Source organism: Geomesophilobacter sediminis (assembly GCF_016458275.1).
GTDB classification, from domain to species: Bacteria; Desulfobacterota; Desulfuromonadia; order Geobacterales; family Geobacteraceae; genus Geomesophilobacter; species Geomesophilobacter sediminis.
Genome location: NZ_JAEMHM010000003.1, coordinates 1 through 230,686, shown reverse-complemented (window position 1 = coordinate 230,686; position 230,686 = coordinate 1). Strand labels below are relative to the sequence as shown.

Annotated in this window: 186 protein-coding genes, 1 tRNA gene, 3 pseudogenes and 3 riboswitches; of the genes and pseudogenes, 61 read left to right on the top strand and 129 right to left on the bottom strand. The window is 61.2% G+C overall.

The features are described from left to right. Window positions 1-68 precede the first annotated feature (68 nt). The gene (locus JFN93_RS04380) at window positions 69-1,904 is read right to left on the bottom strand and encodes a glycoside hydrolase family 15 protein (protein ID WP_199382778.1); all 1,836 of its coding nucleotides are present in this window, start codon (window positions 1,902-1,904) and stop codon (window positions 69-71) included. 297 nt (window positions 1,905-2,201) lie between these two features. Between JFN93_RS04380 and fdh the strand changes: the two genes are divergently transcribed. The 3 genes from fdh to nrfD are packed head-to-tail and all read left to right on the top strand — an operon-like array spanning window position 2,202 to window position 7,292. Further along, on the top strand, window positions 2,202-5,471 hold the full coding sequence (gene fdh / locus JFN93_RS04370) for a formate dehydrogenase (RefSeq protein WP_215907680.1): 3,270 nt from the start codon (window positions 2,202-2,204) through the stop codon (window positions 5,469-5,471). Between the two features lies 1 nt (window position 5,472). Next, on the top strand, window positions 5,473-6,261 hold the full coding sequence (locus tag JFN93_RS04365; RefSeq protein ID WP_199382776.1) for a 4Fe-4S dicluster domain-containing protein: 789 nt from the start codon (window positions 5,473-5,475) through the stop codon (window positions 6,259-6,261). 38 nt (window positions 6,262-6,299) lie between these two features. Continuing rightward, window positions 6,300-7,292, top strand: coding sequence for an NrfD/PsrC family molybdoenzyme membrane anchor subunit (nrfD, locus tag JFN93_RS04360; RefSeq protein WP_199382775.1), 993 nt, complete (start codon window positions 6,300-6,302; stop codon window positions 7,290-7,292). A 102-nt stretch (window positions 7,293-7,394) separates the two neighbouring features. Here the strand turns inward: nrfD and JFN93_RS04355 are convergent, their stop codons facing one another. The 5 genes from JFN93_RS04355 to JFN93_RS04335 all read right to left on the bottom strand — a co-directional run bounded on the left by JFN93_RS04355 (window position 7,395) and on the right by JFN93_RS04335 (window position 12,730). Next, window positions 7,395-9,266, bottom strand: a complete 1,872-nt coding sequence (locus JFN93_RS04355; protein ID WP_199382774.1) for a cytochrome c3 family protein — start codon at window positions 9,264-9,266, stop codon at window positions 7,395-7,397. 161 nt (window positions 9,267-9,427) lie between these two features. Next, a complete protein-coding gene (locus tag JFN93_RS04350) occupies window positions 9,428-10,141 on the bottom strand; it encodes a cytochrome c biogenesis CcdA family protein (protein WP_199382773.1) in 714 nt (237 codons plus the stop codon). Window position 10,142: 1 nt separating this feature from the next. Beyond that, window positions 10,143-10,664 (bottom strand): peroxiredoxin family protein, encoded by a 522-nt coding sequence (locus JFN93_RS04345; RefSeq protein WP_199382772.1) that lies wholly within the window; start codon window positions 10,662-10,664, stop codon window positions 10,143-10,145. Further along, a complete protein-coding gene (locus JFN93_RS04340; RefSeq protein WP_199382771.1) occupies window positions 10,661-11,359 on the bottom strand; it encodes an ArsR/SmtB family transcription factor in 699 nt (232 codons plus the stop codon). The genes JFN93_RS04345 and JFN93_RS04340 overlap by 4 nt, the downstream gene beginning before the upstream one ends. 486 nt (window positions 11,360-11,845) lie before the next feature. Then, the gene (locus tag JFN93_RS04335; protein WP_199382770.1) at window positions 11,846-12,730 is read right to left on the bottom strand and encodes a LysR substrate-binding domain-containing protein; all 885 of its coding nucleotides are present in this window, start codon (window positions 12,728-12,730) and stop codon (window positions 11,846-11,848) included. 103 nt (window positions 12,731-12,833) lie between these two features. Between JFN93_RS04335 and JFN93_RS04330 the strand changes: the two genes are divergently transcribed. The 3 genes from JFN93_RS04330 (at window position 12,834) to mctP (ending at window position 15,908) form a co-directional block, all read left to right on the top strand. Beyond that, on the top strand, window positions 12,834-13,766 hold the full coding sequence (locus JFN93_RS04330) for a YeiH family protein (RefSeq protein WP_199382769.1): 933 nt from the start codon (window positions 12,834-12,836) through the stop codon (window positions 13,764-13,766). Between the two features lie 234 nt (window positions 13,767-14,000). Then, window positions 14,001-14,267 (top strand): DUF3311 domain-containing protein, encoded by a 267-nt coding sequence (locus JFN93_RS26185; protein ID WP_456237427.1) that lies wholly within the window; start codon window positions 14,001-14,003, stop codon window positions 14,265-14,267. 6 nt (window positions 14,268-14,273) lie between these two features. After that, entirely contained in the window at window positions 14,274-15,908 is a 1,635-nt protein-coding gene (mctP, locus tag JFN93_RS04320) for a monocarboxylate uptake permease MctP (protein ID WP_199382767.1), read from the top strand. Window positions 15,909-16,051: 143 nt separating this feature from the next. On the opposite strand, the gene JFN93_RS04315 is transcribed toward mctP, so the two are convergent. Genes JFN93_RS04315 through fdnG form a run of 5 tightly spaced genes read right to left on the bottom strand, consistent with a single transcriptional unit; the run spans window position 16,052 to window position 22,944 of the window. Then, on the bottom strand, window positions 16,052-17,434 hold the full coding sequence (locus tag JFN93_RS04315) for a hypothetical protein (protein WP_199382766.1): 1,383 nt from the start codon (window positions 17,432-17,434) through the stop codon (window positions 16,052-16,054). 12 nt (window positions 17,435-17,446) lie between these two features. After that, window positions 17,447-18,376: a formate dehydrogenase accessory protein FdhE gene (gene fdhE, locus JFN93_RS04310; RefSeq protein ID WP_199382765.1), complete on the bottom strand. Its 930-nt coding sequence runs from the start codon at window positions 18,374-18,376 to the stop codon at window positions 17,447-17,449. Further along, on the bottom strand, window positions 18,373-19,005 hold the full coding sequence (locus JFN93_RS04305; protein WP_199382764.1) for a formate dehydrogenase subunit gamma: 633 nt from the start codon (window positions 19,003-19,005) through the stop codon (window positions 18,373-18,375). Before JFN93_RS04305 ends, fdhE begins: the two co-directional genes overlap by 4 nt. Beyond that, window positions 19,002-19,877 carry a formate dehydrogenase subunit beta gene (fdxH, locus tag JFN93_RS04300; RefSeq protein ID WP_199382763.1) on the bottom strand — a complete coding sequence of 292 codons (876 nt, stop codon included), beginning with the start codon at window positions 19,875-19,877 and terminating at the stop codon, window positions 19,002-19,004. Before fdxH ends, JFN93_RS04305 begins: the two co-directional genes overlap by 4 nt. Before the next feature lie 10 nt (window positions 19,878-19,887). After that, window positions 19,888-22,944: a formate dehydrogenase-N subunit alpha gene (gene fdnG, locus JFN93_RS04295; protein ID WP_268898777.1), complete on the bottom strand. Its 3,057-nt coding sequence runs from the start codon at window positions 22,942-22,944 to the stop codon at window positions 19,888-19,890. A gap of 503 nt (window positions 22,945-23,447) precedes the next feature. Here fdnG and JFN93_RS04285 point away from each other — a divergent pair. The 10 genes from JFN93_RS04285 (at window position 23,448) to JFN93_RS04240 (ending at window position 33,607) form a co-directional block, all read left to right on the top strand. After that, the gene (locus JFN93_RS04285; RefSeq protein ID WP_199382760.1) at window positions 23,448-24,233 is read left to right on the top strand and encodes an SPL family radical SAM protein; all 786 of its coding nucleotides are present in this window, start codon (window positions 23,448-23,450) and stop codon (window positions 24,231-24,233) included. Between the two features lie 144 nt (window positions 24,234-24,377). Next, complete coding sequence (locus JFN93_RS04280) at window positions 24,378-26,390, top strand: PAS domain-containing sensor histidine kinase (RefSeq protein WP_199382759.1); 2,013 nt, start codon at window positions 24,378-24,380, stop codon at window positions 26,388-26,390. Between the two features lie 241 nt (window positions 26,391-26,631). Then, entirely contained in the window at window positions 26,632-27,270 is a 639-nt protein-coding gene (locus tag JFN93_RS04275) for a response regulator (protein WP_199382758.1), read from the top strand. 206 nt (window positions 27,271-27,476) lie between these two features. Next, window positions 27,477-29,339, top strand: a complete 1,863-nt coding sequence (nosZ, locus tag JFN93_RS04270) for a Sec-dependent nitrous-oxide reductase (RefSeq protein WP_199382757.1) — start codon at window positions 27,477-27,479, stop codon at window positions 29,337-29,339. Between the two features lie 75 nt (window positions 29,340-29,414). Beyond that, entirely contained in the window at window positions 29,415-30,020 is a 606-nt protein-coding gene (locus tag JFN93_RS04265; RefSeq protein ID WP_199382756.1) for a hypothetical protein, read from the top strand. Then, entirely contained in the window at window positions 30,005-30,466 is a 462-nt protein-coding gene (locus JFN93_RS04260) for a nitrous oxide reductase accessory protein NosL (RefSeq protein WP_199382755.1), read from the top strand. Before JFN93_RS04265 ends, JFN93_RS04260 begins: the two co-directional genes overlap by 16 nt. 19 nt (window positions 30,467-30,485) lie before the next feature. Further along, window positions 30,486-31,778, top strand: coding sequence for a nitrous oxide reductase family maturation protein NosD (locus tag JFN93_RS04255; RefSeq protein WP_199382754.1), 1,293 nt, complete (start codon window positions 30,486-30,488; stop codon window positions 31,776-31,778). Between the two features lie 37 nt (window positions 31,779-31,815). Next, on the top strand, window positions 31,816-32,481 hold the full coding sequence (locus tag JFN93_RS04250) for an ABC transporter ATP-binding protein (protein ID WP_199382753.1): 666 nt from the start codon (window positions 31,816-31,818) through the stop codon (window positions 32,479-32,481). After that, window positions 32,478-33,269: an ABC transporter permease subunit gene (locus JFN93_RS04245; protein WP_199382752.1), complete on the top strand. Its 792-nt coding sequence runs from the start codon at window positions 32,478-32,480 to the stop codon at window positions 33,267-33,269. Before JFN93_RS04250 ends, JFN93_RS04245 begins: the two co-directional genes overlap by 4 nt. A 59-nt stretch (window positions 33,270-33,328) precedes the next feature. Beyond that, window positions 33,329-33,607 (top strand): cytochrome c7, encoded by a 279-nt coding sequence (locus JFN93_RS04240; RefSeq protein WP_199382751.1) that lies wholly within the window; start codon window positions 33,329-33,331, stop codon window positions 33,605-33,607. A gap of 112 nt (window positions 33,608-33,719) precedes the next feature. Here the strand turns inward: JFN93_RS04240 and JFN93_RS04235 are convergent, their stop codons facing one another. From JFN93_RS04235 to JFN93_RS04215, 5 genes are all read right to left on the bottom strand, one after another. After that, entirely contained in the window at window positions 33,720-35,414 is a 1,695-nt protein-coding gene (locus JFN93_RS04235; RefSeq protein WP_199382750.1) for a methyl-accepting chemotaxis protein, read from the bottom strand. Window positions 35,415-36,456: 1,042 nt separating this feature from the next. After that, window positions 36,457-37,128, bottom strand: coding sequence for a fibronectin type III domain-containing protein (locus tag JFN93_RS04230; RefSeq protein ID WP_199382749.1), 672 nt, complete (start codon window positions 37,126-37,128; stop codon window positions 36,457-36,459). Window positions 37,129-37,784: 656 nt separating this feature from the next. Beyond that, window positions 37,785-38,504, bottom strand: coding sequence for a creatininase family protein (locus tag JFN93_RS04225; protein WP_199382748.1), 720 nt, complete (start codon window positions 38,502-38,504; stop codon window positions 37,785-37,787). 269 nt (window positions 38,505-38,773) lie between these two features. After that, complete coding sequence (locus tag JFN93_RS04220) at window positions 38,774-40,483, bottom strand: methyl-accepting chemotaxis protein (RefSeq protein ID WP_199382747.1); 1,710 nt, start codon at window positions 40,481-40,483, stop codon at window positions 38,774-38,776. A gap of 607 nt (window positions 40,484-41,090) precedes the next feature. Next, a complete protein-coding gene (locus tag JFN93_RS04215) occupies window positions 41,091-44,873 on the bottom strand; it encodes a PAS domain S-box protein (protein ID WP_199382746.1) in 3,783 nt (1,260 codons plus the stop codon). A 374-nt stretch (window positions 44,874-45,247) separates the two neighbouring features. Here JFN93_RS04215 and JFN93_RS04210 point away from each other — a divergent pair, with 374 nt between their 5' ends. Beyond that, a complete protein-coding gene (locus JFN93_RS04210) occupies window positions 45,248-46,426 on the top strand; it encodes an MFS transporter (protein ID WP_199382745.1) in 1,179 nt (392 codons plus the stop codon). A 67-nt stretch (window positions 46,427-46,493) separates the two neighbouring features. Here JFN93_RS04210 and JFN93_RS04205 read toward each other — a convergent pair whose 3' ends face one another. Continuing rightward, window positions 46,494-47,174: a Bax inhibitor-1/YccA family protein gene (locus tag JFN93_RS04205; protein ID WP_199382744.1), complete on the bottom strand. Its 681-nt coding sequence runs from the start codon at window positions 47,172-47,174 to the stop codon at window positions 46,494-46,496. A gap of 198 nt (window positions 47,175-47,372) precedes the next feature. Between JFN93_RS04205 and JFN93_RS04200 the strand changes: the two genes are divergently transcribed. Beyond that, complete coding sequence (locus JFN93_RS04200) at window positions 47,373-47,714, top strand: hypothetical protein (protein WP_199382743.1); 342 nt, start codon at window positions 47,373-47,375, stop codon at window positions 47,712-47,714. A gap of 127 nt (window positions 47,715-47,841) precedes the next feature. Then, window positions 47,842-48,612 carry a cytochrome b/b6 domain-containing protein gene (locus JFN93_RS04195; protein WP_199382742.1) on the top strand — a complete coding sequence of 257 codons (771 nt, stop codon included), beginning with the start codon at window positions 47,842-47,844 and terminating at the stop codon, window positions 48,610-48,612. 265 nt (window positions 48,613-48,877) lie between these two features. Here JFN93_RS04195 and mutM read toward each other — a convergent pair whose 3' ends face one another. Next, window positions 48,878-49,690, bottom strand: coding sequence for a bifunctional DNA-formamidopyrimidine glycosylase/DNA-(apurinic or apyrimidinic site) lyase (gene mutM / locus JFN93_RS04190; protein ID WP_199382741.1), 813 nt, complete (start codon window positions 49,688-49,690; stop codon window positions 48,878-48,880). Between the two features lie 3 nt (window positions 49,691-49,693). After that, window positions 49,694-49,900 (bottom strand): hypothetical protein, encoded by a 207-nt coding sequence (locus JFN93_RS04185; RefSeq protein WP_199382740.1) that lies wholly within the window; start codon window positions 49,898-49,900, stop codon window positions 49,694-49,696. A gap of 664 nt (window positions 49,901-50,564) precedes the next feature. On the opposite strand from JFN93_RS04185, the gene JFN93_RS04180 reads away from it, so the two are divergent. Further along, complete coding sequence (locus tag JFN93_RS04180; RefSeq protein WP_199382739.1) at window positions 50,565-52,739, top strand: PAS domain-containing sensor histidine kinase; 2,175 nt, start codon at window positions 50,565-50,567, stop codon at window positions 52,737-52,739. Here the strand turns inward: JFN93_RS04180 and JFN93_RS04175 are convergent. Both JFN93_RS04175 and JFN93_RS04170 read right to left on the bottom strand, forming a co-directional pair. After that, complete coding sequence (locus tag JFN93_RS04175; protein ID WP_199382738.1) at window positions 52,736-53,644, bottom strand: electron transfer flavoprotein subunit alpha/FixB family protein; 909 nt, start codon at window positions 53,642-53,644, stop codon at window positions 52,736-52,738. The two genes, JFN93_RS04180 and JFN93_RS04175, sit on opposite strands and share 4 nt — an antisense overlap. 99 nt (window positions 53,645-53,743) lie before the next feature. Continuing rightward, window positions 53,744-54,523, bottom strand: a complete 780-nt coding sequence (locus JFN93_RS04170; protein WP_199382737.1) for an electron transfer flavoprotein subunit beta/FixA family protein — start codon at window positions 54,521-54,523, stop codon at window positions 53,744-53,746. 491 nt (window positions 54,524-55,014) lie between these two features. Between JFN93_RS04170 and JFN93_RS04165 the strand changes: the two genes are divergently transcribed. Next, window positions 55,015-55,851 (top strand): GntR family transcriptional regulator, encoded by an 837-nt coding sequence (locus JFN93_RS04165; protein ID WP_199382736.1) that lies wholly within the window; start codon window positions 55,015-55,017, stop codon window positions 55,849-55,851. On the opposite strand, the gene JFN93_RS04160 is transcribed toward JFN93_RS04165, so the two are convergent. The 10 genes from JFN93_RS04160 to JFN93_RS04115 all read right to left on the bottom strand — a co-directional run bounded on the left by JFN93_RS04160 (window position 55,830) and on the right by JFN93_RS04115 (window position 67,752). Beyond that, the gene (locus JFN93_RS04160; protein ID WP_236021528.1) at window positions 55,830-57,020 is read right to left on the bottom strand and encodes a hybrid sensor histidine kinase/response regulator; all 1,191 of its coding nucleotides are present in this window, start codon (window positions 57,018-57,020) and stop codon (window positions 55,830-55,832) included. The genes JFN93_RS04165 and JFN93_RS04160 overlap by 22 nt on opposite strands. Before the next feature lie 104 nt (window positions 57,021-57,124). After that, window positions 57,125-57,253, bottom strand: a complete 129-nt coding sequence (locus tag JFN93_RS04155; protein WP_199382735.1) for a FeoB-associated Cys-rich membrane protein — start codon at window positions 57,251-57,253, stop codon at window positions 57,125-57,127. A 1-nt stretch (window position 57,254) separates the two neighbouring features. After that, on the bottom strand, window positions 57,255-59,465 hold the full coding sequence (gene feoB / locus JFN93_RS04150; RefSeq protein WP_407931868.1) for a ferrous iron transport protein B: 2,211 nt from the start codon (window positions 59,463-59,465) through the stop codon (window positions 57,255-57,257). Window positions 59,466-59,494: 29 nt separating this feature from the next. Next, on the bottom strand, window positions 59,495-59,725 hold the full coding sequence (locus JFN93_RS04145) for a FeoA family protein (protein WP_199382734.1): 231 nt from the start codon (window positions 59,723-59,725) through the stop codon (window positions 59,495-59,497). Beyond that, on the bottom strand, window positions 59,722-59,985 hold the full coding sequence (locus JFN93_RS04140; protein WP_199382733.1) for a FeoA family protein: 264 nt from the start codon (window positions 59,983-59,985) through the stop codon (window positions 59,722-59,724). Before JFN93_RS04140 ends, JFN93_RS04145 begins: the two co-directional genes overlap by 4 nt. Window positions 59,986-60,094: 109 nt before the next feature. Continuing rightward, window positions 60,095-60,805 (bottom strand): DUF3793 family protein, encoded by a 711-nt coding sequence (locus JFN93_RS04135; protein WP_236021527.1) that lies wholly within the window; start codon window positions 60,803-60,805, stop codon window positions 60,095-60,097. Between the two features lie 277 nt (window positions 60,806-61,082). After that, the gene (locus JFN93_RS04130; protein WP_199382731.1) at window positions 61,083-62,024 is read right to left on the bottom strand and encodes an MBL fold metallo-hydrolase; all 942 of its coding nucleotides are present in this window, start codon (window positions 62,022-62,024) and stop codon (window positions 61,083-61,085) included. A 160-nt stretch (window positions 62,025-62,184) separates the two neighbouring features. Further along, a complete protein-coding gene (locus JFN93_RS04125; RefSeq protein WP_199382730.1) occupies window positions 62,185-63,963 on the bottom strand; it encodes an acyl-CoA dehydrogenase family protein in 1,779 nt (592 codons plus the stop codon). 158 nt (window positions 63,964-64,121) lie between these two features. Continuing rightward, on the bottom strand, window positions 64,122-65,303 hold the full coding sequence (locus JFN93_RS04120) for an acetyl-CoA C-acyltransferase (RefSeq protein WP_199382729.1): 1,182 nt from the start codon (window positions 65,301-65,303) through the stop codon (window positions 64,122-64,124). Between the two features lie 91 nt (window positions 65,304-65,394). Beyond that, entirely contained in the window at window positions 65,395-67,752 is a 2,358-nt protein-coding gene (locus JFN93_RS04115) for a 3-hydroxyacyl-CoA dehydrogenase/enoyl-CoA hydratase family protein (RefSeq protein WP_199382728.1), read from the bottom strand. 278 nt (window positions 67,753-68,030) lie between these two features. Between JFN93_RS04115 and JFN93_RS04110 the strand changes: the two genes are divergently transcribed. Then, a complete protein-coding gene (locus JFN93_RS04110) occupies window positions 68,031-68,348 on the top strand; it encodes a hypothetical protein (RefSeq protein WP_199382727.1) in 318 nt (105 codons plus the stop codon). A 133-nt stretch (window positions 68,349-68,481) separates the two neighbouring features. Here JFN93_RS04110 and JFN93_RS04105 read toward each other — a convergent pair whose 3' ends face one another. Then, the gene (locus tag JFN93_RS04105; protein WP_199382726.1) at window positions 68,482-73,011 is read right to left on the bottom strand and encodes a glutamate synthase-related protein; all 4,530 of its coding nucleotides are present in this window, start codon (window positions 73,009-73,011) and stop codon (window positions 68,482-68,484) included. An 818-nt stretch (window positions 73,012-73,829) separates the two neighbouring features. On the opposite strand from JFN93_RS04105, the gene JFN93_RS04100 reads away from it, so the two are divergent. Together JFN93_RS04100 and JFN93_RS04095 are read left to right on the top strand one after the other, a co-directional pair. After that, complete coding sequence (locus tag JFN93_RS04100) at window positions 73,830-74,021, top strand: hypothetical protein (RefSeq protein ID WP_199382725.1); 192 nt, start codon at window positions 73,830-73,832, stop codon at window positions 74,019-74,021. Window positions 74,022-74,174: 153 nt separating this feature from the next. After that, the gene (locus tag JFN93_RS04095) at window positions 74,175-75,380 is read left to right on the top strand and encodes a glutathione-independent formaldehyde dehydrogenase (RefSeq protein WP_199382724.1); all 1,206 of its coding nucleotides are present in this window, start codon (window positions 74,175-74,177) and stop codon (window positions 75,378-75,380) included. Between the two features lie 334 nt (window positions 75,381-75,714). Here the strand turns inward: JFN93_RS04095 and JFN93_RS04090 are convergent, their stop codons facing one another. From JFN93_RS04090 to JFN93_RS04075, 4 genes are all read right to left on the bottom strand, one after another. After that, window positions 75,715-77,994: a hybrid sensor histidine kinase/response regulator gene (locus tag JFN93_RS04090; protein WP_199382723.1), complete on the bottom strand. Its 2,280-nt coding sequence runs from the start codon at window positions 77,992-77,994 to the stop codon at window positions 75,715-75,717. A gap of 61 nt (window positions 77,995-78,055) precedes the next feature. Further along, complete coding sequence (locus tag JFN93_RS04085; protein WP_199382722.1) at window positions 78,056-80,521, bottom strand: PAS domain S-box protein; 2,466 nt, start codon at window positions 80,519-80,521, stop codon at window positions 78,056-78,058. A gap of 138 nt (window positions 80,522-80,659) precedes the next feature. After that, window positions 80,660-81,232, bottom strand: a complete 573-nt coding sequence (locus JFN93_RS04080; protein WP_215907678.1) for a DNA-3-methyladenine glycosylase — start codon at window positions 81,230-81,232, stop codon at window positions 80,660-80,662. A 73-nt stretch (window positions 81,233-81,305) separates the two neighbouring features. Then, a complete protein-coding gene (locus tag JFN93_RS04075) occupies window positions 81,306-81,944 on the bottom strand; it encodes a DUF4136 domain-containing protein (RefSeq protein WP_199382721.1) in 639 nt (212 codons plus the stop codon). Window positions 81,945-82,153: 209 nt separating this feature from the next. On the opposite strand from JFN93_RS04075, the gene JFN93_RS04070 reads away from it, so the two are divergent. Continuing rightward, the gene (locus tag JFN93_RS04070; protein WP_328753616.1) at window positions 82,154-82,318 is read left to right on the top strand and encodes a rubredoxin; all 165 of its coding nucleotides are present in this window, start codon (window positions 82,154-82,156) and stop codon (window positions 82,316-82,318) included. A gap of 61 nt (window positions 82,319-82,379) precedes the next feature. Beyond that, window positions 82,380-83,504, top strand: a complete 1,125-nt coding sequence (locus tag JFN93_RS04065) for an SMP-30/gluconolactonase/LRE family protein (RefSeq protein WP_199382719.1) — start codon at window positions 82,380-82,382, stop codon at window positions 83,502-83,504. 8 nt (window positions 83,505-83,512) lie between these two features. On the opposite strand, the gene JFN93_RS04060 is transcribed toward JFN93_RS04065, so the two are convergent. From JFN93_RS04060 to JFN93_RS04035, 6 genes are all read right to left on the bottom strand, one after another. Beyond that, entirely contained in the window at window positions 83,513-84,415 is a 903-nt protein-coding gene (locus JFN93_RS04060; RefSeq protein ID WP_199382718.1) for a Ppx/GppA phosphatase family protein, read from the bottom strand. Continuing rightward, window positions 84,405-86,078, bottom strand: coding sequence for a Na/Pi cotransporter family protein (locus tag JFN93_RS04055; RefSeq protein WP_199382717.1), 1,674 nt, complete (start codon window positions 86,076-86,078; stop codon window positions 84,405-84,407). The genes JFN93_RS04060 and JFN93_RS04055 overlap by 11 nt, the downstream gene beginning before the upstream one ends. Before the next feature lie 76 nt (window positions 86,079-86,154). Beyond that, window positions 86,155-86,430, bottom strand: a complete 276-nt coding sequence (locus JFN93_RS04050) for an HU family DNA-binding protein (RefSeq protein ID WP_199382716.1) — start codon at window positions 86,428-86,430, stop codon at window positions 86,155-86,157. A gap of 26 nt (window positions 86,431-86,456) precedes the next feature. Beyond that, on the bottom strand, window positions 86,457-87,485 hold the full coding sequence (locus JFN93_RS04045) for a tetratricopeptide repeat protein (RefSeq protein WP_199382715.1): 1,029 nt from the start codon (window positions 87,483-87,485) through the stop codon (window positions 86,457-86,459). A gap of 70 nt (window positions 87,486-87,555) precedes the next feature. After that, window positions 87,556-88,872 (bottom strand): 23S rRNA (uracil(1939)-C(5))-methyltransferase RlmD, encoded by a 1,317-nt coding sequence (gene rlmD, locus JFN93_RS04040; protein WP_199382714.1) that lies wholly within the window; start codon window positions 88,870-88,872, stop codon window positions 87,556-87,558. Next, complete coding sequence (locus JFN93_RS04035; RefSeq protein ID WP_199382713.1) at window positions 88,865-89,257, bottom strand: hypothetical protein; 393 nt, start codon at window positions 89,255-89,257, stop codon at window positions 88,865-88,867. Before JFN93_RS04035 ends, rlmD begins: the two co-directional genes overlap by 8 nt. A gap of 178 nt (window positions 89,258-89,435) precedes the next feature. Here JFN93_RS04035 and infA point away from each other — a divergent pair, with 178 nt between their 5' ends. The 3 genes from infA to epmA all read left to right on the top strand — a co-directional run bounded on the left by infA (window position 89,436) and on the right by epmA (window position 91,291). Continuing rightward, window positions 89,436-89,654: a translation initiation factor IF-1 gene (infA, locus tag JFN93_RS04030; protein ID WP_012530490.1), complete on the top strand. Its 219-nt coding sequence runs from the start codon at window positions 89,436-89,438 to the stop codon at window positions 89,652-89,654. Window positions 89,655-89,813: 159 nt separating this feature from the next. Further along, complete coding sequence (efp, locus tag JFN93_RS04025; RefSeq protein WP_199382712.1) at window positions 89,814-90,377, top strand: elongation factor P; 564 nt, start codon at window positions 89,814-89,816, stop codon at window positions 90,375-90,377. A gap of 2 nt (window positions 90,378-90,379) precedes the next feature. Next, window positions 90,380-91,291 (top strand): EF-P lysine aminoacylase EpmA, encoded by a 912-nt coding sequence (gene epmA, locus JFN93_RS04020; RefSeq protein ID WP_199382711.1) that lies wholly within the window; start codon window positions 90,380-90,382, stop codon window positions 91,289-91,291. Window positions 91,292-91,552: 261 nt separating this feature from the next. On the opposite strand, the gene JFN93_RS04015 is transcribed toward epmA, so the two are convergent. The 4 genes from JFN93_RS04015 to JFN93_RS04000 are packed head-to-tail and all read right to left on the bottom strand — an operon-like array spanning window position 91,553 to window position 96,235. Continuing rightward, window positions 91,553-92,527, bottom strand: coding sequence for a hypothetical protein (locus JFN93_RS04015; protein WP_199382710.1), 975 nt, complete (start codon window positions 92,525-92,527; stop codon window positions 91,553-91,555). A gap of 19 nt (window positions 92,528-92,546) precedes the next feature. Continuing rightward, entirely contained in the window at window positions 92,547-93,758 is a 1,212-nt protein-coding gene (locus tag JFN93_RS04010) for an S-layer homology domain-containing protein (protein ID WP_236021526.1), read from the bottom strand. A 45-nt stretch (window positions 93,759-93,803) separates the two neighbouring features. Further along, window positions 93,804-95,003, bottom strand: coding sequence for a CsgG/HfaB family protein (locus tag JFN93_RS04005; RefSeq protein ID WP_199382709.1), 1,200 nt, complete (start codon window positions 95,001-95,003; stop codon window positions 93,804-93,806). Between the two features lie 44 nt (window positions 95,004-95,047). After that, window positions 95,048-96,235 (bottom strand): hypothetical protein, encoded by a 1,188-nt coding sequence (locus tag JFN93_RS04000; protein WP_199382708.1) that lies wholly within the window; start codon window positions 96,233-96,235, stop codon window positions 95,048-95,050. A gap of 203 nt (window positions 96,236-96,438) precedes the next feature. Here JFN93_RS04000 and bioB point away from each other — a divergent pair, with 203 nt between their 5' ends. From bioB to JFN93_RS03980, 4 genes are all read left to right on the top strand, one after another. Next, on the top strand, window positions 96,439-97,425 hold the full coding sequence (gene bioB / locus JFN93_RS03995; RefSeq protein ID WP_199382707.1) for a biotin synthase BioB: 987 nt from the start codon (window positions 96,439-96,441) through the stop codon (window positions 97,423-97,425). Between the two features lie 155 nt (window positions 97,426-97,580). Beyond that, window positions 97,581-98,297, top strand: coding sequence for a dethiobiotin synthase (bioD, locus tag JFN93_RS03990; protein ID WP_199382706.1), 717 nt, complete (start codon window positions 97,581-97,583; stop codon window positions 98,295-98,297). Between the two features lie 13 nt (window positions 98,298-98,310). Further along, window positions 98,311-99,675 (top strand): adenosylmethionine--8-amino-7-oxononanoate transaminase, encoded by a 1,365-nt coding sequence (gene bioA / locus JFN93_RS03985; protein ID WP_199382705.1) that lies wholly within the window; start codon window positions 98,311-98,313, stop codon window positions 99,673-99,675. A 376-nt stretch (window positions 99,676-100,051) separates the two neighbouring features. After that, complete coding sequence (locus JFN93_RS03980; protein ID WP_199382704.1) at window positions 100,052-101,428, top strand: TatD family hydrolase; 1,377 nt, start codon at window positions 100,052-100,054, stop codon at window positions 101,426-101,428. A 128-nt stretch (window positions 101,429-101,556) separates the two neighbouring features. Here the strand turns inward: JFN93_RS03980 and JFN93_RS03975 are convergent, their stop codons facing one another. The 3 genes from JFN93_RS03975 to JFN93_RS03965 form a co-directional block, all read right to left on the bottom strand. Further along, window positions 101,557-102,438: an ATP-binding protein gene (locus JFN93_RS03975; protein WP_199382703.1), complete on the bottom strand. Its 882-nt coding sequence runs from the start codon at window positions 102,436-102,438 to the stop codon at window positions 101,557-101,559. Window positions 102,439-102,488: 50 nt separating this feature from the next. Beyond that, on the bottom strand, window positions 102,489-103,397 hold the full coding sequence (locus JFN93_RS03970; protein WP_328753603.1) for a hypothetical protein: 909 nt from the start codon (window positions 103,395-103,397) through the stop codon (window positions 102,489-102,491). 214 nt (window positions 103,398-103,611) lie between these two features. Continuing rightward, a complete protein-coding gene (locus JFN93_RS03965; protein ID WP_199382702.1) occupies window positions 103,612-104,622 on the bottom strand; it encodes a transglutaminase-like domain-containing protein in 1,011 nt (336 codons plus the stop codon). A gap of 148 nt (window positions 104,623-104,770) precedes the next feature. Between JFN93_RS03965 and JFN93_RS03960 the strand changes: the two genes are divergently transcribed. Next, window positions 104,771-105,679 (top strand): selenium metabolism-associated LysR family transcriptional regulator, encoded by a 909-nt coding sequence (locus JFN93_RS03960; RefSeq protein ID WP_199382701.1) that lies wholly within the window; start codon window positions 104,771-104,773, stop codon window positions 105,677-105,679. A gap of 14 nt (window positions 105,680-105,693) precedes the next feature. Here JFN93_RS03960 and JFN93_RS03955 read toward each other — a convergent pair. From JFN93_RS03955 to JFN93_RS03885, 15 genes and pseudogenes are all read right to left on the bottom strand, one after another. Beyond that, window positions 105,694-106,011 (bottom strand): annotated as a pseudogene (locus JFN93_RS03955) (peptide chain release factor-like protein); the annotation flags it as partial. A gap of 216 nt (window positions 106,012-106,227) precedes the next feature. Further along, window positions 106,228-107,367, bottom strand: a complete 1,140-nt coding sequence (locus tag JFN93_RS03950; protein WP_199382699.1) for a potassium channel family protein — start codon at window positions 107,365-107,367, stop codon at window positions 106,228-106,230. 9 nt (window positions 107,368-107,376) lie between these two features. After that, the gene (gene glgP, locus JFN93_RS03945) at window positions 107,377-109,923 is read right to left on the bottom strand and encodes an alpha-glucan family phosphorylase (protein WP_199382698.1); all 2,547 of its coding nucleotides are present in this window, start codon (window positions 109,921-109,923) and stop codon (window positions 107,377-107,379) included. Then, complete coding sequence (gene pgl / locus JFN93_RS03940) at window positions 109,910-110,677, bottom strand: 6-phosphogluconolactonase (protein WP_236021525.1); 768 nt, start codon at window positions 110,675-110,677, stop codon at window positions 109,910-109,912. The genes glgP and pgl overlap by 14 nt, the downstream gene beginning before the upstream one ends. A 214-nt stretch (window positions 110,678-110,891) precedes the next feature. Beyond that, entirely contained in the window at window positions 110,892-112,310 is a 1,419-nt protein-coding gene (zwf, locus tag JFN93_RS03935) for a glucose-6-phosphate dehydrogenase (RefSeq protein ID WP_199382696.1), read from the bottom strand. Window positions 112,311-112,424: 114 nt separating this feature from the next. Next, window positions 112,425-113,432, bottom strand: a complete 1,008-nt coding sequence (gnd, locus tag JFN93_RS03930) for a phosphogluconate dehydrogenase (NAD(+)-dependent, decarboxylating) (RefSeq protein WP_199382695.1) — start codon at window positions 113,430-113,432, stop codon at window positions 112,425-112,427. Between the two features lie 16 nt (window positions 113,433-113,448). After that, a complete protein-coding gene (gene tal, locus JFN93_RS03925) occupies window positions 113,449-114,576 on the bottom strand; it encodes a transaldolase (RefSeq protein ID WP_199382694.1) in 1,128 nt (375 codons plus the stop codon). Next, a complete protein-coding gene (locus JFN93_RS03920) occupies window positions 114,566-115,030 on the bottom strand; it encodes an RpiB/LacA/LacB family sugar-phosphate isomerase (RefSeq protein WP_199382693.1) in 465 nt (154 codons plus the stop codon). Before JFN93_RS03920 ends, tal begins: the two co-directional genes overlap by 11 nt. A 74-nt stretch (window positions 115,031-115,104) precedes the next feature. Continuing rightward, on the bottom strand, window positions 115,105-117,189 hold the full coding sequence (gene tkt, locus JFN93_RS03915; protein WP_199382692.1) for a transketolase: 2,085 nt from the start codon (window positions 117,187-117,189) through the stop codon (window positions 115,105-115,107). A gap of 156 nt (window positions 117,190-117,345) precedes the next feature. Further along, window positions 117,346-118,134: an SDR family NAD(P)-dependent oxidoreductase gene (locus JFN93_RS03910; RefSeq protein WP_199382691.1), complete on the bottom strand. Its 789-nt coding sequence runs from the start codon at window positions 118,132-118,134 to the stop codon at window positions 117,346-117,348. A gap of 116 nt (window positions 118,135-118,250) precedes the next feature. Next, entirely contained in the window at window positions 118,251-119,198 is a 948-nt protein-coding gene (locus tag JFN93_RS03905; protein ID WP_199382690.1) for an NADP-dependent oxidoreductase, read from the bottom strand. A 300-nt stretch (window positions 119,199-119,498) separates the two neighbouring features. Further along, window positions 119,499-120,350: an undecaprenyl-diphosphate phosphatase gene (locus JFN93_RS03900; protein ID WP_199382689.1), complete on the bottom strand. Its 852-nt coding sequence runs from the start codon at window positions 120,348-120,350 to the stop codon at window positions 119,499-119,501. Between the two features lie 19 nt (window positions 120,351-120,369). Continuing rightward, entirely contained in the window at window positions 120,370-121,611 is a 1,242-nt protein-coding gene (locus JFN93_RS03895; protein WP_199382688.1) for a hypothetical protein, read from the bottom strand. A 342-nt stretch (window positions 121,612-121,953) separates the two neighbouring features. Then, the gene (locus JFN93_RS03890) at window positions 121,954-122,247 is read right to left on the bottom strand and encodes a hypothetical protein (RefSeq protein ID WP_199382687.1); all 294 of its coding nucleotides are present in this window, start codon (window positions 122,245-122,247) and stop codon (window positions 121,954-121,956) included. A 56-nt stretch (window positions 122,248-122,303) separates the two neighbouring features. Continuing rightward, complete coding sequence (locus tag JFN93_RS03885) at window positions 122,304-124,295, bottom strand: heterodisulfide reductase-related iron-sulfur binding cluster (RefSeq protein ID WP_199382686.1); 1,992 nt, start codon at window positions 124,293-124,295, stop codon at window positions 122,304-122,306. Window positions 124,296-124,579: 284 nt separating this feature from the next. Here JFN93_RS03885 and JFN93_RS03880 point away from each other — a divergent pair, with 284 nt between their 5' ends. The 3 genes from JFN93_RS03880 to JFN93_RS03870 all read left to right on the top strand — a co-directional run bounded on the left by JFN93_RS03880 (window position 124,580) and on the right by JFN93_RS03870 (window position 127,967). Continuing rightward, window positions 124,580-125,050, top strand: a complete 471-nt coding sequence (locus JFN93_RS03880) for a universal stress protein (protein ID WP_199382685.1) — start codon at window positions 124,580-124,582, stop codon at window positions 125,048-125,050. A 92-nt stretch (window positions 125,051-125,142) separates the two neighbouring features. After that, window positions 125,143-126,657, top strand: a complete 1,515-nt coding sequence (locus tag JFN93_RS03875; protein WP_199382684.1) for an aldehyde dehydrogenase family protein — start codon at window positions 125,143-125,145, stop codon at window positions 126,655-126,657. 146 nt (window positions 126,658-126,803) lie between these two features. After that, entirely contained in the window at window positions 126,804-127,967 is a 1,164-nt protein-coding gene (locus tag JFN93_RS03870) for an acyl-CoA dehydrogenase family protein (RefSeq protein WP_199382683.1), read from the top strand. Here JFN93_RS03870 and JFN93_RS03865 read toward each other — a convergent pair whose 3' ends face one another. From JFN93_RS03865 to JFN93_RS03855, 3 genes are all read right to left on the bottom strand, one after another. Then, window positions 127,968-128,123: a DUF3309 family protein gene (locus JFN93_RS03865; RefSeq protein ID WP_199382682.1), complete on the bottom strand. Its 156-nt coding sequence runs from the start codon at window positions 128,121-128,123 to the stop codon at window positions 127,968-127,970. Window positions 128,124-128,156: 33 nt separating this feature from the next. Continuing rightward, window positions 128,157-128,342: a hypothetical protein gene (locus JFN93_RS03860; protein ID WP_199382681.1), complete on the bottom strand. Its 186-nt coding sequence runs from the start codon at window positions 128,340-128,342 to the stop codon at window positions 128,157-128,159. Between the two features lie 175 nt (window positions 128,343-128,517). Next, on the bottom strand, window positions 128,518-128,817 hold the full coding sequence (locus tag JFN93_RS03855; protein WP_199382680.1) for a hypothetical protein: 300 nt from the start codon (window positions 128,815-128,817) through the stop codon (window positions 128,518-128,520). Window positions 128,818-129,097: 280 nt separating this feature from the next. Here JFN93_RS03855 and JFN93_RS03850 point away from each other — a divergent pair, with 280 nt between their 5' ends. Beyond that, window positions 129,098-129,526 (top strand): hypothetical protein, encoded by a 429-nt coding sequence (locus JFN93_RS03850; RefSeq protein WP_199382679.1) that lies wholly within the window; start codon window positions 129,098-129,100, stop codon window positions 129,524-129,526. An 84-nt stretch (window positions 129,527-129,610) separates the two neighbouring features. Here the strand turns inward: JFN93_RS03850 and recG are convergent, their stop codons facing one another. The 11 genes from recG to pyrR form a co-directional block, all read right to left on the bottom strand. Beyond that, window positions 129,611-131,914 (bottom strand): ATP-dependent DNA helicase RecG, encoded by a 2,304-nt coding sequence (gene recG, locus JFN93_RS03845; protein ID WP_199382678.1) that lies wholly within the window; start codon window positions 131,912-131,914, stop codon window positions 129,611-129,613. 48 nt (window positions 131,915-131,962) lie between these two features. After that, the gene (locus JFN93_RS03840) at window positions 131,963-132,160 is read right to left on the bottom strand and encodes a DUF1858 domain-containing protein (RefSeq protein ID WP_199382677.1); all 198 of its coding nucleotides are present in this window, start codon (window positions 132,158-132,160) and stop codon (window positions 131,963-131,965) included. Window positions 132,161-132,332: 172 nt separating this feature from the next. After that, complete coding sequence (greA, locus tag JFN93_RS03835) at window positions 132,333-132,809, bottom strand: transcription elongation factor GreA (RefSeq protein WP_199382676.1); 477 nt, start codon at window positions 132,807-132,809, stop codon at window positions 132,333-132,335. 95 nt (window positions 132,810-132,904) lie between these two features. Beyond that, complete coding sequence (gene carB / locus JFN93_RS03830; protein WP_199382675.1) at window positions 132,905-136,159, bottom strand: carbamoyl-phosphate synthase large subunit; 3,255 nt, start codon at window positions 136,157-136,159, stop codon at window positions 132,905-132,907. Between the two features lie 46 nt (window positions 136,160-136,205). Beyond that, the gene (gene hepT / locus JFN93_RS03825; protein WP_199382674.1) at window positions 136,206-136,622 is read right to left on the bottom strand and encodes a type VII toxin-antitoxin system HepT family RNase toxin; all 417 of its coding nucleotides are present in this window, start codon (window positions 136,620-136,622) and stop codon (window positions 136,206-136,208) included. Continuing rightward, window positions 136,615-137,040, bottom strand: coding sequence for a type VII toxin-antitoxin system MntA family adenylyltransferase antitoxin (gene mntA, locus JFN93_RS03820; RefSeq protein WP_199382673.1), 426 nt, complete (start codon window positions 137,038-137,040; stop codon window positions 136,615-136,617). The genes hepT and mntA overlap by 8 nt, the downstream gene beginning before the upstream one ends. Before the next feature lie 18 nt (window positions 137,041-137,058). Further along, window positions 137,059-137,994, bottom strand: coding sequence for a radical SAM protein (locus tag JFN93_RS03815; protein WP_199382672.1), 936 nt, complete (start codon window positions 137,992-137,994; stop codon window positions 137,059-137,061). Between the two features lie 49 nt (window positions 137,995-138,043). Continuing rightward, entirely contained in the window at window positions 138,044-139,165 is a 1,122-nt protein-coding gene (gene carA, locus JFN93_RS03810) for a glutamine-hydrolyzing carbamoyl-phosphate synthase small subunit (RefSeq protein ID WP_199382671.1), read from the bottom strand. Between the two features lie 109 nt (window positions 139,166-139,274). After that, window positions 139,275-140,552, bottom strand: a complete 1,278-nt coding sequence (locus JFN93_RS03805) for a dihydroorotase (protein WP_199382670.1) — start codon at window positions 140,550-140,552, stop codon at window positions 139,275-139,277. Window positions 140,553-140,621: 69 nt separating this feature from the next. Further along, a complete protein-coding gene (locus tag JFN93_RS03800; RefSeq protein ID WP_199382669.1) occupies window positions 140,622-141,557 on the bottom strand; it encodes an aspartate carbamoyltransferase catalytic subunit in 936 nt (311 codons plus the stop codon). 51 nt (window positions 141,558-141,608) lie between these two features. After that, a complete protein-coding gene (pyrR, locus tag JFN93_RS03795; protein ID WP_199382668.1) occupies window positions 141,609-142,142 on the bottom strand; it encodes a bifunctional pyr operon transcriptional regulator/uracil phosphoribosyltransferase PyrR in 534 nt (177 codons plus the stop codon). Window positions 142,143-142,931: 789 nt separating this feature from the next. Between pyrR and yhbY the strand changes: the two genes are divergently transcribed. Continuing rightward, window positions 142,932-143,240 carry a ribosome assembly RNA-binding protein YhbY gene (yhbY, locus tag JFN93_RS03790; RefSeq protein ID WP_199382667.1) on the top strand — a complete coding sequence of 103 codons (309 nt, stop codon included), beginning with the start codon at window positions 142,932-142,934 and terminating at the stop codon, window positions 143,238-143,240. Between the two features lie 152 nt (window positions 143,241-143,392). On the opposite strand, the gene JFN93_RS03785 is transcribed toward yhbY, so the two are convergent. After that, window positions 143,393-144,541 (bottom strand): deoxyguanosinetriphosphate triphosphohydrolase, encoded by a 1,149-nt coding sequence (locus tag JFN93_RS03785; RefSeq protein WP_199382666.1) that lies wholly within the window; start codon window positions 144,539-144,541, stop codon window positions 143,393-143,395. 292 nt (window positions 144,542-144,833) lie between these two features. Between JFN93_RS03785 and rsmD the strand changes: the two genes are divergently transcribed. The 3 genes from rsmD to JFN93_RS03770 all read left to right on the top strand — a co-directional run bounded on the left by rsmD (window position 144,834) and on the right by JFN93_RS03770 (window position 147,265). Beyond that, window positions 144,834-145,415: a 16S rRNA (guanine(966)-N(2))-methyltransferase RsmD gene (rsmD, locus tag JFN93_RS03780; protein WP_199382665.1), complete on the top strand. Its 582-nt coding sequence runs from the start codon at window positions 144,834-144,836 to the stop codon at window positions 145,413-145,415. After that, window positions 145,406-145,894, top strand: a complete 489-nt coding sequence (coaD, locus tag JFN93_RS03775) for a pantetheine-phosphate adenylyltransferase (protein WP_199382664.1) — start codon at window positions 145,406-145,408, stop codon at window positions 145,892-145,894. Before rsmD ends, coaD begins: the two co-directional genes overlap by 10 nt. A gap of 66 nt (window positions 145,895-145,960) precedes the next feature. Continuing rightward, window positions 145,961-147,265: an aminotransferase class I/II-fold pyridoxal phosphate-dependent enzyme gene (locus JFN93_RS03770; protein ID WP_199382663.1), complete on the top strand. Its 1,305-nt coding sequence runs from the start codon at window positions 145,961-145,963 to the stop codon at window positions 147,263-147,265. A gap of 396 nt (window positions 147,266-147,661) precedes the next feature. On the opposite strand, the gene rocF is transcribed toward JFN93_RS03770, so the two are convergent. Together rocF and JFN93_RS03760 are read right to left on the bottom strand one after the other, a co-directional pair. Continuing rightward, window positions 147,662-148,546 (bottom strand): arginase, encoded by an 885-nt coding sequence (rocF, locus tag JFN93_RS03765; protein WP_199382662.1) that lies wholly within the window; start codon window positions 148,544-148,546, stop codon window positions 147,662-147,664. 151 nt (window positions 148,547-148,697) lie between these two features. Then, entirely contained in the window at window positions 148,698-149,810 is a 1,113-nt protein-coding gene (locus JFN93_RS03760; protein WP_199382661.1) for a putative NPN-dependent ornithine cyclodeaminase, read from the bottom strand. A 613-nt stretch (window positions 149,811-150,423) separates the two neighbouring features. Here JFN93_RS03760 and JFN93_RS03755 point away from each other — a divergent pair. The 5 genes from JFN93_RS03755 to JFN93_RS03735 all read left to right on the top strand — a co-directional run bounded on the left by JFN93_RS03755 (window position 150,424) and on the right by JFN93_RS03735 (window position 158,458). After that, window positions 150,424-152,586 carry an HDOD domain-containing protein gene (locus JFN93_RS03755; RefSeq protein WP_199382660.1) on the top strand — a complete coding sequence of 721 codons (2,163 nt, stop codon included), beginning with the start codon at window positions 150,424-150,426 and terminating at the stop codon, window positions 152,584-152,586. A 1-nt stretch (window position 152,587) separates the two neighbouring features. Next, window positions 152,588-154,597, top strand: coding sequence for a hybrid sensor histidine kinase/response regulator (locus JFN93_RS03750; protein WP_236021524.1), 2,010 nt, complete (start codon window positions 152,588-152,590; stop codon window positions 154,595-154,597). A gap of 411 nt (window positions 154,598-155,008) precedes the next feature. After that, complete coding sequence (lepA, locus tag JFN93_RS03745) at window positions 155,009-156,808, top strand: translation elongation factor 4 (RefSeq protein WP_199382659.1); 1,800 nt, start codon at window positions 155,009-155,011, stop codon at window positions 156,806-156,808. 38 nt (window positions 156,809-156,846) lie between these two features. Beyond that, complete coding sequence (lepB, locus tag JFN93_RS03740; protein WP_199382658.1) at window positions 156,847-157,521, top strand: signal peptidase I; 675 nt, start codon at window positions 156,847-156,849, stop codon at window positions 157,519-157,521. Between the two features lie 310 nt (window positions 157,522-157,831). Further along, window positions 157,832-158,458 (top strand): hypothetical protein, encoded by a 627-nt coding sequence (locus tag JFN93_RS03735; protein ID WP_199382657.1) that lies wholly within the window; start codon window positions 157,832-157,834, stop codon window positions 158,456-158,458. Here the strand turns inward: JFN93_RS03735 and JFN93_RS03730 are convergent. From JFN93_RS03730 to nadB, 6 genes are all read right to left on the bottom strand, one after another. Next, complete coding sequence (locus JFN93_RS03730) at window positions 158,433-159,632, bottom strand: cofactor-independent phosphoglycerate mutase (protein WP_199382656.1); 1,200 nt, start codon at window positions 159,630-159,632, stop codon at window positions 158,433-158,435. The genes JFN93_RS03735 and JFN93_RS03730 overlap by 26 nt on opposite strands. Window positions 159,633-159,974: 342 nt before the next feature. Continuing rightward, window positions 159,975-160,853 carry a site-specific tyrosine recombinase XerD gene (gene xerD / locus JFN93_RS03725; RefSeq protein ID WP_199382655.1) on the bottom strand — a complete coding sequence of 293 codons (879 nt, stop codon included), beginning with the start codon at window positions 160,851-160,853 and terminating at the stop codon, window positions 159,975-159,977. Beyond that, window positions 160,853-163,546, bottom strand: a complete 2,694-nt coding sequence (gene glnD / locus JFN93_RS03720) for a [protein-PII] uridylyltransferase (RefSeq protein ID WP_199382654.1) — start codon at window positions 163,544-163,546, stop codon at window positions 160,853-160,855. The genes xerD and glnD overlap by 1 nt, the downstream gene beginning before the upstream one ends. Next, entirely contained in the window at window positions 163,546-163,755 is a 210-nt protein-coding gene (locus JFN93_RS03715; protein ID WP_199382653.1) for a hypothetical protein, read from the bottom strand. The genes glnD and JFN93_RS03715 overlap by 1 nt, the downstream gene beginning before the upstream one ends. Before the next feature lie 228 nt (window positions 163,756-163,983). Then, a complete protein-coding gene (pheA, locus tag JFN93_RS03710) occupies window positions 163,984-164,268 on the bottom strand; it encodes a chorismate mutase (RefSeq protein WP_199382652.1) in 285 nt (94 codons plus the stop codon). An 8-nt stretch (window positions 164,269-164,276) separates the two neighbouring features. Continuing rightward, a complete protein-coding gene (gene nadB, locus JFN93_RS03705; RefSeq protein WP_199382651.1) occupies window positions 164,277-165,875 on the bottom strand; it encodes an L-aspartate oxidase in 1,599 nt (532 codons plus the stop codon). A 245-nt stretch (window positions 165,876-166,120) separates the two neighbouring features. On the opposite strand from nadB, the gene JFN93_RS03700 reads away from it, so the two are divergent. From JFN93_RS03700 to JFN93_RS03685, 4 genes are all read left to right on the top strand, one after another. Continuing rightward, complete coding sequence (locus tag JFN93_RS03700) at window positions 166,121-166,669, top strand: lytic transglycosylase domain-containing protein (RefSeq protein WP_328753570.1); 549 nt, start codon at window positions 166,121-166,123, stop codon at window positions 166,667-166,669. Between the two features lie 21 nt (window positions 166,670-166,690). Then, window positions 166,691-167,287 (top strand): CDP-diacylglycerol--glycerol-3-phosphate 3-phosphatidyltransferase, encoded by a 597-nt coding sequence (gene pgsA, locus JFN93_RS03695; protein ID WP_199382650.1) that lies wholly within the window; start codon window positions 166,691-166,693, stop codon window positions 167,285-167,287. A 58-nt stretch (window positions 167,288-167,345) separates the two neighbouring features. After that, window positions 167,346-167,420, top strand: a tRNA-Cys gene (locus tag JFN93_RS03690). Between the two features lie 280 nt (window positions 167,421-167,700). Continuing rightward, window positions 167,701-168,105 carry a PaaI family thioesterase gene (locus JFN93_RS03685; protein ID WP_199382649.1) on the top strand — a complete coding sequence of 135 codons (405 nt, stop codon included), beginning with the start codon at window positions 167,701-167,703 and terminating at the stop codon, window positions 168,103-168,105. A gap of 112 nt (window positions 168,106-168,217) precedes the next feature. On the opposite strand, the gene JFN93_RS03680 is transcribed toward JFN93_RS03685, so the two are convergent. The 7 genes from JFN93_RS03680 to JFN93_RS03650 all read right to left on the bottom strand — a co-directional run bounded on the left by JFN93_RS03680 (window position 168,218) and on the right by JFN93_RS03650 (window position 173,799). Further along, window positions 168,218-168,427 carry a hypothetical protein gene (locus JFN93_RS03680; protein ID WP_199382648.1) on the bottom strand — a complete coding sequence of 70 codons (210 nt, stop codon included), beginning with the start codon at window positions 168,425-168,427 and terminating at the stop codon, window positions 168,218-168,220. Window positions 168,428-168,557: 130 nt separating this feature from the next. Beyond that, window positions 168,558-169,073, bottom strand: a complete 516-nt coding sequence (locus JFN93_RS03675; protein WP_199382647.1) for a hypothetical protein — start codon at window positions 169,071-169,073, stop codon at window positions 168,558-168,560. Between the two features lie 51 nt (window positions 169,074-169,124). Then, entirely contained in the window at window positions 169,125-169,931 is an 807-nt protein-coding gene (locus JFN93_RS03670; RefSeq protein ID WP_199382646.1) for a TOBE domain-containing protein, read from the bottom strand. Window positions 169,932-170,075: 144 nt separating this feature from the next. Next, on the bottom strand, window positions 170,076-171,089 hold the full coding sequence (locus JFN93_RS03665; RefSeq protein ID WP_328753565.1) for an ABC transporter ATP-binding protein: 1,014 nt from the start codon (window positions 171,087-171,089) through the stop codon (window positions 170,076-170,078). Then, window positions 171,086-171,784, bottom strand: a complete 699-nt coding sequence (locus tag JFN93_RS03660; protein ID WP_199382645.1) for a GTP-binding protein — start codon at window positions 171,782-171,784, stop codon at window positions 171,086-171,088. Before JFN93_RS03660 ends, JFN93_RS03665 begins: the two co-directional genes overlap by 4 nt. Further along, on the bottom strand, window positions 171,781-173,013 hold the full coding sequence (locus tag JFN93_RS03655; protein WP_199382644.1) for an ABC transporter substrate-binding protein: 1,233 nt from the start codon (window positions 173,011-173,013) through the stop codon (window positions 171,781-171,783). The genes JFN93_RS03660 and JFN93_RS03655 overlap by 4 nt, the downstream gene beginning before the upstream one ends. Before the next feature lie 237 nt (window positions 173,014-173,250). Next, window positions 173,251-173,799 carry a NifB/NifX family molybdenum-iron cluster-binding protein gene (locus JFN93_RS03650; protein WP_199382643.1) on the bottom strand — a complete coding sequence of 183 codons (549 nt, stop codon included), beginning with the start codon at window positions 173,797-173,799 and terminating at the stop codon, window positions 173,251-173,253. A 614-nt stretch (window positions 173,800-174,413) separates the two neighbouring features. Further along, window positions 174,414-174,490: riboswitch (cyclic di-GMP riboswitch) on the top strand. Window positions 174,491-174,607: 117 nt separating this feature from the next. Further along, window positions 174,608-174,683, top strand: a riboswitch (cyclic di-GMP riboswitch). 63 nt (window positions 174,684-174,746) lie between these two features. On the opposite strand from JFN93_RS03650, the gene JFN93_RS03645 reads away from it, so the two are divergent. Together JFN93_RS03645 and JFN93_RS03640 are read left to right on the top strand one after the other, a co-directional pair. Beyond that, window positions 174,747-175,949: an RCC1 domain-containing protein gene (locus JFN93_RS03645; protein ID WP_199382642.1), complete on the top strand. Its 1,203-nt coding sequence runs from the start codon at window positions 174,747-174,749 to the stop codon at window positions 175,947-175,949. A gap of 172 nt (window positions 175,950-176,121) precedes the next feature. Beyond that, window positions 176,122-176,394, top strand: a complete 273-nt coding sequence (locus tag JFN93_RS03640; RefSeq protein ID WP_199382641.1) for a cytochrome c7 — start codon at window positions 176,122-176,124, stop codon at window positions 176,392-176,394. 236 nt (window positions 176,395-176,630) lie between these two features. Here JFN93_RS03640 and JFN93_RS03635 read toward each other — a convergent pair whose 3' ends face one another. Further along, entirely contained in the window at window positions 176,631-177,101 is a 471-nt protein-coding gene (locus tag JFN93_RS03635; protein ID WP_199382640.1) for a cytochrome C, read from the bottom strand. Continuing rightward, on the bottom strand, window positions 177,098-178,399 hold the full coding sequence (locus JFN93_RS03630; protein ID WP_199382639.1) for a hypothetical protein: 1,302 nt from the start codon (window positions 178,397-178,399) through the stop codon (window positions 177,098-177,100). Before JFN93_RS03630 ends, JFN93_RS03635 begins: the two co-directional genes overlap by 4 nt. A 424-nt stretch (window positions 178,400-178,823) precedes the next feature. Here JFN93_RS03630 and JFN93_RS03625 point away from each other — a divergent pair, with 424 nt between their 5' ends. Then, window positions 178,824-179,450 (top strand): phosphoribosyltransferase, encoded by a 627-nt coding sequence (locus tag JFN93_RS03625; protein ID WP_199382638.1) that lies wholly within the window; start codon window positions 178,824-178,826, stop codon window positions 179,448-179,450. A gap of 149 nt (window positions 179,451-179,599) precedes the next feature. On the opposite strand, the gene JFN93_RS03620 is transcribed toward JFN93_RS03625, so the two are convergent. From JFN93_RS03620 to JFN93_RS03555, 16 genes and pseudogenes are all read right to left on the bottom strand, one after another. After that, a complete protein-coding gene (locus JFN93_RS03620; RefSeq protein WP_456237429.1) occupies window positions 179,600-181,156 on the bottom strand; it encodes a methyl-accepting chemotaxis protein in 1,557 nt (518 codons plus the stop codon). A gap of 63 nt (window positions 181,157-181,219) precedes the next feature. Beyond that, window positions 181,220-182,353 (bottom strand): annotated as a pseudogene (locus tag JFN93_RS26010) (MCP four helix bundle domain-containing protein); the annotation flags it as partial. 195 nt (window positions 182,354-182,548) lie between these two features. After that, window positions 182,549-185,668, bottom strand: coding sequence for a methylmalonyl-CoA mutase family protein (locus tag JFN93_RS03615; protein ID WP_199382636.1), 3,120 nt, complete (start codon window positions 185,666-185,668; stop codon window positions 182,549-182,551). A gap of 323 nt (window positions 185,669-185,991) precedes the next feature. Then, window positions 185,992-188,649 carry an ATP-binding protein gene (locus JFN93_RS03610; RefSeq protein WP_199382635.1) on the bottom strand — a complete coding sequence of 886 codons (2,658 nt, stop codon included), beginning with the start codon at window positions 188,647-188,649 and terminating at the stop codon, window positions 185,992-185,994. A gap of 74 nt (window positions 188,650-188,723) precedes the next feature. Then, window positions 188,724-189,173 carry a response regulator gene (locus JFN93_RS03605; protein ID WP_199382634.1) on the bottom strand — a complete coding sequence of 150 codons (450 nt, stop codon included), beginning with the start codon at window positions 189,171-189,173 and terminating at the stop codon, window positions 188,724-188,726. Window positions 189,174-189,196: 23 nt separating this feature from the next. After that, window positions 189,197-189,607 carry an Hpt domain-containing protein gene (locus tag JFN93_RS03600; protein ID WP_199382633.1) on the bottom strand — a complete coding sequence of 137 codons (411 nt, stop codon included), beginning with the start codon at window positions 189,605-189,607 and terminating at the stop codon, window positions 189,197-189,199. Window positions 189,608-189,709: 102 nt separating this feature from the next. After that, on the bottom strand, window positions 189,710-190,207 hold the full coding sequence (locus JFN93_RS03595) for a chemotaxis protein CheW (protein WP_199382632.1): 498 nt from the start codon (window positions 190,205-190,207) through the stop codon (window positions 189,710-189,712). Between the two features lie 153 nt (window positions 190,208-190,360). Then, window positions 190,361-192,076, bottom strand: coding sequence for a methyl-accepting chemotaxis protein (locus JFN93_RS26180; RefSeq protein WP_456237428.1), 1,716 nt, complete (start codon window positions 192,074-192,076; stop codon window positions 190,361-190,363). Window positions 192,077-192,235: 159 nt separating this feature from the next. Further along, window positions 192,236-193,930 (bottom strand): annotated as a pseudogene (locus JFN93_RS26175) (CHASE3 domain-containing protein); the annotation flags it as partial. A gap of 253 nt (window positions 193,931-194,183) precedes the next feature. Beyond that, window positions 194,184-194,786, bottom strand: a complete 603-nt coding sequence (locus JFN93_RS03585) for a CheR family methyltransferase (RefSeq protein WP_199382630.1) — start codon at window positions 194,784-194,786, stop codon at window positions 194,184-194,186. Window positions 194,787-194,837: 51 nt separating this feature from the next. Beyond that, window positions 194,838-196,919, bottom strand: coding sequence for a chemotaxis protein CheA (locus JFN93_RS03580; protein WP_199382909.1), 2,082 nt, complete (start codon window positions 196,917-196,919; stop codon window positions 194,838-194,840). Beyond that, window positions 196,919-197,308 carry an STAS domain-containing protein gene (locus tag JFN93_RS03575; protein WP_199382629.1) on the bottom strand — a complete coding sequence of 130 codons (390 nt, stop codon included), beginning with the start codon at window positions 197,306-197,308 and terminating at the stop codon, window positions 196,919-196,921. The genes JFN93_RS03580 and JFN93_RS03575 overlap by 1 nt, the downstream gene beginning before the upstream one ends. Before the next feature lie 285 nt (window positions 197,309-197,593). Continuing rightward, window positions 197,594-199,282, bottom strand: coding sequence for a sigma-54 dependent transcriptional regulator (locus JFN93_RS03570; protein ID WP_199382628.1), 1,689 nt, complete (start codon window positions 199,280-199,282; stop codon window positions 197,594-197,596). Next, window positions 199,272-202,196 (bottom strand): PAS domain-containing sensor histidine kinase, encoded by a 2,925-nt coding sequence (locus tag JFN93_RS03565; RefSeq protein WP_199382627.1) that lies wholly within the window; start codon window positions 202,194-202,196, stop codon window positions 199,272-199,274. The genes JFN93_RS03570 and JFN93_RS03565 overlap by 11 nt, the downstream gene beginning before the upstream one ends. Before the next feature lie 157 nt (window positions 202,197-202,353). Then, the gene (locus JFN93_RS03560) at window positions 202,354-203,019 is read right to left on the bottom strand and encodes a response regulator (RefSeq protein ID WP_215907675.1); all 666 of its coding nucleotides are present in this window, start codon (window positions 203,017-203,019) and stop codon (window positions 202,354-202,356) included. Further along, window positions 203,019-204,278 (bottom strand): sensor histidine kinase, encoded by a 1,260-nt coding sequence (locus JFN93_RS03555; RefSeq protein ID WP_199382626.1) that lies wholly within the window; start codon window positions 204,276-204,278, stop codon window positions 203,019-203,021. The genes JFN93_RS03560 and JFN93_RS03555 overlap by 1 nt, the downstream gene beginning before the upstream one ends. A gap of 267 nt (window positions 204,279-204,545) precedes the next feature. Here JFN93_RS03555 and JFN93_RS03550 point away from each other — a divergent pair, with 267 nt between their 5' ends. Next, window positions 204,546-206,150 carry a DUF3943 domain-containing protein gene (locus JFN93_RS03550; protein ID WP_199382625.1) on the top strand — a complete coding sequence of 535 codons (1,605 nt, stop codon included), beginning with the start codon at window positions 204,546-204,548 and terminating at the stop codon, window positions 206,148-206,150. 4 nt (window positions 206,151-206,154) lie between these two features. Here the strand turns inward: JFN93_RS03550 and JFN93_RS03545 are convergent, their stop codons facing one another. Continuing rightward, window positions 206,155-207,393 carry a spinster family MFS transporter gene (locus JFN93_RS03545; protein ID WP_199382624.1) on the bottom strand — a complete coding sequence of 413 codons (1,239 nt, stop codon included), beginning with the start codon at window positions 207,391-207,393 and terminating at the stop codon, window positions 206,155-206,157. A gap of 180 nt (window positions 207,394-207,573) precedes the next feature. Here JFN93_RS03545 and JFN93_RS03540 point away from each other — a divergent pair, with 180 nt between their 5' ends. Next, entirely contained in the window at window positions 207,574-208,575 is a 1,002-nt protein-coding gene (locus tag JFN93_RS03540) for a sodium:calcium antiporter (protein WP_199382623.1), read from the top strand. 12 nt (window positions 208,576-208,587) lie between these two features. After that, complete coding sequence (locus JFN93_RS03535) at window positions 208,588-208,800, top strand: PGPGW domain-containing protein (protein WP_199382622.1); 213 nt, start codon at window positions 208,588-208,590, stop codon at window positions 208,798-208,800. Window positions 208,801-208,976: 176 nt separating this feature from the next. Here JFN93_RS03535 and JFN93_RS03530 read toward each other — a convergent pair whose 3' ends face one another. Next, window positions 208,977-211,064, bottom strand: a complete 2,088-nt coding sequence (locus JFN93_RS03530; RefSeq protein WP_199382621.1) for a CHASE2 domain-containing protein — start codon at window positions 211,062-211,064, stop codon at window positions 208,977-208,979. A 168-nt stretch (window positions 211,065-211,232) separates the two neighbouring features. Further along, window positions 211,233-211,787 (bottom strand): MucR family transcriptional regulator, encoded by a 555-nt coding sequence (locus JFN93_RS03525; RefSeq protein WP_199382620.1) that lies wholly within the window; start codon window positions 211,785-211,787, stop codon window positions 211,233-211,235. A 520-nt stretch (window positions 211,788-212,307) separates the two neighbouring features. Then, window positions 212,308-212,414, top strand: a riboswitch (SAM riboswitch). Between the two features lie 74 nt (window positions 212,415-212,488). On the opposite strand from JFN93_RS03525, the gene JFN93_RS03520 reads away from it, so the two are divergent. Then, a complete protein-coding gene (locus JFN93_RS03520) occupies window positions 212,489-213,628 on the top strand; it encodes a trans-sulfuration enzyme family protein (protein ID WP_199382619.1) in 1,140 nt (379 codons plus the stop codon). Window positions 213,629-213,945: 317 nt separating this feature from the next. Continuing rightward, a complete protein-coding gene (locus JFN93_RS03515) occupies window positions 213,946-215,079 on the top strand; it encodes a trans-sulfuration enzyme family protein (protein ID WP_199382618.1) in 1,134 nt (377 codons plus the stop codon). A gap of 111 nt (window positions 215,080-215,190) precedes the next feature. Here the strand turns inward: JFN93_RS03515 and JFN93_RS03510 are convergent, their stop codons facing one another. Beyond that, entirely contained in the window at window positions 215,191-216,498 is a 1,308-nt protein-coding gene (locus tag JFN93_RS03510; protein WP_199382617.1) for a molecular chaperone DnaJ, read from the bottom strand. Window positions 216,499-216,712: 214 nt separating this feature from the next. Between JFN93_RS03510 and JFN93_RS03505 the strand changes: the two genes are divergently transcribed. Continuing rightward, window positions 216,713-216,913: a cold-shock protein gene (locus JFN93_RS03505; protein ID WP_199382616.1), complete on the top strand. Its 201-nt coding sequence runs from the start codon at window positions 216,713-216,715 to the stop codon at window positions 216,911-216,913. A gap of 133 nt (window positions 216,914-217,046) precedes the next feature. On the opposite strand, the gene JFN93_RS03500 is transcribed toward JFN93_RS03505, so the two are convergent. Both JFN93_RS03500 and JFN93_RS03495 read right to left on the bottom strand, forming a co-directional pair. Continuing rightward, window positions 217,047-217,805 carry a YkgJ family cysteine cluster protein gene (locus JFN93_RS03500; protein ID WP_328753556.1) on the bottom strand — a complete coding sequence of 253 codons (759 nt, stop codon included), beginning with the start codon at window positions 217,803-217,805 and terminating at the stop codon, window positions 217,047-217,049. A 148-nt stretch (window positions 217,806-217,953) separates the two neighbouring features. After that, complete coding sequence (locus JFN93_RS03495; protein WP_199382615.1) at window positions 217,954-218,496, bottom strand: hypothetical protein; 543 nt, start codon at window positions 218,494-218,496, stop codon at window positions 217,954-217,956. A gap of 250 nt (window positions 218,497-218,746) precedes the next feature. Between JFN93_RS03495 and JFN93_RS03490 the strand changes: the two genes are divergently transcribed. Further along, complete coding sequence (locus JFN93_RS03490) at window positions 218,747-219,961, top strand: hypothetical protein (protein ID WP_199382614.1); 1,215 nt, start codon at window positions 218,747-218,749, stop codon at window positions 219,959-219,961. Window positions 219,962-220,081: 120 nt separating this feature from the next. On the opposite strand, the gene hypE is transcribed toward JFN93_RS03490, so the two are convergent. The 11 genes from hypE to JFN93_RS03435 form a co-directional block, all read right to left on the bottom strand. Continuing rightward, a complete protein-coding gene (hypE, locus tag JFN93_RS03485) occupies window positions 220,082-221,092 on the bottom strand; it encodes a hydrogenase expression/formation protein HypE (RefSeq protein ID WP_199382613.1) in 1,011 nt (336 codons plus the stop codon). 159 nt (window positions 221,093-221,251) lie between these two features. After that, on the bottom strand, window positions 221,252-222,337 hold the full coding sequence (gene hypD / locus JFN93_RS03480; RefSeq protein ID WP_199382612.1) for a hydrogenase formation protein HypD: 1,086 nt from the start codon (window positions 222,335-222,337) through the stop codon (window positions 221,252-221,254). Next, window positions 222,334-222,564, bottom strand: coding sequence for a HypC/HybG/HupF family hydrogenase formation chaperone (locus tag JFN93_RS03475; RefSeq protein WP_199382611.1), 231 nt, complete (start codon window positions 222,562-222,564; stop codon window positions 222,334-222,336). Before JFN93_RS03475 ends, hypD begins: the two co-directional genes overlap by 4 nt. A 17-nt stretch (window positions 222,565-222,581) precedes the next feature. Then, the gene (locus tag JFN93_RS03470; RefSeq protein ID WP_199382610.1) at window positions 222,582-222,755 is read right to left on the bottom strand and encodes a hypothetical protein; all 174 of its coding nucleotides are present in this window, start codon (window positions 222,753-222,755) and stop codon (window positions 222,582-222,584) included. Between the two features lie 123 nt (window positions 222,756-222,878). Further along, window positions 222,879-223,757, bottom strand: a complete 879-nt coding sequence (hypB, locus tag JFN93_RS03465; RefSeq protein WP_199382609.1) for a hydrogenase nickel incorporation protein HypB — start codon at window positions 223,755-223,757, stop codon at window positions 222,879-222,881. 21 nt (window positions 223,758-223,778) lie between these two features. After that, a complete protein-coding gene (locus JFN93_RS03460) occupies window positions 223,779-224,258 on the bottom strand; it encodes a HyaD/HybD family hydrogenase maturation endopeptidase (RefSeq protein WP_199382608.1) in 480 nt (159 codons plus the stop codon). Window positions 224,259-224,719: 461 nt separating this feature from the next. Continuing rightward, complete coding sequence (locus JFN93_RS03455; protein ID WP_199382607.1) at window positions 224,720-226,402, bottom strand: nickel-dependent hydrogenase large subunit; 1,683 nt, start codon at window positions 226,400-226,402, stop codon at window positions 224,720-224,722. A 181-nt stretch (window positions 226,403-226,583) separates the two neighbouring features. Beyond that, window positions 226,584-227,900, bottom strand: coding sequence for a Ni/Fe-hydrogenase cytochrome b subunit (gene hybB, locus JFN93_RS03450; protein ID WP_199382606.1), 1,317 nt, complete (start codon window positions 227,898-227,900; stop codon window positions 226,584-226,586). After that, window positions 227,900-228,871 carry a hydrogenase 2 operon protein HybA gene (hybA, locus tag JFN93_RS03445; protein ID WP_199382605.1) on the bottom strand — a complete coding sequence of 324 codons (972 nt, stop codon included), beginning with the start codon at window positions 228,869-228,871 and terminating at the stop codon, window positions 227,900-227,902. Before hybA ends, hybB begins: the two co-directional genes overlap by 1 nt. Continuing rightward, the gene (locus tag JFN93_RS03440) at window positions 228,855-229,973 is read right to left on the bottom strand and encodes a hydrogenase small subunit (protein WP_199382604.1); all 1,119 of its coding nucleotides are present in this window, start codon (window positions 229,971-229,973) and stop codon (window positions 228,855-228,857) included. Before JFN93_RS03440 ends, hybA begins: the two co-directional genes overlap by 17 nt. Window positions 229,974-230,173: 200 nt before the next feature. Beyond that, on the bottom strand, window positions 230,174-230,506 hold the full coding sequence (locus JFN93_RS03435; protein WP_199382603.1) for a hydrogenase maturation nickel metallochaperone HypA/HybF: 333 nt from the start codon (window positions 230,504-230,506) through the stop codon (window positions 230,174-230,176). Between the last annotated feature and the right edge of the window lie 180 nt (window positions 230,507-230,686).

Genomic DNA, 230,686 nt, shown 5'->3' with positions numbered 1-230,686 from the left:
TGGTCCGATGGCCACAGAGCGACGTTTGCCTGAACCGTGGACCGTCGCGTTTCGTGCCTCAACGCGACCTACGTCATCTCTTCTTCCGACTGCGGGGGCGGGCCGTTGAAGCCTCGTCCCTTGGCGATACCCAGATGCAACGCCGCATTGATCAACCCGATGTGGCTGAGCGCCTGCGGAAAGTTCCCGATGAGCCGCCCGTTGCGCGGGTCCACCTCCTCGGACATAAGTCCGAGCGGACTTACATGCTGCAGCATCTCGGTGAAAACCCGTTCCGCTTCCTCGGTCCTGCGGCAGACCGACAGCGCGCTCACCAGCCAGAAAGAGCAGAGGATGAAAGCTCCTTCCTTGCCCGCCAACCCGTCATCGGCACGGTAGCGGTAAAGGAGGCCGTTTCCTGCCGAAAGTCCCTCCATCACCGCATCGATCGACGAATGCACCCGCGGATCGTCCGGGGGCAGGAGCCGGTGGATCGGCACCAGCAGCGCGGTGGCATCGAGGTCCTCCCCACCGAAGGCTTGCACGAAGCTGTTAAGCCGCTTGCTGAACCCTTTATCCAGGATGGCCTGCTTGATCTTGTCGGCCCCCGCCCGCCATTCCGCAACCGGTCCCTTCAACTCCCGCTGGGTGGCAAGTCTGGAGGCGCGGTCCAGGGCTACCCAGCACATCAGCTTGGAATGCACGTAATGGCGCGGGTCGGTCCGCATCTCCCAGATGCCGCGGTCCTTCTTGTCCCAGTTCTGCAAAACGAATTCGCAGATCCGCTGCACCATTTTCCAGACCTGCGGCTCCACGTCGCCGCCGAACCGCCAGGTTTCAAAAACGGTATTCACCAACTCTCCGTAGATGTCGAGCTGGGTCTGCCGCGAGGCCTTGTTTCCCACCCGCACCGGAGCCGAAAACCGGTACCCGGAAAGGCCGTCCAGCAGCCCCTCCTCCGTCTGGGCCTCGGCATGCAGCGGGTAAAAGGGCTGCAACCCTTCCAGGTTCTCGACCCGGCGCAGAATTTCCAGTACCCAGTGCCGGTATTTAGCCGCGTCGGCTGCATAGCCAAGATGGAACAGGGCCTGTGCCGTGAAGGATGCATCGCGGATCCAGGCGAATCGGTAATCCCAGTTCCTGATACCTCCGATCGACTCGGGCAACCCCAAGGTGCCGGCCGCAGCTATCCCGCCCGTTCCCGGATTCACCAGCAGCCGCAGCGCCAAACCGGAACGCACCGCGAGATCGACACATAGTTCATGGTGCACCGATTCCGAGCGCTGATGCCCCTCGCTCCAGGACTGCCAGAAGCGTACGGTCCGTTTCAGGAGCCGTTCGCACTCCCTCGGCTCCGGCGCGTTCCCCCCTTCCCCCCACACCAGGACCACCCACGCGGTTTCATGCTCATGCAGGGTGAGCTTTCCTGCGGCAGCACCGTCCTTAATATCCAATTCCCCGCCAAAAATCTTCACCGTGATCCGCCCGCTGTGCGCCACCAGGGCAGCGCCCTCACGGCGGACCTTCCCTTCAGTTCGCCCATAGTCAAAGCGAGGATGGAAGGTGACCCGAAAGGTGCTGTCGCGCCTTTTGCCGTGGATCTTGCGCAGCAGCATCCGGTGTTCCAGCCCGGCCTCCAAAGGCGGCATGAAGTCGGTGAGGCTTGCCTCTCCCATTGCGGTCGTGAAATCGGTCACCAGGACGTTGCTGTTTTGCAGATACCTTTGCACCGACTGGAATTTGAGTGCCGGCGCAATACCGAAGGTGCCGCCCCGGTCCGGATCGAGAATGCCGGCGAATACCGAGGGGGAATCCAGGTAGGGGAGGGGGAGCCAATCGACCGAGCCGTTGCGACCGATGACGGCGCAGGTCTCCTGGTTGCCGATCACGCCATAGTCTTCCAGGTTGCTGAATACCTCATCCATGATGGGCCTCGGTGCGGAGAACGGTTTCCTGAGCAGGTGAGGGGGGGAAACAAACAAGACAGGCTTGCTCCGCCCCAGGTCGCGGACATTGGCATAGTTTAAGACTGGGCCTTGTGCTGTCAAATGAGAGCCTCGGGGGCGGCTGTTTCAGGAATTGAGGCTGAAGCAGGTGGTGGTGAAACGCCAGGGAGACCGAATCGATTCGGTTGGCTGTCTTTAACAAAGGTCAATTTGTGGTATGCATTGAACCTTATTTTCCACGACCTGCCCTGGACCGGGCAGCCGGAGGGGGAAGCGATGAAATTCGACCTGAACAAGTTAGTCTGGCCAGCGCTGCGCCAAGTCTCCAGTGGTGACGTAGCCGGCCTTGGAAAAGCCTCCTTTTCCAAGCGCACCGCCTCCCTTAAATCGCGTCTTTCCGACGCGGATCGGGTGGTCCCTTCGGTCTGCCCCTACTGCGGGGTAGGGTGCGGCCAGGAGGTGTACGTCAAGGACGAAAAGATCATGGACATCGAGGGAGACTACGCCTCCCCGATCTCCCGCGGCTGCCTCTGTCCCAAGGGGAGCGCCACGATGCAGCTGGTTACCGGTACCCACCGCCATCAGAAGGTGCTGTACCGGCGTCCTTACGGGACTAAGTGGGAAGAGATCCCGCTGCAGGACGCGATGGACATGGTCGCGGTCCGGGTGAAAAAAGCGCGCGATGCGACCTGGGAGGATCAGACGGGAAAAGGTCATCCACTGCGGCGCACCCTGGGGATCGCGCATCTGGGCGGTGCCACCCTGGATAACGAGGAGAACTACTTGATCAAGAAGCTGTTTACCTCTTTAGGGATGGTCCAGATCGAAAACCAGGCCCGAATATGACACTCCTCCACGGTCCCCGGTCTGGGGATCTCGTTCGGCAGGGGAGGGGCCACCACCTTTCAGCAGGATCTGCAGTTCAGCGATTGCATCGTCATCGAAGGCTCCAACATGGCCGAGTGCCACCCGGTCGGCTTCCAGTGGGTGATGGAGGCCAAACGCCGCGGGGCGACCATCATCCACGTCGATCCGCGCTTCACCCGCACCAGCGCGGTCGCCGACCTCCACGTCCCGATCCGCGCCGGGACCGACATCGCCTTTCTCGGCGCGATCGTCAACTACATCATCAGCAACGACCGCTGGTTCAGGGAATACGTGGTCAACTACACCAACGCCCCGGCCATCATCAACGAGAAATTCCAGGATACCGAGGACCTGGACGGCCTCTTCAGCGGCTGGGACGCCGAAAAAGGGCAGTACGATACCTCCTCGTGGGGGTACGAAGGGGTCGAAGTGTCGCCGGCGGCCGGGCACCGGGAGATGTTTTCCGGCGAGCCCCGCTCCGAGCGCGGCGCCATGCTCAGCGCGGAAAAGCTCGATCCGACCCTCAGCGATCCCCGCTGCGTCTTCCAGATCGTGAAGCGCCACTATTCCCGTTACACCCCGGAAATGGTCGAGGAGACCTGCGGGGTGCCACGGGAACTTTTCCTGAAAGTCGCCGAGGCCCTGTGCGAGAACTCGGGACGGGACCGGACCAGCGCCTTTTGTTACGCGGTCGGCTGGACCCAGCATACCGTGGGGGTCCAGTACATCCGAACCGCGGCGATCATCCAACTCCTGCTCGGCAACATCGGCCGGCCCGGCGGCGGGATCATGGCGCTTAGAGGGCACTCTTCCATCCAGGGCTCGACCGACATCCCGACCCTCTACAACATGCTCCCCGGTTACCTCCCCATGCCTAAGGCCACCTACGATACCGACCTCAACAAGTACGTCGAGTACAACAAGTCGGCGACCGGCTGGTGGAGCGAGTTTCCGAAGTACATCGTTTCGCTGCTCAAAGCCTGGTACGGAGAGGCGGCCCGTCCGGACAACGACTGGTGCTACGGCTACCTGCCGCACATTACCGGCGACCATTCGCACATGGTGACCGTGGCGGCGATGGCGGACCGGATGGTGAAGGGGTATTTCGTCATGGGGGAAAACCCGGCGGTAGGATCGATGAATGCTGCCCTGCAGCGCAAGGGGCTGCGCGGGCTGGACTGGCTGGTGGTACGGGATTTCGCCCCCACCGAGACCGCGGAATTCTGGCGCAGCGCGCCGGAGGTGGTGCGCGGGGAGGTCACTCCGGAGCAGATCGGTACCGAGGTCTTTTTCTTCCCGTGCTCGGCCCACACCGAAAAAGACGGGTCGTTCACCAATACGCAGCGCCTGCTCCAGTGGCACCATAAGGCAATCGAGCCCCCCGGGGACTGCCGGAGCGAGCTCCACTTCGTCTATCATCTGGGCAAGCGCCTCAAGGAACTCTACCGGCATTCCGACGCCGCCAAGGACCGCCCGATCCTCGACCTGGCGTGGAACTACCGGGAGATCGGGGAAATGCAGGAGCCCGATGCCGAGGAGGTGCTGGCCGAGATCAACGGTTACACGCTTCCGGAGCGCAACCCGCTATCGGCCTACACCGAGGTAAAGGACGACGGGAGCACCGCCTGCGGCTGCTGGATCTACTGCGGCTGTCGCAAGGACGGGGTCAACCAGACCGCGCGGCGCAAGCCCGGCAGCGAACAGGACTGGGTCGCCCTTCAGTGGGGCTGGGCCTGGCCGGCCAACCGGCGCCTTCTCTATAACCGCGCCTCGGCCGATCCCGACGGGAATCCGTGGTCGGAACGAAAGAAATATGTCTGGTGGGATGCGGCGCAAAAGAAATGGACCGGTTTCGACACCCCGGACTTCATCGCCACCCGTCCCCCCGATTACCGGCCGCCGGAAGGGGCCGAAGGGATCGCCACCCTTTCCGGGATCGACCCCTTCATCATGCAGGCCGAAGGAAAGGGATGGCTGTACGACCCGAGCGGGCTTCTGGACGGGCCCCTCCCGACCCATTACGAGCCGCAGGAATCGGTATTGAAAAACCCCCTTTACGGACAGCAATGCAATCCGGCCCGGCTGGAATGGATCCGGCGCGACAATCCCTATCACAAGGCCTGGGGCGATCCTCATTATCCGTTCGTCGCCACCACCTACCGGCTCACCGAGCACCATACCGCAGGCGGCATGAGCCGCTGGCTCCCCTGGCTTAACGAGCTGCAGCCCGAGATGTTCATAGAGGTTTCTCCGGAACTTGCGGAACTTCGCGGGCTGGAAAACGGCGGCTGGGCCACGGTCAGCACCATCCGCGGCGAAATCGAGGCGCGGGTGCTGGTGACCGAGCGGCTGCGTCCGCTTAACATCCAGGATGAGGTACTGCACCAGGTCGGCATTCCGTACCACTGGAGCTGGATCGGGCGCTCCACCGGGGACGCGGCCAACGAGCTCACCGCTTTCGTCGCTGATCCCAACGTCAGTATCGAAGAATCCAAGGCCTTTTCGGTAAATGTCGTCGCCGGCCGTCGGCCCCCCGGGCCAAGGGCGGCCGCCGCCGCACCGCTCACCGAACCGTCCGGATTCGAGGATCCGCCGCGCGACCTGGAAGCGGTCCAGGGGAAACCGATCGGCCACCACGGCCTGCGCACCGGCAAGAAGGAGCTCACCGAGGAGGGTTGAGATGACGGCAACCGGATTTTTCACCGACACCACCGTATGCATCGGGTGCAAGGCGTGCGAGGTCGCCTGCAAGCAGTGGAACCAGCTCCCTGCCGACGGCGATTTCTTCAGCGGACGCTCCTACGACAACACCATTCACCTGGAAGCCACCACCTGGCGCCACGTTGCCTTTGTGGAACGGAGCGTGCCGCTTTCCGGCCGGACCACCGCGCATCCCTTCTCCTGGCTCTTCATGTCCGACGTATGCAAGCACTGCCGGCGCGCCGGCTGCCTGGAGGCCTGTCCCACCGGGGCAATCATCCGCACCGAGTTCGAAAGCGTCTACGTCCAGCCCGACGTATGCAACGGCTGCGGCTATTGCGTGGTAGCGTGCCCCTTCGGGGTGATCAACCGCCGCCAGGACGACGGCCGGGCCTGGAAATGCACCCTCTGCTACGATCGGCAGCGCGACGGGATGGAGCCGGCCTGCGCCAAGGCCTGCCCCACCGATTCCATCCTCTTCGGCCCGGTGGAGGAGCTGAAACGGCATGCCGAACTGCGCCTTGCCGAGCTGCACCGAAAGGGAGTCACCGAGGCGTATCTGTATGGAATGAAAGAGGAAGACCAGCCGGGAACCGAGGGGCTGCACGCCTTTTTCCTGCTTCTGGATCGGCCCGAGGTGTACAACCTGCCGCCGGACCCGGCGGTTCCCACCAAGAGCTGCGCCGTTTCCTGGGGATGCATGGCACTGGCGGCGGCCGGGATGGTGGCTGCGGGAATGGTCGCGGTGCGACGGGGAGGGGAGAAATGAACCTGCCATGGAGCCATGATCCGACGTTGGGAAGGGAGATGAATCCAGATTTCGCTGTGTTGACCGGCGAAGCCGCGGAGCAGAAGGTCAAACATCCGGAACCGAAGGGTACGACCACCACGCCGGTGCCGGTCTGGTCGACGGTTCCGTCGCTGTCGGTACAGCCGATCCCGGACTATTATCGACTCCCCTTGTTGAAGCAACCGGTGTGGATCTGGTCGGTGCCGACGTATTTCTACGTGGGAGGGCTTGCGGGAGGGGGAGCGGTGCTGGCGGCAGTGCTTCACGGCAAACGATCGCTGCGCACCCTTGCCTTTATCTGCCGGATCCTCGCCTTCGTCGGGACCACCATCGGCCCCGGTCTGCTCACTTGGGACCTCGGGAAAAAGCAGCGTTTCTACAACATGCTGCGGGTATTCCGGCCGACCTCGCCGATGAGCATTGGGTCCTGGGCGCTGGCCGGCTCCGGAGGGCTCGCTACGCTGGCGCTTTTGCAGGGAGACCGTGAAGAAGGGGCAGCGGTCCGCTGGGCCCTGGCCGGAGGCGGGCTGATGCTGGCCGGCTACACGGGGGTGCTGCTCGGCAACACCGCCAACCCTTTGTGGCACGGCGCGCGGCGGAGCCTCCCGGTGCTCTTTACCGCCTCATCCATGGCCAGCACGGCCGGACTTCTGGAATTTCTGCCGCTGAACCGATGCGAGGAGCAGGTGGCGGACCGTTTCGGGGTGATCGGGAAGATTGCCGAGACGGCGAGCATGGAGATCATGGAGCGCGAGGCGGGGCGAAACCCGGTTGCCGCCAAGGCCTTTGAGGAGGGGACGTCGGGGCTGCTCTGGAAAAGCGCGAAGGCGCTGGTCGTGGCCGGGACCGTGTTGAGCCTGTTGCCCTTCAAGGCGCGCTGGAAGCGCCGGCTGGGGGGGACCCTGACCACGGCAGGCGCGATTTGCCTGCGCTATGCGCTTCTCGAGGCCGGCAGGCAGGCCGCCCGCGACCCCCAGGCGGTGATCATCGAGCAGCGAAGCCGCAGGTGAGGATGGGGTTAACTGAAGATTGAAAAAAAACAACCTCTTAACGACCTGCTGCTTTCCTGAAAACGGCCATGCCCCCCTTTGATGGTGACATGGCCGTTTCTGCTATTTGTTCTCCGTCATCTTTTTCGCCACCGCCAGGTTGTGGTAGGCAATGGCCCTGATCTTGCTGACCTCAGCCGATGGCGGCAGCTTTTCCAGCCCGGCGAGGAACCGGTCCAGGTCGCTCCGCGCCTGCCCGGTCTTCTTCTCATCAAACGGAATCGAGAAGTCTATTCCCTTTACATCCCACGCATCCCGGGGCAGCACCGCAAAGGGTGCCAGGTCCTCTATCTTCCGGTTGGCAGCCAGCGCCGGAACCTCCCACTTGACCTCGCTGAACCGAATCCCGTCCCGATCCGCGGTCACCGTGTAGCTTCCCTTGAACGGCTTGGTGACGTCCTTTCCTTCGAAGTAGGTCCACTCCGATTTGCCCACCTGGGCATGAGATTCGTGGCAGGTGGCACAGCCGCGGGCTTTGCCTAGGGCATGGCTCAGCTTGTCCATCTGAACCCACAGGATCGCCTTGTTACCCGACGGAAGGTCGCTCCGGGTGCCGATCACGATGAAGGCGTCGTTCACGTCAGTGACGGTACGGGAAACCTCAATCGCCGGGGGCTCGCCGATCCTGACGTTGCCGGGAATCGACCTTTTGGGAATGGACCGGAAGAGCAGGCCGGTGGGACCAAGCTCCCGGGTCTGGTTCATAACCGCCATCGGGTAGGGCTTGACCCCGATCCAGCGGCCGACCGCGTCACGGATCAGTGTCGGCAGGTTCCGGGTCCCGTAGTACTCCTTGTGCTTGGCATACGGGGTTTCCACCCCCAAGGTGTTGCCGTTGCCCCAGAAGGTGTACTGGTAGGCGCCGGACACGGTTACGTGGCAGGCGGCGCAGTCGACGTTTGCGTGGGCGGAGCTTTTGACCGCCTGCACGATGTCGCCATGACAGGTGGCGCAGGCCGACCGCGCGTCGTCGGCGGCGAGATGGCCGAAGTTGTGATTGACCGGCTTGTGGCAGTCCAGGCACTGCACCCCTGCCTTGACGTGGGCGCCCTGCGGGAGCGAATTGGGGAACGAGTAGTCGCCCCGGACAAAGCCCGCGCCGCGGCGGCGGTCCATCGGCCCGGCGTGGCAGGTGCTGGCCCTCCCTCCGCCGTAACAACTGGCGGTGTCGGGTTTTCCGTAGGAGTGGCGCCCTTTCCCGGCGAAGGGGCGATAGTGGCAGTCGTTACAGCCGGGGTGGCACATGTTGCAACTGCGGTCCGAGGCGGCGTTCTGGTCGGCGCGGTAGGTGACCGCGGTCTGCCCCTTCAGGTTTTCGTAATTCTGCCCAAACCACATGCCGCAGTTCTGGGGGCCGGGGAGCATTTCCGACCAGGAGCGGAAGGCGCGCTGGTGTTTCATGAGCCCCTTGTCTGAGCTGTTGTAATCCTTCACCTCTTTTTCATGGCAGCGCCCGCAGGTCTGCTCGGCGATCTTGGGCGAGTAAGCCAGGGTTTCGGGATCCCGGTCGTGCCACTCGATACCGACGATCGTCTTGGCGCCGACCGCCTTCAGCTTTTCCGGATCACCCTTGGGAATCATCCGATCCATCCCGGCCCCCCGCGGGAGGATCGGCTGCAGCGCACCGGCCGACTCCCGGGAAAGTGCCTCCCCCTTTACCTTGGGGCCGACCGCGACCACGAAAGGACGGAGCATCCCCCGGTGCGACCCCTCCTTGATAGACTGCGAGCCGTCCCCCAGGTGGCAATCGACGCAGGTGGCGCCTTCCATGTGCGTTTCCCGGTCGACCTGGGCCGGGTCCAGGTACATCGATTCGGCGCCCAGCGCCTTCATCTTGCTTTGGTCACCGTGGCAGATCACGCACTGTGACTTCGCGTCGTATCCCCAGGCCGCGGAAGAGGTAGCCAGGATCACCAACAAGACGAGCCGCTTCATGTGTACTCCTTTTGCATCGTGTAAAAGACAGGCCGGTGCCCGCTTTTTTCGAAAGTTCTCCTAAAGGTCCTAAGGGGACAGGCACCAATTAATGTGCGAGGACCTTTATGGTGCACATTAAATGGTGCCTGTCCCCCTCTGCGTTTTGTCCCCCTCTGCGTTTAGAGGGCAGCCTGGAGGTATCTGGTCATCAGGCCCAGGGTACCGGTACAGAGCATCACTCCCGCGGCGGTGAGTACGACTCCGCTGGTGACCGAGGCGAGCCTCATGAACCGGTGCATCTTACGGAAGAATCCCAGGGCGCTGTTGATGGCAAGGGAAGTTATCAGGAAAGGGAGGGCCAGCCCGAAGGCATAGGCCGAAAGGAGGGTGATCCCGGTTCCGACGGAGTCGGTGGTACTGGCATAAACGAGGATGGAGCCAAGGACCGGACCGATGCACGGGGTCCAGCCGGCGGCGAAGGCGGTTCCGACCAGGAAGGATCCCAGCAGGCCGGCCGGCTTGTTGCGCAGATGCACCCTTTTCTCCAGGGAGAGGAAACCGAAGTTGAAAACTCCGGCAATATAAAGGCCCATGACGGCGATAAGCACCCCGCCGATCTTTCTCAGCACATCCTGGTAATCGGAAAGGAGGCTGCCCAGAAAGCTCGATGAAGCGCCCAGCAGGATGAATACCACCGAGAATCCGGCCACGAAAAGCAGTGAGTTTTTGAGGGTGGCGGCCAGTACCTGGCGCCGATTGTCAGACCCGGTAAGTTCCTCAAAGGAGATGCCGGTGATAAAGGAGAGATACGAAGGAACCAGGGGAATCACGCACGGGGAGAAAAATGAGAGGATCCCTCCGGCAAACGCCATGAACAAGGTAACGTCTTTCATGTCAGATCCTGCCGCTTAACGCCCGTTCGACGTCGTTTCTCAGACTCGTTTCCGAGTACAACCCCATAACCTTCTTGATGATTCTGCCGTCTTTCCCGACCAAAAACGAAACAGGGATGCTGGAGACGTTGCCGTAGGCGTCGATCACGTGGTCGGTGGCGAGGGCGAGCGGATAGGTCATCCCCATCTTTTGGACGAAGCCGGGGGGAACATCGTCCAGGGCGAGACCGATGACGGTAAACCCCTGCCGCTGATAGGCAGCGAACGTCCTTTGGAACCCGGGTATTTCCATGCGGCAGGGGGGACACCAACTGGCGAAGAAATTGACCAGGACGACCTTGCCGCGGTAATCGCCGAGGTCGACCCGGTTCCCGGTAAGGCCGCTGAGGGTGAAGTTGGGCGCCGCCTGGTGAGTGGCCGGCCGGTTGCCGGCAAAGGCGACCCGCTCCCGCAGCAACGGGAAAAGGTAGAGACCGATGGCGAGAAGAACCACGAGTTGGAGGGTGATTTTCCAGTATTTCATGCCGCTTTTCCTTTCTTGGTGCCGACCGCCTCGGATTCCTGTTCCAGCGCTCTTCCCGCGGCCCGCCATTCGGCAACGCCGTCCCGCAGCCGCCGCGTATCGAATCCCGCTTCCTTCAATATCTTCGCCGCTTTGACCGTACCGACGCAGAAGGGGCTCCGGCGGTAAATAAATACCGTCTTGTCTTTGGGCAGCTCCTTCAGGTGCGTCGCCAGTTCCTCAACCGGAATGCTCTGTGCCATCGGCAGATGGCCCGCCTCAAATTCCCTGGGCGGGCGGAGATCCACCAGGATGGCATCGCCGTTGCGGACCATTTCCAGAGCGTCCTCACCGAGGATCTGCCCCACCGAGACGACGTCCCGCTCGTATGCGCGCATGAGTTCACGGGCTACCGGATCCTCCTCCAGCGCGAAGTCGCGCAGCGCCATCCACAGGCGGATCGCCGGACCACTCCCCAGGGAGCAGAAGGCGTTGCGTCCCTCGCGGCGGATGTCGATCAGGTGCGCCTCGCGAAGGATCTTGAGGTGGGCGCTGGTGTTGGCCGAACTCTGGCCCAGCTCCTCGGCCAGATCATCAACGGTCCGGTCCCTTTGGCAGAGCAGGTTGAGAATGCGAACCCGCTGCTGGCTGGCCAGTGCCTGGCCGACGCGGGCAAACTGCTGATAGAGCAGGGGGGGGATGTTTTCCAAGTCCACGAAATACCTCTTTGCACCGGTTAGGTAAACAGCTGGGCCGGAGCCCGACGAGGCAAGTCATCGCCATCGCGGCTACCATATAATCAAATGATTATTTGAATGTCAACGGATTTTTGAAGTCAATGGACGGGCCGGCCACCCAGGTGCAGGAGCGACATTGTTACATAACGGACGGAAGCGGCCTTTCTTGTGGGAGCGCCATTCCTGGCGCGATCCGCCGCAGGCGGTAACTTCCAATGCCGCTAATCGCGCCTGGAAAGGCGCTCCCACAGGGTTGGCGCTACCGTGCTTTTTTATGGAGGTTAGGATCGCGGCAGGAATGTCGCTCCTACAGGGGGATGCACCAGTATTTGATGCTTTCGCAGGGGAATCAAATGAGGGTGATATGCAGGTGTTCAGGCCTTTGGCAGTACCGAACCAAACTCGGTGGGAGCGCCTTTCCAGTCGCGAATCACTGCCGCCATCGAGAGAAAAGCCGCCTTTGAATCAAGCCCCTTCCAGCAGTGCAAGGTATGCCGAAAGCAGCCGCGAGGTGTAGCCGGTTTCCTGGGTGAGGATGTAGAGGTTTCGCTGCAGGTTGAGCGGGGTGGCAACCTCGATGAGCCAACCTTGCAGGATCTCCCGCTGAACGGCGAGTCGCGACAGGCAGCCGACGCCCAATCCCGCCTCGACAGCCTTCTTGATCGCCTCCGTGTGCCCCAGCACCATGCCGATGTCATAGCGCAACCCGGCTTCATGCATGGCTTTTTCGAAGACTTCCCGGGTGCCGGACCCGCTCTCTCGCATGATCCACTTCAGATCTTCAAGTTCCGCGGCAGAAGCGGTACGCGGGTGCTTCGCCAGCGGATGCTCCCTCCCGACGATCACCACCAACTCGTCCTCGCGCCAGACCGAGACTTTCAGGGACTGGGAGTGCGGCGGGCCTTCCACCAAGCCGACGTCATATTCCCCCGATTCCACGGCCGTCTCGATTTGTTTGGTATTGGCGACCTCCAAAAGGGCCCTGGCCCGGGGAAAACGACGCTCGAACGCGCCGACCAGAAGCGGCAGCAGGTAATTGCCTATCGTGGTGCTCGCCCCGACCTTGAGCACCCCGACCGGCTCTTCCAGCGATTCGTCCAGGTACCTTTCGATCCGGGATACCTTTTCCAGGACATCGATCACGTCGGGGAGGATGTGACGGCCCCGGTCGTTCAGCAGGAGCTTTCTTCCTTTGCGCTCGAAAAGCGGGGCGCCTGCCAGTCGTTCCAGTTCGGCGATGGCCATGCTTACCGCCGACTGGGTGATGCCAATCGTTTCGCTGGCCCGGGTGGCGTGGCCGGTCTCGGCAACGGTGCGGAACACCGCCAACTGTCTCAGGGTGATTGCCATAGCAGCCTCATCAGTAAATATGATCAAAAAGATGAATATTTCGGATTTTTGTTTATACGCGGGAAGCTGTATATATGGCAACCATAATTGCTATGGAGGGAACATGAACGGAGAAAACCTCAAAAAGATGTTGTTCGTTGCCTGCCTCGTCGCCGCCGCTAGCCCTGAGGTAAGCACCGCCATGGCCTTGGTGACCGGGGTGCTTTTCAGCCTCATTCTCGGCAACCCCTGGCATCACGTCTCCGGGCGTTGGAGCAAGATGTTGCTGCAGGTTTCGGTGGTCGGCCTCGGCTTTGGCCTGAGCCTGGGGGAGGTGGCCCAGGCGGGGGGCGCCACGGTGTACTTCACCGTCATTGGCATCGGGATCACGCTTACCCTCGGCTATGTGTTGGGGAGGCTCCTCAAGGTAGACGGCAACACCTCCGCCCTGATCTCCTTTGGCACCGCGATCTGCGGGGGGAGCGCCATCGCAGCGATGGCCCCGGTACTCAAGGCCAAAGATCACGAGATTGCCGTGTCCCTGGCGACGGTGTTTCTCTTGAATTCGGTCGCGCTCCTCTTGTTCCCGGCTCTCGGGCACTGGATGCATTTGAACGAAAACATCTTCGGTACCTGGGCGGGTCTGGCCATCCATGACACGAGCAGCGTCGTCGGCGCAGCCGCCGCCTACGGCAAGCAGGCCCTTGCCGTAGGGACCACGGTGAAGCTTTCCCGAGCCATCTGGATCACCCCGGTTGTCATCGCGGCCGGAGCAATCAAGCGCTCCAACCATAGGGTCGGGGTACCCCTTTTTATCGTCGGTTTTCTCGTTGCCGCGACCATCCGCACCGTGCTTCCCCAGTTCCACCAGGTTTATGAAGGCGCGGCGAGTGTCGCCCGGCAGGCCCTGGTCGTCTGCCTTTTCTTGATCGGCGCCGGCTTGTCCCGGGATCTGTTGAAAAAGGTGGGCCTCCGTCCGCTCCTCCAGGGGGTGGCCCTCTGGTTTCTGGTCAGCTGCGTCACCCTCACCGCGCTGCTTCTGATCGGGATCCGGTGATGCCCTTTTAACAGGAAAATAATTCTAGTACCTGCGGAAATTAAATTATGTGGGAGCGCCATTCCTGGCGCGATCCGCCGAAGGCGGCAACGAGACGGGGTTTCGCGCCTGGAAAGGCGCTCCCACAGGAGGTACCACCTAAGTAAGTTCCGGAAAAAAAGAGAAGAGAGTAAGATGGTGGTGTGGTGATGCCATTAATGAGGAGGGCGCGCAAAGAAAGGGGGTGTCCCCGGGATGCTTGCTCACATGAAGCACGCGAACCCTCATCGAAATTCTGTCGGGCGCGAAGTCGACCAAGGCCCGAGATTACCACGCCCACCCGTTTCATGGTACCTGCTGCTGGTTCTGCCGTACCTCGCCCTGCTTTACCCCCCGCTTTATTCCCGTTACGAACCAACACTCTTCAGTTTCCCGTTCTTCTACTGGTACCAGTTCCTGTGGGTCCCTCTCAGTGCCTTGTCTACCGGTTTGGCTTATTACCTGATGAAACGCGGGAGGTGACGTAACATGGTCAACTGGTCCGCACTAACCGTATTTACCTTTTTCTTTCTGGCGGTGACCGTGATGGGATTTGCCGCAGCGCACTGGCGGCGGGGGGACCTTAACCTCCTCGAGGAATGGGGCCTGGCCGGGCGGCGCTTCGGAACCTTCATCACCTGGTTTCTGGTCGGCGGCGACTTTTACACCGCCTACACCGTGATCGCCGTTCCCGCGCTGGTCTTCGGGGTCGGTGCCGCCGGCTTTTTTGCCCTGCCCTATACCGTCATCGTCTACCCCTTCGTGTTTCTGACCATGCCACGGCTCTGGGCGGTCGCGAACCGGCACCGCTTCGTCACCCCCGCCGACTTCGTGAAGGGGCGTTACGGCTCCGGCGCTCTTGCCCTGGCGGTGGCCGTCACCGGCATGCTCGCCACCATGCCGTACATCGCCTTGCAATTGGTCGGCATCCAGGTGGTGATCCGCGCCATGGGCATCGCGGGGGCCGGGTGGCTTCAGGATCTGCCGCTGGTGCTTGCTTTCGCGATCCTGGCGATTTACACCTACACCAGCGGGCTGCGGGCACCGGCTTTGATCGCCTTCGTAAAAGACATCATGATCTACCTGATGGTGCTCGTTGCGGTGACGACCATTCCCCTCGCGCTGGGGGGTTACGGTGAGGTGTTCCGGTCCGCCGGCGTCGCCTTGGCCGCCAAGAAGCCGCCGGGCTACCTTATCCTGCCTCCTGCCGGATTCGGCGCTTATGCCTCGCTTGCCTTCGGTTCCGCCCTGGCTGCCTTCGTCTACCCCCATACCGTGACCAGCATACTCAGCTCCTCAAGCGGGAAGGTGATCCGGCGCAATGCTTTCCTGCTGCCGGCCTATACCTTTCTGCTCGGGATGATTGCCCTTCTGGGACTGATGGCTCTGGCGGCCGGGGTGCATCCGGCCACTCCGAACGACGCGGTCCCCCAACTGTTCCTAAAGGTGTTTCCATCCTGGTTCGCCGGGTTCTGCTTCGCCGCCATTGCCATCGGAGCACTCGTGCCGGCGGCCATCATGTCGATCGCGGCGGCCAACACCTTTACCCGCAACGTCTACCGTGAGTACCTCAACCCCGCCTGCACCCTTCAGCAGGAGGCGCAGCTGGCGAAGATCGTCTCGCTTTTGGTCAAGGTCGGGGCCTTGGCCTTCATCGTGTTCCTGCCGACCCAATATGCCATCCTGCTGCAGCTTTTGGGTGGGATCTGGGTTCTGACCACCTTTCCGGCGATCATCTTCGGGCTCTTTACGCGGTGGTTCCACCACCGGGCCCTACTTGCCGGGTGGCTAGGCGGGATGATTTCGGGAACGGCGATGGTTGCGGCCAACGGTTTCAAGTCGCCGGTCTATTCCCTGCACCTGGGGACCTTCACGTTACCCGCCTATGCCGGGGTGTTCGCCCTGGTGATCAACATCGTGGTCGCGGTGGCGCTGACACCGGTTTGCGATGCCTTGAGGATGAAAAGGCTTCCTGACGTGACCAAACCGCTCGATTACGAGGATGAAGGGGAGGAGTCGTCGTCACGTCCGGGGCGGGGACGGGAACTCACGCAGGCGGCACCCCGGGCAACGATCCCCAGCCTCCGATCGCTTTACCGGAGAAAGGGGCCGGAGGCTCGTTGATGGGCATAGGGGGAACGCGAGTTCCCGAGCGGCGCCTCGGGGACATTACCGGTTCCGGGCAATTCCCGGAAGCTCCAAAGAAAAGCCCCGCTCCGCCGATGCCGGCGGACGGGGCTTTTCTTTGACGTGGGGCAGAGCGGGGATCAGAAGAAGTAATAGGCGCAGAGCCGGATGGTGTTGTCCACGCCGGTGGCGTTTCGGCCCGCGACCCCGTTGACGTTGCCGTACTTGGTCTGGATGTTCTGGTATTCGGTGGCCAACCGGATCGCCGCGTTGAAATCGTAGGTCACGTTGCCCCAGGCCTGCTGGGACTGCCTTTGGAAGTTCGGAATGCCGACGAAGTCCTTGTTGTCGAATGTGTAACGAGTCCCGTAACCGCCGGTGATACCGAGGTCCTGGGTCGGGAAGTATTTCAGCTGGGCGATGAAGGCCCAGTTGCGCGCCGCGCTTTGGTGTCCGGCCGGGTCGTAGGTATTGGAAACGGTCCCCGGGGTGCCTCCCGGCGGGGTGGTGCCGACCACGGAAAGCGAGGTTGCGCCGCTGTAGGCGAGGTTGGCTGCGGCATAGGACTGCCCTTCGAACGCGATGGTCCCGGTCCGGTCGACGCCGTTGTGCGAGCCGTGGATCGGGATGAAGGTGTAGAGGCCATAGCCCCAGGTGTCCAGGGTGTGGTTGTTATTGCTTGGCGCCTTTTCCTTGCTGACCAGCCCGAAGAGCCCCACGCTGAACGGATTCATGGAGAGGCTCATGTATCCTGGCGCAGTGCCCAGGGACTTGTTGATGTAGAAGATCTGCCCGGCATAGTTCACGTTGGGACCGTACTCGCCGGTCACCGCGGGTGAGTTGTCGCCGGTTTGGGCCGGGTCCTGGAGGGCAACCACGAATTTTAACAGGTTGTTGGCGTCCAGGTTCACGGTCCGTGTCACCCGAATCTGGGGCACCCGCGGTCCGTACGGCGCGCCCTGCGGTGCCGCGGTCCGGAAATCCTCGGTGGACGCGATCATCGGGGCGAACATGTCCCAGTATTGCCCGAACAATACCTGGGTGTTGGGCCAATCCACCGTGCCGTAGGCATGGCGCAGCCTCGGCATCGGGCTTTCCGCCGCGGCGGAATTGTCGCCGTAGAAATCGACCTCGATGAGGGCGCCCGTCTTCGCGCCGGCGAGGGTAGGGCCGTCCGCCTTGAACCAGATGCGGGACTGTTTCAGGGAAAAGACCGACTGATTCTGACCGGCAAAGGTCGCCGAGTTGGGCCCGGTGCCGGAGATGGCCCGCGACGGGATGGCTCCCGAGATCGGGGTGATCACCCCGTTGGGGCCCAGGTTGACCGAGTTGTAGGCGTAGTCGAGCTTGACGTACCCGCCGATGGATAGCTTGAACTTGCTGGTCACCGGGCTGGACATCTTGCCGTAGAAGCCCGGCGCCACCTCAGGGGACGGATTCAGGTCGGTGTTGTATTCCGCTGCGGCGCCCAGGGTGGGAACCGCCCAGAGCAGGGCTGTCAGGGCCCAATGGTGATTTTTCATACGATAACCCTCCTAGATTGGTGTAGTTGCGACCTCGCCGGGATGGAAAAAAGGATTGCAGCCGCTGCTCGCCTTTCCCTCCCGTTCCAGCAGCATGTCCAGGGCCAGGGTCGCCAGGTCGTCGGCCATCGGTTCCATCTGGCCGTCCTTTTCCAGGTAAAAAAGCTTGAGGTAGCTGCCGCAGCTGTCGCACCCCTCCGCCTTCACTGCCCCGTCGGAACCTTCCAGGGTATAGTAGTCGACCCCCTGGGTGGCATCGCAGGCACTGCAGGTAAGGCGCACCAGGTGCCACTGCGATGCGCACAAAGAGCAGCAAAGATATCGCAATCCTTGTTCACTGCCACTAGCATGAACCACGCCCGCGACCGGCGGAGATCCGCATACCGGGCAGACCCCGCTCGGGCTCAGCCGGTTCCCGTCGGGTTCGTCCAGGCCCACCGCCATCTGCACCCAATAAACCTGCAGTGCTGCGGCAATGAAGGGGAGTTCGCCCGGAGCGACCCCCTCCAGGTTTCCGGCCAGAACCTGGTCGGCCAGACGCTCCAACCGGTTCTCGGTCGATGCCCGCAGGTCCGCGACGGTATCGCGCACCTCCCGGGGAACGCCGCCTTGGGAAAGCTCGTCGAGAATCGCGGTGAGCCCGGCACGCCAGGCCCCATCACGGCCCCAGCTTGCCGCGGCCAGAGGCGGCCCCCCGGGGGCGAAGACCGGGTCTATGGATCGCGAGGGTAGGGGGGGAAACCGGTCCAAGGCGTGCTGCTGCGCGTCGGACAAAAGGGCCAAAAAGGCGAGGTAGCTTCCCAGGGAGCTCTCCCGGGAGAGACGCCGCAGGCGAGCGGCGCGCTGGGCGAAGATATCCCGTCCCGGGCGAAGCAGCGGTTTGATCGATGCGGAGGGGGGCGTCAGTTCTCCCGGTGTCTTGATGTTGTTTCCGCTGTTCATTCATCCCTCCCGGTCATCTCCCGGAACCAGGCCGGGTGGTGTTGTTTGGCCCAGGCCCGCCGCACCCAGCCGTGCAGCATGGCGCCGATGCTCTCCTTGGTCCAGATCGCCAGGTAGATGTGCCCCATGATCAGCGCGATCATCACCACGCCCGCTGCCGCATGGATGACCGCGGCAAGGCGCACCACCGTGACCGGGAACAGAAACGAGAAGTAGGCGCGCCAGATCACGATGCCGGAGAGGACCAGCAATACCATGCAGCACACCAGCGACCAGAACATGAGCTTCTGCCCGCCGTTCAGCTTCCCCGCCTCGGGGAGGTTCCGGTGGTCCCCCCGGGCCAACTCTTTCGCGTGGCGCAGCCATTCCCAGTCGGTCGGGGTCAGGACGCTCGACTTCCGGAACCGGAAGAACATGCCGGTGAAGAAGAACAGGATCGCCACCCCGAAGAAGGGGTGCAGGATCCGGGTCCAGGTCCCCCCTCCGAAAAGCTGGTTGAAAGGATAGTAAAACGGGTGGAAGAAGACCAAACCGGAACCGGCCAGAAGGAAGAAGAACAGCGCCACCAGCCAGTGGTTGATCCGCTCCGCGGTGGTGAATCGAAGCAGTTTGTCAGGATCTGGTTTCATTCCTTGTGCTCCTTCTCGTTTTCCTCGTCGACTTCGTTGGGGCCGTTGGCCACGTAATGGGCGAAGGCGCCGACGGCGATCATCCCCAGGGCCAGCGAGGCGACCGGCTTGGCCGCGCCCTTCCACACGCCGACCAGCGGCCCGATGGCAGGATCTTTGGGAAGGCCGCAGTACATCTCAGGGCGGTCGGCGTGGTGCAGCACGTACATCACGTGGGTTCCCCCCACCCCCTGGGGATCGTAGAGCCCCGCCTTGGCGTAGCCGCGCTGTTTGAGGTCGACGATCCGCTCCTCGGCATGGCGGATCATGTCCTCCTTGCTGCCGAAAACGATGGCGCCGGTCGGGCAGGTCTTGACGCAGGCCGGCTCCAGTCCCACCGCCACGCGGTCCGAACAGAGGGTGCACTTGTACACCTTGCTGTCCTTCTTGGAGAGGCGGGGGATGTTGAAGGGGCAGCCGGTAATGCAATAGCCGCAGCCGATGCAGTTTCCTTCCTGAAAATCGACGATGCCGTTTCGGTACTGGACGATGGCTCCGGGGGCCGGGCAGGCCTTGAGGCAGCCCGGCTCCGCGCAGTGCATGCAGCCGTCCTTTCGGATCAGCCACTCGAGCCCCCGATCGGTCTCCACCTCGGCATAGCGCATCACCGTCCAGGAGTTCGCGGTCAGGTCGGCCGGGTTGTCGTAGACGCCATGGTTTTCCCCGATGTCGTCGCGGGTGTCGTTCCACTCCATGCATGCCACCTGGCAGGCCTTGCAGCCGATGCACTTGGTGACGTCGATCAGCTTGGCCACCTCGGTCGTCTGGCGCTGGCCGGGCGACGCTGTGGTGGTTGCGGAGCGGCGGGTAATATCCAGGGACTGGAGTGACATGTTCCCCCTCCTATGCCTTTTCTAGGTTCACCAGAAACGATTTGAATTCCGGGGTCTGGGTGTTCGCGTCCCCCACGAAGGGGGTGAGAACGTTGGCCAGATACCCCTTCCGGGCGACTCCTTTGAAGCCCCAGTGGATCGGGATCCCTACGTGGTGCACCGTCTTGCCGTTCACCTTGAGCGGCCGGATCCGCTTGGTCACCACCGCGACCGCCTTGATGCTCCCCCGATGGGACCAGACCCGGACCTTGTCGCCCCCCCGGATCCCTTTTTCGCGCGCCAGCTCCTCGCCGATCTCCACGAACTGTTCCGGCTGCATGATCGAGGAGAGCCGGGTGTGCTTGGTCCAGTAGTGGAAGTGCTCGGTGAGCCGGTAGGTGGTGGCAGCGTAGGGGTACTGCTGCCCCTTGCCGAACTCGTCGGCGTCGCCCCGAAACACGCGTGCCGCCGGATTGCTGATCACCTTGGGATGCAGCGGGTTGGTGTCGATCGGGGTCTCGAACGGCTCGTAGTGCTCGGGAAAGGGGCCCTCGGCCATCTTGTCCAGGGCGAAGAGCCGGCCCACCCCTTCGGCCTGCATGATGAACGGCCCCATCCCGTCGGCGGGGGCCGCGTCCGGCTTCAGGTCGGGGACGTCGGCACCGGCCCACTTGGCGCCGTCCCAGTAGACCAGCTTGCGCTTGGGGTCCCACGGTTTGCCGGTCGTATCGCAGGAGGCGCGGTTGTAAAGGACGCGGCGGTTGGCCGGCCAGGCGAAGCCCCAGTTCAGCGTGTTGCCCAGGCCGGAGGGATCGGAGTTGTCCCGCCGCGCCATGAGGTTTCCTTTCTCGGTCCAGGCGCCCGAATAGATCCAGCAGCCGCAGGCGGTGCTGCCGTCGTCCTTCAACTGCCCGAAGCCGTCCAGCTGCTGCCCCTTTTTCAGGATCACCTTGGTCGGGTCCTTGGGATCGGTCAGGTCTTCGAGCGCCTTGCCGTTGTATTCCATGGCGAGCTCTTCCGGCGACGGTGCTGCCGGAATCTGGTAGTTCCAGGTGAGGTTCGCGATGGCGTCGGGGAAGGGCCCCCCTTCCTTGCGGTACAGCTCGCGGATCTTGAGGAAGATTCCGGCCATGATCTCGGTGTCGGCCTTGGCCTCACCCGGCGGACGGGCACCCTGGTAGTGCCACTGCAGCCACCGGCCGCTGTTGGTGAGCGAGCCGTTCTCCTCGGCAAAGCAGGTCGAAGGGAGGCGCAGCACCTCGGTGCTGATCTTGGCGGAATCGACGTCGTGGTACTCGCCGTGGTTTTCCCAGAAACAGGACGTCTCGGTGGCCAAGGGATCGATCACCACGAGGTATTTGAGCTTGGACAGCGCCTTGACCAGCTTCGCCTTGTTGGGGACCGCGGCGAGCGGGTTGAACCCCTGGCAGAAGTAGCCGTTCAGTTGCCCCTGGGCCATCAGCTCGAAAACCTGGAGGATGTCGTAGACCTTGTCGAGCTTGGGGAGCCAGTCGAAGCAGAAGTTGTTTTCCTTGGTGGCCGCGGCGCCGTACCACGATTTCATCAGGCTGACGTGGAATTTCGGGTAGTTCTGCCAGTAGGACATCTGGCCGGGGCGCAGCGGCTTGATGGAGCGCTTGTCGAGGTAGGCCTTGAAGTCGGTCTCCTGTTCCCGAGGGAGGGTGAGGTAGCCGGGGAGAAGGTCGGACAAAAGCCCCAGATCGGTAAGCCCCTGGATGTTGGAGTGTCCCCGCAGGGCGTTGACGCCGCCCCCCGCCATGCCGATGTTCCCAAGAAGGAGTTGCACCATGGCTGCGGTGCGGATGATCTGGGACCCGGTCGAGTGCTGGGTCCACCCCAGGGCGTACAGGAAAGTGAGGGTTCGGTCGGGGACCGAGGTGGTGGCGATGATCTCGCAGACCTTGAGGAAGGTCTCCCGGGGGGTGCCGCAGATGTTGCTCACCGCCTCCGGGGTATAGCGGGAGAAGTGCTGCTTCATCAGTTGGAACACGCAGCGGGGGTGCTGCAGGGTCTCGTCCACCAGGGCATAACCGTCCGGCCCCATCTGGTAGGCCCAGGTGGAGCGGTCGTATTTGCGCCCGCCGGCGTCGTAGCCCGAAAACAGGCCGTCCTCGAACGTAAACCCCTCGGCCACCAGGAAGGAGGCGTTGGTGTAGGACTTGACGTACTCGTGCTGGATCCGGTCCTTGGAAAGGAGGTAGTTGATGACCCCGCCCAAAAAGGCGATGTCGGTGCCGGTGCGGACCGGCGCGTAGAGGTCGGCGACCGAAGCCGAGCGGGTGAAGCGGGGATCGATCACGACCAGGGTGGCCTGGTTGTGCGCCTTGGCCTCGGTAACCCATTTGAAACCGCAGGGGTGCGCCTCCGCGGCGTTGCCACCCATGACGATGATGACGTTGGCGTTCTTGATATCTACCCAATGGTTGGTCATCGCACCGCGACCGAAGGTGGGGGCCAAACTGGCCACCGTGGGGCCGTGTCAGACCCGGGCCTGGTTGTCGAAGGCGAGGACCCCGAGGTTGCGGATCACCTTGTGGGTGAGATACCCGGCTTCGTTGCTGGAAGCCGAGGCGGCGAGAAAACCGGTGGTAAGCCAGCGGTTCACCGTGGCCCCGGCGGCGTTTTTGGCGAGGAAGTTTCGGTCTCGGTCGTCCTTCATCCAGCGGGCCACCCTGGCGAAGGCCTCGTCCCAGGAGATCCGCTGCCAGCGGTCGGAGCCGGCAGCGCGGTACTCCGGATATTTGAGGCGGTTGGGACTGTGGATGAAATCGACCAGGCCGGCCCCCTTGGGGCACAAGGTGCCGCGGTTCACCGGATGGTCCGGGTCGCCTTCGATATGGAAGATGGAGGATTCGGCGTTTTTGGCGCGGTCGCCCAGGCTGTGCATGATGAGACCGCAGCTGACCGAACAGTAAGGGCAGGTATTGCGGGTCTCGCTGCTGCGGGCGAGCTTGAAGGCACGCACCTCCGCCTGGGCCTTGGTCACCGGAAAGCCCAGTGCCACCACACTGGAACTTCCCAAACCGGTGGCGCAAATTTTGAGAAAACGCCGACGTGTCACGTTCATGGATATGCCTCCTTGATGCGTCGCGACTGAATGTGTCCAGCTATGGAGATGCTTCGGAAAGGAATCGCAGTCGAGGCGTTGCCCGCCGATGCTGCATAGGGTTTGCCGATCATTGAATTTAAAATACCGTTACATTCGGCTATGTCAAACGAGGACAGGTCGTTAAAGGCAGAGCGAGCGCACTAAGAGAATGTTTCAATAGGGAAATGGTAACTATTACTAATTATCAAATTATTAGAGACCGGCTGTGCCAGTGCAAGATGGTCCGCAGGTCGCGTTGAGAATCGAAACGCGACGGTCCGATCGGGAATCGGTCCATCATTGCCAGGCTCGATCGGCAAGAGCGCCTTTTTCGTCGCGGTTACAGCGGTAGGGGTATCTGGGGAGGCGGAAGGTTAGGGGATCGGGCAGGGAAGGGCGGTTCCGGCACCAGTAGAGACGATGTGCCATAATGGTAAGATGAAATAGTGGTTCTACGTCAAAGCTTTCCACCCGGAGGTTGTATGACAGTCGAGCACCGACCCGATGAAGGTGCAGTTCCCTTGATAGTGCGAGAGATAAAGGCAAAGAGCATACTCTCTGCGTCAAAGATCTATCCCTATGTCATCAACCCGTATGTCGGCTGTCAGCACGCCTGTTCCTATTGTTATGCCCGATACATGAAGAAGTTCACCGGACACAAGGAGCCGTGGGGAAGCTTTGTGGACGTGAAGGTCAACGCCGCCGAGTTGCTCGCCAAGGAGGTCGGCAAAAAGAAAAGAGACTCGGTCTGGATCAGCGGCGTGTGTGACCCGTACCAGCCCCTGGAGGCAAAATACCAGCTGACCCGGCACTGCCTGGAGATACTGGCGCATAACGACTGGCCGGTGGTGGTGCAAACGCGATCCCCCCTGGTTTTGAGAGACCTCGACGTTCTCAAAACATTCAAGAGGGTGGAGGTCGGTTTTTCGGTGACCACCGCCGATGACGCGACCCGGCAAATATTCGAACCGCACGCGCCGCCGATAGCGCTGCGGATCAGTGCCCTTGCCGAACTGCACCGGGCCGGGATCCGGACCTATGCCATGATTGCCCCGGTGCTCCCCGGCGCCGAGGCGCTCGTTACCCGACTGGCCGGGGCGGTCGACTACATCCTGGTGGACCGGATGAACTATCACTACGCCGATTACCTGTACCGGAAGTACCACCTGGAAGAAAACCTGTCCGAGGGGTACTTCGTGTGGGTGAGCCAGAGCATCCGGTCGGACTGCTCACGACTGCAGATCCCTTGCACCGTTGTGTGCATGTAGGCATTTCACTTACTTGCAGAAATGCCGCCGCAGCAGGCATAATGAGGGAAGGCAACCGGCCGTCACCTGTCCAATGACGGGCAAGCCCGCTCCTGGCCGCTGGGGGAGGGGGAAAGCGCCGGACTTCGCCGTGTGAGGATTCCTTTGGATTCAAACTGCCCTATCGTCGAAAACGCCAACGACTGCATCATTTCCCTTAACAGCCAAGGTTGCGTGGTGGGCTGGAACCGGAAGGCCGCGACGCTTTTCGGATACCGCTTCACTGAGCTCCAAGACCGCCCGGTGACCCTGATTCTCCCGCAATTCCCGACCCTTGGCCCCGGCATTTCGCAGGCTGCCGCCCCCGTTCAAATGACGGGAGTGAAGAAAGGCGACGTCCAGTTCCCGGTCGAGGTTTCCGTCGGCAGCTATTCCTATGAAAAAGAGCTGTTCCACACCCTCGTCGCGCGGGACGTTTCCGAACGGCTGGAAAGAGACGAGTTCATCAGCGAAGCCCTTCGGATGGCTAAAAGCCCCACCCGGAAGGATTATCTGGATTCGGTGGTGCGACTGCTTCAGATCTGGAGCGGCTGCAGTTGTGTGGGGATCAGGATTCTCGACGCAGACGACAAAATGCCTTTCGAGTCCTACGTGGGGTTTGACCGGGAATTCTGGGAATGGGAAAACTGGCTCTCAACCAAGGAGGATTGCTGCATCTGCACCCGCATCATCACGGGAACAACCGAAGAGCAGGACGCGGCCATCACCACTGCTGAGGGGTCGTTTCGCACCGATAACATGGAGCGTTTTCTCTCGGCGCTCCCCGACCCGGAAAAAGACCGTTTCCGGGGCAATTGTCCCAGGTTCGGCTACCTCTCCATTGCCTTTACCCCGATCCAATACCGCGGCACGGTCTACGGCGGGCTTCACATCACCGACGAACGCGAAGCGATGTTGCCGCCGAGCAAGGTCCGCTTCGTGGAATCGATCGCCACCCACATCGGCGAAACGATCTACCGGATCGGCGTCGAAGAGGCGCTGCAAAAAAGCGAGCTCCGCTACCGCAACCTGTTTGAGGAATCCCCGATCGCCGTCCTGGAAGCGGACGTCTCCGACGCGATGCAATCCCTCGAGCGTTTGCGTGATGCGGGCGTTACCGATTATTCCTCATATTTCGTCGCTCATCCTGAGGCGGCAAAAACGTGCGGTGCCGGCATCAGCGTCATCGAACTCAACCATTCCATGCTGGAGCTGTACCAGGCGGAAACCGCCGAGCAACTCATCGAGTTTCTCAGGGTCGACGGCAACTACGACACCTTCCTCAGGTTGATCGCCGGTTCGGATCGGGAACCTGCCGACGTCGTCACCTCGGTCACCACCATGAAAGGAAACCTGAAGTTCGCGACCCCGAAACTTTCCCGGTTGGGTGCTGCCACCGGCTGCTGTGGGCGGGTCATCATTTCCCTGCATGATGTGACGGAGCGGAAAAGGTCGGAAACCGCCCTGCAGGAATCCCACGGGAGACTGCGGCAACTCGCCGCGCACCTGGAATCGGTCCGTGAGGAGGAACGGGTGAAAATGTCCCGTGAGGTGCACGACGAACTGGGGCAGATGGTGGCGGCGCTCAAATTCGATGTTTCCTTTCTGAAGGAAACGGCCCCCTTGTCCGGGCCCCAGGCGCATAAAATCGACGATATGGATGCCAACGTGACGGAGATGATTCGCACGGTGCAGCGCATATCCGCCGAACTGCGGCCCAAGCTCCTCGATGACCTCGGGCTGGTCCCTGCCATGGAGTGGCAGATCAAGGATTTTGCCCAAAGGACCGGGATCGCCTGCAGCCATAAGATGTCGCCGTCGCTGCCGCCGCTGGTTCCGGAATGCTCCACCGCCATTTTCCGTATCTTCAAGGAAGCCCTCACCAATATCCAGCGTCACGCCAACGCCAGCAAGGTGATGGTAAAGCTTCATCAGCTCAAACAGGAAATCGTCCTCGTGGTAACCGACAACGGCAAGGGAGTTGCCGTCGAGGACATCTTTGCCGAGGGTTCCTTCGGCCTGATGGGAATGCGCGAGCGGGCGTTTCTCTGTTCCGGGAAAGTCGTCATCGATAGTCCACCCGGGCAGGGGACCACGGTGCGGCTGCACATCCCCCTGGTAAAGGGGAATGTGCGGTGAGAACCCGTATGACCCCGATCCAGGCGCTACGCCAAGCACTTAACACCCTCCACCTCTACGGCGGAGGGTGTTTTTTTGCCATGAAACCGTCTCCGGCCCCGGTTTGGGCGCTTGTAGGCGAAACAACTACACGCTATCAGCCAGAAGCCGTCTTGTGAGATAGGGAGGAAAAACCTATTGTGGGAAAGGCCGGTTACCGGATTCTTTGGCTCAAGAAACCGGTCCGGGAAGAAGGTCTACGATGTCAAAAATACTGGTAGTCGATGACCATGCCGTCGTCCGACAGGGAATTATCAGCATTTTGGAAAGGAGCCTGTCCCGCGCCTTTTACTGCGCTGAAGCAGGGACGGCCGGGGAGGCGGAAGCGAAGCTTTCCCAGGAAAAATACGACGTCCTGTTGCTCGACCTCTCCATGCCGGGGATGAGTGGACTCGATCTGCTCGAAAAACTCCACCGGGAGCGGCCCGAGCTACGGATCCTCATCCTTAGCATGCATCCCGAGGAACAATACGCGGTCCGGGCGCTCTCCCTCGGCGCTTCCGGCTATCTCACCAAGGAGAGTGCCCCGGCGGAACTCGTCGTGGCAGTGAACAAGGTTTTGGCCGGTGGGCGCTACATCAGTTCCGCCCTTGCCGACCGCCTGGCGGAATACCTGCTCTCGGGAAAGGAAACGGGACTGCCGCACGAGGCCCTCTCCGCCCGGGAGCGCCAGGTACTGGTCATGATCGGTGCGGGGAAAGTGCCCAAACAGATCGGCGCCGAACTCGGCATCAGCGAAAAGACCGTCAGCACCTACCGCAGCCGAATCCTCTCCAAGCTTGGATTGAGCAGCACCACCGAGATCATCCGCTATGCGATCAAGCACGACCTCATAAGTTGACGCCGGCACGGTCCCCAAGGTTCGCCGGGAAGGCCTGCGTTAAACGGGAACAGGGCTTGATGGCCGCGGTTTTTGTCAGAAGAAAGGAGAAAAAGGGAGAAAGAATGGAACACAAAATGTCGTTGAAATGGATCAGCTGCAGGTGTCTGGTGTTACTGGTCTTGGCCCTGGCCTCGTTCGGTTGCGCCCAAAAGGGAAAACCGGGCTTGGCAAAGGAAGCGGCCTCGAAGGTGTACGTGCCCCCCGGGAGCCATGATGAGATGTACGCCTTCATGTCCGGCGGCTTCAGCGGCCAGGTTTCCGTCTACGGAATACCGTCGGGCAGGCTCTTCAAGGTGATTCCCGTATTCTCCCAAAATCCGGAAACCGGCTACGGCTATTCCGAGGAAACCAAGGCCATGCTCAATACCTCGTACGGCTTCGTTCCCTGGGATGACGCCCACCATCCCGAGTTTTCCCAGACCAACGGGGTGCCGGACGGGAGGTGGCTGTTCATCAACGGCAACAACACCCCGCGCATCGCCCGCATCGACCTCCATGACATGGAGACCGCCGAGATCATGGAGATTCCGAACTCGGCCGGAAATCACGGTTCCCCGTTCACCACGATGAACAGCGAATATGTGGTCGCGGCGACCCGGTTCAGCGTCCCGGTGCCCCAAAAAGACGTACCGATTGCGTCCTACAAGGAAAACTTCAAGGGAGCCCTCTCCTTCGTGAAGGTGGACCCGAAATCCGGGCACATGAACGTGGCCTTCCAGATCATGGTGCCGGGCTTCGACTACGACCTCGCGCACTGCGGCAAAGGGCCTTCCCACGGCTGGGCATTCTTTACCTGTTACAACTCCGAACAGGCCCACACCCTGCTGGAGATAAACGCCTCCAAAAACGACAAGGATTACATTGCGGCGGTCAACTGGAAGCTCGCCGAGAAATACATCGCCGAAGGGAAGGGCAAGTCGATGCCCGCCAACTACTACCACAACTACGTGGACGAGAAGACGCGTGTGGCCAAGTCGGAGAAGGTGCAAAGCGTCAAGGTGCTTGATCCCAAGGAGTGCCCGGGGCTCATCTACTACCTGCCTACCCCGAAATCCCCGCACGGCGTCGACGTCGATCCGAGCGGCGAGTATATCGTCGGGGGTGGCAAGCTGGCCACCGTGCTCCCGGTCCACTCCTTCTCGAAGATGCTGAAGGCGATCGAGACCAACCAGGTGGAAGGAAAGATCGAAGGCATTCCGGTGCTCAAGTACAGCGCCACCCTGGCGGGCGAGGTGAAGAACCCGGGGCTCGGCCCCCTGCACACCGAATTCGACGGCAAGGGCTATGCCTACACCTCGGCCTTCATCTCATCGGAGATCGTCAAGTGGAAGATCGGGACCTGGCAGGTGGTAGACCGGATTCCGACCTATTACGCCATCGGACACCTCAGCATCCCGGGGGGCGATAGCGCCAAACCGTGGGGCAAGTACGCTCTGGCCTTGAACAAAGTCGCCAAGGACCGGTTCCTCCCCACCGGGCCGAACCAGCCCCAAAGCGCGCAACTTTTCGACATAACCGGCGACAAGATGAAGCTGCTGCTCGATTTCCCGACCATCGGCGAGCCGCACTACGCACAGATGATCCCGGCGGAGATCCTGACCAAGCACAACCAGCAGATCTACGCCCTGGAAAGTAACGGCAACCCCAACGGGATCATGATGGAGGACGACGCCAAGGTCGAGCGCAAGGGGAACGAGGTGCACATCAAGATGATCGCCACCCGGAGCCACTTCACGCCGGACTGCATCGAAGGGATCAAGGTGGGAGACAAGGTGTACTTCCACGTTACCAACCAGGAGCAGGACTGGGACCTCCCGCACGGCTTCGCCGTCCAGGGGATGCGGAACTCCGAGCTTTTGATCATGCCGGGCGAGACCAGGACCATCGTCTGGGAACCGAAGGCCCCCGGCGTCTACCCCATGTACTGCACCGACTTCTGCTCGGCGCTGCACCAGGAAATGCAGGGGTACCTGAGGGTTTCCGCCGCCGGGTCCAACGTCCCCATCAAATACGGGACCGGCAAGTAACCGCTCTTGACCGATGACTGCGGGGGCGCCCGGCGCCCCCGCGTATCCCGTTCCCTACTTCACAGGAAAATATCGATGCAGAGCAAAAGCAGATCTTTGGTGGTGGCGGCTTCGCTGCTGCTGGTAGTGGCCCTTTTTTTCCCGATCTGGAAGGTAAGCCTTTCCGCTCCCCAGTACCCTGAGGGGAAAGGGCTTTTCATCTGGGCCGACAAGATCACCGGCGAGCTGCCCCACGACCTGCAGATCATCAACGAGCTCAACCATTACATCGGGATGAAGCGGATCACCCCGGAGAGCATCAAGGAACTGAAGATCATCCCGCCGGTGTTGGTCTTGTTCGCGCTGAGCGGCCTGGCCGTAGGGCTCAAGGGGGGCCGCAAGCTCCTGCTGGCCTGGCTGGTTCTCTTTGCGGTCGCCGGCGCGGCAGGGCTCTACGATTTCTACTCCTGGGAATACGACTACGGCCATGACCTCAACCACAACGCGCCGATCCAGGTGCCGGGGATGACCTACCAGCCTCCGCTGATCGGCAGAAAGCAGCTCTTGAACATAAACGTCCTCTCGATGCCGTACATCGGCGGCTTCGCGGTATTCGGCTCCGCCTTCCTCGCCGCATATGCCTACCTCAGGGAAAGGAAAAAGGCGACAGGAGTAAAGGATTCACCATGGCAAAGTATGTAAATCTACTGGTTCTTTTTGCGATCACGGCAACGTTGGTGCTGCTCGGCTGTGGCAAGGAAGGCCCCGAGCCGATCGTTGTGGGCCGGGACAATTGCGCCAACTGCGGGATGCAAGTCAGCGACGCCCGGTTCGGTGCCGAACTCATCACGCGGAAGGGAAGGATCTTCAAGTTCGACTCGGTCGAGTGTATGGCCGGATTTCTCAATAAGAAGGGGAGGGGGGAGGAGGTTTCCTCGCTTTGGGTGGTCGACTGCGCCCATCCTTCCCAACTGATCGAGGCTACCCGCGCCGGCTACCTGGAAAGCGAAAAACTCCCCAGCCCGATGGGGTTGAACCTTTCCGCCTTCCGGGACCGGGCGGCCGCGACCGCCAAATCTCGTGAGTGCCCGGGCACCATCCTCAGCTGGCCTGAGGTCCAGAAATACGTCGGCCAGAGGTGGAGCTAGAAAAACAATGCAGTCATCGATGACAACACGGCATCGGCTGGGAAACGGCCTGCTGGCTGGTCTCGTCGTCCTTCCGCTGGTCCTTCCCGCTGCAGCTGCCCAGGGTGCCCTGTTCCCTCCAGGACCCGTGCGGGAGATCGTGGTCGGCAAGGACAGGCCGATCAAGAGCATCAAGGACGGGGTCCGGATCGCTTCCAGCGGGGACCGGATCCTGGTCCGGAAGGGGAGCTATTCGGAGGGAAACATCGTCATCGACAAGCCCCTCACCATCCTCGGCGAGGGTTTGCCCCAGGTCGACGGCGGCGGCAAGGACGAGATCTTCACGGTCAGAGCGGACAACGTCACCATCAGGGGACTGCTGATCAAAAACGCCGGGGTCAGCTTCATGCACGACAACGCGGCGGTCAAGATCGACGGGGCACGCAACTGCATCATCGAGGGGAACCGGTTCAGCAACGACTTTTTCGCCGTCTATCTTGCCAAGGCGACCGGATGTACGGTCTCGGGAAACCGGATTTCCGGAAACGGCAAGGCGGAGGCGACGTCGGGAAACGGAATCCACCTTTGGCACTGCAGCGACGTGAAGGTCTCCGGCAACTACGTCACCGACCAAAGGGACGGCATCTACATCGAATTCTCCAACCGGGTGCTGATTGAAGGGAACCAAAGCGAAAAGAACCTCCGTTACGGACTTCATTTCATGTTCTCCAACTCCTGCCGTTACCTTAATAACCGCTTTACCCAAAACGGCGCCGGGGTGGCGGTCATGTACTCGAAAAACGTCGAAATGAGGGGCAACCGTTTCGAAAAGAACTGGGGTCCCGCCTCCTACGGACTGCTGTTGAAGGACATGCAGCAAAGCCGTATCGCAGGAAACACCCTGGCCGGCAACACGATCGGCATCTACTCGGAAGGCTCCTTCGGGATGACCGTCGAGCAAAACACCTTCTCCCGCAACGGAGTGGGGATCAAACTGCTGGGGAGCTCGACCGACAACCGGTTCACCCGGAACAATTTTCTCGGGAACTCCTTTGACGTCGCCACCAACAGCAGCGAAACCCAAAACAGATTCGAGGGGAACTACTGGGACAATTACCAGGGGTACGACCTCAACAAGGACGGGATCGGAGACGTACCTTACCGGCCGGTACGGCTGTTTTCCATGCTGATTACCGACTACCCCCAGTCGTTGATACTCCTGCGATCCCTTTTCATAGACGTCCTGGACCTCGCCGAAAGGGCCTTCCCCGTGCTTACTCCCGAGGCCCTCGTGGACCGAAGGCCCCTGATGCGGAGAGTGTGCATTGATTGAAATACGAGGTCTGAAAAAGCGGTTCGGAAAGCTTCACGTGCTCGAAGAAGTAAACCTGACGATAGGGAAGGGGACCCTCACGGCAATCGTGGGTCCCAACGGCTCGGGCAAGACCACCCTGATCAAAAGCCTTCTCGGGCTAGTGCACATCGACCGGGGGGAGATAACCATCGACGGCCGGAAGGTGAACGGCGATTGCGCCTACCGGAAGGAAATCGGCTACATGCCGCAGATCGCCCGCTACCCCGAGAACCTCAAGGTAAGGGAACTTCTCGGCATGCTCAAGGATCTGCGCGGCGTACGCGAAGGGCTCGATGAGGAACTGGTGGAGCAGCTTGAGATCGGCAGGGAGATGGAAAAGCCCCTGCGCACCCTGTCGGGGGGGACCCGTCAGAAGGTGGGGGCGGTCATCGCCTTTCTCTTCAATCCCAAGCTGATGATTCTTGACGAGCCGACCGCCGCACTGGACCCGGTCTCCAGCAGTCGCCTGAAAGACAAGATCGTTGCGGAAAACCGTAAGGGGAAAACGGTGCTCCTAACTTCCCATAACATGAACGAGATCGAGGAGTTGAGTGAGCAGATCGTGTTTCTTTTGGAAGGGCGGATCTACTTTCAGGGGCTGATCGCCGACCTGAAGCGGCAAAGCGGGGAGCAAAACCTGGAGAGGGCGGTAGCGGCCCTGATGCGGGGAGCGCGGCCATGAGAGAAACCTTGAAGTTGGGCCGGTACCAACTGCGGGACCTGATGCGGAGCAAGTGGCTTTTTGCCTACAGCGGCTTCTTTTTCCTGGTGACCTTCGCCCTGTTTCGGTTCGTCGGAGACGGCTCGAAGGTGGCGGTCAGCCTGATGAACCTGGTCCTGTTCATCATCCCGCTGGTCAGCACCATGCTGGGCACCACCTATTACTACGGTTCCCGCGAGTTCGTCGAACTGATGCTCGCGCAGCCGATCAAGAGGGGAAGCCTCTTCGCCGGGCTGTGCCTGGGGGTATCGATCCCCCTGGTACTGAGCTTTTTGGCCGGAGTAGGGGGCGCTTTCCTGTTTTGCGGCTCGGAAGTAGCCCAGGACCTGCCAGCCTTTTTGACCCTCCTCGTGGTCGGTGCGGTGCTCACCTTCATCTTCGTGGCACTGGCGTTTCTGGTCGCGGTAACCAACAAGGACAAGGCGCGGGGACTCGGTATCTCGCTTCTGTTTTGGCTCGTATTCTCGGTGATTTACGACGGTTTGGTCCTATTGGCAGTGGTATGCTTTGCCGATTATCCGCTGGAAATGCCGCTGCTCATTTTGAGCATCCTGAACCCGATCGACCTGGCCCGCGTCCTGATCCTGCTGAAGTTCGACGTCTCGGCGCTGATGGGCTATACCGGCGCAGTATTCCAACAGTTTTTCGGAAGTTCTTGGGGAATTGCGATTGCGCTAACCTCCCTGGTCGGCTGGTCCGTCCTGACCTTTATCCTGGGCCGAAGCTGTTTCGCCCGCAAAGATTTCTGACCCGTTGTTTCAGATCCAGTCGGATTAAAGCCGGCGGAAAACACTTAAAGGAGACGCAAATGAGAAAGGTAATCGCAGCAGCAGTTCTTATCTCGTTAGGTGCGGGCACCGCACTTGCCGGGGAAACGATGGTGTTCCCGACCAAGATGGGGAACGTCACGTTCCATCACAAGGATCACCAGCAGCGGCTGAAGGACTGCAAGCTTTGCCACGGGGCAGCCGGCCCGGGAAAGATCAGCGGTTTCAGCAAGGACTGGGCACACCGGACCTGCAAGGCATGCCATGAGAAAAAGGGCGCTGGTCCCACGCGGTGCCCGGACTGCCACAAAAAGAAGTAGCAGCCACCGGAACGAAATCGGCGGAGGCGGAGAATCTTCCCCACTCCGCCGATTTTTCCTGCTGCTTCCTTTACGGAATCCCGGGTCCCACTTCGATTTGGCCTTCCAGTCGTTACACCTGGAACGCGGCTACCACGTCCTGCAACTCAACCGACAGGTCGGAAAGATGAGAGGATGCCTGGCTTACTTCGCGCGAGCTCTGCGCCAGGACGTGGATCGTGTCGGAGATGTTTTGGATGTTCCCGCTGATTTCCCGAGTGGTCGCGGTTTGCTCCTCCGACGCCGTAGCGATCTGGTTGATCTGCTGGGTCACCAGGTCGATCTGGGCCAGGATTTCCCTTAGCGCCTCGCCGGAGCTTGCCGCTTCGGTGGTTCCCCGCTCGACTTCTCCGACTCCTTCCTCCATTCCGGTTACCGCCTGCCTGGTTTCTGCCTGGATCGCCTTGATCATCTCGGAAATCTCTCGGGTCGCCCGCGTCGTCCGCTCGGCGAGGGCCCGCACCTCATCGGCGACGACGGCGAAACCCCGTCCCTGCTCCCCGGCCCGTGCCGCCTCGATGGCGGCATTGAGCGCGAGCAGGTTCGTCTGGTCGGCGATGTCTTCGATGGTGGAGACGATTTCCCCGATCTGCTCGGAACGGTCGCCCAGCTTGTCGACGACCACGGCGGTCTGCCGCACCTTCTCGGCGATGCGGTTCATGCCGGAGAGGGTGTTCTCCACGATCGCCGCACCGCGTTGCGCGGTGGAACTGGCGCGGTTGGAGCTCTCAGCCGCCATGTGGCAGTTGTGGGCGATATCAGAACTGGTGGCGGACATTTCCTCACTGGCAGTGGCGACCGTGGTCGCCTGTCCCACCACGTGTTGCAAGCTGCCGGCGGACTTTTCCGCAGTCGCCTGAAGTTCCACCGCGGAGCCGGCCACCGCCCGGGCGTTGGAGCTTACCCGCTCGATGATCTGGCGAAGGTTTTCCACCATCTGGCGCATCGACTCGTAGACCCCTTCTTTCCCGCTTTCCAGGTGGACGGTCAGGTCCCCGGAGGCCACCCGGCCCGAGACGTGGGCCAGGTGCTCCGGCTCGCCCCCCAGCGAGCGCAGGAGGTTACGGAGCAACAGGACGGAGGCGAACGATATGATCACCGCCAACGCAACGACCACTGAGACGATGGTGTAAATGCCGGTCATGAAGTGCCGCCGGTTTTCCTCGGCAGCCTTTGCCACCAGCGCGTCGAGGTCGTCGACGTAGTTTCCGGTGCCGATGACCCAGTTGAAGGGCTGGAACAGCAAGGAGTAGCTTCGCTTGGGCAGAGTGATGGTGCTTCCTTTCTTGGTGGTGTAGTAGTCGCTGAACCCGCCCCCGGGCTGCATTCCCGCCTTGATTATCGCCCGGATGTTGTATTTCCCCTTGGCGTCGCGTTTGTCGATCCGGCTTTTCCCCTCGACTGGGGTGCCCAGGAGCACCACATTGATCCCTTCGGTGGTGTCGGCCCAGAAATAGCCTTCTTTCCCGTAACGCATCGATCTTAGCAGGTCGGCGCCCTGCAATTTCGCCTCTTCCAGCGTCATCTCGCCATTGCGGCTCCGATCGGATAGCCGCTGGAGCATGGCGACCGCCGTTTCCACCTCGGATTTGGCCTGCGAGTCGAAGTCGCTGTAGAGAGATTTGCGATAGGAGGCGAGGAAGTTGCGGTAGCTTTCGTGATATTTTTTCAGGGCGATCGCACCGGTGACGGCCGCGAGTCCTACGCTCGACAACAGCAGCAGGGCTACGATCTTGGCCGAAAAGGAAATATGGGTCTTCTTACTCATCTTCGTAACCTCGCTTAAACGCCGCAGAAGCGGACCATCAGGGATAGGACGTGGACAGGCGCCGGAAGAAAAGGGGAGGGGAGAATCCAGGAAAGGACCAAAGGGGGGCGCGCTTCACGTACTTCTTATCAGTCTAATGAGCAAAGAGAATGCCAGGCCGCGAAATCGGGGTAACCGGCTGAAAAGACGGGCATTGCCGCCTAAGAGCAAATGGCATCACTCATAACTTATGTTATAGCAAGGCGGGAGCTGATGTGGAAAACGGTCACTTGCTGGGGAAAATGCTGTGTCGTTTTGGGCAGGTAGGTTAAACGATAACATTTCGTTATGAGTATAACGTGTGGTTATAACCCCTTCGGAGCGGCGGCGGCATGGCCCTACCATGCTACCGGTCAAGCATCCGCAATGACCTCTTTAACCCGGGTGACCGCGAACATTGTGACCTCGGAAGAGACGCTTCCGCGGAACCGATAACGATTTCCCCCGGAGATTAACGATTTCACCGGGGGCTTTGGAGGTCCCGGCACGGATCGAGAAACCGCAGAGGGTAATCACATATGGCTTCGCCGGACGGTTTGCGCAGTGGTCGGCGCGAAGGCCGCGTTCCGGTGCGTGTTAAAAGGCTCCCGGTACAACAAACAACATTTGGTCGTCAGCTCCGCGATTTCCTCCGCCGGTGAATCTTCAGCCTAAGGGATGTCGACAGTACCACGCACACCTCCTGCCGGGTCCAGCTGATGAGGAGGGCGTTTCGGCAGGGATAGCGATTTCGCCGCCGGCAACTTCGTTTTCGCACCCATTCAGCCGTCATTCCTGCGCGTTGGCGGCAGGGGGATGAACGACTTTTTTGGCGCAACAACTATTTCGTGAGGAAGATAACGTTTTCGCCGATAGCAAAAAGGATTTAGCCGGGCGGATAAGGACTCGATGGTGGGGGAGGGCTGATTCGTCGGTGGGATAACGACAAAAGGCACAAAAGACGCCGATCGCGGGTGGGACGGCGCCTTTTGTGCCTTTTGATAGGTTGGAGTAGGTTAGCGAGTTAAACGACCATGAGGCGGACGTAGGTGGACCAGTGGCCGAAACCGCCATGACCGAGGCAGCGTACCCGCACGTAGTAGATCTTTCCCGGTTCGAGCCCGGTCAGCAACAGCCCACCCTTGACTTTGGTGAACTGCCATTCCTGGTTCCAGTTTGACTCCACGCTCGGATCGCCCTGGCAGGCCTGCACGAAGTAGGTAATCGCGCCGGTGACCTTCGGCAGCAGCACCCGCAGCGTTCCGGTAAACTGACCGTGCTCCAGGTCGACTTTTTCGGGAGTGCCGGGGACGACAGGCGTCATGCTTCTCGATGTCGTCTTTTTGGCGGCGTGGTCGACGCCCAGGTTGATAATGTACTCCGGGTCGTTTTCCCTCAGGTACCGCATCCCAGCCCAGTTCAGTGCCAGGCCGACGGTGAGGACGGCCTTCTCGCCGCAGGAATCGCGCTCTCCCTTCTTTCCGTTGTCGCCGGCGATCACGGCATAGGACACGTCGTGGTAGCGGGTGCCGACATCGATTATCTCATCACCGTGCGGGACTCCTTCAGGGACCTGCTGGTAGAGGCGGTGGGCCTTGAAAGACTGGCCGATGCCAATGATGTGAGTGGCTACTTCCAGATGGGTTCCGTTCAAAAAACTGGTGTCGAAGACGTTGATCGGGTACTTGATTGCCATGATCGAACCCTCCCTCGTCGGAGAATGATAAGCGGTGTCTAATCTACAACAAGGCCCGACTTTGTAAAGGGCGAGTGATTAAATTTATCTCGGGTTTTCTCGGGGGACATCTAGGGGGGCAGACACTTTTTAATGGCTCCATGTTCCTGGAAAGGGACTGCACCGGCGGAGCCAGTCCCTTTTGCTGCTTCCTTTCCGAAACGGCCGACGTCTCGATGTCATAGCAAGGCGGGGGGTGAAGTGGAACACTGTCATTGCTTGGGAAATGCTGTGTTGGGCGGGTAGTTGGTTATACACCCTTCGCAACGACGGCGGCATCATCATACCTACACTCATAAAGATCGGGTCTCCCCTGTCCTACTCCACCCAATGCGTCCCATAAGATATATTATGTCAAGTACGCAATCTGCAGGTTCGAAGGTTAATCAAATTGGATTCGGCACATCCCCGCTCTACTCCGTCCCCTCGCTCAGCCAAGTCCCCATCAAGAACCATAGGCTATCTCTGAAAGGTAAAGGGGGCAAGAGGTGTTTGCGGTAAAAAACCTCAAAATCGCCCTCTGGCCGCGCACACCCCAAATTCGATGCAGGCTTACCCCTTCGGGACATCAAAAAGTCCGCTCAGAGGGCAAATTTGGAGGTCGGCCTCGTAAACCCTTACCAGGCGCGGCTTTCCAGCGTTTTTACCAGTTCGACCACCCGATCCGCCACGATCGTCTCCAGTTTCCTTCCTTTTTCGGCAGTTGCCTTGGCCGGATTGCCCCAGACCCCGCCGGGCCAAAAGCTCCGCTTGTCGCGCACCAGGATTCCGTTGGGAAAACTGGGGTATTCCTCGGGCGCGGTCCCTTTGACCAACTGCGGATGTGAATGCAAGATGCGGGAGGTTTCGATTTCCCCGGCGTGCGCATCACCGCGGGTCTCGATGAGCGGAGCGCCGGCTTCCTTCGCCAGGTCGAATTCGGTCACCACGGCGACGTTGATGTCGTCGAACTCGACGATCATTTCTTCGCCGGCGTCCTGCAACGCCATCTTGTGGCTGCCGCCGGCGTGACCGGTCAACACCACGAAATTTTTCATCCCTTGAGCCCGGAAGGAACGCACCAGATCTTTAAGTATCGCTTTAAGGGTTCCGGTGCTGATCGAGACCGTTCCGGGATGGCACGACGTCGACCGGCAGGAACCGTAATGGATCGGCGGCGCCACGAAAAGCGGGATCCGTTCCGCGGCACGTTTGCCGACTTCATAGGCTTCGATGGTGTCGGTGGAAAGCGGCAGATGGCTGCCGTGCTCTTCGCAGGAACCAAACGGAAGGTAAACGGTCCGGCATCTCTTAAGGCCGGCCTCGAATTCGGGCATGGTCATTTCTTCAATAATCATCGGGACCTCCATCAGCAAAGCCAAGCTTGATAGCCGCACAAGCCAAGCCAAAAACTTGGCTTTAAAGCTACTTAACCTCGTTTTTCTCTAAAACACTTAAAGGGAGCGAGCCTCCCAGGATAACGGCAACGTGGCCGCACCTTAACCGAAAGGGCTAAAAAGATCAAACATTCTAATGAAGAAGAGGAGAGGGTGCTCCCGCTCCCCTCCCCTCTTCTTCTGCCGAACCTCCGGCCCCGACCGGTAAAGATGCTTTTCCCCTGGACCGACTAGTACCTTTCGAAGTGCTCGTCCTGATTATCTTCAAGGTCAATTCCGACTCCCCGATCGCCGCCGCTCCTGCCGGCCGCTTCCCCAGGCGACACAGTGGCACTTTTGGGTTTCAGGTGGGAAATGGCGGCAACATGTTTCTTCCCCAGAGTTTTTGCCGTGGCTGTAGAGGTCCGGACCTTTTTCCCGGCATCGAACTCATCCACTTTGAAGAAGGAAATCGCATCCCGCAACTGTTCCGCCTGGGAGGCAAGCTCCTCGGAGGTCGATGCCATTTCCTCGGAAGCGCTTGAATTCTGCTGGATGACTTGGTCAAGCTGTTGGATCGCCTTGTTGATCTGCTCGGCTCCGGTATCCTGCTCCCTCGATGCGGCGCTGATTTCTTGTACCAATTGCGCCGTTTTCTCGATATCGGGAACCATCATTTCCAGAAGCCCGCCGGCGCGCTCGGCAACGTCCACACTACGTATCGAAAGCTCCGATATTTCCGCGGCAGCCTTCTGGCTTCTTTCGGCGAGTTTGCGGACTTCGCTTGCGACAACGGCAAATCCTTTTCCGTGTTCCCCGGCTCGGGCCGCCTCGATGGCGGCGTTCAAGGCGAGGAGGTTGGTCTGCCGGGCTATCTCTTCGATGATGCCGATTTTGCCGGCGATCTCTTTCATCGCATGGACCGTCTCTTCGACCGCTTTTCCCCCCGCTTTGGCGTCCTGGGCGCTTTTTACCGCGATCTTTTCGGTCTGGTGGGCGTTATCAGCATTCTGCTTGATGTTCGAGGACATCTCTTCCATGCTGGACGATGCCTCTTCCGCGGCCGCCGCCTGTTCGCTGGCCCCCTGGCTCATCTCTTCGGAGCTGGAAGACAATTGCTGGCTCCCCGAAGCGACGTTTTCCACCGCCGATTTCACATTCCCCACCACCGACTTCAATCTCTCGACCATCGCTCCCATTGCCGTCAGCAACTGGCCGGTTTCATCCTTTGCTTCCGATTGTACGTGCACCATGAGGTCGCCGTCCGCAAGACGCTTGATCGAGTCGACCCCCTTTTGCAGCGGTACCGTGATGCTCCGGGTAATCAAAAGGCTCATCAGGACGCCCAAGAGGATGGAGCAAAGACAGAAAATCGCCATGGTGACCACGGTCTGATGTTCCCGGCCCAGCACGACTGTTTCTGCCTGATCCATCCGCTTGTTCGCTTCAGCCGCAAGCTCGGCGGCCACCGCTTCCATCTTGTGCGTCTCGTCCTTGTAGTCGGCCAGAGCCTTGTTGGCATCGGCGGCGGTGGTAATGTGGCCGGCTTTGATCTGGTTGTAGACCTTGGTAAACCCCGCGAGGTAGGCAGCCAGGTTCTCCTTGAGAACCTTTACCTCCTCGCGGTCTTTTGCTACCAACGTCGACTTCTCCACCTCGGCGGCGCGCTCTCCGACTTTGACTGCAGACTCCTGCCAATCCTTGAAATAATTCTCCATTTTGTCCGGGGCGCCCATGTTGAGAAGGATGTCCTTTTCGTACCGGCGCAGCAGTAAAACGTCGGCCCGTGCCCGAGCGGCACTTTCGGCGACGTTCGCATCCCCCCGCAACATGGTGACCGTAGTGCCGGTAACGGCATTGACGCCCCAGTATCCGACGATACCGACCACGACTAGCAGAAACAGAACGATCCCAAAGGCTAATGCCAATCGCGTTCCTATCTTCAGGTTGCTCAGTTTCATGATTCACCCCTTTTTTGGTAATGAGCTACAAGTTGCTAGAGAACCAGACATTGCGTTTAAGGAGAAACTTTAAGCGTCACCACTGATACTTTGTTACGTCAGTTACGATCCAACCTTTTGTCAATATTCGTATCCTCTGAAAGAGTGCTCCTCCAGCATTTCCCAGTCACTGGTATCTACTATACTACCTTTCGGCAATCTGACTTTTTCCTGTAGGACTTTTATGTCAGTGTCTTCCCCTCTGCTTTGCCCGAAAATGAAAAAGGGGCCCCCGGTCCTGTAGATCCGAAGGCCCCTTTCGGGGCGAGAAGCAATGGGAATTACCGCTTGGGCGGCCTTCCGAGGCGAATTATATTTGGAGCGAGCTTCCTGTCGTTATAAAAAAGCAAGGTAGCCGCTTACCCTGTGGGAGCGCCATGTCAGGCGCGAATATCGGCAACCGACCTCACCGCCACCGGCGGTTCGCAGAGCCAAATCCCGCTAAGTCCCCCTTCGCAAAGGGGGACTTCATCGGCTGGATCCTCGTTCCCAAGGTCCACCGCGGGAACACATGGATCCGTAAAGCGTCAGCTTTGTATGTTACCGATGCTGAAACTTGGGAACGGATTCATCCGGCATCCAGCATCTCCCTGATTTTGCGCGCCAGCACGATCGGCTGCACCGGTTTCATGATCAGATCGACTCCGTCGACCAAGACCCCCTTGTCCTGGAGCAGATCGGCGGTGTAGCCGCTTTGGAAAAGTACCTTGAGCTTGGGGGATTCCTTGCGCAACGCCTCGCAGACCTGCTTGCCGTTCATCTTGGGCATGATGACGTCGAGCAACGCGAGGGCGATCCGGTCCCGGTTGTCACGGAACACCTGCAGCGCCTCCACACCATTTTCGGCAGTCAGAACCTTATAACCGAAGGTAGTCAGGACCGACTCGGCAAGAAGCCGCACCGAGGGGTCATCCTCGACCACCAGGATGGTCTCGCTGCCTCCGGTAGGAACGGCAACCTCCGGTAGGACTTCGCTTTCCATCCGTTCCTGGGCCATGGGGATATAGATCCGGAAGGTGGTCCCGTGCCCCAACTGGCTGTCGATGGTGATATACCCGCCGTGCTGCTTCACGATTCCATAGACGATGGCCAGTCCCAGTCCGGTACCGCGCCCCGGTGCTTTGGTGGTGAAAAACGGCTCGAAAATCTTTTCCGCGACCTCCGGGGACATACCGCTGCCGGTGTCCGAAATGGTCATCAGGGCGTACTCACCGGGAAGCCCGTACCCGTGCTGCTGGTGGAACTCCTTGTCCAGACGGACCAGGTCGGTGCCGATGAAAAGCTCCCCGCCGCTGGGCATGGCGTCGCGCGCGTTGGTCGCGAGGTTCATCAATACCTGCTCGATCTGCCCCCGGTCGGCCAGGACCATGAGGGGCTTTTCCGACAACGAGGTGCGCAGCGCCACGTCCTCGCCGATGATCCGGTGCAGGAATTTCAGCAGCATCTGGGTGAGATCGTTGAGCTCGACCTGCTGCAGCGCCATGACCTGTTTTCGGCTGAAGGCGAGCAGGCTCTTGGTGAGCTGGGCCGCCCGATCGGCCGCCCCCAGGATCTGGTCGATGTCGCTGCGCCGGCGGTCCTCGTCGGAAATGGTGGTCCGCAGCATCTGCCCGAACCCCATGATGACGGTGAGGATGTTGTTGAAATCGTGGGCGATGCCGCCGGCAAGCTGACCGATCGCCTCCATTTTCTGGGCCTGGCGCAACTGTTCCTCAAGCTTTTTGCGTTCTTCCATGCTTTCCATGAAGGACATGTAGTGGCTGATCTCTCCCGCGCTGTTGCGGATCGAGGAGATGGTCGAGTGAACCCAGGTAGAGGTGCCGTCCTTGCGCCGGTTGTGCAGCTCCCCGCTCCAGACCCCACCGGTGCTGATGGTCCGCCAGAGATCCTCGTACACCTCCGGAGCCACGTTGTCCGCCTTGAGCAGCCTCGGGTTGGCACCCAGCGCCTCGAAAGGGGCATACCCGGTGATTTCGGTGAACATGGGATTGACGAACTCGATGTTTCCTTTGAGGTCGGTGATGACGATGGCCACCGGGCTTTGCCGGATCGCCTGGGAGAGCTTGAGCAGTTGCTCCTCGGCAAGTTTGCGTTCGCTGTTGTCCTTGAACAGGACCACCGCACCGACCCTTTTCCCGGCCTCGACGAGCGGGGTGCAGATGTACTCCACCGGGAAGCTGGTGCCGTTTTTCCGCCAGAAAAGGTCGTCCTCGATGCGGATCGATTTGCCGTCCCGGAAGGCTGACTGCAGCGGGCATTTATCGGCGGGAACCGGCGTGCCGTCGCCCTGGGCATGGTGCAGGATGTCATGCGGGTCGCGCCCGAGGAGCTCTTCCTGGGTCCATCCGATCATCTTGGCCCCGGCCGGGTTGAGGAAGGTTACTTTCCCCTCCAGGTCGACCCCGTAGACCCCCTCCCCGGCGGCATCGAGAATGAGCTGCAGCCGGCGGCTGCTCTTTTCCAGGGCATCTTCGGCGATCTTGCGGGGGGTGATGTCCTCCATCGTTTCGATCACCGCAACGATTTTGCCTTGGCGGTCCCGGATCGGGGCTGCGTTGATCGAAAGGTAGTGGAGCCGTCCCTGCTGGTCGTGGAACTCCCCTTCGGCCTGAATCCCGCCCGGGATCATCGAGGAAAAGGCGACCCGCTGGTAGTACCGGTCCACGTCGCGCAGGTCATTGTCGATGAGGATGTCGGCCAGGACCGGCCTTTTTTCGGAAAAGAAGATCGACCAGAGTTCCCGGACCCCGACCACCTCGGTGGCTTTTACGCCGGTCAAGACCTCGCAGCCGCGGTTCCAGAGGATGACCTGGTGCGAGCTGTTGACCACGAAGGTGGGAACGGCGGAGTTTTGCACCAGGTTTTCGGCGAACTCTTTCTGGACCTCAAGCTCCGCTTCGGCCTGCTTGCGATCGGTGATGTCGAGCAGCGTGCCGATGAGGCCGCCGACCTTCCCGTCGGTGGTTGGGAAAGATGCTTTGGAAAAGACTACGTCCCGGGTCAGTCCGGCCGCGTTGACCGCCTGGGCTTCGTAGACTTGGTGCTGCCTTTTCCGCATCACGGAGAGGTCCGCCTCGTGGTAGACGGCGGCGAGGTCAGGCGGCGCGATGTCGAAGACGGTCTTGCCGATCATCTGCTGGCGGCTGTAACCGGTCCAGGCTTCAAAGGCCGTGTTGCAGCCGAGGTACAAGCCGGCGGTGTCCTTGTAGAAGATCGGCATCGGGATGGTGTCGATCAACATCTGGAGGAATTCCAACTGTTTCTGCAGTTCGGCTTTGCGTTCGTCCAACTCGTCCAGGAGCCGGTTGAAACTCGCCCCCAAGGTGCCGATCTCGTTGTGCGCTTCAACGCTGACCCGGGTGCGGGCGCTCTTGCGGTCGATCAATTCCTGGATCTGACCGGTGAATGAGAGCAACGGGGCCGTCAGGTATTTCATGAACAGCGCGATGACGGTCATCGCCATCGCGAAGATGATGGCAAGGGTGAAAAGAACGAATTTCTCGGTCCGGTACAGGGGCCGGTACGCCTCGCTGCGCGGGAAGTTGATGGCGAGGATCCAGCCGGTCGACTTGAGCCTCTTGAAGGAGCTGATCGAGGAAAGCTTGCCGGTGGTCACCGTTTCGCCGGACCCCTCGAACCCGGCGCAGGCCCGGTCCAGAAGGTAGTTGGTCCCCGTGGGGACCTGGGTGAGAATCCGGGTCCGGTCCGGGTGGATCAGCAGCGTACCGTGGCGGTCGACGACGTAGAGATAACCGCCGGTGCCGATTTTCATGGACGCGAGCTTGCCCAGGAAGTTCAGTTTCAAAAGATCCATGCTGCCGGCCAGGACGCCGACCACGGTGCCATGTCGGCCCAGGATCGGAGCGGTAAACATCACGATCGGGTGGCCATGGGATTGGATTGAGAAAAAGGGGGTGGAAATCTGGGGGGTCCGCCGGGCGAGGGTCTCTTTGAGGTATCCGTGCTGGGAGAAATCCCGGCTCAGGAGCCGGGGCTCCACCTCGGTGCCGTAGATGAGCTTGCCGCCAGGGGAAAAGAGGAAAAAGCCGTTATCGAACTGTTCGCTGAGATGGGGGCGCCGGGAGAGGAAACGCTGCACCCGCGCCGGATCGGCGACATCCTCGGGGGTGAGGGTTTGGGCGGCGGCCAAGACTTCGGTGCGCCCCTCTTCCAGCTTCTGGTCCACTTCGTCGGTGATGGCGGTAAGCAGGGTGTACTGTTGATCGCAGACCAGCTGCTTGAGCTGTTCCGAGTAGAACAGGTGAAAAGAGAAGGCGAGAACCGACAGCATTACCGCGGTGAGAACGGACACCACGATGGTCATCCTGTTTTTGATGCTCAAACCCTGCACGACTCCTCCGCCCGTTTCCAAACTGCTCTGAGTGCAGTTCATCCTGCCACACAATCGCTTTTGGCAATACGGTCTACCGCCAATTGCGATGGATTTGTTGCTATCTGTTGCTGGAGCGGGAACCCTTTACACTGTTAAAAGCTGATAAGAACTACTCACAAAATTGGTAGTTCCAGTCCCGTCAGCTTACTTCAAATTGGATAAAAAAGGAAAAAATATGAGTTGCCAAAGACTTAAACCTTATTTAGATTGGAGCGCCGTGTTCTGGGGTATCTTATCGGCACAATCGATATTCCCGTTAGCGTTGGTTTTACTTGGTTTCAGGAAATTCTCCCGGTGGTGAAAAGGGAAAAGATGAGGAGGAGCGGCAGGAAATGCAGTTGACCGAAGAACAAAAACCGATGCTGCGCTTTTTGGCGGTAATGACGGCGGCGTCAATGCTCGGTCTGCAGGGCTATACCATCCTTTTCAACAACTATGCAGTAGAGGTGGTGCGGCTTAACGGGCAGGCGGTCGGGATCATTCAGTCGGTCCGGGAAGTTCCCGGCTTTCTCGCCCTGCTGGCGGTCTTCGTCATGCTCGTGGTCAAGGAGCATCGGCTCTCCGCCATCTCCATCGCCCTGCTCGGCATCGGAACGGCGCTCACCGGGATTTTCCCGAGCTACGCAGGGGTCGCCTGCACCACGCTCGTCATGAGTTTCGGCTTCCACTATTACGAAACCACGAACCAGTCGCTCACCCTGCAGTACTTCTCCACGGGGGTCACCCCGCTGGTCATGGGGCGGCTGCGCAGCCTTTCCGCTCTTTCCAGCATCGGTGCCGGACTGCTGATCTGGGGGCTCGGCTACCTGACCGACTTCCGGGGCATGTTCCTGGTGATCGGCATCCTGGTGCTGGGGATCGGGATCTGGGGGATGTTTCAGGAACCGACCCACGAAAACGTTCCGCCGCAGCGGGCGCGCATGGTCCTGCGCCGCCGTTACGGGCTCTATTACGTGCTGACCTTCCTCTCCGGCGCCCGACGGCAGATCTTCATGGTCTTTTCCATGTTCCTTTTGGTGGAGAAATTCCATTTCACCGTGCGCGGGATGATCTTTTTGTTCGTGATCAACAACCTGATCGGCTACCTGATGAACCCGGTGATCGGCCGGGCCATCGTGCGTTTCGGCGAGCGGGCCATCAGTTCCATCGAATACCTCGGGGTCATCGTCATCTTCCTGACCTACGCCTACAGCGGCTCCGGAACCCTGGTTTCCTTCATGTACGTGCTGGATTCGCTTCTGTTCAACTTCGCCGTCGCCATCCGGACCTATTTCCAGAAGGTGGCCGACCCGCAGGACATCGCCGCCTCGATGGCGGTCGGCTTCACCATCAACCACATTGCCGCCGTCTTCCTGCCGGCCCTGGGTGGGTATCTTTGGATGATCAGCTACCAGATCCCGTTTCTGGGCGGTGCCGCCCTCGGTGCGGTTTCCCTGGCAGCCGCCCAGTTCATGCGGGTGCCCCAAAACAAAACCGCCCCGACCGAACTGGCCGAGGCGGCTGCAAACTGACGCATCTTTTCTTAACCTGCGAGGCCCCAGCGGATAAAGCTGCGCCCCCCGAAGGAGTCCTTCGGTGTCACCTCCGGTTCCCCAGGAACCGAAGCAGCATGAGGAACATGTTGATGAAGTCGAGGTACAGGGTCAGCGCGCCCAGGATGGCCCCCTTCCCTTCTCCCGCGCCGTATCCCATGCGTTTGATCTTTTGGGTGTCGTAGGCGGTCAGCCCGGTGAAGACGAGGATGCCGGCCAGGCTCATCACCCAGCTCACCATCGGGCTGTGCAGGAAGATGTTCACCACCGACGCGATCACCACGCCGATCAGCCCCATGAAGCAGAAGCTCCCCAGCCCGTCGAGCTCCCGCTTGGTCAGATACCCGTAAAGGCTCATCGCCCCGAACATCGCGGAAGTCACCAGGAAGGTGGAGGCGATGGAGTCGGCGGTGTAGACCACGAAAATGGTGGAAAGGGTGACGCCGTTCAAGGCCGCATAGAGCAAAAACAGCGCCCGCGCGGTCCCGGTCCCGATCCGGTTGATCGCGCCGCTGAGCGCAACCACCAGCCCCAGTTCCCCGAAGACCAACGCGTAAAAGAGCATCCGGTTTGCTAACAGGGCCTGGAACAGCGCGGGAGAAGAAACCACCTGCAGCGCAACCAAAGCGCTCAGGGCCAGCCCCCCACTCATCCAGGCGTAAACCCCTTTCATCACCCCTTCCCGCGGAACAGACATCGTGCGGTAGCGCAGCTCACTTCTTTCCATTTAAAAGCACTCCTTTCCAAATTTTAAGTATTTCGTTAAAAAAGATTTGCTGAAAGTGTGGACATTACATATTAGGCGAGTATAATAGGCCACGCTTGTCAGGCAGCACCTCGGTCTCTGAGCCAAAGTAATCTCTCTGCAACGCGGTGTCAAGATCTGGTAGTGTCGGAGACGACTACTATACAAGGAGAGCACGCCATGATCAGAAAAACCATCGCCCTGATTCTTTGTCTGACCACGCTCGCCCCCGCCGCAGCCGGCGCCCAGGAGGCTTCCGGGGCGCTCAACCCGCCGGCACCGGTGGAACGACGCGTCACGGAGAGACCTTCGGTGCCGCCGGAGCTCAACCTGCCGCGGGCAACCGAAGAGAAGATCCAGCTGGCCCAAAACGATACCACCGCACCGGCACGGGAGCAGGAAACCCGGGACCGGTCCTGCGGCGGCTTCCGCAACTGGGTCGATATCCACCTCGGCGGATATCGCTGGATCTACTGGGCCGTCGCAGCAGGGGCCCTGATTGCAATACATGCCGCTCATTGATCAGCTGTCGAAGTAGCTCAGTTCATTCCCCTTCCGTGCCGGACCTTTTCCGGGCCGGCACCTCAACCACTGAGAAGTTCGGCTGTTTATCGCAGCCGCTAACAGTAGGAATACCAGGAGGGAAGACATGGAACAGCGGAAGGCAGACCTGGAGCACCCCCACAAGATGATTTACCTCACCCCCATGCCGGTGCGGATCTGGCACTGGCTCAATGCATTGGGCATTGTGACGCTGACGGTTACCGGAATCCAGATCCGCTTCCCGGAGTACGTGAACGTCTTCGGCACCTACAAGTCGGCCATTTCCCTGCACAACACCGCGGGCATCGTCGTAGCCCTCTCCTACTTCCTCTGGCTCTTCTACTACGTCTTCGTCGTCGGCAGCCTCGCCAAGCTCTACATACCAACCCTGGAAGACATCAAGCACGGGCTGTTCCGGCAGGCGTTCTACTATTTCTTCCTGTATTTCTTCGGTAAGCCCAACCCGCACCACAGCACCCCGGACAACAAGTTCAACCCGCTGCAGAAAACGGCCTACCTGGCGATCATGCTGGTGCTGCTGCCGCTGGTCATCGTCACCGGCATTTTCCTGCTCAACGTCGCACCACTTCGTGGCGTGATCATCCTGATCGGCGGACTGAAGCTTCTGGTCGGGGCGCATTTCCTGATCGCCTGCTGCTTCACGGCCTTCCTTTTCGTCCACATCTACCTCGCCACCTTGGGCCACACGCCTTTTGCCCACTTCGTCCCGATGTGGACCGGCTGGGAAGAGGAGGAAGAGGAAGGCGGGGAAGAAAAACCGAAGATCGCGGCAAGTCCGGGACACGACCACGCCGCGGGAGGCGCCGGGCACGAGGCGGCAGCCAAAAGCGCGGCCATGACCTGCAAAGGGGCCTGATCCAGCACCATGGGCCGGCTCCCCGCGAGCGGCCGGAAATAACATAAGACTGATGCAGCGAAGCCTCCGCAGGGAATTCCCTCGGAGGCTTCGCTGTTTTTATCTTCCGAGCCATGCGGGAGTGACGGGCGCAGCATGCTGCGCCCCTACGGCAAGGGGGATGGCCTTCCTTGTAGGAGCGACATTCCTGTCGCGATCAGTTTCGTGGATCAAGCAAGGCGGCTGCCTACCCTGTGGGAGCGCCTTGCCAGGCACGATCATCCGCTCACTTCTGGCAGACCGGGCAGTAGAAGGTGGAACGGTTCCCCAACCTCCCCCGCTGGATCGGTGTCCCGCAGATCCGGCACGGCTGCTTTTCCCTGCCGTAAACCATGAGTTGTTGCGGATAGTAGACGAGTCTCCCGGCGTCGCTGCAAAAATCCATGCCGGAGCTCCCGGTGGCGATCGAGGTACCCAGCACGGCTTTGATCGCCTCGGCGAGGGTCCGGCACTGTTCGGCGGTGAGCGATCCGGCCAGCGTGGTCGGGAGCAATGCGCTGCGGAAGAGCGATTCGGCGGCGTAGATGTTCCCCACCCCGGCCACCACGGTGCCGTCCATGATGAAGCGCTGGATGGCGACCCGGCGCCCTCGGCTCTTTTCGTACAGGTAGCGGTCGGTAAAGGCCACCGTAAGCGGTTCCGGACCCAGGTGGGAGAGGAGCCGGTGCCGGAGCGGTTCATCGCTGGTCCAGTGAAGGGAGCCGAAATGGCGGGAATCGTTCAGACGCAGCATCTTTCCCGATTCGAGGGCCAGATCGAAAAGGTCGTGCTTTCCCGGCAGCCGGTCCTGCGGCAGAATACGCAGGTGGCCGGTCATGCCCAGATGCACCAGGAGCGTTCCCGCCGGAAAGCGAAGCAGCAGATACTTTCCCCGGCGCTCGACCGACTGGATCGGCTCGCCCACCAGTGCCGCCGAGAGCCCCGCCGGGAGCCGGCCCGCCAGTTTCAGGTCGCGCAGCGTGAGCCCCCGGACCCGCGCCCCTTGAAGGTGGGCGGTGATCCCGAGCCGGGTTACTTCCACTTCGGGTAATTCAGGCATAGCTTAGGACGCGGAGCTCGCGCCATCCTCCGGTTCGATGGGCACCGGTGCGCAGACGTTGTCCGCGGCGTTGGCTTCGGCACCGCAGGTAAAGCAGGCCACCGTCGGGTGGTCGGTGATATGGGCGATCTCCTCGGTAAGTCCCTTGCTTTTCAGCATGCAGATATGGCCGGTGTGGGTCTTCCCGCAACGGCAGACAGTCTCAGTCATCCTTTCCTCCTTGCCTTGTTTTTCTCTTTAATTACCGTATCGCTGCTACCCGCGTCAATCTCTTTGAACCGATCTCTCACGGGGGTAACACCGGTCTGTCAGTCACAATCCGGTCGCGGTCATGGCAAGTCTCCCGTTTCGTTCGTTACCGCCTCAGGTACTCAGCCGGTGCGCCCGGTCTCTCTCAGGCCGAAAACTAAGCTAGAGCATTGCTGAGGCACAGTGGCACCATGAAAGAAGGCTCATGTGGTTCTTGCTCACAGGGTGATAATATTATTAATTTATAATTATCTCTTGCCAACTGCACCCACTCCCTGTATAGTAGCGACTGCGTTAGAAAGTTCACATAACAGCTGTTTCCTTGCTCACTGACTCGCAGTCCAGTTTTGGCTAACCCGCATTATTCTCAAAGGGGAGAGCTGGTATGAAAGTCATGTCGCAAGAAAAGATTACGGGCACCACCAAAGCCATTTACGCTCCGAACCTGAGTCTGTCGTCGTTGGACAGTACCTCGTCTCTGGATGAAGCACAGCCTGCCCTGCCCGCGTTTTTCTTTCCCCTGAGACTTGGGCTATACCAGGCCGACGCGCGCGGTAGAGTCCTTCCCCTGCAGCCCACCCTGCACAGTGCCGATGGTATTTCATCCCCCGCACCGGCCACGTCTTTGTTTCTTCATCCCGAAGAGCGCCAGCGCATCGCCCGCAGCTGGCGGCAGGCGCTCGAAGCGGGAACCGAGTGGTCCCGGGAGTTCCGCTGCCTGACCGATTCCGGCGCGTTGGCGTGGGTTCATGGTTCGGCGGTCCCGATCCGGGACGCACGCGGCGAAATTACCGGTTATCTCGGCTGCAATCGCGACATCACCCGAAAAACGGCCGCAGAGACGGCACTGCAAAAAAGCGAGGAGCGCTACCGGCTCGCGCTGGATGCCACCCACGACGGGCTTTGGGACCTCGAGGTCGGCACGGACAACTGCTATTTCAGCCAAGGCTGCTTCGAGATGCTCGGCTACGCCGGCGACGAGCAGCACGCCGGCACCGACTGGCTGAGCATCGTGAACTGCAGCGACCTCGCCCGCGGCCGGGAAACCTATCGGGACTGCGTCGAGGGGAAGATCGACTCGTTCGAGGTGGAGTTCCGGATCAAGAGCAAGAAAGGGACCTGGAAGTGGATCCTGGTGCGCGGCAAGGCGACCAGCCGGAACCGCGACGGGATGGCCACCCGGATGGTAGGGACCTTCATCGACATCAGCGAGCGCAAGCAGATAGAGGAGTTGCTGCGCATGGAGCACAACCTCCTGGAGCTGATCACCTTGACCAGCCCGGTGGGCATCATGTTCATCAACCGCCAGGCCGAGATCATCTTCACGAACCCTCGTGCCGAGCAGATCCTCGGGTTCTCCCGGGATGGACAACCCAACAGCGGCCAGGGCACGGCCTACGGCGAACGCAAGGATTCCGGCCCGTTTCTCGCGGTGAAAGAGCGGGTCATCGGGCGGGTCCTGGAGAGCGGGGAACAGATCCTGAACCACTGCGTGACGATTCCGCGTCCGGAGGGGGAGCCGGTACACCTTTCCCTCAATGCCGCCCCTTTCCGGGAGGAAAACGGCCAGATCGGCGGAATCGTGGCCACCTTCGAGGATGTGACCGAGCTCAAGAGCAACGAGCAGGCCCTCTCGGACAACGCCTGGCTCCTCGCCGAGGGGCAGCGCATTGCCAACCTGGGGAGCTACGTTCAGGACCTCAAGGACAACACCCGCACCTATTCCAGCACCATGCAGGAGATCTTCGGCCTGCCGCAGGGGTATTCCGGCGCAACAGAGGATTTTCTGCTCACCGTGCACCCTGATTTCCGGGAAGCCTATGCCGTGCGGTTTTCCGCGGCGGTGGCGGCCCGACAGCGTTTCGAGATGGAATACAAGATCATCCGCCCCCGCGACGGTGAAGAGCGTTGGGTGGCCGAGTTCAGCGAGGTGCAGATGGATAATGCCGGTCCGATGGGGCGCCTGATCGGAACCGTGCAGGACGTCACCCAGCACAAGGCATCGGAAGAGGCGATCCGCACCCTGAACGACGAACTGGATCGCCGGGTCGCGGAGCGGACCTCGCAGCTGGACGCGGCCAAACAGGAGATGGAATCGTTCAGCTACTCGGTCTCCCACGATCTGCGCGCGCCGCTGCGTCACATCAACAGTTACAGCTCGCTGCTCATCGATGAGTTCAGCAGCCACCTCCCCAAGGAGGCCAAGCACTACCTGGAGCGGATCTGCGCCGCCAGCAGCCGGATGGGGCTGCTCATCGACGACCTGCTCATGCTGACCCGGGTGAGCCGCGCCGAAATGAAACACAACAGCTTCAGCATCAGCCGCCTCGCCGAGGAGGTTGCCGAAATGCTTCGGACCAACGAACCGGAGCGGACGGTGGATTTCGTCATCGCGGGAGGGCTTTCCGCCAAGGGGGACAGCGTACTGGTGCGTCTGGTCCTGGAAAACCTGATGCAAAACGCGATGAAATACAGCTCCAAGGTGCCAACGGCACGGATCGAATTCGGGAGAGCCCAGATCAAGGGGAAAAACGCTTTCTTCGTGCGCGACAACGGGGTCGGCTTCGACATGTCCTACTCGGACAAGCTGTTCCAGCCGTTCCAGCGGCTGCACGGGGCGGAATTCGAGGGGACCGGGATCGGCCTCGCCACGGTGAAGAAGATCGTGCAGCGGCACGGCGGTTGCGTCTGGGCGGAGGGGGTGGAAAACGAAGGGGCGACCTTCTTTTTCACGCTTCCGGACAAGCCGAAAACGAAATACGAAGGTCGCCCCGGTCTGGCTGCCGCAGCGGAATACTAGCCGGCAATCTTGGCGGTAAGCGCGGGAACGAACTGCAGCACGTCGGCCACCACCAGGACATCGGCGATCTCACCGATGGGTGCCTCGCGGTCCTTGTTGATGGCCAGGATGAAGCCGGATTTTTTCATCCCGGCCAGATGCTGGATGGCGCCGGAGATGCCGCAGGCGATGTAGAGCTTGGGGCTTACCGTCTGCCCGGTAGTCCCAACCTGGTGGCTGTGTTCGACCCACCCGGCGTCAACGACCGGGCGGCTGGCGCCGAGTTCTCCGCCCAGAGCCTTCGCCAGGGCGGCAATCACCTCGACGTTTTCTTTCTTCCCGACGCCGCGCCCGGCGCTCACGATGATCTCGGCGCGGGCGAGGTCGATATCCTTTGGTTCCGGCGGCTGGTAGCCGGCAAACTCCACCAGGGAGACGGCGCTCTCCTTAAGCGGCTCCACCTGGGGGCTTCCTTCCGCCGGTGCCGCGGCAAAAGCGCCCGCCTGAATGGTGACGACCACCCTCCCCTGCAGCTTGACGGCCCGACGCATCTTCCCGTTACACGCCCCCAGCTCGAACCCGCCCTCCTTGAACCCGATGACCTCCGATACCTGTCCCACCCCCAGCCGTACCGCGACTCGCGGGGCAAGGTCCCATCCGTAGGAAGAATGGAGGAAAACGACGAGATCCGGATTTTCCTTTTCCACCGCGTCCAGGATGAGCTTTTTGTGCAGATCCGGCTGGTATTCGCCGGCCTGGGCGACATCGGCGAGGTAGAGCTTGCCGGCATAGCCCGGCAACCGGCCCGGGTCGCCGACCAGGAACATCGCGGAGTCGGCGCCGAGTTGACGGGCGAAGCCGACGAGTTCGTACGTGGATTCGAGCAGTTTACCTTCCCGGGATTCCCCGATCAGCAGCGCTTTCATATATCCTCCCCAGCCAGACCGGCTTATCAGGTGCCGTTGCCTTGCGTGCCCCCCACTCCAGGCGAGGGCGTTACTGGTTCATCGTTCATTGGTCATTAATCATTGTCTAAGTGCCGGCGTCTTCTCCTTGAGAATGGCGTAGACCCGGTTCACGAGTTCGGTGACGTCACCTTCCAGCACCATTCCCCCGCCTTTTTTCTCGGGGGCGTAGAAGCTCTCCGTGGCAATCCTGGTCTCCTCCTGCAAGAGGTTCGCGACCGGGACCGTTTCCAGCTCCTTTTTCTTGGCCTTCATGATGTTGGGCAGGGTCGGATACCGGGGGACGTTGAGCCCCAATTGGCAGGTGACCAGCGCCGGGAGCTTCATCTTGACCACTCCCTTGAGACCTCCTTCCAATTCGCGGGTAGCGGTGACCACTCCGTCGGCAAACGAGAAGCCCACGAGGGTCGTGGTGCAGGCATAACCGAGGAGTTCCGCGATGGTGGGGCCTATCTGGGCCGAACCGCGGTCTTGGGACTGGAAACCGGTGAAGATGAGGTCGTACTGCTGCGAGCGGGCATAGGCCGCGATGATCGAGGCGATCTGCCAGGGGTCTTTCAAATGCGGCGCCGGATCCTGCACGTGCACCGCACGGTCGCACCCCATGGCCAGCGCCTTTTTGAGGACCTCCACCACCCGGTCCGGCCCCACCGAGAGCACGGTCAACTCGGCCGCATCGCCCAACTGCTCCCGAAGCCGCACCGCCTGCTCCACGGCATAGTCGTCGTACTCGTTGATGCGGAAAGCGAGATCGGTTTCCGAATACCATTGCCCCGACGGATCGGGTTTGAACCGCGACTCCAGATCGGGAACCTGTTTCACGCATACCAGCAGTTTCATGTTCGGCCTCCCTTTCCGCCTCTATCGGTGCGGATGTAGCACATTAACCTTAGAACCGGGCCCAATCAACCTATTAATTAATCATTCTCCCCCAAGGGGAAAATCCCGCCTTCTCATTAATAATAACCGCCTTCCCCGCCCTCTGGCAAGGGAGAGTTGGCTCCCGAGTCTTTCCTTTTCGTCAGATATAAAACACATACATAACGTCATGTCGTTATTTTCCATCACAAAAGGGCCTGCTCTTGTAATTTCTATTGATTTATCTTAGAACATTGTTTAAATTCCGATGCACTGATCAGGGTCGTTCAAAACGACCTTTTGTAGGCTCAACCCTACCCCCAAGGTAGGGAAAACGGAACCATCGTGCCATCTGCACCCAGGTCACATCCGCGCGGCCATCATGCTTCAAATACAACTATGTTATATGCAATGAGGTTTCCATCCGGGGAGCGCCGCAGGGCGTCCCGGACCGGATACCGGGGAAGGTAAAGATGAAAAGGTCACATGAAAAGATTGAGCGCTGCCTGGTAAACAGCCTGTTGAGCGGAGCGGTTCCCCCGGGGAGTGCCTTGGAAAGTGAACGGGATCTGGCAGAAAAGTTCTCGGTAAGCCGTGCTACGGTGCGGGAAGCCCTGCAGCAGCTGGAAAAATCGGGATGGATCTCCAAACAGCAGCGTCATGCCACCGTCGTGAACGACTTCTGGTCGAAGGGGGATTTGGACCTCCTCGCTTCCATCGAGAGAAACAGCGAGACCTTCCCCGTGGACCTCGCCATCCACATCCTGGAGCTGCGCGTGCAGTTCGCTCCCGACTACGCCCGCAAAGCGATCGAGAACAACAGCAGCCGAGTCGTCGAGTTCCTGATGCGCGCCAAGAAAATCACCGACAGCGGCACCGCCATCGCCCGCTACGACTGGGAATTGCACCTGACCTTGGCGATCCTGTCCGGCAACCGGATTTATCCCTTGATCATGAACAGCTCCGAGCACCTCTACAGCCGGATGCGGCGCCAGTTCTTCGCCAAGCAGGAGATCCGGACCCTGACCAAGGCCTACTACAAGGACCTCCTCCAGGCAGCGATGGAGGGGGACGCCGAGAAGGCCGAACTGATCACGCGCACCGCAATGCGGCAGCGTCTGAGTACGTTTCAGGAGTGTGCGGAATCGAGCCTTATGGAAGAACCGGAGAAGTTCCGGGAATGCCGGGAGAAGTGCCGCTACGATAAGTGCCGCCCCCATGACTACGGACGCGGCTTCCTCGCACCGGTGGGACCGTCGGCCGGGATGGCCGACCGCCACTCGGAAGGTCAGGCAGGAAGCGTGAAATAGAAGGTCGCGCCCTCACCGGGCGTCCCCTCGGCCCAAACCCGCCCGCCGTGGCGCCGAATGATCCGCTGCACCACGGCGAGGCCGATCCCGACACCCTCGAATTCCCCCTCCTGGTGCAGGCGCTGGAACGGACCGAAAAGGCGGCTCGCGTACTGCATATCGAAGCCGGCCCCGTGGTCGGAAATGAAGTAAGCCCCCCCATCCCCTTCCCTTCTGCCGAACGAGATGACCGTCCGGTCCTTTTTCCCGCTGAACTTGAAGGCATTTTCCAGAAGCTGTTTGAGCGCGGTCCGCATCAACGGGGCGTCGCCATGGGCGAGGAGGTTTTCCTGAACGCGGAGTTCGACCGGGCGCTGGGGATCAGCAGCCTGCAACGCCATGACGCACTCCCGGACCATGAAACTGAGATCGATCTGGGTCGGAGCCATATCCTGGGCTCCCACGCGGGACAGGGTGAGCAGGGCATCGACCAGGGCTTCCATCTTGCGCGCCGCCTTGGCGATGCAGTCGAGGTACATCAGGGCCGTCCCCTGGAGGTCGGCGCGGTGGTCTTCCAAAAGGGCGTTGCTGAAACCGACCAAGTGGCGCAGCGGTGCCCGCAGGTCGTGGGAAATCGAGTAACTGAAGGTCTGCAGTTCGCCGGCTACCTCGGCAAGGGCTTCTTTTTGCCGCTCAAGCTCCGCGGTCAACCGCTTCACTTCAGCCGCAGCGTCTGTCGGCCGCGAAACACCGGCCGCAACTCGAGGGGAACCTGGCGACGTGGCGGGAGCGGCCGCTTTGACCGCGGCGTTTTTCCGGGCCAACTGGCGTTGCAGTTTCAGGCGGATGAGTTCCGGGAGCAACGGACCGGCCAGAAAGTCGGCGCATCCCGCTTGGAGGGCGCGCAGTTCCAGTCCGGAATCGGGCTTGGTAGCGGTGACCAGGATGGGAGTGGCAGGAAACTCCGAGCTCAGCCGGGAGCAGAGCTCGACGCCGTCCATGCCGGGCAGGACGGCGTCGATGAGAATGAGATCCGGGGGGGGGGCGCCATGGGCGAGTTCCCACCCCCGGCTTGCGTCATTGGCGAGTACCAGGGAAAAGCCATCGTGCAGCGCCTGAGTCAAAAGCTGGAGGGTGTCGGCGTCATCATTGACGACCAGGACTCGTGGATGCTCCGAAAATCCCTTCATTGAACCTCCCTTCCCCCTTGCCGGTTCCTGAGTTTTCCCGGGACGGGCATCAACTAGTTATACACATCTGGCCCGGAAAGAGAAGCTCTTTTTAATGGGCTGTCTCAATGAGAGCGGTCACAACCTCCGTCACATCCGGGACAGTGCCCTTTTTTCTGCCACAACGAGCGGTACAGGATGTAACAGCAGCCGACCACCAGCACCGCAGCGATTACCAGATCACTAAAACCCATCTCAACCTCCCAGGCCAAGGAGGGTCCCCCCCTGGTAGATGAGGCACGCCATGCCCCAGGCGAGGACCGTCTGGTAGGCAAAGGCGACGCCGAACCATTTCCAACCGTTGAATTCCTGGCGCATCGCAAAGGCGACCACCATGCAGGGCATGTACAGCAGGACGAAGGCCATGAAGGCATAGGCCGTGAGCGGGGTGAAGGTTTTCAGCACCATCCCCTTGAGGGCGGAGCGTTCCTCCTTTTCCTGGGTGTCCAGGCTGGTGATGCCGAAGGTGGAAACCACGTTGCTGACCGATTCCCGGCACGCCTTGCCGAAGGAGACGGCGACCTCCTTTACTTCCTCGCCAAAGGGCTTGAACTCCTGCTTGGCCTCTTCCTTCTTGGGGGCATAGATCTCCCCCATGGTGCCGACCACGATCTCCTTGGCGATCACCCCGGTGATCAAGGAGGAGGCGGCCTGCCAGGTGCCGAAGCCGAGCGGGGCGAGAGCCGGCGCCATCACCTGTCCCGCCTGCCCCAGGTAGGAATCCTTCCGGTTCTCCACCCCCCAGGGGAGGTTCAGCAGGAACCATACCAGTACCGAGACGGCGAAGATGTAGGTCCCGGCCTTGATCAGGAAGTGCTTCCCTTTCTCCCAGGTATGCACGCAGAGGCTGTGCAAGGACGGCATCCGGTACGGCGGAAGCTCCATGATGAACATCGGGGCCTCGCCGCGGAACAGGGTCTTCTTGAAGATGAGCCCCATCACGATGGCAAGCGCGATCCCCATAACATAAAGGGACCAGATCACCGTTCCCGAGCTGCGCGGGAAGAAGGCGCCGGTGAAGACGACGTAGACCGGCAGGCGTGCGCCGCAGGACATGAGCGGGATGAGCAGCGCCGTGAGCGCCTTGTCGCGCGGGTTCTCCAGGGTGCGGGTCGCGTAGATGCCCGGGACGTTGCAGCCAAAGCCCAAAAGCATCGGGATGAACGATTTGCCGTGCAGCCCGATCGCATGCATGGCGCGGTCCATGACGAAGGCGGCGCGGGCCATGTAGCCGCTCCCCTCCAGGAAGGTGATGAAGAACATCATCAGGAAGATAACCGGCACGAAGACCAGGACGAAACCGACGCCGGAGATGACCCCTTCGGTCGCGAGGGAGACGGTCCAGTCCGGGGCCCCGATCGCGCCCAGCAGGATGGAGGCCCAGTGCTTGAACGGGCCGCCGGTCATGTCGTTGATCCAGTCCCCGAAAGGCTTGGAGAGGTCGAAGGTGAGCTTGAACATGAGCCACATGGCCCCGAGGAAAATCGGGATCCCGAGGAAGCGGTTCAAAACCACCCGGTCGATCTTCTCGGTCAGCTCGGTCTTCTTCAGTTCCGGCTTGCGCAGCACCTCGCGGGTCAGCCCCGAGGCGAGACCGTAGCGTGCCTCGGCCATCAGGGATTCCACGTCGTCACCGTGCTCGGAGCGGAGGTGATGCAGGGCCCGCTCCAAAAGGGCCTCGTCGCCGAAGTTCACCTGGCGCAGCACATGCTCGTCACGCTCCATGATTTTGAGCACCAGCCAGCGTTCGGGAAACCGCTCCAGAAGCGGTGCGGACTCCAGCGCCAGTTCGCGGGCCAGCAGCTCGGCGGCCGTTTCGATGTCGTAGCCGTAGTTGAGTTTTTTCGGGCGCCGCAGCTTAGGCGCGGCGGCGGTCGCCACCACCGCCTCCAGCAGCTGGTCCAGGCCCGATTTCCGGGTGGCTGCAGTCGGGACGGCAACGACACCGAGCATTTCTTCGATCCCCTTCACGTCGAGCCGGTATCCCTTTTCCTGCGCCTCGTCGCTCATGTTGAGCGCCATCACCACCGGGATTCCGAGTTCCAGGATCTGGACGGTCAGGTAGAGGTTGCGCTCCAGGTTGGTGGAGTCGACGACGTTGAGGATCAGGTCGGGACGCTCCTGCACCAGGTAGTCCCGGGCGATGATCTCTTCCTGGGTGTAGGGCGAGAGCGAATAGGTCCCCGGCAGGTCCACCAACCGGATCCGCGTCCCCTGGTGCTCGAAGGAGGCCTCCTTCTTCTCCACGGTGACGCCGGGCCAGTTGCCGACGTGGAGCCGGGAACCCGCAATGGCGTTGATCAGGGTGGACTTCCCCGCGTTGGGGTTGCCGGCAACCGCCACGGTGATCACGCGCCGGGCACCGGAATCCACCGTGGCATCACGGTAACCGTCCGCCGGGGCCACTACCTCGTCTTTAAGCTGCACCACACTTTTCACTGCACCACCTCCACACCGATTTCCTCCGCCTCGGTCTTGCGCAGCGAAAGATGATAGCTCTTGATCTTGATGTCGATCGGGTCCCCCAAAGGCGCCACCTTCTCGACCCTGATCTCCTCACCGACCAGCACCCCCATGTCCATGAGCCTTCTCCTCAAGGCTCCCTTGGTGCCGATGTTGCTGATCAGCGCCCGGTCTCCCGGTTTGAGCATCGAAAGATTCGTCATTTTGCCACCTCCTTGATCATGATCTTCATTGCCAGGGCTCGGTCCAGGGCCAGGCGGGACTCGTCCACCTTGAGCAGGATCGGCCCTCCTGCATTGCGCAGCATCTCGACCATCTTCCCCACCCGGATGCCCAAATCCTCCACTCGACAGTCACATTTGCCACGCTCGTTGCCGCAGCCGCTGGAACAAAGGGTCGGTGCCACCCTGATTTCCGCGATCTCGCCATGTTCACCCACACCCAGCAGTCCCAAAGGCATCATCTTCTTGTCTCCTCCATCGATCGATTGTCGTGTACGTCAACCGGTTGGCGCGGCCCTAAGGCCTTCTTTCTGAAATCCGGCAGCAGCTAACCGGTGTTGATATTCATTTTCAGGCAGCGAGCCTGGAAAAGCGGTTTTCGAGGTGCTCTTGAAACTGACAGCCGTGCAGGCAATCGAGCGGGCTGCATCCTGCGGCCAGCCGAGAGGACATGAGACATCGGCAGGCGCGGTGGGTTTCGGCAAGTTGCAGACTCGGGGTCGGATCTCCGTAGATTTTCCAGGGTCCCTGGCAGGTGAAACGCGGCTTCCCCCACCCCATGAATCCGACCACGTCTTTGAGCGGGTAGCCGAGGAAGACGCCGACCTCATGGGGAAATTCCCCGCCCGTCATTCTCGACTGCAAGATGCCCAGCGCCTGGTCCGGGTCCTGGGTTGCCGGATAACCGGCCTTCCCCAGAACCGTGGCCACGTCCCTGCGCTGCAGCAGCCCGGCCAGGGTATCGGGGCGGAAAAAGATGATCAGGATCGATGAGCCGCGGTCGGCCAGCACCCGCGCGCTGAGATCGCTTTTAGAAAGGAGCTCCGCCCCATGCTTTTGCCAGAGGCGGTAGAGATTGCGGCCGCAGGGCCGCGGCTTGTCGGCGAGGCTCAGGATATTGGCAGGCTTGGCCCCGGCCAGAACCTCGGCGCATTCAAGGGCGAGAAAGGAGGCGAGGCATTCCTGCTCGTCGGGGAAAAGGGGAGAAAATTCCTGCCATCCGGCTCGTGCCGATGTCGGGGCAGAAAGGTGGGCTCCAGCATTACCGGCTGTCGTCGCCATGCGCATCTCCTTTCAGTCATTTCCGCCGATAAGCATGCGGCGGATAGCGGATATGGACATTCATTTTCATTTAGCCGAGACAGTACCGCCCCGGCGGAAACGATTCAGATGGAGGTAAAAACTCTAAGTGGAAGAGCCGGAGATAGGATGGCAGCCCGGCATAATCGAAATTGAAAACTGTTATCAGCTTGTAAAGGAGATGCTCGATTTAGTCAAGCGAAAAAAAAGGCGAATCGGCGTTTTCCGATTCGCCCCTACTCTCTTTCTTTGTTCTCTGTCAATCCACGGCCCGGCCATAAAGCTCGGCAAGTAGGTCTAACAGACTGATTTCCTTAAGTGACTCTCTCAGCAGCTCCGGCTCTGCCAGGAAGTCCCGCATGAAGAAGATTTCTGACACCTTCATGAACTTAACAAACGGGTCCAGGCCGTCCCCGAAAATTTGGCTTATCATTTCGGCCGGCTTTTCCAGGTGTGCATAGGGGCGGACCTTGGCCGCCCGCTCCAGTAGCTTTCGGACATAAAAGAGGATCGTGTCGCGGACGCCGTCGACGTGGTCCCGGTGTCCGGGATGGATCTCCCTTCCCTCCAGCGACGCCAGCGCCGGTAGGCTGCTACAGTAAGCCGCATAGTTACGGTAGCGCCCGGAGAAGGTTTTTAGGTCTACTTCCAGGACCGGATTCTGGAAGATCTCCCGCAGCAGAAGGTCGCCGGTCACCGCGGCGCCGTCCAGAAGGTAGACGGTATCGGCCTGGGAATGCCCGGGGCAGGAAAGGTAGGTGATGCCGAGGTGGTCGAGGACTTCCTGCGACTCCTCCACGATGTGGAAACGCTCCAGCGGAACCGCGGCCAGATGGCTTTCGATGGAGATTTTCCGCTGGACTTGGGCAAACTCGGCGTCAAACCCCGCCTCGACGAGGATGTCCACCAGGGCCGCCCGTCGCTCGTGGGAACGGCAGACTTTGACGGCATCACGGCGCGGGATGTAGATCTGGGCGTCGGTGTGCTTTTCCAGGTAACCGGCGTGCCCGAAATGGTCGACGTGGCAGTGGGTGATGAAAACGTGCTTGAGACGTTTGAGGTCGACGTTGCGCTTCAGCGCAGCCAAGCCGTCCTCGGTGGGGGGCCCGGTATCGAAGAGTACCAGTTCGCCTTTTATTTCGGTGCTGTAGTAATGGGCTTCGCCGACGACATACGGGGTGGGTACGGTGTGCTGGATCATGAGGCAAAAAATAAGGCCGGCCGCAGGGCCGGCGCATCCTTTCTTTATTCTTGCTGAAGAGCAACGAGAAACAGTACCAGCGACTATTTACAGCCCGCCGGCTACACGTCCCCTCCCCTACAAGGGGAGGGACAGGGTGAGGATGGGGTTCCCCGTCATTTTAGAAGACGTATCTTTCCGCCTCCAGCGCGGCATTCGCCAGCGTCCGCTTGGCCTGGAGCAGGTTTGCCGGGAGGTACTTGGTATAGCGCCGGATCCCCGAAAGGATCATGGTGAGGGTATCCCCCTCGGCGGCATAGAAAGCCGCCTTTTTCGCGGCTTTGGCTACCTTCTCGTTCCCCTCGAAGGTACAGACGGTGACCGCAGCCGCCACGGCGTCGCGCTTGGCCTCGCTGGCCCCCTGCAGCATCTTCTCCCCACGAAGCAGCGCGCTTTCCATGGCAAAGATGTTCAGCACCATGTCGGCCAGGGCGAGCAGCAATTCCTGCTCTTCCCGGATCTTCGCCTGGTAGCGCTGCGCCGCATTCCCCGCAACCACCAGGAAAGCCTGTTTCAGATTGGCGACGGCCCTTTTCTCGGCAGCAAAGGCAACGGTGTCGTCGGCCTCCTCGAACGAAGGGGACATCAGCGCCTCAAAGGCCTTCATCGCCTTGCTCTGGAGGGGTATTGCCCCTTTCATGGTCCTTTCCAGGATGATTCCCGGGATCAGCAGGCGGTTGATCTCGTTGGTTCCCTCGAAGATCCGGTTGATCCGTTCGTCCCGGTAGTACGCCTCGGCCGGGTATTCCTGGATGAAGCCGTAGCCGCCGAAGATCTGTACCACATCGTCGGCAACCTGGGCAAGCGCCTCGCTGCAGTAGACCTTGGCAATGGCGCATTCAATGGCATATTCCTCGACCGCTTGCTGGTAGGCGACGTAGTAGTCCGGCGCTCCCTGGGGAAGGGTGGCGAGCCGGTCGTCGATCATCCCGGTGATCCGGTAAACCAGGGACTCAGCGGCGAAGATGTCCGCGCAGCGGTCGGCGATCTTTTCCTTGATGGCGCCGAAGGAACCGATGGTCCGTCCGAACTGCTTGCGCAGGTTGGCGTAGCGGATCCCCTCCCCTATCGCCTTCTTGGCGGCGCCCACGACGGCGGCGCCGAGCTTGAGCCGCCCGACGTTAAGGATGTTGAAGGCAATCTTGTGTCCCTTGCCGATCTCACCTAGGACGTTCTCCACCGGCACCTTGGCGTTATCCAGGATGATCTGGGTGGTCGAGGAGCCCTTGATGCCGAGCTTCTTTTCCTCCGGGCCGACCGACAGCCCCTCCGTGGTCCGCTCCACGAGGAAAGCGGTGAACTTCTCCTTGTCCACCTTCGCGAAGATGGTGTAGATGTCGGCAATGCTGCCGTTGGTGGTGAACTGCTTGGTGCCGTTCAGGAGGTAGTATTTGCCGTCGTCGGAAAGGACCGCCGAGGCCTTGGCGCCCAGGGCATCGCTTCCGGATTCGGGTTCGGTGAGACAGTAGGCAGCGATCCATTCGCCGCTGATGATTTTGCCGAGGTACTTTTCCTTCTGCGCTGCGGTCCCATAGTAGACCAGCGGCAGCGTCCCGATACCGGTGTGCGCCGCGTAAACCACGGAGAACGACCCGGACGAGGCGATCTTTTCCGCGGCCAGCATACTGGTCGTTTTGTCGAGCTCCAGGCCGCCGTACTCTTCGGGCGCGTCGATCATCAGCAGGCCCAGCTCGCCGCAACGACGCATCAGGTCGACCACCGGGCCGAATTCCTGGTGTTCGATCCGCTCGCGCAGCGGCAGGACCTCGTTGATCACGAACTGCTCGGTCGTTTGGGCAATCTGGCGTTGTTCGTCGGAAAACTCCTCGGGGGTGAAAACGTCCGCCGGGGAGGTCTCGGTGATCAGGAATTCCGCACCATTAAAAAGTCGCTTCGCCATTTGCCACCTCACTGATCGGTTTTATCATGAACCCCCATCATCAGCCCCCCCATCCTCACCCTATCCCACTCATTGAAGGAGAGGGGACGTAGGTGAACCGGTGATCCTGCTGTGGGAACGCAATTCCTGGCGCGAATTTCATCACACCCGATGCTTAATCAATCTCCGCGGCCGGCCTCGAAAATGCCGGCTGCGCCCATCCCGCCGCCGATGCACATGGTAACGCAGCCAAACCGGGTACCGCTCCGGTGCATCTCCCGCAAAATCGAAGCGGTCAACTTCGCTCCGGTGCAGCCCAGCGGATGCCCCAGCGCAATGGCGCCGCCGTTCACGTTCACCCGCGCCGGGTCGAGCCCAAGCTCCTGTATGCAGGGAAGCGACTGGGCGGCAAACGCCTCGTTCAGCTCGAACAATCCCACATCCGAAAGGTTGAGGCCGGCAAGTCTCAGCGCCGCAGGGACCGCCTCGATAGGACCGATCCCCATGATCTCAGGCGGCACACCGCGGACCGCGAATCCCAGAAAGCGCGCCAGCGGCTCCTTAGCCAACCTTTTCAAAAAGGCCTCGGAAACCACCATCACCGCGGCGGCCCCGTCGGTCATCTGGGAGGCGTTGCCGGCAGTTACCGTTCCATTGGCCTTGAATGCGGGTTTGAGCTTGGCCAGCGTCTCCACCGTCGTATCGGCGCGCACGCCGTCATCCTGAAGCACCGTTTCGGTCGATCGCTGCATTTTCCCCTGGACCAGATGGCACCGCTCCGCCTCCACGGGGACGATCTCATCGAGGAATTTCCCCTGTTCGATAGCGGCCGCCGCCTTGGCGTGACTGGCCGCGGCAAAGGCGTCCTGCTCCCCGCGGGAGACCTGGTAGCGCTGGGCCACCAGTTCGGCGGTAATCCCCATGGACGCATAGGTCTCCGGCCAGGACGCTACCAGGCCGGGATTGGCGCTGTACTTGTTCCCCCCCATGGGGATCAGGCTCATGCTTTCGGCCCCCCCGGCGATGATGCAGTCGGCGAACCCGGCCATGATCCGTTCCGCCGCCAGCGCGATGGTCTGAAGCCCCGAGGAGCAGAAGCGATTGACGGTCTGTCCCGGAACCTGGTAGGGAAGGCCCGCCTTGAAAAGAGCAACCCGCGCGAGGTTCATCCCCTGCTCCGCCTCGGGAAAGGCGCAGCCGATGATGACGTCGTCAATTTCTGCCGGATCGACGCCGGTGCGCTGCATCAGGCCGCGGATGGCGGCCGCAGCCAGGTCGTCCGGGCGGACCTCTTTCAACTTACCCCGGTTGGCCTTGGTGCCGGCGGTTCGGACCGCTTCCAGAATGTACGCTTTTGCCATGATCATTTCCTCCAACGGCAACCGATGCCTAATACATGTCAGAGACGACTGCCGTTCTTCCTGGCGCAGCCATTCCCCTCCCCTTCGCCGATCAGTTCCTCAGCGGTCTTCCCTTCTTCAGCATGTGCTGAATCCGTTCCAGGGTCTTCTTCTGGCCGCACAGTTTCAGAAACGCCTCGCGTTCCAGGTCGAGAAGGTACTCTTCGGTGATCAGCGTCCCGCCGGGGACATCCCCGCCGGTGATGACGTCGGCGATGGTCGAGGCAAGGTAGCGGTCATATTCGGAGATGTAGCCCCCTTGCACCAGGTTCCAGAGCTGGGTCTTCATGCTGGCCGCATAGCTGCGGCCGGGGGCCTTGATCCCGGTGACGGGACGCCCCGGGCGATAGTTCGCGGCCAGGTCGATCACCTTCAACTTCGCGTCGTGCAGCCGCCGGTCGAGATTCATGCAGATCGCATCACCGGGACGCATCATCCCCATCCGGAAGAGCTCGGCGGCAGAGGTGCTGACCTTGGCCATGGCGATGGTCTGGTAGTTCTTGAAAATGAAGGGGGAAACGTCGGCGCCGTTTTCATCGGCCATCCGAATCGCACGAAGCGCCATTTCCTTGGTGCCGCCGCCGGCCGGCAAAAGTCCGACCCCGATTTCGACCAGCCCCATGTAGGTCTCGGCATGGGCGACCATGGCGTCGGCATGCAGACAGGTCTCGCACCCGCCCCCCATGACGAGCTGGTGCGGGGCCGCCACCACGGGGACCTTGGCGTACTTGATACCCATCATCGCCTTCTGGAAACCCTTGACCATCATGGCAACGTCATCGTACTCCCCTTCCGCGATCGCCATGGCAAGGAGCATCAGGTTCGCCCCGGCCGAAAAAAGGCTCCCCTCGTTGCCGATAACGAGGCCAATCCCCTCTTCCTCTGCCCTGCGTATCCCCTTGCCGATCATGGACATGACATCGGGACCGATGGTGTTCATCTTGCCGTGGAATTCCACGCAGAAAACGCCATCGCCCAGGTCGATGAGAGATGCGCCGGGGTTGCGTTCCACGGTCCTGCCGGCTTCCTTAAGCAGGGTGAGCGACACCGTGCCGGGTGCGACCGGGATTTCCTGAAAGGCACCCGCGGCCGGGTTGAACTGATACCTTTTCGCCCCTTCGATCTTATAAAACCGCTCCACCCCCCGCAGCCATTCCGGGATGGCGATCCCTTCCCGATCCGCACGCGCCACAAACGCTGCCACGCCGATCCCGTCAAGGGTCTCGAACGGGCCGAGTTCCCAGTTGTATCCCCACTTCATGGCATTATCGACGTTGGCGATGTCGTCCGAGATTTCCGGGATTCGTTTTGCGGCGTAGATGAGGGTATCGCGCAAGGTCTTCCAGGCGTATTCGGCACCGCGATCGTTGTCGCCGATCAGGGTCCGGATCCGCTCGGCGGGAAGATCGAGTTGCTTGGTGGCCCCAACCGAGGGGAAGGAAGGCTTGGCAGTGGGGAGATAGCCCCCGGTCCGGTGGTCGTAGAAGAACTTCACGCTCTTTCCTTCCACGGTTTGCCGCTGGTAAAACCCTTGCCCCGCCTTTTTCCCGATCTGTCCCGCCGCGACCATCTTGGTGATGAAGTCAGGAATGCGGAAGATGTCCCGTTCATCGTCGTTGGGAAGAAGCTCGTAGGTATTGGCGCAGACCCGGGCCACGGTGTCGATGCCGACCAGATCCCAAAGCCCGAAGGTTGCCGTCTTGGGCCGCCCCAGCGCCGGGCCGGTGAGCGCATCGACCTCTTCGACGTTGAAACCCATCTCCAGCATGTGCTTGACCGCGTTGGCCCCGGCGTAGGTTCCGATCCGGTTGGCGATGAAGTTCGGGGTGTCCTTGGCGTACACCACCCCCTTGCCGAGGCGGGCCTCGATGAACCGCGCCAATCCAGAAACGGTTTCCGGACTCGTCTTCCTGCCGGGAACAATCTCCATGAGGCGCATGTAACGGGGGGGATTGAAGAAGTGGGTCACCAGGAAGCGGGTGCGAAGCTCTTCCGGGAGGAACTGGGCCATGGCCTCAACCGACAGGCCGCTGGTATTGGTGGAGAGGATCGCCCCCTCCTTGAGGTTGGGAACGACGACGTGGGTAAAGACATGCTGCTTTACGGCAAGATTTTCCAGCACCGCCTCGATCACCCAGTCGCACTCTTTGAGCCGGGGCGCGTCGTCCTCGAAGTTCCCGGTCTCGATCCAGGTGCTGTATTCCGATAGGAAAAGAGGGGCGGGCTTCAGCTTGGCGAGGTTCTGCACCGCCGTTTCGGCAAGGCGGCTTCGGCCCTCGGCTCCGGGAGCGGTGGCCGGAGGAACCATATCGAGAAGGAGTACGGAAATCCCGGCATTGGCAAGGTGCGCCGCGATGGCGCTCCCCATGACTCCCGAGCCCAAAACGGCGACTTTATCGATTCTTTTCATCGCGCCTCCTTTGAACCACCAACCCGGCCGACGGCGTCGGCCGAAGAAACCGCAAAATTGCTGACCTTTCAGCTTGACACGTTGGCTTATGCTACCATAATATCCGCCTTCGAGGCACAACTATCCCGGTTTGGACGCTAGATCCACAGGATAGCCCCCGATGCTACGCCCCTGCAGCAATCCCCCGCCGCAGCATGCTCGCAAAGCTCGGATGCACCCCAGGTGCGAGTCCCTCTCCGCAAACCAAAATCCCAATTGCAATAGGAGCTGACTTTTTCATGACCCCGGACGTTATCGATACCCTTATTACCGAGCTCGGAAAATCCTTTAAAAAAGGCGTTTTTTCCGCCCAAGCCACCTTCTACTTCCAGATGGGATCCCACGGCGCAACCGCTACCGTCGATGGCGAATCATCTGCCTTCGAGCGCGGCAAAACGGTGGAAAGCCCTGACTGCACCTGTCAGACCAGCGAGGAGATGTTCCGAAAGATCTGGTTCGAAGGCTACCGCCCGGGGCTGCTCGACTTTATCGGCGGGAAGATCAAGACCAACAATCCGCTCATGTTGCAGCAGTTTTTGCAGGCATTCGGGAAGTAATGCCTGAAAACAACTAAGGCAAAATCCCCCCAGCCCCCCCTTGCCAAAGGGAGGTATCCAGGCCCGACCCGGTAGTGGAGGATGATTCCGTAAAACGAAGAAGGGGCGCAGCTTGCGGCGCCCCTTCTTCGTTTTATTCCGTGCTTTTCGGCATCACCAGGGACTGCTCCGGCACGATCTTGACGAATCGGCCCCTGGTGTGGGCCATCGCCTCGGAAAGCCAGTCGCTCTCCTCCTCCTGGTGGGAATGCAACAGTTCCCGGCGGTATTTCCCCAAAAGCTCCTCCACCTGGGTCACATCCTCCTCCTCGAGATCCCGGATCTCCACCCCGGCCCCCCGTGCCAGCCGGCGGCGCAGCGCCTCACGGTCCAGCCCCATTTCCGGGTCCAGATGGCAGTAGACGGTCCCCCCGGTCATCCCCGAGCAGAGCCAGGGGCCGGGGTCTCCGAGCACCACCGCCCTTCCCGCCGTCATGTATTCGAAGGCAAACCCCTTGAGATTGGCACGCCCCGCCACGTTGCCCAGTGAATCGTCAAGCGGCATCCGGATTCTCCCCCCGAGAACCACGTCCGCTCCGGAAAGCCGAATGCAGGCCCGGCTGTCTGCGTCCCCCTGGACGATCAGGGTGCCCGCGGTGGCACCGTAGGCAAGCCCTTTCCCCACCGAGCCCCCGACCCGGGTACCGTTGCGGTTTTCCCCTTTGAGGATGACGATTTTCCCTCCCCCCATGGATTTGCCCACCCCATCCTGGGCACCCCCTTCGACCCGTATCGCGATCTGGGGCATGATGAAGGAACCGAGGCCGTTACCCGGTATCGAATCGCGATGGAAATGCAAGAGGGCCTGGCAGGTGCCGGCGAAGGTCCCTTCCGCCCAGCCGCGCACCATGGTGCCGGCGAGGTGGGTGCCGATGGCGCGGTCCGAGCTGGTCGCGCTGTCATCGTCGTAGCGGACCCGCTCTTCCCCTTCGGCAAAGGCTTTGCCGACCAGTCCGGAGATCAGCGAGGTCAGGTAATTGAGCGGCTTGCGGATGATGCGGACCTCGTTCTCCGCAGGAGCGGCAGTGCTGTTCACCACCGGCGCCAGGAGATGCTCCAGGTCGAGACGGCTTTGTTCCCGGTTCTGAACCAGAAGATCGGCGCGCCCGACCAGATCCTGGGTCCTGCGGAACCCGAGCTTGGCGGTCAGGATGCGGATCTCGCGTGCCATCGCCCGGAAGAAGGTGGTCTCGTAGATCACCCCGTTTTCGAGCACGCGGGGCACGAAACGCCGCAAGCCGCGCTCCTGCGCCTCTTCCGGAGTCTCGATCTGGGTCGCGATACCGACGTGGCAGGTCCCGAGGTGGCAGCCGCGGCAGGCCGTGCAGCCGATGATCACCATGGGGAGCGTCCCGAAACCGACCCGGTTGGCACCGAGCAGCATCAGCTTCAAAACGTCCCGGCCGGTGCGGGCGCCACCATCGGCCCAGATCTCCACGCGCTGCCGCATTCCGGCTCCCACCAGCGCCCGGTGCGCCTCGCGGACCCCGATCTCCGCGGGGAGCCCCACGAATTTCACCGCATGCTTGCGCGCTGCACCGGTGCCGCCGTCGTAGCCGCTGATGGTGATGATGTCGGCCCCGGCCTTGACGATGCCGAGGGCGATGGTGGCGAACCCGGCGACCGCGGGGACCTTTACCGAAATACGTGCGGTCGGATTGGCGGTGCGTAGCTCCTCGATGATCTGCGCCAGGTCTTCAATCGAGTAGATGTCGTGGTTATTGGAAGGGGAGATGAGCGACACGCCCGGCGTGGCATGGCGCGCCGCGGCGATCTTCGCGGTCACCTTGAAGCCGGGGAGATGCCCCCCCTCGCCCGGCTTGGCCCCCTGCCCCACCTTGATTTCCAGGACGTCCGCCGAGTTGAGAAACTCCATGGAGACGCCGAAACGCCCGGAGGCGATCTGCTGGCCGCGGTTTTTCCGGTAACGCCCGAGCATGTCGGCGATTTCTCCCCCTTCGCCGTTCATGCAGACGATGTTCAGGCGCCGCGCCGCCTCCGCATAGATGCGAAACGGGGTCTCCCCCTGCGACCCGAAACTCATCGCGGAGAAGAGAATCGGCAGGTCGTGCCCCCCCACCGAAGTGTCGACGTCATCCGGATCCACACTCAACTCGTCGTGGTAACGCAGATCGATCAGGTGCCGGATCGCCAGCGGATGCTCCACCTCGAACTGCTGGATCATCTTCGAGAGGTCGGCGTAGCTTTCCTCCATCTTCGCCACCTGCCCCACCATCTTCCAGATCCGCGGGTAGAGGCGGAACTGCACCGGGATCGGCTCCTTATCGCGCCGACGGGCGACCGCCGTGCGGCTGCGGCTTTCCTCTTCCAGTGCTTCGAGGGTCACCCCCCTTTCGTAGGAGCCGCAGAAATTCGGGGTCTCGAAGCTCTCAGCCAGTTGCCGCGACAGCCCGATCGAGGCGAAATATTTGCCGTAGCCGCCGATTTCATGAGTCCCCATGGTGGAAATCACCTTTTCCAGCCCGCGCACCAGGACTCCGTAAAGGTTCGCCACCCCGTTGGATTCCTCCTCGGCCTGTTCCCACATGAGATAGGGACAAAGTGCGTCGGCGCCCATCCCCAAGGCAAAGATGAGATCATGCAGATTGCGCAGCGCCCCGGACCGGAGCACCAGGGAAACCCGGCGGCGCAGGCTTTCGCCTTCGACCTGGGTGGTCTCCTTGAGAGCCTTGTGGAGAACCGCGACGACCAAATAGGGATCGAGAAAATCGCTTCCCCGGGTAAAGACGTCGGCATCATCCAGGAGGATCAGGCGGATCCCGTTGCAAACGGCAATCACCGTTTCCTCGACCAGCCGGTCCAGGGCCTGCTGCAGCGATTCCCCCTGCCGGATGCTGCAGGACAGGGCGAGGCTTTTTTTCCCGAAACGGGTGAAGACGTCTTCCAGGGTGAAGCTGTCAAGCTCGGCAGCCTGGATTTCAGCCCCGCCGGGGCTTACGAAGCGACCGCCTCCCAAAAGGAGGGGGTTCGGAAGTTCCAGTGCGGCATCGGGGGCTCCTTTCAGCGCGCAGCGCGCCCCGAGCATCACCCGGGTCGAGAAGTGTTCCGCCTCCCGTTCCCGGTCGATGGCCGGATTGGTCACCACGGCGACCTGTTCCTTGAAATAGTCGGAGAGGTTTTGCCGGGATAGGCTGAGAGCCGCCAACGGGCCGTCGTAACCGAGCGAGGTGATCGGGTCCTCGCTGTTGCGCGCCATATCCTTCAGGTTCTGGACGTCGGTCGACTTCCAGGCCAGCGCCGAAAGGAGGTTTTCCCGGACCAGCTTGTTCGTTTTCGTCCAGCTCTTGATGGGATTGGGGTTACGGGGGCCGCGCCGCGAGGCAAAGCTCTGCAGCGAGCGGGCATGGGCGGTGAGCCCGGTGCGCCGCCGGAAGGTTTCGTACACCTCGCGGCGCAGGCCATGGTGCTCGAAAAGGCGCGGGCGTTCACCGGGTACCAGTTGGAGCCCGACCTTCTCGCCCGGGGCGAGCGGCTTGGGATCGCTCACGATCTCTTCATGGGGGACCACCCCCAGCTCGGAGCTGGCGAAAATCTCCTGATCGGTTTCCCCTACCCACAACGGGCGCAGTCCCATGGCGTCGACGCTGAAGACGCAGCGGTCGCCGTGCCGCGCGATGATGGCCGCCGGCCCCTGGGCGCTGGCGGACAGGAAGTGGCGGAACCAGCGGTAAAGGGCATTCAGTTCCGGCTCCATCCGGTCCATTTCGCTGTAGATAGGGGGGAAGACCATCTCCATCGCCTCGAAGAGGTTCAGGCCGAAAAGCGCCATCAACCCTTCCAGGGTGCGGTTCAGGTCCTGGGAATCGCTCCCCTCCACCGGGAGCACGATGCCGAGCATCCGCGCCTCCTCGCGCAGCCGGGCAATGGTGTTGATCTCACCGTTGTGTCCCAGAAGCGAAAAAGGCTGGGCCCGCAGCACGGTCGGCAGGGTATTGGTGGAGTAGCGGCTGTGGCCGATGGTGGCCGAGGAGAGGAAATCGCGGCGTTTCAACTCGGGATAGTAGCGGGGGAGGATCTCCGGCGCGCCGTGCACCTTGTAGGCGGCGACGTCGCCGGAAAGGGAGGCGACGTGGATCGGGAACTCCTGCTCCAGCTCGATCTGCAGCCGGTACAGGGTCCGAAAGGCGTCCTTGGGATCCGGACAGCGCAGGGCAACCTGCCAGACCAGCGGTTCGCTCTGCCGCGCCGCGGCGGCCAGGACCTCGCTCCGTACCGGCGCCGGGCGCTGGCCCAGCACCTCGAGCCCAGCGTCCTGGCAGCGTTTGAGGATAGTCGCCTGCAGCTCCGGGTGCAGGCCGAGAAGATGCTTCGCGATCAGGAAGTGCCCCACCGCGAAACCTCCCTCGTAGGCGATCCCCGGAGGATGACCTTCGCCGCTCAGCACCTCGTTCCAGATCTTGCGGGGAATGTCGGTGAGAATGCCGCAACCATCCCCTTCCCCGTTGATCTCACCGGCGCGGTGCCCCATCTTCACCAGCGCCTCGATGGTACGCTGGACATTGCCATGAGTGGCCCTCCCCGATTTGTCGACGTAGCAGATAATGGCACAGGCATCGCGCTCGGCTGTCATAAGACCGGACGGATCACGATCGGAAATCTTCATGACTGCTCCTCGGGGGGTATTGTTCCGCTGGAAGAAACGGGGACTCTAATATTTTCTTTGAACCAAAACCTTATATCAGACGAGTGGAGCTGCGGCAAGTTGCAAAGTCGCAACAATTGGCGAGTTGATAGTACCTCGAAGTGGTGCTGATTGATTCTGACCCTGGTGCGGCTGGAGATCCTTCAGTCTTGGAAGTGATGATTTCAATAGAACTGTTCCCTTCGGCCATTAGTGCCAACGAGGAGCTTTCCCCGCGGTTGGGGCAATATGGGAACTAAGAGAAGGACGGGTCATGAACATGAATAAGAACATACTGGTTATTTTTCCGCGATGCTATAATGGGCTTGTGGTCATTGCCCCTGTAATTCCAACAGGTTAACCGGGGCGGGAGGTTGTCTTTATGAAAACGGTCAGAAGGATACTGGTAACTACCGTTGCGGTCGTCGGCTTTACTGGATTGACGATTACGCCGACCCATGCCGTTTCATGGGGAACCGGCAGCACGTCAGGAATGACGAGCGGGTCCGGGACCGGCGGCAGCACGACCAACCAGGATAGTACGATAAACGGGCCCACCACGACCAGGAGAGGTACCGATACCAACAACATGGGCATTTGGGGCCCCAATAGCACAACCGGCACCTCAAACGTACCCCCCAGTAACGGTATGGGTACCGGGACCACGGGGACCGGCACCGGGACCGGCATAGGTACCGATACGGGGACCGGAATGGGTACCGGCGGTACGTTCGGCACGGGCACGGGAACGGGAACCGGAGGTAACACCGGCACCAGCGGCACTTTCGGGACTGGCACCGGTGGCAACACCGGTACCGGCGGCACCGGTACAGGTACCGGAACCGGAACCGGAACGGGCGGCTTTGGCACGGGTACCGGAGGTAGCACCGGCGGCATGGGCGGTACTGGGACCGGCGGCACCGGCGGTAGCGGAGGCGCCGGTGGCGGCGCAGGCGGTGGCGGCGGTGGCCGTTAACCGCTCGATTTCCTGAAAGGATGAAAGTTGAGACCTTGCAGATATGGCTTGTCGGCGGCCCATGGGGTGCGGCAAGCCATTTTTATATCGGGAGGGAAACGAAGCGAACAACCAACATCAAGCCGGGGGAAAGCCTGACTGGAAGGGTTCCCCAGGCGAAGGAGTCATTATGAAAGCCCTGGTTTTTACCGGGATACGGCGGATGGAGTTGCAGGAGGTGCCTGATCCCGTAGTGGAACAAGATGGGGATGCCATCATTCGGGTGACCTCCGCGGCGATTTGCGGCAGCGACCTGCATATGTACGAGGGAAGGACCTCCGCGCAGCCGGGGATGATCTTCGGCCACGAGGTGATGGGAGTGGTTGAGAAAGTGGGCAACGGCGTGCAACTGGTCAAGGTGGGTGACCGCGTCTCCCTCCCCTTCAACGTCAGCTGCGGCGCCTGCTTCAACTGTGTCCGCGGGTTCGTGAACGCCTGTCTCACCACCAACCCTGCTTCTCCCGGAGGCGGCTACGGCTATGCCGACCTGGGACCTTATCGCGGGGGGCAGGCGCAGCTGCTGCGCGTGCCGTTCGCCGATTTCAACTGTCTGAAGCTCCCCGGGACCCCGGGCGACCGGTGGGAGGAGGACTTCATCATGCTGTCCGACGTCCTGCCGACCGGGTACCACGCCACGATCATGGCTGACGTGATTCCGGGTTCTTCGGTCGCCGTCTTCGGCGCGGGGCCGGTAGGTTACATGGCGGCCATGTCGGCTTTTCTCAGAGGTGCGGCCGAAGTCTACGTGGTAGACCGTTCCGAGGTCCGGCTGAGAAAAGTGGCGGAACTTGGTGCGGTGCCGATCAATTTCACGGAAGGAGATCCGGTGGAAGCGATCCTCAAGCTGCGCAGCGAGAACAAGGCGATCCGGGAGTCGCTCCGTCCCGGCGAGGAAAAAATGGCCGGGGTGCTGTGCGGCATCGATGCGGTCGGGTACCAGGCCATTGGTAGGCCGGACCCGAACCAGGAACGGCCGGTACAGGTGATCGAGGATCTGGCCCGCCTGGTCGACGCCACGGGTTCCATCGGTCTCATCGGCGTCTACTTCAAGGGGGACCCCGGTGGGGTAGACCAAAACGCCAGGCAGGGGCATTTCACCCTGCCGCTCGGAGCACTCTGGGAAAAAGGGATCAAGATCGAAACGGGGCAGGCTCCGGTAAAACGTTACAATGCCCTGCTGCGTGATGCGATCGTCCAGGGGCAGCTGATGCCGGGCAAGTTCGTGAGCCACAAGCTGCGCCTGGAAAACGGCCCCGAGGCCTACGAGAAGTTCGTCCAGCGCGGTACCGGCGAAGGTGCCGAGTACACGAAGATCGTCCTGAAACCGAACGGGTAGGATGGTCGAGATGGCTGGCGTGAAAAGGGGGTGCGCTTTCGGCGCACCCCTTATTTTTAATCTTCCGTTAGGTGATGGGGATTTTTTCGAGGGGAAACCTTCCGGTTCCCCCGGTAGGAGCGACATTCCTGTCGCGATGGAGACATATGCATAAGGGCTTCTCGTTCAACAGCCAAGGCTGCCGCCAACCCTGTGGGAGCGCCTTTCCAGGCGCGAATAGAAATGGCGATCACGGAGATCACCGCCTGCGGCGGATCGCGCCAGGAATGGCGCTCCCACAGCAGAATCGAGCTCCCACAGAAAGAAATCCCGTTCATCAGTCGCGCCTAGGAATTCATCCTTTGTCCAGCACTTCCCGGATCTTCTTCAAAAGCGCGGTGGGTAAGATCGGCTTGGGGATAAATTCGTACTCGGGCATTTCCAATTGGTTGAAAATGTCAGCCGCATACCCGCTGGTGAAGAGCACCTTGACCTCTGGGTCGAGAGCGCGGATCTCGTCGTAGGCTTCCTTTCCGTTTTTCTTCGGCATGATCGAATCCAGGAATACCAGCTGGATCTCCTGACGGTAATCCCGGAACTTCTTCACCGCCTCGTCGCCGTCCACCGCATCGATGACCCGGTAGCCGTAAGCTTCCAGTACCTCGCGGTCCAGTTGGCGCGTGGCCAGGTCGTCTTCAGCGACCAGGATCGTCTCGTGGCCGCCGCGCGGCGCCGCCTCCGGCCTTCTGGTCTCTTCGAAAAGTGCCGATTGGGTAAGGGGGAGGTACATCTGGAAGGTGGTCCCCCGTTCCGGTTCGCTGTAGCAGGTTATGTAGCCGCCATGCTGTTTCACGATGCTGTAGACGATGGAGAGCCCAAGGCCGGTCCCTTTCCCCATTTCCTTGGTGGTGAAGAAGGGCTCGAAGATCCGCTGCCGGGTGGCCGCATCCATCCCCAACCCGTTGTCGCTGAAGGAAAGAAGCGCGTACCGCCCTACCCTGCCGTACCCGTGAGCCTTGACGAACGGCTCGTCCAACTCGACTACGTCGGTGCTGATCCAGACCGCGCCGGCCGACCCGATGGCATCGCGGGCGTTGGTGGCCAGGTTGATCAGCACCTGCTCGATCTGCCCGGCATCGGCCAGGATGATCAACGGATCGTTGGAGAGCCGGGCCACGAAATCGACGTTCTCCTTGAGCAGGGTCACCAGGAGCCGCTCCACCTTGCGGATCACGGCATTGAGGTCGACCGGCTTGGTCTCGATCGGGCGCTTGCGGCTGAATCCAAGCAGGGACTGGGTGAGGCTGGCGGCCCGCGCGGCAGCCTCGAGGATCTGGTTGACGTTTGCCGAAAGCGGATTGTCCTTGCCGATTTTCAAATCGAGGAGCGTTGCATGGCCGATGATCGCGGTAAGGATGTTGTTGAAGTCATGGGCAACCCCGCCGGCGAGGGTCCCCAGTGCTTCCATCTTTTGTGCCTGGCGCAGTTGGGCTTCCAGACTGACCAGGTGGGTGATGTCGCTTCCAATCACCGAGGCGCGGGTGACCGCGCCAGTCTCATCCAAAATAGGGGAGATGGTCAAGGAGACATCGATCATCTTGCCGTCTTTTCTTCTCCTCCTGGTCTCGTAATGCACGATGTGCATGCCGTGCCGCACGCGGTACAGGATCTCCTGCAGTTCGCGCTCCCCGTCCTCCCCTTCAGGGAAGATATGCAGGATCGACTGGCCGATCATCTCCTGGCTGGAGTAGCCGTAAATCTTCTCCGCGCCGCGGTTCCAGCTGGTAACGATCCCGTTCAGGTCCTTGCAGATGATGGCATCGTCGGTCGACTCGACGATGGCGGCCATGAGCAGCAACTGATCGTCGGCAACCATCAAGTCAGTGATGTCGTTCAGGATGATGAGATACTGGTTCCCGATGTTGGCACCGGAGGTCTCGATGATCCGGATCGAGCCGGACTTGCACCGGATGCGGAACCGATAGGTGATCTCTTCTTCGCCATCGCTGCCGGATCGCCCGGTGGTTTCCCTCCATGCCTCAACGGCCTTCTCGCGATAAGCGGGATCGGGAAAGGCCTCCTCCCACCACCGCTCCAGGGTCGGGATATCTTCGATGGAGTAGCCGAAGACACGGTGAAATTTGTTGTTGAGGAAGGTGATGGTGCCCGCCTCGCCGATTACCGCCATCGCCACCGGTGAGTACTTGATGAGCAACCGGAATTGATCCTCGCTGTCCCGAAGGGCCTGCTGATGGCGGCTGCGCTCCAAGGCCGACCGCACCGCGCCCCGCAACCGGAGAAAATGGCGCGGGGACTTGATGATGTAGTCATCGAGTCCTAGCTTCATCGCCTCGACCGCGACCTCTTCGTTTCCGGTCCCGGTGAACATGATCACCGGGCAGAGCGGCCGGCGCTCTTTCACCTGACGCAGAACCTCCGTGCCGTCGGACCAAAAAAGGTGATAATCCGTGATGACCAGATCGAACTGACCCTCTTCCAGGGCCCGATCCAGTTCGTCACGGTTTTTCACCTGGAGCAGCTCGAGCTCCGGAAACTCTTTCTTCATCTCCGATGCCACCAGCTGCCGGTCGTCCGGGTTGTCGTCCACCAGAAGCAGGCGCAGCGACCGATTCATACTCCGTTACCTCCCCTGGCATCTCCGGCACCGACCGCCGGGATGGTATCTTCCCGCCCTCTCATTCCGGTATGCTTGCCGGGCGCGGCAGTTCGATCCAGAAAAGGCTCCCCCGCCCCGGCTCGGATTCCACCCCGATCCGCCCCCCCATCCGGGTAACCCCCTTGCGCACGATGGCAAGCCCGATACCGGTCCCAGGGTACATCTCGTTGCCGTACAGCCGTTCAAACAGGTTGAAGATTCGCTCCCGGTGCTCGGGCGCGACGCCGATCCCGTTGTCTTGCACCTTGAGGCGCACCAGATCCCCTTCGGTTTCGGCCCAGATCCGGATCCGCGGCGTTACCCCCGGCCCCACGAACTTCACCGCATTGGTGAGGAGGTTGAGCACCACCTGGGTCAGTACCGGATGATGCCCCTGCACCGCGGGCAGACTTTCCGCCACCTCGATCACGATATCCCGCTCCCCGGTTTCCAGCCGCAGCTGATTGACGGCTTCCGCCACCACCCGGTTCAGGTCCACCGGGTTCAAGGTGACCTCCTGCTGGGTGATGCGGCTGTAGGCAAGCAAATCCTGGATCAGAACGTCCATCCGGCGCGCCGCCGACAGAATCCGGTCCACCGCCTCCCGCGCGGTGGCGGAGAGCCCCGCCTCATCCTGCAGGATCTCGGAAAACCCCTGAATGGCTCGAAGCGGCGCGCGCAGATCGTGCGAGACCGAATAGGCGAAGGATTTGAGCTCAAGGTTCATCTCTTCGAGTTGCGAGGTTCGTTCCGCAACCCGTAGCTCGAGTTGAGCCGCATTTTCCCTGACCTTCGCCAGAAGCACCGCAACCTCCTCTTCGGCGGCCTTGCGCTCGGTGATGTCCTCCAGCATGCCGATCGCGTATTCCGGAGCTTCTTCGCCATCGCGGACCAGAGAAACTATGAAGCGGGCCCAGAGCAGGTGCCCGTTCTTGTTCAGGAAACGTTTCTCCAGCAGGTAGCGCTCCCGCCTCCCTTCCATCACTTCCCGGAACAGGGCAAGATCGGCTTCCCGATCATCCGGGTGGTCCAGTTCGAAGAAACTCCGCCCCGTCAGCTCTTCTTCCCCGTACCCGAGGAGCAGACGCAGGGCAGGGTTGGTCTGAATGGGGTACCCCTTGGGGCTGATCAGGGCGATGCCGATCCCGGCCGATTCGAAGGTGGACCGGAAGCGGGACTCGCTTCGGCGCAGAAGATCTTCGACGGCGATCCGGTCGGTGACGTCGAGGAATAAGCCGCGCAGACAGCAGGGGGATCCGTCCGGGTCGCGGGCCACCCGCACGTTTTCCTGGAGCCAGACGATCCTGCCGTCGGCAGCGGTCACCCGGAACAGCAGTTGATGGTCCACTCCCTTTTGGATCGCCGTGGTGCAGAAGGAGACTGCGGCGTCCCGGTCCTCCGGGTGCATGTGGTCGACCAGAAAATGGGGCTCGGTAAGCCATTGCTTCAAAGGGTAGCCCAGGACTTTTTCCGCCTGCCGGCTTACGAAAGAGAACTGCCAGGTACCCAGATCGGCTTCCCAGACGATGGCATCGAGATCCTCCACGAGAAACTGGTAACGCTGCGAAGTCTCCCTGAGACGCTGGGTGATCCGGCTGATTTCCTGGTAGTCGAGGGAGTTTTTCATGGCCGTGACTGCGGTCTGGGCAACGGCGGCAAGCTGCTCCTCGTCCAGATGGGTGAAGTCCCGCTCCGCCTTGTTATGAACCTCCAGGAAACCGATTATGCCGGCATCGGCATCCACGATGGGGGTTCCCAGTGCGGAGTGGAGCTGAAAACGTCGCAGCATTTCCGGGTTCGCGCGTGGGTCCCGCGGCAGGTCGTTGGCGAGATAGGGATTATCGGAGAGGATGGTGCGGCAGACAAAGCGTCCCCCCAAATAGCATTCCCGTTCGGGGACGACCTTGCCGTGGTGGACGAAACGGAAGCAGGAGATCCCTTCCTCCGTGCAGAAAGCGGCGATTCCGCTTTCGGCGTCCATCAGCGCCATGCTTTCCCGGAGCAGGATCTCGAGCAAGCGTTCGGGATCGAGGGTCGAATGCATCTGCTGGCTCAGGTTGCGTAACGCCAGTACGGCACGTTCGCCCCGTTCCTGCTCGGTAATATCCTGAAACTGGAGCGCAACCAGATCGTCGGCCAGGGGGAGGATCCGCATGGCGTACTGGGGGCTCATCGGTCCGCTGGGAGCAACCACGGTCTCGACCGGCGCCGCTTTTCCGGTTCGGGCGGCGTCCGCGTAACGGCCGGCATGCTCTCGGTCGAACAGCACTGCCAACGGCGGGGCCAGATCTGCCTGCCCAAACGGCAGCCCCGCGACCCCGAGAAGACGCAGCGCTGCCGGGTTTGCCTGGATGACCGCAACCACTGCCGGTTCAGTCGGGTCCAGACGCAGGACCATAATCCCGTCGGAAAGCGCCAAGATGATCTTTGCGTCCACCGGATCCGTTAGGGCGGTGCCGGTATGCTGTCGTCTTCTGACGTTCGTTTCCGATCCCCGGAAAGCCATAGGTTTCTCCATATCTAAGATTCAATTAATAGTAGCTGAGGTAGATATAAGTAAACAATGAATCTTTCCTTGCTCATGAGACGTTGGCGCGGGAGGTGCGATCGAGGAAGACGGATCGGGAACCGGGAAGTTCAGGGGCTATTTGCGGGAGACGAACCGGTTGCCCGGGAGGTAGAACCGCAGCGGTTTCTCCGCCCACGCTCCGGCGTAATCCACCCCGATGCGCGGACGTATCACGATCGCGGCCGGGTCGACCGGTTCAACAGGTTCGGTGAGGAAAAGGTCGCTGCTTTCGAGATCGTGTCCATGGAAGGCTTTATCGATGTGCAACGCTCGGCAGACCAGGCCCGGTCCCGAGGTTTTGCCGTCGGTGTTTGCCAGCGGCTCCAGGGCCCGGATCAACACCGCGCACCCTTTTCCTTCCGGCTCGGTGACCACGTTCAAGCACCAGTGCATGCCGTAGATGAGGTAGACGTAGGCATGGCCCGGCGCCCCGTAGAGCACCCGGGTTCTCGGGGTGAGCCCATGGGAGGCGTGAGCGGCGCGGTCCTCGATCCCGAGGTATGCCTCCACCTCGACGATTTTGCCGACGCGCGGCAGACCCGCGTCGACCCGGACCAGAAGGCAGCCCAGGAGCTCGCGGGCCACCAGGATGGTCTCCCGGTCATAAAAGGAACGCGGCAGTTTGGGAGGGAGCTCGATTGCACCCATGGCTGCACCTGAAAAAGCGATGGGCGAGCCGGAGCCCGCCCATCGGGAAAAGGATGCGGTTTTGAAAGGAGGGCTAGAGCAGGCCCGCTTTGGCCAGCTGTTCGCGCACGATGTCAGCCAACTCCTTGCTCACCTCGGTGATCCGTTCCGGTTCGGAGCTCTGTGCCGTCGCGGCCCAGATCAACTTCCCGGTTCCCATATCGAAGAGGTTGACCTGGATGGTCGCCAGGTCGTAGGTGGATACGTACGGCGGCTCATAATACATCGACGCACCGTAGTAGCCATACAGGCTCCAGGATGGGAACGCGGGGGGATACCAATAGCCGGGATAGGTGCTGGTGTAGCCGGGCTGGACGATGGTCTGCTGCTCGACCCGGACCGTCTGTACGGTGAGGACCGAATCGGCCGAAGCGCGCTTGAGTGCCCCCTCCAAGGTCGGCCAGTCCAACCTTTCCTCGGCAGGAAGCAGGTTGTGGCCGGTAACCGCTGCAATACCGCGCTTGTTGAGTTCCGCGGCGATGACCTCCTCGTACACCCTGCGGTTGGGGTCCTTCTTGCCGAGGCTGACGACCACCAGCTTGTGGACCTTGTACCCATGGAAGGCAGGGTTGCTCCAGGTATCGCGCAGAGTGGTCGAGGCGCAGGAACTAAGCAGCGAGATGGCGAGTATCAGGGAGAGAAAACCCGAGAAAATCTTCCAAAAGGACCTCATAAGGCACCCCCCAGTAGCGTTAAGTTAAAACGGTATGAGTCTACCAACCTTTTTTGTAGATGCGAGCGCGGTGAGCGATCAATTACCCGCTCAGACCCATTATGCACCATTTCTTTACATCACTTTCCTCTTTGTTAAACTAGCGCAATTCTATTGGGGAAGAGGCTCTGGTTGGCGAGGGGCCGCGCGATAAACATGCGCAAGGGAGGATGGAAATGCAGCGCTGGAGATGCAGCATATGCAGCCACATCTATGACCCTGCCGAAGGTGATGCAGCCAATGAAGTCCCCCCCGGGATCAGTTTCGAGGACCTGTTGGAAGAGTGGACCTGCCCCATATGCAATGCGGCCAAGCGCTTTTTTGAACCGCTATGAGTAAGGGCAGGGGAAGGGAACTGATGCGGAATGGGTTCCGGGGTAGGAAAGGAAGAGAGTGATGAAAATACTAGGGAAAACCGCGCTCGCGTTTTCGGCATTGGCCCTCTTTTCCGGCTGTGCGACCTACCCTCCGACTACGGGACCGGTCATAACCGAGAAGACCGCGGCGCTCACGACGGTAGGCCAGTTCCAGGACCAGGTGACCGGGGTGGCGGTCTCCTCGGCCGGCCGGATTTTCGTCAATTTCCCCCGCTGGGGCGAGGAGCCGCGTTATTCCGTGGCGGAACTGCTCCCGGACGGCACGCTCCGTCCCTATCCCGATGCCGAATGGAACCGCAGGGGAACCGACACCCGGCCCGATTCCCATTTCGTCTGCGTGCAAAGCGTCTACGTGGATGCCGACGACAACCTCTGGATCCTCGATCCCGCCTCCCCCTCCTTTTCCGGAGTCGTGGCCGGAGGCGCGAAACTTTTGCGGGTGAACCTGGATACGGACCAGGTGGAGCAGGTAATCCGGTTTTCGGATCGGGTGGCGCCGCGGCAAAGCTACCTCAACGACGTCCGGGTCGATCCCGACACCGAGGTCGCCTACCTCACCGATTCCGGTATGGGGGCGTTGGTGGTAGTGGATCTGGAAACGGGGGAAAGCAGGCGGGTACTGGCGGGGGACCGGTCGACGCTGGCGGAACCGGACGTAGTCCCGGTGATTGGCGGCAAGGAACTGCGCGACGGCGCCGGTAAGGTGCCGAAGATCAACGCGGATGGCATCGCCCTGGATCCGGACGGGAAATACCTTTACTACCATGCGCTGACCGGGAAAACCCTGTACCGGATCGGAACCGATTACTTGAACGACCCGACCCTACTGCCGGAGGATCTGGCCCTGCGGGTGGAAAAGGTGGCGGTGACCAGGCCGACCGACGGGATGGAGATGGGAAGCGGCGGGACGCTGTACTGGACCTCGCTTGAGGAAAACGCGGTGAACTACCGGCGCCCCGACGGCAGCAGCGGCACCGTCATCGCGAGTTCCAGCATCCTTTGGCCCGACAGCCTCGCCATCGGGCCCGACAGGTACCTCTACTTCACGGCTTCACAGATTCACCTGAGCCCGAGGTTCAACGGCGGCATCGACCGCACCGTCCTTCCCTACCGGCTGTTCAAGGTCTGGGTCGCGCCGTTTTGATCTAGCCACTATAGCTCCAGGGCCAGTCCTTCCAAAAGTCCGGAGTCACTCACCTTCATCCGGGTAAACCCGAAGAGGCGCATGGTGATGATGGTGATCAGGATGCCCGAGATGATCAGATCCTCCCGACCCGGTTCCAGGCCGGGAACCTCGAGCCGCTCGGCCGGCGCAAGGGGGAGCAGCCTCCGGTAAATCGCCTCGATCTCAGCGAGGCCTAAGACGAAGTTGTTCACCTTGCGGTAGTCGTAGTCCTCCATCTGCATCTGGACCGCCGCGAGCGTCGTGGCGGTCCCGGCGGTCCCGATCAGGGTTCCTGCCGCGAACCGCTCGACCATCCCTTCCCGCTCCAGATCACGCTTCAAGCGATCCAGTTCCCGCCCGATCTTGTCCTCCATCGCGACGACACCGGACTTCCCTTCGGTGAGCCGCACCACCCCTATCGGCAGGCTGCGCGAAAATAAAACCGATCCCCCCTGCGCCAGGGTGTACTCGGTGCTCCCCCCGCCAATATCGAAGACGCTCAGATCCCCGGCCCCGTCGTCCAGAGACGAGATCACCCCTTGCAGGGTCAGCCTCGCCTCCTCGTCGCCGTCGATCACCTCAAGAGAGATGCCGGTCTCCTCCAGGGCGCTGCGGCAAAATTCCGCCCCGTTGGCCGCGTCGCGGACCGCGCTCGTGGCGACAGCCCGTACCCGTTCCACCCCGGCGGCGCGAATCTCGGCGGCAAACTGGGTAAGTGCGGCCAGCGCCCGCGCTCGAGCTGCGGCGGATAGCCCCTCCTCCCGGGTAAAACCACCTCCCAGCCGGGTGATGACCCGTTGCAAAAGGATCTGGCGGAAGGGGTGGGTTTGGGCGATCAGCAGGCGGGCGGTGTTGGTTCCCAGGTCGATGGCGGCGACGTTACGACTCACGCACCAGTCCTCGCTTTCGTTTGATGAGGGTGCCGGACAAGTGGCCTACCTTGGCGAAGGCCGCGATCATGTCGCCGTAGAGAAGCCCGGCGACGATGCTGCACTTGCCGCTTTTCAGTCGTTTCAGGTGGGATTGCTGCAGTTCTTCTTCGAGGAGGGCGAGTTCCTGTTTGAGAGGGGCGAGTTCGGCGCCTTCGTCCGCGCCGGAGAGGACCTGTCCCGCCAGGGAGAGCATCTCCCCGACCTTGGCCGAAAAGGCCTTGAGCTCATCCATGGCGGCGGTGGAGAAGTAGAGCCGCTCCTCCTTCTTGCGCTCGAGGTAGACCAGGATCGCGGTGTTCATGTCGCCGATAAGCTCGAGATCGTTCACCAGTTGGAGCATGGTCGGAATTTCCACCGCCCGTTCCACCGAAAGTGGCTCCCGGGACAAGGTGATGAGAAACTGGGACATGTCCCGGTTCAAGACGTCGAGCACCGCTTCCTTTTCGCGAATGGAGGCGGAGACGCGGGGATCGAAGCTGTCGAACTGGGAATTGACGTCCTGGAACATGGTGACGGCGATCTCACCCATCCGCGCCACCTCGATCCAGGCCTGGGCCAGCGCAATCGTCGGCGTCTTCAGCACCCGCTGGTCGATGAACCGCGGCCGGGCCTCGCTCTCCGAACGCCGCACCGGAATCCAGTTTTCGGCGGACCGGGCGAAGAAACCGATCAGGGGGAGAAAGACGACGATGTATGAGACGCTGAAAATCGTGTGCGCGTTGGCCAGGTGGCGTGCGATGTTCGGTTTGAAAGCCTGCAGGTGTCCACCCAGGGGGTGCACCGTCTCGGTGACGTCAGAGGGGGAGACCGCCCGCACCGCGTCCAGGAAAAAGGGAAAGAAGAGCAACGCCAAGGAGATGGCGACGAAGTTCAGGGCGAAGTAGATCAGAACCGCCCGCTTCGCAGTCGTCCCTCCCCCGAGGGAAGCGATCAGCGGGATGATCGACGCGCCGGCCACCTCCCCAATCACCATGGCGATGGCGGTCTCATAGGAAAGAAGTCCCGACGCGGCGAGTGCAATGACGACGCCGATCGCCGCGCTCCCCGACTGGATGACGAAAGTGAGCAGCGCGCCGGACAAGACGGCGATCAGGCGGATCGGGAAAAACTCCTGGCGCAGCGCGGCGAACAACGCGGTTTCGGAAAGCGGCAGGCAGGCCTGTTCCATGAGCGCGAGGCCGAAAAAGACCAGACCGGCCCCGAGGAGCAGACCGCCCAGGTTGGCCACTTTGCGTTTGCCGGAGAAGATGCTGAGGGCGACCCCGAGCGTGATGGCGGGAAGCGCCAGCGTCGAGATCCGGAAGGCGATGAACTGGATGACGATGGTGGTACCGATTCCGGTACCGAGGAGGACACCGAGGGCTTGATACAGGGAGAGGAGCCCGGCGTTGACGAAACCGACGACGAGCACGGACGCGGCGCTTCCGGACTGAAGGAGCGAGGCGAGGCAACTGCCGACCAAAGGCGCGGCCAGGCGGTTCCGGGTCCCCTTTTCCAAAAGCCGTCGCAGACGTTCGCCGGCAACCTTTTGCAGCCCCTCGGACATGGTACGCATGCCGAGGATGAACAGCGCGAGGCCGCCCAGGGCTTCCGTAATATAGGACCAGGAGGTGGCGGACATTGTTAGGACCGGAGAAGGTCAGGGCCAGGGGGAGACTGGAGGGTAAGACCCCGGGCCCCGACGCAGAGGTTAGTTCCTATCCGGATACTTTCTCCTTGAGTTCCTTCCCTACCTTGAAGAAGGGGAGCTTCTTCGCCCGCACGGCAATCGATTCCCCGGTCTTCGGGTTCCTGCCGGTGTAGGCTTCGTATTCCTTGACGACGAAACTGCCGAAGCCACGGATTTCGATCCGGTCGCCGGAAAGCAGGGCGTCGGTCATCGAACCGAAGACGGCGTTGACAATTTCCTCGGCTTTCTTGAACGAAAGCGCTTTTCTCGCTGCCAGGGACTCAATAAGCTCAGATTTGTTCATGGTGCACCCCCTCCAAGACCTACGTGTTAATGAGAACACTTCAGGTAGCGTTTTACCAGATATTGCGCTTCTTGGGTGCGCCCCGCTTCGGACAGCAAGGGCACCAGTTTTTCGGCCGCCGCCTTGGCCACGGTTTGGATATCCAGGGCCTGCGACAGATATTCCATGGCGGTCTGCCGGTCACCGGATCCGATGTACAGATCCCCCAGCATGATCAGCGCCTGGTCTGCCAGGACGTCCAGCTCCCGCATCTTCTTGAGATGACCGACTGCAAGGTGGAAATTCCCCCCGTCGATCGCCATCTGGACCCGCGCCAAATGACAGAGCGGGTTCGTCGGATTAATGCGAAGGGCCTGCTCGACAAGATAATGAGATTCACTACCACGCCGAGACCTGTACATTATAAGAGCTAGTTCGTACATTACAATGTCATTTTCACCAGATAAGCGCATTTTCTCCAAAATCGGAAGCGCGGTGGCATCGTCGCCGTCGTGGATGGCGAGGTAGGCCTTGGCGAACTCTTTCCCCATCGCTGCGTACCGTTCGGGAAGGTCCCCCGGCAGCGGACCGACCATGATATGGAAGCGGTCTTCGTCATCCAGGTCCGGCTCCGGAATCTCTTCGGGAGCGTCGTGGTGACCCGGGCCGCAGGAGCTGCAGCTGGAGGCGCAGGAATGCCCGGCCGCCTCGGCCTTTTTCGCCGGTTGGGCTGGCTTGGCAACGGCCGCCTCGCGAAGCGCCTTCTGCGCGGCCTCACGGACTTGCGTGTCGACGGCAAAGTTGATGGCGAGCTGGAAGTGCTCCTGGGCCTTCATGATGTCACCGGCGGTCAGCGAGCGGCTCCCCTCGTGCAGGTTGAGCTCGGCCAGGCGGTCGCAGGCAAAACCCAGGCGCTCCTTGATACTGCGGGCGTCTTCGGCCGCATCGGCACCGACCCGCTCGGCGGCTTCGGAAAATGCCGCACGGGCGTCGGCATAGCGCTCCGCCTGGAGATATTTCTCCCCTTGGGCCATGTAGTGACGGTGATCTTTTTTGAAGAACCTGCTGAATACCATGAATGCTCCCATTTCACACCGGCGTTAGGCGCCGGTTCCGTTGATTGCTGCCGATCACGTTACAGGTCCGTCAGGACTTTGCCAAGAGGGTGACGCTCTCCAGATGATAGGTCTGGGGGAACATGTCAACCGGAAGTGCTTTTAGGGCCCGGTACCCTTTTGCTACCAGCGCCGCCAGGTCCCGCGCCAGGGTAGGCGGATCGCACGAGACGTAGATGATCCGTCTCGGCCCAAGCTCGGCCAGAAGGCTTACCTCCTGCGCTCCGGTCCGGGGCGGGTCGAGGATGGCCACGTCGAACCGCTCACCCGCCGCTTTCATGCGGCGCAGGGCCTTGGCCGCATCCTCGGCCAGGTAAGTAGCGTTGGCAATCCCGTTTTCGGAGGCGTTGGTCCGGGCATCGGCTACCGAGGGTGCGAACCCCTCCACGCCGATGACTTCCTGCACCATCGAGGCGATGGGGAGGGAGAGGTTGCCGTTGCCGCAGTAGAGATCCAGCACCCGCTCGCGACCGGAACACTCGCACCACTCAGCCACGGTCCGGATCAGGTTGAGGTTTTGCCGAAGGTTCACCTGCGAGAACCCACCCCTGCCGAAGGAAAGCGCCAGGGCGCGTCCGCCGGGGAACAGCCCTTCCGGAATCCGGTAGCTCAGCCGCTCCACTCCGAAGACCCGCACCAGGTTCCCGCGCCCCGACTCCCGGAGGAAAAGGCCCGACACCGAAGGGAGTTCCGTGCGCAGCGCGCTGATGCGTTCCAGAAGCTCCGGCGTGCAGCTTCCCTGGAGATGAAGGATCGCGATGCTGCTGCCGTCATCGCCCAGCGCAAGGTCGATCTGCGGGATCCGCTCTTTTGCCGCGAATCGGGGCAGCACGGGCCGAAATTCATTGAGGATCCGGTTGAGCACCGAGTCCGCGATCCGGCAGCCAGCCGGGATGTCAATCACCTCGTGGGTGCCGCCCCGGAAAAATCCGAACTGAACGCCGGCCTGCTGCACGACCAGCTTGAGCTGGATGCGGGAGCGGTATTGGTATTCGATCGGAGAGGCGAGCGTGGGGAGGATCTCCACCCCTTCCAGCCCGCCGATCCGGGCCACCGTACCGGCAAAAATCTCGTGTTTTTGCTTCAGTTGCTCCGCGTAGGCCAGGTGCTGCCAGTTGCAGCCGCCGCAGCTGCCGAAGTAGGGACAGGGGGGCTCGGTCCGGACGCCGGACGGCTCGAGAATTTCCACCAGTTCCGCTTCCGCGAAGTTCTTCTTTTCCCGGGTGACCCGAACCCGAGCCCGGTCGCCGGGAGCGGTGAACTGCGTGAAGCAGGCCTTCCCTTCAATCCGTCCGATCCCGGCCCCGCCGTAACACATCCGCTCGATGTCGATTACCGGATCAGACATGGGAATGGCGCCCGGCGAACGAGGTGGACCGTTTTTTCAACCGTTCCAGTTCGGAACGGACCAGGCGGCCCGGGAACTCCTCCCCGGCGAAGTAGCGCAGGCTGTGCCCGGCGAAATGCTCGACGATGCCCTGGACCACCCGCTCCACGTCGGCCGTGGCCACCCCTTGGTGTTCTTCGTGCCGCAGGTAACGTGCCGAAGGCCCGATCAGTTTGAGTGCCTGCTGGTACTCAGTCTGGTCCTGAAACAGTTCCGGAACCACCGGCACTTCACAGCATATTTCCACCCGCACTTTGTGATAGTCGCCGAAGTAGCGGTGGCTTGTGTCATAGAAACGGACGCTGAGCCCGTTTGCCAGAGGGATCTCCCTGACCAGCTTTTTCATATGGGAACCTCCCCGGATAATCAGGGTCCATCTTTAACATGTTATATTCGTTATGTAAATAGCAGATCGTGTTTTCCCTACACCCTAATGCCGGCAGGTGAAATGCGGCTTGCTTTTTGAGACAAAAATTTGTATGTTTAGTTGTTAATTTTAAAAGGATGCAATTCCAGGAGAAAAAATGAGCAAGGAAGAAGCAATCGAGGTAGAAGGGACGGTCATCGAGCCGCTGCCGAACGCGATGTTCAAGGTGAAGCTCGAAAACGACCACATGGTGCTGGCGCACATTTCCGGCAAGATGCGGAAATTTTTCATCAAAATCCTGCCGGGCGACAAAGTGACCGTGGAGCTTTCCCCCTACGATCTCAGCCGCGGCCGCATCACCTATCGCGCCAAGTAACTCCCCGCGTTGTCCTCGGCGTCACTATCCCCCACAAAACGCCTGCCATGCCGTTTGCCCCGGTGAAAAACCCGGGGATCGACGCATCAGTGCAGCCGCTTCGGGCAGCGCGTTAACTACCGAAAAGATAAACATTTACCAAAGGAAGGGATCTATTCCATGTACACCTCGGCAGACCTGAGAAAAGGACTCAAAATCACCATCGACAATGAGCCGTACATCATCACGGCTTTCGATTTTGCCAAGCCCGGCAAGGGGCAGGCGCTGTACCGGACCAAGATGAAGAACATGATCACCGGTTCCACCCTGGACCGTACCTACCGCTCCGGTGAGACCTTCGAGCCGGCAAGCCTCGAAGACCGCAAGATGACCTACCTCTACAAAGAGGACGATCATTACTGCTTCATGGATACCGAGACCTTCGAGCAGGTCCACGTAAGCGAATCTGCCATGGGCGACGCGGTCAACTACCTGATCGACAACCTTCCGGTCGACATCCTTTTGTTCCGGGAAAAAGCGATCGGCGTCGAGGTCCCGAACTTCGTCAACCTGCGCGTCACCCAGACCGACCCGTGGGTCAAGGGCGACACCTCCGGCTCCGACTCCAAGCCTGCCACCGTCGAGACCGGCTATGTGCTCCGCGTTCCGCCGTTCATCGAGGAAGGCGAGCTGATCACCATCGACACCCGTACCGGCGAGTACTCCACCCGGGTCAAGGGGTAATCATGGGTAACGGCTGGGCCCTGCTCCGGCGCAAAAAAGCGCTAACCGAGCGGGGCGCAATCCTCAACCGCATCCGGACCTATTTTCACGAAAAGGGGTATCTCGAAGTCGAGACCCCTTTTCGTATTCCTGCGCCCGCCCCCGAAGCCGAAATCGACGCCATCCCCGCCGACGGCTGGTTCCTGCACACCTCCCCCGAACTCTGCATGAAACGGATGCTGGCCGCAGGCTACGAGCGGCTTTTCCAGATCTGCCGCTGCTGGCGGGCCGGGGAGCGGGGCGTGCGCCACTTGAGCGAATTCACCATGCTGGAGTGGTACCGCGCCGGCGCCGACTACAACGACCTGATGGCGGAGACCGAGGCGCTGGTCCGCTTTGCCGCAGGGCAGGACAAGATCACCTACCGCGGCGCCGAGATCGACCTCGCTCTTTCCTGGGAGCGGATTTCCGTCCCCGAAGCCTTCGAAAGGTTCGGCGGTCTCACCATGGAAGAAGCCCTGGCCGCCGGCAGCTTCGACGAAGTCATGGTAGGGGAAATCGAACCGAGGTTGGGACAGGGGCGCCCCACCTTCCTTTACGACTATCCCGCCAGTCGCGCCGCCCTTTCCCGGCTCAAGCCCGGCAACAACCAGTTGGCCGAGCGCTTCGAGCTCTATCTGGGCGGGCTGGAGATCGCCAACGGCTTTTCGGAGCTGGCCGATCCGGCCGAGCAGCGGGCACGGTTCGAGGCGGAAAAGAAAGCGCGGGAGCGCGAGGGAAGGATCGGCTACCCGATGCCGGAGAAGTTCCTGGCCGCGCTGGAGGATTTCCCGGAAGCGGCAGGGATCGCGCTCGGGGTGGATCGCCTGGTGATGGTCCTGCTCGATGCCGAACGGATCGACGACGTCGTCGCGTTTACCACCGAGGAGTTGTAAAAGCCGCGGCAGGCAACTCTTGATGGGAGGGGAATTCGCTGTGGGAGCGCCCTTTCGGGCGTGAGGCAACAGGGTTTTCGCGCCAGCGCTCCCACAGCGAGTACCGACCCCGGCTTGCGGGTTCCTGGGCCTGCCAATCATCCAAGGAAACTGCTCATACCTGTAGGGGCGCAGCACGCTGCGCCCATCAGCCCGATCCAATAAAAAAGGGGCGAAGGAAATCAAATTCCTTCGCCCCTTTTCATTTGTCTGCAGGACGTCTTACTTCAGCACGAACGCCACCTTGGCGTTACTGAAGAAGTTCCCCTGCTGGTTGGCCGAGAAGACCTTGACCGCGTCTTCATCGGAAACCTGCAGGTCGGACGGGTTGATGGCGCCGGAAGCGGTGACGACCAGCGGGTTCTTCACCCCGCGCTTCTCTAAAGCCGCCTTGGCCTTGTCGACGTTGTTGGTGTACTCGCCGCAACCCTGCTCGACCAGTACCTTCTGGCTGATCTTGGACGGATCGTAGAGAAGCTCGCCCTTGACGGAGAAGATGCGGTTGATCAGGGCCGGACGGAAGTCCTGGGAGGTCGCGTCGATGATCAGGCCGTCGAATTTCTCGGGAAGGCGCTCAGCCTTGGCGCGGAACGGCGGAGCCGGCTTGCCGTCGACCTCGGTGAGGGTCTTCTTGAGGCTCGGGTCCTTCATCATCTTGTCGTACATGAGGGAGGCGAACCCTTTCGGCCCGTGCAGCCCGAGCTTGATGACGGCAACCGCCATGTCCTTTTCCTTGCTGTACTCCTGCTGCACGACCTGGGCGCCCTTCACGAAACCGGCCACCGAGGAGCGGATGATGTCGTACTGGGCCATGCCGTCTTTGACCAGGGTATCGCCCACGATGGCGAAGCCGTTGAGGTACTCGGCAAGGGCGCGCTGCGCGGTCACCACCGCGGCGCGCTTGGCCATCATCTCGCGCTGGGCGGGATGGGTGTGCTGCGGTCCGGCCATCCCCTCACCGTAGAAAAGGATCACCTCCTGGCTGAAGGCGGCCGCGTCGTCACGGCCGGAAGGGCCGCCGGTGAGGTTCAGGTTCTGCTGGCTGAGCCATTTGTTGGTCTTGGTGAAGGTCTCGTCGATCTGGACGCTGCTGGCGCTCCCCTGACCGGCATCGCCGCCGGCGGCAGGCATATCCACCGCCCAAGCGGTGGCGCTGAGAAGCAAAGAGCACAGTAAGGCAATACAGGTACGCTTCATAAAACTCCTCCTTTCAATTTCAGTAGATGTTTATTTTCTGCTTCAGCACCCGGATGGCCAGCAGGGCTTCGGCCCCCTCGACCGGATCGTTGACCCGGAAGTCGCCGGAAAGTTCCCCTTCCATGATGCCGCGGGTGGTCATGTTCATCACCGCGTTGAAGTACGGCGAGGTGGTACGTACGTCCGGGAAGGGGGATTTTTCCTGCCCGAAGTAGGCGGTGGCGATCTTGGAGTCGCCGGTCAGCTTGATCAGGACGTCTTCGAGGATGAAAGCCATTTCGCCGCGGGTGACCGGATCTTCCGGTTTGAAGAGGTACGCCTTGGTGGTCTCGTCGTATTTCGGCTCGAGCCCGCGCACCTTCCATTTCATGACGGTGGCAACTTCCTCCTTGAAGGGGCTGTTGACCATGTCGGCCGGGGTGAATTCCGGCTTCATCGCCTGGACCTGCGACTGGGACGCCACCCGGCCGGCAAAGAGCTTGTCGATCATCAACTCGTCAACCAGCAGGGCCGCCAGATCGGCGCGGGTGACGGTTTCCTTGACCGCAATCTTCTTCCCGACGTCCCCTACGGTGATGCCGGCCATGGCGCGGACGATGCGGTCCACCTTCTTCCAGGCGCGGTCCGCCTTCTCATGCCATTTCCCGTTGCTGCGGGAATCGAGCACCTTCTGGAACTGGTCGCGGGCCTTGGCGAACTGGAGCGACTCCAGGTAAGCGACCCCCATGAAGTAGTTGGCGGCCTCCTTCCCCTGGTAGTAGACGAGTTGCTTCTCGTCGACCTTGAGGTCGAGCGCCTCCCGGCAGGCACCTTCGGCGGTGCGGACCCAGTCTTCACCTTTCAGGATCGTGGCGACCCGGATCCGGGCCAGTTGGTAGTCGAACTTCTCTTCCTCGGTGTTGGCGAACTTGTCCGCCTTTTTCAGCTCGTCCAGGGCACGTCCCGCCTCAACACTTCGGAAGCCGGCATCACCCTGGGACTTCGCCATCATGGCATGGGTGATGGCCAGACCGCTGTGCGCCTGGGAGAACTCTTCCTCGCAGTAGCTGGAGCGATCGAATTTCTGGAGCGCAACATCGACTTTGCCCGTTTCCAGGGCCTCCATTCCGCGCAGGTAGTGGTGCAGCGGATTGTCCTCCGGTGCGGTGCAGCGCGGAGCTGCCTTGGTGCAGCCGGAAACGACCAGAAGGCCGCAAATCCCGAGCAGCAAAAGACGCAGCATTGCTTTCATGGTTCCTCCCTTGTTGAATCACATGTCACAGTTTTTGGAAAACGACTAGTAGCCGAGCTTATTCATCAGCCCCTGTCCTTCAATCGATTCCCGTTCAACCAGCTGGCCTTTCTTGATTCGGGCGAGCTGATCCGGGGTGCCTTTGATGACTACCCAGGCGCGGTCGTTTTGTACCTGGTCGGTGGCGGTCACTTCCAGCGGAATGCGCTGCTGGTCGCAGACCTTGGAGCCGTTGATCGGGTCTTCGATTTCCTCGAAGGCAATGGCGGTGAACTTGGAGCCGGGCTTGATTCCCAACTTGCTCCCGACACTCACCAGGCCGATCTTCTGGGCCCCGTCCTTGCTGGTGCGGGTTTCGAAGACATAGCCGCGCACCATGAAGTACTTGGAGAAATCGGGGCGGGCATCCTGAAGCGCTTTCGCGGAGGCTTTCTTGATCCCGCCGACCAGTGCGTCGTAGTTCGGATAGGGGATTTTGCCGATAATTTCTTTACCTTTCATGCTCTTGGAAAGAAGGACTTCACCGGTTTCCACATCGAGCAGGCGCAGCGTCACGTCAACGTCGATGTGCCACCCTTCCCGGGATTCCATTCCCACCGCCATCAGCGCGCCAAAACCACCCAGGTATTTCTGGGAGGCATCCTTGGCGGCATCGAGGGTCTGGTAGGCCAGGGCCACGTTGGTGAGGGACCCGGTCAGCATGAACTTGGCACCCGCCATCTTGCCGAGCTGCACGATGGAGGAGTCATCAACCAGGCCGGACTGCTGGAACTTGTGCTCCTGCATGATCTTGTTGAGCTCGCCGCGGGTGAAGATTTTCACGCCACCCATGTTGACCAGTTCGTTGACGACGCCGTCCTCGACGCTTTCCGACAGCTTCGCGTTGATTTCCCGCTCGGTGCGCTGGGAGTCGCGCTGGAAGTTGCGCTTCTCTTTCTCGCCCCACCCTACCCCGACCGCGCCGGGCACCGCCACGACCCCTGCCGCGCCGACAGTGGTGCGCTCGCTTCTCCCCTGAACGCTCGCCTGTACCGTCTTTGCATAGTCGAAGGTGGAATTGTTGGTGATCTGAGCGACGGCCACTTTCGGAATCGCGTTGTCATAGCTCTTCTTGCAGATCGCCGGAATGTTGAGTTTCTCACCGGGATCCCTTACGAAGGCATTGGGATCAACCGTGGAAACGGTGGCGCAGGCGCCCAGCAGCAGCGGTGCACACAAAAGCAGAAATCTCCCCTTTTTAACCATTCTCCCCCTCCCCTGAATTAATGTGACGGTTGAACATTGCTGCATCATTTCTGATAGCTGGTGTTGATCTGGTAGGTACTGAAAGAGTCGATATGGAAGCCGCCTTTCTGGGCGATGCTGTTGGCCAGATAGATCGGGTTTTCAGGGTAGCTCACGATGAATTCTGCGGCGCCGTCACTGATCCCCTTCTCTTCCACGTTGGTCACCCAGGCGATGTTTTGCAGGGAATCCTTGACCTCCAGGGTCCCGGATACCTCGTTGACCCCCGCCACCCGGACCCTTACCTTCTTGGCGATCCCCTTGATGTATTCGGACACCTTGTCGAGGACCTTCGGGGCGAATTTCTCTCCCAGTGTCTTCAGCCCCTTCTGGGTCGCGTCTTCGACGTTGGTCGCCATCCCCCGGGCCTCCTCGGTGCCGGCCGCGAGGATGACATTCCTTCCGCCGGCGCCGCGGGTGACCAGCCGATAGGTGAGCCGGACCGTCACGTTGTTGAACGGCATCGATACCCCATAGCCGATGTCCTGCCCCTTCCTGGTGGAGATCGTGTAATCCACCTTGCCGATGAGCATCATGTTGGAGAGGAATTTGTACATGAGGCTGCGCAGGACCATGTAGTTACCGGACTTCATCGCCTGCTCGATTTCGGCGGCGTCGACGGCCTGGCTCGGCGCGACGTCGACGACGGTGAAGCCCTGCTCGGCGAGCTTGCCGATGACGGTTTCGGAAAGCTGGTTGGTTTCTTCCTGGACGTCGCGGGCCAGCACCTGGGTCCGTTCGCCGGTCCGGGTCCGCTGGTTGCGTTCCGCGATAACTTCGGGTTTCTTGGCGGGAAGGAAAACGGCGATGGAGTTGTTGAGCGCCAGGGAAGAGAGCGCATCCTGGGCCTTGGTCGGCTCGACGCAGGCGTTGATCTTGACCGCCAGACTGGAGCCGCGGTTTTCCTCGGACAGGACTTTAAAGCCGCTCACGATGCCGCGGATCTCCTTGGATACGGCATCGTCAACCAGCGCCATGTTCTGCACGACGCTTTGCGCCTTCACCTGGACCCCTACCACCTGCTCGATGGCGGCCCACTTGGCCCGGGCCACCGCCTCGGCACGGGCCGACGGGAGGTCGTCTCTCATGATTACTGCCTCGCCCTCGCTGTCCACGCAGGTCGGTGCGGCAAAAACCGGAGTTCCAATCAGCACTGCTCCCGTTACGGCAAGAACCGCGAAGTTAAGCTTCATGTACCCCTCCCTGACATTTTAACTAAGATGAAAAGACTTTCTAATTTATAAATAGGCGAAAATAATACTTCAAATGAGAAAATAGTCAACAACTACTAATTGTATTGCGAACTTATCGGCAGCCCCATTGTCAACCTTTAGTTCTGATTTGGTTGACAATTCATTTCTCAACGTGGTACATGACCTCCACAGGAGGAAGCTACATGGAACGACTTATCGACGCGGCGGTGGAAAAAGTCCTGGGCGGGCAATCGCTCTCCTATGAGGAGGCGGTACGTCTTACTGAAGTGGAGGGCCCCCAGGTATTCGATCTTTTCCGCGCTGCCAGCCGAGTGAAGGAAAAGTTCGTGGGGCCGAAGGTGCATCTCTGCTCCATCATCAACGCGAAATCCGGGCGCTGTGCCGAGAACTGCGCCTTCTGCGCCCAGTCGGCGCATCATACGACCGACGCGCCGGTCTATCCCCTGGTCGACGGGGCACAGATCCTCGAACAAGCCAGGCAGGCGGAAAAGCAGGGATCGGCGTGCTTCGGGATCATTACCAGCGGGACCACCGTAAAAGGACAGGAACTGGAGCGGATCCTCGAGGCGCTGCGCCAGATCCGGAAGGAAACGACCATCCACCCCTCCTGCTCCCTCGGCATCATCGACGAGGAAACGGCTCGCGCGCTCAAGGAAGCCGGGATGGACACCTACCATCACAACCTGGAGACCGCCGAGAGCTTCTTCCCGTCGATCTGCACTACCCACGAGTACCGGGAAGACGTGGAAACGGTGCGCGCGGTGAAACGGGCCGGGGTGAAAGTCTGCTCCGGCGGCATTTTCGGGATGGGGGAGACCCCCGCCCAGCGGGTGGAGATGGCTTTGACCCTGAAGGAACTCGACGTCGACTCGGTGCCGATGAACTTCCTCAACCCGATCGAGGGGACCCGGCTCGAAAAAGCCGCGAACCTCACCCCGATGGAGTGCCTGAAGACCATCGCCATCTACCGGCTCATCCTCCCCGACAAGCGGATCACCATCTGCGGCGGCCGGGAAAAGAACCTGCGCGACCTGCAGTCCTGGATCTTCTTTGCCGGCGCCAACGGCACCATGATCGGCAACTACCTCACCACCATGGGCCGCTCGGTGGAAGTGGACCTCAAGATGTTCCAGGACCTCGGGCTGGAAACGGTGATGTGCGAACACTGATTCCCATGAGCAAAGAACAGTAAGTTACAAGGGAATAAGCGTTCTTCCTGTGGGAGCGCCATTCCTGGCGCGAATCACCTCTGGGGTTCGCGCCAGGAATGGCGCTCCCACAGCGTTTTGAGCCGTCCCAAATACAGTCGCAGAAAGGGTATAGCATGAGCATTTTCATTACCGGTACGGATACCGGGATCGGCAAGACGCTGGTGTCGGCCACCTTGGCGATGCTGTTGAAACGCCGGGGCGTGTCGGTCGGGGTTATGAAACCGGTCACCTCGGGTTGCGTCGAGCGCGAGGGCAAACTGGTCTCTGAGGACGCGGAGCTTCTGTGCGCCGCAGCCGGGGTGCCGCTGGACACCGATTGTGCACCGTACCTTCTCCGGGAGCCCTTGGCCCCCTCGCTCGCCGCCTCGATAGACGGAGTCCGGATCGACTTCAACGTCATCAAGGAGTCCTACCAGCGCCTCGCGGCCCGCCATGATTTCGTCATTGTGGAGGGGGCGGGCGGACTCATGGTGCCGATCACCGGCGGGATGCTGATGGCCGACCTCGCCAATTTCCTCGACCTCCCCCTGGCCGTCGTGGCCCGCCCCAACCTCGGCACGGTCAACCACACCCTGCTTACCACCTTCGCCGCCCGCACCATGGGACTCGATGTCAAAGGGGTGATCATCAACCGTTTCCCCGACATTCCCGACGCGGCCTGCGAGCATGCGCCCCACCTGATCTCATCGCTCTGCGGTGCCCCGGTCCTCTCCGTCTTTCCCGATGTCGAGGCGGCAACCGACCTGGAGCGGGTCGAGCGGATCGTAGCGCGGATCCAGCACGAACGGTCCACGGCAATCATGTTGAGAGAGCTGGGCTGCCCGGCCTGAGAAAGGAAAGTCAATGCACGAACTGGATACGGCAACATTACGCAAGTACGACAGCGACTACCTCTGGCACCCGTTCACCCAGATGAGCGAATGGGAAGGCGCCGACAACCCGGTGATCACCCACGGCGAGGGGTCCTACCTGATCGACTCGGACGGCAACCGCTACCTCGATGGAGTCGCCGCCCTCTGGACCAACGTCCACGGTCACTGCAAGAAAGAGATCAACGAGGCGATCAAGGAACAGGTCGACCGCCTGGAGCACTCCACCCTGCTCGGCCTTACCAACGACCGGGCCGCCCTTTTGGCCAAGCGCCTGGTCGACATCGCCCCTTCCGGACTCTGCAAGGTCTTCTACTCCGACAACGGCTCCACCGCGGTCGAAATCGGGGTCAAGATGGCGTTCCAATACCAGATGCAGCAAGGCAAACCGGGCAAGACCAAGTTCATCGCCTTCGACAACGCCTACCACGGTGACACCGTCGGCTCGATGAGCGTCGGGGGGATCGACATCTACCATGCCACCTACAAGCCGCTGCTCTTCCCCACCATCAAGGCCCCCTCCACCTATTGCTACCGCTGCTCCCTTTGCGAGGCCCGCGATCCGAAGCGGTGCGGGATGGAGTGCCTCAAGGAGCTGGAACGGTTGATGGAGGAGCATGCCCCGGAACTGGCCGGCCTGGTCATCGAGCCTGCGGTCCAGGGAGCCGGCGGGATGATCGTCCAGCCGGAAGGTTATCTGAAAAAGGTGCGGGAGCTTTGCGACCGCTACGACGTCTTGATGGTTGCCGACGAGGTGGCGGTCGGATTCGGCAGGACCGGCGCCATGTTCGCCTGCGCGAAGGCGGGCATCACCCCGGACATCATGGCCCTGTCCAAAGGGATTTCAGCAGGTTACCTCCCCCTGGCGGCAACCCTGACCACCCGCAAGGTGTACGACGCCTTCTGGGGCGAGTACGCCGAACTGAAGACCTTCTTCCATGGGCATACCTTCACCGGCAACCCGATCGCCTGTGCCGCGGCGCTGGCGAACCTCGACCTTTTCGAGTCCGAACGGCTGCTGGAAAACCTGGTGCCGAAGATCGCCTACCTGAAAGAGCGCCTGCAGGGGCTCCTCGCCCTTCCCCATGTCGGCGACGTGCGCCACGAGGGGATGATCGGCGGGATCGAACTGGTGCGCGACCGGGAAAGCCGCGATCCCTATCCTTGGGAAGAGCGGGTCGGGGTGCGGGTCTGCCTGGAGGCGCGCAAGCATGGCTTGTTCCTGCGCCCCCTCGGCAACGTCATCGTGGTCTTCCCGCCGCTGTCCATTTCGATGGATGAGCTGAAGATATTGATGGACGGGATCGAGAAGTCGATCGTGGCGATAACCGGGGAATAACCGGTAAACAATGGCGGGAACATTGGATCGGGACCCCTAGGGGCGCAGCATGCTGCGCCCTTTTTTCATTGCCATCGTGATTGGGTAGGTTTGCGTTGAACGGCTTCACCGTGGAATGCAACGTCCCTGAACGCCTCAACGCGACCTACGGTCATGGACTGGAAAGGGGGCTCCCACAGGGAAAGTACCGAGGCAAGCCGAGGATCTGGTTCCTCATATTTTTCTGGATTCGTGCCTGACACTGCTCTAATATGGGCTGTTGCCCCTCCGCCCTCGTGGTCGCGTAAAGCCGGAACGGGCGCAGCATGCTGCGCCACTCAAGTTTGCGACGACCGGGTGAGGATGGCGACCATTTGAATAGCTAAAGGAGTTCCCCATGGAGTTGATTGACAGCCATGCCCACATATATGGCGAGGATTACGCGGCCGACTTCCCCGAGATGCTGGAGCGCGCCCAAGAAGCCGGCCTCACCAACATCGTCGTCGTAGGGGCCGACCTCGAATCGAGCCGCGAGGCGTGCAAGGTCGCCGCCGCCTTCGACCACATCTACTGCGCGGTCGGCATCCATCCTCATGAGGCGGACCTGGTCACCGAGGAGATGTACCAGGAGATCCGGGAACTCGCCCTCAACAATCCCAAAGTCGTCGCCATCGGCGAGATCGGCCTCGATTTCTACCGCGACCGCTCCTCCCGCCCCGCCCAGGAAGAGCTCTTTCGCCGGTTCATCCGGATGTCCCGCGAGCTGTCGCTGCCGATCATCATTCACGACCGCGACGCTCACGACCGGGTGATGGCGATCGTCCGCGAGGAGAAGGCCGGCGAGTTCGGTGGGGTCTTCCACTGCTTTTCCGGCGATCTCGCCATGGCGCAGGAATGCATCGAGCTCGGCTTTTACATTTCGATCCCCGGGACCGTCACCTATCCCTCCAACGAGGCGCTGCGCGAGGTCGTGCGCGGGGTCAAGATCGAGCACCTTTTGGTTGAGACCGACTGCCCCTACCTCACTCCGGTGCCGCACCGCGGCAAACGAAACGAGCCGTCCTTCGTGCGCTACGCTGCGGAACGGGTGGCCGAGGTCAAGGGACTCAGTCCGGAAGACGTCGGGCGGATCACCTCGATGAACACGCGCAACCTCTTCGGCATCGAGACCCGGAAGGAGGCGGACACCATCGCCTACATGATCCGCAACTCCCTCTATCTCAACATCACCAACCGCTGCTCCAACCGCTGTACCTTCTGCCCTAAGTTCGAGGACCTGATCGTAAAGGGGCACGAGCTGAAGCTCTCCCACGAGCCGACCGCCGCCGAGGTGATTGCCGCCATCGACGCCAAGAACGATTTCAGCGAGGTGGTTTTTTGCGGATACGGCGAGCCGCTCATCCGTCTTGATTTGGTGAAGGAAGTCGCGGCAGAGATGAAGCGGCGCGGCCACAAAGTCCGGATCAACACCGACGGCCAGGCGAACCTGGTGCACGGGCGAAACGTCCTTCCCGAGCTCGCCGGGCTGGTGGACTGCATTTCGGTCAGTCTGAATGCGGCCGATGCCCAGACCTATGACCGGCTGTGCAACACGCCTTTCGGCGCGGCAGGATTTCAGGGGGTCTGTGAGTTTTTGAGGGAGGCGACGCGCCACATCCCGCAAGTCGTGGCAAGCATGGTCACCGTGCCGGGAGTGGATATCGGGAAGGTCCGTGCGCTGGCTGAGGAGTTGGGGGTGGAATTCAGGGAACGGGAATACCAGGAAGTAGGCTAGAGGATGTTCTTAACCCGGTGGGAGCGCCATTCCTGGCGAACGACCCGGTTCATTCGCGCCAGGAATGGCGCTCCCACACAGAGATAGCCACCGAGGGTAAAAATCCGCCGTTTCGGCAGGTCAACGACCTAGCGTTTCAGTAACGATTGCCCCACATAGTCCGTAGAGAACTGATAGGCGATCCTCCCCGAGCGATCGCCTTTTTTCTGCGACCAGAGGACGGCGGCGTCCCGGACCTCCTGGTCCCAAACGAGCTTCTTGCCGCATTTTGCGCTCAACCGCTCCACCCACTGGCGCACCACTTCCAGGTACTGATCCTGGGTAAAGGGATGGAAGGCGACCCAGATCCCGAAACGGCCCGAAAGGGAGATTTTCTCCTCGACCGCTTCGCCGTGATGGATTTCACCTTCCACCATCATCGCACCGCGGTTGTCGCTTTCGTACTCCGGGATGAGGTGGCGCCGGTTCGAGGTGACGTAGATGAGGACATTCTCGGGAGGCGCGTAAACGGCGCCGTCCAGCGCGCTTTTCAGCATCTTGTAGCTCGACTCGCCGATCTCGAAGGAGACGTCGTCCGAAAAGATAATGAACCGGTACGGCTGACCTTTGAGGCTGTCGACGATGTCGGGAAGGTGGATCAGGTCGTCCTTGTCCACCTGGATCACCCGGAGTCCGTCCCCGGCATAGCGGCGCAACAGGGCGCGCACCAGCGACGATTTACCCGTCCCGCGGGTCCCCCAGAGGAGGATGTTGTTGGCCGGCAATCCTTGCAGGAACTGGCAGGTGTTCTCCTCGACGATCTTCTTTTGCTTTTCGATCCCCAGCAGGTCCTCGATCAGAATCCCTTCGATGTTTTCAATCGCCTCCAGACCGCCGGAAAAAGCGTGGCGTTTCCAGTTTGCAGCGTAGCAGGTCGTCCAGTCGATCCGGGCGGGAGGCTTGGGCAACAGGTACTCCGCCGCCTCAAGCACTCTTTTGAGCTGCGCTATCACGTCTGCATCCAGTTCCACATCTGCCTCCTTCCGTATCTTTACTGACTCAGCCCTTGCTTTCGCCGCCGTTACTTCTTGGCCACGATCTTCGGATCGATCTCGCGGATCAGCTCATCGTAGGCAAGCATCGACTTGATGAGCGGGGTGTCCTTCTTCACGGTGTCGTCGAAGGTTCTGAACTTGGTATTGAAGGTAGCAGCCTTGTTCTTCAGCGCGGCAATGCTATCGGCGAGAAATCCCTTCTCTTTCTTGTCGTCGCTCTTCAGGAGGGACTTGGTCTTGCTCCAGTATTCTTCAGAGGTCCCCATGTAATGATGGACACTCTCCAGAAAAGCCAAGGAGGATGCGGCCAGCTCTGCGGTGCTGTTAAGTTTCTCCTGAACGTCGATCATGCCGTTCAAAAGCTCGTGATCGGCAAAGGTGACGAGTTCGGAGACTTCGGCAGGGTTCAATCCCTTGGAGGCGTCGAGGGCATCGACCCGCTTGATGAACTGCTGCGAAGTAACCAGGTATTTGTTCGTCGAGACGGAGGCCGCGCTCAGGGAGACCGCCGCGTTGGAGATGAACTTGGTCAGCACCGAAGCCTGCCCGGCGTAGGGGATCGGGAGGACCTTGGCGAAACCGGCGGCCACCGACCCGGCGGCGAAGTATTTGGAATAGCCGGCCATGTTGGCCGACATCCATTTAACGTAGACCTCGAAATCGACCAGCCCTTGGCGCTGGGTTTTGATGTCGGCAGCGATGTCCTTCAGTTTCTTGTAGTTTTTGCCGGCCAGCGCCGACGAGGTGACACTGCACCCCACCAACAACGTCAACTTTTCCTTCAACCGTGCGTTCTCGTCAGTGAGGGTCTTAATCGTATCGTCTTTCTGTTTCAATCCATCGTCACTGCAACGTCCCTCTTCGCCCCAGGCACAGGACGTGGACATGACGGCAACCAAGGTGGCGACAGCGGCAAGCTGGCGAATCTTCAACACTTTTAGCCTCCTGAAAATTTGGATATAGCAGTGGGCAACATACATCAATCGAAACGCTGAGACAAGGATTTCCTTAGGAAATTTCCATCCGGAGTTCCCCTCTGCCAGCAATGCTTAATGCACCCTGAGTCAGATGAACTCTTGAAACGAAAAAAGCCGCACCTGTTGCCAAGTGCGGCCTTCATACCAAAGAGAGGGGGGTTCCCCTCCCTACTTATTTTTCCTTATAGGTGATCCGGTAGCGGAAGTTCTTCGGATCGAGCCAGTCGACGACCTTGCCTCCGACCTCGGCATAGGGGTAGCCAAAGGTGTTCAGCTTCATGTCGGCCTGGGGCGGGTTAAGCACGATGTCGCGACCGGAGGCGATTTTGAAACGGTAGGCATCAATGCCGCCGAAGAAGTAGTCCCGGTACTGCTTGGTTTTCGCGTCTTTCAGTTCGAGCTTTTCCACCAGCATGGCCTTGCGAACGTCAGCCGGGTCGACCGGCACCCAGCCGTAGCCGGGGAGCAGGAATTCCACCCAGCAGTGCTGCCAGGTAGTGATATCCTCTTCCGCCTTTTTCCCAAGCCTCAAGCCGAAAACCTCACGGGCCGGAACGCCAACGGCGCGGGCCAAGGCGATGTAGATGGAGGAGATATCGGTGCATTTGCCGCCCGGTTTTTTCAGCAGTTCGCAGACGTCACCCTTGCCGCAGCCACGGGTGTCCGGATCGCGGTAGGTGTTCTCGCAGGTCCAGTCGTAGATCGCCTTCGCCTTTTCCAAGACCGTTTTCTTCCCCTTGGTGATCTTGGTGGCAAGAGCCTTCACCTCTCCGTCGATGGGTCCCATCGAGGTCGGGGTGAGATAATCGGCGTACTCGGCGTAGTTCCAGCCCGGCTCGGTGGTCGGGAGGTTACGCATGGAGATTTCTTCCCGTTCGACGGCAAAGCTGAAGGTCAGTTTCCGCGAATTCGTATCCTTCCCCCAGTTAGCGTAGAGAATGGGGGTGCCGTTGATCTTGTCGGTGTAGACACCGGAACCGGCGAAATTACCCTCGACCCTGATATCGGACACCGTCTGATAGCGGTCCGACACCGGGTACGGAATCCACAGTTTCACGTCCTTCCCCGCGTCCTGTTGGGAAAGATCGACCTCTACCGTAACCTTGCCGCTGCGGCTCTGGGCCCAGGCGGCAGGGACGCAGGCCAGGGAGAAAGCCACGACCGCCAACAACAACTTCTTCATTACGACTCCTTGTAAGTAAATTCCTATCGCCATTACCAATAGGTAACAAATGCGCAGCATTCTAATTAAGCTTATTGACAGGCATCAGTCAAATTGATAAATTCCATATTGTTTCCACATTGATCGCTTTTACCAATAGGAGCTGCCGGTGAATCTTAAACAACTTGAAGTGTTTCTCGCCGTTGCCGATAGCGGCAGCTTTTCCAAAGGTGCCGAAGCAACCTTCATCACCCAGTCGACGGTAAGCCAGCACATCCTGGCCCTGGAAGAGGAATTCGGCCTGAAGCTCTTCGATCGGACCGGCAAGGGTGCCCTCCTGACCGAGGGAGGAAAGATCCTCATGGAACGGGCCCGGCGCCTGTGCGATTACGCCCATGAGATCCCGACGGCAATGGAAAGATTCAAGGGTGTGGAGGAAGCGTTTCTGAAAATAGCCGGAAGCAGCATACCCGGCGAATACATGATTCCGGCCGCGCTGCCGCTTCTGATCCGCCGCTATCCTGGCCTCAGCATCACCATCTTGCAGGGGGACAGCAAAGAGGTACTCGAACGTCTTTTATCCGAACAGGTAGAGTTCGGCGTCGTGGGAGGGTACTTCGCGGAAGATGCTTTGGAGTTCACCCCGCTCGACAAGGACGAAATCATCCTGGTTGCGGCTGCCGGGCACCGCTGGGCCGGGGCCGGCACCATCGTCATGAGCGACCTGCTCCAGGAAAGGTTCGTGGTTCGCGAGGCTGGGTCCGGAACGGCACAGGCGGCTTTCGAGGCGTTGCGCGAGGCGGGCGTCGATGCAGAAGCCATACGGATCGCGGCAAGGCTGGGGAGCAACAACGCCGTGAAACGTGCGGTGATGGAAGGGGTCGGGGTCTCTTTTCTTTCGGCGGTGTCGGTGGAACGGGAGCTTTCGCAGGGGGCGCTGGTGCGGGTTCCGGTTCAAGGTATCACGATAAACCGGCAGTTTTATCTCGTGCAGCGGAAGGGTCGCGATCTTTCCCCGGCGGCAAGGGCCTTCGCCGAGGTCATGCGGGAACTTTACGGCCCGGCAGCCCGCGCCTGATCCCTAAGAGCGGATCAATCCAGCCTGCCGCGCATTTTTTTTCGTTCCGAAACCACCTTTTTGTCCGCCAGCCGCTTTTCCTTCACGCGCTTGGGCACCTTGGTGGCAATCCTTTTCTTTGCTTTCACTTCCCGACGCCGGAGCAGTTCGCCAAGCCGCTCCATGGCCCGTTCCCGGTTTTGCAGCTGAGACCGGCTTTCGGTTGCCTGCGCAACGATCCCGGTCGGCAGATGCCGGATCCGCACCGCGGAATCGGTCGTGTTGCGGTGCTGCCCCCCCGGCCCCGAGGCCCGGAAAAATTCCACCTTGATATCTTCGTCCCTGATCTCCACCGCCCACTCCCGCCTTGCTTTTCTTGCCGCATACTAACCCGTTCCATTCAACCAATCCAGCAAATTAGGGAGATCGGCGTCTTTTTACGACCTGATGAGCGACAATCTTCGCCGGATCCCCTTCCCCCCGGGAGAGGGTGCCCGAAGGCGCCTCACCCCGACCATCTCTTAGTGAGAGAGAGGGGTATCGGTGGCCTGGTATGAAGTGTCCTGAGCTCAGAAGTGCGTATTCTCCTGGGGCGCCGGTTCGTGGTGCCGGTGCTGGTGGCTTTTGTCCCAGCCGCTCACCTGCCAGTTGTCCGGAACCTTCTCGGCAATGTACCAAGGCGGCAGCGTCACCCGGAAATAGACGGAAAGCCCCTTGAGGTACGGTTCATACAACTGGCGGAGTTCCCGCAGGTGTTCCTCCGTTTCGCCCCCGTTCTTCAACTTCAGCCCGGCCTCCTTCAGGGCAGCGGTCATCGCGGTGAACTCTTCGGCGGAAAGACGATCCTTCCGCCCCGTTCGCGGAGCCCTCTGGAATACGAGAGACAGGTCGACGACGGCATGGCGGGCCATGGCGAAGGTAAGTTCGGCCTGCCGAACGCAGGTCCCTTCCAGGACCACCATGACCAGGGCGCAGGTATCAAGGATCGCGGTGAGCGCTCCCAGCCAGGACTGGTTGTCATGCTGCGAGCGGAAATAGGCCAGCACCGGGTAGGAAAGGTGCCCTTCCAGGAATTCGGCCGACCACCGCTCCCAATCGTGCAGCAGTTGGGTGAGCGCGTCCATGGCCTGGTCGTGGCTGTGCCGGATCAGCATTTCACTTGCGGTCGGCGGCGAGCCGGCGCGGGAGTCGAGCATGGAGATGTTGATCTCCCGCCGTTCGAAGGATTGGTTCAAGAGGGGGAGGTAGCTGATGATCAGGGCCAGGAAGCCGAATCCCATCCCCCCCTCGGCGACCGTCAGAAAGCGCGCCAGCTGTGACGTGGGCGTTATGTCCCCAAGGCCGAGGGTGAAGAAGGTGGTGGCGCTGAAATAAAGGTCGGAAAGAAAGGTAGGCACCGGTTCCGGCGTTTTGAAGGGAGAGCCGGTTCCCCAGTGGATCAGGGCGAAACCGGTGACCAGACCGGTCGCCCAAAGCAGCATCAGCATCAAAAACGAAAGCGGGCCATAAACGCTGAGGAGGCTTTCGCTGGCCCGTTTGGAGAAGAGGCGGGTCGAAAACCTGGCCCACAACCCCCACGAGCTGCGGAAGAAAACCCGGGTCAGGCGGAATCGCCGGGTCACCCGCCGCGGCATAATGATGGATTCGAACCCCTCCCACAGCACCAGGAGGATCAGGGCTGCGCCCAGTAGAATTGTCAACGGCTCCATAGACTTTTGCTACTCCTGCCAGAGGATTTGGGGCGCTTCCAACGGAACGGCAAGCCCCTCCCGGTACGGCACCACCCGGGCCCGGTAATGGAAAATGGGACGCGAGGCCGAAACCTCGCCGAAGTAGACGTAACCGTTTTCCGCGCCGAACAGGAGCTGCCCGCGGGTCATCTCGCGGCGGATCGGTTCGCCTCCGTCGTCGGCGTCGGCATAAAGCTCGACCCGGACCGAGTCGGGATCAACCCCGTTGAGGTACAGGTGGACCTCGAAACGGTGCGTATCAGCTTCAGTCACCACGCTCCCCTGGCCGAACCGGAGGTTGCGCCAACTGCCGGCGATGGTATCCCGCCAACGAACGATTTCGGCAGCCCGGGCACCTTTTTCGGCAGCCCGTTGCCGGAAGTTATCCGCGGCCGGGAGATAGTATTTCTCGGTGTACTCGCGCAGCATCCGGTTGGCGGAAAAGCGCGGGGTCAACCGCGACATGCTGGAACGCATCCGGTCCACCCAGGCCCGCGGGATCCCGCTCGCATCCCGGGTATAGAACTCGGGCACCACCTCGGTCTCCAGAATTTGGTAGAGCCGTTCCGCTTCCGCCGCGTCCCAGGCCGGATCCGCCCCGTGCTCCTCCCCGTCCCCCAGCGCCCACCCCACGTCCGGGGTGAACGCCTCGATCCACCAGCCATCCAGTTCGGAAAGGTTGATCCCGCCGTTCACCAGGGCCTTCATCCCGCTGGTGCCGCTTGCCTCCCAAGGACGCCGCGGCGTGTTGAGCCAGACGTCCACCCCCTGCACCAGCCGCTCGGTGAGGACCATGTCGTAATCGCTCAGGAAAACCACGTGGCGGCTCGCCTCGGGCCGGCGCACGAACTCGACCCACTGCCGGATCATCTCCTGACCCTCCTGGTCGGCGGGGTGCGCCTTTCCCGCGATGATCAACTGGACCGGGCGGTGCGGGTCGGTCAGGATTCGCAGCAGGCGTTCCGGATCGTGCAAGAGAAGCGTGGGGCGTTTGTAGGGAGCAAACCGTCGGGCAAAGGCAATGGTAAGGGCGTTGGGGTCGAAGATGCGCCGTGCCTCCTCGACGCGCGACGGCGTGACCCCGGAGACCTCGAGTTGACGGGAAAAGCGGACCCGGACGTAGTCGACCAGCGCCCGGGTAGTGGAGGCGCGCAGCTCCCAGAACCGCTCGTTGGAGACGCACTCCATCATCGCTTCGAGCTCTTCGGTGGTCCCCAGCCAGCGGTCCCCGCCGCAGGAATAGGACCACATCTCCTCGGCTTCCTTGGATTCCCAGCTCGGGAAATGGACGCCGTTGGTGACGTGGCCGACCGGCACCTCTTCTTCGGGCCAGCGCGGAAACAGCGGATCGAAGAGGCGCCGGCTCACCTTGCCGTGCAGGGCGCTCACCCCGTTGACCGCGCCGCTCCCCCGGACCGCCAGGTACGCCATGTTGAACGGCTCGTTGGTATCCTGAGGGTTGAGCCGCCCCAGGGCGAGAAGGTCGTTGAACTCGATGCCGAGGCGCTTGCTGGTATAGCGGCCCAGGTACTGATAGAGCAGCGACGGGGCGAAACGATCGAAACCGGCGGCAACCGGGGTATGGGTGGTGAAGAGGTTCCCGGCGCGGGTTGCGGTGAGCGCGGTGGCAAAATCGACCCCGTTGTCCTCCATGAACCAGCGGGCCCGTTCCAAAATGGCAAAGGCGGCATGCCCTTCGTTGAGGTGGCAGACCTCCGGCTCGATCCCCAGCGCACGCAGCAGCCGCCAGCCGCCGATGCCGAGCGTTATCTCCTGCATCAGGCGCATCTCGGCTCCGCCGCCATAAAGCTCGCTGGTGATACCGCGGTGAGCCGGGAAATTGGCCGGATCGTTGCTGTCCAGAAGGTAGAGCTTCACCCGGCCGACCTGCACCTGCCAGACCCGGAGAAACAGCGTGTACCCCGGGAAATGGGTCTGTATGCGCAGCCACTCGCCGTTTTCGTGCCGAACCGGGGTGATGGGGAGTTGGCCCGGGTCGTTGTAGGGGAAAAGCGCCTGCTGCCAGCCGTTATTGTCGATGACCTGCCGGAAATACCCCTGCTGGTAGAGCAGTCCCACCCCCACCACCGGTACCCCGAGATCGCTCGCCGTCTTCAGCAGGTCGCCGGCGACGTTGCCCAAGCCGCCCGAGTAGATGGGAAGCGCCTCGCTCAGCATGAATTCCATGCAAAAGTAGGCGACGGTCCTGAGGGGGCTATCCGCGTGATGCTCGGAAAACCAGGTGCTGTTTTCATTTTCGGAACAGCAGGAGTTGTTCAGCGCTTCCAGTTTGTCCCGAAATTCCGGTCGGGAGAGGACTTCGTTGAAGTGGTCCCGGGAAACGGTCTGGAGAATAAACCAGGGATTCTGGGTCAGGTCCCACAGTTCCGGGTCGAGTTCGCGCCAGAACTCGTCCGCGGCGTTGTTCCAGGACCAGCGGAGATCGAGGGCAAGATGCCGCAACCGATCCATCCCCTCCCCTTCGATATCCGGATGAACCGGGCCGGTCCCAGTCTTTTTATCATTTTGTTCCATATGACAGTTCTCCTTCCTGCAACGTCAGCATCCGGGCGGCTTCCCGGTCCGCCAGCCAGATCAGCTTCCCATGCTCCGGCCGGATCAACTGCGCCGGCAGACGCTGGGGATTTGGGGTACCTTCCAGGACCTCGTGCAGTACCTGCGCCTTTCCCTCTCCTGAGACCAGGAAAAGCACCGTTGCCGACTGGTTCAACACCGGCACGGTCAGCGTGATGCGCTGCTGGCCATCCTCCAGCGCCACCTCCGACACCCAGCGGTATTTTTCGTCGAGGACCGGGGTGCCGGGAAAGAGCGAGGCGGTATGGCCGTTGTCACCGAGCCCGAGCAGCGCAAGGTCGAAGCGGGGGGGCGCCCCGGCGAAAAACTCCAGAAGCTGCGCCTGGTACTGCTCCGCCGATTCGTGAGCCGAATTCCGAAACGGAATGGGATGGATTTGCCCTTCCGAAAGGGGGACATGGTCCAGAAACGCCTCACGCGCCATCCGGGCGTTGTTCCGGGGATCACCGGGGGGCACGAAGCGCTCGTCTCCCCAGAAGATCTCCGCTGCATGCCAGGGAACGAGGGCCCGCAGCGGCTTCCGGGACAAGAGCTCATAGCAGTGGCGCGGCGTCTCGCCGCCGGAGAGCAGGACCAGAAAGCGGCCCCTCTTGGCTACCGCGGTCCGGGCTTCCTCGGCGAATAATTCCGCGGCGCGGCGGCTCAAGGCGCTGTAGTCGTCGGCTAGGTAAAGGTGGCAGTTTAATTCGCGCAACGAAACCTCCTTAACCCCATCCTCACCCCGTCCCTCTCCTTGAAGGAGAGGGAGCCCCATCTCAAAAGCTCGGCGGTTTTTTCAACATTGTCCTTCGGTCCAACGGCCGTAATACCCCAACACCCCAAAGCGCCCTTACAGATAGCCGGTGCTGATACCTCCCCTCCCCTTCAAAGGGAGGGACAGGGTGAGGATGGGGTTCCGTAAGATCCTATTAACGGCCTCCCTGTTTTTCCCCCGGGGCCACCCCTTCCGGCGCGGTTTCCACCGGTTTCGGGTTATACCAGGTACCGTCGTGGGCAATGACCTGGTCGGCCTCCGCCGGCCCCCAGGTCCCCTTCTGATAAAAGTAGAGCGGCGTCACGTTCCCCAGTATCGGATCGACGATGCGCCACTGCTCCTCGATGGTGCTTTCCGAGGCAAAAAGGGAGTTGTCTCCCCGCATGGCATCGCCCAGTAGCCGCTCGTAGGGGGCCATGGCATCGCCTTCGTTTTGCGCCGCGATCAATTCCACATCCTCACCGACCCGCCGCTCGCCGGGGACCTTCACCCGCATCCCCAGGCCGATCAGGACGTCCGGACTCAGCCGGAACCGGAGGTGGTTGGAAAATGCCGGTACGATCTCGCCGAAGGTCTCCCGGGGCGGGCGCTTGAAGGAGACCGTTACCGTGGTTGAGGTGACCGGAAGGCACTTGCCGGCGCGCACGTAAAAGGGGATCCCGGCCCAGCGCCAGGTGTCGATGAAAAGCTGTACCGCGACGAAGGTCTCGACCGAGGAATCGGGCGCCACCCCCGGTTCGTTTCGATAGCCGCGGAACTGACCGCGCACAATATGGGACGGGTCGAGCGGCTTGATCGCCCGAAGCAGCCGGGCGCTCTCATCGCGCATCCCGGCCGGCCCTTCGTCGGTTGCCGGGTCCATGGCCAAAAAGGCGACGATTTCCAACAGGTGGTTCTGGAGGACATCGCGGATAGCGCCGGCCTCCTCGTAGAATTTCCCCCTGCCTTCCACACCGAAATCCTCCGCCATCGTGATCTGGACGTTCGCGATGTAATTGCGGTTCCAGAGCGGCTCCAGGATCGAATTGGCGAAGCGGGTGTAGTAGATGTTCTGGACCGGCTCCTTGCCGAGGAAATGGTCGATCCGGAAGATGGAGTCATCCGGTATCGCCGCCCGGACGATCCGGTTCAGCTCCCGGGCCGAAGCGAGGTCGCGCCCGAACGGTTTTTCCACGACCACGCGCGGAGCTCTGAGACAGCCGGTGCCGGCGAGCCCTTCGATCACCCGGCCGAACATGCTCGGGTGTATGGCAAGGTAGTAGACGGGGCGCTCGGAATCGCCCAAAACGGTGCAGATTTCCTGGTAGGTGGTCGGGTCGAGGTAGTCGCCGTCCACATAGCGGAGCAAGGAGCAGAGGCGGTCGTAGCTCTCGCTATGGTAGACATGGTGGGTTTTGAGACTGTCCCGGATCCGGTCCTTGAGCCGCTCCAGGTTCCACCCGGAACGGGCGACGCAGACGATGGGGACGTCGAGGTGGCCCCGCTGCACCAAGGCTTGCAAGGCCGGGAAGATCTGCTTGTAAGCGAGGTCACCGGTGGCACCGAAAAAGACGAAGGCGTCGGAGTTTTGCATGATGATTTCCCTCTTTAAAACAAAAGTCCCCCCGATGCGGGGGGGGACTTTGCCGGGCGGCATCGGCCTGATCGGATCGGCCCGATCGGACCCCGGAGCATCGGCCGAGAGATGCTACGTCTCCCGGTGGCCGCCGAACTGGTAGCGAAGCGCCGAAAGGAAACGGTCGCCGAAATCGGCCTCGCCGCGGGAGCTGAACCGCTCGTAGAGCGCGGCACTCAGCACATGGGCCGGCACCCCCTCCTCGATGGCGGCGATGGCGGTCCACCGCCCCTCCCCGGAGTCGGAAACCCGCCCGCGGAACTCGGCGAGATCAGGACTTTCCAGCAACGCCTGGGCTCCCAGGTCAAGGAGCCACGAAGCAACCACGCTCCCGCGGCGCCAGAGTTCGGTGATCTCGGCGATGTCGAAGTCGTACCGGTAGTGCTCCGGCTCGCGCAGCGGGGTCGTCTCGGCATTGACCGCCCTCCCCTCGGCTCCGACGTTGGCGTGGCGCAGTACGTTGATCCCTTCGGCATAGGCCGCCATCAACCCGTACTCGATCCCGTTGTGGACCATCTTCACGAAATGTCCGGCCCCGCTGGGACCGCAGTGGAGAAAGCCCCGTTCGGAGGTACTCTCCTTCCCCACCCGGCCCGGAGTCCGCGGCGCCCCCTCGATGCCGGGAGCCAGGGCGGAGAAGATCGGGGTCAACCGCTCCACCGCCTCAGGATCGCCGCCGATCATCAGGCAGTACCCCCGGGCTCTACCCCAGATACCGCCACTGGTGCCGACATCGAGGTAGACGATTCCTTTCTCCTTGAGGCTTTTGCTGCGCCGGATGTCGTCGTGGTAGTAGGAGTTGCCGCCGTCAATGACGATGTCGCCCGGTTCCAGGTGCGGCACCAACTGGTCCAGGGTGGCGTCGACCACGGCCGCGGGAACCATGATCCAGACCGCGCGCGGCTTGGCCAGCCCGCCAACCAGATCCGACAGGGTCCTGGCGGCCTGGGCTCCGTCGGTTACCAGCGGTTCCACCGCGGCGGGATTGACATCGTACACCAGGCACTGATGCCCCGCCTTCAGCAGGCGCCGCGTCATGTCTCCCCCCATCCTTCCGGCTCCGATCATCCCGAGCTGCATAAGAGTGCCTCCGTATCTATCCCAGAGCCGCCACCCGCTTCCGGTCGATGGTCTCCAGGAGCTGGTTGAACGGCTCGACAAATTTCTGGATCCCTTCGTCTTCCAGTTGCTGAGCCACCTTGTTGAGGTCGATGCCGATTTCAGCGAGCCGGTCGAGGGTCTGCCGGGCTTCGTCGGTACCGTCGTCCAGGCGCGCTTCCGGGTTGCCGTGATCGCGGTAGGCGGTGATGGTGTCAAGCGGCATGGTATTGACGGTCTCCGAGCCGATCAACGGCTCTACGTACTTCAGATCCGAATAGGCGGGGTTCTTCCTCCCGGTGCTCGCCCAGAGCAGCCGCTGCGGGCGCGCCCCGTGGGCGACGAGGTTTCGGTACCGCTCGCTCCCGATGATCTCCTGGTAGACCGCCCGGGCGAGTTTGGCAGAGGCGATGGCCACCTCTCCCCTGAGAGCCGCGGCTTTTTCGTGATCAGGTCCGCCGGAGGCAGTCATCTTGTCCAGCATGCCATCCACCAGCACGTCGATCCGGCTCAGGAAGAAACTGGCTACCGAGGCGACCCTGGCTATCGGGCGGTTTTGGGAAACCAGCACTTCGAGCGCGTCCAGGTAGGCTTCGGCAAAGGCACGGTACCGCGGTACCCCGAAAAGCAGGGTGACGTTGATGTTGATCCCTTCGGAAACCAGTTCCCGAAAGGCGGAAAGTCCTTCCCAGGTACCAGGGACCTTGATGAAGACGTTAGGCCGCTCTACCAGTTTCCAGAGCCGCCGCGCCTCGCCAAGGGTGGCCACCGTGTCATGGGCCAGAAGCGGCGAGACCTCCAGGCTAACGAAGCCGTCTTTTCCGTCCAGCCGGTCAAAGAGCGGGCGGAGAAAATCGGCGGCGAGCTGGATGTCGTGCACCACCAGGTTGTCATAGATGTCGCTGGTGCTCAGCCCGGACCGGGCGAGCCTTTTGATTTCCGCGTCATAGGTGCTCGTTGCACCGATCGCCTTCTGAAAGATGGCCGGGTTCGATGTGATCCCGCTCAGCCCGTCCTCCCGGATCAGCCGGACGATGTCGCCGGAATCGAGCAGATCCCGGCTCAGAAAGTCGAGCCACATCCCCTGTCCCAATTCACGCAGCTTCAGCAGCGGATTATTTTTCATGAGACACCTCCTCTTCGAGGGCCTGGATCTTGGCCAGTCGGCGTTTGTGCCGCTGGGCCCCGGTGAACTGCGCCCCGAGGAAGGTTTTCACCAATCCCCAGGCCTGGGCATAGTTCACGACCCGGCTCCCCATGCAGATGATGTTCATATCGTCGTCCTCGACCCCCTGGTGCGCCGAAAAGTCGTCGTGCACCAGGGCCGCCCGGACGCCGGGTATCTTGTTGGCCACGATGGAGGCGCCGACACCGCTGGTGCAGAGGGCGATGCCCCGGTCCACCTCTCCGGCCACGACCGCCTTGGCCAACGGAATGATGAAATCGGGGTAGTCGTCCTCGCCATCGAGCTCGAACGCCCCGAAATCCACCACGTCCTGTTTGTTGCCACCCTTCAGGGCGGCAATGATCTTTTCCTTAAGGGCAAAACCACCATGATCGGCAGCAATTCCCACACGCATGATCGCCTCCTGTCACTTCTCCGGGTTCGGCATTGATACGAGTGTTGGCATGACCTCCGACCTGGGACCGCCGCTTAGTCCCGCTTGCCAAGCAGACGACGCGCCCGGGCACAGATATTGTCCACCGTGAAGCCGTATTCCTTCAGCACCACGTCCCCCGGAGCCGACGCGCCGTAACGCTCGATACCCAGCACATCTCCGGCGGCACCGACCCAGCGTTGCCACCCCATCGGGGAGGCAGCCTCGACCGCGAGACGTGCGGTCACCTGGGGCGGAAGGACTTCGTTGCGATATCCCTCGGGCTGGTTCTCGAAGAGCTCCCAACTGGGCATCGATACCAGGCGGGTCTTGATCCCCTCCTCCAGAAGTCTCCGCTGGGCGCCCAAGGCTAGCGGCACCTCGGAACCGGTGGCGATCAGGAGGAGATCCGGAGCGCCGCCCGGAGGGTCGGCCAGCACATAGGCGCCCCGGCCCAGCCCCTGCGCCGGACCGAGTCCGGACCGGTCCAGGACCGGAAGGCTCTGCCGGGAGAGAACGATGGCGACCGGCGCGTCATGGACCCTGAGGGCGACCGCCAGGGCAACCGATGCCTCGTTGGCGTCGGCGGGGCGGATGACGGTAAGCTGGGGGATTGCCCGCAGCGACGCCAGGTGCTCCACCGGCTGATGGGTCGGTCCGTCCTCCCCCATCGCGATGCTGTCGTGGGTGAAGATCTGCAGGACCCTGAGGCCGGAAAGCGCGGCCAGCCGGAGCGTGGGGCGCAGGTAATCGGAAAAGGTAAGGAAGGTGGCGCCGTAGGGGATCAGCCCGCCGTGCGCCCCCAGGCCGTTGACGATGGCTCCCATTGCATGTTCGCGCACCCCGAAATGGACGTTGATCCCTTCCCTTCCCCAAGGGCCGCTGATCGCCCCCTGCCGGTCCTCGGCATTGAAGTCGTTCCCCTCGAAGTTCCCCCCGTCCTGGATCGCCGTGAAGGTGGACGGGTTGAGGTCGGCCGAGCCGCCGATCAGGTTGGGGATCCGCTTCGCTACCGCATTGAGCGCCTTGCCGAAGGCGATCCGGGTGGCCATCCCCTTGGGGTCGGCCGGGAATTGCGGCAGCAGTTCCTCCCACCCCGGGGCGAGCTGGTCGTTGCGAATCAGCTCCAGTTCGCGGGCCAGGTCGGGGAACTGGAGCGCATACTCCTCAAGGCGGCTGCGCCAGAGCGCCTCGCTCTTGCCGCCGGTCTCCAGGGCACGCCGGAAATAGTTCCGGGCCTCGTCCGGCACCAGAAACGGCGGTTCCGCCGGCCACCCCAATGCCTTCTTGGTCGCCACCACCTCGTCGGGCCCCAGCGGCGAGCCGTGCGCCTCGAAACTGTCCTGTTTCTTCGGAGATCCGTAGCCGATGTGGGTCCGAACCACGATGAGGGAGGGCTTGTGCTTCTCCTGGCGCGCCGTTTCCAAGGCATTGGCCAGCGCGGCGAGATCGTTGCCGTCGGATACCGTGAGCACCTGCCAGCCGTACGCCTCGAAACGTCCGGCGCGGTCCTCGGTGAAGCAAAGATCGGTCGCCGAGGCGAGCGAAACCCGGTTGTCGTCGTAGAGATAAATGAGTTTTCCCAGCCGCAGGTGACCGGCCAGGGAGGCGGCCTCGGAGGCGACCCCTTCCATGAGGTCGCCGTCGCTTACGATGCCGTAGGTGTGATGGTTGATGACCTTGAATCCCGGGCGGTTGAAACGGGCCGCCAGATGCGCCTCGGCGATGGCGAGCCCCACCCCGTTACCGAACCCCTGTCCCAGCGGACCGGTGGTAACTTCGACTCCGGGAGTGCGCCCCCGCTCCGGGTGCCCCGGGGTGATGCTTCCGTACTGGCGGAAATTCTTGATCTCCTCCAGGGGGAGGTCGTAGCCGGTGAGGTGCAAAAGGCTGTAGAGGAGCATCGACCCGTGCCCGGCGGAGAGAACGAAGCGGTCCCGGTCGAACCATTTGGGATTGGCGGGGTTGTGCTTGAGAAACCGGGTCCAGAGGACGAAGGCCATGGCGGCAGCCCCCATCGGCATGCCGGGGTGACCGCTGTTGGCCTTTTGCACCGCGTCCACCGACAGAAAGCGGATGGTGTTGATGCAGAGTTGCGCCAGTTCGGAGGGGATCGGTTCGGAAGCTGCGTCGCGTGTCATTTCCGTAACTCCTGTGTGGAACTCTGGTAATCGAGCCGCGCCTCGGGGAAAGGCCGGAATATCGTGCCAAGGGTGGGCCCCCTCTGGGGGAGCGCCATTGCTGGCGCGAAGGACCGCCGGGCCAGGAAAAACAGCGCCCCACCGCGAAAAGCCAATTCAGAAGCAGGCCCGAACCACTCCCCCGTCCACCCGGAGCGCCGCTCCGTTGGTGGCCGAGGCAAGCGGACTGCAGACGTAGGCGACCAGTGAGGCGACTTCTTCCGGCGCGGCGAAGCGCTTCAAAAGCGAGCTGGGCCGGACGTTGGCGAAGAATTCCTGTTCAACCTCCGCAACGCTGCGCCCCTCGCTCAGCTGGGCCACGAACTCACCGACGCCTGCGGACAACGTCGGTCCGGGGAGGACGGCGTTGCACGTCACCCCGGTACCGGCACAGGATTCGGCGATGCCGCGGGAGATGGCGAGTTGGGCGGTCTTGGTCATACCGTAGTGGATCATCTCCACCGGAATCTGGATGCCGCTTTCGCTGCTGATGAAAACGATCCGTCCCCAGTTGCGCTGCTTCATCCTGGGGAGATAGGCCCGCGCCAGGCGAACGCCGCTCATGACGTTGGTGTCGAAGAAGCGCTGCCAGTCTTGATCACTGATCTCCTCGAAAGGTTTCGGTTCGTAGATCCCGACGTTGTTGACCAGGACCCCCACCTCCGGAAAGCGCTCCAGGAGCCGATCGGCCACCGCAGGCTGGGTGACGTCGCCGGCAAAACCCTGAAGCGATGCTTGAGGTTCTGCCTCCCGTATGGTCTGCAGGGCCGATTCGACCGAGGCTTCCCTGCGGCCGTTCACGATGACCCGCGCCCCTTCGGCGGCGAGCGCCCGGGCGATGGCCAGGCCGATTCCCTTGGTGGAGCCGGTCACCAGGGCGAGTTCATTCTTGAGTTTCAAATCCATGGCTTCCCTCCTGCAACCTTCAGCATTGCCGCAGGTTGCTCTTGCACCTTATGCCCCATCCTATGCCTACCGTTTAAAGATGAAAATGAATTTCCTTACCTCCCGCTCAAGACATCTTACGGGCAGGCGGCCACCCGGAGCACGATCTTGCCGCGGGCGTGCCCGCTTTCGCTCAGTTCCTGGGCCTGTCCCGCTTCCGGCAGTTGAAACACCGCGCTGACCACCGGGCGGATGGCGCCGGAATCGATCAGCGCGCCGATCCGGTTCAAAAGCGGGGCATCCCGCCGGACCAGGACCGGCAACCGGCGCACCTCGCTGCCGGCAAGATCGTCGTCGGCGAGGACGCCGACCGTGCTGACCAGGACCCCGCTCTTCTTCACCACCTTGAGCGATCGGCGCTGGGTATTGCCGCCGATGGTGTCCAGCACCACGTCGACCGGTTTAACCACCTCCTCGAAACGCTCCTGGTGGTAGTCCACCGCCTGAGCCACGCCGAGTTCCTTCAAAAACTCCAGGTTGCGCGCCGAGGCAGTGCCGATAACCTGCGCCCCTTTCCATATGGCGAGCTGTACCGCCAGGTGTCCGACCCCGCCCGCCGCGCCGTGGATGAGCACCGTCTGCCCCGGGGTCAGGTGAGCCACGTCAAAAAGGGCCTGCCATGCGGTGAGCGCTGCCATGGGCACCGCCGCTGCCTGCACGTGCGGCAAAGAGAGCGGTTTTGGGGCGAAGTCCCGCGCCGGTGCGGCAAGAAATTCGGCATAGGCGCCGTCGCGGGCAAAGTCGAGCAAAGCGAACACCGAGTCGCCCACCTTGAAGTCGCCGACCTGGGAGCCGACCGCCTCGACCACGCCGGAGACCTCCCCTCCCGGAATCAGGGGAAAGCTGTGGCGCAGAAACGGCTTCAGGATCCCGGAGCGGACCTTCCAGTCCAACGGGTTGACGCCGGCACCGCAGACCCGGATCAGGAGAGCGTCCGCGGCATATTCCGGGCGCGGCGCATCCTCCAGAACCAGGACGTCGGGTCCGCCGTAAGAGTGCATGCGTATCGCTTTCATAGTGTCCATATGCCTTCTCCTCTCAGGGGTGGCGCTGCCCTCCCCGCCCGTTGAGACAGCCGGAAAAAAGAATTAGATCATACTAACAACCACTTTTACATTGTCAAGCTACGCACAGAGCGAAATATTGTTAGTTTTAAGCAATGTAAGAAAAGGTAAAGTGAGATGGAGAGGATATGGGGAATGAAGCTGGAGGATGGGAGGCTCCAACTAATAGTAAATACTTGGAGGGGCGATCAGACTAAATAGGAAACCTTAATAAGAATGGAGTGATTTGATTGGAGGGCGGAAGGACAAAGTTCAGAAACGTTAAAAGCCGGCACGATAAAGGGTGAAGACCAATACGGAGCCGGCAAGGCAGTAATAACCGAAATACTGCCAGCGGCCCTCTTCGAGCCAGCTGGACAGCCACTTCAGTGCGGCGAGTCCGGATACGAAACTGAGAACCATACCCAAAAGGCCGGGATAAAGCATGCCCGGCAGGTCGAGGTGGGTGGCACCCTGCGCCTTCATCATGCGCAAAAGCTCGCGGGCGACCACCGGAGGGGTCAGCACCACGGCCAGAGCGAAGCTGAATGCCTCCAGTTTCACCTTTTCCAGCCCGAGGAGGAGTCCTGCGGAGATGGTGGCGCCGGAGCGGGAAAAGCCACGAAAGGGCAGGCAGATCCCCTGTACCGCCCCGATGATGAGCGCGTCCCGCCCACGGATCCGCTCCCTTCCTGCGGAGCGCTGGGATTTCAAGCCGGCCACGATGATCAGGATGCCGGCGGCCGCCAGCGCGCCGGAAATCAGCGCCAGGTTGCCGAACAAAAGCTCGATCTCCGCGTGCGGGGCGCCCCGGAACAGGGTCTTCTCGATGATCCACTTCAGGAGGAGGCCGACCACCCCGGTGCAGACCGTGGCGAAGATGATGGCGGCGGCCGAGTCGCGCAAGGCTTTCGCCGACGAGAAAAAGCTCTCCCGCCACTGGCGTCGGAAGTACCAGATCACGGCGAACATGGTTCCGGTGTGCAGCAGGACCAGAAGCAGGGTCATTTCCGGCTTGGTCGGGTCGAGCCCCAAGAGCTTTTCGGCGACGATGACATGGGCGGAGCTGGAAACCGGAAGAAGTTCCGCGGCGCCCTGCACCACGGCGAGAATCAGGATATTCAGAAAGGTCATCGCTTGCTGCTCCGTTTTACTAAAAGGACTTGGACCAAAGAAAAAAGAAGCTGCCGCCGGTGTGGCCGTTTCTCAGGATGGCGGAATCGTACGAGTAGTCGAGATCAAGCTCGGATTCCCAGAGAAAACCGGTGGTTAGGCCGATAGATGCCACAGCGCCCCTTCCCCAGTGGAAATCAGGGCTGTCCGAGGCGAAGTTTTCCCGCTCGACCAGGGCATGGGTGGCGCGCAGATGCAAAAACAGGAACGGGTAGAATTCGCGCCGGTATTCCGCCCAACTGATCAGGTAACTGGCGACCGGAAACTGCTGGAACAGCGCGCCCGGCAGGACCTGACGGTCCAGATCGTCGCTTTCGGTGGGGATCGGACCGCCGCCGATCCGGAAGGCGGAGAAGCGGTCGAGTTTGCCGTAGGGGGAAATCCCGCCGTTGACGCTGAACAGGAGCCGGTTTCGTTCCGACAACAACGGCACCCCGGTAGCCGCCATCAGGTACCCGGAAGCCTTCAGGTAGTGCCGGGTATCGGTCGGGGTGTTGTCGGGAGCCAGTGGCGAGCGGTGCATGAACTCGGCGTTGATCCCGGCGGCGACCCCCTCGTGGGGGAGTTCCATCAGGTTCCGTTTGAAGCCGTCGTAGCGGAACCGGAAGTACGGACCGTGCACCAGGCTGTTCTGCGGAATCAGCGCCGTCGGGGAAGTATCGGAGACCCGCTGCGTGTAGAGATACCCGGTCTGGTAATAGAGCTGAAACCTGAGGTCGTTGTCCACCTGGTACGGGTCCATCGGGTAGCGGAGCCCAAGTCCCACCCTGCCGTTGACCGTCCCCCAGCGCAGGTCGGTCCCGGCGATCTCCTGGGACCCGTTGGTCTCGGTCTGGGCGAACGGGATGGTGTAGTTGTCCAGGTGGCCCAGCAGCTGCAGGTTGCCATAGCTTTTGTTGATATCGACATCGTCGGAGACGCCGCTGATGGTGCCGCGCACCCGGATGTCATTCCAGCGGTGCTTGAGATAAAGGGCGGCCATCGGCAAAAAATCGGTCCCGGCCAGGTTGGGCGCGAAGACCGCCCCCCCCAACACCAGCGCCATGGTGTTTTCCCGGTTGCGCCCGGGAACGGCGACTTTCACCCCCATGCATTCGATATCGCACGGCTCGCCGGCAAGGGGAGTTTTGTAGGCCAGAAACTCTTCGGCAACGGCGTTGCCGGAAAAGATGGTTCCGGCCATGATCAGGCCGAAAAAGGAAGCGGTAAAGGGTCTCATCACGTCTTAAAACTTTCGTTCGGAGCGGTAGCCCGAAATGCAGATCGGCTAAGTGCTTTCGATATGGGGTATCAAGGAAGGGCGTGATGTTATACCAATTCCCGTTCCAGTGCCAGCAGGTTTTTACGTAAACAAAAAAACCGAAAAAAAACCAGTTCGCGATCGGAGAACCGCCTCAGATCGATTGATCTGAATGCGATGCTCCAAAGCGGGAACTGGTTTTGGTTTGGTCGGTCGTTATTGGGTAAGCCGGGCGCGCTTTTGCGGTGGGAGCGCCTTTCCAGGCCCGATCATACCCGGCGCATTTGGGGGACGGAGGGATCACCGCACGCGTGGGACGGCCGATCAGATCCGTTTTCTCCAGGCAAAGCGCGGTGCCTTGGCGGCCGGTTCCGTCTCGCACTCGCACTTTTGTTCTTTATCTTCCAGAGCGGGCTCGGCCCCCTCTTTCCGGTCCATGACCAGGCGCCCCAAAGGGATGGTGCTCGCGGCGCCGGCCAGAAAGAGCGCCCAGCCGAGCGCCTTGCGCTTTCTATTGGTGAACCGGTCGGCATAGAGCAGGGCAATCCCGCCCCCGAGTACGACGCGGGTGGCGGCGATCAGCGAGATTTCCGGAAGGCTCAAACGGACTTTTTTCATGATGGTCTCCTTTCAGGTCGGCCGCTTGCAGCAGGTTGAGTATCTCATCTCTTGGTTCAGCCCGGCAGGTTCAACCGCTGGAGCACGACTTCAGCGAGGTCCTGCACCTGGATCTTCTCTTCGAATCCGCCGGTCTTGATTCCGTCCTCGAACATGGTGAGGCAGAAGGGGCAGTTGGCGACCAGCACCGGCGCGCCGGTGGCGGCCGCCATCCCGATCCGCGCCTCGGAAATGCGGGTGCCGATCCGCTCCTCGGCCAGGATCCGTCCCCCGCCCCCGCCGCAGCAGAAGCTTTCGTGGCGGCTTTTATCCATCTCGGCGATGCTCGCCCCGCAGGCGTCCAGCACCCGGCGCGGCGCAGCGTATATATCCATGTAGCGTCCGAGGTAACAGGAGTCGTGGTAGGTGCAGTTCAATTCCTGCGGCTTGATGCCGAGCTTGCCGTCGGCAATCAGGCGGTCCAGGAAGGTCGTGTAGTGTTCGACCTCCGCCTCGAAACCCAGGTCGCGGTAGTCGCGCGCCAGGGTGTTGAAGCAGTGCGGGCAGGTGGTCACCACCTTTTTCACCTGGTACCCCTGCATCGTCTCGATGTTCTGCCGGGCCTGCATCTGGTAGAGGTATTCATTGCCCAGCTTGCGGGAGGGCTCGCCGCAGCAGACCTCTTCTTTCCCCAGAATCCCCACCTTGATCCCGGCCGCGGCGCAGATGCGGCTGAAATTCCGGGCCACGGCCTGGTTTCTCTTGTCAAAGGAGGCGTAGCACCCGACGAAATAGAGGACGTCGAATTCATCCCCCTCCCCGGCCACCGCGAGGTCCAGCCCGTCTCTCCAGTCCCCGCGGGCCGCCGGTGCAATGCCGAACGGATTGCCGTTCACCTCGTAGTTCGCCTCGGCCGCGCGGACCTCGTCACCGGGAAACTCCCCTTGCATCAGGGCGAGATGGCGACGCATCTCCAGGATCTTGTTGACGTGCTCGATGTGCGCCGGACAGATGGTCTGGCAGGCGCGGCAGGTGGTGCAGGCCCAAAGGACGTCGCGGGTGACCTTCTCCACCAGGTTTTCCCGGGGCGCGCCGAAGGCAACCTCGCCGACCTGCTGCACCACCTTCATCGGCGACAGCGGCTTGCCGGTCTGCCAGGCGGGGCAGCGGTCCTGGCAGCGCTTGCACGCCATGCAGGCATCGGCGTCGTAGATGTGTTTCCAGGTGAATTCGTTGACACCGGCAACGCCGTAGGTTTCCCGGCTTTCATCCTCGAGGTCGATGGTATCGATGGCCCCCTTGGGCCGCAGATCGGTGAACAGGTAGTTGGCCGGGGTGGTGAAGAGATGCTTCAGCTTGGTGAAGGGGATCAGCACGATGAAGGACATCGCGAGCAGGAAATGAAACCACCAGAGAAACCGGTGCGCGGCACGCTGGGTGTCGGGATCGATCCCGTCCATGAGGTGCGCCACCGGAAGCCCACCGAAGGAAAACCGCGCCAGCCAGGGGTTTTGGTGCAGCTCGGTCACCGCCATCCGGACCCCCTCCACGCAGAATCCCGTTACCAGGATCACCAGGAGCAAAAGATGGATGACGTAGTCGTCCCAGGCGGTGACCAACCCCTCCGGTCGGCCGATGAAGCGCCGGATGCCCAAGCCGAGCATGGTGAGGATCGCGGCGATTCCCGCGGCATTGAGGACGATTTTGAAGCCGAGGTAGAACTTCCCCTTGAGAAAGCGCAGGGCAAAGAGCGGGTCGGTGAAATCAGCCTGGACCATCACCAGGAGCGTCCCGATGAAAAGGAGCAGAAAGCCCCAGAAGAAGAGCGCGTGCTGGGTCCCCGGGACCGGTACCTCCCGGACTCGAATCTGCCCGAAGGTATTCTTGAGGAAGATGGCGGCACGGCGGCTAAGCGCATCGAGGCGGTTCAGCGGTTGCCCCATGAGGTAGAAGGGGAGCCTGCGGTAGAACCCCCAGGCGCAAACGCCCATGGACAGGAAGGCCAAGAGGTACATCAGCGGCGTGACGCCGTGTCCGACATTCCAGTAAATTTCCCGGGTTGCTTCCATGCGTGATCCTGAAACAGGGACGACGGCGGCGCCATCCTCAGGTTTAATGATAGGTGCCGCCACGGCAAAGCCAGGGGCGGCCAGGGTTAAAAGCCAATCTAAAATAGCTTAATGACTATCTATGTCAAGAAAGTCCTTCCTTTGCTTGCTGATTTTCCGTTGTACCGGTCGGCGTGCGAGGTAAAATGGAAATGAGCTCATCCCACATTAAACTGTAAGTTACCGGAAGACGGGACAGCAACCCGTCGGGGATCAACTCATTACATTACAGAAGGAGGCATCTCATGGACGACTTGAAAAACATCCTTATCGTGAGCCGGATGACTCCTTACTGCCGCGAGGCGGTTGAGATGGGCCTGATGTTCGCCAAGAGGTTCCAGGCCCGGCTCTTCGTCCTCTACATCCCGAAGTTCATCGTAGATATGGAGGCGGTGAATGCGCCCGACCTCTCCCTGGACAAAGACGCCAAGACCTACCGCACGGTCCAGGAGCAGGCCAAGGAGGAACTCGACAAGGCTCTGCGCGCCGATCTGACCTCGGACGTGCCGGTGAAGACGATGGTGCGCAACGGGAGCCCGGTCGAGGAGATCGCCAAGGTAGTAAAGGAAGAACAGATCGACCTGATGATAATGGTAGCCAACCAGGAAGGAAGGCTGGAACACCTTCTCTTCGGCCAGGAGAGCGATGCCATCATCCGCAGTCTCCCCTGTTCGACGCTCCTGGTGAAGAAGGACTTCACCGAGCGCCGCTGGTAAACGAACCCGAATCCACCCGACCAGCATCACAAGAAGAAGATCCGTCCAAACGCGGATCTTCTTCTTGTTTCACCCCCTTCAGGAGGCCCGCCATGACCATCACCGTACGGAACTTTATCGCCGGCACCTGGTGCGACGCCCAGGACGGCAGACGCTTCTCGAGCTTCAATCCGGCCCGGCGCGACGAGGTCGTCGCCGAGGCCCCCCTCTCCTCCCGTGCCGACGTGGACCGGGCGGTGCAGGCGGCCCGGGACGCCTTCCGGAGCTGGAGCACGATGCCGGCACCGCGCCGGGGGGAATACCTCTTCCGGGCGGCGGAAATCCTGCGCCGCAAAAAGGACGAACTGGGCGAGCTGGTCACCCGCGAAATGGGGAAGGTCCTTTTGGAAGGGCTGGGTGACGTTCAGGAGGGGATCGACATCGGCTTTTACATGGGGGGGGAAGGACGCCGATTCCAGGGGGAAACCGTTCCTTCCGAACTGGCCGACAAGGATTGCAAGAGCATCCGCGAGCCGCTTGGCGTCGTTGCCCTGGTCACCCCCTGGAACTTCCCGGTGGCCATTCCTTCCTGGAAGATGTTTGCCGCCCTGATCTGCGGCAACACCGTCATCCTCAAGCCCTCCTCGGAGACTCCGGCCTGCGCCGCGGCACTGGTCGCGGTTTTCGAGGAGGCAGGCATCCCTCCCGGCGTCGTGAACCTGGTCTGCGGCCCCGGCGAAGAGGTCGGCGAATACCTGATGTGCCACAAGGACGTCGATGCCGCATCATTCACCGGCTCCTGCGCCGCCGGCGAGGCGATGGAACGGAAACTGGCCGAACTGCACCGACCGGTCGCACTGGAGATGGGGGGCAAGAACGCAATCGTCGTGATGAACGATGCCGACCTCGATCTCGCCCTGGAGGGCGTGTTGTGGGGGGCGTTCGGGACCACCGGACAGCGCTGTACCGCTACCAGCCGGCTCCTGGTGCAGGAGGGCGTGTACGAGCAGTTGCTCCGGATGCTCGCCGAGCGGGCTTCGACGCTGAAACTCGGCAATGGACTCGACCCGCAAACCCAGGTGGGACCGCTGGTCAACGAATCCCAGTGCCGGAAAGTCCAGGATTACATTCGGGTCGGACAGCAGGAAGGCGCCCGGCTGGTAACCGGCGGGATGCGGCTGGAAGACGGCGAGTTGGGGCGGGGCTGTTTTGTCGCACCGACGGTTTTTGGCGACGTGACCCCGGGGATGCGGATCGCCCGCGAAGAGATCTTCGGGCCAGTCCTGAGCGTGATGAAAATCGCGAATTTCGAGCAGGCGGCCGCCATCGTCAACGGCTCGCCGTTCGGCCTCTCCTCGTCCATCTACAGCAGCGACGTCAACCTGACCGCACGCGCCGAGAAGGAGCTGAAAACGGGGATCGTCTACATCAACGCCTCCACCATCGGCGCCGAGGTACAGCTTCCCTTCGGCGGCTGGCGGCATTCCGGGTCCGGGCACCCCGAAGCGGGGGGCAAAGGCGGCGCCATCGACTTCTTCACCCGCATGAAGGTAATCTACCGCGACTACAGCGGCAAACTGCAGCGCGCCCAGATCGATACCGCCGCGGAAGGGGCCGGAAGCAGGTGAGGTGAATCGATCCGCCCGCTAACGGGTTTGCCGGCGCCAACAGGCGTAACGGCATTTCCTCACGTCCCCTCTCCTGCAAGGTTCGCACGCGAGAGCGCAAGCTTGCGGCGGAAAGGGTGAGGATGGGGTTAAAAAAAGGAGACCGTATGTTCAAAGGCCTCGACTACTACGACATCGACAAGGACTTAAACCCGCAGTCGCGGCTGGTGCGCGACACGGTGCGCGACTTCGTGGAGCGCGAATTCATCCCGAAAGTCCGGGAACACTACCGCGCCGGGAGCTTCCCTACCGAACTGATCCCTCTCATGGCGGAGCTGGGGCTTTTCGGCGCGAACCTCACCGGGTACGAACTGCCGGGACTCGACGAGACGAGTTACGGCCTGATGATGCAGGAGTTGGAGCGGGGCGATTCGGGATTGCGCAGCTTCGTGTCGGTCCAGGGGGCGTTGGTGATGTACCCGATTCACCGCTTCGGGAGCGAGGCGCAGAAAAAACGATGGCTCCCCCCGCTCGCCCATGGCAAGGCGATCGGCTGCTTCGGGCTCACCGAGCCCGATTTCGGCTCCGACCCGGGCGGAATGATCACCAAAGCGGTGGCCGACGGCGACGGATATGTCGTAAGCGGGGTGAAGATGTGGATCACCAACGGCTCCCTTGCCGATGTGGCCGTGGTATGGGCCAAGCTGGACGGGGTGGTTCGGGGATTCCTGGTGGAGCGGGGCACCCCGGGATTCAGCGCCAACGAGGTAACCGGCAAGATGTCGCTGCGTGCCTCGATCACCTCGGAACTGGTCCTGACCGACGCCCGGGTGCCCAAGGAGAATCTTCTGCCGGATGCCGTGGGATTGAAGGCGGCTCTTGCGTGCCTGAACCAGGCACGCTACGGCATCGCCTGGGGAGCGATCGGCGCGGCCATGGCCTGTTTCGAGGAGGCACTCAATTACACCCTGGAGCGAAAGACGTTCGGAAGAGCGGTGGCAGGGTATCAGCTGACCCAGGAAAAGCTTGTGGATATGGCGACCCGGATCACCACCGGGCAGCTGCTGGCGCTGCAGTTGGCGCGGCTTAAAGAGGAAGGACGGCTGCGCCCGGCCCAGGTAAGCATGGCCAAGCGCAACAACGTGGCGATGGCGCTCGAAGTGGCGCGCACCACCCGGGCGATGCTCGGTGCGAACGGGATTTCCGACGAGTACCAGAGCATGCGCCACATGTGCAACCTCGAGTCGGTATCGACCTACGAGGGTACCCACGACATCCACACCCTGATCATCGGCAAGGATCTGACCGGAATCGACGCCTTGGACCGGTAATTACAAGATTCCGACCAGGTCCAAAAGCAGCAGCACGACCAGGATCAGCGCCAGCGTGCCACTCGGGTAGTATCCCCATTGACGCCGGTACGGCCAGGACGGCAGCGCGGCGAGCAGCAGCGCCGTCAAAACTGCACCAAGCACAATCCCCAGCATGATGGCATCGTCCCCCCCTTCGTCGCCAAGGAGTTATCCGCGCAGCTTCGCCTCCCGGTAGAACTCGATCAGGTGTTCCGAATCCTTGGGCGAGAGGTTGAATTTGAAAATGGCCTCACGCAGTAACGGCCCCATCTCCTGGTTGGGGTCCTCCTGCAGGTTTCCCGAAATCCATTTCACCGCACGGTGTAATTCTTCCCCTTCTGGCAGAACGCTCATTCGTATCTCCTTGGCAAGTTGGTGATCCTGCTCTTACCTTACCCTGTCCAGCGGCCAAACTGCAACATCTACTCCGTTTGTCAGGTCCAAAAAGCTCAGACTGTCTTTTGCATGACAGAGCGCCGGAGCTATTGAAAGCACCGGCGCTCTGTTTTCTATGGTCAGTAACCAATCGTTAGTGCAGCATTTCCTTTTCATTCATCTGGCCAAGCCAGATGCCAATCACCTGAGAACCTTCTTTATGACGCCGGAAGTCACAGATCCGGCAACGCCATTCGTTGTACACCGTGCTGTAGTAGATGGAGTTCCCGTAATTTTCGATGAACCCCTTGGTGGCGATGTCCCAGGTTCCGTGTTCGCCGCAACGCGGGCAAAATCCGTGCTTACCGTCTTCGATGATGCACTGGCAGGACTCCTCCAGGATGCGCACTTCGCGGGAAACGATGAGCCGGTACTGCTCGTTGGTCTCGTACATGATCCAAATCCTCCCTGCCGCAGGCGCCGCCGGCCATGGATGACCACACCGGGAAAACACCAGCAACTATTCCATATTAGGTATCTTTAAGATTATTTGCAAGATCGTGGCCCAGGGTGTTGCCAGCCACGAAGAGCACGCCGGCAAGCGGTCCACCGCGGCCTCACCAGCATGTGGAATAACCTTCAAAAGCAATCAATACCATGCTAGGATGCGCGATTGGGTGTGGTGACAGCTCGTTCTGTCTCATACCGCCGCAATCATCGAGAAAGGATTGTTCATGGACTGCCGCATACCTAAATGGCTTGGTATCTTCACAGGTCTTTGCATTGTGATGGGGATTATCGGGGTGCTGACCAACCTGGTATTCCTGGTAATGAGCCTCTTGCACGGGTCGTCGATCGGCGTGGTGCTCAAGACATCGATCTTCTGGTTGTCTTTGTTCCACGTTATCAGAGACGGGGGATTGGTGTATGGAGGGGTTGAGGCGCGGGGCAGACAGAGAGCGGCTCGCTATGTCATCTATTTCTGTGCCGGGACATCGCTGCTTGAGCTGATTTACAATACCGTCTTACTGGGAAGCAAGGGGTCGCTCATCGCATCCATCACGACCATCGGATTTTTCGTCGTCCCGGCCGCGATTCAAGTCGCCCTGCTCTATTATTTCTCGAAATCTGAGGTCAAAGCCTTCCTGAGCCAGCCGCAATAACAGAAATCGAAGATACAACGTAAAAAAGGCTTACTCGGCAGGGAAGCCTTTTTTATTGAGCTGCGTAGCAATTCGCCGCAACCATCACGCGATCGATGCCAGCTCCAGTCGGCCTCCCCACCGGTGCATCAGTTCGGCCTTGAGCTTATCGTGACCGGGAGCTTCGAGATCCGGATCGGCACCGACCAGCGCAAACGCCTCCTTCCGCGCCTCTTCCAGGACACCCCCGTCCCGCAGGATATCGGCCACCTTCAATTCCGGAATTCCGGCTTGCCGGGTGCCCAGAAAGTCGCCGGGGCCCCGGATGCTCAGGTCCGCCTCGGCGATCCTGAAGCCGTCCTGGCTGGATACCATCACCTCGAGCCGCTTCTCGCCGTCTTCCGAGCGCCGGTCGCCGGTCATCAGGATGCAGAACGATCGCTCGCTCCCCCGCCCTACCCTGCCCCGCAGCTGGTGCAACTGGCTCAGGCCGAACCGTTCGGCGTGCTCGATCACCATGATGGTCGCGTTCGGTACGTCGATGCCGACCTCGATCACCGTGGTCGCCACCAGGATGTTGGTCTCCCCCCCCTTGAACGCCGACATCACCCCCTCTTTTTCCGAGGCGGACATCCGGCCGTGCAAGAGCGCCACCTTGAGGTCCGGGAAGATGTCCTGCTTCAGGTGGTCCGCCATCTGCACCGCGGCCTTAAGATCGCTCTTTTCCGACTCTTCGACCAGCGGATAGATGATGTACGCCTGGCGTCCCTTGACCACCTCGCCGCGGATCATCTGGTAGGTCTGGGCGCGCCGGCTGTCCCGCACGATGCGGGTCTCGATCGGAGTGCGCCCCGGCGGCAGCTCGTCGATCACCGACAGGGCGAGGTCGCCGAAGACGGTCATGGAAAGGGTGCGCGGAATGGGGGTCGCCGTCATCACCAGGATGTCCGGGTTACTCCCCTTCTTTTTCAAAAGGGCGCGCTGCACCACGCCGAAACGGTGCTGCTCGTCGATAACCCCGAGCCCGAGCCGATGGAACTCGACCTTGTCCTGGATCATGGCATGGGTCCCCACCACGATCTGGGTCTCGCCCTGTGCGATCAGCTCCAGTACCCCGGACTTCGCCTTTACCCCGGAGGTCAGAAGGGTGACCTTGATCCCGAGCTGCTCGCAGTAGCGGTGGATATTCAGGTAATGCTGCTCGGCCAGAAGTTCGGTCGGGGCCATGATCGCCACCTGGTAGTCGTTCTCGACCGCGATCAGCGCCGCCATGAGCGCGACCAGGGTCTTGCCGCAGCCGACGTCCCCCTGCACCAGGCGATGCATGGGGTGCGGCGCGATCATGTCCTCCTTGATCTCGGAAAGGACGCGACGCTGGGCGTTGGTGAGCGAAAACGGCAGCAGTTTGGCGAGTTCCCTGGTGTAGCGGTGGGTCACCTGGAAGCTGATCCCGTCCTCCAGGGTGATGCCGCGCCGCTTCAGCGCCAGCCCCAGCTCCAGGAAGAAGAGTTCGTCAAAGGCAAGCGAGCGATGCGCCTCCCCCTTCCCTTCGTTCAGATGGTCGATCCTGGCCGAAGCGTCCGGAGCGTGGGCCTCGCGCAGGGCGACCGGCAGCGACATGAGTTTCTGGCGCTGTACGATCGGCTCGGGAAGCACCCCTTTCACAGAGCGGCTGTACTGCTGCACCGTCTCGCGCATGATCTTCCGCATCACCTTCTGGCTCACCCCTTCGGTGAGCGGGTAGACCGGGAGGATGCGGCCGAAGTTTTCCGGGTCCCGCGCCATCACCTGCGCGAGGTCCTCCCCTTCGGCAACCCATTCGACTTCCGGGTGGTGCACCTCGCGCTGGAAGGCGAACTGGGAGACGTCGCCGATGAAGATGCCGCGTCGTCCCGGCAGGTAATTCCGCTTCATGAACTGGGGATGGTAGTGGAACCACTTGAGCGGGATGCTTCCGGAATCGTCGGCGACGATCGCCTCGAAGTAGTTGCGCCCCCCCTTGGTGACCATCGGCTGGGCCGACACGATCGTCGCGAAGAAGGCTTCGGTCATCCCGGGACGCAGCCGGGCAACGGGACGCAGCTCGCGGCGGTCCTCGTAGCGGTGCGGCAGGACGTACAGGGCGTCCTCGACGGTGGCGATCCCTTTCTTGGCAAGGGTGTCGGCAAGTTTGGGCCCGACCCCCTTGATAAAGCGCATCGGGGTCTGCAGCACGTCGACCGGATCGGATTCGGAGACAGACTTAGGTTTGGCAGCCGGCTTGGGTTTGGGGAGTTCGTGGCGCGAAAGACGCACGGAGCCGTCGACGATCTCCACGTTCAGGAGGTCGCCCGGGCGCAAGGAAAGGGACTTCCGGATTTCTTCGGGAAGGGGGAGACTGCCGTCTGAGGCGAGCTCAATGACTGGCATGGGAAGGGGAAAGGACGGTGCCGGACCGAGTGGCCGGCACCGGGGAAATCAGGCGAAGATGGCGTTGAGGTCGCGCAGGATATCGTCGACGTTGATGCCGTGGGCGTTGCAACCCTGCTCCAGGGACTCGTTCTGAGCGCCCATGCAGCCGATGCAGCCGAGGTTGTATTTGGCAAGAACGCGAACCACGTCCGGGTGCATTCTCATAACAGAAGCAAAAGTCATGTCTTTGGTGATCTGGCTCATCTAAAAACCTCCAAGAAAATGGACAATTGACAATGGGGCAATTGACAATTGCCTTTTTGCCGCCGACTCAACGCCGCGGCGAATTACCACTTAAGCAGATACGTCAGCAATGAGGACCAAAGACAGGACAGCGGATTTTCGTTGTCCATTGTCAATTGTCCATTGTCAATTGCTACTCGTACTTGATCTCAAGGATCTCGTATTCCTTCAGCCCGGAGGGGACGCTCACCTTGACGGTGTCGTCGAGCTTGTGGCCGATGAGGGCCTTTCCTACCGGGGAGGTGCAGGAGATCTTGCCCACCTTGATGTCGGCTTCGTCCTCGCCCACGATCTTGTAGGTGATTTCCTCTTCGGTCGCGGTGTCGTAGACCGTCACGGTGGCGCCGAAAACTACCTTGTCCGGCTTCAGGTTGGAGAGGTCAACCACGTATGCGCGGGCCAGCTTGTCGCCCAGCTCGAGGATCCTCCCCTCGATGAAGGCCTGGCGATTCTTGGCCGCATCGTACTCGGCGTTTTCCGAGAGGTCGCCGTGGGATCTCGCCTCAGCAATATCCTGAATCACCTTCGGGCGCTCTTCTTTGATCAGGCGCCGCAGGTCTTCTTGAAGGGCCTCGAAACTCTCCTTAGTTAACGGAACCGTTTGGGACATCGCGTATTCACTCCTTGCTTTGCATCCGGGGAGTTCCATCTCCCCCGGTCTTTTACACTGCGAGGGGAACGCGATGGCTCGCGCTCCCCTCGGTTTTACTGCTGTTTCAAATATTCCTGGATCGAGGTCACCTGAAGTTTGCTGTTCGAGGTGGCGATGATTCCGTCCACCACGGCGCGGGCGCCGGCGGTGGTGGTGTAGTAGGCAATGTTGTTGATCAGGGTGTTCCTGCGGATCGAGAAGGAGTCCGCTACCGCCTGGGCCCCCAGGGTGGTGTTGATGACCATCCTGATCTCGTTGTTTTTGATCGCATCGACGATGTGCGGTCTGCCTTCGAGGACCTTGTTGATCACCTGAACCGGGATGCCACGTTCCTGCAGATAGCTCGCCGTGCCGCGCGTGGCAACGAGTTCGAAGCCCTGATCATACAGTCTTTTGGCAGCGGTGACAATATGTTTTTTGTCCGAATCCTTGACGCTGATGAATACTTTTCCGCACTTAGGAAGCTTGGCGCCGGCACCGACCTGGGCCTTGGCGAAGGCCTCCGGGAAGGTCGCTCCGATCCCCATGACCTCGCCGGTCGACTTCATCTCGGGTCCGAGCAGGGTGTCGACACCGGGGAACTTGGCGAACGGGAAGACCGCTTCTTTCACCGAGATGTGCTTGGGCACGATCTCCTCGGTCACGCCGAGTTCGCGCAGGGACTTGCCCGCCATGACGCGGGCGGCGATCTTGGCCAGCGGGCGCCCGGTCGCCTTGGAGACGAACGGTGCGGTACGGGAGGCGCGCGGGTTGACTTCCAGGATGTAGATGTCGTCCCCTTTCACCGCGTACTGGACGTTCATGAGACCTTTGACGTTGAGGTCGAGCGCCATGATCTTGGTCTGGCGGCGGATCTCTTCGATGATCTCCGGGGTGATGGAATACGGCGGCAGCGAGCAGGCCGAGTCGCCGGAGTGGATGCCGGCTTCCTCGATATGCTCCATGATCCCGCCGATCACCGCCTCGGTGCCGTCGCACAGGGCGTCGACGTCGATTTCGATCGCCTCGTCGAGGAACTTGTCGATGAGGATCGGGTGCTCCGGGGAGGCCTGTACCGCGGTGTGCATGTAACGGCGCAGGTTCTCGACGTCGTAGACGATCTCCATGGCGCGGCCGCCCAGGACGTAGGAGGGACGGACCACGACCGGGTAGCCGATCCGGTCGGCGACCGCTTCCGCCTCTTCGAAGGAACGGGCGGTGCCGTTGTCCGGCTGGCGCAGGTTGAGCTTCTGCAGCATGGCCTGGAACCGCTCGCGGTCCTCGGCGCGGTCGATGGCGTCCGGGGAGGTCCCGATGATGGGGACCCCGGCCTTCTCCAGGGCGACGGCGAGCTTCAGCGGGGTCTGGCCGCCGAACTGCACGATGACCCCGTCCGGCTTCTCGACATCGACGATGGAGAGGACGTCTTCCAGGGTGAGCGGTTCGAAGTAGAGCCGGTCGGAGGTGTCGTAGTCGGTGGAGACGGTTTCCGGGTTGCAGTTGACCATGATGGTCTCGAAACCGTCCTCGGCGAGGGCGAAAACCCCGTGCACGCAGCAGTAGTCGAATTCGATCCCCTGCCCGATCCGGTTCGGACCGCCGCCCAGGATCATGATCTTCTTGCGGCTGGTCGGCTCGGCCTCGCACTCCTCCTCGTAGGTCGAGTAGAGATACGGGGTGTGGGCGACGAACTCGGCGGCGCAGGTATCGACCCGCTTGTAGACCGGCTTCACGCCGACCGACAGGCGCAGCTCGCGCACCCGCCCTTCCGGGATCTTCCAGAGCTTGCCCAGGTATTGATCGGCGAAGCCGAAGCGCTTGGCTTCCCAGAGGATCTCCTTCAGGTTCTCCCCGGACTCGGCCTCGATCTTGATCGCCTTGAGCTCCTCTTCCTTTTCGATGATCTGGCGGATGTTATCCAGGAACCACGGGTCGATGGCGGTGTGCTGGAAGATCTCCTCCACGCTCATGCCGCTTCTAAAGGCATCGCCGACGTACCACATCCGGTCGCAGTTGGGGGTGCGCAGCTTCTCGGTCAGGATCGCCTGCTCGCGGGGGGTAAGGGCCCGGCGGGTCTCTTCGGAGATGTCGAAAAGGCGCGAGTCGAAGCCGGAAACGCCGATTTCCAGGGAGCGGAGCGACTTCTGGAGCGACTCCTTGAAAGTCCGGCCGATGGACATGACCTCGCCGACCGACTTCATCTGGGTGGTGAGGGTAGCGTCCGCCGCGGGGAACTTCTCGAAGGTGAAGCGCGGGAACTTGGTCACCACGTAGTCGATGGTCGGCTCGAAGCAGGCCGGGGTCTCCTTGGTGATGTCGTTGGTGATCTCGTCCAGGGTGTAGCCGACGGCGAGCTTGGCGGCGATCTTCGCGATCGGGAAGCCGGTCGCCTTGGAGGCGAGCGCCGAGGAGCGGGAGACGCGCGGGTTCATCTCGATGACGACCAGGCGGCCGTTTTTCGGGTTGACGCCGAACTGGATGTTGGAGCCGCCGGTGTCGACGCCGATCTCGCGGATGATCTTGAGCGAGGCGTCGCGCAGGATCTGGTATTCCTTGTCGGTCAGGGTCTGGGCCGGAGCGACGGTGATGGAGTCGCCGGTGTGGACCCCCATCGGGTCGAAGTTTTCGATGGAGCAGATGATGACGACGTTGTCGGCGGTGTCGCGCATCACCTCGAGCTCGTACTCTTTCCAGCCGATCAGCGACTCCTCGACCAGGATCTCGTCGGTCGGGGAGGCGTCGATGCCGGCCATCGACATACGCTCGTACTCTTCCATGTTGTAGGCGATGCCGCCGCCGGTGCCGCCCAGGGTGAAGGAAGGACGGATGATGGCCGGGAAGCCGACGAACTTGATGACCTCCATCGCCTCGGTGTAGTTGTGGGCCAGGCCGGAGCGCGGCACTTCGAGCTCGATGCGCTGCATCGCCTCCTTGAAGAGGGTGCGGTCTTCGGCCATCTTGATCGCCGGGAGCTTCGCGCCGATCAGCTCAACGCCGAACTTCTCGAGGATCCCGTTTTCCGCAACGGCAACCGCGGTGTTCAGCGCGGTCTGCCCGCCCAAGGTCGGCAGGACGGCGTCCGGCCGCTCCTTCTCGATGATCGCGGCCAAGACCTCCGGGGTCACCGGCTCGATGTAGGTGGCGTCGGCGAAGTCCGGGTCGGTCATGATGGTAGCCGGGTTGGAGTTGAGCAGCACCACCTCGAACCCCTCTTCCTTGAGCGCCTTGCAGGCCTGGGTTCCCGAATAGTCGAACTCGCACGCCTGTCCGATGACGATGGGCCCGGCGCCAATGATGAGGATCTTATGGATGTCCGTACGTTTAGGCATTAAAACTGTCTCCTTGCAGCTGCATGGTTTGTCTGACCATTTCTTTTTACGCGTATCTTTGGGCGATCGAGCGAAGATACTCTTCGATGTCCCCGATGGCGTGATGAGCTATATAAAAAACTTTCTCAAGATCGAGCTTGGTGTATTCGTGGGCAACCAGGTTGCGGAAGCCAACGGCCAGGATCATTCGTTCACAAAGCTGTCGGGTGATAACCCCGTTATCCGCCAAAAGGTAGAAGAAATCATGGGTGCTTCCCGCCAGCCCAAGGGCTTCGTCACTGTTGACAGGTGAGGCCAAATCGATGCACGCCTGGATCGCCTGCATGAGATGGAACAAGACGACATCCTGACTAACAGCATCTTCGGAAAACCTTTCCACGGACTCGCCACGGAAGGCATTGATCCTCTTCAAGCTCCTCTGTACGGAGTCGACCTTCTCGGTGAGGAGTCGGCGATCAACCATCAGAAGGTTCCTCTTTCAACTTCCGCAAAAGCGCATCTTCCATCGCATTTCGATAGGGAGCGAAATCTGCGATCATCGAAAAGGCAATGGCACGAAACCGGGATAACTGGAGTTCGTCGCGCACAAAGAGCAAGATGCCCTTCCCCAAAACCTGTTCCAGTAATACCTCACCCGCGCCGTTCAGAATCACCGGATGGATTTCCTTGCGAAGCAGTCCCGCCAACCGGTTGTGGAAAGTCATCTTCAGGTCGAAGTACTCTCCTTTGGGAATCGAGCTGTCGAGCAGGAAAGCAACGTCCACGTCACTGTCGGGCCGTTGCCGTCCGTTGGCGCAGGAGCCGAAGAGATAGCAGGCGGCTATCTCCTGCCGTTCGGCACAGACCAACTCGATTGCTGCTTTCAATTCCTCGGAGGCCATCGCCGCTCCTCGAAACAATCAAGACTCTTCCGGTTCGTCCTGAACCCAGCCGTTTTCCAGGCCGTTCTCTTCCAGCGCCTCGACGGCCTCGGCATATTCCGCCGCAGTCACCTTCCGGTGGATCCCCTGCGTCTGCGCCGCGGCGTGGGCCGGAAAGAACTGGCTCATCAGGGCGATATGGGTTTCCTCGCCGAGGTTGTCCGCGATCCAGGCCAGGGTCTCGGCGCTGCCCGCATTTCCTTCCGGGAGAACCAGATGCCGGACGATCAGGCCGCGCACCCCGATCCCATCCTCGTCCACCTCGAGATGCCCTACCTGGCGCAGCATTTCGGCCACCGCCTTCCGGTTCACCTCGCGGTAGCCCGGCGCGCCGGAGAAGCGGACCGCCGGCTCCTCCTCGGTGTACTTCATGTCCGGGAGGTAGATGTCCACCACCCCGTCGAGCAGGCGCAGGGTTTCCAGCGACTCGTATCCGCTCGTGTTCCAAACGAGCGGGAGTCGGAAGCCCTTCCGGATGGCGAGGTAGAGGGCAGCCAGGATCTGCGGCGTGAAGTGGCTCGGCGTGACGAAGTTTATGTTGTGGGCGCCCCGGCGTTGCAGCCCGACCATCTTGTCCGCGAGGCCGCCGGTGGTCAGGTCGGTCCCGTTTCTCAGCTGGCTGATCGGGAAGTTCTGGCAGAACTTGCAACCCAGGGTGCACCCGGACAGGAAGATGGTTCCGGACCCGCGGGTCCCGGAGATCGGAGGTTCCTCTCCCCGGTGGAGGTTCGCCGATGCGATCCGCGGGGTCTTGCCGACTCCGCAGCGGCCGGTGCTGCCGGCCAACCGGTTGACGCCGCAGGCGTGGGGACAGATGTCGCAGGCCGCGAGCCGGGCGTAACCTTCGGTGATGCGTTTCAGGAGCTCGCCGCTATGGAAGAGCTCCAGGTACTTAGGGTCGTTCGAACTGCTCAAACTTGCTGATTCCTTCTTACCCCGCTCCCTCCGGAAGAGGGAGATTTAATTACTTATGCTTCTCCATCAGCTCAACGAACCGGCCGAAGAGGTAGTGCGAGTCGTGCGGCCCGGGGGACGCCTCGGGGTGGTGCTGCACCGAGAAGATCGGCAGCTCCTTGTGCGCCATCCCTTCGACGGTCTGGTCGTTCAGGTTCTCGTGGCCCAGCCGGCAGGCATGCGACAGCGAGAGGATGTCGACCGAGAAGCCGTGGTTCTGGGCGGTGATCTCGACCTTCCTGGTCGCCATGTCCATGACCGGAAGGTTGGAGCCGTGGTTGCCGAACTTGAGCTTGATGGTCCGGCCGCCCAAGGCGAGGCCGAGGAGCTGGTGGCCGAGACAGATCCCGAAGATCGGCTTCTTGCCGACGAATTTCTTGATGTTCTCGATGACTTCGGTCATCGGCTCCGGGTCGCCGGGGCCGTTGGAGAGGAAGATCCCGTCCGGGTTCATCTCCAGGGCGGACTCGGCCGGAAAAGTGGCCGGGACGACGGTCACATCGCAGCCGGCGGAGACCAGGCAGCGCAGGATGTTGAGCTTGATCCCGAAATCGTAGGCGACGACCTTGTACTTGAGGTCCTTCTTGTCCACCTGCGGGTAGCCGTCGGCGAGGTCCCAAAGCCCCTCGGTCCAATGGTAGGGCTGGGCGCAGGTCACCCCGGTGGCGAGGTCGAGGCCGGCCATGCTCGGGATGGCGCGCGCCTTGCGCACCAGGCTTTCCGGATCGAAGTCGACGGTGGAAATGATCCCGTTCTGGGCCCCCTTGTCGCGCAGGTGCCGGGTCAGAGCCCGGGTGTCGATCCCCTGGATGCCGACCACCCCGTTTTCCTTGAGGTAGGCGTCCAGGCTCATGGTCGCTCTCCAGTTGGAGTAGCAGTCCAGGTATTCCCGGACGATGAAGCCGGAGAGGTAGAGCTGGTTGCTTTCTATATCCTCCGGGTTGATCCCGGTGTTACCGATCTGGGTGTAGGTCATGGTGACCATCTGACCTTTGTAGGAGGGGTCGGTGAGGACCTCCTGGTACCCGGACATCGCAGTGTTGAAGACCACCTCGCCCGTTGTTTCGCCCGTTGCGCCGAACGACTTTCCTTTGAAGATCCGGCCGTCCGCCAGAGCCAGCACTGCTTTCATGTATCTCTCCAATTTGTTTTTCTGCTGTCCGTTCCAATGAGAAGAGCGGACAATCGAACCATTGTAATACGAGCGCGCCTCAGATTGCCACAACTTCGTGGCCGGGCCGCTAAATTCCTTTGTGGACCACCTGCCCTTTGACGATGGTGTAGGCGGCGGCCCCTTTCATTTCGCAGCCGATGAAGGGGGAGTTCTTGGATTTGGACTCCAGCTTCTCGGCGGTAACGGTCCAGGCCTTGTTCGGGTCGATGACGGTCACGTCCCCGACGTACCCCGGTTTGAGCGAGCCGCGGTCGATGCCGAGGATCTTGGCCGGGTTGCAGGACATCACCTTAACCAGGGTGGTCAGGTCCAGGCACCTTTCCTCCACCAGTTTGAGCGAGAGCGGCAGCGAGGTTTCCAGGCCGATGATCCCGTTCATGGCGAGGTTGAACTCGATTTCCTTCTCGTCGGCGTGGTGCGGAGCGTGGTCGGTGGCGATGGCGTCGATGGTCCCGTCGGCGAGCCCTGCCTTCATCGCGGCGACGTCGGCTGCGGAGCGAAGCGGCGGGTTCATCTTGGCGTTGGTGTTGTAGCCGGCCACCGCCTCGTCGGTCAGGGTGAAGTAGTGCGGTGCGGTCTCGCAGGTGACCTTCACGCCGCGGGCCTTGGCGTTGCGGATGATGCGGGCGGAGCCTACCGTGGAGATGTGGGCGATGTGCACCGGAGCGCCGGTGAATTCAGCCAGGTAGACGTCCCGGGCAACGGCGACGTCCTCGGCAGCCCAGGGAATCCCCTTGAGGCCGAGCTCGGTGGAGGTGAACCCTTCGTTCATGACCCCCTCGCCCACCAGCGAGATTTCCTCGGCGTGGGAGATGACGGCGATGCCGATACCCTTGGCGTACTCGAGGGCGCGGCGCATCAGCTCGGAGTTGCAGACCGGCCGGCCGTCGTCGGAGACTGCGACGCAGCCGCATTCCTTGAGCTCGCCCATTTCGGCGAGGCTCTCACCCTTGCCACCTTTGGTGATGTTGCCGACCGGGAAAACGTTGACTACCGCCTCGCATTTCGCCTTGTTGACGACGTAGCAGGCGACCGCCTTGTTGTCGATGACCGGAGAGGTGTTGGGCATGCAGGCGACCGAGGTGAACCCGCCGGCTGCGGCAGCGCGGGAGCCGGTGCCGATGTCTTCCTTGTATTCCAGCCCCGGGTCGCGGAAATGTACGTGCATGTCGATCAGTCCCGGCGTGACGATCAGGCCGGAGGCATCGATGGTCTCGGTTCCCTGCGGCGCGGTCAGCCCCTTGCCGAGCTCAAGCACCACGCCGTCGGCGATCAATACGTCCAGATTGTCGTCAATCCCCTGCGAAGGGTCGATCAGGCGCCCACCTTTGATCAAAAGATTCATCTTGAAAACCCCTTTTGGAAAACTAGGTCCATGAAATGTGAATGTGTTTCCAGCCTGTCTAAGGGTTCGTTACCCTTCGGCAGGCTCACCGCCGCAGACGTGATAGAGCATGGCCATGCGAATGGCGACGCCGTTTTCCACCTGCTTCAAAACGAAAGACTGGTCGCCGTCGGCCACCGCCGAGTTCAGCTCGACACCGCGGTTGATCGGGCCGGGGTGCATGACCATGGCGTTTTCCTTGGCCAGGGCGAGAACCTCCTGGTTCAACCCGAAGTAGCGGGAGTACTCGCGCATGCTGGGAAGCAGCGTTTTCCCCTGGCGCTCGAGCTGGATCCTGAGCATCATCACCACGTCGGCCTGGTGCACCGCCTCGCGCATGTCCTTGCAGACGGTGACGTTGCCGAGCTTCTCGACGCCTACCGGCATCATGGTCGGCGGGCCGGCCAGGAACACGTTCGAGCCCATCTTGGTGAGGCCGTAGATGTCGGAGCGGGCCACGCGGCTGTGGGTGATGTCGCCGACGATGGCGACCTTCAGCCCGGAGAGGGTGCCGAAACGCTGGCGCATGGTGAGCATGTCGAGAAGCCCCTGGGAGGGATGCTCGTGCGCCCCGTCACCGGCGTTGATCACCGAGCAGCTCACCCGCTTGGAGAGGAATTCGTGGGCGCCGGAGATGGCGTGGCGCATGACGATGATGTCCGGCTTCATGGCCAGGACGTTTTTCGCGGTATCGAGCAGCGTCTCCCCTTTGGTGGTCGAGCTCGTGGAGGCGCTGATGTTGATGGTGTCGGCGGAGAGTCGCTTGGCGGCGATTTCGAATGAGGTGCGGGTCCGGGTGGATGCCTCGTAGAAGAGGTTCACCACGGTTTTGCCCCGCAGGGTCGGAACCTTCTTGATGTCCCGGTTGTTGACTTCGTTGAGGCTATCCGCCGTGTTGAGGAGCAGCTCGATTTCCTCTTTGGTCAGATCCCTAAGCCCGATAATGTCTTTGTGCCTGAACCCCATGTACCCCCCCATCGAATGCAGTTAAGTTAGCCGGTGACAAATAGCGCGGGCCTACTTTTCCAGGATGACTTCCGTCGGTTTGTTCTGTTCGTCAAAAACCACGATGATGTTTTCGCTGCGGCTGGTCGGGACGTTGCGCCCCACGAAGTCGGCGCGGATCGGCAGATCGCGATGCCCACGGTCGACGAGGACCGCAAGCTGGATGCAGGAAGGACGGCCCTGGTCCATGAGGGCGTCCATGGCGGCCCGGATGGTCCGGCCGGTGAAGAGAACGTCGTCGACCAGGACGACCTTCTTCCCTTCCAGGGCGAAGGGGATGTCGGTCTTGCCGACCGGGAGGTGCTCGGAATGGCCCTTGATGTCGTCGCGGTACATGGTGATGTCCACCGCGCCGACCGGGACCGTTACCCCCTCGATCTCGTTGAGCCGGGCAGCCAGTTCGTGCGCGAGGTGGACGCCGCCGGTCCGGATTCCGACCAGCACCAACCCGTCCACACCCTTGTTGCGCTCCAAAACCTCGTGAGCGATGCGGGTGAGCGCCCTTTTTACTCCGGCGCCGTCAAGAATCACCGTATTGTCAGCCATACCCCCTCCTTTGCCTGATTGGCGCAGCAATCGTCGTACAGCCGGGCGGATTTCGCCCAAAACAAAAGCCTCAACGCGCAGGCGAAGAGGCTCTCATCTATCTTAAGTGTTAAGAAAGAGTGCATTTGCTTCACCTTTGCTAACCTCACGGGGCTAATTTAAAAGGTCGGAAAAATTGTCGGGACAAACTACCACCGAGGGGAGAGTGAGTCAAGGGAAAACGGAGGGGATTGAGCGGCACGAATGTTTACATTTTGCCTTCCGATGAATGCCCCAAAATAGCATTACCGCACTCCCAGAACGCACCCCCGAATACAAGACTCCAGCTTGGTAACAGTGACGACCTTTCCGGAAGCTGGACCTTCCCATCGGGGGGACCGTTCCCAAGGTGGACCTTGGGAACAAGAGGCAAGGTGGACCTTGGGTACGAGAGGCAACGTAGGAACGAGAGGCAACGTAGGAACGAGAGGCAACGTAGGAACGAGAGGCAATATAGGAACGAGAGAAGGCAATACGTGATGCGCCTGCCAACCCTGTGGGAGCGCCTTTCCAGGCGCGAACCGCCGCAGGCGGTGACAGTTATTGCGGTTAATCGCGCCTGAAAAGGCGCTCCCACAGAGATAAACGCGCGATGCACTCCACCGATATCCGAAGAAATCGCGACAGGCATGTCTCCTACACGAAAGGGCGCCGTCCCGGCCCATCCGCGATGACTCTCCTTGCCATGAGACCCGCAAAGTGTTATACAAGCGGGCTTATTCAAGCAGTGAACCGAAAAGGAGCATTTACATGCTGACGGGAAAACAGAAAAGATATCTTAGAGGGCTGGGGCATAGCTTGAAGCCGGTGATCCTGGTGGGAAAGGGCGAGATAAGCAAAGCCCTGATCAAGGAGACCGACGACGCACTCGAGATCCACGAACTGATCAAGGTGAAGGTGCTGGAGAGCTGTTTCATGGACCGGCACGAAGTAGCGGAGCAGCTCACCGAAGCAACCCGCTCGGATCTGGCCCAAGTCCTGGGGAGAACCCTGCTTTTGTACCGCAAAGCCAAGGAGCCGAAGCTGGAATTGCCCAAGAAAGATAAAAAGAGTCAGTAGCCGGAAACAGTAGTCAGAACCAGTGATCAGCGTCCAGCACGCCCCAGGGGCGACCGATACCTGTTCACTGTTTCTGATCCACTGCCTTTGGCGGGGTTACCCGGATTCCCCTCCGGGGTTCGCGCCAGGAATGGCGCTCCTACAGCAAGTTGTCAAACCCTCTCGTAGGGTTCGAACAGCCGCTTGAACTCATCCAGCGCGAAGCGGTCCGTCATGCCGGCGATATAGTCGCAGACCACGCGCTCCCTCCCCTCACGGTCCATCTTCATCTGATGCTTCAGCGGCAAAAGCGTCGGGTGCTTCACGTAGGTCTCGAACAACTCTCCCAAGTAACGTTCCGCCTTCACCCGCATCCGCTCCACCTTGTAATGCCGGTACAGGTTCTGGAACAGGAACCGTTTCAGCGCGGCATTTTTCTCGGCCATGGCCGGGGAGAAGGCCACCACCTGCAGGTTCACCCTTCTCAAGTCTTCCTGGGTCTCGATCTTAAAGCGCTCCAGGTTGCCCCGGGTGGTTTCCACCAGGTCGGTGATCAGCACCCCGATCAGGGCGCTCACCGTCTGGCAGATGGCCCGATCGGGTTCGATTCCCGGATAGGTGTCGAGAATCCGCTCGTGCACTTCATTCCAAAGCGCGACGTTTTTCAGCTGGCTCACGGCGATGTAGCCGGATTTCAACCCGTCGTCGATGTCGTGGTTGTTGTAGGCGATCTCGTCGGCGAAGTTGATCAACTGCGCTTCCACGGTCGGCACCGTGCCGGGAAGGAATTCATCGAAGCTGGAATCGGGCGCATCGTATTGGGAGGAATGCTTGACGATCCCTTCCCGCACTTCCCAGGAGAGGTTCAACCCGTTGAAGTTGGGATAGCGCTCCTCGAGTTCATCCACCACCCGCAACGATTGCAGGTTGTGTTCGAATCCGCCGGCCCCTTCCATGAGTCGGTTGAGCACCTCTTCGCCGGTGTGCCCGAACGGGGTGTGACCAAGATCGTGGGCCAGCGCCAGCGCCTCGATCAGCTCCTCGTTGAGCCGCAGCCGACGGCCAATCCCTTTGCCGATCTGGGCGACCTCGAGCGAATGGGTAAGCCGGGTCCGGTAGTAATCGCCTTCGTGGTTGACGAATACCTGCGTCTTGTATTCCAGGCGCCGGAAAGCGGCGCAGTGAATGATCCGATCCCGGTCCCGCTCAAAGGCAGGACGGTCGTCACGGAACTGCTCCTCGTACTTTCTGCCCCGAGAACAATTGCTCCGTGCGGCATAACCGGCCAGGTCGCTGCGCTCCATCGATGCTCCGTCTCCCATCAACTTTCCCCCGTTTCCACCTGCATTCTTTTAAGACGCAGACAATATCATAAAGAGCGCCGGTCGCATCACACAGGCACATTAAAACATTCTATCAGCCCGGCGGCGCCTGAAATTTATAGAGCGAGATCACTTCTGTCAACAGCAAAGTTGCCATTGACGGGATTGAGCGGTCATGGTAATAGAGCTGTTTGCAAATTAGCTTTCTCTTCTGGAAGAATGAAGCTTCCGAAAAGATTGACGAAGTGACCGTTTAAAAGCAAAAATAGCCGGGGAGTCACCACTAAATAACATGCGAGTCATCTCGGGCACGGCTCGGGGGCGCCAGCTCCTGCCTCCCAAAGATATGCGGGTACGCCCCACCGCCGACCGGGTCAAAGAGGCACTTTTCAGCATCCTCATCAGCAGGGTCGGCGAGATGTCCGAGATGCGGGTCCTGGACCTTTTCGCCGGCACGGGAAGCCTCGGCATCGAGGCGCTCTCACGAGGCGCCGGCTTTGCGGTTTTCGTGGATTCGCATCGCGACTCGGCGGCGCTGATCCGGAAAAACCTGGAACTGACCCGGCTGGACACAAACGCCAAGGTGGTAATCCAGGAAGTGGCTTCGGCGCTGCGGCTATTGGCCAAAAGCCAAGAGGCGTTCCACCTTATCTTTCTCGATCCCCCCTACCAGAAAGGACTGGCTGCGAGCACGCTGGAGCTCCTGGCGGAGTCCCCGCTGGTGGGAGAGGCGACCGTGATCGTTTCGGAGTACTCGGCCAAGGAAGAGATGCCGAAAAGTTTCGGCAGATTGGAAGAGGCCGACCGCAGAACCTACGGCGACACCACGCTTTCCATCCTAACCGTTTCCCGCAGAGGTGAATCGTGCCCCTGAAGCTCGCCGTATATCCCGGCTCCTTCGACCCCATCACCTACGGCCACATCGACATCATCGAACGGGGTCTGAAGATCTTCGACGGCGTCATCGTCGCCGTGGCCCGGAACTCGGAGAAGAATTCCCTCTTCTCGGTGCAGGAGAGGATCGATCTCATCTCGGAGATCCTGAAGGACAAGCCGGGGGCCCGGGTCGACACCTTCGACGGGCTCCTGGTCGATTTCGTGCGCCAGCAGGGAGCGACCGTCATCATCCGCGGCCTGCGTGCGGTCTCCGACTTCGAATACGAGTTCCAGCTCGCCCAGATGAACCGCAGCATCACCAAAGATGTGGAAACCCTCTTCATGATGACCTCGGTCCCGTACAGCTACCTCTCCTCCTCCATCGTCAAGGAGGTAAGTTCGCTGAACGGACCGGTGGACAAACTGGTGCCGCCGCGGGTGAAGGAAGCACTGGACCGGAAATTCAACCACAACTAAATAACCAAGTTAGACATTGCACCGATACTCAACCAGGCGGGACAAATCCCAGGAGGAAATCAAACAATGAATCCTTTGGCAACCGAACTCAACGAGATGCTCCAGCAGCACAACCCCCACGTTCTCGAGATGCTTTCCGATCTCGGCAAGAACCTCTTCTTCCCGAAAGGGATCCTGACCCAGTCGGCGGAAGCCAAGGAGAAGGCGAAGAAGTTCAATGCCACCATCGGGATCGCGACCGAGGGGGACGGCCCGATGTACCTGCAGTGCATCCAGGACAAGCTCTCCGCGTTCGATCCGAAAGACATCTTCCCTTACGCGCCGCCGGCCGGCAAACCGGAGCTCCGCTCGCTCTGGCGCGAAAAGATGCTGCGTGAAAACCCCAGCCAGCAGGGGAAACACTTCAGCAACCCGATCGTCACCAACGCCCTCACCCACGGTCTTTCCATCGTGGCCGACATGTTCATCGACAAGGGTGACCACCTCATCCTGCCGGACATGCTCTGGGGCAACTACAACCTGACCTTCGGCACCTGCTGCGGCGCCATCGTCAAGAAGCACCCGACCTTCACCGCCACCGGCGGCTACGACATCGACGCCTTCAAGGCCGTGCTGAAAAACTCCGCGGAGGAGAAAGGGAAAGTCGTCGTCCTGCTCAACTTCCCGAACAACCCGTCCGGCTACACCCCGACCGTCGCCGAAGGTGACGCGCTGGTCGCCGCCATCAAGGAAGTCGCCGAGGGCGGCTGCAACGTTGTCGCCATCACCGACGACGCCTACTTCGGGCTCTTCTACGAAGACTCCATGAAAGAGTCCCTCTTCGGGAAGCTGGCGAACCTCCACCCGCGCATCCTTGCCATCAAACTCGACGGCGCCACCAAGGAAGAGTTCGTCTGGGGCTTCCGTACCGGCTTCATCACCTTCGCCGACGGCAACGAATACGAGAACACCCCGGTCATGACCGCGCTTGAGAAAAAGGCGATGGGCATCATCCGCGCCAAGATCTCCAACTGTCCGCATCCGTCCCAGACCTTCGTCATCGAGGCGCTGCGTTCCCCTTCCTTCCTCAAGCAGAAGGAAGAGAAGTTCCAGATCATGCAGGGGCGCGCCCGCAAGACCAAGGAAGTCCTGGACAGCGGCAAGTACGACAAGGCCTGGACCTACTACCCGTTCAACTCCGGCTACTTCATGTGCCTGAAGCTGAAAAACGTCGATGCCGAGAAACTGCGCGTACACCTGCTCGACAAGTACGGGGTGGGCACCATCTCCATCACCAAGACCGACCTCCGCATCGCCTTCTCCTGCATCGCCGAGAAGGACATCCAGGAGCTGTTCGACATCATCTACCAGGCAGCGCAGGACCTCGCCTAGTAGCGTCGATACATCCAGCAGTAACCAAGAGGGGCCGCGTTTTGCGCGGCCCCTTTTTTATGGCAATCAGCTGCTAACCCGGGGAAAGAAGTGCCCTGCCAGAGGAAGAAGTGTCCTGCCAGAGGAAGAAGTGCCCTGCCAGAGGAAGAAGTGCCCTGCCAGAGGAAGAAGTGCCCTGCCAGAGGGAGAGGTGCCCAATCTATGAAGGAGGTGCCCTGCCTGTGGGAGCGCCATTCCTGGCGCGAAAAAACCCAGCCTTTTTACCGCCCTCGGCGGATCGCGTCTGGAAAGGCGCTCTCCCACAGGATGTCCACGCGTGTCCCTAAAAAAAAGGGCGCAGCATGCTGCGCCCCCACACCTACCTCTTTAGCAACGACGTCCCCACTTCAAGCCTTCCTAAATGATCCGCTTCCCAAACACCGACGCCGCCAGCTCTACCGCGAGCTTGGCGGTCCGGTTCTGGTGGTCCAGAATCGGATTGATCTCCACGATGTCGAGCGAGGTGAGCCGCTTGGCATCGGCGATGATCTCCATCAGGAGCTGGCTCTCGCGATAGGTCAGCCCCCCCGGGGACGTGGTCCCCACTCCCGGAACCTCGCCGGGATCGAGCCCGTCCATATCCAGGGTCACATGCAGCCGTCTCAGGTGGCTCAGCCTGGACAGCGCTTCCCGGGTAATGGTCCCGATCCCCCGCTCGTCAATATCCCGCATCGAATAAACCCCTACCCCGCTTCTCCTGAGCCGGTTCCGCTCCTCGGCATCGAGCTCCCGCACCCCGATCATCACCACGTCGGAGGGCTGGAGCTTGGCGCCGGGCCGCCCCACGTCGACGAGTTCCTGGTACCCTTCGCCCAAAAGGACCGCCAGGGACATCCCGTGGATGTTGCCGGTCTCCGAGGTATCCGGCGTGTTGAAATCACCGTGGGCATCGATCCAGATGACGCCGGTAGGTTCGTGGTGGGTCACCCCTCCGATGGTCCCGATGGATACCGAGTGGTCGCCACCCATGAAGATCGGGATCCACCCTTCCTCGACGGCCCGCCGGGCCGCCCGATAGGCTTCCTCGCTCACCGCCTTGATGGACGGGAGATACCGGAGTTCCTTCTCGTTCACCAGGTTGTCACGCACCGGGACATCGAGGTTGCCGATGTCCTCGACCTCATATCCGAGCCTTTGCAGGCGGGCAAAAAGTCCGGCGTAGCGCAAGGCTCCCGGCCCCATGTCGACCCCGCGCTGCGACTGCCCCAAATCCATCGGCAACCCGATAATCCTGATTCTCATGACGGCACTTCCTTTCTAATCAGTTAATTCACTTCTAAACTTCCCCCTCTCCCTCCGGGAGAGGGCTGGGGTGAGGGAAATTACCACGGAGCAATCTCCCTCACCCGCCCTACGGGCACTCTCTCCCTGAGGGAGAGGGCAATAAGCCAAGCTACGGCTCGGTCAGTTTCAGGTTGTTCCACAGGTTAACGACGAAGTCCTGGGCGTTGGTGAGGATCCCCTGGGCCTGGGCCGAGCCGCGGTTGGCCAGCTTGTCGACGCAGAACTCGGTCATGTCGACGACGTAGAAGTAGACCGGGCGGACCGTGCCGTCCGGCTGGACCCGATAGCTCGGAACCATGTTCCCGAAGGCGATGGAGTGGAGCTGGGTCGCCAGGGCGATGACCGTGGTCGCCTGCCGGGCGTAGACCCGCATCTCGTCCTGGGCGCGGTAGACGTCGCCGATCACCTCGGGGAGCGGTCCGTCGTCCCGGATCGAGCCGGCCAGCACGTAGGGGATCTTTTTCTTCTCGCAGGCGTACATGATCCCGTCCCGAAGCCCCAGCCCTTCGATGGCGTTGGCGATGCCACCTTTCCGGCGCACCTCGTTGATCATGTCCAGGTGGTTGTAATGGCCGAGCGGCTGAACCGCCTGGGTGTAGATATCCTGGCCCAGCCCGGTCCGAAACCGCGACGCTTCCAGGTCGTGGGTCGCCAGGGCGTTCCCCGCCAAAACTACGTGGCAGTAGCCGCTGTCGATGAGCCCCTCCATCGCGTTGCGGCTGTCGTGGTCGAAGGCGACGGCCGGCCCGAGCACCCAGGCGATGCAGCCGTTGTCCCGGTCATAGCGCAGGACCTGGTAAAGCTCGTCATAGGAGCGGGAAAATGGGGTCTCCCTGGTGCCGCGGTTTCGAAAGGAAAACTTGTCCGGGTCCTTCTCCAGCAGCGGCTGGAAACCGGTCACGTGAAGGTAGATGCCGTCTTCACCGTTCTCCCGACGGCCCAGGACGACCGGATCTCCCTTCTTGACCCGGCGCGGTTCCACGACCTCGATCTCGTCGCCGCGCAGGACCAGAACGCAGTCCATCCGGCTTTCCGCCGCCAAGAGCCACCTCCCTTCCCCTACCTGCAGGTATTCCGGGTGGTTGGAGGTCGCATGAAAGTTGTCCGGGAGTACGCCATCGTGCGGGGCGGCTTCAACACGAACGATCGGACGGTCGGCAAAGAAAGGAAGTGAGAAATCGGGCGGGTGGAATTTGGGAATAACTTCCGGATGAACTGACATCACGTACCTCCGTGCGCTGTCTCAGGTTACGGAAAATGGGGAGAATTGAGACCTAATTTTGTGCGTTTTCATTTTAGCACTATCACCGTGTGGATGAACATACGACGCCGGCTACAGGAACCCATTCCAGCGCCCGCCCCGGCTAATTTTTTGGTTACCTTCCAAAATAGCCTGCTGTTTTCGGCCAACAGGGTCAGTTTGCCGGTTATACACCCCCTCGCAACAGCCTCAAAACCGACCCGCCAATTCTTAAAGAATTAGATTAGAAAATTTCCCAGCAGCTTGCTGGGAGAATGGCAATCAGCGCTTTTAACCGGACAAACAAAACCTTATGGTCTAGTTGTTTATCTATCGTTACCTCATCTTTGAATTCAGTATTTAGAGCCTTTAATTGAATTAGGTATCACTAATGCATTATCAGGTGGCCCAGACTCTAAAAAACGCCGGTAAATCAAAAGATTGAAAAAATTGGGTAACAAAACATCTTTTTGTGTATGCGTTGTTGACACCGGGATATCGGCGGTGCTATTCTAATGAACCGGAAAAAGCATATTTTTAATTGGAGCATCATTTTCGGTCGCAACAGGGCGCACCAGGGCCTTCCGGAGGGTTCTTGAAACAGATACCACCAGCAATACTCGAAGCGGTCGAGTCAGTCCGGTTATCTTCGATGCCCCAGGTGTTGCTTCGCTTCCTCCGGCTGGTCGAGGACGACCACGCCTCGATGAAGCAGCTCGCCAAGCTGGTCGGCCAGGACCCTGCCCTGAGCGCCCGAGTCCTCACCATAGCCAACTCCGCCGCACTGCGGCAGATGACCGAGATCAAGAACCTGGAACAGTGCATGATCGCACTGGGTACCCGTCTTGCCCGCACCATCGCCGCCTGCCTTGCCGTCCAAAGCGTCTTCGCCAACACTTCCGCCGACCAACAATACGACCTGAAAGGGTTCTGGAGGCACTCCCTCTGGGTAGCCGAAATCGCGCGCCAGCTTGCCGTCGAGTCCAGCTACCCCGATGTCGAAGAGGCCTACCTCGCCGGCCTGCTCCATGATGTCGGCCAGCTGATGCTTTTGGGTGGCGTCGGTGAAAATTACGAATCGGTCCTGGGGATGAGCCGCGACGAATCCCTGCTCCAGTCGAACGAACAGTCGATGCTGGGGACCGACCATGCCCAGGTGGGGGCCTGGCTGGTCGACCAGTGGCAACTCTCTTCTTTCATGGGCGACGCCGTCCTTTTCCACCACATGCCTGCCGCCGACATCGCGGTGGCCGACCGCCTGAGCCGCCTGGTCTGGTCCGCGCACGTCGTGGTCGAGCAGGGAATCGAGCCGGAGACGATCACCCCCGACCTGCATGTCGTCGCGGAGCTCCTCGAGATAGAGCATGGCCGCGGCGCCGAGATCCGGGAGGCTACTTCCAAGGAAGTCGCCATCCTCGCCGAGGCTCTCGGGGTCAGCGTCACCGCCGAGGCTCGCACTCTCCCCTGCCTGCCGACGACGACCTCCTTCGAAAAGAAACGGTCCAAGCCCAACCATGAAGATCCGGCCCGGGCCGGACTCGAGGCCGTGGTCCGGGACCGCGCCATTCTCCAGCCGCTGCAGCAAAACCTGGCCGGGCTGGTGGACGAGGCGGAAATACTTTTGGCAGTCCGGGAGTCGGCGCGGATCCTTTTCGGAACGGCACGTCTCGCGTTCCTGGTCCCCAAAGAGGACAAGAAGACCCTTTGCGGCGCCGAAATCCCCGGCCAGCCGGAAATCCTCCAGCGTCTGGAAATCGGCATAGCACCGGGCAAAAGTCTGGCGGCAGCCGCCGCTCTCGGAGAACAGCCACGCTCGACCTTCGATGAAGAGCGTCCCGCCGCCGTCTCCCTGGTCGACGTGCAGATCGCCCGCGCCCTGGACAGCGAGGGACTCCTCTACATCCCGATGCGGGCCGGCAGCCGTGAAGTGGGGGTGATGGCCTACGGGCTGAGCGCCGCCCAGTACGGACGGGTGAAGAAACAGCTGGCATGGATGTCGAGCTTCGGCAATTCCGCGGCGCTGAGCCTCCAGAGCTGGCGCGACATCAAGGACCGGGAACGGGCCATCGAAGAGAAGATCCACGCCGAGCTCGAACAAAAGGCGCGCAAAATCGCCCACGAGGCGGGCAATCCGCTCGGCATCATCCGCAACTACCTGAAGATCGTCAAGCAGCGTCTCCCCGAGGAGAGCGGTGTGGGCGAAGAGATGGAAGTGCTCCGGGAAGAGGTGGAGCGGGTTTCCCAGATCATCCGCAAGCTCGGCAACAAGCCGGAAGCCGCCCTTCCCGCCGCGCGGCTCGACGTGAACGCCGTCATCGAGGGGATGCTCGCGCTCTACGGCGAATCCCTTTTCGCCGAGTGCGGCATCAACCTCGAAAAGGCGCTCACCCCGGGACTGAGCCCCATCGCCGGGGACCGCGACAGCGTGAAGCAGATCCTTTTGAACCTCTGGAAAAACGCCTCCGAGGCCCTCCCGGAAGGGAGCAGTCTCCGGGTCACCACCAAGGACCACGTGGAGCGCCAAGGGCGCCCGTTCGTAGAGATCGAGGTGAGCGACACCGGCCCGGGCCTTCCCGGAGACGTCAAACAAAGCCTCTTCAAGCCCCTGGACCCCAATCGGCGCCAGGGACATTCCGGTCTGGGACTTTCCATCGTGGCCGAACTGGTCGAACGGCTCGGCGGTGAAATAACCTGCCATTCCGAAGTGGGAGCCGGCACCAGTTTTAACATCCTTCTGCCCCAAGCAGTGAGGGAATGAAATGAGCAATTTTGCGTTGAAGGACATCACCCCCCAGGAGGGCCCCGACCACACCGAACGCCTTCTCATCGTCGACGATGAAACGAGGATGCGTACCAGTCTGCGTCGGCTTTTGAACACCCCGTGGCGCGAGATCTACGACTGCGGCACCGGCTACGAGGCCATCGGGATCCTCAAGAAGCGGGACATCTCCCTGGTCCTGCTCGACATCAACCTTCCGGACCTCTCCGGTCTCGACGTGCTCGAGTGGATGACCACCAACGGCCATTCCGCCATGGTCATCATGATGAGCGCAGCGGACAGCATCGACTACGCCATCTCCGCCCTGCGTAACGGCGCCGTCGACTTCGTCCGCAAGTTCACCGAGCTCGACGACATCCGCCACAAGGTCGAGAACGCCCTGCACCGCAAGCGCCTGGAGCACCGGCATGCCTTGATGACGGCACGCCTGGAGCAGTCCATGGTCTTCATCGAGGCGCTCCTTGCCAACGCTCCGCTCGGGATCGCCGTTTTCGACGGGACCAGCGGCGACTGCGTATTGGCCAACCGAGCCTGCTCAGCCATCATCAGCAGCCCGATGGACGAAGTCCGCACCCAGAACTTCCGCGAGATCGACAACTGGAAGGATCAGGGATTTGTCGCACTTGCCGAGGTCGTTCTCAAGGATGGGGTCTCCCGCCCGGCGGAGCTTCTCGCCATCACCGAGGACGAGCAGATCGCGACCTTGGACTGTTCCCTCTCCCGTTTCGAGGTCGAGGGAAAACTCCATCTCCTGCTCATGGCATCCGACATTTCCGGGAAGAAGAAGCTGGAGGAGGAGAACAAGAAGATCGAATCCCAGATGCTCCACGTCCAGAAACTCGAAAGCCTCGGAGTTTTGGCCGGGGGGATCGCCCACGACTTCAACAACATCCTCACCGCCATCCTGGGGAATGCCGATCTCGCCCTCACCCGCCTCCCGACGGCATCGCCGGCCACCGACAACCTGCGCCGCATCGAAGATGCCGCGCACCGGGCGGCGGACCTGGCGCGCCAGATGCTCGCCTACTCGGGCAAGGGTCGTTTCGTCATCCAGCCCCTCGAGGTGAACCGGGTCATCCGGGAGATGACCCAGATGCTCGAAGTTTCCATCTCCAAGAAAGCCAAGCTCAGCTACCAGTTGGGCGAAGACCTCCCCTTCGTGGACGTGGACAACACCCAGCTGCGGCAGGTCATCATGAACCTGGTGATCAACGCCTCCGAGGCGATCGGGCACGAGCCGGGGTGCATCACCATCACCACCGGAGTGCGGGAATGCACCCGCACCTATCTTTCCGAGACCTGGATCGACGACAAGCTCCCGGAAGGAGAGTACGTCGCCATCGACATCACCGACACCGGCTGCGGCATGGACAACGAAACGGTGGCCAAGATCTTCGATCCCTTCTTCACCACCAAGTTCACCGGGCGGGGGCTCGGGATGGCGGCGGTTCTCGGCATCATCCGCGGGCACCGCGGCGCGATCAAGGTCAGTACCGTGCTCGGCGAAGGGACCACGTTCACCCTGCTCTTCCCCATCTCCCGTCAGGTGAGCGTTCCCGAACCGGCGCCTTTCGTCGAAGACGACTCCTGGAGGGGGAGCGGGACCGTGCTGCTGGTCGACGACGAGCGGACCATCCTGGAACTCGGCACCGACATGCTGCACGCCCTCGGTTTCCAGGTGCTTACCGCTGCCGATGGCTGCGAAGCCGTCGAGGTCTACCGCAACTACCAAAACGACATCGTCTGCGTCATCCTGGACCTCACCATGCCCCAGTTGGACGGGGAGCAGACCTTCCGCGAGCTGCGCCAGATCGAACCGCAGGTCCGGGTGGTCGTATCCAGCGGCTACAACGAGCAGGAAGTCACCCAGCGCTTCACCGACGCCGGCGCGGTCGGTTTCGTACAGAAGCCGTACACCCTGAGCGAGCTGACCAAGTCGCTGCGCCTGATCATGGAAGTGGCGGAAGAGCCGGCGGCGATCGCGGTGTAGCTAAAACCCGTTCGGCGTTCGGCGTTCGACGTTCGACGTTCGGCGTTCGGCGTTCGGCGTTCGGCGTTCGGCGTTCGGCGTTCGGCGTTCGGCGTTCGGCGTTCGGCGTTCGGCGTTCGACGTTCGACGTTTAAATCCTCCGACATTGGAAGCGGCTCCTGTCTGGCCCGGGACTTACCTTGTGGGAGCGCCATTTCTGCGCGAATAACGGACTGATATTCGCGCCGGCAATGGCGCTCCCACATTCACTCGGTTGTATCTTCTCCTCTGTGCCAAGCACCTTTTCCCGGCACCTGCACACTTCAGATCCAGCCCCCCTCTGACTGTCGCTCCGCGCCCAGAAACTCCTTTACAACAAAGCGCCGATTCTATATCATTCTTTGGTTAAACCTCCCCCAGACAAAGGATCTTATGACCATCGATCATATACGCAATTTCTCTATCATTGCGCACATCGACCACGGCAAATCTACCATCGCCGACCGCCTCCTTGAGTTCACCGGCACCCTTTCCCAACGCGACAAGCAGGATCAGTTCCTCGACAAGATGGACCTGGAAAGGGAGCGCGGTATCACCATCAAGGCGCAGACCGTCCGCTTGAACTACCATGCCGACGACGGGAAAGACTACGTCCTCAACCTGATCGACACCCCGGGCCACGTTGACTTCACCTATGAGGTCTCCCGCTCCCTTACTGCCTGTGAAGGCGGCCTTTTGGTCGTCGACGCCTCGCAGGGGGTCGAAGCGCAGACTCTCGCCAACGTCTATCTCGCCCTGGACGCCAATCTCGAGGTCTTCGTCGTCCTGAACAAGATCGACCTCCCGGCCGCCGAACCGGAGCGCGTGAAGCGGGAAATCGAGGAGATCATCGGCCTGGACACCCACGACGCGGTGCTCGCCAGCGCCAAGGAAGGGATCGGCACCAAGGAAATCCTCGAAGAGATCGTCAAGAAGGTCCCGCCGCCGGTCGGCGACGCGGCCAAGCCGCTCAAGGCCCTTCTTTTCGATTCCTGGTACGACCAGTACCAGGGGGTCATCATCCTGGTCCGGATCATCGACGGGACCCTGAAGAAGGGCGAGAAGATCCAGCTGATGAGCAACAAACGGAGCTACGAGGCGCTGAAGGTCGGCGTCTTCGCACCGGACATGCGCGAAGTGGCCACCCTTTCCGCCGGCGAGGTCGGTTTCGTCATTGCCGGGATCAAGGATGTTGCCGACGCCAAGGTAGGCGACACGGTTACCCACCTGCACCGCCCCTGCGACGGTCCGCTTCCCGGATACAAGGAAGTGAAACCGATGGTCTTCTCCGGCCTGTATCCGATCGATACCTCGCAGTACGAGGCGTTGCGCGATGCGCTGGCCAAGCTCAAGCTGAACGATTCCTCCTTCTCCTACGAACCGGAGACCTCGCTGGCGCTCGGCTTCGGCTTCCGCTGCGGCTTTCTGGGGCTGTTGCACATGGAGATCATCCAGGAGCGGCTGGAGCGCGAGTTCAACCTGGAGCTCATCACCACCGCACCGACCGTCGTTTACAAGGTGCACCAGACCAACGGCACCATGGTCCAGATCGAAAGCGCGAACCAGCTCCCTCCGACCGGGGAGATCGCCTACGTCGAGGAGCCGTTCATCCTCGCCTCGATCCACGTCCCCAACGAGTTCGTCGGCGGCATTCTGGCCCTTTGCGAGGAAAAACGCGGCGTTCAGCGCGAGATCAAGTACCTCACCCCGACCCGCGTCATGGTCATCTACGAGCTGCCGCTCAACGAGGTGGTGCTCGACTTCTACGACCGGCTCAAGTCGATCACCAAGGGGTACGCCTCCCTCGATTACGAGCTGCTCGACTACCGCCAGAGCGAGCTGGTGCGCCTGAACATCATGATCAACGGCGAGGTGGTCGACGCGCTCTCCCTGATCATCCATAGGGACAAGGCTTACTACCGCGGCCGGGAACTGGTATCCAAGATGAAGGAGCTGATCCCGCGCCAGATGTTCGAAATCGCCATCCAGGCCGCCATCGGCACCAAGGTCATCGCCCGCGAGACGGTCAAGGCGCTGCGCAAGGACGTTCTTGCCAAATGCTACGGCGGTGACATCACCCGTAAGCGGAAGCTTTTGGAGAAGCAGAAGGAAGGTAAAAAGCGGATGAAAAACGTCGGCAACGTCGAGCTCCCGCAGGAGGCGTTTCTGGCGATTCTCAAGGTGGAGGGTTAGGCCGGACGCCTCTCCTGAACCAAAAAGGACACAGCTACATGCAAGATTACAAACACATCGGCGAAGAGACTCCGGCCCCCAGCGCACCCAAGGAAGCAGAACTCCAGCCCGCCAAGAAGCACATCGTCCGGGAATATGTCGAATCCATCCTGGTGGCGATCGTCCTGGCCCTGTTCATCAGGACCTACATCGTGCAGGCGTTCAAGATCCCTTCCGGCTCGATGGAGGACACCCTGGCGATCGGCGACCACATCCTGGTCAACAAGTTCATCTACGGGACCAAGATCCCGTTCAACGGCTCGGTGCTCAAGCTGCGCGATCCGCGGCGCGGCGACGTGATCGTGTTCGAATACCCGGAGGACCCGACCAAGGACTTCATCAAGCGCGTGATCGGCGTTCCCGGCGACACCGTCGAGGTGAAGGACAAGCACGTGTATGTGAACGGGCAGCTCTACTCCAACCCGCACGAGATTCACAAGGAACAGGACGTCGTCCCGAAAGAGATGAACCCGCGCGACTTCAAGGATCCGGTCAAGGTGCCGGCCAACAGCTACTTCGTGATGGGAGACAACCGCGACCGTTCCTACGACAGCCGATTCTGGGGCTTCGTATCCCGCGACAAGATCAAGGGGCTCGCCTTCATCAAGTACTGGTCCTGGAACAACGAAAAGTTCCGCGTCCGCTGGAGCGCCATCGGGAAGCTGGTGAACTAGCTACAGAGGCATCGAGAACTCCGACCACACTTTCTGGTAACAAAGTAAAAGGCCCTTCCGAACTAACCGCGGAAGGGCCTTTTGCTTTGATCCTTTTTTGTGGGAGCGCCATTCCTGGCGCGAACCGCCCCAAGCGGTGAAGGTCAGGTTATTCGCGCCTGGAAAGGCGCTCCCACAGGGTAGACATCTGCTTGCTTATTCAAAGCGTGTGGGCACGGGTCACCGCCCCTACCATTCGGTCGCCCGGCGGACGCCCTTTGCCGCCCATCCCATTTGCCACTCAGCGGATAGCATCCGTCGCTCAGGGGGAATGGCATTCTCCGATCAGCGAATGGCATTCTCCGATCAGGGAATGGTATTCTCCGATCAGGGAATGGTATTCTCCGCTCAGCGAAAGGCATTCTCCGGTCAGGGAACGGCATTCTCCGCTCACGGAATGGCATTCTCCGATCAGGGAATGGTATTCTCCGCTCAGCGAATGGCATTCTCCGATCACGGAATGGCATTCTCCGATCACGGAATGGCATTCTCCGATCACGGAATGGCATTCTCCGATCACGGAATGGCATTCTCCGATCGGGGAATGGTATTCTCCGGTCAGGGAATGGCATTCTCCGATCAGGGAACGGCATTCTCCGATCAGGGAATGGTATTCTCCGCTCAGCGAATGGCATTCTCCGATCAGGGAATGGCATTCTCCGCTCACGGAATGGCATTCTCCGATCAGGGAATGGCATTCTCCGTTCAGGGAATGGTATTCTCCGCTCAGCGAATGGTATCCGCCGCTCAGCGAATGGCATCCGTCGTGGCGCGAATGGTCAACCTTGAGATCGAAACGGAAAAGGCCCTCGGTCTCATGACCGAAGGCCCTTCTTTTACGTGTTTTTCTCGGTGGACTCAGTGCCCCGGCACTATTTTCCCAGCATCATCTCCATGAGCCGGAAACCTTCCTTGACCACCAGACCGGTCTCCCGAGCCGACTTTTCGCTATAACCGGCGACGCCCGCATTTTCCTTTTCCTCACCGGAATAGATGACGAAGGGAACCGGATCGTTGGTATGGGTCATCAGCTTGAGCGGGGTCGGGTGGTCCGGTGCACAAAGAATCCGGAACTCGCCAAATTCTTTCACCCCTTCGAGCACCGGTCCCACGACCTCACGGTCAAATGACTCGATGGCCTGGAGCTTGTGGTCGAGCCTGCCGGAGTGGGAAGCCTCGTCCGGCGCCTCGACGTGCACGAAGACAAAGTCCTTCTCCTTGAGCGCGGCGAGCGCCGCCTCGGCCTTCCCCTTGAAATTGGTGTCGATGTAGCCGGTTGTCCCGGGAACGTTGATGATCTCAAGGCCCGCATAGACGCCGATCCCCTTGATGAGATCCACAGCGGAAATGACCGCGCCGGTGAGCCCGAACTTGGTCTGATAATCCTGCATCGCAGGAGCCTTCCCCTGTCCCCACAGCCAGGCCGAGTTGGCCGGCAGTGCCCCTTCGGCGGATCTGCGCCGCATCTGCGGGTGATTGTGGAAAATCATCTGGGAGCTGTTCATCAGGTTGATGAGCTTGTCGGCCCCCTCCCCCTGGGGAAGGAATTCAGTGATGCTCTGGCCGGTGATATCGTGCGGCGGGGTGGTCTTGAGCTCGGTCCTGCCGTTGTGCCAGACCAGCAGGTGCCGGTAGCTCACGCCGGGGTGGAAAGAGAACTCGTCGTTGCCGAGATGTTTCTGCAGCTCCTCGATCAGTTCGCGACCGTCGGCGGTGGAGATGTGGCCGGCGGAGTAGTCTTCCATGATCAGCTTTCCGCCACGGGGCTCCAGGTGAACCAGGTTGACCCGGAAGGCAACGTCATCCGGACCGAGGTCGATTCCCATGCTGGCAGCTTCCAGCGGAGAACGTCCGGTGTAGCAGTCGGCCGGGTTGTAGCCGAACATGGAGAGGTTGGCGACGTCGCTCCCCGGGGGATAGCCCTCGGGTACGGTATGGGCAAGCCCGAGGCGACCGCGCCGGGCGATGAAATCCATATTGGGGGTGTGAGCCTTTTGCAGCGGGGTCAGCCCGTCCAGCGCGTCGACCGGCAAGTCGGACATCCCATCTCCAAGCAAAACTATGTACTTCATAACATTTCACCTTTTAACTTAGGATTTTGTTACCGCTTCCGCCGGGGTGTTTTGGCATCGGCGTCGGGAAGCAAGACCCTCAAGATACAACAGAGCCGTTACGAAGTCCAGACCGTAAAGAAAGAGCTGAATCATTCCCGCAACGTAGGCGGTGGAATCCTTAGACTCCCCACTTTGACAAAGGGGGGGGGTGGTTCTGAAGCTTTGATCTGGACTCGGACATCAGAACCTCAAAGGCAAATCCCATAAATCCCCCTTTTCCAAAGGGGGACTTCAAACCCTGCCTTAGAAAAAAACTCTGCGTCCCTCCGCGTCCTCTGCGGTGTGCTTTTCAATCCCAATCTAGCCCCGCGGGTGGAACTCCTCGTGGAGCCGTTTCATCCGCTCCCGGGTTACGTGGGTGTAGATCTGGGTCGAGGAGAGGTCGGCATGGCCGAGCATGATCTGCACGCTCCTGAGGTCGGCCCCGTTTTCCAGAAGATGGGTCGCAAAGGAGTGGCGCAGGGTGTGCGGCGAGATGTTCTTCACGATCCCCGCCTCGCGGGCCCTCTTCTTGATGATGTTCCAAAACGCCTGCCGGCTCATCCCGTCCCCGAGACGGCTCAGGAACAGGCGATTGCTCTCCCCTTCCTTGAGCAAATCCGGGCGCGCCTCGGACAGATAGCGCTCCACCGCCTCGCAGGCGGCATCCCCCATCGGGACCAGCCGCTCCTTGCTCCCCTTCCCCACCGTCATGAGGTATCCGACGGAGAGATTCACTTCCCCCATCTTGAGCCCGACCAGCTCGGAGACGCGCAGCCCTGAAGCATACAAAAGCTCCAGCATGGCACGGTCCCGGATCTCGATGGGACCGTCACCGCGGGGCGCCGCCAAAAGGGCCTCGACGTCGCGTGCGCTCAAGACGGCCGGCAGTCGGTGCAGGGCCTTGGGGGCCTGGATGATTGAGGTGGGATTGTTGGTGCAGTACCCCTCGGTGACCAGGAAGCGGTGCAGCATCCGGATCGCCGAGAGGGCGCGGGCCCTGCTGCGGGGAGAGATTCCTCTCTCCTTGAGCCGCAGCAGGTAGTTGGCAACGTCGGTGGGTGCCACGTCGGAGGGCTGCACCTTCCCCAAAAAGGTGAGGTACAGCAGGAGGTCGCGGCTGTACGCCTCGAGGGTATTGCGGGCCGCCCCCTTTTCCACCTGAAGGTAGTTGAGAAAGGGGTCGAGATACTCTTCCATCAGTTATCCGAATCGATCGCCTGGAGGAGCTCCTTCTTGATTTCCTGGAGCTTGTCCTCGTCCACGATTTTGTGCCCGAAGATGTCTTTCACGTAGAAGACGTCAGCTACCTGGTCGACCTTGGTGGAGATCTTGGAAACGCCGATGTACAGGCCGATCCGGGTCAGGGTGCTGGTGATGCTGTAGAGGAGGCCGACCTTGTCGTGGGCGTAGATGTCGATGACCGTGTAGTCGGAAGATACCTCGTTGTCGATTTCCACCCGGGCCGGCTGGGTCGGTTTCGCCTTTTCGGTCAGGATGCTCGGGCGGTGCCTTTTGGCCACCAGTGCCTCGACCCGCGCCTCACCTTCCAAAACCGAGCGCAGGTCCGACTCGAAACGTTTCCAGCGCCCCTCTTCGGTGATCACGAACCCCTGCGGGGAATTGACCTGCAGGATGTCGAGGACCTTGCCGTTGGTATTGGTGTGGATCTGCGCTCCCAGGATGTTCATCCCGTTGGCGGCCATCACCCCGGTAATCATGGAGAAAAGGCCCGGGGTGTCGAAGGTGCAGATGGTGCAGTTGGTGTACCCCTTCTCGGTCTCATGGGCGATCTCGACCACGAGGTTCGTCTCGGCGAGCTTGAACAGGGGGCGCATGTGCCGCGCGATCACCTCGGGGGTGTAGGAAAGGAGGTGGCGCGTGGTGAGGGCCTGCAGCTCGTCCTTGATCACCTGCTGCGGGTAGTCGTCCTTGAGCAGGTCGAACGCCGCCCGCTTCACGCGGCGCACCCGGTCGCCGGAGGCTTCCAGTTTGAAGTCGCCGCGCTCGAGCACCTGGAACGCCTTCTCGTAGAGCTCCTGGAGCAAAAGCGCCTTCCATTCGGTCCAGACGTCCGGGCCGACCGCCTTGATGTCGGCGTAGGTGAGGAGGTAGAGGAGCTTCAAGTTCTCGCTCTTCTCCATCTGGCGGGCGAACTGGATGATCATCCGCTCGTCGTGGAGGTCGCGGCGCTGGGCGATGTGGGCCAAAAGGAGGTGGTGCCGGACCAGGAACTGGAGCCGCTCGCTGTCCTCCTTGGTCATCCCCATCCGGCGCGCGATGGTTTTACTCAGTTCGGCGCCGATCTCGGCATGTCCGCCGCCGGACCCTTTCCCGACGTCGTGCAGCATGACCGCCATGAGCAAAAGCCAGCGTTTGTCGACCCCCAGGGCCAACTCGGTCAAAAGCGGCAGGGTGTCGCGGTGCTCGCCGTTCCAGAGCTTCACGATCTCCTCGACGGCGAACAGGGTATGGGTATCGACGGTGTAGATGTGATAGACGTCGTGCTGGACCTTGCAGTAGATCCGCTCGAACTCGGGGATGTACTTGTTGAGGAACCCAAGGTGGTGCATCTGCTGCAACGTCTCCGGAACCCCTTTCATGGAGTTGAGGATGTTGAAGAAGGAGGTGTTCGCCTCCTTGCTGCGGCGGAACTTGTCGTTGACCAGGTCGAGGTTTTGCCGGATCAGCGCCTTGGTGGCGACGCTGATGCCGACCCCCTGTTTCTGGGCCACTTCGAAGATGCGCATCAGACGGGTCGGGTCCTTGGCGATGACCGTTCCATCGGGTACGACAAGCTCACCTTTCATGACGTAGAAGCCGTCGCCGACCTGGCGCCGGGTGAAGTAGCCGATGAAACGCCGGGCGCCTTCGTCGTGCTGCTTGCACTTGGTGATCATCGCGGCGCAGAAATGCTCGACCCGCGTGGCATGCACGTAAAAGTCCTGCATGAACTGCTCGACCGCGAGGCTCTTGCCCTGGTCTTCGTACCCGAAGAACCGGGCCAGGCAGATCTGGGCGTCGAAGGTGAGCTGGTCGTTCTTGCGGCCGGCGAGGTAGTGCAGTTCGTTGCGGATGCGCCAGAGGTATTCGAGGGAGGCCTGGTAGAGGTTCACCTCGTCTTCGGAGAGAACCCCCTTGTGCACCAGTTCGCGGGGCTGGTCGATCTTGTAGCGGATCTTGGCGACCCAGAGCGCGGTGTGCAGGTCGCGGAGGCACCCCTCCCCTTCCTTCACGTTCGGCTCCAGGATATAGACGCTGGAGCCGTACTTTTCCCGCCGTTTCTTGAGCTCGTCGATTTTTTCGGCGATGAAGGAGTCGCTGCGCTTGGCGAGGACCTGGGTCACCATCGCCTTGCGCAGCTCCAGGAAGAGGTCCTCGTTGCCGGTCAGAAGGCGCGCATCGAGGAGCGCGGTCTTCACCGTGGAATCGCCGGACGCCATCTCGACGCAGTCGGCGATGGTACGGACCGAGTAGCCGACGTCGAGGCGGAGGTCCCAAAGGAAATAGAGGACGCGGTTGGCCACCTCCTCGACCCTTTTGGACTCCTTGCCCCGGTACAAAAACATGAGGTCCAGGTCGGAGAAGGGGTTGAGCTCGCCGCGGCCGTAGCCTCCGATCGCCACCAGGGAAAGCTCCCCCCCCTTGGCGGTGTTGACCTTGAGGTCGTCACAGATGGCGTTGAAAAGCCCGGTGACCAGGGCGTCGGTCATCTTGGTGATCGAGCCGACCACGCTGACGCCGTCGGAGCCCTCACGGTGGTCCCGCTTGAACTCTTCCCGGTAATGTTCCAAAAACTCCCGCGCTGCGGCGAGATAGGCGCCCCGCTTGTCCTCGAAGCTGGCACCGGCCTTGAGCGACTGGCTTAAATAGCCGTTTATGTTGAGGTGCATCAATCTTCCTTTGCGATCCTCACTACCTGCAGGACGCCGGGGAGCGCCTGAATCTCGGCCTCCGCCAGGTTTTCGGTGTCCCCGATCACCCCAATGATGACCCGGTTGGCTCCCGTCGATTGGTGGATGTCGAATCCCTTTTCGATCAGGTATGCCTTCACTTTTTCCTGGACCCCGTCGTCCGAGTTTTTACGCATTACGATGAGCACGTGTTCCTCCATGAAGCGGCTGTGACTTGTCAAAAGCCAGCCGCAGATGAACGCCGATGAACGCTGATTCTACAAAATTCCGGGACACCGTTACCCCCTCCCCACCGGAGAGGGTAGCCGGAGCCCGGGTGAGGGCGGTGCCGCGAAGTGATTCGATGTCCGGCAGCGCTGCCGGAACCCCATCCCCTCACCCCGCCCCTCTTCCTGAGGAAGAGGGAGGGAAGGTGCCTAGTGGCCGGCCGCGTCCCCTTCGGTCCGGATCCGCTCCAGCCGGCGGGATTCGTCGATCACCCTCTCGAAGAGCCTGACGATCGCCTCGTCGTCGAGAGGACCGGGGTTCTCCTGCGTCATCCGCATAAAGATCTTCTTCTCGCGGGAAGGGTCGTAGACCGGCAGCCCCCGCTGCTTCTTGATCTTGCCGATTTCCAGTGCGAGCTGGGCGCGCTCGTTGAAGATGCGCAAGAGCTCGCCGTCCAAACGGTCGATGTTTTCCCTGATCTGATCGATCGTCATGGGGCTCCTCAGAACTGCTTTTTAAGGAAGGTGTCACGCTTCCAGTTGACGTCGTCGGTGGTCGGGTGGTCCAGGTTGTAGTTGAGCCCCCGCGACTCCTTGCGCTGCATCGCGCAGGAAACGATGAGTTCGGCCACCGTGGCGATGTTTCTCAGCTCGATGAGATCGGAGGTGACGATGAAGTTCCAGTAGTATTCGTCGATCTCCTTCTGGATCAATTCGATGCGCCGCATGGCGCGCTCCAGCCGCTTGTCGGTCCGGACGATCCCCACGTAGTTCCACATGAAGCGCCGGATCTCGTCCCAGTTCTGGGAGACGACCACCATCTCGTCCGAGTTGGTCGCGGTGCCGCTGTCCCACACGGGGATGTCGGGATGGCTGAAGTTCGCCTCGCCAAGGGTCTGGACGGCATGCTTAAAAGCGCGCCCGGCGTAGACGGCAGCTTCCAGAAGGGAGTTGCTGGCCAGGCGGTTGCCGCCGTGCAGGCCGGTGAAGGCGACCTCGCCGATGGCGTAGAGATGCTTCACGTCGGTCTCGGCGTTGAAATCGACCGCGACCCCGCCGCAAAGGTAATGCGCCGCCGGGACGACCGGGATCATCTCCTTGGTCATGTCCAGCCCGTACTCCAGGCAGGTCTGGTAGATGTTCGGGAACCGGCCCCGGACGTACTCGGGGTCCTTATGGGTGATGTCGAGATAGACGCAGTCGTCGCCGTGGGTCTTCATCTCGTTGTCGATGGCGCGGGCCACGATGTCGCGCGGCGCCAGGTCCTTGAGCTGGTGGTAGCGCTCCATGAACGCGGTGCCGTCGCGGCGGCGCAGGATCGCGCCTTCCCCGCGCACCGCCTCGGAGATGAGGAAGGACTTCGCGTGCGGGTGGTAGAGGGTCGTCGGGTGGAACTGCATGAATTCCATGTTCCGGATGGTGGCCCCGGCGCGGTAGGCCATGGCAACCCCGTCACCGGTGGCGACGTCGGGGTTGCAGGTGTACAGGTAGACCTTCCCGGCTCCGCCGGAGGCGAGCAGGGTGATGTTGGCGCGGAAGGTCTTCACCACGCCGGCGTTGATGTCGAGCACGTGGGCGCCGAGGCAGCGGTTCACCTCGAGCGGCTTTTTCGCCAGCTTCGATTCGGTGACCAGGTCGATGGCGATGTGGTGTTCGTAGATGGTGATGTTTTCGTGGGCCTGGGCCGCCGCCACCAGGGCCCGCTCGATCTCGCGTCCGGTGATGTCTTCGGCATGCAGGATGCGGCGCTGGCTGTGCCCACCCTCGCGGGTGAGGTCGTAGACCCCGCCGTCGTTCTTGGTGAACTGGACCCCCCAGTCGATGAGGTTCGCGATGACCTGCGGCCCCTCCTCCACCACCATCCGAACTACGTCCTCATGGCAGATACCGGCACCCGCAACCAGGGTGTCCTGCACGTGGGCGTCAAAGGTGTCTTCCTTGGAGGAAACGGTCGCGATCCCCCCCTGCGCGTAATTGGTCGCGGACTCCGTTATCTCGCGCTTGGTGACCAGGGCGACTTTGCCATGGGCGGCAGCCTGCAGGGCAAACGACAAGCCCGCGATTCCACTGCCGATCACCAGAAAATCACTTTGAAGCTTCATAAATCCCCCAAGAAAGGTAGATTTTCCACGGTGTTTTGTGGCAAACTGGCGAATTATTGATCTCCGCCATTTTTTTGTCAAGGCTTTTGACCCTTTACCGGCCTAGTGTGGAACAATACCCCTTGAATTATCATGCTTATTGGTCTATATCTTTTCGGGTCCACAAACGCCGGTCGAGCCGCTTATAGAGAGGTATCGCCGCTTTGAACATTGTTAGATACATCATATTGATTGCTTCTGTAACAGTGGCAACATCTGCCGCTGCCGATATCTACCGTTACGAAGATCCGGATGGCACGATTCACTTCACGGACGCCCCGACCGACAAAAGGTTCAAGGTGTTCATGAGGGACATCAGGAAGGATCGTAAGCTTCGCACTGCCTTCAAGCTTCCCGGCTATGCCAGAAACCCCGGTGAATTCGAGCCGATGATAGCTACCTACTCCCGACAGTACGGTGTCGACAGCGCGCTGATCAAGGCCGTCATCATGGCCGAGTCGGGCTACAACCCGACCGCGGTGTCCCGAAAGGGCGCCCAGGGGCTGATGCAGTTGATGCCGAAGACCGCCCAGGGGCTCAAGGTGAGCGACAGCCTGAACCCCTCCGACAACATCCGCGGTGGGGTGCGCTACCTCCGCTTTCTCCTGGATACCTTCAAAGGGGACGAGTCGCTGGCGCTGGCCGCCTACAACTCCGGGATGAACAACGTCGCCAAGTACGGCGGAATTCCCCCTTTTGCCGAGACCCAGAATTACGTAGCGAAAGTGCTAAGTTACCGAAACAACTACCGCTAGTTTAGAAGCAAAGGCCCTTTGATGTCTACTGCCGCCGCTCCAGGACGGATCCTGAACATCCCCAACATCCTCACCCTTTTGAGGATCGCCGCTATCCCCGTACTGTGCGTCCTGCTCCTTTCCCCGAGCCGCGAGGCCGGCTTCTGGGCCGCCGCCCTTTTTGCGGCCGCCTCGGTCACCGACTGGCTCGACGGCTACCTCGCCCGCCGGATGGGGATCGAAACCGTCTTCGGGAAGTTTCTCGACCCGATCGCGGACAAGCTCATCGTCATGGCCGCCCTGATCATGATCCTCCCTTACGACCGGGTCCCGGCCTGGATGGTGCTCGTGATCCTCGGGCGCGAGATCATCATCACCGGTCTGCGCGGGATCGCCTCCACCGAGGGGATCGTCATCAGCGCGAGCGTGCTCGGCAAGTTCAAGACCATCTTTCAGCTCGTCGCGATCATCGGCCTTTTGCTCCATTACGATTACCGCTGGTTCTTCGGGATCGACCACCCGATGCTCGTCGTGAACATGCACAACGCCGGGATGTTCTACCTCTGGATCGCCACGGTGATCACCATCTGGTCCGGCGTCGACTACCTCGCGAAGTTCATGAAGTTGATCGCAAAATAGAATTAGTCGTTGACACGGCCCCGGAAAAAAGTTATAAAGCGGACTCCGTTTGAAAAACGGCGGCGTGGCCAAGTGGTAAGGCAAAGGTCTGCAAAACCTTCACTCACCGGTTCAAATCCGGTCGCCGCCTCCAATTAATAGAAAAGGATCAGTACTTCGGTACCGATCCTTTTTTCGTTTCTTGCCCCATCGCGAAAAAGCATGAACCACAGAGGGGCACGGAGGTACACAGAGGAAACAACCTCTCCTCCCCTTGCCAGACACAGTATCCCGCCTCCCCCCAATCAAGTTATTCCTTTAAAAACTATCCCCGCCTCAGGTATCATCAGGAAAAGACCTCGTTACCAAGATCCACACGTGGAACGTATCAGCACCTTTGAAGCACCAGCTTCATTCCAGACCAGGAGCACGCCATGCTGACGCCGGCATATTTCAATGAACTCGGAGCCATCTACCTTCCCGGCCGGATCGGCCTGACCATTACCGAAGTCGGAGCGGCTGAACTGCACGCCGAGTTGGCGCTCCAACCTTTTCATCTGGCGCCCAACGGCTACCTGCATGCCGGCGCCGTGGTCACCCTGGCCGATACCGCCGCGGGCTACGGCTGCGCCGCCAACCTGCCGGAGGGGGCAAAAAGCTTCACCACCATCGAACTCAAGTCCAACCACCTCGGCACCGCCCGTGAGGGAACCATCGAGTGCGTTGCCAAAGCCGCCCACCTCGGCAAGACCACCCAGGTCTGGGACGTAACCGTCACCCACCGCGAGACCGGAAAAACGATCGCCCTTTTCCGCTGCACCCAGATGATCCTCTACTAGCGTCCACCCTTGACCTCGTTCCCAAGGTCCACCTTGGGAACGCATCGAAGAAAAAAAAAGCCGCCTCTGGGCTCTTTCCGGAAGCGGCTTTTTTTCATCTGCAAATGTTCCTTCAACTGGACGATTCCACCGGCGCCGGAGCGGGTGCCTCGGGAGGGGCCGGAGCCGGAGTCTCCGGGCAGGTCGGGCACTGCCCTTCGGGGGCCACGACCGGAGCTTCGGTTGACGGCGCCGTTTCCTCAGCGGACACAATCCCGGCAAGGGAAACAATCACAACCAGCGCCAGTGACCAGGCAAACAGTGACATGACGATCTTTTTCATGGTGACCTCCTTCGTTTTGCCCATTCCCTCAGGCGTTGGGAGATGAATACCGGACAAGTGAGGAGAAAAACGGTACTAAATGTGGAAATCAGGTAAAGACCGGTAAAGCCGTAATTCTGTCCCGCGCCGGCTAAAAGAAATACATCGCCACGAAACGGAGGGTGTTGTCGTTGCCCAAGGCGCTTTCGCCGGCGGTTCCGTTGGCGTTGCCGTACTTCGTCTCCAGGTTCTGGTACTCGAGCCCGACCCGGATGGCGGCGTTGAGATCGTAGGTCGCGTTGGCGTAGAAGGATGAGGTCCATTTCTGGTAGCTCGCGATTCCCGCGTACTCGTCGTAGTTTCTGGCTCTTCGGCTGCCGTAGCCGACGGTGATCCCGAGGTTCTGGGTCGGAAAGGAGATGATCTCCGCGGCATAGCCGTATCCCTTGGCGGGGGAGAGGTTGCCGTTGGGGTCGAACGTGTTACTGACCCCGGCCGCCGGGGTGCCGACGACGGCCTGGGCCGTGGCATGGTTGAATGCCATGTTGGCCGCCGCGTAGGTTTGCGCCTCCAGGGCGACACTCCCGGCGCGGTTTTTCCCGTCCTTCGACGCGAGCAGGGGACGAATGCATGCAGCCGTATCGGACTGATATATAACCATCTTCATAACGATAAAAACAGAAAAGGGGGCATCGTGCCGAGCCCCCTCTCCTGCCTGCTAACTCACTCCCAGGATGACGCTGGAAGCCTTGAAAAGGGCACAGGCATGGCTGCCGACCTTCAGCCCGAGGTTCGTGGCGCTTTCATGGGTGATGACCGCACTGATGACGTTGCCGCCGCCGATTTCCACGTCGATCTCGGTGTTCACCGGCCCCTCGACGATGGTGATCACCGTTCCGCAGTAGATATTGCGGGCGCTGACCTTGGCATCGTGGAGGTCGGTGCCAATGATGATGGAACTGGCCTTGACGATGGCGAAGGCGTCCATCCCCTCCTTCAGTCCCAGGTTGGTGACGGCACCGTTGGTGACCGTGGCGGTAAGCGGTGCCCCACCCTTCAGGGTAAGGGTGACCTCGGCGTTTACCGCGCCTTTGACGATCTTGCCAATGGTTCCCGCGAATACGTTTCGAGCACTGACTTTCATGGATATCCTCCCGATAAATTTCCGGAGGCTTTCGGCGTCCCCCAACCTCTCGTCCAGATTGGCCAGGTACTTCCGATGCTCCTCCTGGATGATGCGGAACTGGCTGACGATCCTTTTCCCTTCTGCCGTCAGGTTGGTTCCCCCGCCCCCCTTCCCTCCGGTCAACCGTTCGACCAGTGGTTTTTCGGCGAGGTTGTTGATGAAATTGATGGTGTCCCAAGCCGTTTTGTAGCTGACGCCGACCGCCTTGGCCGCCTTGGTGATGGAGCCCAGGGTGTCGATGTTATCCAACAGGTCGATCCGATCCGCCCCGAGATACCGATGCTCCTGCTTTTGAAACCAGAGACTTCCTTCGAGCTGCCCGCTCTTCTTCTTTTTCACGTACAGATTTCCTTTCCGCGGATGACGTGGCTACACCTGGATGTTCGTCATCCTAAGGGGGAGGCACGCGGACCTCAAGAGAAGTGAGTCGATGAGCCGCCGTCCCCCCCCTGCAGCGAAAGCAGAAGCCCCTACGCACCGATCTTAAACAGTTATCGTTTCCCCGTTTCGCAGCGCCCGACGCACTTCATTGAGCTGGGCGTCGAGTTTTTCGAATTGTTCCAGGCAGGCCCGTTCGCCGGGGCTGGTTTCGATGATCCGTTCGATCCCGCCATTTTTAAAGACGATCCGGCGATCGCCGAGGAGGGCCAGGATCGGGTCATGGGTCGCCATCAGGACGATCTTGCGCCGGTCGACCAGGGTTTGCACTGCGCGCTTGCGGTCGATGCCGGCGTTTTCGATTTCGTCGATCAACACGATCGGCGAGGCGCTGAGGCACGAAGTATCGGCGATCATCAAGGCACGCGATTGGCCGCCGGAGAGCGCGGTGACCGGCGTCTCGGGGAGAAACGGTTCCCCGGCCAGGGTGTTGGCCAGGACGATGACCGTTTCGGTGACGGCGGCCACGTCCTGGACCATCCTGCTTTCCGCATGCATGGTGATAAATTCGCGCACGGTCAGGTCGATGACGAAGTTCATGTTCTGGGACAACTGGGCCACCAGTTTGCGGTCGATGGCAAAGCGCAGCCCCGGATCGGGTGGCGCGCCGTTGATCAACACGGACCGGCCGGTCGGGGAGTCGCCCTGGGCGAGCCATTCGATGTCGGCGAGAAAGCGGCTTTTGCCGGACCCGGTCGCACCCACGATGCAGACGATCTCCCCGGGCCGTACCGTCAGGGTGCCACCTTCGGGCTTGCCGCACTTATCGTGGCCGCCGACTACGGAAATGGACTCGATGCGGCTGTCGAAGGCACCGATGGTCTCCGGATCGAACAGATCCAGGAAACCGCGCAACCTCTCCTCCAGGGCTTCCCGCTCCAAGCCGAGATCCTCGAGGAGGGCCTGGGGCAGGGCCGCGAAGTGGTCCGCCGCGCTAAATCCGGTCGGAGGCAGGGGGAGCCCCACCATTTCAAAAAACTCGACCGCCTGCGGGCAGCGGGCGACCAGGTCCTCCACGGGAAGCTGGCACGGGTCGCTGCGGTTCCCCGGCTTTTTCACGGTGTTTCCCCGTCGAAGGCCATCTTCTTTACGTTGCCCAGCTGGAAATCCGAACCGATGCGCCGCTGACCCAGACAGTAAGAACAAAGTGCGGCCGGCATGGTGAACCGAAGCAGCGCTCCCTCCAGGTTCCCGGTCACCGGGGCCTCGAGCAGCAACTTTCCAAGTTCGTGCCCCCCCTGTCCGGTCAACCCATTAACGTTCAGGATGACCGCCTGCGGATTGACCTGACGTACCCGGTAGGCGAAAACCTCCCGCTCGGCCTGGGAAACGATGTCCCCCTTGGTAATCACCACGATGTCCGCCATCTTGAGCATCGGCCCGATCTTCTTCGGGGTGTCCACCCCACTTAGGTTGTCGATGACGCAAACCGCGAGCACCCCCTGGATATGCGGCGCACAGCGGTTGCACAGTCCGGCACTTTCGATGATGAGGAGGTCGAACTTCCGTTTCTCCCCCCAGGCCAGGCACTCGCTCACGTTGGCAACGAAGAAATGGTCCGGGCAGAGGCTCCCGGCGAGCCCGGTATGCACCGGAATCCCCTGTCGTTCGTAGAGAAGCTGGTCTCCGGAGCTGAGGGAGTCGAATTTGACCACTCCGACGGCAACCCCGCCCCCCGCCAAAGCGCCGATGGTCTTCAGGGTCACCGCGCTCTTCCCCGATGAAGGGGGGCCGGCAACGGTCACGACTTTCATGCGGCGGCACCTGAAAAGGCGCGCTCGAAGATCTCGTTGCTGTGGGCGATCAGCGCCTTCAAATCGTTGTTTTTCACGAAATCCCAGCCGATCCACTTGAAGGAGGCGTGTTCCGGCAGGGCGTTGTCGATATCCGGATGGAGGGCGGGAAAGAACGCGCCGGAGCAGATGCGCGCCACTTCCGGGCCGGAAAGAAAGTCGATCACGGTGCGCAACGCCTCACGTTTCTCGGCCTTCACCAGCATAGTCACCGGGCTCACCAAGGCCCCGTCCTCGGGCCAGACCACCGAAACCCCTTTTCGCCCCATCAGGGTCTTAGCAAAAAAGAGCGGCATGACGCTCACCGCGGGTGCGTTGTCTCCTCCGGATAGGGCAGCCTTGACCATCTGGGAGGGATGCCAGCCGTAGCGCACGTTATGCCCCAGCCGTTCCAGCCCGGCCGCACCGAACTCCTTGTAGATGGTCAAGAGCAGGGTTTCGCAGAAGCTCCCGTCCCGGTTGCCACGGATGGCGAGACTGCCGGCGTACTCGGGGCGCAAAAGATCCAGCCAGCACGACGGGACCGGACGGTCCCCGAGCCTGGCCTCGTTTACCACCAGTACCAGGAGGTTGGTTGCCAACATCGTATAGTGCCCGTCCGGGTCGATGACGCCCAGGGCCTGCAGGTGACGGTCACCGGTCGCCGCGTTGACACATTGGAACTGTCCGGTGTTGATGAAGCGTTCGACGAACCAACGATGGAAGAAACTGTTGAATCCGGGCGTTATGACGATATCGGGCATCTCGTCGAGGTGTTCGAAGTGATCGGCGTAATCGGCATAATCGAGCTGATTGTTGGCATTGCCTTCGATGCAGAAGGAAAGCCGGGCCCGTTCCGCCTCGGGAAGCCGTTCGACAAAGCCCAGGAAAGCCTCTTCCAGCGGCACCTTAAGGGGACAAGGAAGCAGCGCAAACAAGTTGAGATTGCCTCCCCCGGTGTCCGCCACGGTGTCACCGGAAGTTTCTTGTGGCCCGACCAGGTTGAGGAAGGCGCGCGGATCAATCTGCCGGGAGCGCAGCAACGTCCCCAATTTGACGATGGGACCGTAGACCTTAAGATTCTCCGGCTCCAGTATCGCTTGGCATCCCTGGTCGGTCAGGGCCGGCACCGCACCCGGAAATCTCGCCAGAAACTCGGCAATACTCAGGTGCAGCGGGAATTCGGCGGTTTTATCCAATGTCGCAGTCATGGTTGGAGTCTCCGGGTCGAACTGGTAACAGTGAGGGGGCGCGGACCACCCGCACCAGGTTCCCCGCTTACATTACCTGTGCCAAAACCTGCCTGGGGCTCCATCCAGGTAACCACCTACAATCATAGGTCATTTAGCACGACGATCCCTTCGGCGGGTCCCGGGAGAGCCCGGAAGTTGCCGTAAATTGCGGCAACTGCTTCGCCCGGGGCAAACATTGGACTTCCGGTCCACCTCCTAGAGGAGGTTATGCACCATGACCAGTTGTTCCGGAAACGGGAGGGAAAGAAAGAGTTCGGGGCTGATGCCGCGACGTTCCAGGTCCTGTTTGAGGGTGCCGATAAGACGATTCTCCCAGCCGGTCCCCAGCAGGCGGGAAAGAGCGGCCTCCAGGCGGAACTGGTCCTGGCCCCGCGCATCGAAGGTGTCCCGCATCTGGACCCGGTGCAGCCAGGGTGCGGAATTCATGCAGAAGGCATCCTGAAGCCGACCGACCATGGTTTGTATTTCCGTTCCCGCGGCGGCCTCCAGGGCATGGATCTTGTGGGCAACCAACCTCGCCCGGGAACGGATGCTGATCTCGGTAGCGCATACCATGGCGCAGCCATTGAGCGCCTCGATCCGCACCGCATTTCTCAAATCGTAAGAACCTTGCCCCCCAGGCATCTCAAGACGGTGGAGGTAAAAGGAGGCGTCACTACGGATTTCCCAGATGTCGTAGGTACCTGTTTTTAAAAAACCACCGTCGATACCAATTCCGTCCGAAGAGGCAAATGCGACTTTCATGACCAATTCCTCCGTCACCAGGCAGCGTTGGACACACCTTCTACACAACACATGCCAAAGTCAAAAGAGCGTCACCAGGCAGGGTAACTACCCGTACCTACGCATATTCAAGAGATATCCCCGCAAATCGTTATATAGACTCAAACATAACGTCTGCCGAAGGAAGAAGCAGAATGCCCCCTAATCAGGCAGGCCACCGGATGAGACCGATATCCGTCCCAGGTACCACTGGCACAGCGCAGCCAACATGTTTCACCACGCGCGACAGCTACTCAGTGTCAAATCCCTGTTCAGAGCTTGACCTGCTGTGCCTACTCTGATCATATTTTTGACTGGCTGATTTTGGCCACTGTCAGTATTTTCAAACAGTTGTTTATTATGTGAAAATGGCACCATGTTTGCTGTTACCATCTGCAAACACAGACTATTCCGGATCTTGCACACACCTTTGACAGTAGGCAAAAACCCAGACACAGAGAAGGTCATTTGCGATCCAATTAGTCCTAAAACAATGTCATAAAACCATGATTGCAGACAAGGAGGTGATCACTAACGGATAAAGGGCTCTCCCGGGAGCCAAGGCTAAGGGTTGCGAAACCCTGGCAGACAGTGATACGCGATACTACTAAACCATCCGCGAGGGTGGGACGGAAAGCCCATTGGGTCTCCTTGAGACAGCCGGGATGCCGAACTATCACAGCTTCATCATGATATGACGCGCCCGGCTTTTTTGCGGGGTCAATTCGACAGGGGGCAGTGGCTGAGGTCACCGGAGCTTAAGGCGCCGGAGAAACATTCCTAAAGTGATAACCGATAAGACTAAACCATCCGCGAGGGTGGGACGGAAAGCCCATGGGTCTCTTCGAGACAGCCGGGATGCCGAAAGATCGCGATTGCTCCGCACTTTGGTCGGTGCGGACCTAATCAATCACTAAAGGAGTAACATCATGTCGAATTTCAATGGGATGGTTAAAAACGTGGTTGCACAGGTAGTGGTCGGTTTGGCAATGCTGGTGGGCACGCTGGTGACGGGGATGCAAAGCGCGGAAGCGGCAACGCCGTGGTACGCCTACGGCAGTGAGCACACCCTGGTCCTGAAGGCCGATGGAACGGTCTGGGCGGTGGGCGCGAACGGCTACGGCCAACTCGGCAACGGCAAGAGCAGCTGGTTCAACACCAGCGAGCCCCGGCCGGTGCCCGGGATGAGTAACGTCGTCGCCATCGCGGCGGCGGGCGCCCACTCAGTAGCCCTCAAGGGGGACGGTACGGTCTGGGCCTGGGGGAACAACGCGGCCGGTCAGCTCGGAAACGGCACCACCAGCGACAGCGCCTATCCGGTACAAGTCACGGGGCTTGTCCACGTAAAAGCGATTGCCGCAGGCAAGAGCCATGTCGTGGCGCTCAAAGAGAACGGAACGATCTGGGCCTGGGGGAACAACCGCATCGGCCAGTTGGGGAATGAAACGAGGGTCAATTCCAGCGTGCCGGTCCAGGTAACGGGGATTTCCGGGATCGTTTCCATCGCCGCGGGAAGCTTTCACACCCTGGCGTTGAAAGAGGACGGTACGGTTTGGTGCTGGGGCTACGACGCCAACGGCGCCCTCGGGATGACAGCCTCCACCGTCCACGGGACCACCGCCCCGACCCGGGTAGCCGGCCTATCGGACATCAAGGCAATTGCCGCGGGAATGCACCACAGCGTGGCGCTCAGAAAGGACGGGACGGCATGGATCTGGGGGAGCAACGCCTCCAGCCAGCTCGGCAACGGCGAGCGTTCGGAAGGAAGCGCCGTTCCGATGAGGGTGGCGGGACTGGGCGACCTCATGGACGTCACCGCCAAGGCAAACAGCACCATCGCCCTTCGGGGAGACGGCACCGTGTGGGCCTGGGGCGATGCCGGATCCGGTGAATGGGGCAACGGCGTTTCGATGGCCGGCAGCGAGAGACCGGTACAGATGAGAGGACTCACCGGCGCAACCATGGTCGCCGCCCTCGTGAAACCGGAGACGGTGGTGTCCCCGACCGCAACGTTCCTGGCGCAGCTGCAGCGTGACGCCCATCCGCGCGAGGCGATCGCCCTCAGCACCGCTCCCGCCGGTCCGAAACAGAAATTCGTTGCCGAGGCATTGTTCACCGTGGCGCTGCACTAGAACTTGAATCGGCTGAGCTCCCTCTCCCTCCGGGAGTGGGGCGGGATAAGGGAAGCGGGTTAGCTTCGTGGCGCCGCCCTCACCCCAGCCCTCTCCCAACGGGAGAGGGGGCTCGTCGGACTCAACAAAAACCAATCGCCGGGGAAGTCCCGAAAGGTGAAAGGAGTTAAAGATGAAGAAGGCGTTTTTCGCCCTGGCAGGGGTGATCTTTTATGCTGGTCTGGCTCAGGCGGCCGATGTCGTTGAACTGCCGGCGTCGATGGGAAAGGTAACCTTCCCGCACAAAAAGCACCAGGAGATGCTGCGCGACTGCACCAAGTGCCACGAAAAAGGGCCGGGCAAGATCGCGGAACTGGGCAAAGAGTGGGCGCACCGCACCTGCAAGGGGTGCCACACCCAGCTCGGGCGCGGCCCGACCGCATGCAAGGATTGCCATAAGAAGTAAACTGCGGGGGTCGGGGGTCCGGGGGCGGGGAGAACCGATCGTGGTGCCCAGCCTCAGTTTCCCACTGGGCCACCACGTCTTGAAAACAGGCGTCATGCTGTGATGCAGCACGTTGAGTTGAAATGAAAATCCCCCCAGCCACCGATAAGGCAGCTGGGGGGATTCTTTTCGGCACTCCCAAGAGGAGATGCTATCTGACAGGCGGAAAGGATTTGCCCCGCCCCCCGACCCCGCTTCTATTTATGGCAGCTCACGCACCGCTCGTTGTTGCTCCGGCCGTGGCAGCGGTAGCAGCTGGTCGGGTCGGCCTTCCCGTCGATCATGTGCAGGGTCAGGTAATCGCCGCGGTGCGGCAGTTCCCGATCGGGGCGGTTACCGAGGAAGGTGGAGGGCTTGATCTCCAACTCGTTGGCGTGGCAGGCGTTGCAGAAGGAGAACTTGTGGCACAGCGCGCAGACTTTCTCATCCTGCGACGCGTAGAGCCGGTGCTGCCGCACGAACTCGGTGGTGTGTTTGAAGGTCTGGCTCGGTTTCCCCACGGCCTTGATCTGCTCCTCGTGGCACTCGGTGCAGTCCGGCCGCCCCTCTCCAAGCTGCTCCGGATGCCAGGACGGCAGGCTCGCCTGTTTCGAGACGACGGCACAAGCGCTGATCGCAAGGGCACCGGCAATGATCAATAGAAGGGATAAAAGCTTCACCCGGGTCATTTCTTCGCTCCTTTACCTTGGGCAACGTAATTGAAGGTCAGCCGGACCAGCCCCTTCAGATCGTCGGCCAGCCGGGGATTCTGCCCGTAGCTCAGCTCTCCCGACAGGGTCAGTTGGGGCATGATCCGCATCCCGGTCGATGCGATCAGTTCGAAGGCGTTCTTACTGTTGTAGATCCGGGTCTGGTAGATCTGGCCGATGGCGTCGAGGCTCCCGATATAGCGTCCGCTGTCGTACATGACGTATCCCCGCCCCTCGTGGTAGGAATTGAAGCCGGTGGCGCCGGATACGCGATGATAGGAAACCCCGGAACGGAGTTTCTTGTCCAGGGCGGTGATCCGCGCTTCAGCACCGAAGCGGTCGGAACCTCCGTTCAATTCGGTCTCGAAGTTGTCGGAGCGATGGATGTGCCGATAGTCGGCGTTCAGTTCCAGCGGAGCGGCCGCATACCAGGTGACGGTTCCCCCGTAGGAGCGGACCATCCCCCCCTGGTCGGGGTTGAACAGGGACCGGAGGTTCGAGCCGGCATAAAAATGAACCAGATCGGCCTGGTTGTAAAGACCGGAAACGCCGATCGTCTTGAACGGGCGCAGCAGGAGCTGGTAGCTGTGTTCGGCGACCCCTTCCCGCGACATGTCGTAATAGGTGTGCCCGTTTACTTCGACAAACCGGCTGGGGCCGCACCAAAGGTCCCCCCCGATCAGTTCGCGGTCCCGCTTCACCCCGGTCGTCGGGTCGAAGATCCCCCCGGTTTCGTGCAGACCGGAGAAGCCTACTTCGAGCAGGTTGCCGTACCGGTAGCTCCCGCGCCCCCCGGCGATGAAATCACCCTTGGTATTGCTGCCGCGGTCCAGTTTCACCGGTGCGCCGCCGAAAGCGGAAACGCCGAAGCCGCCGGCAAGGTCGGTACGCGCCCCTACCCCGTCCAGCTGTTCGGAGGCTACCCCCTGGTTGACAAAGAACCTCCCGCCCTTCACCTCGGCGTTGGCCTTCGGGAAACGATAGGCGAGGAAGCCGTAGCTCAGGTCGCCGTCACTGTTCTTCTCGCTGGTGCTGCGGTCGCCAAGGTCCACCCGCTCCCACCCGTAGAGATGCAGCGACAGGTTTCCGTCCGCGATCTGGTCCAGGTCGGCGCCGGCGAACTGGGTGAACGGGATGATGGTCTTCTTGTCGAACCCCGGCGCAGCTTTCTGCTCCAACCGGAAGATCGAGGTCCCGTACCCCTCGAAATCAGCGGCATGAACCAGTGCTGGGATCAGGAGTAGAGCAAGTGCCGAAGGCAACCGCAATGTCTTCATTGATAACGCTCCTTGCATGAACTGTCAGTACTGTCCCCCGTTGGGTTTGAGAGATTGTAGCGGACAAAAATATACTGTCAAAGAGCGCACGAAATTTTTGATATGCCGAGTCCTTCACTGGATTAATGTAATTTCACCTGAATCTCGCATCATCCAGAAGTTGCCCTGGCTGTTGCATGCCGGCCACACCCCCGCGCTATTCTTTTCAAGAGGTTTCGATATCGGAGCTACATCCAGTATTGGATTTCGTTTAACTAACCGGCTCTGTAGTTATCCCTCTCCGGCATTGGATTATGTCTCCGGAAAGTTTTCATAGCGCTTTTTTTATAAAGTTAGTACGATATAATGTGTGCGTTCATGTAGCAGGACGACATCTGAACGATGCCCGAACGGCGCCAGGAAACGGACAAGGAAGGAAAAAGCCATGATCTACCATGACAGAATGGATGCGGGAAAGAGGCTGGCCGAGCGCTTGATGCAATACAGCGAGGTTCCGAACAAGGTGGTGTTGGGGTTGCCGCGAGGCGGCGTCATCGTAGCCCGCGAGGTAGCGCGGCGTCTCGCCGCCCCCCTGGATGTACTCATCGTCCGCAAGATCGGGTACCCCGGCGATCCTGATTTTGCCGTTGGCGCAATCTCCGAAACCGGAGTGGTCCTTTACAACGAGCAGATCGCCACATCCTACGGGGTGAACCGGGAATACCTGGAACGGGAAAAGGTCCGCCAGCAGGAAGAAATCGAACGCCGGCTGAACCTGTATCGGGGAGGCCGGGGGCTGCCGCAGCTGGCCGGCAAAACGGTCATCATGGTCGACGACGGAGTAACCACGGGGATCTCCTTGAAAACCGCCGTCACCGCCTTGAGAAAGGTGATGATCAAGCGGCTGGTCATCGCCCTGCCGGTCGCCTCGCAAGAGGTGGAGCAGCTGGTTGCGGGTTCGGTGGACGAGTGGATCTGCCTGCAGACCCCGGAGCATCTCACGAGCGCCGCGCCGTTTTACGAGGAGTTCCCCAAGGTCGAGGACGAGGATGTGGTGGAAGCGCTGAAGTAACCTCTCCGCCGTGTCAAAAACAAAAGAGGGGCCCCCCGATCGGGAGGCCCCTCTTTTGTTTTCATCCACATGCCCTCTCTCCCTTCGGGAGAGGGCCGAAGTGAGGGGGCGCTCCCGCAGAGCAGTCCCCTCGCCCGGCCTACGTTCCGCTAGTACTTCTCGAAATCGACATCGGAAGCGATGCCGTCGTCGAGGACGATGGTGTGACCGGCAGCAACCTTGGCACGCCGCTCGCCGGGATTTTCCTCAGCAGTGCGGGCATAGTGCGGCTCGATGGTCGGCCGGCGCGGCAGCGCCTTTTTCTGGGTGCGGACCACGGTCTCGACGTCGTCGACCTTGAAGAAGCCGATCATGGTCTGCAGCCGCTCGGACATGGAAGAGAGTTCCTCGGCGGTCGAGGCCATCTCTTCGGAAGAGCCGGCGTTTTGCTGGATGACCTGGTCGAGCTGCTGGATCGCCTTGTTGATCTGCTCGGCCCCGGAATCCTGCTCCTTGCTGGAGGCGCTGATCTCCTGCACCAGTTCGGCCGTCTTCTGGACGTCCGGAATGATGTTGGTGAGCAAGGTGCCGGCCTGTTCGGCCACCTCGACGCTCGAGGTGGAAAGCTGGGAGATTTCGGCAGCCGCCTTCTGGCTCCGCTCGGCAAGCTTGCGCACCTCGGAGGCGACGACCGCGAACCCCTTGCCGTGCTCGCCGGCGCGGGCGGCCTCGATGGCGGCATTGAGGGCGAGCAGGTTGGTCTGGCGGGCGATCTCCTCGACGATGGAGATCTTGCCGGCGATGTCCTTCATCGCCTTGACCGTCTCGTTGACCGCCTTGCCCCCTTCCTTGGCATCGACCGCCAGTTTCACCGCGATCCGCTCGGTCTGCTGGGCGTTATCCGCGTTCTGCTTGATGTTGGCCGACATCTCCTCCATCGACGAGGAGACCTCTTCGGCGGAAGCGGCCTGTTCCGATGCCCCCTGGGACATCTGCTGGGCGCCGGCGGAAAGCTGCTCGCTGCCGCTGGCCACGTTGTTGGAGGCGCTCTTCACTTCCTTGACCACTTCGACCAGCTTGCTCACCATGGCGGCCAAAGCCTGCATCAGTTCGTCCTGACCGGAACGCTCCCGCAGCTCCACCTGCAGGTTCCCCAGAGCCACTTCCTTGGCCGCGGCGGTGATCTTCTGGTTCGCCTCGATCAGGATGTTGAGGTTGTTCTTGATCTCGTTGTAGTCCCCGCGGTACTCGGCGGTGATCTTCGGGGGCATGATCCCCTTGGAGATCTGCTCCACGTAGGTTGCCGCCATCTTCAGCGGCCCGATGACCGCATCCAGCGTGGCGTTGATCCCCTGCACCATTTCCTTGAAGCTGTACTGGAACTTTTCGGCGTCGCCGCGGGTGGAGAGCTGCCCGGCCTTCGCCGACTCGACCAGCATCAGGATCTCCTGGTTGAGGGCCACCATGTTCTTCTTGACGTTGTCGATCGCCTCGGTGATGAGGGCCTTTTTGCCGGGGAGCCGCTCCATGTCGACCGAGAGGTCGCCCTGGGCATACTTGCCGACGATCTCGACCACCCGCATCTTCACCGAGATGTGCGAGTTGACCAGCGTGTTGATCCCGTCGGCCATCTCCGCGTAGGCCCCCTGGAACCGTTCCACCGGCATGACCTCGTCGATCATGCCCAGATCGTGCTGCCGGCTCATCTCGACGCGGGCCGCGAGCAGGCCGTTCAGGGAATCGATGCACTGGTTGAGGTTCTGCTTGATCTCGTTGAAATCGCCGTTGTAGACCTCGTCGATCTTCGGGGGGAGGTCCCCCTTCGCGATGCGGTCCACATACTCGGCGGCGACGTTGAGCGGGCCGATGACCGCATCCAGGGTCGCGTTGAAACCGCCGATGATCTTGCGGAAGTCGCCCTGGTGCTTGTCGGCATCGGCACGGGTGGCCAGCCGGCCGGCGACGGCCCCCTCCACCAGGAAGTTCGCGTCGGCGATCAGGGCGTTGATGTTGTCGATCGCATTGTTCAGGTTGACCTTCATCTCGTTGAAGTCGCCGTTGTAGTCGTCGGTGATCTTGGGGGGCATGTCCCCCTTGGAGATGCGGTCGACGTATTCGGCAGCCACGTTGAGCGGGCCGATGACCGCATCCAGGGTCTGGTTCATCCCCTCGATGATGCCGCGGAACTCGACCTCGATCTTTTCCGGGTCGCCGCGGGTCGCCAGGTGCCCGCCGACCGCCGCCTCGGTGAGCCGCTCCATCTCCTCGATGAGCGACTTGAGAATCGCGGCAATCTTGCGGGAAAGGAAGACCGCGGTGCCGATGCCGATGGCCATGATGACCACCACCAGGATGACCAGGAACAGAGCCACCTTGTGGTAGGCCTGCCCGATGACCTGCTTCAGGGCGTCCATCCGGTCGTAGCCCACCTTCGCGAAGTTGGCTGCTTTGTCCTCCATGGCGTGGATGGCTTCCTTGTATTCGCCCATCGCCTTGTTGGCCGCCGCGGGATCGCGGTAGGTACCGTCCTTGATCCCCTCAACCACCTTCGGGAACCCGACCAGATATACCTTGGACTCGGAACGCAGGGCCTGAACCACCGCGCGGTCCTTGTCGGTGGCTACCTTGTCCAGGGTATCCAGGCGCTGGTTGAGATGATCTTTCTCCTCCTGCCACTTCTTGTAGTACTCATCGACTTTCTCAGGAGAGGCCATGTTAATGATGGCGTCTTTCTCGAACCGGCGCAGAGCGAGGATGTTGGCGCGAGCGCGGCCCGCATGCTGGGCGATGACGCCATCGGTGTCGAGATTGTGGGCAACCTCCGTGTTGATGTGGCTCATGCCCCAGTACCCGGTCCCCGCAACGATTGCGGTAAGTACCAACAGCACGCCAAACGCCCAACCCAGCCGCCCTGCGATCCTCATGTTGCTGAACATACGGCCTCCTTGTAACCTGGTGCGAATAAAAAAAGATGCCTGAAGATTCATCAACAATCTTCGGCATCTAATTCCAACAACTTAAGAAGAAATGTCACAAGTACGTTACATCCAATATCTGCATTGCTGATTCATTGCATTCAATTTTTCCATAAGTGGCGTCGCCCACAGACTATTTTTGACCTAAACCATCTTTCTATATTCACCTCCAACCTGCTTCAGAATTTTGGTGATCTGCCCCAAAGTGGCATGCCGCACCGTCTCGAGAAGTGCTCCGAACACGTTCCCGCCGTTTCGGGCAACCGCCTCGAGCCGCGCCAGATGGACCGGCGCCTCCTCGACATGTCGAGCCTTGAAATCCCGCACCCGGGCCAACTGGCGTTCCCAGTCGGCCGGATCCGGGCGCACCACCTCGGCCACCGGCGGGTATTTTTGCGGGTCGCCGTCGGCAAGCTCGTGGCTGTTGTACCCGATGATCTTCCGGATCGGACCGCGCCCGCCCGGAGCGTCCCGGCGCCGCTCCCGCTCGTACCGGGCGCTGTTTTCCGCGATGCAGCGCCGCTGGTAGCCGAGTTCCGTCGCCGGCCCCACCCCGCCCAACTGGTCCAGGCGGTCGAACTCGTCGAGCACCTGCGCCTGGACTTCCCGCATGACCTCCCGGAAGGCATAGGAGCCGGACAACAGATTCTGGATGACGAACCCTTCCGCCTCTTCCCGGAGGTAGTTGGCAACCATGGTCGCCTGGCGCACCCATTTCTCCCCCGGGGTGGTCATCGGTTCGTCGGCCGAGTCGACGTGGAGCGAGTTGGTGTTGGCGAGGAGCCCCATCAAGGCATGGTAGCCCTGGCGCAGCGGGTTGAGCGTGTCCCACTCCTCGGCCTGCAGCGCCCGTCCCGAGGTCTGGGTGTGGAACTTGAACCTCTGGGAGCGCGACGGGGCGCCGTAGACGTCGCGCAGGGCGATGGCCCAGATCTTCCGGCAGACCGCGCCGTAGGCGAGCCAGTCCGCCTCGTGGGAGACCCGGAAGAAAAAGGAAAAACTCGGCGCGAAGGCATCGACCGCCATGCCGCGCCCCCGGAAGTTTTCCAGGTAGGTGAAGCCGTTGGCGAGGGTGAAGGCCAGCTCCTGCACCGGGCTCGCCCCGGCCTCCCCGATGTGGTAGCCGGAGATGCTCAGCGAATAGAACTTGTCCACCCCGTTGTCGATGAACCACTGCTGCACGTCCCCCAAAAGCCGGATGGCGAAGTCGGTGGAGAAAATGTTCTCGTTTTGCGCCTGGACCTCTTTGAGGATGTCCGCCTGGACGGTACCCCTCAGTGCGCGGAAAATGCCGCGCCGCAGTTCTTCCCGCTCCAGGGGGGCAAACGGGCTCCGCTCCCGCTCCTGCCGCTCCATCTCCAGCTCGCTTGCGGCGACGAAGTACATGGCGAGGATGACCGGGGCCGGACCGTTGATGGTCATGGAGGTGCTGATCTCGGGGATGGAGAAGCCCTGCAGCACGAGCTTCATGTCCTCCCAGCTGTCGATGGCGACGCCCCCCTCCCCTATTTTGCCGACGCTCCCCGGATCGTCGTCGCTGTCCGCGCCGTACAGGGTGATCCCGTCAAAAGCAATGGAAAGGCGCGGCTTGGGCACCCCGCGGGCAAGGAAATGCAGGCGGCGGTTGGTCTCTTCGGGACCGCGCAGGCCGGCGAACTGCCGGGTGGTCTCGCCGGCGGAGGCGGTGCGGTATGGATAGATGCCGGTGACGAAGGGGAACTCGCCGGGAAGCCCCTCTTCCAGGAGAAACCGGAGCGCTTCGGCACGGTCTTCCGGATCGGGAAGCGCCACCCGGGAGAGCTTGAGGCCGTTGGGGGTGACCACGGTCGGGTCGATCCCCGTCTTGGCGGCGGCCTGGAGGGAGAGTTCGCGCCAGCGCCCGGGCCAGGCATCCAGAAGCCGGGCGCAGTGCGGGTCGAGTCCCGCCCCCGAGGGGTCGCGCCGGATCTGCTGCAGCTGGTCCCGGCTCCAGGCATCGTAGACGCGGACCCGGTCCGCGATTTCGGCAAGATAGGCGCGCCGCCGGTGCGGCACCAGAACGTTTGCCTTGGCATAGGCAAAGATCCCCGCTCCTGCAGGAGCCTCCGGTTCCGGCCAACCCAGCCGCCGGCAGAGGGCGGCAAAGAGCCGCTGGGTCCCCGGGTCCTGGGCGGCCTTGGAAGTGGTCGGATAGAGGGCGTCCGTTTTCCCCAACTCGGCGAGAACCGATCCCATCTCGGCATAGGATGCCTCAGCCCCTTCGAGGTCGACCTTGTTCAGGACCACCAGATCCGCGTCGCGCAGCAGCTGGTCCTTTTGCAGCTGCAAGGCGCTCCCGTACTCCCGGGTCTTCACGTAAAGCAGCAGGTCGGCGTTCAGATGGCCGAGATCCACCCCGGTCTGCCCGGTACCCGGGGTTTCGACCAGGATGAGGTCATAGCCGGCGCCGTCGAAGGCGGCAATCAACCGGGGGAGCTGCGGGGCGATCGGGGCGTAGGCGCTGCCGGTGCCGAGGCTGCGCAACCAGACCCTCTCATGGTAAATGCAGTTCATGCGCACCCGGTCGGCGAGAAACGCGGTCACCGCGCCGCCACCGTCCAGGGACGGGTCGTTGGCGAGGATCGCGAGCCTGCGCTCCGGGAAGGTGGCGAGGAAGTGCCGCACCAGTTCGTCGATGAGGGTGCTCTTGCCGCTGCCGCCATCGCCCGCCACGATGACGACTTTACCCTTCCGCACGGCGGACCCGGAGAAACCGGCCGCATCCAAGGCGCCCGCAGCCGAAATTGCGGTGCCGGCCGCATCCGGGCCGCCGGAAAGGGTCCGGCTCAGCTGCAGGGCGGCGGAATCCGATGCTTGCGGCGGGGGAAACGCTCCGCGGCCCCGGTCGACCCGTTCGATCAGGTCCCGGGCGATCGCGTCGAGCCCCCAGCCCGGACCGTAGATCCGCGCCACACCGCCCGCTTCGAGCGCCGCGGCATCGTCGGGGAGGATGGTCCCTCCCCCGCCGCCGAAGACGAGCGTCCCGAGCCCCTGCGCCGCGAGCCGCTCCACCAGGCGCGGGTAGAACTGCAGATGTCCCCCGTTGTAGGAGCTGACGGCAACGGCATCGGCCCCCTCCTGCAGCGCGGCGGCGACGATCTGGTCGCCGGTCATGTTGAAGCCGAGATAGATGACCTCCACCGGCCGTTCCGCGGCGAGCAGGGCGCGGTTCAGGGCGAGAATGGAAGCGTCGTGCCCGTCAAAGGCGGCGACGGCGGTGACGATGCGCAGGGACCTGGGAGCCATGGTGCGATCCTCTTCACATGCGGTGGTTCAGCAAAGGGGTCTTTGGGCCTAGAGGCGGCGCCCCGGTTGCTGAGGCTATTTTCATGGTAAACGTCGATCTGGACAGCTAATGATACCACAGGGGGAAAAGGTGCAGGTATGGCGGAAAAAGTGAAACGGAGGTGGAGGTAAAAGGTGATTGACTGCACCCGGGAAAGCCGTAAAGGCGAATCCTAAAGGCAAATCCCCCAGCCCCCCCTTTGTCTAAGGGGGGAGATCAAAGGGGGCAATCAAGGCGGCGGGGGAGGACCGGAGCCGTCCTGCTTCAGGCGGCGCCTGGCGGCTCAGCCCCGCGCCGCGGGGGCATCGAGAATTTCCCGGATCCGGCGCAAAAGCGCCTGGGGGTGCACCGGTTTCATGATGATCTCGGCACCGTCGGCGAGTTCGCCGCGGCTTTGGATGACGTCGGCGGTATAGCCACTGGTGAACAGGACCCTGGCCTGGGGTTTGAGCTCCTTGATCCGCTCCCAGGCCTCCTTCCCGTTCATCCCCGGCATGATGATATCCATCAGGACCAGCCGAATCCGGTCTCGATTGCCGGCAAAAAGCTCGATCCCCTCTTTGCCGTCGGAGGCGACGATCACCTCGTAGCCGGAACGGCGCAGCACCTTTTCCACGATCCCCTGTACCGGCGCCTCATCCTCCACCACGAGGATGGTTTCGCTGCCACCGCGTTCCGGGACCGGGACGGCCGGCACTACGCCTGCGGCGACGGCCGGATCGAGCGGGAGAAAGACGCGGTAGGTGGTCCCCTGCCCCGGTTCGCTGTACAGGTGGATGTTACCCCGGTGCTGCTTCACGATGCCGTAGACGATGGACATCCCCAGCCCGGTCCCCTTCCCCACCTCCTTGGTGGTGAAAAACGGCTCGAATACGCGGTTTCGGGTGTCGGCGTCCATCCCGACCCCGGTGTCTGAGACGCAGATGAGCGCATGAGGGCCCGGGGTGCCGCAGCCGTGGGTCTGGACGTATTCTTCGTCCAGGTCGACCAGCTCGGTGGAAATGCCCAGCAGCCCGCCGCGGGGCATGGCATCGCGGGCGTTGGTGGCGAGGTTCATCAGGACCTGCTCGATCATGGCCCGATCGACCTTGCCCACCAGCGGCAGCGCGCTCAATTCGACCTGCAGCGAGACGTCCTCCCCGATCACCCGCGACAGCAGCCCCTTCACCTTGTCGACCACCCCGTTGAGGTCATGGAGTTCGGGGTGCATGGCCTCCTTGCGGCTGAAGGCGAGCAAGCTCCGGGTCAGCGCGGCGGCGCGTTCGGCGGCATCGGCAATCTGGCGGATTTCGTGGCGGTGGGTGCCGTCACCACCGGCGGACATCTCCAAAAGCGCGCAGTAGCCGAGAATCACGGTCAGGATGTTGTTGAAATCGTGCGCCACCCCTCCGGCGAGCTGCCCCACCGCCTCCATCTTCTGGGACTGGCGCAGCTGCGCTTCCAGCGATTTCTGGTCGGTGCGGTCGATGCCGATCCCGGCCACCCCGGTGACCACGTCATCGGCTCCGCGCAAGAGGGTAAGGCTCCACTCGATCACCCGTCGGCTGCCGTCCCGGGTGACAATGGGGTATTCCAGATGCAGCGGCAGGTCACGTTCCAGGAACCGTTGTTCGAATTCGGCACGGCGCAGCGGGGCGCTGTCTTGCGGCACGAACTTCTCGAACCAGTTGCCGTGCAGTACCTCGGCACGCTCCCACCCCACCAGGCGCAGGAAAAAGTCGTTGCAATAGGTGATCCTCCCATGCTGATCGAGGGTGACTGCGGCGAGGTTGATGCTCTCCAGCATGTCACGGAAGCGCCGTTCCGAGAGCTGCTGCAGCTCTTCGGCCCGACGCAGTTCGGCGACGGTCTTCGCCCTCTCCTTGAGTTCCACCTTGAGCAGATGGTTGGCGCGGGAGAGTTCCGCAGTCCGCTGGACCACCCGGAGCTCCAGTTCTTCCTTGGCGGCGCGCAGCTGGTCGCGTGCCTCCCCTTCCTGGGCCCACTTGACCAGGACCAGGCGGGCCAGGACCACGGTCACCAGGGTGAAGGTGAGCACCAAAAGCGCGGTCAACCGCACGATGTTCCACCAGCTGGCAAGAAAATCGCGGTTGGCGACCCCTACGGCGATGTAGAGGGGGTAGTCGCCGATCCGATGGTAGGAGACGACCTTTTCCTCCCCTTCCCAGCTGAAGCGGGTGTAAAAGGTCGCCGAACGCAGGCCGGCCCGGAAGCGGGACCGGAATTCGGGGGAGAGGACCCGGTTGCCGACGGCACTGCCGATCCCGCTGAGCTCGGGATACCGGGCGATGATCGCCATCTCCCGGTCCCGCAGGCTGATGCCGCCGTGGGGACCGACGTCGAGGGTGGAAAACCGGCTGACGAAGTTGGTCAAGGGAATGGTGGCAAGGACGATGCCGTAAAAGGTGCCGTCGGGAGCATCGATCCGGCGGGCAAGATTGAGGGTCCACTTTTGGGAAACGCGGCCGATCAGCGGCCGCGCGAAGATCATTTCGGCGCCGGGGTTCTCGCGCAGGTGCCGGAAGTAATCCCGATCGGCGATGTTGACGTTGCCGCGGGGAAGTGCGTTCCCATAGCGGATCGCGCCGGATTTGTCGACCACCCGCAGCCCTTCGACCTCGGGAAGCCGGGACCGCACCCGGGCCAGAAAAGGGTTCAACTCTCCCGGAATCGGGACGCCGTCTTTGCGTTGCTCCCTGCCGCACTCGTCGACAACACTTTGCAACGAGACGTCGATTCTCTCGAACAGGCCGGACAAATCGCGGTCGAGCAGTTGGGCCAGGTTCTGAGCCGCAACCCGGGCCCGATCCTCACGGTCGAGCCGGCTTTGCACCAGCGCCATACCGGCGACCGCCCAAGCAAAGACGTTGATGACGAAAATCCCGGCGATCAGCCTGAAGGCAAGGCTAAAGCGGGATTCCCGGATAAATCGAAAGGGCATGGCGACTCCGAACCGACTCGCAGCTTTCTTCTCTAAGGGGACCGGATTTCCCTAAAAATCGCTTTCCCCGTTTCTCAGCAGCGGAGGTCGGCGCTCCCCCGGTACACATCGGCCAGCAACCGGGAGGCCTGCTCCGGCGCAATCAGATTGCTTCCAAGCAGCAGCTCCACGAGCCGGGCCAAGCGCACCGGTTTCACCAGGAGGTCGGTGCATCCCCCGTAGTAGTAGGCACCGACCATCTCCCGCGGCGACAGGCAATCGGCGAGGATCACGATCGGCACTTCAGCAGCGCCGAAGCGCTGTTCGGCATGCCGAACGGCCTGTATCACCCCCAGCCAATCCTGCCCCGGCAGCTTCATGCCGAGAAAAAAGAGGTCATAGCCCTGCTGCTCATGGAGCGATGTAAGGTGAGCGGTCACCGCATCGGCTCCGTTGTCCGCAAGATGGCACTCCCCGAAGCGGGCCAACAGCTGCAACAGGTCGGCGCGGGCCGAGCCGTCTCCCTCGGCCACAAGAAATCTCATCGAATTCGACCTCTACTCCCCACTTATTTCCGAATCGCCTCAGCCGGGCCGGGTGCGGCCCCGGTAGCTTCAAAAACGCGCTGGCGAAAATCGGGCGGCGTCAGGCACCGGCTCCCCTGGGCCCAGGCATCAACGAGATCGCAGATCACGTCGGTCCCTTCCAGGAGCAGTTCCAGCGTTTCTCCGTCCATCCGGCGGTGTTCCCAGCGCAACCTGGCTACCACCTGCTCCAGCGAAAGACCGATGGACTCCAGCTCGGCCAACCGGAACTGGCGTGCCGTGCCGGCAACCGTATGGAAGCCGCGGAAAAGCGATTTCATGCGCATCTCGTCGCAGCCGGCGGGGCACAGGGCGACGAGGTCGTCGCGGACCTTTTCCACCACGTCCCGCACCTCCTGGCACAGCTCGCTCTTCCATTTGTCGAGTTCGGGCATGGTTCATCCCTTTACGGCGCCGGACGGGCAGACTCCCTGGTATTCAGGTCAACAAACGCCCCCTCTCTCCGGAGAGGTCGGGGCGGGTCACTCCCCTTCTGACTACCCGTTGCAGGCCTCGTCCAGCTCCGGCTCGTCACCGGTGAGGCCCACGTCCTCCAGGCAGAAGATCCGGTCCACGTCGAGGATCATGATGAACTGGTCGTCGTGGCGCCCCATCCCCAGGATGAAATCCTTGTTCAGTTTGGTCCCCAGCCGCGGCGCCGGCTCGATCTGGTCCGGTTCAATGTCCAGGACTTCCTGAACCGCGTCGGTCAGCACCCCCACCACGGCACCTTCCTGCAGTTCGACGACCACGATGCAGCTGTTCACGGTGTTCTCGGTCTGACTCATCCCGAATTTGAGCCGCAGATCCAGCACCGGAACCACGCTGCCGCGCAGGTTGATCACCCCCCGCATGTAGGGAGGAGTCTGCGGCACCTTGGTCACGGTGGTGAAGTCGAGGATTTCCCTTACCTGCGCCACGTTCATCGCGAAAGTCTCTTCCGCGAGTCGAAAGCTCAGGTATTGATTGCTTTCATTCATTGCGCGTTCACTCATGGCCCGCCTCCTGGGCTTCCCCCCAGAGGGGGACTGGCACCTGCGGAGCCAGTCCCCTTCCAAGACGAGAGCCGTTTCAGGTTGGGCTCCCTCCTTGGAGGGGGACTGGCACCTGCGGAGCCAGTCCCCTTCCAAGGAGGGAGCCTTTTCACGTTAGTAGCGTTCGAAGCAGGAATCCAGCGTCTCTTCGTTCATCGCCAGGGCATGTCCGCCGGCAACCGGTTCGGTGACCACGATCTGCTTCAACTGGGCTACCGGGCGCTGCTTCTTCTCGATGGACTTCTTGGCGCCCGCGGTCCGGGCCGGGCCGGCGTCTTTGACCTTGAAGAAGGAGATGGTCGACTGCAGCTGCTCGGCCTGGCTGGAGAGCTCTTCCGAGGTGGAGGACATCTCCTCGGCCGCCCCGGCATTTTGCTGGATAACCTGGTCGAGCTGCTGGATGGCGCGGTTGATCTGGGTGGCCCCGGAATCCTGCTCGCGGGAAGCGGCCGCGATCTCCTGGACCAGCTCAGCGGTGCGCTGGATGTCGGGAACGATGTGGGTGAGCATCTCCCCGGCCCGCTCCGCAACGTCGACGCTGGAAACGGAGAGCTCGCTGATCTCGCCGGCCGCGGCCTGGCTCCGCTCGGCAAGCTTTCTGACCTCGCTCGCCACGACCGCGAACCCCTTGCCGTGCTCCCCGGCCCGGGCCGCCTCGATCGCCGCGTTCAAGGCCAGCATGTTGGTCTGCCGGGCGATCTCCTCGATGATGTTGATCTTGCCGGCAATCTCCCGCATCGCCTCGACGGTCTGGGCGACCGCCTTGCCACCCTCCTGGGCATCCGCCGCGGACTTGGTGGCGATCTTCTCGGTCTGCAGGGCGTTGTCGGCGTTTTGCTTGATGTTGGAGGACATCTGCTCCATGGAGGAGGAGGCCTCTTCGGCGGCCGACGCCTGTTCGGTCGCCCCCTGCGAGAGGTTCTCCGCTCCGGAGCTCATCTCCTGGGCTCCCTGCGCCACGTTCTCCGCGGCCGACTTCACCTCGGTCACGATGGAGGAGAGTTGGGCAACCATGTTCGCCATGGCCCGCATCAGCTCATCCTGCGGCGAACGCTCCTTCACGTCGATCAGGAGGTTCCCGTCGGCGATCTCCTGCGCGGCGTGGGTGATGGTCTGCATCGCGGCGATCAGGACGTTCAGGTTGGTCTTGATGATGTTGTACTGCCCCTTGTATTCGGCAGTGATGGTCGGCGGGATATCTCCCTTGCTGATCCGGTCCACGTAGGTCGCGGTGACCATGAGCGGGTCGACGATGTTGGTGACCGTATCGTTCACCCCGACAACCAGCTTGTTCCACCCGCCGACGAAGAGCGAGGCATCGGCGCGGCGGTCCAGTTCGCCATCGGCGGCGGCCCGGATCAGGAGGTCGGTCTGGGCCAAAAGGTCGTTCATCATCTTGACCATGTTGTTCAGGTTGTTCTTGATGACGTTGTACTGCCCCTTGTATTCCGTGACGATGGTCGGCGGGATGACCCCTTTAGCCACTTGGTCAACATAGTCGCCGGTTACCATGAGCGGGTTGACGATGTTACTCACGGTGTCGTTGACCCCGACCACCAGTTCTTTCCACCCCCCCACGAAGAGTGAAGCATCTGCCCGGCGGTCCAGTTCGCCGTCGGCAGCCGCCTTGATCAGGATGTCGGTCTGGGCGAGCAGGTCGGCCATCATCTTGACCATGTTGTTCAGGTTGGTCTTGATGACGTTGTATTCCCCTTTGTACTCGGTGGTGATCGCCGGCGGAATGACCCCCTTGGCGACCTGGTCCACGTAATCTGCGGTGACCATGAGCGGATTCACGATGTTGGTGACGATGTTATTGACCCCGACCACGAGTTCCTTCCAGCCGCCGACGAAGAGTTCGGCATTGGCACGCTGGTCGAGGTTGCCGTCGGCCGCGGCCCGTACCACGCGGTTGGCCTGGTCGAGGAGGTTGTTCATGGTGTCGATGCAGTTGTTAAGGTTGAGCTTGATCTCGTTGAAATCGCCGTGGTAGGTGTCGGTGATCATGGGGGGGATGTCCCCCTTGCTGATCCGGTCGACGTATTCCGCGGTTACGTTGATCGGCCGCACGAAGGCATCGACGAGTTCGTTCACGCCGCCGACCAGTTTGCCCCAGCCGCCGGCGAAGGCCGCCGAGTTGCCCCGGACGTCGAGCTTGCCCTCCCGGGTCGCCTGCACCAGTTGGTCCGTTTCGTCCAAAAGTCCCCGCATGGTGTCAATGCAGTTGTTGAGGTTGAGTTTGATCTCGTTGAAGTCACCGCTGTAGCTGTCGGTGATCTTCGGCGGGATGTCCCCCTTGGAAATCCGGTCCACGTACTCGGCGGCGACGTTCAGCGGCCCGATGACCGCGTCGAGGGTCTCGTTCACGCCGACGACGATCTTCTGGAAATCCCCCTGGTGGCGCGTGGCGTCGGCACGGGTCGCCAGGCGCCCTTCGATGGCCGCCTGGGAAAGCATGTTGGCGTCGGCGATGAGGGCCTTGAGGTTCGCGCGGACCTGTTCGATGGTCTCGTTGATGAAGGCCTTCTTCCCGGGGAACTTCTCGAGTTCCGCCTCGAAATTGCCGCGACCGAATTCGGCGAGGCAGGCCATCGCCTTCTTCTTCACCGAGATGTGCCCCCCGACCATGCCGTTGATCCCTTTGGCCATGGTGTGGTAGGCCCCCTGGTAGTTCTCCGCCGGGATGACGACGTCGATATCGCCGGCATCATGCTGCGAGCTCATCCGGTTCATGTCGGTAATCAGCCCGTTCAGGGTGTCGATGCACTGGTTCAGGTTGACCTTGACCTCGTTGAAGTCGCCGTTGTAGTGATCGGTGATCTTGGGGGGGATGTCCCCCTTGGAGATCCGGTCCACGTATTCCGCGGCGATGTTCAGCGGCCCGATGACCGAATCGAGGGTATCGTTCACCCCTACCACGATCTTCTTGAACTCGCCTTCATGCCGGCTGCTGTCGGCACGGGTGGCCAAATGCCCTTCCCGGGCGGCGTTGGCCAAAAGGCTCGCGTCTTCGGCCAGGGCCTTCACCTTTCCGGTCATCGCCTTCATGGCGGTCAAAAGCTCGCCGGACTCGTCGTGGGATTCGACCACGATTTCCATGGAGAGATCGCCCGAAGCCACCCGGTTGGCAGCCTCCACCGCTTTACCCAACGGCTTGGTGATCGCCTTTTGCAAGAGGGTCGCGATCAGCATGGCCAGGACCACCGAAAGGAAGCCGCCGCCGATCAGGACCAGCTTGGTGTTGCTTTGCTTCGCCTCGGCGGCCGCGATCCTCTGACCGAGCAGGGATTGCTCTTCCTTCTGCATCTCCGCGATGATGCCGCGCATCGCGTCCATCTGCTTTTTCCCCTTGGCCGCCTCGACGGTTTTCACCACCTGGTCCAGGGAACCGCGCCCCTCTGCGACCTGGCGCCGCAGCGCCAAAAGGGGCTCGACGTCGATCTGCATCCACTCGCCCCGCATCGCTTCGAGCTTGGCCAGCCGCTCCTGCTGCTTCGGGTTGTCGGCAGTCAGTTTCTTCGCTTCTTCGATGTCCTTGGCGATGGCGGCCTTTCCGGCCTGCAGCGGCTCGAGGAACTTGTCGTTACCGGTGATGGCGAAGCCGCGCTCCCCGGTCTCGATGTTGATGAGCGAGGTGAGGATGTCGGCGGTCTGGTCCAGCACCTGGTAGGTGTGGATGTTCATCTGGTTCGCCTTCCCCAGGCTGGAGAAATTGAGGTAGGCGATGGCAATGAGCAGCAAAACGATCACGTTTACCGCGGCAAAGCCGACGTAGAGCTTCTTCCCGATCTTCATGTTGGCCAGAAAATTCATGTAGTCCCCCTTGCTCGTTTGCTTCGGCTGGTTTGGAGCCACGCGTGCTGCTAACCGCCGCGGTCCCTCTCGGAGTTGCGTTGCCTGCGGCGCATCCGCCTCCGTTGGTAGCGGATGGCCATGGTCAAATCTTCTTGAAGAGCTGCGCGTCGGGGGCCACCTGGGTGAAAAGGTGGGCCACCTCCTTGGGCAGCTTCTGGGTGTTTTCGTTGATCAGGAAAGCGCCCGGCGCCAGTGCCTTGTGGAACATCTTGAACACCTCGATGCGCTGCTCGTAGGAGAAATGGAGCAGCACGTTCTTGCAGACCACGAGGCAATATTCGACGCCGATCGGCTCCAGGGAGAGGAGATCGTGGTAGCGGAATTGGACCCGGCCGCGCAGCTCCTCGACCACCCGGAACATCCCCTGTTCCTCGGCCGGCTCGAAATACTTTTCGAAATACTCCGCCGGCATGCGCCGCAGCTCGTCATAGGGGTAGACGGCCCGGGTGACCACGTCGCCGAAGTGGTTGGCGCTGTCGTGGTCGGTGGCGTCGATGCGCAGGTTCTTGAACCCGAACCGGTTCATCCGCTCCGCCAGGATGATCGCCAGGGTGTAGGTTTCCTGCCCCTGGGCGCAACCGGCATCCCAGACCTTGATCCGGCTCCGCCCGCTGGCGTAGGGGATCATTTCGTCCACCGCCCGCTCCAGAGGGGGCTGGTCCCGCATGAAAAAGGTGAAGGCCATGAATCGGAACTCCTTTACTTTCCGCTAACCTCCCACCGCCGTGAGAGGAAATTACGCGGCTTCGTTCTCCACGCTCTGCACGATCTGGGGGAGATCCAGGATCAGCGCCACCGCGCCGTCGCCCAAGATGGTGGCGCCGGAGACACCGCGCACGTCCTTGTAGGCCGGCCCCAGCGACTTGATCACCGTCTGGTGCTCCCCGATCACGTAGTCGACCACCAGACCGACCTGCATCCCGTCCATTTCCACGATGACGATCTGTTCGATGTCGGGGCGTTTGCCGGCAAGGCCGAAGCGCTCCCGGATCGGGATGAACGGGATCATCCGCCCCCGGACGTTCACCATGTCCCGGCCGTGGCAGCGCTCCCGGTCCTCCTTCGGGAAAAGGACGCACTGGTCGACCAAGGAGAGCGGCAAAAGGTACCGGTTGCCGCCGATCATGACCATGAGGCTTTCGATGATGGCCGGGGTGAGCGGGATCCGGATCGAGATGAGCGTTCCCTCGCCACGGCGGCTGTCGATTTCGATGCTGCCGCGCAGCGCCTCGATGGACCGCTTCACGACGTCCATGCCGACTCCGCGCCCGGAGACGCTGGTCACCTGCTTGGCAGTGGAGAACCCGGGGGCGAAGATCTGCCCGAAGATCTCCTTCTCGGATAGCTCGGCGTTGGCCGGGATCAGCCCCCGCTCGACCGCCTTGGCCCGGATCGCCTCCCGGTCCAGCCCGGCGCCGTCGTCCTTGATGCTCAAGATGACGCTGTCGCCGGCGTGCTGCGCGGCGAGGTGCACCGTCCCCTGGCGCGGCTTGCCGCCGGCGGCCCGCACCTCGGGAAGCTCGATGCCGTGGTCGATGCTGTTGCGCAAAAGATGCACCAGCGGGTCGTTGAGCTTTTCGATCACCGTCTTGTCGAGCTCGGTATCCGCCCCCGCCGTGGTCATCTCGATCTCCTTGCCGAGCTCCGCGGAAAGGTCCCGGACCAGCCGCTTGAACTTGCTGAAGGTGCTGCCGATCGGGAGCATCCTGATGTTCAGCGCGATGTCGCGCAGCTCCCCGGTCAGCCGTTCCACCTCCTCGGCGATCGCCTTGAACTTCGGATCGCGCCGCTCCACGGCGGTCTGGGTGAAGCGGGCCTGCACCGTCACCATCTCCCCGACCAGGTTCACCAAGAGGTCCAGCTTGTCGGCGGGCACCCGGATGCTGGCGGCGCTCTCCTGTTTCTGCCGCTCTTCCCGCTGCTGTTTCACATGCTGCTGCTCGACCAGGGCCGCGGTCACCGCTTCCGGGTGAACCCCCTTCTCGATCGCCAGCGTCCCGATCCGTTTCTGGCTGGCGAGGATCTCCGCCAGGGCATCGGGGGCGAGCTCCCCCTTCTCCACCAGGATCTCGCCGAGCTTCTTGTACCCCCCCGAGGCGCTGCCGTCGTCGATCACCTCGATCTTGAGCTCGCACACATCCTCGGCAAAGACGAAGACGTCCCGGATCGCCTCGATGCCGCGGTCGGTGGTAAGGACCACGTGCCACGCCACGTAGCAGTGCTCCGGATCGATCTCATCGATGGCCGGGACCCGTCCCAACTGCGCCACGGCCTGGCACGGACCGAGCTCGCGCAGTTCGTTGAGCAGCGCGAGCGGGTTGGTCCCCGAAGCGAAGATCTCGGCAACCGGAGTGACGAGGATGCGGTAGGTCACGGCGACCGGCTCCGTTTCCCCGCCGTGCGCCGCCGCAGCGGCCGTCACCCCGGGAGCGTCGCGGTCCCCCTTGCCGGAAAGTTCGCGCAGCCCCGCAACGATCCGTACCGACTCGGCCGCATCGACCGGGGTACCGTGCTCCGAGGCGGCGAGCATCGCCTTGATCTGGTCCCGGGCCGCCAGGGTCAGGGTGACCAGTTGGCTGCTCACCGCCATCTGGCCGTTGCGCACCTGGTCGAAGACGGTCTCCACCTCGTGGGTGAACCCCGCGATGTCGTCGAAGCCGAACATCGCGCCGGACCCCTTGATGGTGTGCATCACCCGAAAGACCCGCCCGATGAGATCGGCATCCTCGGGATGGTCTTCCAGTTCGAGCAGCGAACTCTCCAGTTCCGCCAGGTATTCGTAAGCCTCCTCTCGGTAGGCCTGTACGTGGACGTCCATCACCATCGGAGCTCTCCCGGTCCGGCTGCGGCACCGGAAACCATTTCCCAGAGGCACCCGAGTTCGCCCCCCCTGCCACAGCCGTTGCGGTGGAAGCCGGCCGCCTCGACCGCCTGCCGGACCGCGCCGTTATCGCCTCCGGCAATCAGCGCTCTTTTCCCGGCATCCCGGGCGGAGCGGTGCAGGGAACAGAGAACCTGCAGTCCGATGAGATCCAACTCGGTCACCCCGGCCAGGTCAACGGTCACCTCCGCAGCAGCGTCGAGCGCCTCGACAAGTGCCTCCTTGGCGGCAGCCCCATTGACGATGGCAAGCGGCCCCACAAAGGTCACCACCCGTTCCTGAGCGGCGGCGTCCCGGCTTGCTTGAGTCGTGGCAAATTCTGTCATAGGGCAGCTCCTGTTAAAAGAGGGCGTGAACCGGTGCTTCAGCGTCGGTTACGTCACAAGTAGTAACAAGGTACGTGCCACCCATAGAAAGATTGGAGATTTATAAGTATACGAAGACGGGCAATGAGCATAATCCGGCAGCGGCGCCAGATTACGTTAACTCTCATTGATGATAAATAACAATTTCCGTGCGGGATTTAGATGGACGGGGGTTGGGCGGCAGGGAGGGGGGAATGTGACATGTCACACTGTTGGGTACCCAACAGTGTGACATGTCACAACTTGCTAGAAGCTTTCCAGGATTTCGTACTCTTCCATTTTTCGGTAGATGGTGCGGCGGTCTACCCCGAGCAGGCGGGCGGCTTTGGATTTGTTCCACCCGGCCTTTTCCAGGGCCCAGACGACGTCGTCCCGGCCGTGGCGGCTGCGGGCGCCGCTCCCCCCGGAGCGGACCGCAAGTTCGGCGGGAAGGTCTTTCAGCCCGATCGTCTCTCCGGCGGCGACCACGAAGGCGTGTTCGATGACGTGCTCCAGTTCCCGCACGTTCCCGGGCCAAGGGTGCGCCGTCAGGAGGTCCATCACCTCCTTGGTCACCCCGACCACGGAGCGCTTGAGCTCCCGGTTGAACTTGGCGACGAAGTGCTCCACCAGCAGGGGGAGGTCCTCCTTGCGCTGCCGCAGGGTGGGGAGGGTCAGGTACACCACCTTCAACCGGTAGTAGAGATCCTCGCGGAAGGCTCCCTGGCGCACCTTCTCCCGAAGGTCCTGGTTGGTCGCCGCGATGACCCGGACGTCCACCTTGACGGTGCGGGTATCCCCCACCCGTTCGAACTCCTTCTCCTGGAGGACCCGGAGCAGCCGCACCTGGAGGGTCGGGGTGATGTCACCGATTTCGTCGAGGAAGATGGTCCCGCCGTTGGCGGCCTGGAACCGGCCGGTGCGGTCGGTGACGGCACCGGTGAAGGCCCCCTTCACGTGGCCGAACAGCTCGCTCTCCAAAAGGTTTTCACTCAGGGCGGCGCAGTTCACCCGGACAAAGGGGCGGTCCCGGCGGACCCCTTCATGGTGCAGGGCGTGGGCGACCAGCTCCTTGCCGGTGCCGCTTTCGCCCGAGATGAGGACCGTGGTGGGAAGATCGGACAACCCTTCGACCATCCGGTAGAGGTGCTGCATCGGCTGGGTCTTGCCGACCAGGCGGTGAAAGCTCGTCACCTCCACGCGCTCTTTTTCGATCTCGGCCATGCGCGTGTCGTCCCGGACCACCAGGACGGTCCCCTGGAACTCGCGCTGGCGCCCCAAAAGCGGGGTGATGGTGACGGTGACCACCTTCGCGCTGCAGCCGGTCCGGCTGCAGCCGATCCGGAAATGGACCGCCGGCTCCCGGCTGTTCAGCACCTCCTGGACCAGGGGGATGCAGACCCTCCCGCAGCCGTTGGGGGCTTCGGTAAGGAGCGCTCCCCGGCTCGCGTCGCCCAGGCCGCAAAGGTTATGGGCCGCATCGTTCAGCTCCATGATACGCAGTTCCGGATCCAGGGTGATGATGGCGTCGTTGACGCTGCGGAAGATCCCCTCGAGGTGGGACCGGTAGCGTTCCTTCTCTTCGATGGCCTGCTTGTGCTGCAGCGCCATGCGCGCCACCCGGAGCAGGGTATCGGATTTGAACGGCTTGGGGAGGTAGTCGAAAGCGCCCAGCCGCACCGCTTCCAGCGCCGTCTCCATGTGGGGTTGCCCGGTCATGAACACGAAGTGCGGCCCGGTGTCCGTGGTGCGGATCTCGCGCAGGATGTCCACCCCGGTCTTTCCCCCCAGGAAGATATCCGAGATGATCAGGTCGTAGCTTTGCTCACGGATAAGCTCCAAGGCGGAGTCGAAGTCATCGGCTGTGTCGGCGTGGTACCCCTCGTCTTCAAGCAGGTTGCGGAAGGTGAAGCGAACACTCTCTTCGTCGTCGATGATGAGGATTCTACTTGGCATCTGTACTCCATTGGGGCAAGAGGAAGCTGACCGTGGTCCATTCTCCTTCGAGGCTACTGATTTCCAGGCGGCCGCCGTGATCGGCGATGATGGAATTGGTGACGCTCAACCCGAGTCCGGTCCCGACCCCGCTCGGTTTGGTGGTGAAGAAGGGGCTCAGCACCTTGTGCCGGATCTGTTTCGGAATGCCGTTCCCCTGGTCGGTAACCGACACCTTCAGCCAGCAGGTCTCCGCATCCGGAACCGAGCCGAGAAAGACGGAGACGGTTTTGCGGGAATCGATCTCCGGGTATTTCTGGTTCAGGCTGTACCTGGCGTTGCTGACCAGGTTGAGGATCACCTGGACGATCTGCTGCGGGTCGGCGAGGATCGCCGGCAGATTCCCCTCGTCGTCCACGAAGACCCGGATGTTGTCCTTTCTCAGCTGGGACTTGCACAGGGTCAGCGCTTCGTCGAGGATTTCCCGGATCCGGACCGGGGTCTTCCCCCGCTCGCGGTTGCGGGAAAAATCGAGCAGAGCCCGGACGATGTGGGCGATCCGCTCGCTCTCCTTGATGATGCGGGAGCAGATATCTATGATCCGCCCTTCCTCGGGAAACTTCCGGATCAGGTGTTCGGCGTAGTTCAAAATCCCGTGGGTGGGGTTGTTGATCTCGTGGGCCACCCCGGCCGCCAGTTCCCCAAGCGAAGCCAGATGACCGTTGCGGACCACCTGTTCCTGCTGCCGGACCCGCGAGGTGACGTCGGAGCCGACCTTGAGGACGCTCTGCACCTCGCCTCGGTGGTCGAGGATCGGGTAACAGCGGATTTCCCAGATCTCCCCGTGGCGCAGGATCTGATCGGAGACGGGGACCGCGGTGGCAAAGCAGCTGCGGACCAGGTCGCGAACCGGGTCGGAGATGTGCGCCGTCGCCGTGGCGTCGGTAAAATCCGGCGCCCCGCCCAGTTGAACGCCCCCCCGGTTGGCCCAGATGATCTGCCGGTCCCGGCCGAAGAGGATGAGGCTCTCCTGCACGGCATCCAGGATCCCCTTGAGTTCCGAATTCACCCGGCGCAGCTCCCGCTCGCTGTCCGAAAGGGCCTGTTCGCTGCGGATGCGCGCCGAGAGCGACTCCTCGACGGTGGTCAGGGTGCGCATCAGGTCGGCGTTGAGCTCCTGCTGTTTCCGTTCGCTCTCCTTGAGGGCCTTTTGTGCCTCGATCTCGTCGGTGACGTCGAGGGCCATGCTGATGAAACCGACCAGCCGCTGGTCGGCGTCGCGCAACATGGTGTTGTGCCACTCGCAGGAGATCAGCCGTCCGTCTTTGGTCCGGTTCGAGTTGAAGGCGGTCACCGGTGCATCGCTTGCGCGCAGGGCCGCTTCGATGCCGGAGACATACTCCCGGTCCGCCTCCGGCACCAGAAAATCGTACGGGGACCGCCCCAGGACCTCTTCCTTGCTGAATCCGAAGATCCGCTGCGCCGCCTGGTTCCAGTAGGTGATCCGGAAATCGGGACCGGAGAGAATGCAGCCGACCGGCATCCGCTCCAGCACCTTCTGCAGCTTGTCGGTCAGGAGGTCCCGCTCCCGCCGCATCAGGCGCTCGGTGAACGCCTGCTTCTTCTGTTCGCTGATGTCGTAGCAGCTTCCGAGGTAGCCGGCGTAGTTCCCGTCCAGGTCCCGGTAGGGGGTTCCCCGGTCGACGATCCAGCGATAGGTGCCGTCCCGATGCCGCAGCCGGTATTCCATCTCGAACGGGACCCGCTTGGCGAACGCCCCGAGGTAGGTATCCCGGCAGAGGTCCAGGTCGGCTGGGTGCACCCCCTGCAGCCAGCCGTCCCCGATCTCCTCCTCCAGGGTTCGGCCGGTGAAGGCAAGCCAGGTGGCATTGAAATAGTTACACCGGGCGTCGGTCCCGGAGCGCCAAACCAGAGCGGGAAAATGTTCGAAGAGTTGCAGGTACTGGTCCCGCGAGCGGAGCAGCTCGGTCTCGATCCGTTTCGCTTCGGTAAGATCGCGGGTGATGATGCCGACGTAGAGAGGGGTGCCGTTGGCCTCCTTGATCAAAAAGGCGGTCACCTCGACAGGGAAAGAGACCCCGGTGCGGATGTTGCGAAAGGAAGATTCGAAACGCTGGACCCCCTGCTCGAGCAGCGACAGGTACAGTCCCTTGTCCAAATGGTGCCGGTGCGTTTCCGAGAAAAAATCCAGGATATTCCTTCCCGCAGCATCCTGCCTTCCGGCAAGCCCCACCATATCGAGGGCGGCATTGTTGAGGTAGCTGATCTCCCCGTCCAGGGTCGCCACCCCGACGAAGTCCCGGCCCATCTCCAGCAGTCGGGCCAGTTTCAGCCGCTCCACCTCGGCTACCTTCTGTTCGGAAACCTCCGACATGACCCCGAGCACCCGCTGCACCTGTCCCGACGCGTCGGCCAGCGACACCCCCTTGTCGACCATGGGGAGGTAGCTCCCGGCGCGGTTCCGGTAGCGGTACTCGAGTTCATAGGACTGCGGGAGATCGAGGATCTCACCCACCCGCTCGGCAACCCGGCCCCGATCGTCAGGGTGAATACCCTGCAGCCACGCGGCATGGTCGAAGGCGCAAAACACCTCTTCGCGGTAGCCCAAAACCGATTCGCTGGCACCGGCCCATTCCACATTCCCGGTGGCGACATCGAAGTCGTAGACCAGAAGCCGGGTCTTTTCCAGGAAGACGCGCCGCTGCTCGGCACGCCGCTGGATGAAAGCGCACTGGGCCTCGCGTTCGGCCAACGCCCGCCGCAACTCGTCGTTTTCCCGTTCCAGGGCGGCCAGGCGCTGTTGGAGCAGGGCCGGATCCTCATTGGGGATGTCAGGGAGGGTTTCCCCCGGGATCGACGGGTCGGGGAGCCCGGAAGCTGACGGAACGCGAGCCGCGGGGTTGGGGGCGGTCATCCTCTCAGAGCACTCCAGGCATGAAGGGTCAGACAGTGGCGTGAATGGTGATCGTTACGCAAATCGAGTTAAGTTCTCCTCAGATAACTCTGAAAGCATAACGAGAAGCTCGCGCCCTTGTCTGTAAGGAAAGCTCGACAAGGTAGATTATTTTAATTTAATTTCCCACCGGGATAATCCGGTGCAAAATGGCGAACTTCACCAGGGCGGGGAGGTTGTTGATGCCGAGTTTGAGCATGAGCCGGCTCCGGTAGGTCTCGACGGTCTTCGGGGAGAGGGAAAGCATTTCACCGATTTCGGCGCTGGTGCGACCTTCGACCACCAGTTGCAGGACTTCGAGCTCGCGGGGGCTCAGGGATTCCAGCGGGTTACCGGAGGCACGTCCCCTGCCGGTCCCCTCCTGCCCGGCGGCCGGAGCTTCGACTCCCTCGCCGTAGTACAGTTCGCCCCGCACCACACCGCGGATCGCCTGCACCAGTTCTTCCCCGGCCGACTCCTTGAGGAGGTAGCCGCGGGCTCCGGCGCGCAGCGCCTGGACGATGTGCGCCTTGGAATGGTGCATGGAAAGGATGATGATCATGACCTCGGGGCTGCGGCCGTGGATGAGCCGGGTCGCCTCGATGCCGTTCATCCCGGGCATGGCAAGATCCATCACGATCACCTGGGGATGGAGGGTGGCCGCCTTCTCGACCGCCTCACCGCCGTCCCGGGCTTCACCGATCACGATCATGTCCTCGCGATTTTCCAGGATCAGTTTCAGCCCCTCACGGATGATGGCGTGATCGTCGGCAACCAGGATCTTTATCGGCACGTCGTTACCCATTACTCCTCCTTCAGTTCTATTTCCGCGACGACCGTGGTGCCCGCCCCCGGAGTGGTACTCAACACGAGGGAGCCGCCCACCGCCTCCATCCGTTCCCTCATGATGGTGAGCCCGAAGCCGCTGCCCAGTTGGGGGTCCCAGGAGCGTTGCGGATCGAACCCGATCCCATCATCGGAGATGCACATCCGGGCGGCGCGGTCCAACCGCGCCAGGGTGATGGTGGCGGAACTGTCCCCGGCATGTTTCCAAACGTTGTTCAACGCCTCCTGCAGCACCCGGAAAAGGGCGAGTTCGCGCCGACTCTCCAGCCGAGGGAAGTCGGTCCCGGCGTCCACCCTTACCGCCAGTCCGGTGCGGGCCGAAAACTCATCCACATACCAGACCAGCGCCTCCTGAAAGCCGCGTTCGTCGAGGACCGGAGGGCGCAGCTCCGACATGATGCTCCGCACCGAGCGGTGGATCTGCCCGAGCAGTCGCCGGGTATCCTCCAGGCGCACCCCGATCTGCATCCGGGTCTCCTCGGAGAGCGATTTGCCGATGATGGAGAGGTTCATGCCGACGGCGGTGAGGTCGCGCCCGATCTCGTCGTGGAGGTCGGCCGCCAGCCGCTTGCGCAGATCCTCCTTCACCTCGATGAGCCGGTGCGCGTAACTGCGCAGGGTCTGCTCGGCGTTGCGCTGGTCGGTATTGTCGACGAGAAAGGCCGCGATCATGCGATCGGAAAGCTTCTCGGCGTGCACCGAAACCCAGAGCACCCGTCCCGACCCGGTCACCAGACGGTACTGTCCGGCCAGATGTCCTTGCTGGAAGACCCGCAGGAAATCCTGCTGCACCATGTCGCGGTCCTCTTCCGGTACCAGATCGAGGATGGTCATCCCGGGCAAGACGTTGCGGTCGCGGCCGAGCAGTTCGGCGGCGGCGGGATTCACCTCGGCGATCATGCCGTCCCGGTCGGCGACCACCACCGGCACCGGGGCGCTTTCCCGGTAACGCAGCAGCATGGATTCGCTTTCCCGCCGTGATTGCTGGGCCGCCTCGAGCTGCCGGGTATAGCGGCCGATGAGCTGGTACAGCAAAAGGGAGGTTGCCACAAAGAACAGGGCAGCCTTGCCCGTGTCGAGTTCCCTGCGCAGGGCCAAGTCCGAAGTGAAGTGTTCGACAGCACGGTCGGTGCCCCAGACCCAGAGCAGCCCGAAGAGAAAGTAAATCAAGACGATGCGCAGGATCGCGCTTCGGTTCGGGCGGGGAGCAGATTCCATGGACCTCAGGCAACTTCGTTTTATTTACAGCCGGCATGATATAGCACGCCTCGGCCCGTTTGTATGTCGGGAAAGTCTGACCCGGCCGCTAAAAATGAACAACTCATCATACCACCGGGCGCGAAATATCAACAATGAAAAGGACAGGTTGGAACTGCTGTGGTCCGCGCGGGGTCGCCGTGATAGAATTAGCCGTCGCTCATTTTAATAATTCGGCGCTCGCATCCCACCGAACCAGGGGGGGCCGACGCGCGGAAGGGACCCACGATGCCGAAGCTACCCTGCCACCTGAGTCGCATCACGACCGTTCTCAGTGCCGCCACTCTGCTTTGCGGCGTGAGCGCCGAAATGGCGCTCAGCGCCGAGGTGCCGCCGGCACCGGCAGCAAGACCTCCGGAGCTCTCCACACCGGCACCCCCTCCCCTGGCTCCCCCGCTGCCGCCAGCGTTCCCCGTTTCGGAAGCGGTGCCCTCCCCTGCCGCGCCGGCGGCGCCGGCCCCCGATGAACCACCACCCGGTTTCGTCCGGGCTCCCCGGCTCGACTGGGACAGCGGCGCCGGCAAAAGCTATCTGATCCCCGCGATCGAGGTGCCGACCTTCCTGGTGCTTTTGAACCTTTTCGACCGGGTTGCCTACCCCAACGACCGGGAGGACGGGAAGCGGACCTACTATTCCACCTTCTCGTCCACCTGGGAGCACCTGCACCGGCAAAACTGGGAGTTCGACAAGGACCCCTTCAACGTGAACCAGTTCGCCCACCCGTACCAGGGAGCGACCATGTACGGCCTGGCCCGTTCCACCGGGCTCGGCTTCTGGGAATCGTGGGGCTACAGCAACGTGGGGAGCTTTCTTTGGAAGATGGCCGGCGAGACGACCAAGCCGTCGATCAACGACATGATAACCACCGGCAACGCCGGAAGTCTCCTAGGCGAGGCCCTGTTCCGGATGGCGGGGCTGGTGCTGGAAAAAGACGATCCCCCTACCGCCGGAGAGGAACTGGGGGCGGCCCTGATCTCGCCGCCGCTCGGGGTGAACCGGTTCGTGTTCGGGGACCGTTTCCAGCCGGTCTTTCCCAGCGGCCGGCCGGTCCATTTCTGGCAGGCCCGCTTCGGGGAGAGCCTCAACGCCCGGATCAACGGGATTTCCACCTTCGACTCGCTGCGCAAGTCCGCCGCCTTCGACTTCATGATGTCCTACGGGCTCCCCGGGGAGCCGGGGTATCACTACCGCCGCCCGCTCGACTACTTCGACTTCCGGGCGTCGCTGCTCGCGGAGACGCACAATGCGGTGGAGAACGTGATGCTGCGGGGATTGCTGGTGGGCAAAGAGTATCAGGCTGGGGACGAATACCGGGGGGTGTGGGGGCTCTACGGCAGTTACGACTACATCTCGCCCTTCGAGTTCCGGGTCTCGACGACGGCGCTCTCCTTGGGGACGACCGGGCAGCTCCGGATCGCCCCGGGAGTGGTCCTCCAGGAGTCGGTGCTGGGGGGGGTGGGGTTCGGAGCGGCCGGCACGACCCCCGACCCGGCGGTGGGCCGCGACTACCACTACGGTGTCACTCCGCAGGGGATTCTCGATCTACGGTTCATCTTCGGGGAACGGGCCCTGGTCGACCTGGGGGTTCGGGAATACTACGTCACCGGCGCCGGGTCCGACGATTCGCAGGGGACCGAACGGATCTTCCGCGGCAATGCCGGGGTCACCATCCGGGTCTGGAAAAACCACGGCGTGGGGCTGCAGTACATCGCCTCGATCCGCAACGCGCACTACGGGAACCGCCCCGACCTGGAAGCCTCCGACGGGACCTTCAGCCTTTTCTACACCTTCCTCGGGGACCGCACCCTGGGAGCGGTGCGCTGGTGGGACTAACCGGTCAGGGGCGGGCCGGCCGGTCCACCCGCTCCATGTCGGCACCGACCGTCCGGCCGCAGAGGTGGCAGAAGAAGACGGCAACCAGCATCATCGCCGGGGTGACTAAAAGCGCATCCCGCAGCCCCCACCGGTCCGAGAGCCAGCCGAGGATGGATGGGGAAATCGCGTCTCCCAGCGCATGGATGAAGAAGATGTTCACGGCAAACGCCATCGCCCGCACCGACGGGGGGGTGACGTTCACGATCACCGTGTTGAGCGGCCCGGTATTGAGGAAGAGGAAAAATTCGGCCACGAAGATGGCGGTCAGGCAGGCGGTGAGATCCGAGGCCATCAGGGCCCAAACCGCAAACGGCGTACCGATCAGAAAGCCCCAGCCGGATACCTGCAGGTAACCGCTGGGGCTTTTCTGCTGCTGCCGGTCGCCGAGAAACCCACCGATCAGGGTCCCCAGGATCCCGGAAACCACCGTGATCGCGCCGAACAGGGTGTTACCCTTGGCCACCCCCAGCCCGTGGGTGCGGTGCAAGAAGGAGGGGAGCCACTGGGCCAGGCCGCCGATGGCGAAGGTCATCGCCGCCATGGCCAGGGTGTTGAGCACGAAGGAGCGGTTCCGGAAGAGATCGAGGTAGGCGCTGCGGCCGCCAGCCTGGTCGGCATCCTGGGCTCGGGGCGGGGTTTTCAAAAGGGCGACCGGCACCGCGAGGATCAGCCCGGGGACGCCGACCATGAGAAAGGCGGAATGCCAGCCGAAGTTCTGCCCCAAAAGCCCGCCCAAAAGATAGCCGAGCGCGCTGCCGACGGGAATGGCGAGATAGAAGTAGGAAAGGATCCGGCCACGGTGCTCCTTGGCAAAAAAATCGGCCAAAAGTCCCGGAGAAACGGTGCCGAAACTCGCCTCCCCTACCCCGACGGTGGACCGGGCGGCAAGAAGCGAGCGGTACCCCGGGACCAGGCCGGTGGCCACGGTGGCGAGACTCCAGACGACGAGCCCCCCCGAGGCGAGGCGGACCCGGCTCCAGGTGTCGCCCAGCCAGCCGAAAAGGGGCGCGATAACCAGGTAGCTCACCATGAAGGCGCTCCCCAGCAACCCGAGCTCGGTATCGGATATCCGCAGGTCGGCCTTGATCAGGGGGAAAACGGCATAGAGCACCTGACGGTCGATATAGTTGAGCAGGTTGACCGCCAAAAGCAGCGCCAGCGCATAGCGGCGATAACCCTGCGAGATGTTCTCCCCCTCCATTTGCTCCTCCTCACCAACGGGCAATCGACACAAATGCGGCGAAGTATACCTGCATTCGCGCCCCCGTTCCACCAGATTCCGCCCCGCACTTTCCTGTTGCAATGCTCATGGCTCCGTTCTATGTTGGATGTTTTCCATCAGGGGAGCCCCTGGTGCACTGTATTAGTAGAGGGAGGGCCCATGTGGGACATCTTGATGCTGCTCCTGGCGCTGGGGATCATACTGCTCGGCGCCACGGTATTCACCAACGGCCTGGAATGGTTCGGCAAAAAGCTGAACCTCTCCGACGGCGCCGTGGGTAGCGTCTTTGCCGCGGTCGGAACCGCACTGCCGGAAACGCTGGTGCCGCTGATCGCCATCTTGTTCGGACCCAAGGAAACCGGGGCGAGCATCGGGGTCGGAGCCATCATCGGCGCCCCCTTCATGCTCGGGACCCTGGCCATGTTCATCAGCGGCGCCGCGGTGATGCTGAACCGGAAAAAGCGCCCCGACTACCCGGTGCTCCGGGTGGACACTGCGGTGATGCGGCGCGACATCGAATACTTCCTCGCCTTGTACGGCCTGGCCATCGTCTGCACGCTCCTTTCGCACCCGGTGCTCAAGGTCTTCATCGCGCTCACGCTTTTATTCTGCTATGCCGGATATGTCCTGCAGACCCTGAAGGGGAACAACGTACCGGTGGAGGAAGCCGACCTCGATCCGTGCTACTTCGCCCCCGGCTCCCACGATCCCCGCTTTTCCATCATCCTGACCCAGGTGCTCTGCTCGCTGCTTCTCATCGTCTGGGGGGCCCACATCTTCGTCGAGAAGGTCCAGATCATCTCGCTTCGGTCCGGCATTTCGGCGTTCGTTCTCTCGATGATCATCGCACCGATCGCGACCGAACTCCCCGAGAAGTTCAACTCGGTCATCTGGATCAACCGCGGCAAGGACACCCTGGCCATCGGCAACGTCACCGGGGCCATGGTATTTCAAAGCTCGGTGATCACCGCCATCGGCATCATGATGACCCCCTGGAAGCTGTCCCCCCTGGCGTTCATGACCGTATTTCTCACCTTCGCCTCGGTGGTGATCGCCTATGCCCAGATCCGGATCAAAAACCGGCTGACCCCGGGCACCCTCCTGGTCGGAGGGGTCTTTTATGTGGTATTTCTATCCCAGGTGTTCTTGGGGAAATACTAAGGGAGGTCTGCCGTGGCCGCTCGCCGATGGAAGAAATTGGTGGTCGCCATTATCGGCGGGGTCGGTCTAACGGCCGGAGTGGCGATGATCTTCCTGCCGGGACCGGCGATCGTGGTGATCCCGGCGTCGCTGGCCATCCTCGCCTCGGAATTCGAGTGGGCGCAAAAGCTTTTGCAACGGTTTCGGGAATGGGTGAAAATGAAGGCGAAGAAAATGGGCAATTGATTACGATGCCTGCGCGGCAACAAGTTCTAGCTCATCGCGTACAGCACAGGCAACTAGATTGGAAACAAAAAAAGTCCCCCATTACTGGAGGACTTTTTTGTTCTAGTTCAATCCCTGCATTGTCAATTGTCAATTGTCAATTGTCAATTATCCATTGTCCTTTGCGTCCATTGCATCTATTTGCTTTTCGCCACAAACACCCCGTCCCATTCCTGCGGGGGCGGGTTCTCCAACAGTTCGCGGCAGCGGCTGACGTAGAGCGCAGAGGGGGCGTCGCCGTACGCGTCGACCAGCTTCTGGAACTGTGCCAGGGCGGCGGCAAAGTCCCGCGCCCGATACCGCGCCAGCGCCTCGGCAAAGGGGACCTGGATCGGGCTCGGCTCCAGCAATAGCTCGTAGATCGCCACCGGCTGACGCTTGCCTTTCACCGCCACAAGATCCAGCTCCCGATACTGCCCCTCGTGCCCGCCCCCTTCCTTGGTCGTTCCGCTCACGATGATCTTCGTACCGTACAGCTTGTTCAGCCCCTCCAGGCGCGACGCCAGGTTCACCGTGTCGCCGATGGCGGTGTAGTCGAAGCGCATGTCGGCGCCCATGTTGCCGACGACCGCGTCCCCGGTGTTGATGCCGGCCCCGATTTCGATCGGCTGCATGCCGCGCTCCTTGAAGCTCTCGTTGAGGGTTTCCAGGCGCCGGATCATCCGGATCGCGGTATTGCAGGCGTGCTCCGGATGCCCGGGGACGTCGAGCGGCGCGTTGTAAATCGCCATCACCGCATCCCCGATGTACTTGTCCAGCGTCCCCTTCTCTTCCAGCACGATGGTCGTCATCGGGGAGAGATATTCGTTGAGCAGCGAAACCAGCGCCTCCGGTGAGAGGCTTTCGGACAGGGTGGTAAAGCCACGGATGTCGGTGAAAAGCACCGAGATCTCGCGCTTCTCGCCGCCGAGCTTCAGGCTGTCCGGGTTTTTCATGATCTGGGCCACCAGATCGGCGGAAACGTAGTTGGAAAAGGCCTTTTTCATGTAGCGCCCTTTCCGCTCGACAACGAGGCTTCGGTACCCCTCCGCGCCCACGGAAAGGAAGAAGACCGGGAGCACCGGGTAGAGGATGCTCATGTCGAGCAGCCAGCGGGAAAACAACCAGTAGTTGGCGCCGCAGTAGAGCGCGACGGTGCCCAGCGAGCAGGCGATGCCGATCACCGTGCTCGGGACGAAGGCGAGGACCAGGGCGAGGAGAAAGGGCAGCGCCACCATGATCCCCATCTCCACCCCGAGAGTACGGCTGTCGTGCATCAGGAATTTCCCCTGCAGTGCGTTGGAGGCGACGGTGGCATGCAGGTCCACCCCGGGCTGGACCGGATCGAGCGGGGTCGGTCTCAGGTCGTAGATCCCGATCTCGGTGGCGCCGACAAAGGCGATCTTTCCCTTCAGGGCCCCCTCGGGAAGCCGATTCTTGATCACGTCCACCGCCGAATAGGTCGGGAAGGTGCCGGACGGGCCGTAGAAGTTGAGCGAAAGCTGCCCCTTTTCGTTGACCGGGATGTTGATCTGCCCCAGCGAAACGCTGCGGACCCCGAACTCGGCGACGTCCACCATGGGCTGTGTTTCGAGGTACTGCTCCAGCGCTTTCAATGAAAGGGACGGATAGACGTCACCGTTGAAGAGGTACAAAAGCGGCGCCCGGCGAAAAACGGCATCGCTGTCGGACTGGGCGTTGAAAAACCCGAAGGAGCGCGCCTTGCGCCCGAGCAGCGCGATGTTGCCGTCCAAAAAGGAATACTCGTTGAGAGGAACGGAGGCGACCCCGGAGGCGATCTTCAACAGCTTCACCTTGGAGTTCCCGATCTGTTCCAGTACCTCGGGGTCCATCTTCTGCTCGTCGCTGCGAAAGAAGTATCCCATGACGACGTTGCCGGCCCCTTCGATGGCCCGGGAAAACGCGGCATCGGGCCCGATCCCCTGCGGTTCGGAGAAGACGGCATCGAGCGCGGTCACTTTGGCCCCGGAACGGGCCAGGGCAGCGACCAGGTCCCCCATGACCTCGCGGGACCAGGGCCAGCGGCCGATCTCCTTGATGCTCTTGTTGTCGATGGCAACGACGACCACCCGCGGATCGGGTTGCATCGGGCCGCGGATCCGGAAACGGGTGTCCTTGAGCCTGAGGTCGACCTGCTGCAGAAACGGCATCGAGGAGCGGTATAGCTGGTAGGAAATGAGGACGGAGACGAGCGCGATGACGAGGTAGACGAGGATTTTCTTCATGGCGTGCCCTTATCTAGCGAAGCAGATCCGTTTACTCCCCGAGGAGGGGCGGCATCTCACCGCCGGCGTGCGGTAAGACGGAATACCATGGCCGATGAGCCGTCCGGTTGGCAAGAAAAAAAAAGAGCCGCCTTTGTGGGCGGCTCCTTTTTCGTGTAGCGGCAGAGCTTACTTCGCTTTGGCGGCCCGGGGGGCTCTGGCCTTGGGAGCGGCCTTTGCGGCGGGTTTTACAGCCGGCTTAGCGGCAGCCTTCGCGGCAGGCTTCGCAGCGGCCTTTGCGGCAGGCGTAGATTTACGTGCCTCTATCTTGGCCATTCTTACCTCTCTGGCCTTGGCAAGATTGTCTGCAAGACCTCTATCCTGGGCCATTTTCCGGCGCGCTTCCGAATAGTTTTTGGCAGAGAGAGCCTGTTTGCTGGGAATGCCGAATTTTTTCTTGTATTCACCCGGCTTCATCTGGTGAGCGGTACTTAAATGGCGCGCCAAAGTCTTGAAACCACCTTTACCGCAAACCATGCAAACGACCTCACCCTTCTTAAAGGCATCCTTTACAGTGAGTGCAGGTTTAGTTTCCTCTTCGGCTTCAATAGGCTGACCGGCTTCCAACCCCTTGAGAGCACTATGTACCTTGGCAATTTCGTAAATGAGTTGATCCGAAGTCATGGGGGTGCTAGATGCATGGGAGGCTACGATCTGCGCCGCTATTTCTACTAGACTTGCCATTTGATGGATCCTCCATTATCAAAAATAAATACGAGGTTATTATTGATGCCTTTATAGGGATTGTCAATAAATATATACAAAATTATGCCATGAACTACCCTCCGATCCAGACACGCAGGTTCTCTCACCGTTTGCAACACCGGTTCATGGTGTCGGGCCCTGCATCATACCCAGTGATTACCATGAATTTTGGAGCTTACGTTTAAGATAGCTGTCCCATATTCAGAAACATTTCCTTTTATGTCGTAAACTAGCCCGCAGATCGTTACCGATAAGCAAACGACGCAGCAACAGCCCCGCCGGCAGCAGTTGCCGACAGGAACACTCAACTAAGCATTGCCTGGATGAGGATCTTAACCGCGAGCCCATCTCTCTGTTTTTACGCGGTTTACGACGCTATCAAGCGTCTCGCGGCAACTTTCCAGACAACGCTATTTTTTATTGTTGACAGAATCACTAGCTTAAAGTATTAATAGCCCATCTTCGGTGACCACCGGTCCCGACACAATCGAATAGCACGAACTTATCGAGAGCGACTGAGGGACTGGCCCTATGACGTCGCGGCAACCTCCCCCCATGGGGAAGGTGCCAAATCCTGCGGAGCGGAGACGTTCCGGAAGATAAGGAAGCGCGGACAAATCCACTCTCAAAGTCCCCTTCCGAACCCCGGAAGGGGACTTTTCTTTTTGGAGGAAGCAAAGATGAAAGCAGCGACTCAGGCAGCACAGATCGGATTGGACCGCGAATCGAGGACGGGCGCCGTCACGGTCCCCATCTACCAGACCGCCACCTTCCGCCATCCCGGGCTCGGACAAAGCACCGGGTACGATTACAGCCGCTCGGGAAACCCGACCCGTCAGGCGCTGGAAGAAGGTTTCGCCCGCCTGGAAGGCGGCTGCCGCGGGTTTGCCTATTCTTCAGGAATGGCTGCGATAACGAGCCTCCTCTTCCTTTTCAAACAGGGGGACCACCTGGTGATCACCGAGGATCTGTACGGCGGGAGCTACCGGCTCTTCGAAAAGATCTTCCGCCAGTTCGGCCTCTCCTTCAGCTACATCGACACCAGCGACAAAGACGAGGTCCTCAAGGCGATCCGTCCCGAAACCCGCGCACTGTTCGTCGAGTCCCTTACCAATCCGCTGCTCAAGGTAGCCGACGTCGAAGGGCTCGCCACGCTCTGCAAGGATCGGGGGATCCTTTGCATCGTCGACAACACCTTCCTTACGCCGTACCTCCTCAAACCGCTCGACCTGGGAGCCGACATCTCCCTGTACAGCGGGAGCAAGTACCTCTCCGGGCACAACGACACCATCTGCGGCCTGGTCGCCGCGAAGGACCCCGCGCTTGCCGAACTGATCTACTTCCACCAGAACGGGGCCGGTGCGGTGCTGGGGCCGCAGGACTCCTGGCTCACCATCCGCGGGATCAAGACCCTTTCGGTGCGGATGGACCGGCAGCAGGAGAACGCGCAGAAGATCGCCGAATGGCTGCAGCACCATGAAAAGATCGGGAAGGTTTACTATCCGGGGCTGCCGGATCACCCGGGGCACGAACTTTTGCAGCGGCAATCCAAGGGATTTGGCGCGATGATCGCCTTCGAGGTGACCGACCCGGCGCTGGTGGAGCAGCTGCTCTTAAAGACGGAACTGATTTCGTTTGCGGAAAGCCTGGGCGGGGTGGAGAGCCTGATCACCTTCCCCAAGGTGCAGACTCATGCCGACATCGAGCCGGAAACCTTGCAAAGGCTCGGGATCAACGACCGCCTGCTCCGTTTTTCGGTGGGGATCGAGGATGTCGACGATCTGATCGCAGACCTGGAACAGGCATTGAGAAGCAATTGACCATCGAGAAGCAATGGACAATGGAGAGGCAATTGACAATTGACAATTGACAACGAAAAGACGCAAGACTCCCTCTTGACAGAGGGATGACATCTTGACCCTGAGATGGACCTATTAACTCCCCCCTTTGACAAAGGGGGGCCGGGGGGGGATTTGCCTTTGAGGTTTTGACTTTTACCAAAGAAAGAATAGAACCTTGGAAGCAAATCCCACTAGATCCCCTTTGACAAAGGTGGACTTAAACCCTGCTTTACTAAATAAGAACTGATACCTACCGACCACAAACAGATCACTACTGATTCCAAGGAGCACACACCATGAAATTTGCCACCCAACTCATTCACGGTGACCAACCGATCGATCCTGAATTCGGTTCTTTGAGCCACCCCCTGTACCTGAGCTCCACGTTCGCCCAGCGCTCGCTGGACGATTTCGGCCGCTTCGACTACGCACGCTCCGGCAACCCCACCCGCGAGGCGTTGGAAGAAGCCATCGCCGGACTGGAAGGGGGCACGGTCGGCCTGGCTTTCGCCTCGGGCATGGCGGCAATTTCATCGACGTTCATGATCTTCGCTCCGGGGGACCACCTGGTGGTCTGCGAGGATGTCTACGGCGGCACCTTCCGCGTCCTTTCCAACGTCTTCAGCAGTTGGGGGCTCACTGCCACTTTCGTGGATGCCACCGACCTGAACGCCATCGCCGCTGCGATCCGACCGGAAACCAAGGCGATCTACCTGGAAACGCCGTCCAACCCGCTGATCAAGATCACCGACCTGCCGGGGGCGGTCGAGCTGGCCAAGCAGCACGGCATCCTGACCATCGTCGACAACACCTTCATGACCCCGTACCTGCAGCGTCCGCTGGAACTTGGCTGCGACATCGTCCTGCACAGCGGCACCAAGTTCCTCAACGGCCACAGCGACGTCATCTGCGGGTTTGCCGTCACCAAGGACCCGGAGTTGGGCAAACGGATCCGCTACATCCAGAACGCCTTCGGCGCCATCCTCGGACCGCAGGACTGCTGGCTGGTGCTGCGTGGCCTGAAAACGCTGAAGGTGCGGATGGAGGAAAGCCAGGCGAGCGCCATCAAGATCGTCGCCTGGCTCAAGGAGCAGCCGGGGGTGACGCGGATCTACTATCCGGGACTGGAGGAGCATCCGGGGTTTGAGGTGCACCGCCGGCAGGCGAGCGGTCCCGGTGCGGTCCTCTCCTTCGAGGTCTCTGACCTGGAGCGGACCAAACGCCTCCTGGAGGGGGTGAAACTCTCGGCCTTCGCCGTGAGCCTGGGAGGGGTGGAAAGCATCCTCTCCTATCCGGCGAAGATGTCCCATGCCGCGATGCCGCCGGCCGAGCGCGAGGCCCGCGGCATCAAGGACACCCTGGTGCGCCTGTCGGCGGGGCTGGAAGACCCCGAGGACCTGATCGCCGACATGGCACCGCACCTCTCCTAAAAAAAGAAAGGGGGGAGCCGGCATCTACCGGCTCCCCCCTTTCTTTTGTCCACTCCGTGCCACTGCGTCGATTCGGGCCACGGCAGTCTGCGCCCCGGCAGCCGCCCTTTCTTACCGCGAAAACCGCGTCACCGGTATGTTCACCGTCTTCATCCCGGGCATGGAGCGTTCGATGAAGGCCAGTCCCTCTCCGGTCACCTGGTTCCCGCTGCAGGTGAGTCCCTGCAGACCGCTGAGACGTTGCAGGTGCAGCAACCCCTGGTCGGTGACCTGGGTCTGATACAGGTAGAGCCGCTTGAGGTTCGTCAAGGGAGCCAGATCGCTCAATGCGCCGTCGGTCAGGCGGCTCCCGGAGAGATACAGTTCCTCGAGCCCGGTCAGATGGACGATCTCAGTCACATCGGCATCGGAGACCTCGTAGAGAAAGATCGCCTGCAGGGCGTCCGGATCCATATCCCGCAGCAGGGGGAGCCGTGCCGAGGCATGCTCCTTCACATCGAGGCGCACCGCCTCGTTTACCCCGACCTCGACCGGGCCCCGCGCCTGCCCCACCCTCTTCCATTGGTTGAAGCTGATGGAAGTGCGGTCCCGGGTATAGAGAACCCCGCAGGGGGTCTCCAGCGGAAAGCAGAGGGTCCGGGTCTGGGCCTGGGTTCGGCGGGTGACCTGCACCTCGCGTTCTCCCTTGAGCAGGGACAAGCGCCGTTTGGCCCGGGCGATATTTAAATCGGCGGCCGCGCACAAGTCGGCAAAGAGATCGCTCCCCTTGGCAAGATCGGTGTCGACCCTGAGCTTGAGACGGCAGATGTAGCTGTTCCTCAACTCGTCGATCTCGGCATGCACCACGCGCAGCTCGTCGCGCTCCCGGGCAATCAGGCGGATGACCCGGATCAGCTCCGAGGCGATGTCGTCGCCCTGGACCTGGTCCGCCGAAGCCTGCCAATCGCGCAGGATCGCCTTCAGCGTGATGTGGTCGTCCTCGGCATAGGCCTGGTTTGCCTTGGACATCAGTTCGTGACGCTCGGCCCGGTCCTCGTCCTGGGCCAGGTCGGGATGGATCGCCTTGGCGACCTCGCGGTACAGGGCCTTGATATCCTGCTCCTCCGCGCGGGCCAGGTCCGCCCCAGCGTCGGCTTTGTCCCCAGGCCGATCGGAGGAAGCAGAAACGCTTTCCTCCCGCTCGAACTCCATTTCGGAAACGCCGGTGTACCGAGCGATCTCTGCTTCCAGCTGTTCCAGCTCGGCGATCCGTTTGCCGATGGTGCGCTGGTAGACCTTCTCGAAGCGCCGGATCTCCTCCTGGAGCTGCCTGCGTTGCTCCCGGACCTGGGCATTACGCTCCCGCAGGGATACCAGTTCGTTCAGCTTGTTTTCAAGCTCGAGCTCTTCTGGCAACCGATGGTCCGGACTGATCCTCATCCCCTGCAGCCTCCTCAAAAAAAGAATTGACTCACGCTACTACACACCATTTTTATTGTCAACACGAGCCACAATAGAGATAAAAAATGGATAAAACTTTTTTTGAATTTTTAAATTTTCAGTTTGACACCGAGAATCTAAGCTGTTAAGGTACCGCATCCGAGGATGAGCCCGGACATAACCAAAAAGAAGTTAATATGGGAGAAGTAACAAAATGGTAAAGGGAACGGTAAAGTGGTTTAATGACAGCAAAGGTTTTGGGTTTCTTGAGCAGGAGAATGGCGAAGACGTATTCGTGCACTTCTCTGCTATCCTCGGTGATGGCTTCAAATCTCTCACTGAAGGCGAGAGCGTAACGTTTGAAATCGTGAAGGGACCCAAAGGTCTCCAGGCTGCAAACGTTTCCAGAGGCTAATAAAATACGTCATAAAAAAAATGAAGCCCCGGAGCAATCCGGGGCTTTTTTCGTTCCGGTTCGTTGATTTCCTTCCTTTGCGGATTCGCCTGATCCACCCGGCGGGAGCGCCACTCCCGGCGCGAAGGTTTTCTTACCCCTTAAGCCACCCTGCCCGCTCGGGATCGTCGAAGTCGATCAGGAGCGCCGTCGGAATGAAGGTATCCACCTCGCTCAGCCGCCGCCCCAGCAGAGCCCCGGTAAACTCCACCAGCAAAGCTACCTCCGTCGCAAAGATCCCCTCGAACGGCGCCGCCAGATCCGTCATCTGCAGCGGATCCTCTCCCACAAAATTCATGGTGCACCACTCGTCGTGCATCACCTCTCCGGTAAGTTCGAGCAGCGGGATGCCGTGCAACCGGCAGGTCATCGGACGGTGCTCGTAGAGCAGGCAGCGGCCGTCTTCCCCGATCAGCACGCACGGAGTCTCATCCGCATCGGGCATCAACGCTTCCCAATCCTCCTCGGGACGGTAATTGAGCAGGTAGGGATGGGCGAATTCCGGCCACTGCGCCTGCATCAGGGCGACCCTTTTCCGACACTTATCCAGCACCGCCTTCTGCACCGCCGGCTGCAGCCTGGCAAAGCCCTGCTTCAAGAAATAAGCATCCAAAATGGTGATATCGAAAAGACTGCGGCAACAGAAGGAGCACCCGCTGCGGCAGGCGATCGCCTCGGGATGCTGTTCGCTGCAGCGGGCGAACCATCGGTCGACCCGGCCCAGGAGGGTTGCATAGTTATTGATGATGTCGTGCATGGAAACCTTCATCCGCTGGGAATGGAAAACGAGGACCACCATACCATACCGGGTCCCGGCACGGCACCATTTTTCGAAATCCACACCGGTTTTCATTTGCCGGCACCAACCATCAAGCCACCTTCAGTGGGTTCTCCACCCCGCAGGTACGCGCCGAGCATCTCGGCAGCCGTGAGGAAAAACATTAAAAAAAGGGACGCCGATGAGGCCTCCCTTCTTTGGTGTTGCCGGCCCAGAGGCGTTACTACCAGTTGCTCCCGATCCCGGCGACCACGCCGCGGCGGTTGTTATACCCCACGCTCAGACACATCCGCTCCAGGCGATACAAAAGCCCGCCGTATCCTACCGGGTAGACTTCCGTCTCCCGGGATCCCTGCTGCCAATGGGTTCCCGAGTTGGCCCCCGTCGCCACCGGGGTCTCCGACTGCAGCGCGTAGCCTGCCCCGACCAGAAGGGTAAGGTTGGGGACGAAGTCGTCCAGATTCACCCCCGATTTGAAAAGAAACCCGATTTCCGGACCGTCCTTGGCCTTTTTAACGGTGAACGGCTCGTTGTTAGGATTGTTATTGAACCGGGCTTCGGACGGGACGTCTCCGAAATCGAAATTCATCGAGAGCTCCGCAGCCAGCGGAAACCTTTTGACGATCATCTGCGTATCCCCCACCTCCACGCCGATACTGCTCTGCTCGGCAGCGCCGTTGCTCCCCCCGTTCACCATCCAGTAGGGGGTGCACCATCCGTCCGCCGTCACCAACAAGAGAAGCGCCGTCAATGCCAAGGCTTTCATGACCTACCTCCAGGTTTTGGTCCGCGTACAGTACGCCCAAAAGGTGTCGATTTGCAAGGAGATACCGCCTCATATCCCGGCAGGATAAAAAGGTGTTAATCCGGTGTCGGTCAATGTTAATATGTTCTCATATGGTGACAACTCCACTAGGAAAGAGAGGAAGCAACGCAAAGGGCAAAGGAGGTAAAGCCCCATGAGAACCATTCGTCGTCTGATTTTAACCTCATTGGCCGCGGTAGCCTTTATCGGTATGACGGCAGCGACTTCGCATGCGGACAACCGTCGCAGCAGTTATGGTGATGCTACCGGAGGGTCGTACACCAGCGACTCCGGCAACATGGAAAACCCGGCGAGCAGCGGCGACCGCTATCTGGGCGAACCGGGCAACTACAACGAACAAAACGTCCCGGGCCAACCGGTCGAACACTTAGGAGTGGGAGCTGGTGGCGAGATTGAACAGACCGCCCCCTTGGGGACCTCGAGCTATCAAGGTAGCAGCACGATCCAAAGCGGCCAGTACAGCGGCCAGGGAGCGGGTGGCTTCCAGGGACAAAGCCCCTGCTGTAACCAGAGCCCCTGCTACCAGGGGAACACGGTAAGCGGAGGCACGGTTGGAAGCGGCACCGGCGGGTCTACCGGCTACATGCAGGGCGGCGCGTACCAAAGCGGCCAAGCGACGGGCGGAGTCCAGTGCCAAAACGTGAGCAGCCCGTGCTATCGCTCAGGTCAAACGTGGAGCAGTGATGGTTCGGTCGGCGCCGGCGCCGGCGGACCGGCAGATTACCAGACCGGGTATCAGCAGAACTACCAGAACAGTCAGACCAGCTCACAGTTCCAAAGCGGGCAGGCCGCGGGCGGCTACCAGGGGCAGATCGCCAATAATCCCTGCTGCCAGGGCAGCACCGTGGGCTCGGGTGCCGGCGGAAGCACCGGCTACCAGCAACAGAACTTCCAGAGTGGCCAAGGAACCTACCAGCAGAACCTGAACCAGAATCCTTGCTGCACCGGTGGCAGCTCGATGGGTACCGGTACCGGCGGTTCGACGGGATATCAGCAGGGTTACCAGCAGGGGACCCAGAGCTATCAGCAGCCCATGAATCAGCAGGGAACCGGGTATCAGCAGAACTACCAGGGTACCGGTTTCCAAGGTCAGGGAGCCGGCGGGTCTCAGATGCAGAACTTCAACAATCCGTGCTGCAACCCGTGCGCCCAGGGCCAGAGCAGCTCGATGGGGACCGGCGGCATGACCGGCACCACCGATATGCGGTCCGGCAACATGCAGTCGGGAACGTACAGCAACCAACAGCAGTGGCATCAGCATGACATGCACACGGGCGGCACGACGATGAGTTCCGGCGCCGGTGCCGGCGGGCCGTGCACCTACACCTATGGCAGCGGAGCAGGCGGCTCCATGGGGAGGGATTTCTATGGTACGGGGTTCCATTCCTGGGTAGAGCACTGGTAACAGAGGCAATCCCGGCAGACATCATCTGAAGATGCCTGGAAAAATTAAAGGCTTGCCCGGTCGCGAAACGCGCCGGCAAGCCTTTTCTTTTGGTGGCATTGGAACAGGAGCTGGGAGACTTCAGCAAATCCGCGGGAGCTGTTCTCCGGAAAGCATCTCGACGCCCCGCATCCCGCCGACCACGGTTTCCATTTGGATCCGCCCCCCGCCGCTGGAGGTCACCTCCCCGATGATGGCGGCATCGCACCCCATCGGGTGCGCCCGCATGATCTTCAGCGCCTCCTGGGCCCGGTCGGGAGCCACGAAAGCAAGCAGCTTCCCTTCATTGGCGACGTAGAGCGGGTCGAGCCCCAAAATGGAGCAGACCCCGGTTACCCCCTCGTTTACCGGGAGAGCCTCTTCCCGCAGGGTGATGGCGATCTCGGACTGTAGCGCGATCTCCTTCAGGGTGGTGGCAACCCCGCCCCGGGTCGGATCCCGCAGCACATGGAGGGCGTCCCCCAGGCCCAGCAGTTCCTGCACCAGCCCGTTCAAAGGCGCCGAGTCGGTGGTAACACCGGTTTGCATCCCAAGGCCCTCACGGGCGCAGAGGACCGCGATGCCGTGATCGCCGATGGTGCCGCTGACCAGGATCTGGTCCCCTACCCTCCCCTGGCCGCCGTCAATTTGCAGGCCATGCTCCAGCACGCCGATCCCGGAGGTGTTGATGAAGATCCGGTCCGCCTTCCCCTTGGGCACCACCTTGGTGTCGCCGGTAACCAGCGATACCCCGGCGGCATCCGCCGCGCGGCGCATCGAGGCGAGGATCTCGGCGAATTCCTTTTTGGAAAAGCCCTCTTCGAGGATGAAGGCGACGCTGATGAACAGGGGGCGTGCCCCCATCATGGAGAGATCGTTGACGGTGCCGTTCACGGCGAGATCGCCGATGTTGCCGCCCGGGAAAAAGATCGGATCGACCACGTAGCTGTCGGTGGAAAAGGCAAGCTTACTGCCGCCGATCTGCAGCAGCGCCGCGTCGTTTTGTCCGGCGGCACCGGTCGATGAGAGATGCGGCAGGATGACCTCATCCAGAAGCTGATGCGACAGCTTGCCACCGCTGCCGTGCCCCAACAATATGATGTCCTGGTTCAACGTACCTCCCCCATAACTCCCCCCTTTGACAAAGGGGGGCGGGGGGATTCGCCTTTGAGGTTTTCATGGAGCGGTGCGACAAAAAAACCCGAGAAGCAAATCCCCCGGAATCCCCCTTTGTTAAAGGGAGACTTAAAGGTTTTGATCATTGTTCACTGATCACTGATATTTATGTGCCGCCGCGCAGCTCCCCTCGGAGGAGACCATGCAGGCGCCGACCGGGTTTTCCGGAGTGCAGGCCTTGCCGAAAAGGGGGCAATCGGACGGGTTCACCTTCCCTTTCAGGATTTCCCCGCAAAGGCATCCCTGGTGTTCCTTGAGCGGTTCGACCTCAACGGCAAGCGCGCGCTCGGCGTCGAAGGCCGCGTACCGGTCGGCGATCTTGAGGCCGCTGCCGGGAAGGGTCCCGATGCCGCGCCAGTCGGCATCGCACGGGGTAAAAACCTCGGCAAGCACCTGCTGCGCCTTGGGATTTCCTTCCCAGCTCACCACCCGGGAGTACTGGATTTCCACCCTGGCGTCGCCGGCCACCGCCTGCCGGACCAGCATCTCGATCCCCTGCATGACGTCGGTCGGCTCGAAGCCGGTCACCACGCAGGGAATCCGGAACTGATCGACCAGGGGCTGGTAGGCATGGGCACCGATAATGGCGCTTACGTGGGCCGGGCAGATGTAGCCGCTTAAGGAAAGTTCGGGATCGGCAGAAAGAAGCGCCATCGGGGTGGGCATCGTTTTGTGCGAGGCAAGCACGAAGTAGTTCTTCAATCCAAGCTTCGCCGCGGTCAGGATGCTGCCGGCAATGGTCGGAGCGGTGGTCTCGAAACCGACCCCCAGGAAGACCACCTTCTTGCCGGGATTTTGCACGGCAACCTGGACCGCATCGAGGGGGGAATAGACGATCCGGATATCCCCGCCCCGGGCCCGCTCGTGCATGAGCGAGGAGGTGGACCCGGGAACCCGGAGCATGTCGCCGAAAGTGGTGATGATGACGTCGGGGAGCCGGCACAGCGCAAGGGCCCGATCGAGATAGCCGTTATGGGTGACGCAGACCGGGCACCCCGGTCCGGAGATGAGCCGGACTTCGGGAGGCATCAGCTGGCGCAGGCCATACTGGTAAATCGCCATGGTATGGGTGCCGCAGACCTCCATGAAGGTGAACGGCCCCTTCCCTTGGGCCAGGGTCGCGATCCGCTGCGCCAGCCCCTGCACGATCTTGCGGTCGCGGAACTCGTCGCGGTAGTTCATCCCATAAGCTCCGGCGAGAAGGCCTCCCGCATCAGGGCCAGGGTCTCCAGGGCCTCTTCCTTGTCGAGCTTTGAGATCGCGAAGCCGGCATGGACGATGACGTAATCGCCGACCGCCACCTCATCGCTCAAAAGCATGAGACTTGCTTCCCTTTTCACTCCATCGACCTCGGCGACCGCGTTGTCACCGTCGATCTCGACGACCATCATGGGAACACCAACGCACATAGCGACTCCTTAAAACATCAGGCAAAATACGGCAGCCGGCCCCCGAGGCCGTGAGGATCGTGCAGCTCACCGGGACCGTAGGGGAGCAGCAGGCCGCGCCCATCAAACTTCTCGAAACTCCACAAAGAGGGGCTGGGGGAGATTTGCTTTTCAATCTCGTTCCCAAGGTCCACCTTGAGAGCGAAAACCATCTTCAAAGCTCCAGCGTTGTAACAGCCTTAGCGAAGCTGGAGCTTCGCGAAACCGGGGTGTTCCCAAGCTGGAGCTTGGGAACCAAAGGAATGGCTTCCCTGGCCCCCAGCCCCGGAGTTCGCCTACCCTTTGGCCTGGGCGATCCCCTGGTCCAGCCACTCATACCACTGGGACATTCCCGCGCCGGTCCGGCTGGAGACCTCGAAAATCTGGATCCCGGGCGAGACGCGGCGGGCCATCTCCTTGCATTTCTCCACGTCGAAATCGAGATAGGGGAGCAGGTCGATCTTGTTCAGGAGCATCACCGTCGCCGCGTGGAACATCTGCGGGTACTTGAGCGGCTTGTCCTCCCCTTCGGTGACGCTCAAAACCACCACCTTGTGGTGCTCACCGAGGTCGAACGAGGCGGGACAGACCAGGTTCCCCACGTTTTCCACCAGGAGCAGGTCAACCTGATCCAGGTCGATGTGGTCGGTAGCGTGCAATACCATGTGCGCGTCCAGATGGCATCCCGCACCGGTATTGATCTGCTTGACCGGCACCCCGGTTGCCGCGATCCGCACCGCATCGTTGTCGGTCTGCTGGTCCCCCTCGATGACGGCACAGCGGCACTTCCCGGCGATGTCGGTCAGGGTCCGCTCCAAAACGGTGGTCTTCCCGGAACCGGGAGAGCTGACCAGGTTCAGCACGAAAAGTCCCTTTTCCTTGAACAGGCGCCGGTTCCCTTCGGCATACCGGTTGTTCTTGGAGAGGATGTCGGTCTCCACGACCAGCTTGGTGCGCGGCTCCTCGGTCACCGGCGCGTGATGGTGGTGCCCCTTTCCCTCGTGGTGCCCGTGGCCGTGGTGCCCGGGACCGTGCTGGTGCCCGTGCTCATGGCCAGCTCCGTGCTCGTGGTCGTGACCATGGTCATGGTCGTGATCGTGCCCATGGTGATGCCCATGAGGGTGGTCGTGATCGTGGTGGTGGTCCGGTTGCGCGCAGCCGCAATCGATGCACATGCTGAATCCCTCCTGTAGCAGCTACTTTTCTTTCAGTTCGATACCGACGCTCTTCAGTTCCTCTGCCACCAGGCCGGCAACCTTGGCAAGCCCGGCCTGCAGCGGCGCGGAAAGCGTGTCCCCGGGGTCCAGGGTCTGGGCCACGATCCCGAAGAAGGTCAAATCCGCCTTGGGGGCATCGCGCATCTCGCCGAGGAGCAGCATTTCCTGGAGCCCGATCTGGTGCGGGGACATCTTCACCGGGATCCGCTTCAGCATGATGTCTTCGCGCTCGTAGCGGAAAATGTCACCCGGCGCGCCGGCTGCGTCGACGACGTCGACCAGGATCACCTTGTCGGCCTCTTCGAACTTGAAGTGGACCATGATACCGAGGGTGCCGCCGTCGTAAAGCTCGACGTTATCGGGGATGTGATAGCGGTCTTCGAGGAAGCGGACGAAATGAACGCCAAAGCCCTCATCGGAGAGGATGAGGTTGCCGGCGCCGTAGATGAGGACCTGCATGAATGCTCCTATGTTGCCCCTTATGCTTTGCCAGTCCCGGAGGGACGGAAGGAGGCGGTTAGAAGTGCCTGCGGGAGGGGCCAAGAATAACACCCGCACCACCGTTTCGTAAAGAAGGGAATGTCCTGCCCGGGAAGAGTTCCTCTGGAAGGAGGATGACGGCGGGATAAGGCAACCACAGTTCCAGATAAAAAGCCTCGCCCCACCTGCCCAACCCGGCGCGAGAGGGGGTGCGCAGGAAAGGACAGGCCCCGCCGGCACCACGGGGAGGGCCGGCAGGGTTTGGGGCGAGCGTAAGAGCGTATCTATGAGTTCTTCGAACTTCCCACCCGGCGCACGGAGGATCGCTCCGGAAATCCCTTCCCCTTCAAGGGGAGGGTCGTGGTGAGGATGGGGTTCGTCCCGACAAGGGAAAACCCTTTCCCTTCCGTCCGCGTATCGACCGGAGGGGAAAGGACGGGCTAGAGCACCTTCACCTTGGTGATCTCTTTTCCTTCCGGATCGACGGTATGCACCGCGCAGGCGATGCAGGGGTCGAAGGAATGGATGGTGCGCAGCACCTCGAGCGGCTTGTCCGGAACCGCCACCGGGTTCCCCATCAGCGAAGCCTCGTACGGCCCCATCTCCCCTTTCTCGTTTCTCGGCGCCGCGTTCCAGGTGGAAGGAACGACCGCCTGGTAGTTCTCGATCTTCTTGTTCTTGATGACGATCCAGTGGGACAGGGTGCCGCGCGGCGCCTCATGGAAGCCGACCCCGCGGTACTCGCCGGAGGGGATCTCGGTATGGTTCGCGTAGTTCTTGTCCCCGGAGGCGACGTTGTTGATCAGCTTGTCCAGGTACTCCAAGGAGAGGTCGGCCATGACGTGGGCGCGAGCGCCGCGGCAGTAGAGCCGCCCCATGGTGGAGTGGATGTCGCCGATCTTGAGCCCGAGCTTCAAGAGGGCGCCGTCCACGAGTTTGGTGACCTTGCTGTTGCCGGCGACGTAGGAGGCCATGATCTGGGCCGGCGGGCCGACCTGGACCGGACGCCCTTCCAGGGTCGGTGCCTTGCACCAGGAGTACTTCCCGTTGTCCTTGAAGTCGGTGTAGTCGGGCTTGGTCTCGCCGTCCCAAGGGTGCAGCGTCCCGGAGCCCTCGTACCAGGCGTGGGTGACGTTCTCCTTGATGTTCTTGATCAAGAAGTCGTCGCGGTGATCCTTCACCATGCGCATCTTGGCCACGTTGCCGGCGGTGACGATGCCGCCGGTGAGCCCGAACTTGTTCCCCTTGCCGTCCTCGGGGAACTCCGGAACCGCCAGATAGTTGGTGACCCCGGCGCCGTACTTGAACCAATCCTTGTAGGCGCCGGCGATGGCGAGGAGGTCCGGGTAGTAGACCTTCTGCACGAAGTCGCGGGTCTCTTCCATGAGGGAGCGCAGATATGCCAGGCGCTCCATGTTCAGGGTGGCGATGTTCTCCATGTTGATCGCGGTGGCGACGCCGCCGACCACGAGGTTCTGGATGTGCGGGTTTTTCCCCCCCAGGATCGCGATCGCCTGGGACGCCTTGCGCTGGTAGTCGAGCGCCTTCAGGTAGTGGGTCACCGCCATCAGGTTGACCTCCGGCGAGAGCTTCATCGCCGGGTGCCCCCAGTAACCGGAGGAGAAGATGCCGAGCTTGCCGCCGGCGACGAACGACTTCAGCTTGTCCTGGGTCGCCTTGAATTCCTTCTCGGAGTTGCCGGGCCAGTCGGAGATGCTCTGGGCGATGGCGGCGGTTTTCTTCGGGTCGGCCTGCAGGGCGGAGACGATGTCGACCCAGTCCAGCGCGGCCAGGTGGTAGAAGTGGACGATGTGGTCCTGCACCGAGTGCTGGGCGATCATGATGTTGCGGATGTACTGCGCGTTGACCGGAACCTCGACGTTGAGCGCGTGCTCGACGGCGCGGATCGAGGAGATGGCGTGGACCGTGGTGCAGACCCCGCAGAAACGCTGCACGTAGCTCCAGGCGTCCTGCGGGTCGCGCCCTTTCAGGATGACCTCGATCCCGCGCCACATCTGCGCCGAAGACCAGGCGTTGGCGACTTTGCCGCCGTTTACTTCCACGTCGACCCGCAGATGCCCTTCAATGCGGGTGATCGGATCCAGGGTGATTCTGGTAGACATGTATTCCCTCCAAAGAGATTTGTCAGTTTTTCAGTTGGTTAGGTGCGGCATCCTGCGGGATCGCCATTCCTGCCGCGCTGGACCTGGCAGAAGATCGCGCCAGGAATGGCGCTCCCACAGCTTTTACGCCGGCAGTCCGGTGGGGGCGCCGGGAAGCTGTGCCCGTCCCACCGTTTGGGCCCTAGTTCGTGGACCCGGAGAAGGCCGGTTTGACGTCAACGTGGTTCGGCCCCTGGTTGTCGTTGTGGTGGTGCGCCCGTTCGTTCGGGAGGACCGGGAAGAGCTTGACGAAAACCTTGTAGCCCAGGATTTCCAGGGCAACGATCCCTACCGTGATCATCACCTCAGCAAACGAAGGGAAATAGCGCCACCCTTTCCCGGGGTTGAAGCCGATCAGGTAGACGTTGAAGCGGTAGAGCGCGCCACCGAGGACGATGAGCGCCGCCGAGGTGAAGAGCCAGCGCGGCGAGCGGCGCATCTTCTCCCGGAAAAGAAGCAAGGAGCCGGTCGCCACCAGGAGGAATTCGGCCAGGAAGAAGCAGGAGTAGAAGTCACCCTTGAGCGCCGCGCCGATCTGGCCGCGGTAGGCGAGGTCCCCGATCACGACGGTGAGCCAGATGACGGTCACGTAGGGGATCAGGTTGGCCAGTCCCGAAAGCTCATCCACCTCGAAGCGCCGGTTGAAGGCGTAGCTCGAGATGACCGATTCCAAAATGGCGATCGCGTAGCCGATGAAGATGCAGTTCAACAGGAACAGAAGCGGCAGGAAGCCGGTGTGCCACAGGGGATGCAGCTTGGTCGAGGCGATCAGGAGCAGGGAGCCGAGCGAGGACTGGTGCATGGTCGGCAGGGTGATCCCCAGCACGATGAAGAAGATGAGGACGCGGTTTAACCGGGGTTTGAGCCAGGCGGCGCCCAGCCGCACCATCTCCAGCTTGTCGTTCATGGCCTGCTGATTCGGCTGGAACTTCGGGTGCAGCCAGTTGCGCACCAGCTGCATCCTTTCCCATTTGCTGTTCTCGATGGAGGTGAGGATCGCCGGGATGAACTCCAGGATCAGGACCGTCGAGTAGGCCATGACGCAGAGCGCGACCTCGAACATCGCGGAGTTCGCCTGCCACTTGGAGGGAATGAAGAAGTTGTAGGCGTTCCACGGGCGTCCCAGGTCGACCATGACCGAGAAGCCGGCCAGGCCGTAGCCGAACATGGAGGTGAGGATCGCCGAGCGGATCAGCGGATGGTACTGCATCCGGTTTCGGATGTAGACCAGGATGGCGACGGCGTAGCCGCCGCAGGCGATGGCGGTGCCGGTGGCGACGTCGTAGGTGATCCAGATCCCCCAGGGGTAGCCGTCGCTCATGTTGGAGACCGCGCCGATCCCCTTCACGTAGCGGACCCCGACGAAGAAAAACCCGACCAGCACGACGAACAGGAGGATGAAGAAGGACTTGGTGAAGATCTTTCCTTCCAGTCTCTGAAATTCTTCGTTGTGACTCATCAGCGCTCCTCCCCGTTCTTCGGCGACTCGTTCTTGTGCGACTCGTTCTGGTGCCCGGTCGAATGCGAATCGTCAGCGCCGGTACCGTGCCCCTTCATGTTCTTGATAGCGATGAAGCAAAGGGTCGAGTACAGCGCGACCGGAGCGATGAACCCCTTGTAGATGGTGTGCTGGATCTTCTCGGAGAACTCCGCGGGGGGCTCCGGCTTGATGTCGGGAAGGCCCAGCTTGTTGAACGGCATGGACGCGAGGTAGAGGTGGTTGGTCCCGCCCCCCTCGTGCTCGCCGTAGACGTGGGCGATGTACTTGTCCGGGTTTTCCCTCAAGCGCTGGTGCGCCTCCTCGAGAAGCTCCTTGCGCTTGCCGAACTTGATGGCGTGGGTCGGGCAGGTCTCGGCGCAGGCGGAGATGCCGCGCTCCTTGAGGTTCGTGTTGCGGCACAGGTCGCACTTGACGATCTGCGGAATCGCCTTCTCCCACTGGAATTTGGGGATGTTGTACGGGCAGGCGACCTGGCAGTAGCGGCAGCCGATGCAGGTGTTCTTGTTGTAATCGACGATCCCGCTCACCTTCTCCTTGGTCATCGCCGATACCGGGCAGACCGAGACGCAGGAGGGCTTTTGGCAGTGCATGCAGGAGTACTTCACGTAGCTCCAGCGGGTGTCCGACTCCTTGAAGAGCTTGATCAGGGTCCGGGTGCTCCCGGAAAGATCGCTCGGGGCGTCCCACAGCCCGTCCTTGTCGAAGCTTGCCTTCTCGTAGGAAAGGGAGCCGTAGTCGTGGTTGACCCTCTTGCAGGCCGCCATGCATGCCTTGCAGCCGACGCACTTGGTGGCGTCGTAGAGCATGCCGAGCTCCTCGTTGTTGACGTGCAGCGTCTCGTTCCCCAGTGCGGAACCGGCGCACCCCGCCACGATGCCGGCGGAGGCGGCAACCGTCTTGAGGAAGTCGCGCCTACTCTGCTTTTTCATCGTCTCCCCCCTGCGAGTTCTCCCCGTTGGGCAGTTTCTTGGCGAGCATCGCGCCGGCGCCCAGGGCCGCACCTGCGGCAAGGCCGACGAAGCCGGTGGTCAACGGGTCCGGTCCTTTCCCTTTTTCCTTCAGGTCGACCGGTGCGTAGCTGTCGAACGGGGTCGGTTCGTGGATCTGCACCTTCTCGGCGATCGCCTTCTGGAAGAGGATGTCCGGCTGGGTGCAGCCGATGCAGGGATGCCCGATGGAAACCGGCCAGGCGCCGACGTCATTGAAGCGCTGCACCGAGCAGTTAGCGTAGGTTGCCGGCCCCTTGCAGCCGAGCTTGTAGAGGCAGTACCCCTGGGCATGGGTCGGGTGCCCGTAGGCCTGGGCGAAGCGGCCGGCGTCGAAGTGCGGACGGCGCTCGCAGTGCTCGTGGATCTTTCTGCCGTAGGCGAACTTGGGACGGCCCAGGTCGTCCAGCTCCGGGACCTTCTTGAAGGTGAGGTAGTACATGACCGTGGAGAGGAAGTTGTAGGGGCTCGGGGGACAGCCGGGGATGTTGATGATCGGCTTGTCCTTCACGATGTCGCGCACCCCCACCGCGCCGGTCGGGTTCGGGGCCGCGGCCTGGATGCCGCCGTAGCTGGCGCAGGTCCCGATGCAGATGATCGCCGCCGCGCCTTCGGCCGCGTGCTGCAGCGATTCCAGGGCGGTCTTGCCGGAAACCTTGCAGAAGATGCCGCTTTGCTTGGTCGGGATAGCCCCTTCGACGACCAGAAGGTACTTCCCGGCGTTGGCCTGCATCGAGTCGTGCAGTGCCTTTTCCGCCTGCGCGCCGGCACCGGCCATGAGGGTCTCGTGGTAGTCCAGCGAGATCATGTCCAGGATCAGCGAGGAGATCGTCGGGTGGGTAGAGCGCAGCAGCGATTCCGAGCAACCGGTGCACTCCTGGAAATGGAGCCAGATCACCGAGGGATTGCCGTTTTTCTCCACCGCTTCCGCCACCTTGGTATGCATGGAAAACGGAAGCCCCATCATTGCCGTGGCGGCCACGCAGGTCTTGATAAAGTTCCTGCGGGTTACCCCGGGACAAAACATTTCATTGTCGTCTTTCATACCACCTCCGAGGAAATTGAGTCCCTCGTCTATGGCAACAGGCGTGCCAGTTGTAAACGCTCAATAATGTCTGTGCAACATAGTGTAAACACGACAAAAAGTGGCACAAAAAGAAACGGTGCCCCCCGAACGGGTGCGCACCGTTTTGTTACATTGGCTACTTTTGTCACATCGTTTTGTATCGTTTTGTCACAACCGTGTTAATCGATCTCCAGTTCCTTGACCAGGAGCTCTTCGCCGGAGATGAGCTCCAGGCCGAAGGCGCCGCAGTGCGGGCAGGGGTCGAAAAGGGTCTCCACCTGGGATTCCTTGGCGCAGGCCGGGCAGCGTCCGACGCCGGGGACCAGCTCGATCTCCAGGACCGCGCCCTCAAGCAGGGTGCCGCGGCTGCAGGCCTCGAAGCAGAACTCGACGCTTTCGGGAACGACCCCGGACAGGGCGCCGATCTTCAAAACCACCACCTTGACCGGCCTCCCGGCGGCATGCCCCTCGCAGAGCTCGATGACGCTCTGGGTAATCGACATCTCGTGCACAGCGCTATCTCCTTTCAGAACTCCCCCCTTTGCAAAAGGGGGGTCGGGGGGGATTTGCATCTAAGTAATTTAAAACCCGTTACAGCCAAATTCCGCTAAATCCCAGCGTTGTCCGGTTAGGTTTTTGCTTTACGTCGCTTGTTTCTTAAGCGGGTGTTTCTTTTCGATCTCGCTTTGACG

Bases quoted from the DNA above. Each gene is read 5' to 3' on its own strand.
- JFN93_RS04315 (WP_199382766.1), bottom strand. From the start codon at position 17,434: ATGAAAAATCACCATTGGGCCCTGACAGCCCTGCTCTGGGCGGTTCCC.
- JFN93_RS04000 (WP_199382708.1), bottom strand. From the start codon at position 96,235: ATGAAGCTTAACTTCGCGGTTCTTGCCGTAACGGGAGCAGTGCTGATT.
- JFN93_RS03685 (WP_199382649.1), top strand. From the start codon at position 167,701: ATGCTGACGCCGGCATATTTCAATGAACTCGGAGCCATCTACCTTCCC.
- JFN93_RS04220 (WP_199382747.1), bottom strand. From the start codon at position 40,483: ATGAAACTGAGCAACCTGAAGATAGGAACGCGATTGGCATTAGCCTTT.
- JFN93_RS03850 (WP_199382679.1), top strand. From the start codon at position 129,098: ATGGACTGCCGCATACCTAAATGGCTTGGTATCTTCACAGGTCTTTGC.
- JFN93_RS03800 (WP_199382669.1), bottom strand. From the start codon at position 141,557: ATGGGGTTCAGGCACAAAGACATTATCGGGCTTAGGGATCTGACCAAA.
- JFN93_RS04125 (WP_199382730.1), bottom strand. From the start codon at position 63,963: ATGGCGAAGCGACTTTTTAATGGTGCGGAATTCCTGATCACCGAGACC.
- JFN93_RS03520 (WP_199382619.1), top strand. From the start codon at position 212,489: ATGAAAGCAGCGACTCAGGCAGCACAGATCGGATTGGACCGCGAATCG.
- JFN93_RS03980 (WP_199382704.1), top strand. From the start codon at position 100,052: ATGGAGTTGATTGACAGCCATGCCCACATATATGGCGAGGATTACGCG.
- mctP (WP_199382767.1), top strand. From the start codon at position 14,274: ATGGTCAACTGGTCCGCACTAACCGTATTTACCTTTTTCTTTCTGGCG.
- JFN93_RS03735 (WP_199382657.1), top strand. From the start codon at position 157,832: ATGGCATTCTCCGATCAGCGAATGGCATTCTCCGATCAGGGAATGGTA.
- JFN93_RS04005 (WP_199382709.1), bottom strand. From the start codon at position 95,003: ATGGTTAAAAAGGGGAGATTTCTGCTTTTGTGTGCACCGCTGCTGCTG.
- JFN93_RS03855 (WP_199382680.1), bottom strand. From the start codon at position 128,817: ATGTACGAGACCAACGAGCAGTACCGGCTCATCGTTTCCCGCGAAGTG.
- JFN93_RS03635 (WP_199382640.1), bottom strand. From the start codon at position 177,101: ATGACCCGGGTGAAGCTTTTATCCCTTCTATTGATCATTGCCGGTGCC.
- JFN93_RS04185 (WP_199382740.1), bottom strand. From the start codon at position 49,900: ATGACTGAGACTGTCTGCCGTTGCGGGAAGACCCACACCGGCCATATC.
- JFN93_RS03605 (WP_199382634.1), bottom strand. From the start codon at position 189,173: ATGAGATTTCTTGTGGCCGAGGGAGACGGCTCGGCCCGCGCCGACCTG.
- JFN93_RS03470 (WP_199382610.1), bottom strand. From the start codon at position 222,755: ATGGTTTTCGCTCTCAAGGTGGACCTTGGGAACGAGATTGAAAAGCAA.
- lepB (WP_199382658.1), top strand. From the start codon at position 156,847: ATGCAAGATTACAAACACATCGGCGAAGAGACTCCGGCCCCCAGCGCA.
- JFN93_RS04160 (WP_236021528.1), bottom strand. From the start codon at position 57,020: ATGAAGGGATTTTCGGAGCATCCACGAGTCCTGGTCGTCAATGATGAC.
- JFN93_RS04265 (WP_199382756.1), top strand. From the start codon at position 29,415: ATGCAGAGCAAAAGCAGATCTTTGGTGGTGGCGGCTTCGCTGCTGCTG.
- gnd (WP_199382695.1), bottom strand. From the start codon at position 113,432: ATGCAGCTCGGGATGATCGGAGCCGGAAGGATGGGGGGAGACATGACG.
- JFN93_RS04055 (WP_199382717.1), bottom strand. From the start codon at position 86,078: ATGTCCGCCACCTCCTGGTCCTATATTACGGAAGCCCTGGGCGGCCTC.
- JFN93_RS04065 (WP_199382719.1), top strand. From the start codon at position 82,380: ATGAAAATACTAGGGAAAACCGCGCTCGCGTTTTCGGCATTGGCCCTC.
- JFN93_RS03600 (WP_199382633.1), bottom strand. From the start codon at position 189,607: ATGCCCGAACTCGACAAATGGAAGAGCGAGCTGTGCCAGGAGGTGCGG.
- JFN93_RS04240 (WP_199382751.1), top strand. From the start codon at position 33,329: ATGAGAAAGGTAATCGCAGCAGCAGTTCTTATCTCGTTAGGTGCGGGC.
- JFN93_RS03805 (WP_199382670.1), bottom strand. From the start codon at position 140,552: ATGAATCTTTTGATCAAAGGTGGGCGCCTGATCGACCCTTCGCAGGGG.
- JFN93_RS04275 (WP_199382758.1), top strand. From the start codon at position 26,632: ATGTCAAAAATACTGGTAGTCGATGACCATGCCGTCGTCCGACAGGGA.
- JFN93_RS04205 (WP_199382744.1), bottom strand. From the start codon at position 47,174: ATGGAAAGAAGTGAGCTGCGCTACCGCACGATGTCTGTTCCGCGGGAA.
- JFN93_RS04045 (WP_199382715.1), bottom strand. From the start codon at position 87,485: ATGGTATTCAGCAGGTTCTTCAAAAAAGATCACCGTCACTACATGGCC.
- hepT (WP_199382674.1), bottom strand. From the start codon at position 136,622: ATGGTTGATCGCCGACTCCTCACCGAGAAGGTCGACTCCGTACAGAGG.
- JFN93_RS03540 (WP_199382623.1), top strand. From the start codon at position 207,574: ATGTGGGACATCTTGATGCTGCTCCTGGCGCTGGGGATCATACTGCTC.
- JFN93_RS03760 (WP_199382661.1), bottom strand. From the start codon at position 149,810: ATGTCAGTTCATCCGGAAGTTATTCCCAAATTCCACCCGCCCGATTTC.
- recG (WP_199382678.1), bottom strand. From the start codon at position 131,914: ATGCCAGTCATTGAGCTCGCCTCAGACGGCAGTCTCCCCCTTCCCGAA.
- mutM (WP_199382741.1), bottom strand. From the start codon at position 49,690: ATGCCTGAATTACCCGAAGTGGAAGTAACCCGGCTCGGGATCACCGCC.
- pyrR (WP_199382668.1), bottom strand. From the start codon at position 142,142: ATGGCTGACAATACGGTGATTCTTGACGGCGCCGGAGTAAAAAGGGCG.
- rocF (WP_199382662.1), bottom strand. From the start codon at position 148,546: ATGAGAATCAGGATTATCGGGTTGCCGATGGATTTGGGGCAGTCGCAG.
- xerD (WP_199382655.1), bottom strand. From the start codon at position 160,853: ATGGAAGAGTATCTCGACCCCTTTCTCAACTACCTTCAGGTGGAAAAG.
- JFN93_RS03525 (WP_199382620.1), bottom strand. From the start codon at position 211,787: ATGGCAAGTCTAGTAGAAATAGCGGCGCAGATCGTAGCCTCCCATGCA.
- glgP (WP_199382698.1), bottom strand. From the start codon at position 109,923: ATGGAACAAAATGATAAAAAGACTGGGACCGGCCCGGTTCATCCGGAT.
- JFN93_RS03750 (WP_236021524.1), top strand. From the start codon at position 152,588: ATGAGCAATTTTGCGTTGAAGGACATCACCCCCCAGGAGGGCCCCGAC.
- JFN93_RS03460 (WP_199382608.1), bottom strand. From the start codon at position 224,258: ATGCAGGTCCTCATCTACGGCGCCGGCAACCTCATCCTCTCCGATGAG.
- JFN93_RS04255 (WP_199382754.1), top strand. From the start codon at position 30,486: ATGACAACACGGCATCGGCTGGGAAACGGCCTGCTGGCTGGTCTCGTC.
- JFN93_RS04225 (WP_199382748.1), bottom strand. From the start codon at position 38,504: ATGATTATTGAAGAAATGACCATGCCCGAATTCGAGGCCGGCCTTAAG.
- epmA (WP_199382711.1), top strand. From the start codon at position 90,380: ATGGGTAACGGCTGGGCCCTGCTCCGGCGCAAAAAAGCGCTAACCGAG.
- JFN93_RS03730 (WP_199382656.1), bottom strand. From the start codon at position 159,632: ATGAAGTACATAGTTTTGCTTGGAGATGGGATGTCCGACTTGCCGGTC.
- JFN93_RS04095 (WP_199382724.1), top strand. From the start codon at position 74,175: ATGAAAGCCCTGGTTTTTACCGGGATACGGCGGATGGAGTTGCAGGAG.
- JFN93_RS03870 (WP_199382683.1), top strand. From the start codon at position 126,804: ATGTTCAAAGGCCTCGACTACTACGACATCGACAAGGACTTAAACCCG.
- JFN93_RS04345 (WP_199382772.1), bottom strand. From the start codon at position 10,664: ATGAAATACTGGAAAATCACCCTCCAACTCGTGGTTCTTCTCGCCATC.
- JFN93_RS03510 (WP_199382617.1), bottom strand. From the start codon at position 216,498: ATGAGGATCAGTCCGGACCATCGGTTGCCAGAAGAGCTCGAGCTTGAA.
- JFN93_RS03595 (WP_199382632.1), bottom strand. From the start codon at position 190,207: ATGAGTGAACGCGCAATGAATGAAAGCAATCAATACCTGAGCTTTCGA.
- JFN93_RS04245 (WP_199382752.1), top strand. From the start codon at position 32,478: ATGAGAGAAACCTTGAAGTTGGGCCGGTACCAACTGCGGGACCTGATG.
- carB (WP_199382675.1), bottom strand. From the start codon at position 136,159: ATGCCTAAACGTACGGACATCCATAAGATCCTCATCATTGGCGCCGGG.
- JFN93_RS03575 (WP_199382629.1), bottom strand. From the start codon at position 197,308: ATGACAGAATTTGCCACGACTCAAGCAAGCCGGGACGCCGCCGCTCAG.
- JFN93_RS03475 (WP_199382611.1), bottom strand. From the start codon at position 222,564: ATGTGCGTTGGTGTTCCCATGATGGTCGTCGAGATCGACGGTGACAAC.
- JFN93_RS04110 (WP_199382727.1), top strand. From the start codon at position 68,031: ATGACCCCGGACGTTATCGATACCCTTATTACCGAGCTCGGAAAATCC.
- nrfD (WP_199382775.1), top strand. From the start codon at position 6,300: ATGAATCCAGATTTCGCTGTGTTGACCGGCGAAGCCGCGGAGCAGAAG.
- JFN93_RS04090 (WP_199382723.1), bottom strand. From the start codon at position 77,994: ATGAATCGGTCGCTGCGCCTGCTTCTGGTGGACGACAACCCGGACGAC.
- JFN93_RS03615 (WP_199382636.1), bottom strand. From the start codon at position 185,668: ATGGCTCCCAGGTCCCTGCGCATCGTCACCGCCGTCGCCGCCTTTGAC.
- JFN93_RS03610 (WP_199382635.1), bottom strand. From the start codon at position 188,649: ATGCCCTTTCGATTTATCCGGGAATCCCGCTTTAGCCTTGCCTTCAGG.
- JFN93_RS03580 (WP_199382909.1), bottom strand. From the start codon at position 196,919: ATGGACGTCCACGTACAGGCCTACCGAGAGGAGGCTTACGAATACCTG.
- JFN93_RS03440 (WP_199382604.1), bottom strand. From the start codon at position 229,973: ATGAAAGACGACAATGAAATGTTTTGTCCCGGGGTAACCCGCAGGAAC.
- JFN93_RS03660 (WP_199382645.1), bottom strand. From the start codon at position 171,784: ATGAAAGTCGTGACCGTTGCCGGCCCCCCTTCATCGGGGAAGAGCGCG.
- JFN93_RS03785 (WP_199382666.1), bottom strand. From the start codon at position 144,541: ATGGGAGACGGAGCATCGATGGAGCGCAGCGACCTGGCCGGTTATGCC.
- bioB (WP_199382707.1), top strand. From the start codon at position 96,439: ATGGAACGACTTATCGACGCGGCGGTGGAAAAAGTCCTGGGCGGGCAA.
- JFN93_RS03655 (WP_199382644.1), bottom strand. From the start codon at position 173,013: ATGACTGCGACATTGGATAAAACCGCCGAATTCCCGCTGCACCTGAGT.
- JFN93_RS04230 (WP_199382749.1), bottom strand. From the start codon at position 37,128: ATGGCAATCAAGTACCCGATCAACGTCTTCGACACCAGTTTTTTGAAC.
- JFN93_RS03640 (WP_199382641.1), top strand. From the start codon at position 176,122: ATGAAGAAGGCGTTTTTCGCCCTGGCAGGGGTGATCTTTTATGCTGGT.
- JFN93_RS26185 (WP_456237427.1), top strand. From the start codon at position 14,001: ATGCTTGCTCACATGAAGCACGCGAACCCTCATCGAAATTCTGTCGGG.
- JFN93_RS03910 (WP_199382691.1), bottom strand. From the start codon at position 118,134: ATGGATTTGAAACTCAAGAATGAACTCGCCCTGGTGACCGGCTCCACC.
- tal (WP_199382694.1), bottom strand. From the start codon at position 114,576: ATGAAAAATAATCCGCTGCTGAAGCTGCGTGAATTGGGACAGGGGATG.
- JFN93_RS03495 (WP_199382615.1), bottom strand. From the start codon at position 218,496: ATGAAAGCCTTGGCATTGACGGCGCTTCTCTTGTTGGTGACGGCGGAC.
- JFN93_RS03890 (WP_199382687.1), bottom strand. From the start codon at position 122,247: ATGAAAAAAGTCCGTTTGAGCCTTCCGGAAATCTCGCTGATCGCCGCC.
- JFN93_RS04260 (WP_199382755.1), top strand. From the start codon at position 30,005: ATGGCAAAGTATGTAAATCTACTGGTTCTTTTTGCGATCACGGCAACG.
- JFN93_RS03865 (WP_199382682.1), bottom strand. From the start codon at position 128,123: ATGCTGGGGATTGTGCTTGGTGCAGTTTTGACGGCGCTGCTGCTCGCC.
- JFN93_RS03680 (WP_199382648.1), bottom strand. From the start codon at position 168,427: ATGAAAAAGATCGTCATGTCACTGTTTGCCTGGTCACTGGCGCTGGTT.
- JFN93_RS04145 (WP_199382734.1), bottom strand. From the start codon at position 59,725: ATGACGAATCTTTCGATGCTCAAACCGGGAGACCGGGCGCTGATCAGC.
- hybA (WP_199382605.1), bottom strand. From the start codon at position 228,871: ATGAAAAAGCAGAGTAGGCGCGACTTCCTCAAGACGGTTGCCGCCTCC.
- JFN93_RS04120 (WP_199382729.1), bottom strand. From the start codon at position 65,303: ATGGCAAAAGCGTACATTCTGGAAGCGGTCCGAACCGCCGGCACCAAG.
- JFN93_RS04330 (WP_199382769.1), top strand. From the start codon at position 12,834: ATGAACGGAGAAAACCTCAAAAAGATGTTGTTCGTTGCCTGCCTCGTC.
- fdxH (WP_199382763.1), bottom strand. From the start codon at position 19,877: ATGTCACTCCAGTCCCTGGATATTACCCGCCGCTCCGCAACCACCACA.
- JFN93_RS03675 (WP_199382647.1), bottom strand. From the start codon at position 169,073: ATGAAGATGGTTATATATCAGTCCGATACGGCTGCATGCATTCGTCCC.
- JFN93_RS03840 (WP_199382677.1), bottom strand. From the start codon at position 132,160: ATGAGCCAGATCACCAAAGACATGACTTTTGCTTCTGTTATGAGAATG.
- nadB (WP_199382651.1), bottom strand. From the start codon at position 165,875: ATGAAGCTTCAAAGTGATTTTCTGGTGATCGGCAGTGGAATCGCGGGC.
- infA (WP_012530490.1), top strand. From the start codon at position 89,436: ATGAGCAAGGAAGAAGCAATCGAGGTAGAAGGGACGGTCATCGAGCCG.
- pgsA (WP_199382650.1), top strand. From the start codon at position 166,691: ATGTCTACTGCCGCCGCTCCAGGACGGATCCTGAACATCCCCAACATC.
- JFN93_RS04130 (WP_199382731.1), bottom strand. From the start codon at position 62,024: ATGATCCAGCACACCGTACCCACCCCGTATGTCGTCGGCGAAGCCCAT.
- JFN93_RS03965 (WP_199382702.1), bottom strand. From the start codon at position 104,622: ATGAAGAAGTTGTTGTTGGCGGTCGTGGCTTTCTCCCTGGCCTGCGTC.
- JFN93_RS03905 (WP_199382690.1), bottom strand. From the start codon at position 119,198: ATGGACACTATGAAAGCGATACGCATGCACTCTTACGGCGGACCCGAC.
- JFN93_RS04010 (WP_236021526.1), bottom strand. From the start codon at position 93,758: ATGAAAGCAATGCTGCGTCTTTTGCTGCTCGGGATTTGCGGCCTTCTG.
- JFN93_RS03900 (WP_199382689.1), bottom strand. From the start codon at position 120,350: ATGACCTTTCTGAATATCCTGATTCTCGCCGTGGTGCAGGGCGCCGCG.
- JFN93_RS04350 (WP_199382773.1), bottom strand. From the start codon at position 10,141: ATGAAAGACGTTACCTTGTTCATGGCGTTTGCCGGAGGGATCCTCTCA.
- JFN93_RS04050 (WP_199382716.1), bottom strand. From the start codon at position 86,430: ATGAACAAATCTGAGCTTATTGAGTCCCTGGCAGCGAGAAAAGCGCTT.
- JFN93_RS04210 (WP_199382745.1), top strand. From the start codon at position 45,248: ATGCAGTTGACCGAAGAACAAAAACCGATGCTGCGCTTTTTGGCGGTA.
- JFN93_RS03880 (WP_199382685.1), top strand. From the start codon at position 124,580: ATGGACGACTTGAAAAACATCCTTATCGTGAGCCGGATGACTCCTTAC.
- JFN93_RS04200 (WP_199382743.1), top strand. From the start codon at position 47,373: ATGATCAGAAAAACCATCGCCCTGATTCTTTGTCTGACCACGCTCGCC.
- JFN93_RS04235 (WP_199382750.1), bottom strand. From the start codon at position 35,414: ATGAGTAAGAAGACCCATATTTCCTTTTCGGCCAAGATCGTAGCCCTG.
- mntA (WP_199382673.1), bottom strand. From the start codon at position 137,040: ATGGCCTCCGAGGAATTGAAAGCAGCAATCGAGTTGGTCTGTGCCGAA.
- yhbY (WP_199382667.1), top strand. From the start codon at position 142,932: ATGCTGACGGGAAAACAGAAAAGATATCTTAGAGGGCTGGGGCATAGC.
- bioA (WP_199382705.1), top strand. From the start codon at position 98,311: ATGCACGAACTGGATACGGCAACATTACGCAAGTACGACAGCGACTAC.
- JFN93_RS03875 (WP_199382684.1), top strand. From the start codon at position 125,143: ATGACCATCACCGTACGGAACTTTATCGCCGGCACCTGGTGCGACGCC.
- JFN93_RS03545 (WP_199382624.1), bottom strand. From the start codon at position 207,393: ATGGAGGGGGAGAACATCTCGCAGGGTTATCGCCGCTATGCGCTGGCG.
- JFN93_RS03770 (WP_199382663.1), top strand. From the start codon at position 145,961: ATGAATCCTTTGGCAACCGAACTCAACGAGATGCTCCAGCAGCACAAC.
- JFN93_RS03630 (WP_199382639.1), bottom strand. From the start codon at position 178,399: ATGAAGACATTGCGGTTGCCTTCGGCACTTGCTCTACTCCTGATCCCA.
- glnD (WP_199382654.1), bottom strand. From the start codon at position 163,546: ATGCACCTCAACATAAACGGCTATTTAAGCCAGTCGCTCAAGGCCGGT.
- JFN93_RS03555 (WP_199382626.1), bottom strand. From the start codon at position 204,278: ATGGAATCTGCTCCCCGCCCGAACCGAAGCGCGATCCTGCGCATCGTC.
- JFN93_RS04175 (WP_199382738.1), bottom strand. From the start codon at position 53,644: ATGAAAGCGCTGCTGATCGGGGAATCCCGGGAAGGTAAACTGCTCGAA.
- JFN93_RS03920 (WP_199382693.1), bottom strand. From the start codon at position 115,030: ATGCGTGTGGGAATTGCTGCCGATCATGGTGGTTTTGCCCTTAAGGAA.
- JFN93_RS04135 (WP_236021527.1), bottom strand. From the start codon at position 60,805: ATGGCGACGACAGCCGGTAATGCTGGAGCCCACCTTTCTGCCCCGACA.
- JFN93_RS03885 (WP_199382686.1), bottom strand. From the start codon at position 124,295: ATGGAAGCAACCCGGGAAATTTACTGGAATGTCGGACACGGCGTCACG.
- JFN93_RS03490 (WP_199382614.1), top strand. From the start codon at position 218,747: ATGACGGCAGCGACTTCGCATGCGGACAACCGTCGCAGCAGTTATGGT.
- JFN93_RS03530 (WP_199382621.1), bottom strand. From the start codon at position 211,064: ATGAAGAAAATCCTCGTCTACCTCGTCATCGCGCTCGTCTCCGTCCTC.
- JFN93_RS04285 (WP_199382760.1), top strand. From the start codon at position 23,448: ATGACAGTCGAGCACCGACCCGATGAAGGTGCAGTTCCCTTGATAGTG.
- JFN93_RS04305 (WP_199382764.1), bottom strand. From the start codon at position 19,005: ATGAAACCAGATCCTGACAAACTGCTTCGATTCACCACCGCGGAGCGG.
- tkt (WP_199382692.1), bottom strand. From the start codon at position 117,189: ATGACACGCGACGCAGCTTCCGAACCGATCCCCTCCGAACTGGCGCAA.
- JFN93_RS03950 (WP_199382699.1), bottom strand. From the start codon at position 107,367: ATGGAGCCGTTGACAATTCTACTGGGCGCAGCCCTGATCCTCCTGGTG.
- JFN93_RS03560 (WP_215907675.1), bottom strand. From the start codon at position 203,019: ATGGGTAACGACGTGCCGATAAAGATCCTGGTTGCCGACGATCACGCC.
- JFN93_RS04075 (WP_199382721.1), bottom strand. From the start codon at position 81,944: ATGAGGTCCTTTTGGAAGATTTTCTCGGGTTTTCTCTCCCTGATACTC.
- JFN93_RS04140 (WP_199382733.1), bottom strand. From the start codon at position 59,985: ATGATGCCTTTGGGACTGCTGGGTGTGGGTGAACATGGCGAGATCGCG.
- efp (WP_199382712.1), top strand. From the start codon at position 89,814: ATGTACACCTCGGCAGACCTGAGAAAAGGACTCAAAATCACCATCGAC.
- hybB (WP_199382606.1), bottom strand. From the start codon at position 227,900: ATGAGTCACAACGAAGAATTTCAGAGACTGGAAGGAAAGATCTTCACC.
- JFN93_RS04195 (WP_199382742.1), top strand. From the start codon at position 47,842: ATGGAACAGCGGAAGGCAGACCTGGAGCACCCCCACAAGATGATTTAC.
- JFN93_RS04365 (WP_199382776.1), top strand. From the start codon at position 5,473: ATGACGGCAACCGGATTTTTCACCGACACCACCGTATGCATCGGGTGC.
- hypD (WP_199382612.1), bottom strand. From the start codon at position 222,337: ATGAACTACCGCGACGAGTTCCGCGACCGCAAGATCGTGCAGGGGCTG.
- JFN93_RS04085 (WP_199382722.1), bottom strand. From the start codon at position 80,521: ATGGCTTTCCGGGGATCGGAAACGAACGTCAGAAGACGACAGCATACC.
- JFN93_RS03650 (WP_199382643.1), bottom strand. From the start codon at position 173,799: ATGAAAGTCGCATTTGCCTCTTCGGACGGAATTGGTATCGACGGTGGT.
- pheA (WP_199382652.1), bottom strand. From the start codon at position 164,268: ATGACGATCGATCAGATCAGGGAAAACATCGACCGTTTGGACGGCGAG.
- zwf (WP_199382696.1), bottom strand. From the start codon at position 112,310: ATGCAAAACTCCGACGCCTTCGTCTTTTTCGGTGCCACCGGTGACCTC.
- JFN93_RS04105 (WP_199382726.1), bottom strand. From the start codon at position 73,011: ATGAAGATTTCCGATCGTGATCCGTCCGGTCTTATGACAGCCGAGCGC.
- JFN93_RS03860 (WP_199382681.1), bottom strand. From the start codon at position 128,342: ATGAGCGTTCTGCCAGAAGGGGAAGAATTACACCGTGCGGTGAAATGG.
- greA (WP_199382676.1), bottom strand. From the start codon at position 132,809: ATGTCCCAAACGGTTCCGTTAACTAAGGAGAGTTTCGAGGCCCTTCAA.
- JFN93_RS03565 (WP_199382627.1), bottom strand. From the start codon at position 202,196: ATGACCGCCCCCAACCCCGCGGCTCGCGTTCCGTCAGCTTCCGGGCTC.
- JFN93_RS04155 (WP_199382735.1), bottom strand. From the start codon at position 57,253: ATGGGTTTTAGTGATCTGGTAATCGCTGCGGTGCTGGTGGTCGGCTGC.
- JFN93_RS04070 (WP_328753616.1), top strand. From the start codon at position 82,154: ATGGAAATGCAGCGCTGGAGATGCAGCATATGCAGCCACATCTATGAC.
- JFN93_RS03645 (WP_199382642.1), top strand. From the start codon at position 174,747: ATGTCGAATTTCAATGGGATGGTTAAAAACGTGGTTGCACAGGTAGTG.
- hypB (WP_199382609.1), bottom strand. From the start codon at position 223,757: ATGTGCATCGATTGCGGCTGCGCGCAACCGGACCACCACCACGATCAC.
- JFN93_RS03625 (WP_199382638.1), top strand. From the start codon at position 178,824: ATGATCTACCATGACAGAATGGATGCGGGAAAGAGGCTGGCCGAGCGC.
- JFN93_RS04170 (WP_199382737.1), bottom strand. From the start codon at position 54,523: ATGAAACTGCTGGTATGCGTGAAACAGGTTCCCGATCTGGAGTCGCGG.
- JFN93_RS03515 (WP_199382618.1), top strand. From the start codon at position 213,946: ATGAAATTTGCCACCCAACTCATTCACGGTGACCAACCGATCGATCCT.
- fdhE (WP_199382765.1), bottom strand. From the start codon at position 18,376: ATGAACAGCGGAAACAACATCAAGACACCGGGAGAACTGACGCCCCCC.
- JFN93_RS03505 (WP_199382616.1), top strand. From the start codon at position 216,713: ATGGTAAAGGGAACGGTAAAGTGGTTTAATGACAGCAAAGGTTTTGGG.
- JFN93_RS03455 (WP_199382607.1), bottom strand. From the start codon at position 226,402: ATGTCTACCAGAATCACCCTGGATCCGATCACCCGCATTGAAGGGCAT.
- JFN93_RS04165 (WP_199382736.1), top strand. From the start codon at position 55,015: ATGAAAAGGTCACATGAAAAGATTGAGCGCTGCCTGGTAAACAGCCTG.
- JFN93_RS03550 (WP_199382625.1), top strand. From the start codon at position 204,546: ATGCCGAAGCTACCCTGCCACCTGAGTCGCATCACGACCGTTCTCAGT.
- JFN93_RS04015 (WP_199382710.1), bottom strand. From the start codon at position 92,527: ATGAAGCGTACCTGTATTGCCTTACTGTGCTCTTTGCTTCTCAGCGCC.
- JFN93_RS04115 (WP_199382728.1), bottom strand. From the start codon at position 67,752: ATGAAAAGAATCGATAAAGTCGCCGTTTTGGGCTCGGGAGTCATGGGG.
- JFN93_RS04080 (WP_215907678.1), bottom strand. From the start codon at position 81,232: ATGGGTGCAATCGAGCTCCCTCCCAAACTGCCGCGTTCCTTTTATGAC.
- JFN93_RS03585 (WP_199382630.1), bottom strand. From the start codon at position 194,786: ATGGCCTTCACCTTTTTCATGCGGGACCAGCCCCCTCTGGAGCGGGCG.
- rsmD (WP_199382665.1), top strand. From the start codon at position 144,834: ATGCGAGTCATCTCGGGCACGGCTCGGGGGCGCCAGCTCCTGCCTCCC.
- bioD (WP_199382706.1), top strand. From the start codon at position 97,581: ATGAGCATTTTCATTACCGGTACGGATACCGGGATCGGCAAGACGCTG.
- rlmD (WP_199382714.1), bottom strand. From the start codon at position 88,872: ATGTCTGATCCGGTAATCGACATCGAGCGGATGTGTTACGGCGGGGCC.
- JFN93_RS04380 (WP_199382778.1), bottom strand. From the start codon at position 1,904: ATGGATGAGGTATTCAGCAACCTGGAAGACTATGGCGTGATCGGCAAC.
- carA (WP_199382671.1), bottom strand. From the start codon at position 139,165: ATGAAAGCAGTGCTGGCTCTGGCGGACGGCCGGATCTTCAAAGGAAAG.
- JFN93_RS04035 (WP_199382713.1), bottom strand. From the start codon at position 89,257: ATGAAAAAGCTGGTCAGGGAGATCCCTCTGGCAAACGGGCTCAGCGTC.
- JFN93_RS04355 (WP_199382774.1), bottom strand. From the start codon at position 9,266: ATGAAGCGGCTCGTCTTGTTGGTGATCCTGGCTACCTCTTCCGCGGCC.
- lepA (WP_199382659.1), top strand. From the start codon at position 155,009: ATGACCATCGATCATATACGCAATTTCTCTATCATTGCGCACATCGAC.
- JFN93_RS03500 (WP_328753556.1), bottom strand. From the start codon at position 217,805: ATGAAAACCGGTGTGGATTTCGAAAAATGGTGCCGTGCCGGGACCCGG.
- JFN93_RS03570 (WP_199382628.1), bottom strand. From the start codon at position 199,282: ATGCCAAGTAGAATCCTCATCATCGACGACGAAGAGAGTGTTCGCTTC.
- JFN93_RS04335 (WP_199382770.1), bottom strand. From the start codon at position 12,730: ATGGCAATCACCCTGAGACAGTTGGCGGTGTTCCGCACCGTTGCCGAG.